226 protein-coding genes, 4 tRNA genes, 4 pseudogenes, 2 riboswitches and 2 other annotated features (2 of these 238 only partly in view) are annotated in these 230,686 nt (G+C 45.0%); of the genes and pseudogenes, 135 read left to right on the plus strand and 99 right to left on the minus strand.

Features of this window, described 5'->3' with window-relative positions:
* Window positions 1–415: the 5' portion of an MFS transporter gene (locus tag NFR43_RS03170; RefSeq protein ID WP_251546431.1), read on the minus strand. 803 nt of this gene lie to the left of the window's left edge; only the first 415 of its 1,218 coding nucleotides appear in the window; it begins with the start codon at window positions 413–415; its stop codon lies beyond the left edge, outside the window.
* 118 nt (window positions 416–533) lie between these two features.
* Between NFR43_RS03170 and NFR43_RS03175 the strand changes: the two genes are divergently transcribed.
* Together NFR43_RS03175 and rpsN are read left to right on the plus strand one after the other, a co-directional pair.
* Window positions 534–1,385, plus strand: coding sequence for a metallophosphoesterase family protein (locus NFR43_RS03175; RefSeq protein WP_251546432.1), 852 nt, complete (start codon window positions 534–536; stop codon window positions 1,383–1,385).
* 134 nt (window positions 1,386–1,519) lie between these two features.
* Window positions 1,520–1,789 carry a 30S ribosomal protein S14 gene (gene rpsN, locus NFR43_RS03180; protein WP_251546434.1) on the plus strand — a complete coding sequence of 90 codons (270 nt, stop codon included), beginning with the start codon at window positions 1,520–1,522 and terminating at the stop codon, window positions 1,787–1,789.
* 68 nt (window positions 1,790–1,857) lie between these two features.
* On the opposite strand, the gene NFR43_RS03185 is transcribed toward rpsN, so the two are convergent.
* Window positions 1,858–3,264 carry a C69 family dipeptidase gene (locus NFR43_RS03185; protein WP_251546436.1) on the minus strand — a complete coding sequence of 469 codons (1,407 nt, stop codon included), beginning with the start codon at window positions 3,262–3,264 and terminating at the stop codon, window positions 1,858–1,860.
* An 88-nt stretch (window positions 3,265–3,352) separates the two neighbouring features.
* On the opposite strand from NFR43_RS03185, the gene NFR43_RS03190 reads away from it, so the two are divergent.
* From NFR43_RS03190 to NFR43_RS08530, 6 genes are all read left to right on the plus strand, one after another.
* The gene (locus tag NFR43_RS03190) at window positions 3,353–5,185 is read left to right on the plus strand and encodes a monovalent cation:proton antiporter family protein (RefSeq protein WP_251546438.1); all 1,833 of its coding nucleotides are present in this window, start codon (window positions 3,353–3,355) and stop codon (window positions 5,183–5,185) included.
* A 78-nt stretch (window positions 5,186–5,263) separates the two neighbouring features.
* Window positions 5,264–6,763, plus strand: a complete 1,500-nt coding sequence (gene glpK / locus NFR43_RS03195; protein ID WP_251546440.1) for a glycerol kinase GlpK — start codon at window positions 5,264–5,266, stop codon at window positions 6,761–6,763.
* A gap of 34 nt (window positions 6,764–6,797) precedes the next feature.
* The gene (locus tag NFR43_RS03200; RefSeq protein WP_251546442.1) at window positions 6,798–7,049 is read left to right on the plus strand and encodes a hypothetical protein; all 252 of its coding nucleotides are present in this window, start codon (window positions 6,798–6,800) and stop codon (window positions 7,047–7,049) included.
* Window positions 7,050–7,120: 71 nt separating this feature from the next.
* Window positions 7,121–7,194, plus strand: a tRNA-Pro gene (locus NFR43_RS03205).
* 69 nt (window positions 7,195–7,263) lie between these two features.
* Window positions 7,264–10,170: a YfhO family protein gene (locus NFR43_RS03210; RefSeq protein ID WP_251546444.1), complete on the plus strand. Its 2,907-nt coding sequence runs from the start codon at window positions 7,264–7,266 to the stop codon at window positions 10,168–10,170.
* 174 nt (window positions 10,171–10,344) lie between these two features.
* Window positions 10,345–10,470 (plus strand): hypothetical protein, encoded by a 126-nt coding sequence (locus NFR43_RS08530; RefSeq protein ID WP_309295930.1) that lies wholly within the window; start codon window positions 10,345–10,347, stop codon window positions 10,468–10,470.
* Window positions 10,471–10,594: 124 nt separating this feature from the next.
* Here the strand turns inward: NFR43_RS08530 and NFR43_RS03220 are convergent, their stop codons facing one another.
* Window positions 10,595–11,167 (minus strand): helix-turn-helix domain-containing protein, encoded by a 573-nt coding sequence (locus tag NFR43_RS03220; protein ID WP_251546447.1) that lies wholly within the window; start codon window positions 11,165–11,167, stop codon window positions 10,595–10,597.
* Window positions 11,168–11,444: 277 nt separating this feature from the next.
* Here NFR43_RS03220 and NFR43_RS03225 point away from each other — a divergent pair, with 277 nt between their 5' ends.
* A complete protein-coding gene (locus NFR43_RS03225) occupies window positions 11,445–12,164 on the plus strand; it encodes a hypothetical protein (RefSeq protein ID WP_251546449.1) in 720 nt (239 codons plus the stop codon).
* Window positions 12,165–12,572: 408 nt separating this feature from the next.
* Entirely contained in the window at window positions 12,573–13,229 is a 657-nt protein-coding gene (locus NFR43_RS03230; RefSeq protein WP_251546451.1) for a GyrI-like domain-containing protein, read from the plus strand.
* A 174-nt stretch (window positions 13,230–13,403) separates the two neighbouring features.
* Here the strand turns inward: NFR43_RS03230 and NFR43_RS03235 are convergent, their stop codons facing one another.
* Together NFR43_RS03235 and NFR43_RS08560 are read right to left on the minus strand one after the other, a co-directional pair.
* On the minus strand, window positions 13,404–13,613 hold the full coding sequence (locus NFR43_RS03235; RefSeq protein WP_275087096.1) for an IS3 family transposase: 210 nt from the start codon (window positions 13,611–13,613) through the stop codon (window positions 13,404–13,406).
* Window positions 13,614–13,782: 169 nt separating this feature from the next.
* Window positions 13,783–13,992 (minus strand): annotated as a pseudogene (locus NFR43_RS08560) (transposase); the annotation flags it as partial.
* A 298-nt stretch (window positions 13,993–14,290) separates the two neighbouring features.
* Between NFR43_RS08560 and NFR43_RS03240 the strand changes: the two are divergent.
* The 6 genes from NFR43_RS03240 to NFR43_RS03265 all read left to right on the plus strand — a co-directional run bounded on the left by NFR43_RS03240 (window position 14,291) and on the right by NFR43_RS03265 (window position 22,805).
* On the plus strand, window positions 14,291–16,969 hold the full coding sequence (locus NFR43_RS03240; protein WP_251546455.1) for a mucin-binding protein: 2,679 nt from the start codon (window positions 14,291–14,293) through the stop codon (window positions 16,967–16,969).
* A 202-nt stretch (window positions 16,970–17,171) separates the two neighbouring features.
* Window positions 17,172–19,682: an ATP-binding cassette domain-containing protein gene (locus NFR43_RS03245; protein ID WP_251546457.1), complete on the plus strand. Its 2,511-nt coding sequence runs from the start codon at window positions 17,172–17,174 to the stop codon at window positions 19,680–19,682.
* Between the two features lie 545 nt (window positions 19,683–20,227).
* Window positions 20,228–21,160, plus strand: a complete 933-nt coding sequence (locus NFR43_RS03250) for an L-lactate dehydrogenase (RefSeq protein ID WP_251546459.1) — start codon at window positions 20,228–20,230, stop codon at window positions 21,158–21,160.
* Between the two features lie 64 nt (window positions 21,161–21,224).
* Window positions 21,225–21,554, plus strand: a complete 330-nt coding sequence (locus NFR43_RS03255) for a MazG-like family protein (RefSeq protein WP_251546461.1) — start codon at window positions 21,225–21,227, stop codon at window positions 21,552–21,554.
* A 129-nt stretch (window positions 21,555–21,683) separates the two neighbouring features.
* The gene (locus NFR43_RS03260) at window positions 21,684–22,223 is read left to right on the plus strand and encodes a phenolic acid decarboxylase (protein WP_251546463.1); all 540 of its coding nucleotides are present in this window, start codon (window positions 21,684–21,686) and stop codon (window positions 22,221–22,223) included.
* Window positions 22,224–22,259: 36 nt separating this feature from the next.
* Window positions 22,260–22,805, plus strand: coding sequence for a PadR family transcriptional regulator (locus tag NFR43_RS03265; RefSeq protein WP_251546465.1), 546 nt, complete (start codon window positions 22,260–22,262; stop codon window positions 22,803–22,805).
* A gap of 39 nt (window positions 22,806–22,844) precedes the next feature.
* On the opposite strand, the gene NFR43_RS03270 is transcribed toward NFR43_RS03265, so the two are convergent.
* Window positions 22,845–23,552: a winged helix-turn-helix domain-containing protein gene (locus NFR43_RS03270; protein ID WP_251546467.1), complete on the minus strand. Its 708-nt coding sequence runs from the start codon at window positions 23,550–23,552 to the stop codon at window positions 22,845–22,847.
* A 121-nt stretch (window positions 23,553–23,673) separates the two neighbouring features.
* Here NFR43_RS03270 and NFR43_RS03275 point away from each other — a divergent pair, with 121 nt between their 5' ends.
* The 6 genes from NFR43_RS03275 (at window position 23,674) to NFR43_RS03300 (ending at window position 28,630) form a co-directional block, all read left to right on the plus strand.
* Entirely contained in the window at window positions 23,674–24,540 is an 867-nt protein-coding gene (locus NFR43_RS03275) for a phosphate ABC transporter substrate-binding protein (protein WP_251546469.1), read from the plus strand.
* Window positions 24,541–24,542: 2 nt separating this feature from the next.
* Complete coding sequence (gene pstC / locus NFR43_RS03280; RefSeq protein ID WP_251546470.1) at window positions 24,543–25,445, plus strand: phosphate ABC transporter permease subunit PstC; 903 nt, start codon at window positions 24,543–24,545, stop codon at window positions 25,443–25,445.
* A complete protein-coding gene (gene pstA / locus NFR43_RS03285) occupies window positions 25,442–26,323 on the plus strand; it encodes a phosphate ABC transporter permease PstA (RefSeq protein ID WP_251546472.1) in 882 nt (293 codons plus the stop codon). Before pstC ends, pstA begins: the two co-directional genes overlap by 4 nt.
* An 8-nt stretch (window positions 26,324–26,331) precedes the next feature.
* Window positions 26,332–27,087, plus strand: coding sequence for a phosphate ABC transporter ATP-binding protein PstB (pstB, locus tag NFR43_RS03290; RefSeq protein WP_251546475.1), 756 nt, complete (start codon window positions 26,332–26,334; stop codon window positions 27,085–27,087).
* An 11-nt stretch (window positions 27,088–27,098) separates the two neighbouring features.
* Window positions 27,099–27,800 carry a phosphate signaling complex protein PhoU gene (gene phoU / locus NFR43_RS03295; RefSeq protein WP_251546476.1) on the plus strand — a complete coding sequence of 234 codons (702 nt, stop codon included), beginning with the start codon at window positions 27,099–27,101 and terminating at the stop codon, window positions 27,798–27,800.
* Window positions 27,801–27,871: 71 nt separating this feature from the next.
* Window positions 27,872–28,630 carry a putative ABC transporter permease gene (locus NFR43_RS03300; RefSeq protein WP_251546477.1) on the plus strand — a complete coding sequence of 253 codons (759 nt, stop codon included), beginning with the start codon at window positions 27,872–27,874 and terminating at the stop codon, window positions 28,628–28,630.
* Between the two features lie 46 nt (window positions 28,631–28,676).
* Here the strand turns inward: NFR43_RS03300 and NFR43_RS03305 are convergent, their stop codons facing one another.
* Entirely contained in the window at window positions 28,677–30,614 is a 1,938-nt protein-coding gene (locus NFR43_RS03305) for an elongation factor G (RefSeq protein WP_251546478.1), read from the minus strand.
* Window positions 30,615–30,789: 175 nt separating this feature from the next.
* On the opposite strand from NFR43_RS03305, the gene NFR43_RS03310 reads away from it, so the two are divergent.
* The 10 genes from NFR43_RS03310 (at window position 30,790) to NFR43_RS03350 (ending at window position 39,736) form a co-directional block, all read left to right on the plus strand.
* Window positions 30,790–31,575 (plus strand): glucose-1-dehydrogenase, encoded by a 786-nt coding sequence (locus tag NFR43_RS03310; RefSeq protein WP_251546479.1) that lies wholly within the window; start codon window positions 30,790–30,792, stop codon window positions 31,573–31,575.
* Between the two features lie 29 nt (window positions 31,576–31,604).
* Complete coding sequence (locus tag NFR43_RS03315; protein ID WP_251546480.1) at window positions 31,605–32,549, plus strand: YczE/YyaS/YitT family protein; 945 nt, start codon at window positions 31,605–31,607, stop codon at window positions 32,547–32,549.
* A 204-nt stretch (window positions 32,550–32,753) separates the two neighbouring features.
* Window positions 32,754–32,879, plus strand: a complete 126-nt coding sequence (locus NFR43_RS08510) for a hypothetical protein (RefSeq protein WP_275087097.1) — start codon at window positions 32,754–32,756, stop codon at window positions 32,877–32,879.
* 14 nt (window positions 32,880–32,893) lie between these two features.
* Window positions 32,894–33,781, plus strand: a complete 888-nt coding sequence (locus NFR43_RS03320; RefSeq protein WP_251546481.1) for an alpha/beta hydrolase — start codon at window positions 32,894–32,896, stop codon at window positions 33,779–33,781.
* 208 nt (window positions 33,782–33,989) lie between these two features.
* Window positions 33,990–35,300 (plus strand): PTS transporter subunit EIIC, encoded by a 1,311-nt coding sequence (locus tag NFR43_RS03325; protein WP_251546482.1) that lies wholly within the window; start codon window positions 33,990–33,992, stop codon window positions 35,298–35,300.
* Entirely contained in the window at window positions 35,284–36,153 is an 870-nt protein-coding gene (locus NFR43_RS03330; protein WP_251546484.1) for an alpha/beta hydrolase, read from the plus strand. Before NFR43_RS03325 ends, NFR43_RS03330 begins: the two co-directional genes overlap by 17 nt.
* A gap of 151 nt (window positions 36,154–36,304) precedes the next feature.
* On the plus strand, window positions 36,305–37,078 hold the full coding sequence (locus NFR43_RS03335; RefSeq protein WP_251546486.1) for a lysophospholipid acyltransferase family protein: 774 nt from the start codon (window positions 36,305–36,307) through the stop codon (window positions 37,076–37,078).
* Window positions 37,075–37,914, plus strand: coding sequence for a glycosyltransferase family 8 protein (locus NFR43_RS03340; protein ID WP_251546487.1), 840 nt, complete (start codon window positions 37,075–37,077; stop codon window positions 37,912–37,914). The genes NFR43_RS03335 and NFR43_RS03340 overlap by 4 nt, the downstream gene beginning before the upstream one ends.
* A gap of 8 nt (window positions 37,915–37,922) precedes the next feature.
* Window positions 37,923–38,870: a glycosyltransferase family 8 protein gene (locus NFR43_RS03345; RefSeq protein ID WP_251546488.1), complete on the plus strand. Its 948-nt coding sequence runs from the start codon at window positions 37,923–37,925 to the stop codon at window positions 38,868–38,870.
* A complete protein-coding gene (locus tag NFR43_RS03350) occupies window positions 38,867–39,736 on the plus strand; it encodes a lysophospholipid acyltransferase family protein (protein WP_251546490.1) in 870 nt (289 codons plus the stop codon). The genes NFR43_RS03345 and NFR43_RS03350 overlap by 4 nt, the downstream gene beginning before the upstream one ends.
* A 173-nt stretch (window positions 39,737–39,909) precedes the next feature.
* Here the strand turns inward: NFR43_RS03350 and NFR43_RS03355 are convergent, their stop codons facing one another.
* Window positions 39,910–40,044 (minus strand): hypothetical protein, encoded by a 135-nt coding sequence (locus NFR43_RS03355; RefSeq protein WP_251546492.1) that lies wholly within the window; start codon window positions 40,042–40,044, stop codon window positions 39,910–39,912.
* Between the two features lie 346 nt (window positions 40,045–40,390).
* Between NFR43_RS03355 and NFR43_RS03360 the strand changes: the two genes are divergently transcribed.
* The 15 genes from NFR43_RS03360 to NFR43_RS03430 all read left to right on the plus strand — a co-directional run bounded on the left by NFR43_RS03360 (window position 40,391) and on the right by NFR43_RS03430 (window position 51,861).
* Window positions 40,391–40,981: a flavodoxin gene (locus NFR43_RS03360; protein WP_251546494.1), complete on the plus strand. Its 591-nt coding sequence runs from the start codon at window positions 40,391–40,393 to the stop codon at window positions 40,979–40,981.
* Between the two features lie 27 nt (window positions 40,982–41,008).
* Window positions 41,009–41,878, plus strand: a complete 870-nt coding sequence (locus tag NFR43_RS03365) for an alpha/beta hydrolase (RefSeq protein ID WP_251546497.1) — start codon at window positions 41,009–41,011, stop codon at window positions 41,876–41,878.
* A gap of 24 nt (window positions 41,879–41,902) precedes the next feature.
* Window positions 41,903–42,058, plus strand: coding sequence for a hypothetical protein (locus NFR43_RS03370; RefSeq protein WP_251546499.1), 156 nt, complete (start codon window positions 41,903–41,905; stop codon window positions 42,056–42,058).
* A 65-nt stretch (window positions 42,059–42,123) separates the two neighbouring features.
* Window positions 42,124–42,585 carry a flavodoxin family protein gene (locus tag NFR43_RS03375; protein WP_251546501.1) on the plus strand — a complete coding sequence of 154 codons (462 nt, stop codon included), beginning with the start codon at window positions 42,124–42,126 and terminating at the stop codon, window positions 42,583–42,585.
* A gap of 12 nt (window positions 42,586–42,597) precedes the next feature.
* Window positions 42,598–43,023: a MerR family transcriptional regulator gene (locus NFR43_RS03380; protein WP_251546503.1), complete on the plus strand. Its 426-nt coding sequence runs from the start codon at window positions 42,598–42,600 to the stop codon at window positions 43,021–43,023.
* A 77-nt stretch (window positions 43,024–43,100) separates the two neighbouring features.
* The gene (locus NFR43_RS03385; protein ID WP_251546505.1) at window positions 43,101–43,676 is read left to right on the plus strand and encodes a TMEM175 family protein; all 576 of its coding nucleotides are present in this window, start codon (window positions 43,101–43,103) and stop codon (window positions 43,674–43,676) included.
* 1 nt (window position 43,677) lies between these two features.
* Window positions 43,678–44,565 (plus strand): LysR family transcriptional regulator, encoded by an 888-nt coding sequence (locus tag NFR43_RS03390; RefSeq protein ID WP_251546507.1) that lies wholly within the window; start codon window positions 43,678–43,680, stop codon window positions 44,563–44,565.
* A 157-nt stretch (window positions 44,566–44,722) separates the two neighbouring features.
* Window positions 44,723–45,559, plus strand: a complete 837-nt coding sequence (locus NFR43_RS03395) for an SDR family oxidoreductase (RefSeq protein ID WP_251546509.1) — start codon at window positions 44,723–44,725, stop codon at window positions 45,557–45,559.
* A gap of 97 nt (window positions 45,560–45,656) precedes the next feature.
* On the plus strand, window positions 45,657–46,508 hold the full coding sequence (locus tag NFR43_RS03400) for an SDR family oxidoreductase (protein WP_251546511.1): 852 nt from the start codon (window positions 45,657–45,659) through the stop codon (window positions 46,506–46,508).
* A 179-nt stretch (window positions 46,509–46,687) separates the two neighbouring features.
* Window positions 46,688–47,245 carry a DapH/DapD/GlmU-related protein gene (locus NFR43_RS03405; protein ID WP_251546513.1) on the plus strand — a complete coding sequence of 186 codons (558 nt, stop codon included), beginning with the start codon at window positions 46,688–46,690 and terminating at the stop codon, window positions 47,243–47,245.
* A gap of 98 nt (window positions 47,246–47,343) precedes the next feature.
* On the plus strand, window positions 47,344–48,114 hold the full coding sequence (locus tag NFR43_RS03410) for a carboxymuconolactone decarboxylase family protein (RefSeq protein WP_251546514.1): 771 nt from the start codon (window positions 47,344–47,346) through the stop codon (window positions 48,112–48,114).
* Window positions 48,107–48,478, plus strand: a complete 372-nt coding sequence (locus NFR43_RS03415) for a nuclear transport factor 2 family protein (protein ID WP_251546516.1) — start codon at window positions 48,107–48,109, stop codon at window positions 48,476–48,478. Before NFR43_RS03410 ends, NFR43_RS03415 begins: the two co-directional genes overlap by 8 nt.
* 19 nt (window positions 48,479–48,497) lie before the next feature.
* Complete coding sequence (locus NFR43_RS03420) at window positions 48,498–49,106, plus strand: NAD(P)H-binding protein (protein ID WP_251546517.1); 609 nt, start codon at window positions 48,498–48,500, stop codon at window positions 49,104–49,106.
* A gap of 78 nt (window positions 49,107–49,184) precedes the next feature.
* Window positions 49,185–50,222, plus strand: coding sequence for a zinc-dependent alcohol dehydrogenase family protein (locus NFR43_RS03425; protein ID WP_251546518.1), 1,038 nt, complete (start codon window positions 49,185–49,187; stop codon window positions 50,220–50,222).
* Between the two features lie 445 nt (window positions 50,223–50,667).
* A complete protein-coding gene (locus NFR43_RS03430) occupies window positions 50,668–51,861 on the plus strand; it encodes an aminotransferase-like domain-containing protein (protein WP_251546519.1) in 1,194 nt (397 codons plus the stop codon).
* A gap of 68 nt (window positions 51,862–51,929) precedes the next feature.
* Here the strand turns inward: NFR43_RS03430 and NFR43_RS03435 are convergent, their stop codons facing one another.
* Window positions 51,930–52,802 carry a LysR family transcriptional regulator gene (locus NFR43_RS03435; RefSeq protein ID WP_251546520.1) on the minus strand — a complete coding sequence of 291 codons (873 nt, stop codon included), beginning with the start codon at window positions 52,800–52,802 and terminating at the stop codon, window positions 51,930–51,932.
* A gap of 134 nt (window positions 52,803–52,936) precedes the next feature.
* On the opposite strand from NFR43_RS03435, the gene NFR43_RS03440 reads away from it, so the two are divergent.
* The 3 genes from NFR43_RS03440 to NFR43_RS03450 are packed head-to-tail and all read left to right on the plus strand — an operon-like array spanning window position 52,937 to window position 55,356.
* A complete protein-coding gene (locus tag NFR43_RS03440; RefSeq protein ID WP_251546521.1) occupies window positions 52,937–53,821 on the plus strand; it encodes an aldo/keto reductase in 885 nt (294 codons plus the stop codon).
* 12 nt (window positions 53,822–53,833) lie between these two features.
* Window positions 53,834–54,700 carry an aldo/keto reductase gene (locus NFR43_RS03445; RefSeq protein ID WP_251546522.1) on the plus strand — a complete coding sequence of 289 codons (867 nt, stop codon included), beginning with the start codon at window positions 53,834–53,836 and terminating at the stop codon, window positions 54,698–54,700.
* Between the two features lie 17 nt (window positions 54,701–54,717).
* The gene (locus tag NFR43_RS03450; RefSeq protein WP_251546523.1) at window positions 54,718–55,356 is read left to right on the plus strand and encodes an NAD(P)H-binding protein; all 639 of its coding nucleotides are present in this window, start codon (window positions 54,718–54,720) and stop codon (window positions 55,354–55,356) included.
* Window positions 55,357–55,450: 94 nt separating this feature from the next.
* Here the strand turns inward: NFR43_RS03450 and NFR43_RS03455 are convergent, their stop codons facing one another.
* From NFR43_RS03455 to NFR43_RS03470, 4 genes are all read right to left on the minus strand, one after another.
* A complete protein-coding gene (locus NFR43_RS03455; RefSeq protein WP_251546524.1) occupies window positions 55,451–56,089 on the minus strand; it encodes an ABC transporter permease in 639 nt (212 codons plus the stop codon).
* Window positions 56,082–56,852 carry an ABC transporter ATP-binding protein gene (locus NFR43_RS03460; protein ID WP_251546525.1) on the minus strand — a complete coding sequence of 257 codons (771 nt, stop codon included), beginning with the start codon at window positions 56,850–56,852 and terminating at the stop codon, window positions 56,082–56,084. Before NFR43_RS03460 ends, NFR43_RS03455 begins: the two co-directional genes overlap by 8 nt.
* Window positions 56,827–57,477 carry an ABC transporter permease gene (locus NFR43_RS03465; protein WP_251546526.1) on the minus strand — a complete coding sequence of 217 codons (651 nt, stop codon included), beginning with the start codon at window positions 57,475–57,477 and terminating at the stop codon, window positions 56,827–56,829. Before NFR43_RS03465 ends, NFR43_RS03460 begins: the two co-directional genes overlap by 26 nt.
* 84 nt (window positions 57,478–57,561) lie before the next feature.
* Window positions 57,562–58,419, minus strand: coding sequence for a glycine betaine ABC transporter substrate-binding protein (locus tag NFR43_RS03470; protein WP_251547074.1), 858 nt, complete (start codon window positions 58,417–58,419; stop codon window positions 57,562–57,564).
* A gap of 180 nt (window positions 58,420–58,599) precedes the next feature.
* Between NFR43_RS03470 and NFR43_RS03475 the strand changes: the two genes are divergently transcribed.
* The 11 genes from NFR43_RS03475 to NFR43_RS03525 all read left to right on the plus strand — a co-directional run bounded on the left by NFR43_RS03475 (window position 58,600) and on the right by NFR43_RS03525 (window position 69,710).
* Window positions 58,600–59,043, plus strand: coding sequence for an Rrf2 family transcriptional regulator (locus tag NFR43_RS03475; RefSeq protein WP_251546528.1), 444 nt, complete (start codon window positions 58,600–58,602; stop codon window positions 59,041–59,043).
* A gap of 265 nt (window positions 59,044–59,308) precedes the next feature.
* Window positions 59,309–59,737 carry an Rrf2 family transcriptional regulator gene (locus NFR43_RS03480; protein WP_251546530.1) on the plus strand — a complete coding sequence of 143 codons (429 nt, stop codon included), beginning with the start codon at window positions 59,309–59,311 and terminating at the stop codon, window positions 59,735–59,737.
* Window positions 59,738–59,849: 112 nt separating this feature from the next.
* The gene (locus tag NFR43_RS03485) at window positions 59,850–61,247 is read left to right on the plus strand and encodes an FAD-binding oxidoreductase (protein WP_251546532.1); all 1,398 of its coding nucleotides are present in this window, start codon (window positions 59,850–59,852) and stop codon (window positions 61,245–61,247) included.
* 173 nt (window positions 61,248–61,420) lie between these two features.
* Window positions 61,421–62,596 (plus strand): NADH-dependent flavin oxidoreductase, encoded by a 1,176-nt coding sequence (locus NFR43_RS03490; RefSeq protein WP_251546534.1) that lies wholly within the window; start codon window positions 61,421–61,423, stop codon window positions 62,594–62,596.
* A gap of 17 nt (window positions 62,597–62,613) precedes the next feature.
* Window positions 62,614–62,988: a winged helix-turn-helix transcriptional regulator gene (locus NFR43_RS03495; protein ID WP_251546536.1), complete on the plus strand. Its 375-nt coding sequence runs from the start codon at window positions 62,614–62,616 to the stop codon at window positions 62,986–62,988.
* Between the two features lie 334 nt (window positions 62,989–63,322).
* Entirely contained in the window at window positions 63,323–64,111 is a 789-nt protein-coding gene (locus tag NFR43_RS03500; RefSeq protein ID WP_251546538.1) for an aldo/keto reductase, read from the plus strand.
* Window positions 64,112–64,133: 22 nt separating this feature from the next.
* Window positions 64,134–64,799, plus strand: a complete 666-nt coding sequence (locus NFR43_RS03505; protein WP_251546539.1) for an NAD(P)H-binding protein — start codon at window positions 64,134–64,136, stop codon at window positions 64,797–64,799.
* Window positions 64,800–64,860: 61 nt separating this feature from the next.
* Window positions 64,861–65,850 carry an aldo/keto reductase gene (locus tag NFR43_RS03510; protein ID WP_251546541.1) on the plus strand — a complete coding sequence of 330 codons (990 nt, stop codon included), beginning with the start codon at window positions 64,861–64,863 and terminating at the stop codon, window positions 65,848–65,850.
* Window positions 65,851–66,176: 326 nt separating this feature from the next.
* Window positions 66,177–67,427, plus strand: coding sequence for a replication-associated recombination protein A (locus NFR43_RS03515; protein WP_251546542.1), 1,251 nt, complete (start codon window positions 66,177–66,179; stop codon window positions 67,425–67,427).
* A gap of 102 nt (window positions 67,428–67,529) precedes the next feature.
* Window positions 67,530–68,267, plus strand: coding sequence for an SGNH/GDSL hydrolase family protein (locus NFR43_RS03520; protein WP_251546543.1), 738 nt, complete (start codon window positions 67,530–67,532; stop codon window positions 68,265–68,267).
* 54 nt (window positions 68,268–68,321) lie between these two features.
* A complete protein-coding gene (locus tag NFR43_RS03525; RefSeq protein WP_251546544.1) occupies window positions 68,322–69,710 on the plus strand; it encodes a class II fumarate hydratase in 1,389 nt (462 codons plus the stop codon).
* A 140-nt stretch (window positions 69,711–69,850) separates the two neighbouring features.
* Here the strand turns inward: NFR43_RS03525 and NFR43_RS03530 are convergent, their stop codons facing one another.
* Window positions 69,851–70,342 (minus strand): MarR family winged helix-turn-helix transcriptional regulator, encoded by a 492-nt coding sequence (locus NFR43_RS03530; protein WP_251546545.1) that lies wholly within the window; start codon window positions 70,340–70,342, stop codon window positions 69,851–69,853.
* Window positions 70,343–70,454: 112 nt separating this feature from the next.
* Window positions 70,455–72,665 carry a glycoside hydrolase family 3 C-terminal domain-containing protein gene (locus NFR43_RS03535; protein ID WP_407658131.1) on the minus strand — a complete coding sequence of 737 codons (2,211 nt, stop codon included), beginning with the start codon at window positions 72,663–72,665 and terminating at the stop codon, window positions 70,455–70,457.
* A gap of 153 nt (window positions 72,666–72,818) precedes the next feature.
* Between NFR43_RS03535 and NFR43_RS03540 the strand changes: the two genes are divergently transcribed.
* A tRNA-Ala gene (locus tag NFR43_RS03540) sits at window positions 72,819–72,891 on the plus strand.
* A 3-nt stretch (window positions 72,892–72,894) separates the two neighbouring features.
* Window positions 72,895–72,967 (plus strand) — tRNA-Lys (locus NFR43_RS03545).
* A 78-nt stretch (window positions 72,968–73,045) separates the two neighbouring features.
* Here NFR43_RS03545 and NFR43_RS03550 read toward each other — a convergent pair.
* The 3 genes from NFR43_RS03550 to NFR43_RS03560 all read right to left on the minus strand — a co-directional run bounded on the left by NFR43_RS03550 (window position 73,046) and on the right by NFR43_RS03560 (window position 77,288).
* On the minus strand, window positions 73,046–74,449 hold the full coding sequence (locus tag NFR43_RS03550; RefSeq protein ID WP_251546547.1) for a Na+/H+ antiporter NhaC family protein: 1,404 nt from the start codon (window positions 74,447–74,449) through the stop codon (window positions 73,046–73,048).
* A 336-nt stretch (window positions 74,450–74,785) separates the two neighbouring features.
* Entirely contained in the window at window positions 74,786–75,781 is a 996-nt protein-coding gene (locus tag NFR43_RS03555) for an asparaginase (protein ID WP_251546548.1), read from the minus strand.
* A 91-nt stretch (window positions 75,782–75,872) separates the two neighbouring features.
* Complete coding sequence (locus NFR43_RS03560; protein ID WP_251546549.1) at window positions 75,873–77,288, minus strand: DHA2 family efflux MFS transporter permease subunit; 1,416 nt, start codon at window positions 77,286–77,288, stop codon at window positions 75,873–75,875.
* Window positions 77,289–77,443: 155 nt separating this feature from the next.
* Between NFR43_RS03560 and NFR43_RS03565 the strand changes: the two genes are divergently transcribed.
* Window positions 77,444–77,515 (plus strand) — tRNA-Gln (locus NFR43_RS03565).
* A 110-nt stretch (window positions 77,516–77,625) separates the two neighbouring features.
* On the opposite strand, the gene NFR43_RS03570 is transcribed toward NFR43_RS03565, so the two are convergent.
* On the minus strand, window positions 77,626–79,002 hold the full coding sequence (locus NFR43_RS03570; RefSeq protein WP_251546550.1) for an amino acid permease: 1,377 nt from the start codon (window positions 79,000–79,002) through the stop codon (window positions 77,626–77,628).
* 270 nt (window positions 79,003–79,272) lie between these two features.
* Between NFR43_RS03570 and NFR43_RS03575 the strand changes: the two genes are divergently transcribed.
* From NFR43_RS03575 to NFR43_RS03605, 7 genes are all read left to right on the plus strand, one after another.
* On the plus strand, window positions 79,273–80,859 hold the full coding sequence (locus NFR43_RS03575) for a cation:proton antiporter (RefSeq protein ID WP_251546551.1): 1,587 nt from the start codon (window positions 79,273–79,275) through the stop codon (window positions 80,857–80,859).
* A gap of 36 nt (window positions 80,860–80,895) precedes the next feature.
* Complete coding sequence (locus tag NFR43_RS03580) at window positions 80,896–81,714, plus strand: Cof-type HAD-IIB family hydrolase (RefSeq protein ID WP_251546552.1); 819 nt, start codon at window positions 80,896–80,898, stop codon at window positions 81,712–81,714.
* 60 nt (window positions 81,715–81,774) lie between these two features.
* Window positions 81,775–82,686, plus strand: coding sequence for an FAD:protein FMN transferase (locus NFR43_RS03585; protein WP_251546553.1), 912 nt, complete (start codon window positions 81,775–81,777; stop codon window positions 82,684–82,686).
* Window positions 82,687–82,729: 43 nt separating this feature from the next.
* Window positions 82,730–83,332, plus strand: a complete 603-nt coding sequence (locus NFR43_RS03590) for an NADPH-dependent FMN reductase (protein ID WP_251546554.1) — start codon at window positions 82,730–82,732, stop codon at window positions 83,330–83,332.
* A 9-nt stretch (window positions 83,333–83,341) separates the two neighbouring features.
* A complete protein-coding gene (locus tag NFR43_RS03595; RefSeq protein ID WP_407658132.1) occupies window positions 83,342–84,082 on the plus strand; it encodes an NADPH-dependent FMN reductase in 741 nt (246 codons plus the stop codon).
* 52 nt (window positions 84,083–84,134) lie between these two features.
* A complete protein-coding gene (locus NFR43_RS03600) occupies window positions 84,135–85,316 on the plus strand; it encodes a cysteine desulfurase family protein (protein ID WP_251546555.1) in 1,182 nt (393 codons plus the stop codon).
* 71 nt (window positions 85,317–85,387) lie between these two features.
* Entirely contained in the window at window positions 85,388–85,549 is a 162-nt protein-coding gene (locus tag NFR43_RS03605) for a hypothetical protein (RefSeq protein ID WP_251546556.1), read from the plus strand.
* Window positions 85,550–85,569: 20 nt separating this feature from the next.
* Here NFR43_RS03605 and NFR43_RS03610 read toward each other — a convergent pair whose 3' ends face one another.
* On the minus strand, window positions 85,570–86,250 hold the full coding sequence (locus NFR43_RS03610) for a DUF554 domain-containing protein (protein WP_251546557.1): 681 nt from the start codon (window positions 86,248–86,250) through the stop codon (window positions 85,570–85,572).
* 152 nt (window positions 86,251–86,402) lie between these two features.
* Between NFR43_RS03610 and NFR43_RS03615 the strand changes: the two genes are divergently transcribed.
* The 6 genes from NFR43_RS03615 (at window position 86,403) to NFR43_RS03640 (ending at window position 92,700) form a co-directional block, all read left to right on the plus strand.
* Window positions 86,403–86,696, plus strand: coding sequence for a hypothetical protein (locus NFR43_RS03615; protein WP_251546558.1), 294 nt, complete (start codon window positions 86,403–86,405; stop codon window positions 86,694–86,696).
* Between the two features lie 95 nt (window positions 86,697–86,791).
* Window positions 86,792–87,541 carry a hypothetical protein gene (locus NFR43_RS03620; RefSeq protein ID WP_251546559.1) on the plus strand — a complete coding sequence of 250 codons (750 nt, stop codon included), beginning with the start codon at window positions 86,792–86,794 and terminating at the stop codon, window positions 87,539–87,541.
* 138 nt (window positions 87,542–87,679) lie between these two features.
* Window positions 87,680–88,816, plus strand: a complete 1,137-nt coding sequence (locus tag NFR43_RS03625; protein WP_251546560.1) for an ArgE/DapE family deacylase — start codon at window positions 87,680–87,682, stop codon at window positions 88,814–88,816.
* Between the two features lie 56 nt (window positions 88,817–88,872).
* Window positions 88,873–89,208, plus strand: a binding site (T-box leader).
* A gap of 43 nt (window positions 89,209–89,251) precedes the next feature.
* Window positions 89,252–90,121: an amino acid ABC transporter substrate-binding protein gene (locus NFR43_RS03630; protein ID WP_407658133.1), complete on the plus strand. Its 870-nt coding sequence runs from the start codon at window positions 89,252–89,254 to the stop codon at window positions 90,119–90,121.
* A gap of 370 nt (window positions 90,122–90,491) precedes the next feature.
* Window positions 90,492–91,454: a ketopantoate reductase family protein gene (locus NFR43_RS03635; protein ID WP_251546561.1), complete on the plus strand. Its 963-nt coding sequence runs from the start codon at window positions 90,492–90,494 to the stop codon at window positions 91,452–91,454.
* Window positions 91,455–91,512: 58 nt separating this feature from the next.
* On the plus strand, window positions 91,513–92,700 hold the full coding sequence (locus tag NFR43_RS03640) for an aminotransferase-like domain-containing protein (RefSeq protein WP_251546562.1): 1,188 nt from the start codon (window positions 91,513–91,515) through the stop codon (window positions 92,698–92,700).
* Between the two features lie 208 nt (window positions 92,701–92,908).
* Here NFR43_RS03640 and NFR43_RS03645 read toward each other — a convergent pair whose 3' ends face one another.
* Window positions 92,909–93,400, minus strand: a complete 492-nt coding sequence (locus NFR43_RS03645; protein WP_251546563.1) for a GNAT family N-acetyltransferase — start codon at window positions 93,398–93,400, stop codon at window positions 92,909–92,911.
* Window positions 93,401–93,559: 159 nt separating this feature from the next.
* Here NFR43_RS03645 and NFR43_RS03650 point away from each other — a divergent pair, with 159 nt between their 5' ends.
* Window positions 93,560–94,213, plus strand: a complete 654-nt coding sequence (locus NFR43_RS03650) for a putative quinol monooxygenase (protein WP_251546564.1) — start codon at window positions 93,560–93,562, stop codon at window positions 94,211–94,213.
* Between the two features lie 68 nt (window positions 94,214–94,281).
* On the opposite strand, the gene NFR43_RS03655 is transcribed toward NFR43_RS03650, so the two are convergent.
* Complete coding sequence (locus NFR43_RS03655) at window positions 94,282–94,800, minus strand: acyl-CoA thioesterase (protein WP_251546565.1); 519 nt, start codon at window positions 94,798–94,800, stop codon at window positions 94,282–94,284.
* Window positions 94,801–95,218: 418 nt separating this feature from the next.
* On the opposite strand from NFR43_RS03655, the gene NFR43_RS03660 reads away from it, so the two are divergent.
* The 4 genes from NFR43_RS03660 to NFR43_RS03675 all read left to right on the plus strand — a co-directional run bounded on the left by NFR43_RS03660 (window position 95,219) and on the right by NFR43_RS03675 (window position 99,026).
* On the plus strand, window positions 95,219–96,022 hold the full coding sequence (locus NFR43_RS03660) for a DUF4767 domain-containing protein (protein ID WP_309295931.1): 804 nt from the start codon (window positions 95,219–95,221) through the stop codon (window positions 96,020–96,022).
* 384 nt (window positions 96,023–96,406) lie between these two features.
* Window positions 96,407–98,164, plus strand: coding sequence for a DUF2075 domain-containing protein (locus tag NFR43_RS03665; RefSeq protein WP_251546566.1), 1,758 nt, complete (start codon window positions 96,407–96,409; stop codon window positions 98,162–98,164).
* A 228-nt stretch (window positions 98,165–98,392) separates the two neighbouring features.
* On the plus strand, window positions 98,393–98,719 hold the full coding sequence (locus NFR43_RS03670; protein ID WP_251546567.1) for a DMT family transporter: 327 nt from the start codon (window positions 98,393–98,395) through the stop codon (window positions 98,717–98,719).
* Window position 98,720: 1 nt separating this feature from the next.
* Complete coding sequence (locus NFR43_RS03675; protein ID WP_251546568.1) at window positions 98,721–99,026, plus strand: DMT family transporter; 306 nt, start codon at window positions 98,721–98,723, stop codon at window positions 99,024–99,026.
* 68 nt (window positions 99,027–99,094) lie between these two features.
* Here NFR43_RS03675 and NFR43_RS03680 read toward each other — a convergent pair whose 3' ends face one another.
* The 4 genes from NFR43_RS03680 to NFR43_RS03695 all read right to left on the minus strand — a co-directional run bounded on the left by NFR43_RS03680 (window position 99,095) and on the right by NFR43_RS03695 (window position 103,033).
* Window positions 99,095–100,036: an L-lactate dehydrogenase gene (locus NFR43_RS03680; protein WP_251546569.1), complete on the minus strand. Its 942-nt coding sequence runs from the start codon at window positions 100,034–100,036 to the stop codon at window positions 99,095–99,097.
* Between the two features lie 35 nt (window positions 100,037–100,071).
* A complete protein-coding gene (locus NFR43_RS03685; protein WP_251546571.1) occupies window positions 100,072–100,875 on the minus strand; it encodes a 2-keto-4-pentenoate hydratase in 804 nt (267 codons plus the stop codon).
* Window positions 100,876–101,071: 196 nt separating this feature from the next.
* Window positions 101,072–101,308: a binding site (T-box leader), on the minus strand.
* Window positions 101,309–101,662: 354 nt separating this feature from the next.
* Window positions 101,663–102,628, minus strand: coding sequence for a hypothetical protein (locus tag NFR43_RS03690; protein ID WP_251546573.1), 966 nt, complete (start codon window positions 102,626–102,628; stop codon window positions 101,663–101,665).
* Window positions 102,629–102,688: 60 nt separating this feature from the next.
* Window positions 102,689–103,033, minus strand: coding sequence for a helix-turn-helix transcriptional regulator (locus tag NFR43_RS03695; RefSeq protein WP_251546575.1), 345 nt, complete (start codon window positions 103,031–103,033; stop codon window positions 102,689–102,691).
* A gap of 165 nt (window positions 103,034–103,198) precedes the next feature.
* Between NFR43_RS03695 and NFR43_RS03700 the strand changes: the two genes are divergently transcribed.
* A complete protein-coding gene (locus tag NFR43_RS03700) occupies window positions 103,199–103,969 on the plus strand; it encodes a sulfite exporter TauE/SafE family protein (protein ID WP_251546577.1) in 771 nt (256 codons plus the stop codon).
* 548 nt (window positions 103,970–104,517) lie between these two features.
* Entirely contained in the window at window positions 104,518–104,781 is a 264-nt protein-coding gene (locus tag NFR43_RS03705; RefSeq protein WP_251546579.1) for a hypothetical protein, read from the plus strand.
* Between the two features lie 63 nt (window positions 104,782–104,844).
* Here the strand turns inward: NFR43_RS03705 and NFR43_RS03710 are convergent, their stop codons facing one another.
* Window positions 104,845–105,183 (minus strand): fluoride efflux transporter FluC, encoded by a 339-nt coding sequence (locus NFR43_RS03710; RefSeq protein ID WP_251546581.1) that lies wholly within the window; start codon window positions 105,181–105,183, stop codon window positions 104,845–104,847.
* Window positions 105,180–105,554 (minus strand): fluoride efflux transporter FluC, encoded by a 375-nt coding sequence (locus NFR43_RS03715; protein WP_251546583.1) that lies wholly within the window; start codon window positions 105,552–105,554, stop codon window positions 105,180–105,182. Before NFR43_RS03715 ends, NFR43_RS03710 begins: the two co-directional genes overlap by 4 nt.
* Before the next feature lie 330 nt (window positions 105,555–105,884).
* Between NFR43_RS03715 and NFR43_RS03720 the strand changes: the two genes are divergently transcribed.
* From NFR43_RS03720 to cydC, 4 genes are read left to right on the plus strand one after another with little or no spacing between them, the layout of a single operon-like run.
* Entirely contained in the window at window positions 105,885–107,318 is a 1,434-nt protein-coding gene (locus tag NFR43_RS03720) for a cytochrome ubiquinol oxidase subunit I (RefSeq protein ID WP_251546584.1), read from the plus strand.
* On the plus strand, window positions 107,319–108,338 hold the full coding sequence (gene cydB / locus NFR43_RS03725) for a cytochrome d ubiquinol oxidase subunit II (protein WP_251546585.1): 1,020 nt from the start codon (window positions 107,319–107,321) through the stop codon (window positions 108,336–108,338).
* On the plus strand, window positions 108,335–110,050 hold the full coding sequence (gene cydD, locus NFR43_RS03730; protein ID WP_251546586.1) for a thiol reductant ABC exporter subunit CydD: 1,716 nt from the start codon (window positions 108,335–108,337) through the stop codon (window positions 110,048–110,050). Before cydB ends, cydD begins: the two co-directional genes overlap by 4 nt.
* Window positions 110,043–111,815 (plus strand): thiol reductant ABC exporter subunit CydC, encoded by a 1,773-nt coding sequence (cydC, locus tag NFR43_RS03735; protein WP_251546587.1) that lies wholly within the window; start codon window positions 110,043–110,045, stop codon window positions 111,813–111,815. The genes cydD and cydC overlap by 8 nt, the downstream gene beginning before the upstream one ends.
* A gap of 3 nt (window positions 111,816–111,818) precedes the next feature.
* On the opposite strand, the gene NFR43_RS03740 is transcribed toward cydC, so the two are convergent.
* A complete protein-coding gene (locus NFR43_RS03740; RefSeq protein WP_251546588.1) occupies window positions 111,819–112,808 on the minus strand; it encodes a polyprenyl synthetase family protein in 990 nt (329 codons plus the stop codon).
* Window positions 112,809–112,852: 44 nt separating this feature from the next.
* Between NFR43_RS03740 and NFR43_RS03745 the strand changes: the two genes are divergently transcribed.
* The 8 genes from NFR43_RS03745 to NFR43_RS03780 all read left to right on the plus strand — a co-directional run bounded on the left by NFR43_RS03745 (window position 112,853) and on the right by NFR43_RS03780 (window position 122,720).
* Window positions 112,853–113,755, plus strand: a complete 903-nt coding sequence (locus NFR43_RS03745; protein WP_251546589.1) for a prenyltransferase — start codon at window positions 112,853–112,855, stop codon at window positions 113,753–113,755.
* Between the two features lie 18 nt (window positions 113,756–113,773).
* On the plus strand, window positions 113,774–114,994 hold the full coding sequence (locus tag NFR43_RS03750; RefSeq protein ID WP_251546591.1) for an NAD(P)/FAD-dependent oxidoreductase: 1,221 nt from the start codon (window positions 113,774–113,776) through the stop codon (window positions 114,992–114,994).
* Between the two features lie 282 nt (window positions 114,995–115,276).
* The gene (locus NFR43_RS03755; protein WP_251546593.1) at window positions 115,277–117,313 is read left to right on the plus strand and encodes a YSIRK-type signal peptide-containing protein; all 2,037 of its coding nucleotides are present in this window, start codon (window positions 115,277–115,279) and stop codon (window positions 117,311–117,313) included.
* Window positions 117,314–117,409: 96 nt separating this feature from the next.
* Window positions 117,410–118,645 (plus strand): serine hydroxymethyltransferase, encoded by a 1,236-nt coding sequence (gene glyA, locus NFR43_RS03760; protein WP_251546595.1) that lies wholly within the window; start codon window positions 117,410–117,412, stop codon window positions 118,643–118,645.
* 5 nt (window positions 118,646–118,650) lie between these two features.
* A complete protein-coding gene (locus NFR43_RS03765) occupies window positions 118,651–119,280 on the plus strand; it encodes a GntR family transcriptional regulator (protein ID WP_251546597.1) in 630 nt (209 codons plus the stop codon).
* 275 nt (window positions 119,281–119,555) lie between these two features.
* Window positions 119,556–120,629, plus strand: a complete 1,074-nt coding sequence (locus NFR43_RS03770) for an AEC family transporter (protein ID WP_251546599.1) — start codon at window positions 119,556–119,558, stop codon at window positions 120,627–120,629.
* Window positions 120,630–120,653: 24 nt separating this feature from the next.
* Window positions 120,654–121,661 (plus strand): 2-hydroxyacid dehydrogenase, encoded by a 1,008-nt coding sequence (locus NFR43_RS03775; RefSeq protein WP_251546601.1) that lies wholly within the window; start codon window positions 120,654–120,656, stop codon window positions 121,659–121,661.
* Window positions 121,662–122,288: 627 nt separating this feature from the next.
* On the plus strand, window positions 122,289–122,720 hold the full coding sequence (locus tag NFR43_RS03780; RefSeq protein WP_251546603.1) for a CopY/TcrY family copper transport repressor: 432 nt from the start codon (window positions 122,289–122,291) through the stop codon (window positions 122,718–122,720).
* Between the two features lie 62 nt (window positions 122,721–122,782).
* On the opposite strand, the gene NFR43_RS03785 is transcribed toward NFR43_RS03780, so the two are convergent.
* The 3 genes from NFR43_RS03785 to NFR43_RS03795 all read right to left on the minus strand — a co-directional run bounded on the left by NFR43_RS03785 (window position 122,783) and on the right by NFR43_RS03795 (window position 125,583).
* A complete protein-coding gene (locus tag NFR43_RS03785) occupies window positions 122,783–124,501 on the minus strand; it encodes an AarF/UbiB family protein (protein ID WP_251546605.1) in 1,719 nt (572 codons plus the stop codon).
* Window positions 124,502–124,587: 86 nt separating this feature from the next.
* A complete protein-coding gene (locus NFR43_RS03790) occupies window positions 124,588–125,115 on the minus strand; it encodes a GNAT family N-acetyltransferase (protein WP_251546607.1) in 528 nt (175 codons plus the stop codon).
* A 72-nt stretch (window positions 125,116–125,187) separates the two neighbouring features.
* Window positions 125,188–125,583 carry a VOC family protein gene (locus NFR43_RS03795; RefSeq protein ID WP_251546608.1) on the minus strand — a complete coding sequence of 132 codons (396 nt, stop codon included), beginning with the start codon at window positions 125,581–125,583 and terminating at the stop codon, window positions 125,188–125,190.
* Window positions 125,584–125,876: 293 nt separating this feature from the next.
* On the opposite strand from NFR43_RS03795, the gene yjeM reads away from it, so the two are divergent.
* Window positions 125,877–127,391: a glutamate/gamma-aminobutyrate family transporter YjeM gene (yjeM, locus tag NFR43_RS03800; RefSeq protein ID WP_251546610.1), complete on the plus strand. Its 1,515-nt coding sequence runs from the start codon at window positions 125,877–125,879 to the stop codon at window positions 127,389–127,391.
* A gap of 58 nt (window positions 127,392–127,449) precedes the next feature.
* Here the strand turns inward: yjeM and NFR43_RS03805 are convergent, their stop codons facing one another.
* Together NFR43_RS03805 and NFR43_RS03810 are read right to left on the minus strand one after the other, a co-directional pair.
* Window positions 127,450–127,890, minus strand: a complete 441-nt coding sequence (locus tag NFR43_RS03805; protein WP_251546611.1) for a hypothetical protein — start codon at window positions 127,888–127,890, stop codon at window positions 127,450–127,452.
* Entirely contained in the window at window positions 127,890–129,416 is a 1,527-nt protein-coding gene (locus NFR43_RS03810; protein ID WP_251546612.1) for a Y-family DNA polymerase, read from the minus strand. Before NFR43_RS03810 ends, NFR43_RS03805 begins: the two co-directional genes overlap by 1 nt.
* 147 nt (window positions 129,417–129,563) lie before the next feature.
* Here NFR43_RS03810 and NFR43_RS03815 point away from each other — a divergent pair, with 147 nt between their 5' ends.
* Window positions 129,564–130,106: an NAD(P)H-dependent oxidoreductase gene (locus tag NFR43_RS03815; RefSeq protein WP_251546613.1), complete on the plus strand. Its 543-nt coding sequence runs from the start codon at window positions 129,564–129,566 to the stop codon at window positions 130,104–130,106.
* 76 nt (window positions 130,107–130,182) lie between these two features.
* Here NFR43_RS03815 and NFR43_RS03820 read toward each other — a convergent pair whose 3' ends face one another.
* Both NFR43_RS03820 and NFR43_RS03825 read right to left on the minus strand, forming a co-directional pair.
* A complete protein-coding gene (locus NFR43_RS03820) occupies window positions 130,183–130,896 on the minus strand; it encodes a TVP38/TMEM64 family protein (RefSeq protein ID WP_251546614.1) in 714 nt (237 codons plus the stop codon).
* A 17-nt stretch (window positions 130,897–130,913) separates the two neighbouring features.
* Window positions 130,914–132,143, minus strand: a complete 1,230-nt coding sequence (locus NFR43_RS03825) for a DUF2075 domain-containing protein (protein WP_251546615.1) — start codon at window positions 132,141–132,143, stop codon at window positions 130,914–130,916.
* Window positions 132,144–132,331: 188 nt separating this feature from the next.
* Between NFR43_RS03825 and NFR43_RS03830 the strand changes: the two genes are divergently transcribed.
* Window positions 132,332–134,101: a 1-deoxy-D-xylulose-5-phosphate synthase gene (locus NFR43_RS03830; RefSeq protein ID WP_251546616.1), complete on the plus strand. Its 1,770-nt coding sequence runs from the start codon at window positions 132,332–132,334 to the stop codon at window positions 134,099–134,101.
* A 50-nt stretch (window positions 134,102–134,151) separates the two neighbouring features.
* Here the strand turns inward: NFR43_RS03830 and NFR43_RS03835 are convergent, their stop codons facing one another.
* Both NFR43_RS03835 and NFR43_RS03840 read right to left on the minus strand, forming a co-directional pair.
* Window positions 134,152–134,415 (minus strand): hypothetical protein, encoded by a 264-nt coding sequence (locus tag NFR43_RS03835; RefSeq protein ID WP_251546618.1) that lies wholly within the window; start codon window positions 134,413–134,415, stop codon window positions 134,152–134,154.
* Between the two features lie 2 nt (window positions 134,416–134,417).
* A complete protein-coding gene (locus NFR43_RS03840) occupies window positions 134,418–135,512 on the minus strand; it encodes an acyltransferase (protein ID WP_251546620.1) in 1,095 nt (364 codons plus the stop codon).
* A gap of 117 nt (window positions 135,513–135,629) precedes the next feature.
* Between NFR43_RS03840 and NFR43_RS03845 the strand changes: the two genes are divergently transcribed.
* From NFR43_RS03845 to NFR43_RS03855, 3 genes are all read left to right on the plus strand, one after another.
* A complete protein-coding gene (locus tag NFR43_RS03845; RefSeq protein ID WP_251546622.1) occupies window positions 135,630–137,111 on the plus strand; it encodes an LPXTG cell wall anchor domain-containing protein in 1,482 nt (493 codons plus the stop codon).
* A gap of 189 nt (window positions 137,112–137,300) precedes the next feature.
* Window positions 137,301–138,704 (plus strand): amino acid permease, encoded by a 1,404-nt coding sequence (locus tag NFR43_RS03850; RefSeq protein WP_251546624.1) that lies wholly within the window; start codon window positions 137,301–137,303, stop codon window positions 138,702–138,704.
* Between the two features lie 189 nt (window positions 138,705–138,893).
* On the plus strand, window positions 138,894–139,763 hold the full coding sequence (locus NFR43_RS03855; protein ID WP_407658134.1) for a DNA/RNA non-specific endonuclease: 870 nt from the start codon (window positions 138,894–138,896) through the stop codon (window positions 139,761–139,763).
* Between the two features lie 80 nt (window positions 139,764–139,843).
* Here NFR43_RS03855 and NFR43_RS03860 read toward each other — a convergent pair whose 3' ends face one another.
* The gene (locus NFR43_RS03860; RefSeq protein ID WP_251546626.1) at window positions 139,844–140,944 is read right to left on the minus strand and encodes a M24 family metallopeptidase; all 1,101 of its coding nucleotides are present in this window, start codon (window positions 140,942–140,944) and stop codon (window positions 139,844–139,846) included.
* 310 nt (window positions 140,945–141,254) lie between these two features.
* Here NFR43_RS03860 and fabZ (NFR43_RS03865) point away from each other — a divergent pair, with 310 nt between their 5' ends.
* The 23 genes and pseudogenes from fabZ (NFR43_RS03865) to NFR43_RS03970 form a co-directional block, all read left to right on the plus strand.
* Window positions 141,255–141,701, plus strand: a complete 447-nt coding sequence (gene fabZ / locus NFR43_RS03865) for a 3-hydroxyacyl-ACP dehydratase FabZ (protein WP_251546628.1) — start codon at window positions 141,255–141,257, stop codon at window positions 141,699–141,701.
* 87 nt (window positions 141,702–141,788) lie between these two features.
* Window positions 141,789–142,235 (plus strand): MarR family winged helix-turn-helix transcriptional regulator, encoded by a 447-nt coding sequence (locus NFR43_RS03870; RefSeq protein WP_251546630.1) that lies wholly within the window; start codon window positions 141,789–141,791, stop codon window positions 142,233–142,235.
* A 17-nt stretch (window positions 142,236–142,252) separates the two neighbouring features.
* A complete protein-coding gene (locus NFR43_RS03875) occupies window positions 142,253–143,227 on the plus strand; it encodes a beta-ketoacyl-ACP synthase III (RefSeq protein WP_251546633.1) in 975 nt (324 codons plus the stop codon).
* A 34-nt stretch (window positions 143,228–143,261) separates the two neighbouring features.
* Window positions 143,262–143,504: an acyl carrier protein gene (locus tag NFR43_RS03880; RefSeq protein WP_251546635.1), complete on the plus strand. Its 243-nt coding sequence runs from the start codon at window positions 143,262–143,264 to the stop codon at window positions 143,502–143,504.
* A gap of 1 nt (window position 143,505) precedes the next feature.
* Complete coding sequence (locus tag NFR43_RS03885) at window positions 143,506–144,456, plus strand: ACP S-malonyltransferase (RefSeq protein ID WP_251546636.1); 951 nt, start codon at window positions 143,506–143,508, stop codon at window positions 144,454–144,456.
* Entirely contained in the window at window positions 144,440–145,171 is a 732-nt protein-coding gene (fabG, locus tag NFR43_RS03890) for a 3-oxoacyl-[acyl-carrier-protein] reductase (protein WP_251546638.1), read from the plus strand. The genes NFR43_RS03885 and fabG overlap by 17 nt, the downstream gene beginning before the upstream one ends.
* Window positions 145,172–145,182: 11 nt before the next feature.
* Entirely contained in the window at window positions 145,183–146,418 is a 1,236-nt protein-coding gene (gene fabF / locus NFR43_RS03895; protein ID WP_251546640.1) for a beta-ketoacyl-ACP synthase II, read from the plus strand.
* 2 nt (window positions 146,419–146,420) lie between these two features.
* Window positions 146,421–146,870, plus strand: coding sequence for an acetyl-CoA carboxylase biotin carboxyl carrier protein (gene accB / locus NFR43_RS03900; RefSeq protein ID WP_251546642.1), 450 nt, complete (start codon window positions 146,421–146,423; stop codon window positions 146,868–146,870).
* 5 nt (window positions 146,871–146,875) lie between these two features.
* Entirely contained in the window at window positions 146,876–147,307 is a 432-nt protein-coding gene (gene fabZ, locus NFR43_RS03905; RefSeq protein ID WP_251546644.1) for a 3-hydroxyacyl-ACP dehydratase FabZ, read from the plus strand.
* A gap of 9 nt (window positions 147,308–147,316) precedes the next feature.
* Window positions 147,317–148,693 carry an acetyl-CoA carboxylase biotin carboxylase subunit gene (accC, locus tag NFR43_RS03910; RefSeq protein WP_251546646.1) on the plus strand — a complete coding sequence of 459 codons (1,377 nt, stop codon included), beginning with the start codon at window positions 147,317–147,319 and terminating at the stop codon, window positions 148,691–148,693.
* On the plus strand, window positions 148,680–149,528 hold the full coding sequence (locus NFR43_RS03915; protein ID WP_251546648.1) for an acetyl-CoA carboxylase carboxyltransferase subunit beta: 849 nt from the start codon (window positions 148,680–148,682) through the stop codon (window positions 149,526–149,528). Before accC ends, NFR43_RS03915 begins: the two co-directional genes overlap by 14 nt.
* A gap of 10 nt (window positions 149,529–149,538) precedes the next feature.
* Window positions 149,539–150,294, plus strand: coding sequence for a carboxyltransferase subunit alpha (gene accA, locus NFR43_RS03920; RefSeq protein WP_251547080.1), 756 nt, complete (start codon window positions 149,539–149,541; stop codon window positions 150,292–150,294).
* A gap of 14 nt (window positions 150,295–150,308) precedes the next feature.
* A complete protein-coding gene (gene fabI / locus NFR43_RS03925) occupies window positions 150,309–151,073 on the plus strand; it encodes an enoyl-ACP reductase FabI (protein ID WP_251546650.1) in 765 nt (254 codons plus the stop codon).
* Window positions 151,074–151,328: 255 nt separating this feature from the next.
* Entirely contained in the window at window positions 151,329–151,493 is a 165-nt protein-coding gene (locus NFR43_RS08565; RefSeq protein WP_407658136.1) for an LPXTG cell wall anchor domain-containing protein, read from the plus strand.
* A 144-nt stretch (window positions 151,494–151,637) separates the two neighbouring features.
* A complete protein-coding gene (locus NFR43_RS03930; RefSeq protein ID WP_251546652.1) occupies window positions 151,638–152,927 on the plus strand; it encodes an APC family permease in 1,290 nt (429 codons plus the stop codon).
* Between the two features lie 110 nt (window positions 152,928–153,037).
* Window positions 153,038–153,445 (plus strand): annotated as a pseudogene (locus NFR43_RS03935) (MATE family efflux transporter); the annotation flags it as partial.
* A 179-nt stretch (window positions 153,446–153,624) separates the two neighbouring features.
* Window positions 153,625–155,946 carry a P-loop NTPase family protein gene (locus tag NFR43_RS03940; protein ID WP_251546654.1) on the plus strand — a complete coding sequence of 774 codons (2,322 nt, stop codon included), beginning with the start codon at window positions 153,625–153,627 and terminating at the stop codon, window positions 155,944–155,946.
* 26 nt (window positions 155,947–155,972) lie between these two features.
* Window positions 155,973–156,818, plus strand: coding sequence for an alpha/beta hydrolase (locus NFR43_RS03945; RefSeq protein WP_251546656.1), 846 nt, complete (start codon window positions 155,973–155,975; stop codon window positions 156,816–156,818).
* A gap of 13 nt (window positions 156,819–156,831) precedes the next feature.
* On the plus strand, window positions 156,832–157,329 hold the full coding sequence (locus NFR43_RS03950) for a phosphatidylglycerophosphatase A family protein (RefSeq protein ID WP_251546658.1): 498 nt from the start codon (window positions 156,832–156,834) through the stop codon (window positions 157,327–157,329).
* A gap of 133 nt (window positions 157,330–157,462) precedes the next feature.
* Entirely contained in the window at window positions 157,463–158,221 is a 759-nt protein-coding gene (locus tag NFR43_RS03955; RefSeq protein WP_251546660.1) for an NADPH-dependent oxidoreductase, read from the plus strand.
* 126 nt (window positions 158,222–158,347) lie between these two features.
* Entirely contained in the window at window positions 158,348–158,617 is a 270-nt protein-coding gene (locus NFR43_RS03960; RefSeq protein WP_251546662.1) for an ACT domain-containing protein, read from the plus strand.
* Window positions 158,618–158,632: 15 nt separating this feature from the next.
* Window positions 158,633–159,976 carry a PFL family protein gene (locus tag NFR43_RS03965; RefSeq protein ID WP_251546664.1) on the plus strand — a complete coding sequence of 448 codons (1,344 nt, stop codon included), beginning with the start codon at window positions 158,633–158,635 and terminating at the stop codon, window positions 159,974–159,976.
* A gap of 153 nt (window positions 159,977–160,129) precedes the next feature.
* Window positions 160,130–160,477 (plus strand): annotated as a pseudogene (locus NFR43_RS03970) (HAD family hydrolase); the annotation flags it as partial.
* 62 nt (window positions 160,478–160,539) lie between these two features.
* Here the strand turns inward: NFR43_RS03970 and NFR43_RS03975 are convergent.
* Window positions 160,540–161,718, minus strand: a complete 1,179-nt coding sequence (locus NFR43_RS03975) for an acetyl-CoA C-acetyltransferase (RefSeq protein ID WP_251546666.1) — start codon at window positions 161,716–161,718, stop codon at window positions 160,540–160,542.
* Window positions 161,719–161,728: 10 nt separating this feature from the next.
* Window positions 161,729–162,586 (minus strand): patatin-like phospholipase family protein, encoded by an 858-nt coding sequence (locus NFR43_RS03980; RefSeq protein ID WP_251546668.1) that lies wholly within the window; start codon window positions 162,584–162,586, stop codon window positions 161,729–161,731.
* 253 nt (window positions 162,587–162,839) lie between these two features.
* On the opposite strand from NFR43_RS03980, the gene NFR43_RS03985 reads away from it, so the two are divergent.
* From NFR43_RS03985 to pnuC, 3 genes are all read left to right on the plus strand, one after another.
* A complete protein-coding gene (locus NFR43_RS03985; RefSeq protein ID WP_251546670.1) occupies window positions 162,840–164,246 on the plus strand; it encodes a C69 family dipeptidase in 1,407 nt (468 codons plus the stop codon).
* Window positions 164,247–164,317: 71 nt separating this feature from the next.
* The gene (gene pepI, locus NFR43_RS03990) at window positions 164,318–165,199 is read left to right on the plus strand and encodes a proline iminopeptidase (protein ID WP_251546672.1); all 882 of its coding nucleotides are present in this window, start codon (window positions 164,318–164,320) and stop codon (window positions 165,197–165,199) included.
* Between the two features lie 236 nt (window positions 165,200–165,435).
* Window positions 165,436–166,173, plus strand: a complete 738-nt coding sequence (gene pnuC, locus NFR43_RS03995; RefSeq protein ID WP_251546674.1) for a nicotinamide riboside transporter PnuC — start codon at window positions 165,436–165,438, stop codon at window positions 166,171–166,173.
* 37 nt (window positions 166,174–166,210) lie between these two features.
* Here pnuC and NFR43_RS04000 read toward each other — a convergent pair whose 3' ends face one another.
* Window positions 166,211–166,759, minus strand: coding sequence for an RNA 2'-phosphotransferase (locus tag NFR43_RS04000; protein WP_251546676.1), 549 nt, complete (start codon window positions 166,757–166,759; stop codon window positions 166,211–166,213).
* 79 nt (window positions 166,760–166,838) lie between these two features.
* Here NFR43_RS04000 and NFR43_RS04005 point away from each other — a divergent pair, with 79 nt between their 5' ends.
* Window positions 166,839–167,711, plus strand: coding sequence for an NAD(P)-dependent oxidoreductase (locus NFR43_RS04005; RefSeq protein ID WP_251546678.1), 873 nt, complete (start codon window positions 166,839–166,841; stop codon window positions 167,709–167,711).
* Between the two features lie 88 nt (window positions 167,712–167,799).
* Here the strand turns inward: NFR43_RS04005 and NFR43_RS04010 are convergent, their stop codons facing one another.
* From NFR43_RS04010 to parE, 13 genes are all read right to left on the minus strand, one after another.
* On the minus strand, window positions 167,800–168,342 hold the full coding sequence (locus NFR43_RS04010; RefSeq protein WP_251546680.1) for a GNAT family N-acetyltransferase: 543 nt from the start codon (window positions 168,340–168,342) through the stop codon (window positions 167,800–167,802).
* Between the two features lie 137 nt (window positions 168,343–168,479).
* Window positions 168,480–169,073, minus strand: a complete 594-nt coding sequence (locus tag NFR43_RS04015) for an NAD(P)H-dependent oxidoreductase (protein ID WP_251546682.1) — start codon at window positions 169,071–169,073, stop codon at window positions 168,480–168,482.
* Between the two features lie 15 nt (window positions 169,074–169,088).
* Complete coding sequence (locus tag NFR43_RS04020; protein WP_251546685.1) at window positions 169,089–169,613, minus strand: TetR/AcrR family transcriptional regulator; 525 nt, start codon at window positions 169,611–169,613, stop codon at window positions 169,089–169,091.
* A gap of 125 nt (window positions 169,614–169,738) precedes the next feature.
* Window positions 169,739–170,275 carry a peptide-methionine (S)-S-oxide reductase MsrA gene (gene msrA, locus NFR43_RS04025; RefSeq protein WP_251546686.1) on the minus strand — a complete coding sequence of 179 codons (537 nt, stop codon included), beginning with the start codon at window positions 170,273–170,275 and terminating at the stop codon, window positions 169,739–169,741.
* Between the two features lie 15 nt (window positions 170,276–170,290).
* On the minus strand, window positions 170,291–170,707 hold the full coding sequence (gene msrB / locus NFR43_RS04030; RefSeq protein WP_251546687.1) for a peptide-methionine (R)-S-oxide reductase MsrB: 417 nt from the start codon (window positions 170,705–170,707) through the stop codon (window positions 170,291–170,293).
* 101 nt (window positions 170,708–170,808) lie between these two features.
* A complete protein-coding gene (locus NFR43_RS04035) occupies window positions 170,809–171,309 on the minus strand; it encodes an ECF transporter S component (RefSeq protein ID WP_251546688.1) in 501 nt (166 codons plus the stop codon).
* Window positions 171,310–171,320: 11 nt separating this feature from the next.
* Complete coding sequence (locus tag NFR43_RS04040) at window positions 171,321–172,166, minus strand: PfkB family carbohydrate kinase (RefSeq protein WP_251547084.1); 846 nt, start codon at window positions 172,164–172,166, stop codon at window positions 171,321–171,323.
* 104 nt (window positions 172,167–172,270) lie between these two features.
* Entirely contained in the window at window positions 172,271–172,654 is a 384-nt protein-coding gene (locus tag NFR43_RS04045; RefSeq protein ID WP_251546689.1) for a DUF1634 domain-containing protein, read from the minus strand.
* Complete coding sequence (locus NFR43_RS04050) at window positions 172,654–173,502, minus strand: sulfite exporter TauE/SafE family protein (RefSeq protein WP_251546690.1); 849 nt, start codon at window positions 173,500–173,502, stop codon at window positions 172,654–172,656. Before NFR43_RS04050 ends, NFR43_RS04045 begins: the two co-directional genes overlap by 1 nt.
* Window positions 173,503–173,584: 82 nt before the next feature.
* Window positions 173,585–173,977 (minus strand): iron-sulfur cluster biosynthesis family protein, encoded by a 393-nt coding sequence (locus NFR43_RS04055; RefSeq protein ID WP_251546691.1) that lies wholly within the window; start codon window positions 173,975–173,977, stop codon window positions 173,585–173,587.
* A 115-nt stretch (window positions 173,978–174,092) separates the two neighbouring features.
* Window positions 174,093–175,025 carry a manganese-dependent inorganic pyrophosphatase gene (locus NFR43_RS04060; protein WP_251546693.1) on the minus strand — a complete coding sequence of 311 codons (933 nt, stop codon included), beginning with the start codon at window positions 175,023–175,025 and terminating at the stop codon, window positions 174,093–174,095.
* Between the two features lie 101 nt (window positions 175,026–175,126).
* Complete coding sequence (parC, locus tag NFR43_RS04065) at window positions 175,127–177,631, minus strand: DNA topoisomerase IV subunit A (protein WP_251547086.1); 2,505 nt, start codon at window positions 177,629–177,631, stop codon at window positions 175,127–175,129.
* Window positions 177,632–177,691: 60 nt separating this feature from the next.
* On the minus strand, window positions 177,692–179,710 hold the full coding sequence (gene parE, locus NFR43_RS04070) for a DNA topoisomerase IV subunit B (protein WP_251546695.1): 2,019 nt from the start codon (window positions 179,708–179,710) through the stop codon (window positions 177,692–177,694).
* Between the two features lie 144 nt (window positions 179,711–179,854).
* On the opposite strand from parE, the gene plsY reads away from it, so the two are divergent.
* Window positions 179,855–180,472, plus strand: coding sequence for a glycerol-3-phosphate 1-O-acyltransferase PlsY (gene plsY, locus NFR43_RS04075; RefSeq protein ID WP_251546697.1), 618 nt, complete (start codon window positions 179,855–179,857; stop codon window positions 180,470–180,472).
* Window positions 180,473–180,511: 39 nt separating this feature from the next.
* On the opposite strand, the gene NFR43_RS04080 is transcribed toward plsY, so the two are convergent.
* From NFR43_RS04080 to NFR43_RS04125, 10 genes are all read right to left on the minus strand, one after another.
* Window positions 180,512–181,390, minus strand: coding sequence for an aldose 1-epimerase family protein (locus tag NFR43_RS04080; RefSeq protein ID WP_251546699.1), 879 nt, complete (start codon window positions 181,388–181,390; stop codon window positions 180,512–180,514).
* Between the two features lie 30 nt (window positions 181,391–181,420).
* Window positions 181,421–182,359 carry a tyrosine recombinase XerC gene (gene xerC / locus NFR43_RS04085; protein WP_251547088.1) on the minus strand — a complete coding sequence of 313 codons (939 nt, stop codon included), beginning with the start codon at window positions 182,357–182,359 and terminating at the stop codon, window positions 181,421–181,423.
* Between the two features lie 278 nt (window positions 182,360–182,637).
* The gene (gene topA, locus NFR43_RS04090) at window positions 182,638–184,770 is read right to left on the minus strand and encodes a type I DNA topoisomerase (RefSeq protein WP_251546701.1); all 2,133 of its coding nucleotides are present in this window, start codon (window positions 184,768–184,770) and stop codon (window positions 182,638–182,640) included.
* Window positions 184,771–184,849: 79 nt separating this feature from the next.
* Window positions 184,850–185,752 (minus strand): DNA-processing protein DprA, encoded by a 903-nt coding sequence (gene dprA, locus NFR43_RS04095; protein ID WP_251546703.1) that lies wholly within the window; start codon window positions 185,750–185,752, stop codon window positions 184,850–184,852.
* A gap of 54 nt (window positions 185,753–185,806) precedes the next feature.
* Window positions 185,807–186,580: a ribonuclease HII gene (locus NFR43_RS04100; protein WP_251546706.1), complete on the minus strand. Its 774-nt coding sequence runs from the start codon at window positions 186,578–186,580 to the stop codon at window positions 185,807–185,809.
* Window positions 186,573–187,442: a ribosome biogenesis GTPase YlqF gene (gene ylqF / locus NFR43_RS04105; protein ID WP_251546708.1), complete on the minus strand. Its 870-nt coding sequence runs from the start codon at window positions 187,440–187,442 to the stop codon at window positions 186,573–186,575. The genes NFR43_RS04100 and ylqF overlap by 8 nt, the downstream gene beginning before the upstream one ends.
* Before the next feature lie 10 nt (window positions 187,443–187,452).
* The gene (locus tag NFR43_RS04110; RefSeq protein ID WP_251546710.1) at window positions 187,453–187,677 is read right to left on the minus strand and encodes a YozE family protein; all 225 of its coding nucleotides are present in this window, start codon (window positions 187,675–187,677) and stop codon (window positions 187,453–187,455) included.
* A 1-nt stretch (window position 187,678) separates the two neighbouring features.
* The gene (locus NFR43_RS04115) at window positions 187,679–188,281 is read right to left on the minus strand and encodes a YpmS family protein (RefSeq protein ID WP_251546712.1); all 603 of its coding nucleotides are present in this window, start codon (window positions 188,279–188,281) and stop codon (window positions 187,679–187,681) included.
* Window positions 188,282–188,289: 8 nt separating this feature from the next.
* Window positions 188,290–189,210: an SGNH/GDSL hydrolase family protein gene (locus tag NFR43_RS04120; protein WP_251546714.1), complete on the minus strand. Its 921-nt coding sequence runs from the start codon at window positions 189,208–189,210 to the stop codon at window positions 188,290–188,292.
* Window positions 189,211–189,268: 58 nt separating this feature from the next.
* Complete coding sequence (locus NFR43_RS04125) at window positions 189,269–190,111, minus strand: DegV family protein (RefSeq protein ID WP_251546716.1); 843 nt, start codon at window positions 190,109–190,111, stop codon at window positions 189,269–189,271.
* Between the two features lie 200 nt (window positions 190,112–190,311).
* Between NFR43_RS04125 and trhA the strand changes: the two genes are divergently transcribed.
* On the plus strand, window positions 190,312–190,950 hold the full coding sequence (gene trhA, locus NFR43_RS04130) for a PAQR family membrane homeostasis protein TrhA (protein ID WP_251546719.1): 639 nt from the start codon (window positions 190,312–190,314) through the stop codon (window positions 190,948–190,950).
* Here trhA and NFR43_RS04135 read toward each other — a convergent pair.
* The 4 genes from NFR43_RS04135 to NFR43_RS04150 are packed head-to-tail and all read right to left on the minus strand — an operon-like array spanning window position 190,930 to window position 195,542.
* Complete coding sequence (locus tag NFR43_RS04135; protein WP_251546721.1) at window positions 190,930–191,433, minus strand: dihydrofolate reductase; 504 nt, start codon at window positions 191,431–191,433, stop codon at window positions 190,930–190,932. The genes trhA and NFR43_RS04135 overlap by 21 nt on opposite strands.
* A gap of 10 nt (window positions 191,434–191,443) precedes the next feature.
* The gene (locus NFR43_RS04140; RefSeq protein ID WP_251546723.1) at window positions 191,444–192,406 is read right to left on the minus strand and encodes a thymidylate synthase; all 963 of its coding nucleotides are present in this window, start codon (window positions 192,404–192,406) and stop codon (window positions 191,444–191,446) included.
* Window positions 192,407–192,417: 11 nt separating this feature from the next.
* A complete protein-coding gene (locus tag NFR43_RS04145; RefSeq protein WP_251546725.1) occupies window positions 192,418–194,322 on the minus strand; it encodes an ABC-F family ATP-binding cassette domain-containing protein in 1,905 nt (634 codons plus the stop codon).
* An 8-nt stretch (window positions 194,323–194,330) separates the two neighbouring features.
* Complete coding sequence (locus tag NFR43_RS04150) at window positions 194,331–195,542, minus strand: CCA tRNA nucleotidyltransferase (RefSeq protein ID WP_251546727.1); 1,212 nt, start codon at window positions 195,540–195,542, stop codon at window positions 194,331–194,333.
* Between the two features lie 131 nt (window positions 195,543–195,673).
* Between NFR43_RS04150 and NFR43_RS04155 the strand changes: the two genes are divergently transcribed.
* On the plus strand, window positions 195,674–196,474 hold the full coding sequence (locus tag NFR43_RS04155) for a winged helix-turn-helix transcriptional regulator (RefSeq protein ID WP_251546729.1): 801 nt from the start codon (window positions 195,674–195,676) through the stop codon (window positions 196,472–196,474).
* On the opposite strand, the gene NFR43_RS04160 is transcribed toward NFR43_RS04155, so the two are convergent.
* The 17 genes from NFR43_RS04160 to dnaE all read right to left on the minus strand — a co-directional run bounded on the left by NFR43_RS04160 (window position 196,471) and on the right by dnaE (window position 215,102).
* Window positions 196,471–197,733, minus strand: coding sequence for a tetratricopeptide repeat protein (locus tag NFR43_RS04160; RefSeq protein ID WP_251546731.1), 1,263 nt, complete (start codon window positions 197,731–197,733; stop codon window positions 196,471–196,473). The two genes, NFR43_RS04155 and NFR43_RS04160, sit on opposite strands and share 4 nt — an antisense overlap.
* Before the next feature lie 90 nt (window positions 197,734–197,823).
* The gene (locus NFR43_RS04165; RefSeq protein WP_006915942.1) at window positions 197,824–198,099 is read right to left on the minus strand and encodes an HU family DNA-binding protein; all 276 of its coding nucleotides are present in this window, start codon (window positions 198,097–198,099) and stop codon (window positions 197,824–197,826) included.
* 210 nt (window positions 198,100–198,309) lie between these two features.
* On the minus strand, window positions 198,310–199,620 hold the full coding sequence (gene der / locus NFR43_RS04170) for a ribosome biogenesis GTPase Der (protein ID WP_251546734.1): 1,311 nt from the start codon (window positions 199,618–199,620) through the stop codon (window positions 198,310–198,312).
* 83 nt (window positions 199,621–199,703) lie between these two features.
* The gene (rpsA, locus tag NFR43_RS04175) at window positions 199,704–200,936 is read right to left on the minus strand and encodes a 30S ribosomal protein S1 (RefSeq protein WP_251546736.1); all 1,233 of its coding nucleotides are present in this window, start codon (window positions 200,934–200,936) and stop codon (window positions 199,704–199,706) included.
* Window positions 200,937–201,013: 77 nt separating this feature from the next.
* The gene (cmk, locus tag NFR43_RS04180) at window positions 201,014–201,697 is read right to left on the minus strand and encodes a (d)CMP kinase (RefSeq protein ID WP_251546738.1); all 684 of its coding nucleotides are present in this window, start codon (window positions 201,695–201,697) and stop codon (window positions 201,014–201,016) included.
* Window positions 201,698–201,724: 27 nt separating this feature from the next.
* Complete coding sequence (locus NFR43_RS04185) at window positions 201,725–202,285, minus strand: SAG1386/EF1546 family surface-associated protein (RefSeq protein WP_251546740.1); 561 nt, start codon at window positions 202,283–202,285, stop codon at window positions 201,725–201,727.
* Window positions 202,286–202,354: 69 nt separating this feature from the next.
* Complete coding sequence (locus tag NFR43_RS04190) at window positions 202,355–203,797, minus strand: RecQ family ATP-dependent DNA helicase (RefSeq protein ID WP_251546742.1); 1,443 nt, start codon at window positions 203,795–203,797, stop codon at window positions 202,355–202,357.
* Window positions 203,790–204,821: a helix-turn-helix domain-containing protein gene (locus NFR43_RS04195; protein ID WP_251546744.1), complete on the minus strand. Its 1,032-nt coding sequence runs from the start codon at window positions 204,819–204,821 to the stop codon at window positions 203,790–203,792. Before NFR43_RS04195 ends, NFR43_RS04190 begins: the two co-directional genes overlap by 8 nt.
* A 105-nt stretch (window positions 204,822–204,926) precedes the next feature.
* The gene (locus NFR43_RS04200; RefSeq protein ID WP_251546746.1) at window positions 204,927–205,514 is read right to left on the minus strand and encodes an ECF transporter S component; all 588 of its coding nucleotides are present in this window, start codon (window positions 205,512–205,514) and stop codon (window positions 204,927–204,929) included.
* A gap of 99 nt (window positions 205,515–205,613) precedes the next feature.
* A riboswitch (FMN riboswitch) is annotated at window positions 205,614–205,733 on the minus strand.
* Window positions 205,734–205,790: 57 nt separating this feature from the next.
* A complete protein-coding gene (locus NFR43_RS04205; protein WP_251546748.1) occupies window positions 205,791–206,513 on the minus strand; it encodes a pseudouridine synthase in 723 nt (240 codons plus the stop codon).
* The gene (gene scpB, locus NFR43_RS04210) at window positions 206,485–207,108 is read right to left on the minus strand and encodes an SMC-Scp complex subunit ScpB (protein WP_251546750.1); all 624 of its coding nucleotides are present in this window, start codon (window positions 207,106–207,108) and stop codon (window positions 206,485–206,487) included. The genes NFR43_RS04205 and scpB overlap by 29 nt, the downstream gene beginning before the upstream one ends.
* On the minus strand, window positions 207,086–207,874 hold the full coding sequence (locus tag NFR43_RS04215; protein WP_251546752.1) for a segregation and condensation protein A: 789 nt from the start codon (window positions 207,872–207,874) through the stop codon (window positions 207,086–207,088). Before NFR43_RS04215 ends, scpB begins: the two co-directional genes overlap by 23 nt.
* A 21-nt stretch (window positions 207,875–207,895) precedes the next feature.
* Window positions 207,896–208,261, minus strand: a complete 366-nt coding sequence (locus tag NFR43_RS04220) for a reductase (RefSeq protein ID WP_251546754.1) — start codon at window positions 208,259–208,261, stop codon at window positions 207,896–207,898.
* Window positions 208,262–208,273: 12 nt separating this feature from the next.
* Window positions 208,274–209,164: a site-specific tyrosine recombinase XerD gene (xerD, locus tag NFR43_RS04225; RefSeq protein ID WP_251547090.1), complete on the minus strand. Its 891-nt coding sequence runs from the start codon at window positions 209,162–209,164 to the stop codon at window positions 208,274–208,276.
* Window positions 209,165–209,171: 7 nt separating this feature from the next.
* A complete protein-coding gene (locus NFR43_RS04230) occupies window positions 209,172–210,059 on the minus strand; it encodes a CvfB family protein (RefSeq protein ID WP_251546757.1) in 888 nt (295 codons plus the stop codon).
* Between the two features lie 124 nt (window positions 210,060–210,183).
* Window positions 210,184–211,605 (minus strand): pyruvate kinase, encoded by a 1,422-nt coding sequence (gene pyk, locus NFR43_RS04235; RefSeq protein ID WP_251546759.1) that lies wholly within the window; start codon window positions 211,603–211,605, stop codon window positions 210,184–210,186.
* Window positions 211,606–211,763: 158 nt separating this feature from the next.
* Entirely contained in the window at window positions 211,764–215,102 is a 3,339-nt protein-coding gene (dnaE, locus tag NFR43_RS04240; RefSeq protein ID WP_251546761.1) for a DNA polymerase III subunit alpha, read from the minus strand.
* 110 nt (window positions 215,103–215,212) lie between these two features.
* Here dnaE and NFR43_RS04245 point away from each other — a divergent pair, with 110 nt between their 5' ends.
* Complete coding sequence (locus tag NFR43_RS04245) at window positions 215,213–215,416, plus strand: DUF2929 family protein (RefSeq protein WP_251546763.1); 204 nt, start codon at window positions 215,213–215,215, stop codon at window positions 215,414–215,416.
* A 62-nt stretch (window positions 215,417–215,478) separates the two neighbouring features.
* On the opposite strand, the gene NFR43_RS04250 is transcribed toward NFR43_RS04245, so the two are convergent.
* The 12 genes and pseudogenes from NFR43_RS04250 to lysA all read right to left on the minus strand — a co-directional run bounded on the left by NFR43_RS04250 (window position 215,479) and on the right by lysA (window position 227,682).
* Entirely contained in the window at window positions 215,479–216,717 is a 1,239-nt protein-coding gene (locus NFR43_RS04250) for an MFS transporter (protein WP_251546765.1), read from the minus strand.
* Between the two features lie 8 nt (window positions 216,718–216,725).
* Entirely contained in the window at window positions 216,726–218,015 is a 1,290-nt protein-coding gene (locus NFR43_RS04255) for an alkaline phosphatase family protein (protein WP_251546767.1), read from the minus strand.
* Between the two features lie 76 nt (window positions 218,016–218,091).
* Window positions 218,092–219,342 (minus strand): peptidase T, encoded by a 1,251-nt coding sequence (gene pepT / locus NFR43_RS04260; RefSeq protein WP_251546769.1) that lies wholly within the window; start codon window positions 219,340–219,342, stop codon window positions 218,092–218,094.
* Window positions 219,343–219,436: 94 nt separating this feature from the next.
* Window positions 219,437–219,710, minus strand: a pseudogene (locus tag NFR43_RS04265) (helix-turn-helix domain-containing protein).
* Window positions 219,711–219,952: 242 nt separating this feature from the next.
* Window positions 219,953–220,777: a Nif3-like dinuclear metal center hexameric protein gene (locus NFR43_RS04270; RefSeq protein ID WP_251546773.1), complete on the minus strand. Its 825-nt coding sequence runs from the start codon at window positions 220,775–220,777 to the stop codon at window positions 219,953–219,955.
* Window positions 220,752–221,471, minus strand: coding sequence for a tRNA (adenine(22)-N(1))-methyltransferase (locus NFR43_RS04275; protein WP_251546774.1), 720 nt, complete (start codon window positions 221,469–221,471; stop codon window positions 220,752–220,754). The genes NFR43_RS04270 and NFR43_RS04275 overlap by 26 nt, the downstream gene beginning before the upstream one ends.
* A gap of 90 nt (window positions 221,472–221,561) precedes the next feature.
* The gene (locus tag NFR43_RS04280; protein ID WP_251546775.1) at window positions 221,562–222,743 is read right to left on the minus strand and encodes an aminotransferase class I/II-fold pyridoxal phosphate-dependent enzyme; all 1,182 of its coding nucleotides are present in this window, start codon (window positions 222,741–222,743) and stop codon (window positions 221,562–221,564) included.
* A gap of 24 nt (window positions 222,744–222,767) precedes the next feature.
* Window positions 222,768–223,547 (minus strand): 4-hydroxy-tetrahydrodipicolinate reductase, encoded by a 780-nt coding sequence (gene dapB / locus NFR43_RS04285; protein ID WP_251546777.1) that lies wholly within the window; start codon window positions 223,545–223,547, stop codon window positions 222,768–222,770.
* A 1-nt stretch (window position 223,548) separates the two neighbouring features.
* A complete protein-coding gene (dapA, locus tag NFR43_RS04290) occupies window positions 223,549–224,469 on the minus strand; it encodes a 4-hydroxy-tetrahydrodipicolinate synthase (protein WP_251546779.1) in 921 nt (306 codons plus the stop codon).
* Window positions 224,466–225,632: an N-acetyldiaminopimelate deacetylase gene (locus NFR43_RS04295; RefSeq protein WP_251546781.1), complete on the minus strand. Its 1,167-nt coding sequence runs from the start codon at window positions 225,630–225,632 to the stop codon at window positions 224,466–224,468. The genes dapA and NFR43_RS04295 overlap by 4 nt, the downstream gene beginning before the upstream one ends.
* Window positions 225,633–225,634: 2 nt before the next feature.
* A complete protein-coding gene (gene dapD, locus NFR43_RS04300; protein ID WP_251546783.1) occupies window positions 225,635–226,348 on the minus strand; it encodes a 2,3,4,5-tetrahydropyridine-2,6-dicarboxylate N-acetyltransferase in 714 nt (237 codons plus the stop codon).
* Window positions 226,349–226,365: 17 nt separating this feature from the next.
* Window positions 226,366–227,682 carry a diaminopimelate decarboxylase gene (gene lysA, locus NFR43_RS04305; RefSeq protein WP_251546785.1) on the minus strand — a complete coding sequence of 439 codons (1,317 nt, stop codon included), beginning with the start codon at window positions 227,680–227,682 and terminating at the stop codon, window positions 226,366–226,368.
* 89 nt (window positions 227,683–227,771) lie between these two features.
* Window positions 227,772–227,955: riboswitch (Lysine riboswitch) on the minus strand.
* A 160-nt stretch (window positions 227,956–228,115) separates the two neighbouring features.
* Between lysA and NFR43_RS04310 the strand changes: the two genes are divergently transcribed.
* Complete coding sequence (locus NFR43_RS04310) at window positions 228,116–229,477, plus strand: aspartate kinase (RefSeq protein ID WP_251546787.1); 1,362 nt, start codon at window positions 228,116–228,118, stop codon at window positions 229,475–229,477.
* Window positions 229,478–229,492: 15 nt separating this feature from the next.
* Window positions 229,493–230,500: a diaminopimelate epimerase gene (gene dapF / locus NFR43_RS04315; RefSeq protein ID WP_251546789.1), complete on the plus strand. Its 1,008-nt coding sequence runs from the start codon at window positions 229,493–229,495 to the stop codon at window positions 230,498–230,500.
* A gap of 60 nt (window positions 230,501–230,560) precedes the next feature.
* Here the strand turns inward: dapF and NFR43_RS04320 are convergent, their stop codons facing one another.
* Window positions 230,561–230,686 carry the 3' portion of a PhzF family phenazine biosynthesis protein gene (locus NFR43_RS04320; protein ID WP_251546792.1) on the minus strand. 657 nt of this gene lie beyond the right edge of the window, so 126 of the gene's 783 nt are visible here — the last part of the coding sequence; its start codon lies beyond the right edge, outside the window; the stop codon is at window positions 230,561–230,563.

The following is a 230,686-nucleotide window of genomic DNA, read 5'->3' on the forward strand; positions in this document are numbered from 1 at the left end:
GCGGAGTTTCACCAGCCATCAGGGCTGTGGCGTTATTGATATAACCAGAAAAGGCCCCTTGTAAGAAACGCATCCCGATGATCATCCAGACGCTGGTGGACAGCCCGGTGATGAAAATCGTGCAGGCCATCACACCAGAGGCCCGGAGACACATCAATTTCCGGCCTTTTTGGTCGGCCAAACTGCCCCAATACGGGGAGACGATGGCTTGTGAGATGAAGGTCATCGCAAAGGCAAGTCCAGAATAGATATTCAATTCAAAGCGGTTAAAATTCCCCAGTTCATTAATAAACAGCGAGATGAAGGGCATTGTCATTGAATAGCCCATCCCAGTAATGAAACAACCGATCCAGAGGGTATAGAAAGTCTTATGCCAGCCCTTGGGCAGTGGTTCGGGATAGTCTGCGGTATCCATAGATTAATTGATCACTCCTCAAAAAATAATACGGCTACCAGTATACCAGATTTGGGCGAAAATTCGTGAGGAAAGTATGGTAAAGTGGTAGTAATAAGCGAAAAGTGGGGCGGTTGAGATGACAAAACGGGTTGCAGTATTTTCTGATGTGCACGGGAATGTGCACGCGTTTCAGGCGATGGTGGCGGATGCCAAACGCCAGCACATTGACGCCAGTTGGTTTGTAGGCGATTTATTCATGCCCGGACCGGGGATTGACACCATTTGGCAACTTTTCAAACAATTAAATCCGGAAGTAATCGTTCGTGGTAATTGGGACGACCTGACGGTGCGTGGTGCCCGGGGTGAGATGGACCTGGATAAGCCTTCCCATATTTACTTTGCCCGCCTTGGTCAATATGTGGGTGAGCGCATTGCGCCGGCCATTCTAGACGAAATTGCCAGTTGGCCCCTGCACCAAAACGTTCAGGAAGGACCACTGACCTTCGGGATTTCCCATAATTTACCGAAGCTTAACTTGGGTCAGGACCTCTTTCCAACGAAGGATTCGACCAATTTTGATCGGTTATTTGAAGATAAGACACCCGATGTGGCGATCTACGCCCATGTTCACCACCAACTGCTGCGTTACGCCAGTGATGAACGGGAGATCCTGAACCCCGGTTCCGTGGGTGAACCATTCAATGGTTGGGACCGCCTGCAAAAGGATACCAGAGCCCATTACCTGATTTTAGATCTGGATGAGCAGGGCATTGCCGGATTAAATTTCCGCCACGTTGCCTATGATCGGGCAGCTGAAGGGCGGTTGGCGGATGAATCTGGGGTACCATACCTTGATTTATACCATCGGACAATGCGGTCTGGTCGGGTGGACACCCATAACCAACCGCTGGTGGAAGCACAGAACCACAAGCATGATTATGCCAATGAATACCGCCGCTATGCTCGGAAGATTAATGACAAAAAGTAAGTAAAAATCCTTGCATAATTTCACAAATGTGAGATAATATTATTACGAGATTGACGGGTATAAATGTTTAAACGTAATTTTTAATTACCACCACTGTTTCAAAAATCGATTGTCAAAGGAGGACGATAGATAATATGGCTAAAAAGTCAAAAATTGCTAAATTAGCACACCAACGTGCCTTAGTTAAGAAGTACGCAGCAAAGCGTCGTGAATTAAAAGCCAAGGGCGACTACATTGCCTTGTCCAAGCTCCCACGGAATTCGAGTGCGGTGCGGTTACGTAACCGGGACGAATATGATGGCCGGCCACACGCTTACATGCGTAAGTTCGGAATGTCACGGTTGACGTTCCGGGACTTAGCACACAAGGGTCAAATTCCTGGTGTTAAAAAGGCCAGTTGGTAATCAAAAAGAGCATCCACACGATGGATGCTCTTTTTTACTTCCTTACATTGCACACCAAAATAGCTGCACTATAAATTTTCGTCAGTATTGAAATTCAAGGGACTGTAATCAGTCATTTTGGTAATCAAGTCCAGTGTCAATTGCTGGTAACGTTTCAGAACGTCCTTGGCGAAAGCTTGGTTTTGATTGGTCACCCGTGCTTCCCAATCCGCGTTCTTATACTTAGTGGACTCATCCACTTGCCGCATGAATTGGATGGCTGCGGCATTGACTTTGGCCTGCACATCTTCCAATAACGGCAAAAAGTCATGGTAATGACTATCGACTAGCACACTGGTATGCTTAAAAATCCAGTAGGCAGAGTTTAATTGAGCGGGTAACTTGCCGCGCTTAAACTCGGCGGGGACGGCATTGATGTCGGCAAAGAAGGGGATAAAGGAGCTTTCCGCGGTGACTCCCATCGCGAGCCAGTGGATATCATTGCCATGGGGCCGATTAGTTTGGAGAATATGGGATTCCTGCGTCTTCGCGAGACTGATGGGTCGGTAACGGTGGCGGTCCTGGTCATTGCCGGTGCCGACTGGATCAAAGGAGGTTCCTTGGTAATGGGAACCCAGGAAGTTTTGCACATCAAAAATCGATAGTCGGTGGTCCGGACGCATGATAAATGGTAAATCCTGTGACTCGGGTGTTTCATTGCTGGACGTTTGCGGACTAAACATTTGATGGCCCGACCAGACCCGTGGGGTACTGTAAATCGCGTCAGAACGGTCTGCGGTCCCAAAAATTTGTCGGAAGTTAAAGTGGTCTGGAGTAGGATTTAAGTGGTTATTTTCGACAAATTCACGGAGCTGTGGGTGGTACATAAACTTGTCCGGATCGTCAAAATCGATTTCCTGGATGGCGAGTTGGTTACCGGCGACTGCATAGGCATCGTCCGGGATCCGTTGAGCGACCCAATAATGGCCAGCGCCGGACTCAAAGTACCAGGCTTCATCATCGTCTGCAAACAACACCCCGTTGGTTTCGCCGGTCCCGTATTTGGCGATTAGGTTGCCAAGGCGTTGGACCCCTTCACGGGCGGTTTTCACAAAGGGCAGGACCACCGTTACCATGGCTTCTTCGTTTAAGCCATCATCAACGAGAGGGTCGACACCAAGCACCAGGTCATTGGAATAGGCGCTTTCGGTCGCACTCATGGCCACGTGATATTCGTTAATCCCGTCTTCTTCAAACAGGCCTTCCTTGTCTGTCCACTCTGGGGTCGCGGTGTATTTAAAACTCGGGCCTGGCAGTTGTAATTTAAGGCCCGTTTCCTTCGATTTAAAGCTGGTGCCGAGCTCGCCCCGTTGGTGAACGACAAAGTGTTTTGGCCAGGCGGCCTTCGCGTCTTCATTCCGGCCAATCATAATGGTGCCGTCGATGGAGGCCTTTTTCCCTACTAAGATACTGGTACATGCTGAAAATTTTTTCATGACGTTCCTCCTAAAAATGCGGATATTGGTTTAATTTTACCGCAAATTAATAGTAAAATTGATGAAGAATTAGCAAAGAAGGGATCTTATGACACAGTTATCAATGGTGCTGGTCATGTTTGCAGCACTGCTCATTCCAATTTTAATGGCCCGGTTCAAGATTTCGGGGGTGCCGACGGCGGTTGCCGAAATTGTCATCGGGATCATTATTGGGAAAAGCTGTTTGAATTGGGTCCAGGTGACGACGGACCTCAACGGCTTATCGTCACTTGGGGTGATTATCTTAATGTTCCTGTCCGGGATGGAGATTGATTTTGACCTCTTTAAGCCCGGTAACGGTCAGGAGCAACCGCGCTGGTCGCCGGTCAAACTAGCGATAATGGCGTTCGTAGGCACCCTGGTGAACGCATTGATCCTGGGAATTATCCTCAAGTTCACGGGATTGTTCAGTGACGTTTTCCTCGCGATCATTCTGTTCTCGACCGTCGCCCTCGGGGTGGTTATTGCCACTCTAAAGGAAAAGGAAATTTTGAGTCGGCCAATGGGGCAGACGATTCTCTTGACCGCCGTTCTCGGTGAAGTAGTTCCGATGTTCGCCTTGACAGTCTACGCGTCAGTTAACGGAGGTGACGGGAGCCGAATTTGGTTGATCGTTCTGCTCTTGCTCGCGGCGATCATTCTCCTGCGTCGGTTTAAGCAACCCTACATCTGGTTTACCCAGATCACGAAAGCCACGACCCAGTTAGACATTCGGCTAGCCTTCTTCCTGATCTTCACTTTGGTAATTATCGCGGAAACGGTCGGGGCTGAAAATATCCTCGGGGCCTTCCTAGCCGGGATGGTCATGAAGCTGCTGGAACCGAGTGAGGCGACCCGTGATAAGCTGACTTCGATTGGCTACGGCTTCTTCATCCCGATCTTCTTCATTATGACCGGGGTCAAGTTGAACCTCCGGACCTTAGTCACGAATCCGCAGGCGTTAATGCTGATTCCGGTGCTGGTGCTTTGCTTTATCCTGGCCAAGGCCTGGGCCTTCCCGGTTTACCACCTGCGTTTTAACCGCCGCAACTCCTTTGCCGGGAGTTTCTTAACGGTGACCACGATTACGCTGGTGCTGCCATCACTGCAGGTGGCGCGGAACTTGCACACGATTACCGCTACCCAATCCGACGCCTTTATTTTGGCGGCCGTGATCGTTTGCATTGTTGCCCCGATTATCTTTAATTCACAGTACCATCTGGACCGCGAAGACTTGATCCGTCAACGGGTTGTCTTCTTAGGGGCCAACGAATTGACCATTCCGGTCGCGCAACAATTAGGACGCAACTGGTTCGATATTCGGATGGTGACTGACGATGAAAAGAATTACAAAACTTACAATAGTCAAGTTGATGACCTCAAGTACTTCGACCACTTGGAAGAGGCCGAACTCGAAGCCGGTAAGTATTTTGATACTGACATCATGGTGACCGGCTTCCGACGCGATGACAAGAATTTTAAGTACAGCCGGCTTGCTAAGCAGCATGGTGTCAAGCGGGTGATCATGGCCCAGGTTAACCGGACGGCGGATGAGAAGCAAATTGAGACGTTGGGTAGTGAAGGGGTCGAATTCTTCAACCCGTTCAATGTTGAAGCGTCTGTCTTGCGTTCCTTGATTGAATCGCCGGCTGTTTACCAAATGCTGACCAGTACCGAAGCGGGCCTCTTTGAAGTCCGCGTCCGCAACGGCAAGTACGCCGACCGGCCGTTGATGGACTTGCCTTTTGTTGACCAAATCACGATTAGTCGGATCCGGCGGGGGAATCAGTGGATCGTGCCAACTGGTGGGACCACGATTGAGTACAATGACCACCTGATCTTTACTGCGAAAAACTTGGGAATTGTTTCCACAATCCGGCGTGAATTGAGTAAGCCCAACTAATGACTAACGAGTCGCGCCAACCCCAAACTTGTTGTACAATTAAGTAGTTTTTGAATGGACGATTGAAAGGATATTGCAATGAGTGATCAACAATACATTATGGCGATTGACGAGGGGACGACGAGTACCCGGGCCATCATCTTTGACCATGCCGGTCAAGAAGTGGCAATCGCCCAACGGGAGTTTCCCCAGTATTTTCCCCATCCTGGGTGGGTCGAACACGACGCCCTAGAAATCTGGGATGCTGTCCAACAGGTGATCTCAGAAGTTATGATCAAGGCGGGAATCCAACCGTACAAGATTGCTTCGATTGGGATTACCAACCAGCGGGAAACCACGGTCATTTGGGATAAGCACACTGGTAAACCAATTCACAACGCTGTCGTTTGGCAATCCAAGCAAACGGCGCCGATCGCTGAACAACTGGCGACTCCCGAAAATTTGAAAATGATCCATGACAAGACCGGGTTGGTTATTGATTCGTACTTCTCCGCTACCAAGATCAAGTGGCTTCTGGACCATGTCCCGGGCGCCCGCAAAAAGGCGGGAAATGGGGACCTCCTCTTCGGGACGATTGATACCTGGTTGCTCTGGAACCTTACCAGTCACCACGTCCACGCGACCGATGTCACCAACGCTAGCCGGACGATGTTGTTTAACATCCACAATTTGGACTGGGATGACGATATCCTGAAGCTCCTCGACATTCCACGGCAAATGCTGCCGAAGGTTCAGTCCTCGTCCTCCATCTTTGGTTACACCGGTGACTACCACTTCTACGGGGTTCAGATCCCGATTGCTGGGATCGCCGGGGACCAGCAGGCAGCTCTCTTCGGGCAAGCCGCCTTTGACAAGGGCAGTGTCAAAAACACCTACGGAACCGGGGCCTTTACGGTCATGAACATTGGTGAACAGCCGACGCTGTCCGACAACGGCTTGTTGACCACGATTGCCTACGGACTAGACGACAAAATTACTTACGCTCTGGAAGGGAGTATCTTCGTCGCGGGCTCAGCTGTCCAATGGTTACGTGACGGCCTCCGCTTCTTCAAGTCGGCCGGTGAGTCAGAACAAATGGCGGTGGATGCCAAGACGACCGGCGGCGTTTATGTGGTGCCGGCCTTTACCGGGCTGGGAGCGCCGTACTGGGATCAAGAAGTCCGCGGGGCGATGTTTGGCCTGACGCGGGGATCCAGTCGTGAACACATCATTCGGGCCACCCTGGAAGCAATCGCCTACCAGACGAAGGACGTCGTCGACACGATGGTTGCGGATACGGGCTTGCCGCTGAAAATGTTAGCGGTCGATGGGGGTGCGTCACGCAATAACTTCATGATGCAGTTCCAGGCCGACATTTTACAGACGCCAATTGTCCGGGCCCAAATCCAGGAAACGACCGCGCTCGGTGCCGGTTTCTTAGCTGGCCTGGCGGTTGATTACTGGGAAGACCAGGACGAATTAAAGAAGTTGAGTAAGCTTGGTATGCGCTTTGATCCAAAGATGGCACCGGAACGAGCTACTGAACTCTACAGTGGTTGGCAACGGGCAATTCGTGCGGCCCAGTGCTTTTCTAAATAATTGAGAATCTAACGGGAAGAGAGTTTGATTGAGAATGAAAAAGTTAATTGCACAGGTATTAAGTCTCATCGGGATGGTCATCATTTTATACTCGGTCCTCTTTTTGAACGGGGCCCAGCAGGAAATGATTAACCTCCTGGGGGTTCTCTTTGCACTTGCGGGTACGCTCGCGGCGCTGTGGACACCGGAGCTCAGTAGCAAGGACCGTTGGCTAATGGGCGCTAACGTGATCTTATTTGCGGTGGCGGTAGTGGTCGCAATCATCAAGGTTGCCATTCACGCCTAATTCACCGTTGACAATTACGCCCGATCACGGTAAGATATTATTCGTTGTTGGCAAGCAATGACGAATGATTTCGGAAAGTAGCTCAGCTTGGTAGAGCACCTGGTTTGGGACCAGGGGGTCGCAGGTTCGAATCCTGTCTTTCCGATTGATTTGCGCGGGTGAGGTTTTCTTACCGGCGCTTTTTTTATGGAAATTCTACGAATGGAGTAGCAAGATGGATTTTTCGTTTCAAAAACGTAATGTCAAACGCCTCTACCTCAAATACACGCTCTTATTTATTGTGCTGGCGGCCTGTATTTTTGGTTCCTACCTGGTCTTCGGCCGGACATTTATCCTGAACCGGGACGCTTTAAATCAGCACTTACCATTGATGGTTAAGTATCGGGCGGCAGTGCTGGATTTTTTACGGCACCCCTTTAGTGCGCACCAGGCTTGGTCCTGGCAAATGGGGCTGGGGACGGATACTTTCCAAGTCTATTCTTACTACACCCTCGGGGACGTCTTTACGTACCTTTCACTACTGTTTCCCGCTAGCAAGATGACCCTGGCTTACCAGATCATCCTGGTCGTGCGGATGTATTGTGTCGGCCTGGCCTTCGTTTACTTTGCCCAGCACTTTGCTTTTCGGGATAACGTGATTTTAGGTGGGACGGTCGCCTACATGGTCAACGCCTTTTTGTTGTATGCCTGTGTCGCGCAACCGTTTTTCACCACGCCATTTATCCTCTTTCCGTTGATTGTGGTCCAAATTGAACGGGTGTTGCAAAATGGGTCTGCGTGGCCGCTCGTCGGCGTCTTCTTCTGGATGCTGGTTAGCAACTACTACCTGGCCTATGTACTTGGCATTGGCGCGGCAATTTACCTGGTGCTTCGGGTTTTAACCCACTACCGCAAGACGCTCAATTATTCACGGACCCTTTTGAAGCTCGCGTTTGCAACGGTGACGAGTATCCTCTTGGCAGCAGTGCTCCTGATTCCAGAACTGAACGCGGTCATGAATTCGACCCGGGCCGGGTCCCAGTTTGCTAACGGGCTCAAGACTTACCCGTTGTATTACTACCTGTTCCTGCCCAAGCAGCTCATCAACGGGGGTCAGTGGTACTTCATGTTCTGGTCAGCCCTAGGGATCGTCAGCATTGGCTTCATCGCCTTGGTTTACATTTACCGACGACCCAAGGAATACCCGCTCTTGACGATCAGTTTGGGCTTATCCTTGGTCATGCTCTTGATCCCGGCGGTCGGTGCCTTTTTCAACGGGATGATGTCGGCTTCCAACCGGTGGACGCTCCTGATCTACCTGCCGTTGGCAATGGCCATCTGTATTTTGCTCCAGGCGGCCCCGCAGTTAAGCAAGCACGTCCTCTGGGTCTTGACCTGGGCCACGCTGGTTTACTTAGTGATCCTGTTGGCAACGTTCTTTTTCCAGAACGACGACGCGATGTTCATGCCGGTGTTGTTCTTAATCGGGTCCTTAATGCTCCTGTGGATCATGAACCTCCACGGAGTACGTTATCCTGATCGCTGGTTGCTGATTTTGATTACCCTAAATGCTGGCTTCAACGCTATTTATGCTTCCTTCCCGTACAACGGGGGCTTCTCGTCTCGGATGTTGAACCGGGGCGAATATCAAGCGATGGTGAAGAACCGCTACGGTGGCCTGGATCAGGGCCTGAACCAACAATACTTCTTCCGGGTCTCAACAATCAGTCAAAACAAGATTGTGCCCGGGGTGAACTGGGATAACGATTTGACGTCCGGTTTGAACAGCATTGATTCATACTATTCGCTGCAAAACAAGTACTTGGGACAATTCAATAATTCGTTGCAAAACATCCAATACACGCCGAATATTCCAATCCGGCAGGCGGATGACCGAACCGTCCTCAATGACTTCTTTGGGGTGAAGTACCTCTTTGTCCAGAGCAATGGTGATAACGCGACGAAGATTCCGGCTGGTTACACCCAAGATAAATTGACCGACCCGGTCATCAATTACGATGTGGGGCAACCAAGTGATGCCCAGAAGAAATCTGACCTGACGCCGACACAAACAATTCGCTACAAGACGAATTACGCCTTTCCACTCCTGTACTGGCAAGATACCTACATCAGTCCGAAGAAATACTGGAGCTTATCCGCGTCTGCTAAGGAACGCGCTTTAGCAAGCGGGGTGCTCGTCAACGCGAGTCAAAAGAATGTCCGCGACATGCGGGCGGCTAACCTCAATAATGCGGTCAAGACGATCAAGGCGGTCTTGATTTCCAACCGGCTGAATCAGGTTAACCCGGCGCATCTGAAGTATACCGATAGTGACGAAACTTACCAATTGGTTTTCCCAAGTTTAAAGAGTAAGGCAGCGCGGGCAGCTCTGAAGGGGAGCGAACTGCACATTGACTTCACCAAAATTAAGTACACGCCATTTTCAATGAAGGACCAGTTGAAATATGAACAGCAACACCTTAAGGAAATGGCGGTTAATCCGGGGGATTACATCAACCACCGCTTTAACCAGTACAAGTACTGGCGTTACCATGTCTTGAATGGCTCACCAGACATCAGCTTCAAACTGAACGTCAAGAGTAAGTTTGGTACCGCCACGATCGAACAACCAAAGCAAAGTACCTTGTCACTCTTTAAAAAGGTCACGAATGGGACAATGAATATTGGTTATTACAGTGGTGCCTTGCCACAGAAGCTGAAGTTCAAACCAAGTAAACTGGGGACCTACCAGTTGAAATTTAAAGTCACGGCGGTCCGGCTAGGGAAGAGCTACCGGAGCCAGGTCAAGACGATCCAGCGCCACGCCCTTCGTAACGTGAAGCTCAGTACCAACCGAGTTTCGGGGACGATTACCACTAACCGGACAGGAATCCTGACCTCTTCGATTCCGTATTCGAAAGGGTGGACCGCCACCGTTAATGGTCATCGGGCAACGGTGTTGCGGACCAACCAAGCCTTTGTCGGCATTCGGCTAGCGAAGGGTACCAATCATGTCAGGTTGCACTACCATATTCCAGGCTTGCACCTGGGAATGGTGGTTTCACTGATTGGAGTGGCCTGGACACTGTGTGCTGCAGTTGTGACCTACTTGTTCCAACGGCGATCAACTACTGAAAAATAAAAGAAACGCTGCCAATCCAAACCTTGGCCTTTACCTCATCAAAGCGACCTTGGTCGATAATTTAGAAATTTTGACGTCCGGGACAATGCCACCCAACTCTTCGGAATTATTGAATTCGCAACGGATGCAGGGCTTAATTAGCAGTACGACGTGGTCATCTTGGACGTGCCACCGATGTGGGTTGGTTCAGACACCCAGGTACTGGTTAGCCACCTCGATGGCGTGGTTCTGGTGGTCCAGCAGGGGCAGACACAAAAGGCGGCCCTGAAGTGGGCGCCAGCTTTACTGAAATGGTGCTAGGATAACTGGGTGTAACGTTAATATCAGGCAAAAGACTGAGGATAGCTATTGACAAGACAACGATACTCAGAGATTCAAAAGGCCAATGGGCTCTCATTCATGAGAGCTCACTGGCCTTTTTTCATTACTTAACTTCCTTCATCAACTTCCGTCCTTGGCAAATCACGCGCTGGCGGAGGTTACTAACAGCCTGCCGCGAGATGTGGAGTCGTTCCGCAATCTCCTTTTGACTATAACCGCTGGCTACTAATTTGAGATAGCGAATTTGGTTCGGGGTTAGCTCCTTGAGCAGTCGTTGCCAGAACTGGCGCAGTTCACAGGTTTCAAAAGCATACCCGGCCTGTTCATCAGACAGGAGGGCGGTCAGACTCAGCTTTTCATCATCTTCTTGCGACTGGTCGAGGGAGACCGGTTCCCGTTCCTGATGGCGTTGCGCCCGCCGCAGCTGGTCCAGGAGGCGCCAATAGAGGTGTTGGTACAAGTGCAGGTTTAGGTTTGTTGGTTGCTGTTCGGCTGGTTGGTGGGCGAGTCGTGTGAGTTCGTTTGCCATCACCAACCGTGCTTCCTGTTCAAAGTCGGCCCGTTCCGGGTGATAGTAGTCGATGTGCAGGCGCTTGAGGACGCCGAAGAGGATCTTTTGGTATTCTTGGTTGTCAAAGGTCTCCTTGAGGTAATCACTAATTGCTAATTCTTGCATGTGCTTGTTCTCCATTTTCGATTTCTCAGGCCTGGTGATCCATAGGTTACTGGAGAACGGTGAGCGGGACGAATCACGAAAATGACGGTTTGGCGGTCAAAATTGTCCACTCGGCAATTAAATTTGTAGAAATTAGAAATTTTCACGGACAAAACGGGCCAAATTACGTTATTTACGGATTATTTTGTAATTTGACGGCTAGATATTGACATCCGAACGTTCGTCCCGTAAATTGGGGAGGGCAAAATATTATATTAATTTTGGGAGGATTGTATTCGTGACAAATCAACCATCAGCGACTGTGACTTTAGCAGAGCTTACTAAATCATCAATCGGTGGGGTCGAAAACTATCGGTTAACCTGGGACAACTTTTTATTAATGACGAACTATGGGCAACATGAGACCTGGGTCTATCTGACGACCGGACAAGGCTTGGTCATTCACCAACCACTGAACAAGGTTCTGCGGGAGTTTGCCATTCAAAATCAATATTACTCACGGTATGCCGTGCCATATTACGAATATCTGTCCCATACTTGCACGATTCGGGGCTTGGTAGCTGGCTATAACATCTTGGTACCCTCGATGGGAAGCAATAATCCGGAAGTGGTGTACTACATGACCAAACCATTGCGTGACCACATTTACCTGGAGCAACAGCAGGGGATGCTTTTGAACTATGATCAAGTCAAAGTCGTAATTCCGGCTTATCCGAAGAAGTTTGAGAAGATTCTTAAACATGCTGACCGGGTTTCTCACTGCCAAATTAAGGTCTTGAGAGAAATGATGCGGTTATTCGGCATCGCTGAAGAGACAGTGGCGGTTGGCAACCAGTACTATGAGCAGGAACAGGATACCCAAATGGTCAATGAGCTCCAAGAACAAATCTATGGCTACCTCTTTAATAGCTTTCACGAGCTTCTTTACGGTGAAAAATTGACCGCAGAGCAACTGAAAAAGCTCTGTGAGGTCTTGTTTTTACCTTGGAAGCGATAGGATGATGAGCTTAATTTGGCGTTCATAATTGAATAAAACACCGCCTTGTTTATTGACAAAAATGCGTTATAAAAATTGTTAGACAATCAGGCTTCGGTATTCTATCGGAGTTAGGCCGTTTGATTATTCTTAGTAACCATTGTTATTGTAAAACTCAGTGTATTCATCAATTGCGCTGACTAAAAATTCATGACTATAATCGTCCTTGTCTTTGATGTGGCCTTAAACGCTCCACGATATATCAACTTCATTACCTAATATTAAATATGTTAGGGTGACTTTAGTCCTAACATTTTGCTAGTTCTAAATTTAGAAAGTATAATATAAATTGAAACAGGTAAATGATCTCTAGCGTAGGGAGACTCGTGTCAAAGTTAGTTATAATACGAACCGAGGAATAGAACATAAATGGTATATGATTTTAAAAAAGAACAAAAGGAACTTTACTGTCCGGGGAAACAACCAGCAATAATTGAGGTTCCTTCGATGAATTACATTGCAGTGAGGGGGAAAGGTGATCCTAATTCTGAAGATGGCGAATACAGTCAGGGACTTAAACTCCTTTATGGAATTGCTTACACAATTAAGATGAGTAAGAAGGGTGAATATCAAATCCCTGGTTACTTTGATTTTGTTGTTCCGCCACTTGAAGGAATGTGGTGGCAACCTTGTATTCAAGGGGTTGATTATCAGCGTAAGGATACATTTAACTTTATTTCATTAATTCGGATGCCAAAATTTGTTACGCCAGGAGTTTTTAATTGGGCTATTGAGACAGCTACTAAAAAGAAACATCTGAATTTCTCGAAAGTTGAGTTCTGTTCAATTAATGAAGGATTGTGTGTTCAAGCAATGCATATTGGAGCATATGATACTGAGCCAATGACTGTTGAGAGGCTTCATAAGTTTATTGAAAATAATAACTTACATTTGGATATTAACGAAAATCGTTATCACCACGAAATTTACATATCTGATCCCCGACGCACGCCATCAGTTAAGTTAAAAACTGTTCTTCGCTTACCCGTAAAAAGTAACGGCAATTCAATTGCTTGTTTTGATTGACATTCTTGGTTCCTGTCATATAAAGATGTATTCGTTAACGAATGTTTCTTTATTATCGTGGCGACCTTAATTAGTGCATGCGTTGAAATGGAAATAAGACAACTAAAAAGAAAGTAATAATGGTAAAGCTGAAGGGCCTCCTTTCAAGTAGACAGGTAAATATACAAATTCCTATTAAGCAACTTGTTGCCGGTATTCAACCGGTGATCGGTTGCTTAATTTTGTTTGGTAACGATCGAGATTGTAGAAGTAAATGTATTGATCAATGGACTTTACTAGATCTTCAAAGGTTTTAAATTCATTGCCATAGTAAGCTTCGTCTTTATAGTGATTCCAGAAGCTCTCCATCGGGGCGTTATCAATGCACTTCCCAACTCGGGACATGTTCTGGTAATGCCATGTTCAGCGGTAAAACGCGCGTATTCCTTCGAATCGGATCGATTTAACCACTTGTAATAGCCGGATCGGGTTACTTGAGCTAAGTCGCAGAGTTGAGTGATCAACTGCCAATGATCATTAGTGTCTAGAATCGCTTGATAGCGTTTCTGCTTATTTACTGTTTGGATTTTCTCAGGGCCCTCAATTTTTTTAGGAAGTGATTCTCTATCTCTAAGTCTTTATTCCGAGCTTTAAGCCCATCAATTCCATTGTTTTGATAGTGTTGACACCATCTTATGAAAGTTGTTTTATCAATTTTGTATTGTCGTGCCAGCTTAGCTAATGAGTAATTACCTGACAGAGCCTTATCCACTGCTTCTAGACGCTGTTCGAGACTATCCTTGTCGTTCTTCTAGACATAACAAAACTCCCCTCAGAATAGATTAGGAAACTTTGTATATTTCCTTGTCTACTCTAAGGGGAGCATATCAACAACAATTGTTCCATTTTGCGTCTTTTTTATTATATTACAGTGTGCCGATGTCAAGAATGCTGGGAGTTGATAACCGCGTGAAATGTTTTAATCCCATTATGTTTTGCGTTATAATATAAAAGGTTATGTATATATATATTAAATAAAAGATTATAGATATATATTAATAATAACTATTGGAGGAGAACTTATGCGAAAAAATAGGCAAAAACTAAATCGTGCCAATGAAAAGCAACAAAATTATCGGTTATATAAAGCTAAAAAGCAATGGATAACCGCTTGTGCCACGCTCTTCTTGACTCTTGGAGCCAGTGCAGTTGTGGCTACGAGTGTTCAGGCTGATGAAGTATCGACAACTTCAGCTGATGACCAGCGTGATGTGGCGGTAACCAGTCAAGACAATAGCAATAGTCAAACGAGTCCAGCGGTAAAAACTACTAGTACGGCGTCAGAGATAACGAAAATGGCATCAGTGGCTAATGATCAAGCACATCAGCCGGACCAGAGCCGTTCAGTTAAGGACGATCACGCCCTGGAAGCTAGTACCACTGTTGAAAAGACTGCTGATGTAACCATCAGCCGCGAATCAATTGAGCAAACTTACAATGGTCAAGCTGCTACAATTCCAGACGGTATTGCTTATTCGATCAAACCAGCAGACCAAACCACTTTACCAGAGGAGGTAAATAACATTGACTTTAATGTAGATGACTATTCATTTACAAATACTAATGGCGAGGTTATCGATCCGCCAACCGTAGTCGGTACTTACCACATTATTTTGAATGATAAGGGATTAACCAAGTTAGAGAACGCTGCACCAGACGTTTCTTTCAATTATGATCCTAAGACTTCCTATGTGATTTATCAGATTACTCGTGCCCAAGCTGTTGTTGAGTTAATGAGCTCTGGTTCTAAGACTTATGATGGTCAACCAGCTACCATGGTTATTAATGCTACAGATGTCAAAGCAACGGGTATTGTTAATGGCGAGAGAGTTGAATTAAATGGTTTGAACCTACTAGACGATTTAACTTGGACAGCTGCAGATAATAATTCAGTTTCGGGATTACCAACTGATGTCGGCACTTACAAAGTTACTTTTAACGAACACGCAGTTAAAACGTTAGAAAATGATAATCTAAACTACACCTTCAGCACTACAGGTCAGTACATTTATACAATTACCCCATTTGCAGTGACGATTACGACGACTGGTACTGCAAAGGTGTATCCCGGGACCACGACCATTCCGCAGGGTGCTTACAACCTGAGCTATGGTGATCAGACCATGCCAACTGGCTGGGTGGAACCAACGGTCACGGAGGATGACTTTGCATTCACGGGTGACCAGCCTACCGCTGATACCGTTTCAGGGACCTATTCCGTAAACTTCAAGGGTGGTCAAGACGCCTTACAAGAGTTGCTTGGTTCCAACTACACAGTCACTTACACACCAGCGAGTGATAACTACGTTGTTCAAGAGACCGAAGGGACAGAAACCATTCAGTACGTTGACGCCGACGATCTAAGTAAGGTGGTTGGTACCCAAGAGGTGACTGGCAGTGTTAATGCTGAAGTACCATTTACCGCCCAACTACCTGAAAATTGGAAGTTGGCGGATGGTGAAGAGTTGCCGACCCAAGTGCAAATTAAGAATGGCACGATTAAAATCAAGGTGACCCATGATACTGAGGAAATTAACCCGTCTGACGAAAAGCCAAGTGGCGTTCAAGAAGCCGATTGGAAGCAGACTTATACGCGGCAAATCACGGTTACTGAACCAGGTCAACCTTCGCAAACGATCACGCAGGAAGCTGTTTACACCAGAACCGTCACGGTTGACAAAGTCACCGGAGCCGTGGTGGGGCATGGTGGTTGGCAATTGGCACGCAACGGTTGGACGGCCTTTATCGTGCCAACGGTCGCTGGATACACTGCTGTCATTTCACCAGCCAATAGCAACTTAGGTGAAGTTGAAAATCCAGGCGCAAATGAAGAGATCACGATTACCTACACTGCAAATCAGCAAACTGGGAAGATTTCTTACGTTGGTCCCGATGATCTGGAAGTTGGTTCGACGACCTTAACTGGGCAGACTGGCGACGTTATCAAGGTTTCACCAGTAGCACCAAGTGGCTGGAAGGTTGTCCCGGGACAACAGATTCCACAAACGGTGACAGCGACTGCGGATGGGATTCCGACCGTCATTGTTCACGTTGAACATAATTCAATTACGGTTGATCCTAGTGATCCCAAGACGCCAGCGGATAAGTTGCCTGACGACGTCACCCCAGGTAAGGATTACCCGGGCGGCGATTATTATCCAGCTGGAGTGGCCAAGGATGATCTGACGAAGACCATTACGCGGACCATTATTGAACAACTCCCAAGCGGTGCCAAGACGGTGACGCAATCCGTCACCTTGACCCGGGTAGCCAGCGTTGATTTGATTACTGGTGAAGTTACTTACGGTGCCTGGACGACGGATCAATGGCCAGCATTGGTTCCAGAGGCCGTTGCGGGCTACACTGCGGATCCAGCGAATGTACCGGCTGCAGATGTTACTTCAACAACCGATGATCAAACGGTCATTGTAAAATACTTGAAGAACAATTCTGGTAATTCAGATCATCAGCAATCAGGGGCACCACAACCATCAACCCCAACGACGTCAGACCAAGGTTCACAGACTGCAACGCCGACTCAACCACAACCTTCACGTGGTCAGGGTCACCAAACGCAAACACCAGCCCACCAGTTGCCACAAACTGGTAGTCAACAAAATTCTGGAGCGGCCTTAGGCTTGCTGGGAATTATTTTGGCTGGGATGCTCGGTCTTGGTAAACGGAAAAAAGAAGATGACTAGTTAGAAAGGAGAATATTAATAATCGGCTCCTAGCCGTGGTGTAAAGTCGCTAGGGCCGATATTTTTATAGAATTATCGCGAACGTTCGTTTGCTTTTGCTAAGGAAACGGGTATAATAATTTTGAATTCTACATTTCAAATTATTCATAAACCGGTAACTAATGATTTAGGTAATTGAATTTATTTGAAAGGAGCCATCACGATGCCAAAACTACCGACCCAAATTGAAGTGCGCGGGGCCAAAGTGCACAACCTGAAAAATATTGATGTTGACATTCCCTTACACAAGTTTGTGGCTGTTTCGGGGCTTTCAGGATCCGGCAAGAGTTCCTTAGCGATGGGAATTCTCTACGAAGAAGGATCGCGGCGCTACCTGGAGGCACTGTCGACCTATACCCGACGGCGGATTAAGCTTGGGGCCCAAGCGGATGTCACAAGCGTCAAACATATTCCATCAGCCTTGGCGCTGAAACAGCGGCCAAGTATTCCTTCGGAACGGGCCACGGTGGGAACGACGAGTGAAATTTTAAATGTGATTCGCTTAATCTTCTCGCGGCTCGGGTCACCAGTCTGCCCGAACGGTCACCGGTTAAAGCCAAGTCTCAAGATTGCTCAGGCCATGAGCCAGATGGGCGATCAGCTAGGCAAGATCACCTGCCCGGTTTGTGGCGAAACCTTCAGTGCCTTTAGTGCCGAAGACTTTGCCTTTAATTCGACGGGCGCGTGTGAGAATTGTCATGGGACCGGTCAAGTGCGGACGTTAGATGAATCTAAACTGATTGGTGATGAAAACCTAAGTTTGGCGGATGGTGCGGTAGCGTCTTGGCACTTGCCAGGGCGGAATTTCATGCCGAGTGTGGCGCAACAGGCTGGCGTCCGGATCCACGTGCCATATAAGGACCTAACTGATAAGGAAAAGGACTTTGTCCTCAACGGTCCGGAAAAGAAGTACAGGATGGATTTGCGCTCCGGAACTGGCCGGGTCTTTCACGATTTCAACGCCTTGTACGAAAACGCCCACGCTGCCGTTTTGGCTTCGGCCAAGTCGAGCAAAAGTGAACGGGCGCAGAAGCGGATTAGCGAATTCTTCCATTATTCCACCTGCCCGGTCTGTCACGGGACCCGCTTAAAACCAGAATTATTGCACCAATTAGCCGGCGGCCTCAACATTGCCCAGGTTTGCGACCTTAGTCTTGGTGAATTACCGGCTTGGCGAGATCGGATCATGGACGAATTACCGGCTGACATGCACACGATGGCGAAGGCATTATTCAAAGAATTTGATGATAACTTACATCCACTCCTGGAGCTTGGCCTGGATTATCTGACGCTGTCGCGAAACGGGAATACGTTATCGACGGGGGAATTACAACGGATCCAGCTAGCCCGCACCTTGCGGACCGCCACCACTGGTGTTTTGTACATCCTGGACGAACCGTCAATTGGCTTGCACCCGGACAACATCACGGGTTTACTTCATGTATTCAAAGAACTTGTGGCCCAAGGCAACTCCCTCGTGGTGGTTGATCACAACGTGGACATTATCAAAGAAGCGGACTGGATTATCGAAATCGGCCCGGGTTCTGGTGAACAAGGGGGCCAGTTGATCGCCCAAGGGACGCCTCAGCAAATTGCCCAGGATACTGACTCCAAGATTGATCCCTACTTGAATGGCACGGCGCAATTGTTAGCCCGTAAACCGGTCAGCCTCCAAGATGCTGAGCAAATTAGTTGGCGGGTCCAGGATTACTTCAATTTGCATGATGTTCAGGCCAATTTGCCAGTTAATCGGTTGAGTGCCGTCACCGGTTTTTCTGGCGCCGGGAAAACCAGCCTGATTTTGGACAGCTTAGTGCCGGCCATCAAGGCCAAGCGTGACGGGGTAGCCTTACCAAAGCAGGTTACGGAATTAGAATCACCGGTCAAAACCGTCGTCAGTGTGGACGCGGCGCCGATTGGGAAGACCCAACGGTCTACGGTGGCTACCTACACGAGTATTATGGACAACCTGCGGCGGTTGTTTGCTAACCAGCCATTAGCCAAGGAAAAGCACTATACACCGTCATATTTTTCGTACAACAACAAGCAAGGGGCCTGTCCGAACTGTGGTGGGGCGGGAGTAGTCACCCTGGATATCCAGTTCTTGCCGGATATGCAACAGGAATGTCCAGTTTGTCATGGTGATCGCTACAACCCCGCAGTTCAGGAGGTTAAATGGCATGGTTACTCGATCGTTGATATTTTGAAGTTGGATGTCCGGGAAGCCTTGCCGGTCTTTGAGAAAGTTCCCAAGATTCATCGGGAATTGGAACTCCTGCAAGAAGTCGGACTTGATTACCTCCACCTCGGTGAAAGTACGCCGACCTTATCAGGTGGGGAAGCTCAACGGCTGAAGTTGGTCAAACACCTCAATCACGATCAAGCACAAACCCTGTTTGTCTTTGATGAACCAACGATTGGGTTGCACCCGCTTGACGTGAAAACCCTGGTGGACGTGATGCAACAATTGCTGGAGCGAGGGGCGACGATCGTGACGATTACCCATGACTTGAACCTGATTGTGAACGCTGACTACATGCTCGATCTCGGTCCACGGGGTGGGCAAAATGGGGGCCGCATTGTCGCTAGTGGCACGCCAACGGAGGTGAGCCAATCAACTGACAGTTTAACAGGTCAGTATTTGAAAGAGTATGTTGGACGGTTTAGTAAATAAATGTAAGATTTAGCAGTGACTCTAGTATGTGTTTCCATACTAGAGCCTTTTTTATGATTTGTTAGATGATTAAGCAATCATGTTTGCTAGAATAATTTTCTTACAATCTGATGAGTAGTGATCATCGGGAAAATATTGACTTATTAGGCTTAGTTATCACGCTAAATAGCTAATTTTGAGTAATGATTATTTATGTAACGAATTAAAGTGGCTATTATGTATATAATATCCCCTGTAAGTTGCTATTGATGCTTCTGAAGTCTATTCAATTCAGGAAACGAAACATGTTCTCCATAATGAGGCTAATCGGCAGAATTTAATGGATTCAATCCATCAAGCAGAATCAGGGGATACTAAATTGTTTACCTCTGAAGAATTTGAGAAATTAGACGATCTAAATTGAATATTAAATTTAATTAGCGTGATTACACGCAGTATAAAAGATTAAATAATTCAGGTGAGCTAACTTGCGTCACGGCCCCTCTAGTGATAAGATTAAAAATTAATTAGAGACATCACATGATATTCAAAGAGAGGATGATTCGATGACGCGCAAAATTGGTGTGATTGGCGTGGGCCACGTTGGTTCCACAGCCGCTCATTACATTGTTGCGAACGGCTTTGCCGATGATTTAGTGTTAATTGATAAGAATGAGGAGAAACTCCACGCGGACGTCTTAGATTTTCAAGACGCGCTGTCCAATTTACCTTTCCACACTAATATTATCGAAAATGATTACAGCGCCTTAGCTGACGCGGATGTGATCATTTCTGCAGTGGGGAACATTAAATTGCAGGATACGCCAAAGGTAGACCGGTTCGTTGAATTACCATTTACCCGGGACGCGGTTAGTGAAGTTGCTCAAAAGATCAAGGAAAGTGGTTTCCACGGCGTGATCATCGCGATTACGAACCCAGTGGACGTGATTACTTCCCTGTACCAAAAGATTACTGGGTTACCTAAGAACCAAGTGATCGGGACGGGGACGTTGCTAGATTCCGCGCGGATGAAGCGGGTCGTGGCCGAAAAGTTTGACGTTGACCCCCGTTCCGTTAGTGGTTACAACCTTGGTGAACACGGCAATTCCCAATTTACCGCTTGGTCAACCGTCAAGGTGATGGACCAACCAATGACGAAGTTAGCTAAGGAAAATAACTTAGACCTGGATGAATTAGATCATGACTCTAAGTATGGTGGTTGGCTTGTCTTCCACGGTAAGAAGTACACGAGTTACGGGGTGGCAACGGCGGCAGTCCGGTTGGCCAACACAGTTTTGTCAGATGCGCATACTGAATTACCGGTTTCCAACTTCCGTGAAGAATACGGGGTTTACCTCTCATATCCAGCCATCGTTGGTCGTCAAGGAATTATCAAGCAATGTCAGTTGGATTTAACTGATGAAGAGCTGGATAAATTACAAAATTCGGCAAACTTCATCAAGGAAAAGTACCAAGAAAGTCTCGACGCTTTGAAATAGTTAGCTTAGAAAGTCGCTCTGTGGAGCGGCTTTTTGCATGATGAAAAATCTAGGAGGAAATAAGATGAATTACGAAGAATTAATTCCGAAAATTTATGAATGGGCCCACGAACGACAAATTGATCAGGCCGATCCCCGGGTGGAATTTATGAAAATTGCGGAAGAGGTCGGTGAACTTTCAGCAGCCTACAATAAGCAGCAACATGCTGAACTCGTCGACGCGATTGGTGACCTGCAGGTGGCCCTGCTGATCTTTAGTAAGCTCGTTGGTGTTGACCATCAAGCAGCATTGACCGAAGCCTACAACACGATTAAGGACCGCCATGGAAAGACCACTGCAGCCGGGGTCTTTATTAAGGACGCAGATTTGCATCAAGGGAAAGAAGCGCAATAATGAAGACCCGCTAAGTTGGAAAGGTTGCCGAACTTAGCGGGTCTCGATGTAGTTTCTTTATTAATTTGATTTTATGTTGATAACGACATATAATAGCAAAGCATACTCAAACAAGAAAAGGATAACAACATGACTGAAAAACAATTTAAAACTTTAGACGATTTCCTTGGCACACATTTTATCTATACTTATGATAATGGTTGGGAATACGAATGGTATGCGAAAAATGATCACACCGTTGATTACCGAATTCACGGCGGCATGGTTGCCGGTCGTTGGGTTAAGGACCAAGAAGCCAATATTGTAATGTTGACGGAAGGGATTTATAAAGTAGCTTGGACGGAACCCACCGGAACTGATGTGGCGTTGGACTTCGTGCCAAACGAAAAGAAGTTGAACGGGACGATTTTCTTCCCCGCCTGGGTGAAGGAGCATCCGGAAATTACGGTGACCTTCCAGAACGAACACATTGATCGGATGCACGAAGCACGGGAAAAGTATGCTACCTATCCAAAATTAGTGGTGCCAGAATTTGCGCACATCACTTATATTGGTGACGCTGGTCAAAATAACGAAGACGTGATTTCTGAAGCACCATACGATGGTATTATCGATGATATTCGTGAAGGACGCTACTTCGACGAAAATTACAAGCGGATTGCAAAATAGCGTATAATCAGGGAAGAAAGACGAGGAGGTAATTGCATGCCGAAACGACGAATTCTTCCCTTTATTATTTTGGGAATCACAAACACTCATCAGCGTATTACGGGACGGGAGATCACGAATACCTTTAGTACCGAAATCGGTGATTTTTGGCAGGCATCCCACAGTCAGATCTATCCAGAATTGCGGCGGATGACGCAGGATGGCTGGTTGACCGTGAGCACCAGTCCCACCAATAGTAAAGAAAAGTACTACGACATTACTGATGAAGGGCGCCAAGTCCTCAATGAGTGGCTGGGTCAGTTGGTAGATGAATTGCCGATTCACCAAGACCTCTTTTCATTGAAGTTATTTTTCATTCAACAGGCCGATGACCCACGAATTGGCGATTTAATTAACCAACAAATGAAGCTCCTGAAACAGAACTTACACCACCTCAAGCAACGTGAACAGCAGGTCTTTCCGAATGAGGAGGCGGTTCAGCACCATTACGGACATTATTTAATCCTCAAGCGGGCAATTTCGCGGACGCAGGGACAGCTAGAATGGCTCAATGAAACGAAGAAAAAGTTGAAAATTAGATAATGAAAGCAAAAAAGTGACCGCCAGGAACTCTAGCAGTCATTACACAAGTTTGTAGCCGAATCCGCGCACCGTCAGCAAGTGCACTGGTTTGCTTGGCTGGTCTTCCAGCTTATCGCGGAGGTGGCTAATATGGATATCCACAATTCGCGATGATTCTAATAGGTCATACCCCCACACCCCATTCACGAGTTGTTCCCGACTCAGTACGTGACCATGGTGGTCATTGAGAAAAGTTAATAATTGAAATTCCTTTGGCGTCAAGTTAATCTTGGCGCCATTTTTAATCACGGTGTAGTCATCCTGATTGATTTGCCAGTCACCAATCATTGCGTTATTTTCAGTGGCTTGGCTAGTATCCCCCTGGTGACGAGCAGGAATTTCTTGATAGGTCCGGAGCCGTTGGGAGAACATGGCACCGTAGATCGTCTCGTTAAATGGCAAAGTGACCACGTCGTCGACCTTGGCTTGATAAAGTTTACGGATTTGCCGTTCAGACGGTTGGCTTGCGAACACGGTCACCGGCCCGGTAATCAGGTGGCGAACCAGGGTCATTGTGGCAGTCGTGGTGTCGAGGGTCACATCGTCTAAGTCCCACCAAACTCCCGCAATCTGATGATGTTCTAAGGCAACGACAAGGCCGGTCGGGGTGGTCAATTGGGAAACATGACCACCAAGTTGGTGGGCGAGTTTTTGTAATTTCGCGACCAGGGGCAGGTTTTGACTCATAACTAAAAAGTACTTTGGCATCTTGATCTCCAACATTTACAAAAGCTTTACATTCCATCAATTCAAAATTTACATCGGCTTGCTATGCTTTATTTGTATCATATGAGAATTTAGAACTCAAGTAAGAAAGTTGAGAGTAGAGATGAAAAAGGTTATTACCAGTGGAGTAGTGATCCTGGTGATCGGTTTATTAGGTTGGGGATGGTATACGGCCCATCATCAACCGGCGGCTGACAAGGTGACGGTCGTTGGTTCTACGGCGTTGCAACCATTGGCAGAGGCGGTTGCCGAACGCTATCAAAAAACTCACCATGCCAATATTATTGTGCAAGGTGGTGGCTCGGGAACCGGCCTCAGTCAGGTCCAGGCTGGGGCAGTCAATATTGGTGCTTCTGACATTGCGGCGAGCCAAAAAGAGGGGATTAATGCCGCTAAGCTTCAGGACCATATTGTGGCAGTTTCTGGAATTGTTCCCGTGGTGAACCCCAAATTAGGGGTCAAAAATTTATCCATGGCCCAATTACGGGGGATTTTTACTGGGCGAATTACCAACTGGCAAGAAGTTGGTGGACCTAATTTACCGATTACGGTGATTAACCGGGCCAGCGGTAGTGGAACCCGGGTGGCTTTTGAACAAACAGTCCTCCAACCGGGAACCGAGTCGATTAACGCCCAGGAACAAGATTCGAACGGGACCGTCAAGGAGATTGTTTCTAACACGCCCGGTGCGATCAGCTACATTGCCCTCGCCTACATGAATAATCAGGTACAGGCTTTAAAAATTGATGGGATGAGCGCCACGGCCCAAAACATTACCACCAATGCTTGGCCGTTGTGGTCGTATGAACATATGTATACGCAAAAGCATTCGTCCAAAGCGACCACAGCGTTTATCCGGTACATGCAGTCACATCGGGTCCAGTCATCAATTGTCAACGCGGCCCATTACGTTAGCATTCATGACATGCAAGTGACCAAAACGGATACTGGTCAGGTAAGGAGGAAGTAATCATGCAGGGACCACAGCAAAATCTGCTGAAGCCTTCAAAGGAGAGTCGCGAAGAGTGGCTCGGTAAATTAGTCAGCGGCCTGGCCATCGTCCTGATTGGTGGCTTAGTGAGTGCGATTCTGATTTTCTTGACCGTTAAGGGAATTGCGCTCTTTGTCCAAGGGGAGTTTTCACTTGGCAAGTTTTTAACGGACACGACTTGGAGCATGAGTAATCATGATTATGGGGCTTTGCCGATGATTATCACATCGTTTTTGATCACGGTTTTAGCGGGAATTGTTGCCTTACCAATGGCGATGATCGTCGCCATTGCAATCGCTGAAATGCTTCCCCAACGGGTTGAACGATACCTCAAACCCGTTATTGAACTCCTGGTGGGAATTCCGTCAGTGGTTTATGGTTACGTTGGCTTGACGTTGATTGTCCCTGCCTTGCAAAGGCTCTTTGGTGGCACAGGTTTTGGAATCCTCGCGGCAACTTGTGTACTCTTTCTGATGATTTTGCCGACGATGACGTCAATGAGCATTGATAGTCTCCGTGGGGTACCACAGGACTACCGACGAGCTTCGGCTGGACTGGGGGCAACGCGCTGGCAGACGATCACCCGCGTAGTCCTACCGAGTGCGCGGGGTGGCATCTTGACCGCCATGGTTTTTGGCATGGCGCGGGCCTTTGGGGAAGCGCTGGCGGTGCAAATGGTGATCGGGAACACGACCATCATGCCCAAGGGACTGCTTGACCCGGCAGCCACACTCACTAGTGTCCTCACAACTGGAATTGGTAATACGGTGATGGGGACAACCGCCAATAATGCCCTGTGGTCGTTGGCGTTGATTTTACTCATCATGTCATTAGCATTCAACATCTTGATGAAACTATTTAACAAACGGGGAGGTCAACGATGAAACCAGAAAAAGTTGATCGTTTAGCGACCTATTTGATCTTAGCGGGGGCTAGCCTAGTCGGAATCATTGTGCTCCTCTTATTAGGCTACCTCCTCGTGACTGGTTTACCGCACGTTTCCTGGCATTTTTTGACCAGTAGCTCGGAATCATTCCGCAGTGGTGGGGGTATTCGGGACCAGCTCTTTAATTCCCTGTACTTGGTCGTGTTAACCCTGCTGGTCTCGGTACCGTTAGCCTTAATTGCGGCAATCTACCTCAGCGAATATGCACCAACAAACCGGTGGACAGAACTTCTCCGGTTGGCGATTGAGGTGCTGAGCTCGCTGCCGTCCGTTGTGGTGGGGTTATTCGGCTATTTGGTTTTCGTTCTCCAATGGGGGTTTGATTTCTCGCTCCTGGCCGGGGCATTCGCTTTAACGATTTTGAACTTGCCATTACTGACCCGCAGTATCGAAGACGCTCTCCACCAGGTACCTGCCTTGCAGCGCCGGGCTGGGCTTGGTCTCGGAATGTCGAAGTGGCGGGTCACAACGAAAATTGTGCTTCCGCAAGCCTTATCGGGGATTATCACGGGCGCGATCCTGAGTGCGGGGCGGATTTTTGGTGAGGCGGCGGCCCTCATTTACACGGCTGGTCAAAGCGCTCCGGCGATCGATTATCAGAATTGGAATCCCTTTAGTCCAACCAGTTTTCTGAACCCCATGCGGCCCGCCGAAACGTTGGCGGTCCACATTTGGAAGGTTAATAGTGAAGGACTGGTTCCTGACGCCCGGGCGGTCTCGAATGGCTCGGTGGTCGTCTTGATCATCACCATTCTCTTGTTTAACCTCTTGGCCCGGCTGCTTGGCAACTTGATTCAACGACGTTTAGCAAAGTGAGGAGTATCATGACAACAGATCCAGCATTACAAATCCAAAATTTAACGATTTCCTACGGGGAAAAAGAGGTCGTTCACGACGTTTCAATGAAGTTTCCGGCTAACCAGATCACAGCTCTCATTGGGGCATCGGGTTCCGGAAAATCGACTGTTCTACGGAGCTTGAACCGGATGAATGATGACCTGGCGACGGTTGATGGCCAGATCCTGTTTGAAGGACTGAATATTAACCAGCCCGATGTCAATGTTTACCAGGTCCGGCAGCGAATCGGAATGGTCTTTCAACAACCGACCCCGTTTCCGTTATCCATTTACGAAAACGTGATTTACGGCCTTCGTTTAGCCGGGGAAAAGGACAAACGGGTGTTGGATCAGCGCGTTGAGGAGAGCCTCAAACAGGCGGCCCTCTGGGACGAAGTCAAAGATCAATTGAAGGAGAGTGCTTTTGCACTGTCCGGTGGTCAACAACAACGGCTCTGTATCGCCCGGACGTTGGCGGTCCGACCGGAAATTATCTTAATGGATGAACCGACGAGCGCTTTGGATCCTCTGTCGACGAGCCAGATCGAAGCAACGATGGTCGATTTGAAAAAGGATTTTACGATGATTATCGTGACGCATAATATGCAACAGGCTTCCCGGTCAGCGGACTGGACGGCCTACCTCGACCAGGGACGGTTAGTTGAGTTTGACAGGACCGCACAAATTTTTATGAACCCGCAGCAACAACAAACGGCGGATTACCTTAGCGGCAAGTTTGGATAGGAGGAACGAATGTGGGAGTAATTTTTGATGACGAATTAAAACGACTCCGGAGTCATTTCATGGAGATGGGGATCGACGCGAGTGAACAGATTTATCAAGCGACCCGCGCCTTTGTTGACCATGATGAACAGTTGGCCCGGCAGGTCTTAAATAGTGATTTGAAAATTAATGATGAAGAAATTAATTTGGAAAAACAAGCCCTCAAGCTGATGGCACTGCAGCAACCGGTGGCGGATGACTTTCGGAAGATCATCAGTATTTTAAAGGCCAGCACCGATATTGAACGGCTGGGGGACTATTCGACCCACATCGCGCGTTCGGCGATTAGCCTCAGCGGGCGTGATCACGATGCAGCAATCGAAAATCAGATTGAAGAAATGATGATGATCATTCGCAAAATGCTCGAGCGGGTGATGGATGCCTACGTCTACACGAACGAGCAGGAGGCTTATGAAGTCGCCAATGAGGACCTCAAGGTCGACCTGATTTATGTTCGTCAACAAAAGGCGATTATTAGTGCCTTGACCGCTGGTGGCAAAGATGTGAAGGCCTACGAAAATTACCTATCTGTATTGCGTAACCTCGAGCGGGCGGGTGACCACATTGTCAACTTGGCTGAATGGGTAATCTACAGTGGCTCAGGAAAATTGGTGGAACTCAATCCGGGTAAGGCGGATCCGGATTTGGTGAAACGGAAATTAGCGGAGCAATAATCAAATTAATGGCTAAATAACGGACTTTCCCATATTATGGGATTAGTACTTTAGACGGAGTGTGCTACAAAATGCCATATACCATTTCAGAAATTATCGTGCTGTTCTTTACGTACTCAGTCATTGGCTGGTTGTGGGAGACCTGCTATTGTTCTCTCAAAGACCATCATTATGAATATCGGGGGTTTCTCTTTGGACCGTACTGTCCTGTCTATGGGTTTGCGGTCACGACGATTTTGATTTGTACTAAAGACGTGCAAGATCATCTGCTGTTATTGTTTATCGTGGGCGTTGTGGTGGCAACTGTCTTTGAATACTTTGCCAGTCTCTTTTTGGAAAAGGTTTTTAAAATGAAACTGTGGGATTACTCACATTTATGGGGGAACATCCACGGTCGGATCGCACCAGTGATTTCCTTTTTCTGGGGGATTGGGGTGGTTTTCCTGGTCAAGGTGATTCAACCGTTTATTCAAGACGTGATTAATGTTGAGGAACAGTTGACCCACGGTTGGCTAGCAGTTGGGATTACTATCGTGATGGGCATTGATACGGCCTTAACGATGATCAGTGTCGAACGGTTCCACGTTACGACCAAAATGTGGGATCAACGGATTAATGGCCTGTTGTGGCACCTTCGTGAGAAAGCCGGCCATGAATTGAGCGATGCTAATGGTTGGCGAGCGTTTGTTTTAGCCCACTTCAAAGACGTCAAGTTACCAACCCTCAGTTGGAACCACCAACGCTTGGTGAAGAGTTTCCCACGCTTACGGGTGTTGGATGCACCAAAATTTACAGCATTGAAGCATGAAATATCGAAAAAACAAAATTAATCTGAAACGTAATAAGCAGGAGTGTCCAATTTTAGGGCACTCCTGCTTATTTTGTGCGGTATTCGACATGGGCCGCCACGGGGACTTGATCCCATTTGACGGGGTACCCAGCGCCGTGGGCACAGAAGACGGAATCTGGCGTATTATCAAGATCAGCTGTCGGCACGTAATTGGCAGCCGCGATTACCTCGTCGGCATTATAACATGGTTGATAACCTGCAAAACTGAGTTCCAGGTTACCCTGACCGTGGGTGTAGGTTCGCACCGTTGTGGCATAATCACGCATACTGGCAACTGGCGCAGTGCCGGTGATGATATTCATTTGCTGTTGGTCGGATGGTTCCTGGAGCTGAAAGTCGCCGTGCATCATTTGAATATCATTAATGGCCCGGCCCACGTTTTCTGAATCAACCGTGAGGCGGAAATGGTACCACGGTTCCAGTAATTCACAAGCTTGTTGGTGTTTTAACATCATCAGCCCTTGGCGAACTGCCCGCCAGGTGGCTTCGCGGAAGTCGCCACCCACGGAGTGTTTAATGCTCCCCCGACCGTTGATCAGGGTGATTTTAACGTCCGTCAGGGGAGCACCGATCAGGACACCCCGGTGTTCCTTACTGCGTAAGCTGGTCATAATCCGTTCCTGCCAATTGTGTTTTAAAATGTCAACGCTACAATCCTGCGCAAAGGTCAGGCCACTTCCCCGGGGCGCTGGCTCCATTAGGAGGTGGACTTCGGCATAGTGGCGGAGGGGCTCAAAGTGACCAACGCCCTCCACGGGGGCAGTGATCGTTTCTTGATACAGAATCTCGCCGTCTTGAAAACTGACGGAGTAACCATAGCGCTCTTGAATCAATTGTTGCAAAATTTCTAGTTGCACTTCGCCCATGATTTGTACGTGGATTTCTTGGGAATGTTCAGAACATTGGACATTCAAGTGGGGATCCTCATCCTGGAGTTTGCGCAACACTTTCAGACAGGTTTGCGGATCGACGTCTTGGGGGACAACGGCATAGGTGAGAACTGGTTGAATGGCGGAAAGTTGGCGGTCAGTTAACGTGCCGAGGCCCTGACCAGGGAAGGTCGTGGTTAGCCCCGTGACCGCACAAACGTCACCGGCAGTCACGCGAGGTTGAAGGGTAAATTTGCTGCCGTTATATGTCCGGATCTGATTGACCTTCTCTCCAGGCAACAATTCAGTTTTGGCGGCGAGGATGCCGCCGCTGACCCGGAGCCAGGTGAGGCGGTCACCCTGGTCATCATGGGAAATTTTGAAAACGCGGGCACCAAATTCTTCACTAGTCGTGGCGGGCGCTTGCGTCCACTTGGTGAGCCCCGCGATTAATTCATCAACGCCCGTCAGCTTGAGCGCGGCGCCTTGGTAAACGGGAAAGACTTTGCGGTTGGCAATCAGTTGCTGAATGGTTGCGACCCTGAGGGTGCCGTTCGTCAGATACTCATCGAGGGCCTGGTCGTCACTGGTGGCAATGTCTTCCATTTGATCATCAAGTTCGTCCGCCGCGAATGGCAAGCAAGCGGCCTGAAATTCAGTTTGTAAATCTTTAATCACCCGTGTCGGATTTGCACCAACTACGTCCGTCTTATTGATAAAGATAAAGGTGGGAACTTGGTATTGAGCAAGGAGGCGCCATAACGTGCGGGTGGATCCTTGAATGCCGTCCGTGGCCGAGACCACCAGGATGGCGTAGTCGAGTACGGGGAGCACTTGCTCCGTTTGAGCCGCAAAATCAATGTGGCCGGGAGTATCTAATAGGGTCAGTTGCAGGTCTGGAAAAGTTGCGACGGCCTGGTGGGAGAAGACTGTGATTCCACGTTGTTGTTCAATTTGTTCGGGATCGAGGAGGGCGGTTCCATTGTCAACCCGGCCTAACTGACGGTGGGCGCCGCCTTGATATAAGAGGGCTTCTGACAGGGTAGTTTTCCCGGCATCGACGTGGGCAACGATCCCCGTGACGAATTTTTTCATAACGATGGTCTCCTTTACTGAAGGTACTAAGGGCATTTTAGCATAAGTGTCGTAAAATAAGCTGCGGCATTTAGTATGTTCAAAACGTATACTGGTATTGAGATTTAGTGCTGTTGCCAGTTAGCATTCCTGACTATACTAATGACAATCAATTCGCAATGAGGAGGAAATACAAATGTACGAAGATTTACAAAACAAGGTTGCAGTGATTACTGGTGGTTCCAAGGGCATTGGTACGGCGATTGCAGAACGGTTTGGCAAGGAACACATGAAGGTGGTCATTAATTATCATTCCGACGCTGCTGGTGCAGATGCGGCCGTCAAAACCGTCGAAGCAGCTGGTGGTCAAGCCTACGCGGTTCAAGCGGACATTAGTGACGAAGCTAGTGCTAAACGCTTGGTTGATGCAGCGGTTGAACACTTTGGTGACTTAGACGTTTGGGTAAATAATGCGGGGATGGAAAACCAACACCCCACGGCAGAGTTATCATTGGCAGATTGGCAACGGGTCATCAACGTGAACTTGACCGGTGTTTTTCTGGGCACCAAGGCAGCTTTAGATTACTTCTTGAGTCATGATAAACAGGGTAACATCATTAATATGTCCTCGGTTCACGAACAAATCCCTTGGCCAACCTTTGCCCACTACGCTGCTAGCAAGGGTGGGGTCAAGCTCTTTACCGAAACGGTGGCGATGGAATACGCGGCCAAAAAGATTCGGGTTAATGCGATCGGGCCTGGTGCGATCAACACCCCAATTAATGCGCAAAAGTTCGCTGATCCAGAACAATTGAAGAGCACGACGGCGATGGTTCCAATGCAGCGGATCGGGAAGCCAGAAGAAGTTGGAGCGGCCGCAGCTTGGTTAGCTTCGAACGAATCTAGTTACGTGACTGGGATCACCCTCTTTGTTGATGGTGGGATGACCCTGTACCCTGCCTTCCAAGGTGGTAAGGGCTAAAAAAATCTTAATGTGGGAGATGATTGAGAATGGTGCAAGCAGTCAAAAAGCCCTCGTTCGCGAACTTAAGTTGGCGGACCTTGATGTCGTTGGCCGGGATTACAATCCTGTCATTGGGGACCGCATTACTCCGTGGTGGTCGGGTTGGCTTAGACCCATTCACGGCCACTAACACCGGTGCTTCGAGCCACTTAGGCCTCAGCCTTGGGGTTTACCAATTGTTGGCCAACCTGGTAATGTTTGTCTTTATCTTGTTCATGGACCGGAAAAAGATTGGTATTGGTACGGTCTTGAACATGGTATTGGTCGGTTTCGAAATTGAATGGTTTACCACTTTGTATAACCGGGTGTTTGGGACCCAAGTTAACCCCATTATTGTCATTTCAAACCTGATTATCGGGTTGGCGCTCTTCACGTTAGGCGCCTCCATGTACATGGGGGCCGAATTAGGGGTCGCACCATATGATGCGATCGCTCCAATTTTGGCTGACCGACTGCATACTCAGTACCGGACAATCCGGGTCGTTCAAGACGTACTGTTCATGGTCGTGGCCTTTTTACTAGGTGGCCCAGTTGGCTTTGGTACGATCATCGTGGCCTTCTTTACTGGCCCCCTGATTACCTTCTGGGACCAGCACGTGAGCTTGCCAATGCGGCGGGTCATTGATAAGACAGAACAATATTCAGCGGGCCGGACGGTTGGTTACATGCTAACTAACTTTGGTCGGAGTAGCTATGAATTGATTTCCCGTTCTTATGAACTGACTAATTTGATGCAGCGGCGCATCTCTCAATACTCACCACGTGACATTGAAGACCAGATTAAAATTACCCGGCGCAACATGGAAATTTCGCGGGCCTCGTACCAACAATCAGAGCGACGGTACAATATGCTCCGTGAAGAATTACAGCGGCGCAAGGAAGTTGCTAAGGCCAACGGTGACCCCGTGGACCAGAGCTCTGAAAAATTCTAATTTATTTTTCACAGGGTTGGGTGAAAGGCTCAGCCCTTTGTAATTTCTAAAACATTAATGTTACATCGCAGTAGCGCTGGCTGGCAGTTGAAACGCTGATCGCCCAGCGCTTCAACTACCTAGCCATCCTTGCGGAGGTGGGACAACGAACTAGCTCAGCTAGTTCTGTCCCACTCTCATTTTTTAGCCAAAGGAGGGTTAACAATGCAGTTCCCAGATCATTTAGTTTCGATTCCCCAGACAAGTTCGCAACCCGTGCAGGGTAAGGATGGGACACACGGTCGTCACAACGTCCTGGAGGATTTCTATAATGCAATGATCCAGCTATAGAAGGAGAATGAATGATGAAATTTACGACACAATCAACAGTGGGTGAAGTGAGGGATTACTTTGGTGGGAACGCCGGACGGCTCTTGTTTCCAGTCGACCGCCGCTTCCAGGATAACGAAACTTTAGCCCAGATTAGTGACTCCAGACACTATCTCTGGTATTCGGCGCTAAGTGCGGACACCACGGTGGCAGTGGCGAATTACCTGGCAGATCAGGCGAAGAATCACCCAATCTTTTACCATATTTATTCAGAAGCTGAGATGGCTACTGACACCACCAAACGGAATGTTGGGATTTACTTCTTTGCGGGACGACCGGGAGCGCCGTTTGCGATTAACAATGCTGGTGGGGGCTTTTACTATGTTGCCGGGATGCAAGACAGCTTTCCGCACGCAATGAAGATCAGTCAAGAAGGTGATAATGCCTTTGCTTTGATCTACCGCCCCGATCAACCATATGCAGACTTAGCACGGGCAATTACCTACATTATCGATCATGCTGACGAGCTCCAGGTCGATCCACATCATTACTCGCTTTGGGGTGGATCGGCAGGGGCTAGAATGGCGGCCAAACTCGGTAACCGGGAAAGCTTACAACGGTTGACTGGCCGGACTGACTTACCACAGGCAGACGCGGTGATTATGCAGTATACGGGGTATGACCGTGTTTCACCGGCGGACGCTCCCACCTATGCGAACGTCGGGGATCAAGATTGGATTGCTAATTGGCAGACGATGAAATGGCGGTTGTCATTTCTACAAAACGAGCAGATCCCGACTGAATTTCACGTTTACCCGGGATTGCAACACGGTTTTGGGATTGGGACCGGAACGGTGGCTGAGGGCTGGCTAAACGATGCTGTGCACTTTTGGCACCAACAAATTGAATTATCGAAAGGTTAGAGCTCACTACAATGCTGACTGGGACATTAAAGTAGTTGATATTTATTTTTTAATGTCGAATTCAACAGTAAAAGATTCTAAATAATTAAGAATATAGTTCGAAACAATTGAAAGATTTATAGGCTGGCAATTAGTTATTTCTAATATTGTTTAACGGCCGATCAATGCTTATAATAAGAGCAGTAAATAAATGTGGGAGGCTGAAATTGTGAATACTGAACGAATTGTTGATCGCCTAGTGCGCTTCCGCCAGCGCCCGTTTATACGGGTGTTGCACCGGACGCTGATCACGCTTTTTCCCTTGATCGTGGTCGGTGCGTTTGCCCGGATCGGTTATGAGAACCTCTTCTCAGGGAATGGCTTTTTAGGCAGTATTTTGCATGTGACTGATTGGTTACCATTCCGGCAATTTTTGCGGGCCGTCTTCTCTGATGTCCAACGCGTGACGGTCGGTTGGAGTGCACCCTTTGCCGCAATGGTGAGTGCGATGATCACGACGCGAATCAAGCGCCAGGAGAACATTTTAGCAGGGATTACCGCGGCAGCCGCGTATGTATTGATCTTTGTTCACGGAATTCGTGGTAATAGCCAAGTTATCGAGATGCGCTACTATAGCGTCACTTGGTTGATTATTGGGATCATTGTCGGCTACTTGGTTGGTCGTTACTTTGCTAAATACGGCCAACAAGTCAATTTCTTTGAACACGGTAGTACCCACGAAGACGTCATGGCGGCCGTGTTGAAAAATATGCGACCGGTTTTGGTAGTGTTCATAGTTGCCTTTATCCTCCACATTGGATATGCAAGTTACCGGCAATTTAATCTCGATGGAATGGTGAGTCAGTGGCTCGATTCGTTGATCGACCGGAATAGTAATTACTTTCTCAACATTCTTCTCTCGTTGATCAATACCGTCCTGGTATGGCTGGGATTTGCCGAACCGTTGACGATCACCAGTCAAGCATACAGCAATGAGGTCTACGCAAACTTGACGTATGCATTAACTCACAAAACCTCCTGGCACATCCCATATCCGTTTACCCCATCATCCTTATATACTGGGTTCGCCGTTTTTGGCGGAGTCGGGTTATCGTTGGCATTAGTAATTGGGATCCTTTGGGCGGCTCGTTCCAAACGGAAGCGGACAATTGCGAAAATTAGTATTGTGCCATCGTTTTTCAACCTTTGGGCGCCAATCCTCTTTGGGGCACAGGTATTTTTAAATCCGGCCTTCTTACTCCCATTCGTTATTTTGCCAATTTTCAATATCTTAGTGGGGAGTTTCCTGATTTTCATTCACGCCATACCACCGATGGTTTATCCAGTGCCCAATGGGACTCCCGGAATTTTGATTCCGTTCATCTCCACGGGTGGGAACTGGGTCGCACTCTTGATTACCATTGTCTTATTAATCATTGATATCATTTTGTACATTCCGTTTATTAAACTGGCGGAACGGGTCGATGAACGTTCGGTGACTGACCGAGAGGAGGAAAGTACTGATGAAAAGGCTAAGTAAACCGCATCGTCGGCTTGTCGGTTGGTTGGCGTTGATTATCGTTATTTTTGCGGGACTTTCCTATTTTTGGACAACCCAAAACATTCACCAATTACGGACTCGGCAAGAATCGCAAATGTCCCCGATTATTATGATCCCGGGGAGTAGTGCGACCGTTAACCGGTTTGATGGCATGATTGATATGTTGAATAACATGGATCACAAACGCCACAGCCTACTGAAGGTGAAGGTTTATAATGATGGTCACATTGTGTACAGTGGCCGGATTCGGCAAGGCGATAACGAACCGTTTATTGTTGTTGGCTTCCAAAATAATCACGATGGTTACAGTAACATCAAGAAGCAGGCCAAGATGTTTAATAAAGCCTTCAACCAGTTGAAAGAACGGTATGATTTCAATAATTTTAAGGGCATTGGTCACTCCAACGGGGGACTAATTTACACCTACTTCTTGGAACACTACTTTAATGAAAACCAAATTACCATTAAACGGTTGATGACGATCGGTTCACCATACAACTTCTCAGAACCAACCAGTCGGCGGACGGAAATGCTCCGTGACTTTATTAAATACCGGAAGAACTTGCCAAGTGATTTGGAAGTTTACTCCGTGGCGGGCGCAGAAAATTACGTCGAAGATGGGATCGTGCCGCTGAGTAGTGTCCTCGCTGGTAAGTACGTTTACCAAGGGGCCGTCAAGCATTATACCCAGACGACGGTGACTGGAAAATTAGCCCAACATTCGTCGTTGCCGAAAAATACGGAAGTGCTAGACCTGGTAGAACGGTATATCGTTCAGAATGGTCGACGGCGAAATCCCACCCAAAACCAGGATCAGGATAATAATCAATAATAAGATGGTTCAAAGGCGCTGATTATTCAACACTTTGAACCATTTTTGGCTTATGGAATCAACTTCCTCAACGTGTCTTGCGGAACTGCCTGGACAATATGATATAATGACATAGATTTGCAGTTCGTTTGACAATAAGTGGGGGAGTAAGATGCGGACGTACCGGTACCGAAATTTTGATGAAGACTTGGTGCACAGCCGTCATCAGGATTACCTACTACCGGACGATTATCAGATTATTCCCACGGGTCGCTGGCAACGGGTGTGGAATCAGTTGGCGCGCCTGATTGTCAAGATGATTGGTTGGGTGCTCATCTGCGGTTATTACCGACTACGGGTGGTTGGCCAGGAGAAGCTGCGTCAACTGGATGGCCAAAGCTACTTTGTGTACGCGAACCATACCCAACCAGTGGGGGACGTGTTCGTGCCCTTTGCAATTTTACCGGCCAACCGGTTGTACTTAGTGGCTGGCCAGGCCAACTGGGGGATCCCGGTGTTAGGCAAATTACTGGTCCGCTATGGCGGTTTACCAGTGGGTACGAACCTCCACCAGTCGATCAAATTATTAAAGGCCATTCAGCAGGTAATTAATGATCAAAAGATTGTGATGGTTTACCCAGAAGCTCACGTGTGGCCATATTACACGGGACTCCGGCCGTTTCCAGCGACCAGTTTTAATTTTCCTGTGAACGCGGGACGATCAGTATTTACGCTAACAACGACTTACCAAACGCCGCGTTGGGGAAAACGTCCCCGGATGGTGACCTACGTCGACGGACCCTTTTATCCGGACACCACGTTACCAAAGAAGGTTGCGCAGGAACAACTTTACCAGCAAGTTCGTCACCAGATGGCAATGCGGACAAAACTGAGTGACTACCAATACTATCACTATGAGCAGAAAGAGAAAGATTCAGAATCATGAACATCATGTTTTGTGGGGATCACAATGCAGAAGATGGGGTGTTAATCGCTACTTTGTCGCTACTGAAGCACTGTGACCAGCTTCATATTTACATTTTGACAATGACGGTCGAGACTGAGAACCAGCACTTTGAGCCATTTTCAGCGACAATGGCGGAAAAGTTGCAGGAGTTGGTGAACGCCAAAAATCCGGCTAGTCAGGTGAAATTAATCAATTGTGACGAATTATTTCATCGAACTTTACCGGAAGTGAACCTTAGTAGTCGGTTTACCCCGTATGCAATGTTGCGGTTGTTTGCTGACCAGATTCCGGAATTGCCAGACCGCCTGCTCTACCTGGATGACGATGTCATTGTGCGCCGCAACCTCGACGAGTTTTACCAACAGCGGTTAGACGATGTTGAACTAGTTGGGGTTTTAGATTATTGGGGACGGTTTTTCTTCCATAACCTCCATACCAAACGGCTCTATGACTACGTTAATTCTGGGGTGCTCTTGCTGAATTTAGCGATGATTCGTCAGACGGGGTCCTTTGCGCAAATTCGGGAAATGATGCAAACCCGGCGGATGTTCTTCCCGGACCAATCCGCGATTAACCGAGTAATTACTAAAAAGCGGATTGCGCCACGCCGCTATAACGAGCAGTACCACCTGCAAACCAATACGGTCATTCAGCACTTTACGACCACTTTTCGCTTTACTCCGTATCTGCACACCTTAACGGTGAAGTCATGGGAAGTGGAGCGGGTCCATTCGGTGCTTAATTTGCACGAATATGATGACGTTTTAAACCAGTACTTGAAAATTAAACAAGCAATGTCCCAGGAGGTAATTTAAGAACCCGTATGACAGTCCCAGTATTCTACACGATTAGTGATGACTTTACCCGGTATGCGGCAGTGTCCTTACGATCATTAATTGATCATGTTAATTCCAACGAAGATTACGTCGTTTATTTTCTCTATCAAGACTTGTCTGATGAACATCAAGCGGCATTACGCGCCATGCAGACGGAGAATGTTCAGGTGCGGTTTCAGCAACTCAGTGATGAACTCTTGGCACCGATCAAGGACCGGCAGGAAAATTATTTACGCGCTGATTTCTTTACACCATCAATTTTTTACCGGTTATTTATTCCAGACCTGTTTCCTCAATACGAACGGGTGATTTACCTCGATAGTGACACGGTCGTGAATGCCGATATTGCGGATTTGTACCGGATTGACCTGGGGGACAACTTGTTTGCGGCTTGTCAAGACCGGTCGATTAAGGAGGTCCCAGAAATGCGGCAGTACATTACGGACGTTCTGGACCTGCAAATTGACCATTACATTAATTCCGGTGTGCTAGTGATGAATGCCCAGGTCTTCCGCGAGGAACACTTTACGGAACACTTTTTTGACCTATTCCATCGTTACCATTTTAACTGTATTGCTCCCGACCAAGATTACCTCAATGAAATGGGTGATGGCCGGATCAAGTACTTACCAGCGGGGTGGGACGCCATGCCGAACGAGAATACGGTCCCGCTGCCAGATCCCCAGTTAATTCATTACAACCTCTTTTTCAAGCCCTGGCACTTTCAACCAGTGCAGTACGGCCGCTACTTCTGGCAAGCGGCGAAGCAGACGGCATTTTATCGAGAATTGACAAGTGAGCTGGCAAATTATGGCGATGACCAACGGACCGCTGACCGGCAGAAATTAGAAACGATGCTCCAAAAGACGGCGAAGGTCATGCAAGATCCTAACAACTGGGCACGGGTCAAACAACGGGAGAAGGTAAAGTTATGATTATTGGTGATGATCGCCAACAAGTAATTCGAAATATTCAAGCTGCCGCCAACCAACGCAATTTCACGGCGAAGACTGAAATTGGTGATCCCGTGATGAGTGTGGCGGAACGTAAGCAACTGGTAAACGAGTTTTGGGAAAAGCAGGGGCGGATCCGGGGCCATTTCAATAATGGAGTTGGCCGGAGCCTGTTCAATCTGCTGGCCAGATCAGTCTCAGCTTCCACGAAGGTCGAGGGAATTAAGAACCTTAAAGGATTACCCAAAACGGGGGCGATCGTAACGGCCAACCACTTTAACCAAGTGGATGCCTTGGCGATTAAACGGCTAGCCCAACGTAAACATCGTCACCTGGACGTGGTGATTGAGGACACGAATTTAAAGTTGCCCGGCTTCTTTAGTTACTTGATGAATTATATTGGGACGATTCCGTTGGTGAATACACCGAGTTATATTAACCGTAATTTTGTCCCGCATTTAAAAACCAGGTTGGCCAAGCGTCACTGGGTGTTAATTTTTCCCGAGCAAGAAATGTGGTGGAATTACCGTAAGCCACGGGTGCCACAACGGGGTGCTTACTATTTTGCGGCCTTAGCTGAGGTGCCGGTGATCTCAACCTTTGTGGAAATTCAGACGCTGGCGAAATTGGAGAAGCAGGATCCAAATTTCTACCAAACGCGGTATGTAGTGCACGTCTTGCCGCCCATTTATCCTGACCTGAAGCTGGCGGTGAATGAACGGTCCAAAAAGATGATGGAACAGGATTACCATCAAAAAGTCCGGGCGTATGAGCATGCCTACCAGAAGCGCCTGGATTATGATTTTACGGACTGGGATATTGCTGGCTGGCGTGGTAACCATGATTAAGACGTTAGTTAAATAATGTAAAAGACCTTTTCCCATAAGTTGATTTGATTCAGCTTATGGGAATTTTTTTGATCAAGAATTCATTTTGTAATCATGAATGAAATTTGACAATAAAAAAGGCGTGGTTCCAAAAATGAAATCACGCCTTTCGCTTTCACAAGCTAAAAGATGATCTAGTTGTGATGACGATTCTTGAGACCAGACAGGCCAAGGAGTCCAACAAGGGCAACTAATGATCCAGCAATTAATCCGGCACGGTGGGTAGCTTCATCGTTACCAGTTTGCGGTAAGGTAGCTTGCTTGTCCATGGAAGGTCAACCGTTGCGGTAAACCCAAGTGTTTTCACCGGCACTGGTTGAATAATAAGTTTTCGCTTTATCGTTGAAAACGATCCGGTATCCTGTACCATTTGAATGATAAGCAAGATAACTAAGTTTGGTAGTCAAGTTTTAGCTTGGCTGTTTTTTTAACCTCTAGTATGCACTGTGAGCATACCTGCATAACGTTAAAGTAATTTTCAAAGGCACCATTCGCCAATACAATAGCATTAATCAATCAGATGATGTGATGACAAAAATCCGGATTTTACTTGCTATGGAGTTTACTCAAAGGTCTACAATGGCCGCGAATTTTTTAGATAGGGAAGTGAAGCATATGAAATTCAAATGGCGTTGGTTAGTAACGATGTTGATCGTCGGTTTAATGGTGACGGGATCACTAGTCGGACTGGGACAATCCCGTTATGCGAAGGCGGCGACAAAAGGAAACCGGACTTTGATTATCTACTTCTCAATGTCTGGTACGACGAAGCAGGCGGCTCAACAAATTCAGAAATATACGGGAGCTGATATTGTTCGACTACAACGGGCCACCCCTTATCCAAAGGGCTATGATAATTATGCTAAAGTCGCAGATCGGGAACGGCGGCAAGGGACTCACCCCGCAATCAAGCGTAATCTACCGAATTTATCACGCTACGATACCGTTCTGATCGGTTTCCCAACCTGGTGGCAACAACCACCAATGGTGATCCACACCTTATTCGATGATTACGATTTCAGCGGAAAGACGATTATTCCATTTACAACGAGTATGAGTACCCCGATGAAGAATTCGATGTCAACAATGCGGCAGATTGGTCAAGCTGATGGGGCCACCGTAAAAAATGGTTTCCGCTACGATGACAACAACGCGGCATTGAAGAAGTTTTTGCGCAAGAATCACCTATTAAAGAGTCAACAATAATTCGTATTTGTGAAGGGTGGTGAAGAAATGACCAAGTTACTAATGAGTTTATTGATAATGTTCAGCACGCTTTTGGGACTAACTGCTACCCACTCTGTGCAGGCGGCGAGCAGTTCAACCACCACAACGGTGGATTACACCACTACCTACCGGGGACGACAATACCAAAAGCAAGCCTTAGTCTACTTACCTGCTGGTTATTCCAACCAACAACGTTACAACACCTTGTATTTAATGCACGGATCTACTGAATCGGCACGGGACTTTTACCGGGATGGCAATTTCAAAGCAGTGCTCGACCATGCCATTAGCAACGGTCAACTTAAACCATCCATCGTGATTTTCCCCACCTATTACCCGAGTCGGCGCTTTGTGACCAGTGATTATTACCGGGACAATCGCTTAAATCGGGCATTTGCAGAACACGAATTGATTGATGAGCTAGTGCCAGCTGTTGAGAGGCGGTTTAGTACCTATGGACAGGGAACAAGCAAGCGTAAGCTACGAGCCTCGCGACAACATCGGGCCTTTGGTGGCTTTTCCATGGGCGCAATCACCACTTGGTATGTTTTTGAGCACCAGTTAGATTACTTTGCTAGCTTCCTACCCGTTGCTGGCGATAGTTGGACAGTGGAAGACGATGGTGGGGCTAGTGCTACAGTGGCCACGGCCAAGCGATTGGCAATCGTTGTGCACGGTCAATCATTTTACATCTTTGCTGGCGTCGGTCGTGGTGATGGGACCATTAGCTCAATGACGTCGCAAATTCGAGCAATGTGGCGGTTACCACAATTTAATCATCAAAACTTGCAATACTACCAGGTTCCGGGCGGTTCGCATACTCCAGAAACGGTCGCACGTGCCGTTCAGCACTTTATTCCACAACTCTTTAATTAATAACCACGAAAGAAGGATGACCCTATGAAAAAAGTTTGGACAATTTTATCGACTGACGAATTAGCTGACGACGATGTTTGGATCGTTGGCTCCTCCTCGCGGGTTCGTGCAGTTCGCCAGCAATTAAAGTGGCTCGGAATGCCGTCACAACAATTACATGATGAACGTTTGACAATGTAAGAAGAGTTGCCTTGAAGTCAACTACAAGGTATAAAATAACCGAATTGAAAAGGAGACGATGCAACATGGCAAAAATCTTAATTGCGACTTATTCGTGGTCTGGACAAACCCAACGAGTCGCCGATCAAATTCATTCATTAGTGCCTGATGCAGCTGTTTTTAGCATTGAAGTAGCAGGTGATACTTTCGACTCTGATATGTACAAAACAGATGCGATTGCGACTCAACAAATTCAAAGGGGTCAGTATCCGGCGTTGATCAACCCGGTTCCAGATGGCTCAGCCTATGATTTGGTTCTGGTTGGGAGCCCGGTTTGGCGTGGCCGTCCGGCAACGCCGATTCATACTTTTTTAAAGAATCTCAATGGGTTTAAAGGGGCGGTGGCTTCCTTCTACACCGACGCCGGGTCCGCTGGTGATTATGAAACCGTCTTTAAAGAATGGGCTGACGGGTTAACCGTCTTACCAGGTCATGAAGGAAGTACTGGATTACAGGATTGGCTGAATCAACTTCAGCAAAAGATTTAAAGTAGGTGCCGGATGAATATCAAAGAAGTGAGTAAGCGACTCGGTATTCCGAAGGAGACCTTACGTTACTGGGAACATAATGGTTTAATTCCAACCGTTCCCCGAAACCAGAGCGGTTATCGCGATTATACCGAACGTGAAATTAAGTGGGCTCTATTCATTAAAGCCATGCGGAAGGCTGGAATGTCGATCGAGTCGTTAATTGAATTTGTGCGGCTCTATCATACAGAGCATGATAATTACTCCGCTCAAAAGGCCCTTATTCAGGATCAATACGATTCGTTAATGGCAAAACGGCACGAGCTTGATAAAACCCTCAGTTATCTGAAGTATAAATTAGATAATTTTGAAACCCACACGATTCCGTTTCTCGAAGAAGAAAGTTATTACGAGCAACGGAAAGGCAAATTAATGAATGATGATGGCAAAGATGATTGAAGATTAGCTGGAGAATGCCACGTATTCTCCAGCTTTTTGCTATAATTATCAAAGGATCATTATTGGAGGAGATTAAGATGAACAAAGAACGGTTAGCGGCATTTGCGGATGCCGTCCTCGCGATTATTATTACAATTCTTGTTTTGGAATTAGAGAAGCCAGCGCACCTGACTATTGAAGGTTTCCTCGACCTCTGGCCAAATTACTTGGCTTACGCCATTTCTTTCTTTTGGTTAGGAGCGATGTGGATTAACATGCACAACAGTTGGTACCGGGTCAAGCGGATTACCACCGGAACACTGTGGGCCACTTTAATTGTCCTATTTTTTTCATCATTATTTCCTTATGCAACGAGTATCGTCTCGACCAACTATAACAATAAGATGGCCCAAATTTTTTACGGAATTATCGTGCTCTTAATTACGTTTGCCAATGCTAATATGTACGCTTCGGTGGTCAAAGCGGATCAACGGGTCTCGCTGGGCGAATGGATCAAACAAGAACACCGTGGTTGGACTGTCCTTGATATCATCATTAAAGTGCTGGGCTTGATTCTTGCGGCAACCGTGTACCCACCGGCCATGCTGTATTCGGTGTTAATCACCTTGTTATTCCTCGTCATCCCAAACCAAGTTAAACATATGGAGCGGTAACATGTTTTCTCAAATGCAATACTTTATTGCCGTCGTGGACCAGCACAACTTTACCCGGGCGGCGGAACAATGTCATATTTCGCAATCAGCGATTTCTCAGCAGATTAAAGAATTGGAAACGACGATCGGCGTTCAATTATTAGACCGCCATGGTCGGAGCTTCGATGTGACGCCGGCTGGTCAATATTTTTACCAACACGCGCAAGCAATTGTGCAACAAACTAACCAGCTGGTTGAAGAAACCCAAAAGTTAGCTCAAGAACAAAAGGAACGCTATGTATTACGGCTTGGTTACTTAGCGAACTTTGGGACCCAAGAATTTTTGCAGGCCGTGGCCCAATTTTCAAAGCAGTATCCCGACGTGCGGGTGCAAATTACTAGCGGCATGCATGAGAAGCTGTTTGAGTTGTTACGCACGGACCAAATTGATTTAGATTTTGCGGATCAACGGCGGGCACTGTCAGATGAGTATCAAAATGAATTTTTGACCGAAACAGAGTTTACAGTGGTGGTACCGCAGGGACGCTATCTTGATAAGCAAAAGCTAACGACGGCAGAACTTGCTGACCTGCCATGCATTTTAGTTGTGGGCACCGCCCAAGAAGCCCAGGAAGAGCAGTATTATCGGGACGTGCTGGGTGTGCAAAGTAGCTTTTTGACCGCTACCACTTTTGACGAAGCCCAAATGATGGTGGCGGCTGGCCAGGGCTATTTAATTGCGAATGGCCGGACCCAGGGCCAGGTTAACCAGCAGATTAACCAAGTGCTTCCTTTGTATAATGGAGAAATGCCTTTACACCAAAGTTATTATGCTTACTGGAAACAAGATAATTCCGGTTATTATATCGAAAGTTTTGCCCAGATTTTAAAAGAACAGTTCAAATCGTAAATTATGAAAACATCCAAGAGTCAACTTTGATTCTTGGATGTTTTTTATAAGTTTAACTTATTAATCCGATCGGTGATTGAAATTGGAAAATGGGTTGCATAAACCTAAAATAAAACCATCGAAAGAATTTAATAACTAGTTAAGGAGATGGATGATAATGAGGAAAACTTGGTTGATTACAGGGATTTCTAGTGGCTTTGGAAAGGCGTTGACGACTCAATTATTAGCGAAGGGTGATACTGTGATTGGGACGGTGCGGACTGAAAAACCGGACATTCAAGAATTAAAAAAGCAGTACCCAGAGACATTAGACGTCCAACACCTAGATGTGACTAATGTAGATGAAATTCGTCAAGTAGTAGCTGATGCCCAGGCAAATCATGACCGGATTGATGTCTTAATTAACAATGCTGGTTATGGTCTCTTCGGGGCAGCCGAAGAATTAAGTGACCAGGATATTAATCAAATCCTGGCTACTGATTTGACCGGGTCCATTCAAATGATTCGGGCAGTGATTCCGGTAATGCGTCAACAAGGTGGCGGCCGTATTATCCAAATTTCTTCTTATGGTGGACAAGTCGCTTTCCCTGGTAATTCTCTTTACCATGCCGCCAAATTTGGCATTGAAGGTTTTTGCGAATCAGTGGCCCAGGAAGTGGTGCCATTTAACATTGGGGTGACCATTATTGAACCAGGTGGTGCCCGGACCGAATTCCGTTATGGGAGTGCTCATGTAGCAAACTTGATGCCAGAATATGATGATACGCCAACCCATGCCTTCTTGAAAATGCTTGATCCCACGAATGGATTAGCGCCTGGTGATCCTGATAAGATGGCGACCCGGATTATCGAAACTGTTGACCAAGACCCGGCACCATTACACGTGGTCTTAGGTTCACAAGCATTGTCAGCAACTATTGATCGTTTAACCAAGCGCTTAGCTGAATATCAAGGAGAAACTGATTTAGCTGCTTCCACTGATATTAAGGATTAAGAAAATAAGTAAGGAAGCTAGCTAGCTAGCGTTGTCTCATTACTAAATGATTATGATAGGACATATAGTAACGTTGGAAAACAAGGAGTTGAAAATAATGAAACAAAATGTAGTAGTTTTATTTGGTAGTGGAGCGATTGGTGAAGCAATTGCACGACGAGTTAGTGCGGGCAAGCAATTATTATTAGCTGATTATAATGAAGATAATTTGAAAAATGTCCAAAAGCGCCTTCAAGAAGCTGGCTTTAATGTTGATGCCATCAGAGCTGATCTTTCTTCGCGAGATTCAATTCAAGCAGTTGTTAAGAAAGCACAATCACTTGGTGAAATTCAACATTTGATCAATGCTGCGGGAGTCTCTCCTTCGCAAACGACTCCAGAACAGGTTTTAAAGGTTGATCTCTATGGGACCTCAGTATTGATTGAAGAGTTTGGTAAGGTGATGGCTGAAGGTGGCAGTGCAGTGATCATTTCATCTCAATCCGGTCATCGTCTACCTGCGTTAGGTACTGAAATTGATCAACAATTAGCAACAACGCCCACTGAGCAGTTATTAGACTTGGATGTCTTACAACCGGATGTGATTAAAGATTCTTTAGCCGCTTACCAATATGCTAAACGGCAAAATGTTCTTCGCGTGGCTGCTGAATCAGTGAAGTGGCAGGAACGTGGCGCACGAATTAATGTTATTTCACCAGGAATTATCATGACCCCATTGGCCCTTGATGAATTAAATGGGCCACGTGGCGCCGGTTATAAAAGGATGTTTGAATCCATGGTTACTAAGCGCCCAGGGACACCAGATGAAATTGGTGAATTAGCGGAATTCCTCTTGAGTGATAAGTCTGCCTTTATCACTGGAACTGATATTTTAATTGATGGTGGAGTGACTGCTCAGTATTGGTATGGTAACGTCAGTGAAGTGCGGGACTCCGGTAAAGCAAACTGAAATTTATCATTCTCGGAGATTGGGCATTAGCGTGGTCTCTTTTTTATCGCAACAATATCTTAAATCCCACTTAGTCGCTATCTGATAAGTAAAACTTATTTAGTTAACAAGTAACTGGAATTGGTTCGCTTCAACCTGCTAGCTATAATAAAGTCAATCAAGTAAAGGAAGAAATTAGGATGAGCGTCTTTGAGCAAATACGAAATGGTCAGGCATATAATATTAAGGATGAAGATTATCAGCGTGAAGTTCATGGTGAAATTAATCGTTCACGAGATCTTAACTTCTTGATTAATCAAACTCGACCAAGTGATACTGAACAATTGAACAAGTTAGAAGAACAACTGTTAACGGCTGGCAAGCCAGAAGGAACTTTCTTGACCCCACCATTTCAAATTGATTGCGCAAGTCGATTGTTTCTCGGTAAGAATGTGTTTGCTAATCATGGTTTAACAGTCATGTCGTTGGGGTCAATCACCATTGATGATGGGGTAATGATGGGACCAGAAGTGGCACTGTTAACGGTTAATCATGAACCAAAAAATATTCGGGTGGTGAAAGCTGCTGAAATCCATATCAAATCAAATGCATGGATTGGTGCCCGGGCGATTATTCTTCCAGGGGTTACCATCGGTGAAAATGCTATTGTTGGCTCAGGTGCAGTCGTAACTCATGATGTTCCAGATAATGCTGTTGTTGTTGGCAGTCCTGCCCGGGTGATTAAGACTTTAGATTGATAAGCAAAAGTAATTTAACTGATTACTAACAAGAATTGGTTTCTGCAAGTGTCCTAATTAAAATAATAATTGAAAGCTAAGCAAAAGGAGATCTTACGATGGCAACAAATAAGAATGCTCAGGAATATCACGAAAAAATGTTTCCTGGATATAAGTCAGACTTCTTAAGGACTGATCCAGAATTTATTGAACGCTTTGACAACTTTGCCTTTGATGAAGTCGTTAATCATGATGACGTTGATGATCGAACTCGGTTCATGTCAATTTTAGCGACGTTGCTGGGGTGTCAGGGAATTGATGAATTTAAGGCAATGCTTCCGGCAGCCCTTAATTTTGGTGTTAAACCAGTTGAGATCAAAGAGATTGTTTACCAAGCAGTTGCTTATTTAGGAATCGGACGGGTCTTTCCATTTTTGAAGGCTACTAATGAAGTCTTTGAAAAGCAGGGAATCAAGTTACCACTAGAAAAACAAGCAACCACAACGACTGAGGATCGTCTGGCAGCTGGACAACAGGCCCAAGTAGACATTTTCGGTGACGTGATGAAAGACTTTTGGAAATCTGGTGACCCTGAAAGTCAACACATTAACTACTGGTTAACTGACAATTGTTTTGGTGATTACTATACCCGTAAAGGCCTGAATTACACAGAACGTGAATTAATGACCTTCTGCTATTTGTCAGCCCAAGGTGGTGTGGAACCACAATTAATCTCACACGCGAAGGCTAATCTGCGTAATGGTAATGATAAACAATTTTTGATTAACATTATTTCACAAAACATTCCCTATATTGGTTATCCGCGCAGTTTAAATGCGTTACGGTGTGTCAATGAAGCTGCAAAGGCAATGGAGGAACAACATGACTGATCGCGATGAAATTATTGGTTTATACCGGAAAGAAAACGAAGCCATGGTTGCTAAAGATGTGGTGACTTTAAACCGCATTTTAGCGCCATCGATGAAATTACAGCACATGACAGGCTATGTTCAACCCAAAATGGAATGGATTGACCAAATCCAAAATGGTGAAATGAAGTATTTCTCTTCTACTGAAGAAAATATTACCGACATCAAAATTGATGGTGATCGGGCAAGATTGACTGGTCAAAATCGGGTTAAAGCTAGTGTATGGGGGAGTGGAGTTTCAACTTGGCCCCTGCAGATGAAAATGGAATTTGCCAAGGATAATGGCCATTGGATCATTACGAATCAAATTGCCAGCATGTATTAATAATGAGGAGGAATTAACAATGAAAAATGTCTTAATTATTGGCGCTACCGGAACTCTTGGAACTGCGGCTACCCAAGCGATTTTGGCAGGAACGGATGATCAGCTAACTTTGTTTGCACGGTCCGCGAACCGGATCAACGTTACTGATCCAGATCGGGAAAAGGTGATCTCAGGGAATGTGATGAACGACGCTGATTTAGACGCAGTTTTAGCAGGACAGGATGCGGTTTTTGCAGCTTTAAGTGGTAACCTGGGGGCGTTTGCGGAAAAAATCGTGACTGCGATGAACCGTAACGGCGTAAAGCGGCTAGTTTTCATTACTTCAATGGGAATTTACAACGAAATTCCTGCTTCAATTGGAGCTAGTGGGAACCTGCAAAACAATCCGATATTACGGTCATACCGCGAAGCGGCAGATGTGATTGAAGCCTCAGGCCTCGATTACACAATTATTCGTCCCGGCTGGTTTGCTGGTGGACCGGTTAATTATGAGGTCACCCACAAGGGAGAACCATTTGGGGGTCACGATGTCTCAGTCAGTTCCATTGCTGATTTAGTCAAGCGGTTGGTGGATGATGACCAACTTTACGTGCATGACAGTGTCGGCATTAATACTCCGCAAAATTAATCTTTTATGACACTTGACTTTGAGTGCACTAGAAGGTTTATATTATGAGCGATAAATTTTTGCAAAGGAGCGAGATTGATGAAAGCAGCTGTATTTATGGAACCGGGCAAGATGGAGGTTCACGAAGTTGAAAAGCCAACGATTCAAAAGCCAACTGACGCGATTTTAAAGATCGTCCGGGCTTGTGTCTGTGGATCTGATTTATGGTGGTACCGGGGAATTGCTGACCGTGAACATGGATCATTAGTTGGTCACGAAGCAATCGGAATTGTCGAAGAAGTCGGCGCAGACGTTAAGGACGTCAAGCCCGGTGACTTCGTCATTGCCCCATTTACCCACGGGTGTGGTCATTGTGCCGCTTGTTTGGCCGGCTTTGATGGTAATTGTATGAACCAAGAAGCTGGTGGTAATGGTGGTTACCAAGGTGAATACTTACGGTTCACCAATGCCAACTGGGCCTTGGTCAAAATTCCTGGTCAACCAAGTGACTACTCTGATGAACAGTTAAATGACCTCCTGACGTTAGCAGATGTTATGGCGACTGGCTACCATGCAGCCGCCAGTGCTGAAGTTAAAGAAGGTGACACGGTAGCTGTCATTGGTGATGGTGCCGTCGGCCTGTGTGGGGTGATTGGTGCTAAACTACGGGGCGCTAAGCGGATTATTTCCCTGAGCCACCACGAAGACCGTGCCAAACTAGCCAAGGAATTCGGTGCTACTGACATCGTTGCTGAACGTGGTGACGATGCGGTCAAGAAAGTAATGGAATTGACTGATGGCAATGGTGTTGACGCGGTTCTCGAATGTGTCGGTGCCGTTTCAGCGATTGAACAAGCTGGTCAATTGGCCCGGCCAGGTGCCATTGTTGGTCGGGTTGGGGTTCCCCAAACTGAACCATCATCCAACACCCTGTTCTGGAAGAACATTGGCCTGCGTGGTGGAATTGCTTCAGTCACGACCTATGACCGTCAAGTTCTTTTGGACGCAGTTTTAAAGGGAGAAATTCATCCAGGTCACGTCTTCACGAAGCGCTTCAACTTAGATGACATCCAACAGGCTTATGAGGCCATGGATAAGCGGGAAGCAATTAAGTCGCTCGTGATTGTTAGTGAATAATGGTGGAAATACCATCGTGGATTAGTTTAATTAGCTAAAGAAGGTGCCAAACGGGCACCTTCTTTATTTTGATTATAAAACCATGAGAATATCCATTGACAAATTAAAAATTAGTGAGTATTATAATGGAAAATTAATCACAAACAAAAACAGAGCACAGGAACTGATGGTTAATTGCTGGCAGCAGAGACTTCGCGGATGGTGAAAGCGGGGCGCGGGATTAATTATCGAATCACCTGGAAGTTGGTGGCTGAAATCAGTAGGCCAACCTGGGTTATCGCCCATTATCCTGATCACAGATTTATGTCTGGATAAGGTGGAGAATTATTTCTCCATGAAAAAAGGTGGTACCACGGTTCAATCGTCCTTTGAGTATTGATGATACTTAGAGGACGTTTTTTGTTTGCAAGCTAATTTGATGAAGCAATTATGTTTTTGAGGAGGAATGATTATGTATAAATTTTCCAAACGAGTTCCTGCTGACGGTACAGACGCAGTTGGCGCAATCTTAAAGGCTGCCGCAGATCCTCAAGTAATTTCATTTGCTGGCGGTTTGCCAGCTCCAGAACTGTTCCCAGTAGCAGAAATGCAGGCGGCCGTTGATCGGGCATTTGAAAAACATGGTCGTGAGCTGATGCAATACGGGGCGGCCAAAGGGGTCACCGAATTGCGTGAACTGATTGCTCAATATGTGAAGGAAAAGGAGAACGTTGACGTCAGTGTAGAAAATGTCTTGGTCACGACCGGTTCCGAGCAGGTATTAGACCTGGTTGCTAAAGCCTTTGTTGACGAGGGTGATACTGTATTGATGGAACAACCAACTTACCTGTGTGCGGTAGACGTCTTTAAGTCCTTCGGAGCTAACTTTGTGGGTGTTGAAATGGATGATGATGGGATGGACATGGCTGATTTGGAAGCTAAATTAAAGGCTCATCCAGAGGCCAAGTTAATCTACACCGTCCCGAATTTCCAAAACCCGACTGGACGAACGATGACGGCAGAACGTCGACAAAAGTTAGTAGAACTGGCGGCTAAGTATGACGTCTATGTCTTAGAAGATAATCCCTATGGTCAAATTCGGTTTGCTGGCGAACAGGTCCCAGCGTTGAAGTCATATGATCAATCCGGACATGTCTTCTATATGGGGACCTTCTCCAAGATCCTGGCCCCTGGTTTCCGGATCGGTTGGGTGGTGGCTGATGAACAAGTCATCGACAAGTTAACGGTTCTCAAACAGTCTGCTGACCTGCATACTGATAACCTCGCCCAATATGCGGTTCCAGAATTCTTTGCTGCTAACGATGTGGACGCGCATGTTAAAAAGATCAGCGACCTGTATGGGAAACGCAAAGATTTAATGTTGACGGGGATCAAGAAATACTTCCCAGATAATGTGAAGTACACGAATCCCGAAGGTGGGATGTTCCTGTGGGTTGAAGTCCCAGGTGTTGATGATACGGTTGCCCTCTTTAAGGAATGTTTGAAACATAATGTCGCCTTTGTGCCTGGCGATCCATTCTTTGCAGGGGCAACGCAACCAGGGACCTTCCGACTCAACTACTCTAACATGGAGGAAGATAAGATCGAACAAGGGCTGAAAAAACTTGGTGCAGCGTTAAAAGCAGCGACTGCCAAGTAATAATTGAATAAACAAGAACGACCCAGAAAGTTGATTAATCAACACTCTGGGTCGTTTATTTATTCATGCTAATTAGTTGGGTCCGGCCACTCCTGACTGAGGCTTTTTAAAATCGGTTGGACGAATTTCCGGTCTTCAATTCGGTAAGCAGCAAAGAATTCCATGGTGGCACTTTCATCCGTAATTGGAATTTTCTTGCGGTCCTCAGTATTGGCCTCTTCGTGACCAGTAACGTCCGTGATATTGGTGGTAAAGTAGGGGAAATTCGAATACTGGGTAATTTCCTGTAAGGCCGTCATTTCGGACTGGTAGAGGAATTTGGCGTCCGGAATGTGTTCCTGGATGACTTGGTTCCAGGGGCCAATGTCACTGAGAACGACAAAACTCAGCCCGGCAAGTTCCTTGAAAGTGATCTGTTGTTGGTTGGCTTGATAAGTAAATTGGTCAAGGTTGACTTCCAGGTGCTCTTTACCCACAAATAAAGATTCAATTTCATCGGTCTGGAGTTCTTGCTGAGTCAAAACAATCGTGGCTTGCCGGTTATTTAGCAAGTCGCTGACCTGGTCGGCGGTGGTGAGCTCCTCTACTGAGGCGGTTTTAAGGTGTGGCAAGGTTAAATTTTGGGCTAGCAACAAGGGACCAGGAGCGGTACTGGTAATGGTAATCACCCGTTGACTAGTCGCAAAGTTTTGGACACGTTCCACCAGTTGTTGGTTGTCTTGTAAAAGCTGGGCGGCCCCTTCAGCGGCCATTTGTCCAGCCTTAGTCAGGGTAATTCGGTTTGGTTGTCGATCAAAAAGTTGGACACCAAACTCGTTCTCTAACTTCTGTAGCCCCCGGGTGATGGTTGGTTGGGTCATCATCAGTTTTTCCGCAGTCTTGGTTAAGGTCCCGCATTCTGCAAAGGTGGCGAGTTCTTCCAAAAGGTAATTTTCAATCATCTTACTCACTCCTTTTAGAGTATTCATTAATTGTATGCTACCATGACCACTTAGTATTTTTCAATTGGCGTTGAGCACGTTAACATAAAGACAATCAAATTAATCAATTACTTGACCAGGAAAGGATGATTCAAATGTCAAATGTTAATGTACCTACAGTAAAGTTAAACAACGGGATTGAAATGCCAACGCTCGGCTTCGGTGTTTTCCAAGTGCCAGACTTAAGTCAAGCTGAACAGGCGGTTACGGACGCTTTGGAAACCGGTTACCGGCTGATCGATACGGCTGCCGCATATCAAAATGAAGAAGCGGTTGGTAAGGCAATTAAAAACAGTAGTGTGAACCGTGAAGACATTTTTGTAACGTCAAAGTTATGGGTTTCAGATTTTAATTACAATCGTGCTAAAGCCGGCATTGATGCTTCATTACAAAAGTTAGGTCTCGACTACATGGACTTATACTTGCTTCACCAACCATATGGTGACACGATGGGTGCTTGGCGCGCCCTTCAAGAAGCCCAAAAAGAAGGCAAAATTCGGGCAATTGGGGTTTCCAACTTTTACGCTGACCAACTTAAGGATCTTGAATTGACGATGCCAGTTAAGCCGGCGGTTAACCAAATCGAAGTGAACCCATGGTACCAACAAGACCGGGAAGTGCAATTTGCTCAAGGTGAAGACATTCGCGTAGAAGCCTGGGCACCATTTGCTGAAGGTAAGCATGACATCTTTACTAACGAAACGATTGCTGCCATTGCTGAAAAGTATGGTAAGTCGAACGGGCAAGTAATTTTGCGTTGGCTCTTGCAACGCGGCATTACGGTAATTCCAAAGTCAGTTCACAAGAATCGGATGGCTGAAAACATCGATGTCTTTGATTTTGAACTGAGTGATGACGATATGAAGAAGATGGCAAGTTTAGACCGGAACGAAAGCCAATTTTTTGACCACCGTGACCCAGTCACAATTGAACAAATCTTCGGTTCGAGCTTGAAGGCAATACAAAACGACGAAAACTAGGAGGCACGTAAAATGGCAAACATTCCAACTTTTAAACTCAACGATGGCAACGAAATTCCGTCCTTTGGTTTTGGAACTTTCCAAATTCCTGCGGATGGTTCCACTTATGAAGCGGTTAAAAAGGCCCTGGCGGCTGGCTACCGGCACATTGATACTGCGGTTGCCTATTTCAATGAACAAGAAGTCGGCAAGGCAATTAAGGATAGCGGCATTCCGCGCGACCAAGTTTGGGTTACTAGCAAGATGTGGTTACAGGACTACAAATATGAAGACGCTAAAAAGTCCATTGCAACCTCACTGCAAAAGTTAGGCCTTGATTATATCGACCTGTATTTGATTCACCAACCATACGGTCCAGTAGATGAAGCTTGGCAAGCAATGGAAGAGGCGCAAGCGGCTGGCCAAATCCGGTCGATTGGGGTTTCCAACATGTCTGCCAAAATCTGGAACAAATGGGTACCGAACTTTAAGGTCAAGCCGGCCGTTAACCAAGTGGAATTCAATCCTTACTTCCAACAAAAGGAGTTACGGCAAGTTCTGACGGAAACGCAAACGACCCTGGAAGCGTGGGCACCATTGGGTGAAGGAAATAAGGATTTATTGAACGAACCGCTGTTGAATGACCTGGCTAATAAGTATGGCAAGGACGTTGGCCAAATTATCTTGCGTTTTGAACACCAAGAAGGCGTGATCATCTTTCCAAAGTCAGTTCATGAAGCACGGATTAAGTCCAACCAAGAAATTTTTGACTTTGAATTAACTTCTGCAGAAATGGATGCTATCCGGGCCCTCGATAAGGGCAAGGGCATGCATGATCCGGACGCTCCTGGTGTCGGCGAATCATTGCTCAAGGCTTACGATATTCATGCCAACAACTAAACCGAGGAGGTAACAAAATGAAGTACACAATTTTAGCAGCAACTGGCCAAATTGGTCGGTTAAGCGCCCAATATATACTTGATCACACTGACGCTGACGTCACTTTATTTGGTCACCAGGCAACTAGCCGCCTAAGTGATTTTGCGAGTGACCGGGTTCAACTAGTCGATGGTGACTTAACAAATGTCGATGATGTAAGAGGTGCCGTTCATGGTGCAGATGGCGTTTTCGTGGCATTTGTGGTGACTCCTGACATCGCGCAAGTTTTGGTTGACGCGCTGGATGCGGAAAAGGTTGATCGTTTGGTAGTGATGTCAGTCCCTGATTTGTATCAAGAAGTCAGTGGACCATTCCAAGAATGGTACCGTGCCAACACGGGCTTAACTTGGCAAACACCATTAGTTAAAGCTGCAGAGATTATTGAAGCCTCTGATTTGGATTACGTTATTTTGCGGACCACTTGGCTTTACAATGATGCAAGCAAATTAGCCGTTGACGTTAGTGAAAAGGGTCAACCATTCAAGGATGCCCAAATTTCCCGAGAGGCCGTTGCCAAGTTTGCCGCTGATTTATTGACCGGTGACCAGGATTATCACCATGCCAACCTTGGTATTGGTGAACCAGGGACGGAATGGGCAAAACCGAGTTTCTACTAAACTTGTCAAATTTAACATGAATCATCCCAAATAAAGTAAAACCGCTTGGTAGCCAGTAATGGTTATCAAGCGGTTTTTGTGTTGATAATGATCATTAAGCAGTCAGTGCGCTTTTCCAGCGGTGACTAAGAAGGTATTCGACGAACTTGAGGACGGCAGCGCAAACGAGGGTTAAACCAACTGCCAAAAGCGTTCCCCACAGTAGTGGTACAACTTGTTGGGTTTGCAAGCCTTCGAACAACAGCTGGCCTAAGCCACCAGCATTGATTGTGGCGGCAATCGTGGCAATTCCAATCATTGACGCAAGGGCAACTTGCAAGCCACTAAAGATTGCCGGAACTGCTAATGGTAATTGCACCTTAAAGAAGATCTGCCGGTTGGTCATGCCCATGCCACGGGCGACTTCGATCAAGCTCGGGTCGATTTCCTGGATTCCAGTGATGAAGGTCCGGAGGAGAACATACTCACAGTAGATGGTGAGTGTAATAATAGCTGTTTTCATCCCTAATCCGGAAATGGGGAGCAGGAGGACGAAGAGGGCAAAGCTGGGGACGGAGTAAAGTAGTGAAAAGAAGTAAACAAGCCCGTTGAGCCATTTACGTTGATGCATAAAAATGAGGATCAGGACAATCGTGATGACCATGGCGATGCCTAACGCAGTGAAGACCATTTCGAGATGTTGCTGGACATCCTGGAGCATCACGGGATAATTTTCATTCCAATATTTAATCATGATATTGCCCCCATAATGCTTGGTTCTGGTGACCAGTTGCCAGAAGCTGCTTGACGAAGTCAGTGGCCGGTACCTGCATGATTTCGTCTGGCGTGGCGAACTGTTCGATTTTTCCATTATGCATGATCATGACTCGCTGGCCTAGATAAAAGGCTTCGTTTAGATCATGAGTAACGAACATGAAGGTTTTATCAGCTAAGGAACTGTGAATTCGTTTGATTTCCTTTTGCAATTCTAACCGAGTGAGTGCATCCAAAGCACCAAATGGTTCGTCAAAGAGGACGTAAGGTGGGTTAGCGGCAAGGGCCCGCGCTACACCAACCCGTTGTTGCTGCCCTCCGGAAAGCTGACTCGGGTAACGGTTAGCATATTCAGCAGGGTTTAACTGAACGAGCTTGAGTAATTCGGTGACTCGTTCATCAATTTGTCCTTGCTGCCAGCCTAACATTTTTGGTGCTACAGCAAGGTTTTCCTTGATGGTCATGTGAGGAAAGAGGCCAATTTGTTGAACCACATAGCCCATATGACGGCGGAGTTTGACGATATCAAGATCCCTTAATAACTGACCGTTGATCATGATTTCCCCACTGTCGGGTTGTAATAAGCCGTTGATCATTTTCAAGGTCGTGGTTTTTCCAGAACCGGAGGAGCCGAGAATCGTGACGAATTCGCCCTGGTTAACCGTGAAATTTAGATCAGGAATAACGGTGTGCCCATTGAAACTTTTGGTAACGTGATTAAATTGAATCGCTGGTTTGCTCATGACGGCGGACCCTCCTAATTAAAATATCAAAGCTAATTATGGCGAAGAGTGAGAGTAATGCGACACTCACCCCACCAATGATGACATAACTCATTTCATATAGTCCCAGACCGGTAAAGATCAGGGTTCCTAAGCCCCCTGCACCAATGTAGGTCGCAAGGGTGGCACTGGCAATAATCTCAACTAATGCTAGCTTAATTCCATTCAGAATATAGGGCAGGGCAAGGGGGACTTCAATTCGCTTCCGTAACTGGCGTTGGTCCATCCCCAATGCGGTCCCGACTTCTTTGTAGAGCGGACTGACTTCATTGAACCCCAAAATGGTATTGATTAAAAGTGGTGGAATTGCCAACACCACGAGGGCGATCAGGGCGGGCAATAACCCGGTTCCAAGAAACGGAATCAGGAGGAACAACAGCGCTAAGCTCGGAATTATTCGGAGCATTTGGGCAAAGCTGGTGCAGATCGTTGCAACAGTTTTTGATTTAGAACCGAGATAGCCTAATGGCAAAGCAATCACCATGGCAATGGCTAAAGTGAGGAAACTAAGGTAAATCTGTTGCCACACGTAGTGCCAATACTGGAGACTATCCGTTTGAAAATAATGGATAATTTGCGAAAACAATTTTGCGTCCTCCTCTTTTGAGCTCGCGCATCGAGATTAGTCAAAAATCACAAAGAAACCGAGATTGCTCTCAGTTTCTTGAAACTACTTCATGTTCTTGTTGTACCAATTCCGGGCCACTGTTTTGTAGTTTTGCCCATCAACGTCAACTTTCTTATTTAGTTGCGTTAATTCCTTAGTGGTCAACTTAGCATCAACTTTATTTAAAGTCTTTTCCATTTTTGGATGACTCTTGGCGGCCTTCTTATTAAGCAATGGTACCAGATTATATGGTGGCCATAAGTTCTTGTCATCTTTTAAGACCTGGTATTTGTTGGTAGCTAATTGTCCATCGGTTGTGTAGACTGGGGCTACATCACCCTTACCTTGTGCTAAAATTTTATATTTGAGACTATCATCATAATCTTTGGAGGACTTGAAATTGAACTTCCCATACTTTTTGTTCATCCCCGGGAGGCCATCAGATCGTTTGTCGAATTCACCTTGTGATACAAACCGCACTTTTTTAGCACTCTTTTGTAAATCACTGAGGGATTTGATATTGTATTTTTTCGCAACGCTGGTACGGATTCCAATTGCTTGACGATTATCGCCAGGAGCGTAGTTAAATGTTACTAGACCATCCTTTTTAACCCCGTTGCTGGCTATTTTAGCCATTTGAGCCGAAGTTTTACCACTGCCGTTTTTCTTAAGGTAGGCCTCCACGATTGTTCCAGTGTATTCGGGATAAACATCAATTTGCCCGGTTTGGACGGCCTTGTAAACGACGGAGTTTGAAATGTTTTGCTTCCGGGTGACCTTGTAACCAGCATGTTCGAGGGCAATGGCATAAATTTCACTGACGGTTTTACTTTCGGTAAAACTTTTAGACCCCACGATAATTGGTTTATTGCTATTTGCACTGGCCAGTGATGGAATTGTAAAACTGATAAGTAGTACCATTGCACTTACCAACGAAGCAAGCTTGAATTTTTCGAGCTTCAATTATGGTTCCTCCTTGCTGTAACTTTAAAAGTTATATTTCGTGTGTTAATATATACCCATCAACACAACTTCGTCAATCATAAATCAATAAAAGCTGATTTTAAATAAGAGACTATGGACTAGAAAGGATTGATGGAAATGCGGGTGTCAACTCGTTTTAGTGATAGCATCCATACGTTGGCCTATATAGAAATTTGTCGAGGCAAAGTGCCGTTAACAAGTGAGAATATTGCCGAGAGTATTGAGACATCGCCGGTGGTAGTTCGCCGCTTAATGAGTAAGTTACGGGCGGCAAAAATTATTACTACTGTTCACGGGACGGCAGACCCTAAGTTGACACGGGAGCCCAGCAAGATTACTCTCTACGACATTTATCTAGCGGTGGAAGGCGATCAGCCACTGTTCAATGTTGACAAAAAAACCAATCCTGAATGTATTGTTGGTGGAAATATTCAGCCGGTATTAACTGAATTTTACCACGCTGCAGATGTGGCGGCGAAGGGGAGATTAAACCAATTTACTTTGCAGGATGTCTTAGACAGTATTGGCGTCCGGCTGGCCAAAAATGCACAAGGAATTTAATAATTTGAAAGTGATCATAAAGTCAGAATGTGTCACCTAATTAGTTACAAGCGATCACATTTACGCAGTATTAAAACATTCAAATCTTTTTGAGTTTGTCTTCAGTCCGCATGGATCCACATGTGGACTTTTTATTTTTCGTTGAATGACGGGAGTCCATTTGTGGGCTTCCGTTTTTTATTTCATTCGATGAATTATGAAGGAGGAATGATGATGAAAAAGTAATCTTGCAAATCATAAATTAACAGGATAAAATAACCATATTATGAAATTTTCTTACAAATTGAGTGACGCCATTCACTTGCTTAGTTACCTATATATTTACAAAGATGGCGACCTTTCCAGTCGGGCAATCGCTAATAGTATCGAATCAAACCCGAGCGTTGTGCGTCAATTGATGTCTGATTTACGGAATGCGGGGTTAATCAAAACACATAAGGGGGCTGCAAAACCAGAATTAGCCAAAGATTTGGCAGACATCTCAATGTTAGAGGTCTTTAATGCGATCAACATGGACCATGTTTTAATTCATGTTGATCCAAAAACCAACCCCGAATGTATTGTTGGTGGTAATATCCAGCAGACATTAGAAAAATACTACGCGCAAATTCAAACGCAAGCATTTGAAAAGATGCGGACAATTACGCTGGCTGATGTCGTGAATGACATTTTGACTAACCAGAGTGTGCGTTAGGATTAAAGCATAAAGATCAGGCTTTTGCCTGGTCTTTTTTAGCCAATGTTAAGAAAACGCTATCACCAAGGAGTGCTATAATGAGGTTACTAAAAATAAGGAGATGTTGAAAATGGCACTCAATTTTCCGGCTTATAACCAAACGGAAATTCTTGATTTCTTGAAAGCACAAGTAACCGATGGGACGGTCGTGACTGATCCTGAAAAGGTTGATGAACATTCCTACAGCAAGCAATTAGCTGGGCAACATGGTCCGGCGCTGGCGTTCATTGAAGCTGGATCGATCGCTGATGTGCAAGGGGTAATGAAAGCAGCTCGCCGTTTTCATATTCCAGTCGTCACCCAAAACCGCTTTACGAGTACTGTGATTGGTGCCGATGCGGTTGATGGCGCCTTCATTCTCTCAACAGCGAAAATGGATCAGATCCTGGAGTTAAACACTGAGGACGCATATGCAGTGGTCCAACCTGGGGTGATTAATAATGATTTAGACCAAGCAGCTCGTCAACATGGCCTCTTTTATGCTCCTGACCCGGCTTCCAAGAAAATGTCAGGAATTGGTGGGAATGTTGCCACGAACGCTGGTGGTTTAAGCGGTGTTCGTTATGGGTCCACGCGGGATAATGTTTTAGGACTGAAGGTAGTCCTGGCTGATGGCAAGGTCCTGGATCTGGGTGGTAAGACCACCAAGCAGGCCTTTGGCTATGATCTCACGCAATTGTTTGTTGGTTCTGAAGGAACACTGGTTGTCATTGTCGAAATCACGGTCAAACTGATGCCACTGCCTTTGGGTGATTCACTGATGGGCCTGGCCTTCTTTAAGAATATGGAAACTTTGGCTAAGGCCACGACAGAGTTGCGGATGTCCGGGATTTACCCGGCAATGTTGGAAGCCATGGACGCGAATACACTGCGGGCGCTCGATGAATACCGCCATACCTCATTAGCTGGTGAAAATAGTGCGGCCCTCATTTTCCGGGTGGATTCGATTTCGCCAGAAGGACGGCAGATTGTTGACCAGATTATGGATAAGTACGGTGCGGAAAATATTCGGCTCGCCACTGATGAAAAGCAACAGGAAGAAATTATTAGTCTCAGACAAGACATGTTGCCAGCCATCTTTACTGGTCGCAGTGCTGTGATGGAAGATATGGCGGCGCCAACCTCGAAGATGGCCGAACTGGTTGCCTATATTCAGCAATTAAGTGCTGAACATGATGACCTCCAGATTTTTACTGCGGGCCATGCTGGCGATGGTAACTTGCATCCAACTGTTACGTGGAGTAAGGACGTTACTGAGACGCCCGAGAGTGTCAATGAAGTTCTTCAAGCAATGTTCAAGAAGGCTCTCGAACTCGATGGGACCATCTCTGGAGAACACGCCGTTGGAATGCTCAAAAACCAGTGGAATAATGTCGAATTGGGTGAAGAAGTTGATTGGGTTCAACACCAGATTAAGGCTTTGTTTGACCCAATGAACTTGTTAAACCCGAAACGCAAGATTGATTAAGGAGGGTATCAAGAAACGATTCGGACTTAGTCGACAAAAAATTTGTCGATAATCCCTGTACCGATCCAAAGGGGACAAAATTGTCACTAGCGGTCGTTAAAGTGCCTACTTCACAAATCATCACTTACTCCTTATATTGTAAGCAGCAATTCAATAAAGGAGTTTAAAGTCAGATGAGTAAGGATTACCAATTTTTGAAGCCGTATCAGTTCACTAACGGGGTGACACTACCAAACCGAATCGTTATGGCTCCGGTAACAACCCAGTCGAGTTTTTTTGATGGGACAGTTTCAGATGAAGAAGTGAAATTTTACAAAATGCGGTCTGGCGTCGGGATGGTAATTGTCGAAGTGGCAAATATCAACAAAGATGGCAAGGGATTTGAAGGAGAATTATCAGTTGCCGATGACCGGTTTATTCCTGGCCTGCGGAAGTTAGCGAACGCAGTTCATTCCAAGGGCTCAAAGGCGGTTCTCCAAATTTTTGATGCCGGTCGCAAAACTAGTCGACAAATTTTACGTGGTGATCAGCCACGCAGTGCGAGCGCGGTGGCTCCACATCGAAACCCTGATGAAGTCCCTCGAGCATTGACTGAACAGGAGGTTGAACAGGTCATTCGTGACTTTGGTGCCGCCTCCGTTCGGGCAATCAAGGCCGGCTTTGATGGTGTCGAAATTCACGGGGCTAATACATACCTTCTCCAACAATTTTTCTCTCCGCATAGTAATCAACGTACTGATCGCTGGGGTGGTGATGTTTACCAACGAATGAATTTTGCTAAAGCAGTGATTAAAGAAGTACGTCGGGTAGTAGACGCAAACGCAGCTCGCCCATTTCTCGTTGGTTATAGATTTTCACCAGAAGAACTGTCCGATCCCGGAATTCGGATTGGTGATACACTTAAGCTTGTTGACATGTTGAGTGATCAACCGGTGGACTACTTACACACTTCATTGGGTGACCGCAAGCGTTCTTCATTATTGGATCCGGATGATCAGGAATCCCTTAATCATAAAATTTTAAAAGTGATTGCGGATCGGAAACCACTGATTGAAGTGGGAAATATTCAATCGCCCGCCGATGCTGAAGCGGCCCTTAACGATGGGGCAGCCTTAGCGGCAATGGGACGTGAATTATTGCGGGAACCAAACTGGATCGAGAAGGTGCAGGCGGATGACGAGAAAACAATTCGCTATGTACTATCACCAACAGATATGGATCTAGTTGGGTTGCCTGGTGGTCTGCAGACGGAATTACGAACGGGCTTTCTTAATGCAATGAATTTTAGTGATCAGCAAACTGCAGATTTTCGCCATCAATTTGGCCAAATGGAGGGCTTTGGTGGCTAAGGAGAAGGAGGTTAATTGTGCGCAAAATTTATCATATTGCCGTGGAAGCAACCTTAGATGTGATTGGCGGTAAATGGAAGCCAATCATCCTATGTCACCTTGGTCAGGGAACACTCCGTACTGGAGAACTGGCGCGACTAATTCCGAATGTCTCACAACGAGTTTTGACACGTCAGTTACGTGAGTTGGAAGCTGACCGCATTGTTCAACGGCGGGTGTATAAGCAGGTTCCGCCGAAAGTTGAGTATTCGTTGACTGACGAAGGGCGGAGCTTACGAGACATCCTGATTGCCATGTCCGAGTGGGGTGAAAACCGGGTTCAAGAAGCTCAAGAGCAGGGGAAGGACGTCAAAATTCTCAATCACAACCAAGCTGGTTTTCATCAAATGTAAATTAACGTGTAAAATCGCCGTTATTTTTCGCTGAGATGTGAAAGATAGGGGCGATTTTTTAATTGGCTAGCATACGAATTATGCATACTATCATACCCATTAAGTAATTTTTTATTAGTGGTATCTTCCATATAATAAAACCATCAAGAAATGGAAATCAGAAAAGAGGTCGTTAACATGTTGAATCAATTAATTGGCTTGGCTGTCTTGATCGGCGTTCTGGTTATCTTACCACTCGCCCCACGGAATTAAGGTTGTAAACTACTTGCCTTGCAGTGAACTACAAGGATTAGGATATGGGCGAAAATATGAAGTTTCATTGAGGTGATAGGTTATGGAAAAGTTTAAGTTGAACAATGATGTTGAAATGCCAAAGGCTGGTTTAGGGACCTTTCGGATGTCATCAGCTGCAGCCCAACAGGCGGTTGAAGACGCGATTGCGGCTGGTTATCAATTAATCGACACTGCCGAAGGGTATTACAACGAAGATGGTGTTGGTCGTGGTATTCGTAACTCCGGCGTTGATCGTAAGAAGCTCTTTGTCAGCACGAAGCTTTGGACAACTTCATATACTGATTTGGATGCGGTCGATAAGGCACTGGACCGGTTGGGCTTAGACTACATCGACCTGCTGTTTATTCATCAACCGAGTGGTGATTGGAAGACGGCCTACCGGACTTTAGAAAAGGCCTACCGTGCTGGTAAGATTCGCGCGATTGGGATCTCAAACTTTGACCGGCGTGATTCTTTATTGAAGGAAGTATTAGACTTTGCGGAAATTAAGCCCCAAGTTTTACAAGCTGAAGCCCACCCGTACTTCCCACAAACTGCTGCTCGTGAAATCTTGAAGCCGTATGGCACCCGTTTAATGGCTTGGTACCCACTTGGTTCTGGTGACAGTTCTTTAATGAATGAACCAATCTTTACCAAATTGGCAGACAAGTACCACAAGTCCAACGCGCAAATTATTCTCCGTTGGCACACCCAGATGGGCTTTATTGTGATTCCTGGGTCGACGAATCCACAACACATTAAGGACAACATTGATATCTTTGACTTTACTTTGACAGATGACGAAATGGCTGAGATCGCCAAGGTTAACAAGAATCGTCGTTACTACTAAACAATTTTTGGAGGTTTAAATTATGAAGTTAGCAATTTTAGCGGCTAACGGGCAAATCGCCCGGCTCGTTGAAGACCGGATTTTAAATGAAGATCAATTTAAGGATGTTGAATTAACGTTAATGCTGCGCAACACCAATCGACTAGCCAACCTGAAGAATACCCCCCGGGTTACCTTAGTCGAAGGGGATCTGAACAATCCTGCCGATGTTGAAAAGGCGATTGAAGGGCAAGACATGGTTTTCAATGCGGTCATTGATCATGATGATGGTCAAAACCGGCCAACTCACAATATTATCAACGCGATGAAGAAGGACGGCGTGGATCGTTTGATTTTAACCAACTTGTTGGGGATTTACGATGAAGTGCCAGGCGCCTTTGGTAAGTGGAATCGGGACATGTGTTTCGGTGGCACAGTTAGTGACACTGATGCGCCAGTAGTTTCCGATCGCTTGGCCGCAGAATCTGGCCTTGATTACACGACCCTGCGTTTGCCATGGTTGAACGACCGGGATGAAATCAAGTACACGATCACGCACAAGGGTGACGAATTCGTCGGGGTATCTGGTTCCCGGAAGAGTATTGCTGACGTGGTTTTGAAGATCGTGGCAGATCCAACCTTTGGTAGTCGTGATAGTTTGGGCATCGCTGATCCGGATACTCAGGGCAGCGACCGTCCGGTTTATTAATTAACGTCATTTTGGGGACTCTTTAATGAGCCCTTTTTCATTGAAAGGAATGAATAACGAAATGGATACTCGAACACTCGGCAATGACTTGGAGGTTACCGCAATTGGTCTTGGTTGTATGGGGTTTTCGCATGGTTATGGTAAGCCCACTGACGTCGATGAAGCGGTCAAAAATATTCGAGCTGCCTTTGAGATGGGCTACCGGTTCTTTGATACCGCCGAAATCTATCAAGGAACTAACCCAGATGGTTCGATCAATTATAATGAATCAATCGTTGGTCAGGCCCTCCACGATGTTCGTGACCAGGTTGTAATTGCCACCAAATTTGGGATTGCTGCACATGAGGGAAATGGCCTCAAAGTTGACTCTAGCCCAGAGACGATTCGTCGGTCGGTAGAAGGTTCTCTAAAGCGACTAAATACTGACCACATCGATCTGTATTACCAACACCGGATTGATCCAAGCGTTGAACCGGAAACGGTGGCGAAAGTAATGCAAGAATTGATCAATGAAGGTAAGATTACTCATTGGGGAATATCGGAAGCCAATGAAGATTATCTTCGCCGGGCCAACGCTGTCTGCAAGGTGACTGCCGTACAAAATCGGTATTCGATGATGTACCGAGACTACGAAAAGCTCTTCCCAGTTTTGGAAGAATTAAACGTTGGGTTAGTTGCCTTCTCGCCGCTTGCTAACGGCTTATTAACGGGACAAATTCACCAGAGTAAGTTTAGCGAAGGTGACTTGCGCAATAAAATGCCGCAGTTCAGTGAGCAGGCTTACCAAAAGAATCGGGAATTGATGGAATTATTGACCAAGATTGCGGATCGCCACGCTGCAACGCCGGCGCAAATTTCTTTGGCATGGATGATCAATAAAAAGCCTTACATTGTGCCAATTCCAGGAAGTCGGCACCTTAACCGCATCAAGGACAATCTCGCCGCTGCAGATATTAAGATGTCAAAAGAAGAAGTTCAACAAATTGATGCAGCATTGGATGCCGTGCCAATGTCAGATGTTTTTGGTGGGACGAAGGTTGAGAAAAAATAGGGTTGGATAAACAAAGTGGGAGCGTTACAGAAGTCGTTTACGACTTCTGTAACGCTCCCACTTCTTTATTTTAGTTTACAATCACGACCACTTTTCCTAAACTATGGGCACTTTCCAAGTATTCGTGTGCTTGGGGACTTCTTGATAGATCAAATTTTCAGGTCCACCAGCTTTGTGGATCACAACTGCTTTCATTTGACGTTTCTCCCATCCTTTTGCTGTAATTGCTTTGATTACATTATACTCGTATAATGCTAAATACATAATCATAATTTAAATCATTCGTAACCAATAAGATTACAGACAATACAGAAATGGGGGATTGGATGGCAATTAAACAACCGCTTGCCGATCGCATGCGGCCGACAACGTTAGACGAAATGGCGGGACAAACGCATTTATTAGGAGCAGGGAAACCATTACGACAAATCATCGAAGGCCACGTCATGATTTCTTTGTTACTCTGGGGACCACCCGGGGTTGGTAAATCAACTTTGGCGTATCTAATGGCGCAACAACTGCAATTGCCCTTTGAAAAATTCAATGCCAGTATCGAAAATAAGGCTCAATTACAAAAACTGATCAATGCTCATCCTAACGACAGTTTTGTCCTCCTATTGGACGAAATTCACCGGTTAACCAAACCGGTTCAAGATTACTTGTTACCGTTTCTCGAAAATGGCAATGTGCTGTTGGTCGGGACGACGACGGAAAATCCGATTATGAGTATTACACCCGCAATTCGGTCACGCTGCCAAATCTTTGAATTCCAACCGTTGAAGGCCGATGATATTGAAAAGGTTGTCCAGCGGGCAGCAACTGATTTGCAAGTACAGCTTTCTCACGAAGAAGCCCACGCGATTGCCAATTCTGGCAATGGCGACGTCCGAGTAGCGTTGAATATGCTGGATACTCTCCACGCGATGCATGGTGAGCAGATTAATTTAGCGGCAATCGAAGATTTTGCAAGAAATCAACACCTCGCTTACGACAAGGATGCCACTCAGCATTACGATTACTTATCGGCATTTCAAGATTCCGTTGAGGGCTCGGATACTGATGCGGCACTCTATTACATGGCCGTGCTGTTAGAAGCCGGTGATTTAGATTCGGTCATTCGCCGGATCAAGGACGCTGCGGTGCTCACGATTGGCTTAGCCAATCCAGAGCGGGTCAATCAAATCATTAATTTAGCGAATAATGCCCGTGAAATTGGTTTGCCACGGGCAACTTCACATTTGACGATGGCGACAATTTTACTGTGTATTTCACGACGGTCAGATTCGGTTCGATGGACGTATGCACGAGCTCAACAGGATGCAATGAACAACCAACAACATCCGATGCCCACCTATCTGCGTGATTCTCATTACAAAGGCGCTCGTGAATTACGTGGTGCTGGTAAAATGCTCGATGCCTTTGAACAACCAAACCAGATTGCTAAACAGCAATATCTGCCAACCAATTTAATTGGTCACCACTACTATGTCCCCCGCGACAATCCGACCGAACGGGCCTTGTATAATTCTTACCAAAAGATATTTCACTATATTTACGATGATTTAAAGGGCAAATGACCAAAATAAAGTGCATCTAGTTAGTCGTTTGATGATATAAAGCTTGCATGCTGTAATGGCTGACGGTTAGCTGTATAATTGCCCCGAAGGGAGGACACACAAATGAGTGACGTCAAACAATTTCAAAAGGTGCTGGAGGCCCTGCAGAAGTCACCAGCATACCAAAAGGGTAATCGCGATGTTTTTGGACTGGATCAGGTTACCTATCAACCAAACTCGCCGTTAAACGGGAAACGACTCGCGGTTCTTGGTTCATCAATTACCTATGGTTTTGCAGCGCACGGGGTAGCATTCAGTGATTACTTGCAAGTTCACGATGGAATGTTCTGCACAAAATCCGCGATATCTGGTACGACCTTAGCGGGTGATGATCAAGAAGGTTATCTTTATCGTTTAAAGCATGATTTTACGGCAGCAAACTATGATGCGGTAATGTGTCAGCTTTCGACTAACGATGATCGGCAAGGAAAGCCAGTGGGGAAAATCACACCAAATGATCAGCGTGATGACTTTGATACTGAGACAACGATTGGCGCAATTGAAGAAGTTTGTGCTTACGTTGCGCAACACTGGCACTGTCCGTTGATCTTCTTTACTTGTCCGCAGTTGCAGCCGGCCGCCAATTACGAGCAATTGATTGATCAATTGCAACAATTGCATGCTAAGTGGGGGGTTAAAATCATTGACCTGTACCATGATCAAGGGGCCAATGCCAGTTTGAAAGCACGGCCCAATGCAATGTTTGACGCCATTCACCCGACTCAGGAAGGGTACTTAAAGGTTTGGCTACCTGTCATCGAACAACAATTAATGAACATTTTGGGATATAGGCATAAATGATGACTAACAGTTCACGAGTTGTTAACATTCGTCAATTTAATTGGAGGTTTGCAAATGTCAGAATATCGTACTGAAGAAGATACGTTAGGTCCCGTCAAGATTCCTGCTAGTGCATTATGGGGACCCCAGACTGAACGGAGCCGGAATAATTTTCCAACTGGTCAATATATGCCATTAGCAATTATTCGTGCTCTTTTGAACATTAAGAAGGCAGCTGCTTTAGCCAACGTGGAAACTAAAGCAATTTCCGACGAAAAGGGTCACTTAATCGTTAAGGCAGTTGACGAGTTGTTGGCATTAGATGATGAGAAATTACGGAAAGATTTCCCATTAAAGGTCTATCAAACTGGTTCTGGTACTCAAACCAACATGAACACGAACGAAGTAGTTGCGCACAAGGCTCACGAAATCAATCCTAAGATTGAAATCTTACCTAATGATGATGTTAACAAGGGTCAAAGTTCTAACGACACCTTCCCGACGGCCATGAATGTAGTCGCCTTGGAAGCCTTGAATAAATTGAGGCCAGCTGTTCAACACTTAATCGATGAATTAAAGGTTAAACAAGATCAGTACATGAAAACTGTTAAAGTTGGTCGGACGCACTTACAAGATGCTGTGCCATTGACTTTTGGCCAAGAACTTTCAGGCTATGTTGCTTCACTTGAACACGACCTTCGATACATCAAGACGTTGGAACCAACCCTTGAAGAATTAGCAATTGGTGGGACTGCGGTTGGGACTGGCTTAAACGCTGCTGAAGGAATGCCGGAGAAGATTGCTGAAAAGTTAAGCGAGGTTTATGGTTTAGACTTAACCGCTGATTCTAACAAGTTCTACGGGTTAGCTAACCACTCTGGCTTAAATGTTGTTCATGGTGCTTTGAAAACCTTAGCTGCGGATATGTTTAAGTTAGCTCAAGACATTCGGTTCCTAGCTTCAGGTCCCCGGGCTGGTTATGGTGAATTAAACATTCCAGCTAACGAACCAGGCTCCTCAATCATGCCCGGTAAGGTTAACCCGACCCAAGCAGAAGCAGTGACGATGGCCGCTATTCGGGTCTTTGGTAATGATACTGTGGTAACTATGGCTTCATCACAAGGTAACTTTGAAATGAATGTTTATAAACCGGTTTTAATTGACGCCTTCCTGGAATCTGCTGACTTATTAACCGGAACAATTACTGGCTTTGCTGACAAGCTGATCCATGGGATGACGGTGAATGAAAAGCGGATGGCTGAATTAGTGGATAATTCCTTAATGACCGTTACTGCCCTTTCACCACATATCGGTTACCATGACAGTGCCAAGATTGCCCAAGCCGCTGATAAGGCTGGGAGCACTTTAAAGGATGCTGCCTTAAAGTCCGGTAAGTTAACCGAAGAACAATACGATAAATGGATGAATATGCTAAAGATGACCAACGTTGATCATCAGGATTAAGATGTCAGCACGTCCAAAATTAAAAAGGGGTTGTGACATAATTCCTGAAAGATCGCTGTAACACGAACAGCGCGCAGTACAACAATGGGCTCCAACATCCGGTAAAACCGAATGCTGGAGCCCTATATTTATAGAACTGATTAGATCAATTCACTCAATGCGGTGTAGTTAACATCGCGACCTTTGTAGTCATCAATCAATTTGTTGACGATGCGGTCTAATTCACGTTGGTCGTCTTCATTTAATGAACCGTAAGCTGCATCTGCGATTTTATCCCGCCGGTTGTCGAGACCTTCAGCCCACTTGCGACCTTTTTCGGTCAATTCAATGTGAAAATGGTGTTCGTCGATTTGCTTGGTGGTTGCCAGGTCGTTGTCGACAAGGGCCTTCACGCCATCATTGAATTCACTTGGCCGGAAGTCATGTTCAAAGATCAATTCAGAATTGGTCATGCCTTCACTGTGGTCGGCCAGAATTCCAATGATCCGCCGGTAAACTCGACTATTTGGAAAACCAGCTAATTGGTAGTCGTCACTTTGGGCTTGGGCCAAGTGAACAGACTTCTTGAGCATTTCTTGATACTTTTCAAATTTCTTGACGTCTAAGAACAATTGCGTCGTAAAGTTTTGCATTTTGATTCCTCCATTAATCGTAATTATGTAATTGCTTACAGTTTTAATTTTAGTGACAATTTAAGCCGCAAGTCAATTAACGCGTGGTTAATTTTTCGTGAGAATTTGTCAATTAGTCATTGACGAGACGAATAAATCGTTGAATCTGGTCATTCGTGATCCCAGCCATTCCTAATGAACGGAGGGGAATATTAGCAAAAATCGCATCACTACCGTGACCCAGTAATGCAGCCAATTTTTGGTCGAGACCTGATTGCTGAAGGGCCTCTTCGATGCGCTGATTACCGGTTTGCCAAATTTCATGCACGTAGGTCTCACCTGTGATTTTGGCCAGTTGATCAGTGCCAATGGTGAGGTTAAATGACTTTTGGAGCCGAATATCCCGGGAGGAAGAACCAACCATCACCAGGTACTCGCCATTATCGGCTTCCCAAGTTCCAGTTGTTGAGTTATACCAAGCAAAAGACCGTCTTGGAAGAACCATGGTGACAGTTTGCGCTTGGCCAGGTTCTAGTGCAACTTTTGCAAAATCACGTAGTTCCTTAAGCGGCATTTCAACGGGACTAGTTTGATTACCGATGTAGAGTTGAGCGGTTTCTTTACCAGCGACATGACCGGTATTCGTAACATTGAAGGACACGGTGACGGTATCAGGACCTGCTTTGATCTCTAAATGATCATAGGTAAAGTCGGTATAGCTCAAGCCGTGGCCAAACGGGAAGAGGACGGGCAGGTGCTTTTTGTCGTAGTAACGGTAACCAACAAAGAGACCTTCATGGTAGTTTTCATTGGTTTGATCCTGGTTAAAGGAAAGGGCGGTGGGATTATCGGAGACCTTGATTGGGAAGGTTTCGGCTAACTTGCCGGATGGATTGACTTTACCTGTTAGAATATCCCAGGTAGCCTCTCCCACGGCTTCACCAGCGAGGTATGTTTCGACAACCGCTTGGACGTCATTAACCCACGGCATTTCAACGGCGGAACCATTCTGCAGGACGACCGTGACGTGCGGATTAACGTTGGCGACGGCCATGATAAGCTGGTTCTGGTTTTCGGGTAAGCACATGGCGGTTTTATCGAAACCTTCTGATTCCATTTCCTCTGGATAACCAGCGAAGATGATAACCCGATCACTTGCTGTCGCTGCTGCGATGGCCTGGTCGAAGAGGGCGGCGTCAGAGTCATCGTCTGCTAACGAGTAGCCCTGCACGTAGGTTACGTTGGTGGGCTTAGCGTCGAGGGGAGTTACGACCCGGACGGCGTTGACGTGTGAACTACCGCCACCTTGGTAGCGTGGCTGGGCAGCTAATTCACCGATCATAGCGACCGTTTCTTGATTAGGATGGAGGGGGAGTTCTTGTTGGTCATTTTTCAAAAGGACGATACTTTCGTCAGCCACCTGACGGGCAAAGCGGTGTTGAGCTTCTTTATCATAATCTTGGACCTGATCAGTTGCCGGTTGCCACTTTTCAACCATCTTGAGTACCCGCTCAACGGCAATATCTAAACGTGATTCTTGTAAGCGTCCTTCTTTAACGGCAGTGACGATTTCATCGATCGATGCTTGCCCCTTACCAGGCATTTCTAAGTCGAGTCCGGCTTTGATGGCGGCAACGTGGTCGACTACGGCACCCCAATCTGACATCACGAGGCCATCAAATCCCCATTCATTACGTAAAATATCCGTCAACAGTCGTTGGTTATTAGAGACCTGGACACCATTCAATTTATTGTATGAGCACATGATGGTGGCTGGATGAGCTTCCTTGACGATCCGTTCAAATTGGGAAAGGTAAATTTCACGCAACGTTCGTTCATCAATGTTTGAAGAAGATGTAAAACGTTCATTTTCGCGGTTATTTGCGGCAAAGTGTTTAACACTTACACCGACGCCTTGGCTTTGAACACCGTTGACATACGCCGTTGCTAATTTACCAGCAACCAATGGGTCTTCGGAAAAGTATTCAAAATTTCTGCCAGCCAAGGGACTGCGTTTGATGTTGACCCCAGGCCCGAGCAGGACGCCAAGGTCTTCAGCCCGCGCAGCGATTCCCAGTTGTTCACCTAACTGATGAAGAAGGCTTTCGTCAAATGAGCAGGCGGTCAAGGCAGAGGTTGGAAAAGCAACGGCTTTGACACTGTCGTTAATGCCAAGGGCATCAGCGCCGGCGGACTGCTTACGTAATCCTGATGGACCGTCCGTCATCATCATCGGTCTGACGTGTGAAACCTGAGCGGTAAACCAAAAATCATGACCGATTACTAAGCTGGCTTTTTCTGTTAAGGTTAATCCAGCAATGAAGTCGCGATCGATTGTTGTCATATAGATCATCCCTTCCAATATCAGTAATGATTATTATACAACGGAAATTAGACTGCTCCCGTTCTTAGAATTGTCAAATTATTATCAGAAATTTTGAAATTTAATGCTCTCAAGTTGCAAAAGTAGTGTATTATAAAAAGGTGAGGTTTTCGTGGGCCATTAGTTCAGTTGGGAGAATGTCTGCTTCGCATGCAGGAGGTCGCGAGTTCGAATCTCGCATGGTCCATTTGACTCGATAGCTCAGTCGGTAGAGCAGCGGCCTTTTAAGCCGTGGGTCGTGGGTTCGAACCCCACTCGGGTCATTTAAAAATCCCGTCATCATTAAGATGGCGGGATTTTTTATATAATCATTTTTATGATAAATCTAACTGGACACTAAGTTAATTTGATGCGGTTTCTTGCACTGGTTTTACAAATGCCCCCGTGATCACCGCTAAAATGGTGACCAGGAATGGGAAGAAGGTCCATGGAATGAACTTAATCGGATTAATTTGCAAGGCACCGGCAATGAAAACACCGGAAACACTCCATGGCACAATCGCGTTGACCGCGGCCCCAGCATCGTTCAAAATTCGGGTAAGGTATTTCCGTTGAATGTGCAAATGATCAAAGGCAGGTAAGAAGGATTGCCCCGGCAGGATGATCGCAAGGTAGTGTTCCCCAACCATGATGTTGACTCCGATACAAGTAACGGCGGTTGCTAAAGTGGCCCGGAATGGTGTTTTGACAATTCCTGAAAGGTGGTTGATGATGGCGCTAATAATGTTAAAGCGAATCAGGAGACCACCGAGGGCCAAGGCAAAGACAATCAGAGCCAGCGAGGTTAGCATACTGGAAATCCCACCCTTGGAAAGCAGCCTGTCAATGGTTTTATTACCAGTGTGGGAAACGAAACCAGTCATGATTGTGTTTGTGATGGTGGTAATGCTGGTGGATGGAGCGTGAATCCACCCTAACAGGGCAGCAAATAGTGAACCAAGCCCCAGTGAAGGGATGGCCGGTACTTGTAAAATAGCTAAGATGATTAATAAAACGACGGGAAGTAAAGCCCAACCGGAAATCCAGAAACCGTTGGCCAGTCCGTTCATCATCTTGTGAACAGCGGCGAGACTGACGTTTTTCGAATTTAAACCGAGGAAGGTGTAGAGGACGACACAGATGGCCCAAGCTGGAATGTCAGTAATCATCAAAGCCTTGATGTGTTCGTAAATACTAATTTCACCAACGCTGGCGGCTAAGTTGGTTGTTCCGGACAGTGGTGAAATGTTGGAACCGCAGAAAGCTCCAGAAACGATTACTCCAGCGGTTAAGCCAGGATTAATTTTTAATGTCGCCCCAATGCCAATGAAGGCAATCCCCATGGTTGAAACAGTAGTAAATGAGCTCCCACAGGCAATTCCAACCAGTGTGCAAACGATGAAGACGGTCGGCAAGAAGAACTTTACGGAAATGATCTTAAAACCAAAGTACATGATCGTAGGAATCGTCCCAGAAAAGATCCAGGTGGCGATGAGGACCCCGATGGATAAGAAGATGATCAGTGGGTCGACTCCATCACGTAGCCCCGTTCGCATGCCGTCCATCACGGTGGACCACTTAAAGCCCCGTAATTTCCCGTAGACTGCTAAAATTGTAAAGGCGATGAATAGGGGTGCTTGCGGTTCCTGCTGCTTCACAATGATGAGGTAACCTAAAATACATAAGATGACGATTAAAATTAGAATGCTTTCACCAAAACCAAAGGTGGGTTCCTTTCGCTCGGCTGACTTTTTGAATAATGACATAAATAATTCCTCCTCAAATTAACCACAAAAAAACCAACTAGGTTCGACGACGTTTTCAACCTAGTTGGCGGTGATTAATTCTCAGAAAGTGCACAATGATGTGCCCACCTTGCTAGGCTTTATGCACCAAGCAAGGTCATCAAAAACAACTCTGCTTAGATGCGAACGTCGCTGTCCGCACCTAAACGGTCCAGACAATTACGCTGAATAAGCATAGTTGTTATAATAACGAGCGGTTTTTGATGAATGTGTAATCATAAGCGCAAATTCCTTTCTCTCTTTTGTTGCTATTATTAAAACATTCTCATTTTAGTTTGTCAATCTCTAATTTAAAATTTATTTAGTGATTGTGACCTCACCGGCAACATTCGTATCAAAGAAGTGGGCGATTTCCTTGACGTCCATTCCCTGACCAAGTCCCCACATTAATTTGGTGATCGCACTTTCGGAGGTCATATCACGGGCACTAATGGCGCCCTCCAGCAAAGCTTGTCGTCCAACCTCGTATTTGGTCAAATCGCTTCGTTCGTACAAACATTGGCTGGCCGCAATGACGGGAATGCCCTGGCGAATGAGCTCACCAATGGTGGCGGCGACGTTCCGGCGGATAAAGGTCATGCCACCAAGTCCGTAGGCTTCGATGACGATCCCATGACAACCATTATCCACCATCGCGTGCAGAAGCTGAGGATCGAATCCCGGAAACAACTTCACGAGAGAAACATGGGTATCGATTTTGGTATTGAGCAGACACTCGCGTGGTTGCCATTGTTCAGGAACTTTTAGTTCCAAACCGTCCGAGGTCACTTCGGCGACCGGTGGGAAGTTCACACTTTCGAAGGCGTTAAAAGCCGTGGTTCGTACCTTAACAGCCCGACACCCGCGCATGACTTTGCCATCAAAGGCAAGGTAGATCCCTGGCTGGCAACTCGCTGCCGCAGCAAAGGCCAAACGCATATTATCTGGCGCATCGCTTAATAGGATGTTAATCGGGACCTGACTACCGGTGAAGACCACTGGGACATCGATGTGTTGTAACATGAAAGTCATCATGGAAGCCGTGTAGGCCATTGTGTCAGTCCCGTGGGAGACAACAATACCGTCGTATTCATGGCGATTATGGTAGATTGTTTCAGCGATCTTTTCCCATTCTTCCGGCTGAATATTGGATGAGTCAAGGTTTAAAATATCCTTCACGGTGATGTCGTAGGGTAAGGGGCCAACAGACTCCAATAAATCCTCGCCAGTTTCACCAGGCGTTAACCCTTCTTCTGAGATCACAGAAGCAATTGTGCCACCCGTCGAAAGTAACAATAACTTTTGTTTTGCCATCTTAGTCACCACTTTCCAAAATTATTCTGTTTCAATTTTAAAAGCCCCAGCCATGGAAAACAAGCTGGAGCTTTAATTCATGTTTTAAATTCTAGTGATTATCGGCGCCATCTTTGATCCGCAGAGAGAAGAGGAAGCCAAGAATAACGAGAACAATGGTGAAGTAGAAGCCATAGTGGACACCGTGGGTAAACGTGTAAGCAGCGCTACCACTAACGGCGTGCCGACCAACTTCAAGGAAGCTGGTGGCTAAAGCAGTCGCTAAGGCTCCAACAATTTGTTGCATGGTGTTTAAAATTGTACTGCCATCGGCGGATTCATGACCGTCAAGCGAGTTTAATGCACTGGTTTGTGATGGCGACATTGCTAATGGGGCCCCAATCATTAAAATAATGTGGGCCATGATGACGTACCAAATTGCAGTCTTAGTAGAAACAAAGGCTAACAAGATGGCACCGATAAAGGCAATACACATTCCCAAACGGGCTGACAACTTGGCACCATAGTTGTCGTACATTCGACCGGCAACGGCGGATACGAGGGCGTTAACAACCCCACCAGGTAGCATAATGATCCCTGTTAGGGCAACTGGTAGCTGCATCCCGTTTTGAATGTATTGAGGCAGCAAATACATTGCTGATAGAATAATCCCAAAGTCGAGCATCACAATAATTGCACCAGTTTGGAAATTCGTGTGTTTGAAGACCCGCAAGTTTAAAATTGGTTCATCCAACTTTAATTGACGACGACCATAGAGAATCAAAGCAATGATGCCGATGATCAATGAGCACAGGACGGTTGCAGAAAGCCAACCATCGCGACTGGCAAAACTAACCCCGGCGATTAAGCCTGAAAAACCAATAATTGATTCAATGATCGAAAGGACATCGACGTGAGGTTTAGTCAATTCAGCGATGTTTTCGAGTGAAGTAATCGCAAAGATCAAGGCAATTACCAAGAAAATGACAAACGTCCAGAAAACCCAACGCCAGGATCCAACACCTAAGATAATCCCGGTTAAAGTTGGCCCAATGGCAGGGGCAAACATGATTACCAGGGCACACATCCCCATGACGGCCCCAATTTTTTGTGGTGGGAAAATCTGCATCGCCACCGTAAACATCAATGGCAGGATTAATCCCGTCCCAATTCCTTGAATCATTCGACCGATTAAGACAACCCCAAAATTAGGTCCAACTGCGGAAATGATTGACCCAACGATGAAGTCACATAATCCGAAGATTACAATTTGCCGCGTGGTGAACCACTTCGTAATGATACTTGATAATGGGAGGATAATTCCAATCACCAACATGTAACCAGTAACTAACCACTGAATGGTCGACTGGTTGACATGAAGCTGGGCCATGAGTTGGGGGAGGGCAATGTTCAGTGAAGTCTCACTAAACATTCCGACGAATGCCCCCAACATCATACTAACCATCGCCAGCTTTGGATGGTGTACTTGAACCCGTGCTTTCATTTGCACAGTTTCTGAATTATCCATAAAACAAAAACTCCTTTGTGTATTTTTAATCAACAATTGATTACTTTACCAGATTAAAAATCATTTCGTAAGCACTTTTTTCTAAAAAAAGGGTTGAATTTAGCACGAATCGATGATATATTTAAATAGTCGTCAAGGGCGACCGGTAATATTATTGGGCTATAGCCAAGCGGTAAGGCAACGGTTTTTGGTACCGTCATGCGCTGGTTCGAATCCAGCTAGCCCAACTGTCTAAGTCATCACTTCGGTGGTGGCTTTTTTTGTTTGTCTTTTTGACATAAAAAGGGTGATTTCCATATTTTGGAAACCACCCTTCACTGTTTAACTTGAAGATTTATTACTCAATTTCTTTATGCTGCCGACTAGCAATAACCAGGATTAACATCCAAACCAAAGTGGCAACCAAGGAAATTAAGGTACTTTCCCGCATCGTCATGGTAATCATCACGATTGCGAAGAAGATTAAGATGAGGTAGTCCGAAATTGGTGACCACGGCATCTTAAATGAACTTTCCTTCGGGTACTTCTTGCAGAAAATCAAGTGGGTGACAACAATGGCTCCCCAAATAAATAGGAAACTAGTGGTCGAAACACCGGAAATTAACGTGAAGACACTTCCTGGAATGAAATAGTTCAAAACTGCCGAGAACATAATCAAGATTGCAGAAATCAAAATTGAATAGGTAGGCACTTGGAACCGGGAAATGTGACTAATCCAGCGAATCTTAGGGTTCGTGGACTTGTACGTTAATTCTGACAACATCCGTCCCGTTGTAAAGAGGGCGCTGTTGCATGATGAAGCTGCCGCGGTAATAACAACGAAGTTGATGATGTCAGCTGCTCCGCTAATTCCAATATCCTTAAAGACCATTACAAATGGACTTGTGTTGGCATTCAACAGGTTCCAAGGGAAGATGGACATGATAACTGCTAAGGAACCAATATAGAAGATTAAAATCCGGACTGGGATGTTGTTAATTGCCCGCGGAATAACATCTTCAGGATCTTGGGTTTCAGCAGCAGTCATTCCCACCATTTCAACACCAGCGAAGGCGAAGACTACCATTGGTAGTGACTTTAAGAATCCATAGCCACCATTTGGGAAGAATCCACCATGGTTAACCAAGTTCATTGGTGTCGCGACACCAGCAGAAGTGTGATAGCGGAAGAGCATTAAGCCAATTCCAATAACGATCAGGGCAATGATGGCCACGATCTTGATTAAGGCAAACCAAAATTCGACTTCCCCAAACGCTTTAACCGTAATCAAGTTGATACATAAAAGAATCAGGATAGTAATGAATCCGGGGATCCATTGTGGAAGACCAGGCAACCAGAGTTTGATGTATACACCAATCGCTGTTAATTCCGCCATTGCAATCGCAATCCAGCTGGCCCAGTAGGCCCAACCAATAACGAACCCAGCACGGTGGCCCCAGTATTTGTGGATGAGGTCAACGAAAGAATGGTAATGTACATTGGTCATCATCATTTCTCCCATTGCCCGCATCATCCAGAAACAAATAATTCCTGTAATTAGATATCCAAGAATGATGGCTGGACCTGCGAGGTGAATTGATTCTCCGGAACCTAAGAACAGTCCGGTACCAATTGCACCACCCAGCGCAATCATTTGGACGTGACGATTCGTTAATCCACGTTGTAATTCATTTGAATCTTTGCTAGTGGATTGATGGCCGCCATTATCAGCCATATCAATTCCTCCTTTAAGTTCATTAATTAAATGAACCATATATAAATATTAATCAATTTCTTAGAATTGTGCAAATTTAAGCTTTAAAACCGTTAAAAGATTAATAAGTATAATATATTATATCCTAAATTGTTTATGAGAAAGGCATTAAAGCGATTACATTTGCGAATATAAACATTCTTCTGCGTAAAACTTCACGATATTGCTTTCATTTTGTGTTTTCACTTATAATTAGCAAGGACTAATTTTGAGAAAGTGGGGGAGTTGAGTATGTCATTGATGATTTCGACCGCTTTTTTAGTTGGAATGGCGATTATCGGAATCGTGATTCACCGGCAATTATTTCGCCATGTTGCTGGTAACTACATTAGTTTAGTACTCGGGATCATTATTGGATTAGTGCCATTTCTTGATCGGTTGGTGGAAACCTTTCATTCAGAAGTATTTATGGGAATGATCGTGGCGCCATTGCTGTTTTACGATGGCCTCGAGACGAGATTTTATAAGGTAGCGAGAAACTTTCGGGCGATTGTTTCACTCACTGTCTTCATGGCCCTCTTTTGCGCCATCGTGGCTGGCTTTGGTATGGCTATGACGGGAATTGTGAGCCTGCCATTGGCATTTGTTTTGGCAGCAATTAGTACTCCCACCGACGCGACTGCCAGTGAAGCCGTGTCCCATGATTTAGTGATTCCCCATACTGAACGACTCTATCTCAAACTCGAGTCGCTGTTCAACGATGCCTCAGGAATCATCCTTTTAAACATGGCAATCCTATGGTATGTGAATGGCTACATTAACTATGGTCAAACCCTTGCTAATTTTATGTACTCAGCAGGTGGTGGGGTCATCTTTGGTTTTGGCGGCGGAGTATTAATTATTTTTCTGCGGCAAGCCTTAGTTCGCTCGCATATTAACCTGGTGAATACTACCAATAATTCGGGAACGCCGTCCAAAGTGATTTATCTAGCTACACCATTTGTGATTTATTTTCTGGCTGAAGAAATTCACGTGTCCGGTATTATTGCAGTCGTCTGCACAGGACTGTTGCACAACGCCGAAATGGAACGGAGTAACCTCCTTAATCCCCGCGTGATTTATGATTCCCAAGCCATGGTTGGCATGATTAAGGAAATTTTAAACGGGATCGTCTTCGTTGTTTTGGGGATTATGATGGTGCGGATCACTAATAATAATGAGATTGTGACCCATCCTGCCAACTGGCTAATTCTCGGTTTTATCATGTACATTGCCAACGTGCTTGTACGCTTTGTCTATACCTGTTTAATCCAGCGACTCGACGCCAAATCGGCATGTGTTTTTGCCTTCGGTGGGGTTCACGGGACCGTTACTTTCGCCTTAGCATTTATGGTAGCGGAAACTTCTGTTAAACGGACTGATTTTAACCTCGTGTTGATGGCAGAAGCGGTCTTAATTGTGTTGAGCCTGTTAGTACCGACCTTCTTGTTCCGCTTTATTTTACAACGGCAACCTTCGGACCGGGTCATTGCTGAGAAAACCATTCAAATTCGTGATGGCATGATCCAGCACGCCATTCAAAAAATCAAGCAAATTTACCTGCCAGATGAGTTGCGGGAGATGGTGCTTTACGACTTGCAGACGCAACGAATGCAGACTTCGATTCGGCATTTCGTGAAAGAGTTTAAACGCTCCCTCCGGCGTCCAGCTTTAACGCCTGAGGAAACTAACACCCTTGATATGGCTTACCGGTTAGCTTTTCTTGAAGAACGAGAATACCTTAATGAGGTTTCACAACAACAGGCCGCCCATATGGACGTGGTCACCAGTCTTTATTCAGAAATTTTGATGGCCGAAATGGTGGTTTTGGATCACTAGTCAGTTATAATGAAGAAAAACGGGAGATTATTAAAGATGGCAATTAAATTAGTAGCAATTGATATTGATGGCACCCTAATCAATGATGATTTGCAAGTAACCTCGAAAACTGTGCAGGCAATCAAGGACGCTAGCACGCAGGGTGTAAAAATCGTACTCTGTACCGGGCGACCAATGACTGGGGTGGAACCATTTCTTGAACAATTAGGGTTGGCAAACTCTGATCACGAATATGTGGTGGCATTTAATGGGGGCTTAGCTCAAGCTACCAACGGTCGAGTGGTAGTTAACTATACGGTTACTTTTGATAACTACCTGGATATTTTGAATTTTGCCACTAAGCAACAGGTCAAATCGGTGATTGAAACCGAAGACTACATTTATACGACTAACCAGGACATTAGCCCTTACGCTGTTCACGAATCTGGTCTTGTGTTTATGCCAATGCGCTATCGCTCAGTTGACCAATTAAACGCCATGCGCGATCAACTAGTGATTGGTAAGTTTATGATGACGGATGACAAAGCACGTTTGGATGCTGCTCAACAAAACTTGCCGGCAGACCTCGCTGAAAAATTTCAGATTGTGCGTAGTGAAGACTATTATCTCGAATTTGTAAATCAACAAGCAGGGAAAGGGGCCACACTGGCAGCGCTAAGTGACAAACTTGGGTTCACTGCGGACGAAGTGATGGCGATCGGCAATGCCCAGAATGATGAATCGATGATTGAATATGCTGGCATTGGCGTTGCCATGGGGAATTCAATTCCAAGTACGCTGGCTAAGGCCGACGTTACGGTTGCCGATAACAACCATGATGGGGTTGCCGAAGCGATTGAAAAGTATGTTAAATAACAGAACAGACGCTGTGAAAGTTATTTTTCACAGCGTTTTTGAAATTAAGGAGGGGCGAAAATGAGTGTGAACCGCCAAGTGCATTTAATGGGGACGATTATTAAAATCTCTTTGGCAAATGCATTACCAAATGATGATCAGTTAGCCGAGCAGGCTGTTGAAAAACTTAGGCAATACGAGCAAATTTTTTCGGCCAATGATGACCGGGCTGATTTAATGCGGGTTAATCAGCAAGCAGGAATCGCTCCAGTGATTGTAAAACCAGAACTATTCAATCTGATTAAATTAGGTCAACAAGCCAGCCTGAATCCAGATGGTTATCTAAATATTGCCATTGGTCCACTGGTTAAACTATGGCACATTGGCTTTAATGACGCTCACGTCCCTACAGATGATCAGATCCAAAAGGTATTACCATTGACGGACCCCCATCAAATCGTGCTGAATGAGGCGGAGCAATCGGTCTTTTTGAAACATTCAGGAATGGAAATTGACCTGGGCGCGGTTGCTAAGGGTTACAGTGCTGATCTGTTGAAGAATTTTCTAACCCGCGCTGGGGTGACTTCTGGAGTCCTGAACCTAGGTGGTAACGTGGTTGTCATCGGTGGCAATCGCTTGCATGCGGACGGCCAGTGGCACGTTGGTCTGCAGGATCCGAAACAAGCGCTTGGCCATTATGTAAAAATTATCCCGTTGCGGGATCAATCGATAGTCACTTCCGGTATTTACGAGCGAAATTTGACTAGTAAGGGACATTTTTATCACCATATTTTTAATCCACACACTGGTTATCCAATCGAGACTAATCTGGCTAGTTTGTCGATCATTTCTCCCCGGTCGGTCGATGGTGAAATTTGGACCTCGCAACTTTTTGGCAAATCTTGGGAACAAATTGTGATGACCGTCCATGGACTCCCGCAAATGCGGGCAATTGGGATTTTTCAAAATGGCGAGGTGCGTACTTGTGAATAGGCGGATGTCTTGCTAAAATACAGGAGATATTAAGGAGGCTATCATGAACCATTACATTGCAATTGCTGGAACTAACCGGCAGGGATCCAATAATTTAAAACTAGTTAAATATATTCAAAAACGTTGTTCCAATGTCGCTGCAATCGAAGTGATGTCGATTGCAGATTTGCCGGTCTTTTACAAAACGCCAGACCATTCATTGCCAAAGCGAGTCGTGGAAATGGGTGAAAGAGTCAAGGCCGCTGATGGCGTGATTATTTCGACTCCTGAATATAACCATGCAGTACCAGCTGTGCTAATGAATGCTTTGGAATGGCTCTCCTATAGTAGCCATCCTTTTAAAGACCAACCGGTACTGATTATGGGGGCTTCATACGGGACACTTGGGACCTCCCGTGCACAGCAGATGTTGCGAAAAATGTTGGAAGCTCCCGAACTAAGCGCGCGGGTAATGCCAAATGCTGAATTCTTGGTCGGCCACGCCAACGATGCTTTTGATGATCAGGGTAACCTCGCCGATTCCCAATTAGCCGATTCTTTAGACCGGCTCTTAGCTGACTTTAATGTGTTTGTGGATATTAACCGTGATCTTGAATTTAAACGGAATGATGCGTTGCGGCGGATTCAAAATTTGGAAAAGGATTAGGAGGTCAAAATGAAATTTGTTGCCATTGCCGGTTCCATTGCACCGGATTCATACAATCGAAAATTAGTCGAATACATTCGTCGACACTATCGCGATTTGGCCGAGATTGAAGTGCTACCGATTAATGATGTTCCAATGTTCAATGAGGATCATAATGTCACCCATACCCCAGTTATTCAAAATTTAAATCAGAAGATTGCAGCAGCAGATGGCGTGATTTTAGCAACCCCAGAACATGATCATACGACGACAGCTGCACTCAAGAGCGTTTTGGAATGGTTGTCCTATCAAGTCCATCCCTTTAACCAGAAACCAGTGCTGATTGTGGGTGCTTCCTACTTTAGTCAGGGAACTTCCAGGGCCCAATTGGACCTTCGCCAAATCATGGAAGCCCCAGGAGTCGGCGCGTATGTAATGCCAGGTGACGAGTTTTTGCTTGGTAATGTCCGGGAAGCCTTTGATGATCAAGGCAACCTTAAAGATCAACGCACCGTCGATTTTTTAACGAGTGTAATGAAAAAATTTGTGCAGTGGGTGAGCGTCTTGAGTGCAATGGACGTTCTGAATTTAGCTGCTGAACAAGAACAGGTTGCGGCTGATACAACCGCCAGTGCTTCCGTGACGGATGAAGAAGCAGATACGGATGCTTCTGCTTCCATTACGACGGTTGACGATGCCAATGAGCGGGCAGCAGAAGGTTCAAAAGATGATCAAACTGCCGATACTGGTGCCAGTGCCTCTATTAAATAGGAATCAGCTGTAGTATAATCACTGACATTAAGTAAGTTAAAAGAGGGATAAGATGGAAAAGCGAGTTTATCTCGATAATGCTGGAACCACCCCCATGGTTCCGGAAACGATGCAAGCGATGGATGAGGCCATGCACCAATTTTGGGGGAACGCTTCTGCGACCAATTATTTCGGTCGTGAAGCACGGGGCATGCTTGAAAAGGCGCGCCATACGATGGCCAAATCAATTAATGCCAAGTTAGATAGTGAAATTAACATTACTAGTGGCGGTACGGAAAGCGATAACACCGCGATTTATCAAGCGGCACGGGCTCGTCAAAATGTGGGTAAGCACATTATTACCACTAAATTTGAACACGAAGCCATTTTGCGGCCATTAGAAGACCTGGAGAAAAATTACGGGTTTCGGGTCACCTATTTGGATGTTGACGAGAATGGTCAAATTGATCTCCAACAACTTCGTGATGCATTGGATGACGAAACGATTCTTGTGTCGATTATGACAGTGAACAATGAGGTTGGTAGTCACCTGCCAATTCATGAAATCGGGGAGATTGTTAAGGACTCAAATGCCTGGTTCCATACGGATGCTGTTCAGGGATATGGTGCGGTGCCGATCGATGTTCAGGCTGACCACATTGATTTATTGTCAGTTTCGGCCCATAAAATTAACGGTCCCAAGATGATTGGTTTCTTATACCGACGGGACGGGATTAATTTTCCATCACTCATGCGTGGTGGTGACCAAGAAATGAAGCACCGGCCGGGGACCGAAAATGTTCCGGCCGCGGTGGCGTTTGCTAAGGCAATTGAGGTGCACTTTGCGGATGGGCAACGGCAGAAAAATGCTGACCATTACGTGGCGTTGAAAAAACGACTCATCCAGGGACTCGATGATGCACACATTGATTACGAGATTAACGGTAATTTGACTGACAACATGGCGCCCCAAACGATTAACATCTGGTTTAAGGGAATCCGGAATGATGCCCTGCTAGTAAACCTTGATTTGAACGGGATTGTTGGAGCTGCCGGTTCTGCATGTACAGCTGGTTCATTGGAGCCTTCCCACGTATTGGTTGCGATGTATGGCGATCAAAGTCCACGGATCCACGAATCCCTTCGGTTTAGTCTGGGGATGACGAATACTAAAGCTGACATTGATCAACTTGTGGCTGTTTTGAAAAAAGTGATCCCAGAAATGCAGGCTGAGGCGCAAAAAACAATTGAATAAACTGAAAAAGTTGGTAATTCGCACATGAATTACCAACTTTTTTGCGTCTTTAGATGATGGAGGGATAAAAAATGAAACATGCAATTATTCAAGGGAATTCTCAGGCTACGATTGAGCTGATGATGCAGGCCGGTTACTCGGCCACTGAGGTGGAAGCCATAATTGAGGTCTTAGAGTCAGTTACAAAGAAGCAAGCGTCACCGGTCATGCCTGCTTCAAATCAGGTCACTTAGTTGTTAGTGAAAGAGGTGGCTTAGATTAGCCTAAGGATAATAAAGAAAATTACTGGGACAATTAAGGCGGGAAGCATATCGACGGTTTTGAATTCACGGATTTTTAGTAGTGAGAGGCCGGCCGCGATGATCAGAATTCCACCAACAATCGACATTTCAGTGATGAATGCCGGTGAAAAGAAACTTGCGGATAGAAATTTCGCAATTAAGTAGATTATCAATAACCAGCCAAAAATCAGTGGTGTTTCTAACAACATGCCCCAACCGAAACCCGCGCCAAAGATGATGGCACAGACTAGCGTAAACATGGCATTGGTGTATAGCATTGTTTGGTTACCAGAAGTGGCTGCGTAGACGGGCCCTAAAATTGCTAAAGCTCCAATGCAATCAAGGAAGGTCGCTGTCGCGATGCCTTCGCCGATTTTAGTGGAAAAGTGAGAGTTTAACCATCTGTTTGACCGCTCGTCTAATTGGAGTGCCGTGCCAATTGGAAAGCCAATCGCCATGCTAATAATAAAGAGGACGGGGTAATGACTTTTGGGAAGGGTTGCTACGACGGTTTGCATGCCCACACAAAGGGCTGCAAAACCTAGTACCATCCAGAGGGCATTTTTGTAGCGCTCGGTCAGAAAATGGCGCACAATCACACCGATAGCCGTCCCAAACATTACCGCACCTGCGTTCGCAAAAATACCAATCATTTTAAAATCACTCCATTCATAAAAAAGCGCTTCTCTCATTTTACCGGGGAAGATTTTTAAAAGCAATCGGATTTGTCGCGACAATTAATTGACATCGTAGCAGGTGGTTCGCTAAAATTTGATTTGACAATGTTGATATGGAGGATCAAACAATGCTGGATCAAGTGTATCAGTTAACGAATCAGGGTCAGGTAACGGTTGAAAAAGCCGATGGTGAACAATTGACCTTTAGTAATGGTGGTGTTGATGGCGAATTTCAAGTGTTTGTTGGCGATTTGGACCCCGTTCCGGAATTATTCCAACCAGTTGGAGAATTACCGACTGGAAAATACGTGGTCAAAGGAATTGCCATTGGCAAGGACATACCTGAAATTCAATTAGATGGTCACTACATTGTCTACGGTAATCCTGAAGATGGAAATGTGATGCTTATTAAGCAAAAATAATCTTGCGATTATGGTGACCGTATGGTAAAACATGGCTGCAAGGGTTGGCTACCCTTGACCAATATTATTCTACAAAATAGATGGGAGAACTTTTCATGACTAAACACAACGCAAGTACAGCACAAGAATACAACCAAAAGGGAATTAAGCTGGCCGCAACTGGCAATCCTCAAGAAGCACTGAAGCAATTTGATCAGGCCATTAGCCTGAACTACAGTCCACTGTATTTTGGTAACCGGGCAATGATTCAATTTGCGGGAATGCCAACGGCAGGTGAGGATCAGCAGCATACGATGGATGTTAAGCCTCGCCAGGCTGCAGATGACTTTATGATTGCGGCCTTACTGCTCTTTGAACGTTATTCTGAAGTGAATGCGAAGGATCCGGTAACTCCTGGTCAAGCAGCGACGTGGGGCGCCGGAATCATGACCTACCTTTATGGTGCTGGTTGTATGATGTTTATTGATAATAATCCACTAGTCAAGCCTACGAGCGAGGATTATTATGCAATTGATTATTTTAAGAATTATATGATTTCGTTTGTCGCTGAAAAGAGTGCTTCGCAAACTTTCAATTCCTGGATCGACATGGATAAGGCCTTCGTGACCTTCTTAGGAAAAATGGCAGAAAGCGACAAGGCTAAGCAACCGGTCTTTGATCAAATGACGAATGTGCCTTTGGAATATGCAAAATTGCTGTCTGATCCAAATTATTTGAGTAATGCTCGTGAAGATGTTCAACATGTGCTTGGTCATGGCAACCGGGTTGATGAGTTCCGGGTCATGGATCGGACCTTGTTTGGTGACAACCACAAGGATGACGATTTGTACTTTGAGAACCAATAATGCAATTAATATTAACGACGTGTTCATTACGTTTCACTAACGTGATGGGCACTTTTTTGCTTTAAGGCCTTTACAAACCTTGCGGAACGGTATAGAGTAATTCATTAATTAAAATTTAATGAGAAAGGAGTGGTGTTCATGGATGACCAAGCAAAGGTTGCGTTACTTCAAAGGGTAATTCAATTTAATACCGTCAATGGTAATGAACGAGCGCTGGCCGAGTTTTTAAAAGGGGTGTTGGCACAACATCATATCGACAGTCAGCTGGTGGAATTTGCAGACCAACGGGCCTGTCTGGTTGCAGAAATTGGTGATCAGCCTGGCAAGGTGTTGGCGTTTGCCGGTCACATGGATACCGTGGCGACTGGTGATCCTGATAAATGGCAATACCCACCGTTTTCCGCGACGATTAATAACGGGAGTGTGTATGGTCGGGGCTCAGTTGATATGAAGGGCGGCCTGACCGCAATGGTAATTGCCCTGATTCAAATGAAGGAAGCTGGGTTACCCAAGCAGGGCAAGGTTCGCCTCTTGATCTCCGTAGATGAGGAAGTTGGCGGGATGGGGTCAATGCTGCTCACTAAACGGGGTTATGCTGACGATCTTGATGCGATGGTAATGTGTGAAGCTAGTTCGGGTCAGCTAGAATACGCGCACTGTGGTTCTTTTGACTACGAAATTAAGTCTTTTGGTAAGACTGCCCACAGTTCTCGACCAGACTTGGGGATCAATGCGGTTGCCAACCTCGCCCGGTTTATTGATGGTGAACGGACGGCCTTTGATGATACTGAGGAGAGTCCAGTCCTGGGCAAGGTTATTCACTCGGTAACCGTTTTCCACGGGGGCGACCAGCTTAACTCAATCCCTGACTATGCCTTCTTAAAAGGGAATGTCCGGACCGTTCCTGAATGTAATAATGCCGAAACTCAACGCCGCCTACAGAAGGTTATTGACGAATTGAATGCGCAGGGAGCAAACCTGAAATTAAAAGTGATTGCTAGCTTTGCGCCGGTCGTGACTGATCCGGCTGATCCATTTATTGACATCGTTCAGCAAGCCGCAGCGATGGTAACAGGTAATGAACCGCAAGTGATTGTTTCTCACGGGGCGACCGATGCTTCCCGTTATTCGCTTGGCAAAAAGCCATTTGCTTTCGTTGAGTATGGCCCTGGTGATGATGATCAATCTCACCAGATCAATGAGCACCTCAAAATTGCTGATTTTTTGCAAGCACCAGCTGTTTATCAAAAAGTAGCTGAGAAATTTCTAATTTAATTCTCATAATCTATTGACATTCTCTAATAAGGCGACTATATTTAATGTCAATATTTGAAAAGACGTTCAACAGACTTAGTAACCAAGAAGGTTGTTTAGAGAGGGCGCGGTTGGTGTAAGCGTCTCAACTGACTTGGCGAAACACATCTGCTAGTCGAATTTCCGAACAGAGTAAGAAAAACCGGGGAGTCCGTTATCGCCACGAGTTTATTAATTGAACTTACTAAGGTTGCCTTCGTGAGAAGGTAATAGCCGCGAGGTGGAACCGTGGAGACGCCCTCGTTACCAGATTGGTAACGGGCGTCTTTTTTGTTGAATTAATGAACTTAGTGAGTCAATTTGTCGTGAGACAGTTGAAAAACAAGGTGGCACCGCGTGTTAACGTCCTTGAGAGTAAAGCTCTTGGGGGCGTTTTTTGATTGGAGGAGAATTTTTATGAAATGCAAACAAATTTGGAAAATCTTGATGATTATGGCTGTGAGCCTTGTTATTTTACCAATCGCTGGTTGTAAAAAATCAGCTAATCCAACCTACCGGGCGAATCACGTGGATCAGTGGTCCCGGATTAAAAAGTCAGGGAAGCTCAATATTGGGGTGGATGATAGTTTTGTACCGATGGATTTTCGAAAAAAGAATGGCCAACTGGTCGGCTACGACGTTGACTTATCACGAGCAGTTTGCAAGGTCCTGGGATTAAAAGCCAACTTCCAGTCCATCGACTGGTCCATGAAAGAAACGGAATTAAAAAACGGGACGATTGATGTCATTTGGAATGGTTATACTGCGACATCAGAACGGCAAAAGAAGGAAGCCTTTAGTCGGGTATACGAACGGAGCGGACAATCGCTAGTGGTCAAGAAAAATTCTGGAATTAACAGTTTTGCCGACATGCGGGGGAAGAAAATTGGTCTCCAAGAAGGGTCGACAGCCTACACTGATTATTACAAATATCCAAAAAAGCTGAAGGATTATATCACTGGTAAACCCGTCATCTACCAAGATAATGATTCAGCTTTCATGGATCTCAAGGCCGGTCGGATTCAAGGGGTACTTTCTGGAACCATTTACGCTGGCTACTATGCTAGAAATCTCGCTAAGAGTAATGCCTACAAATTGATTGGGAGTAATGTCTTTCCTGAAGATCGGGTTGCTGTCGGCATGCGAAAAGGTGATAAAACCCTCGTAAAGAAAATTAATTACGCTTTGGGAGTTCTCCAAAAAAACGGGACCCTTCGGCGGATTAATAAAAAGTGGCTCGGAATAGATAGTAATTACCTTGGTCCAAGCAATGAAAATAAAAATTAAAAAATAATTAGAAAAGCGTTGACATTTTCTAATGCTATGACGTAGAATCATACCAACAATTAAATCTGATCAATAAAATGGTTGTGATGGATTAACCGAGGAGTTGAATCACAGAGAGTACCGCGTGAGTGAGAGGGTATTTGAACTCCTGGGTGAAAGATCATGATTGAGTAGTCACTTTCCGAGGTGACTTGGTGGCACCCACTATCGTGCAGCGTATCGTAGGCTTTCGCTTACCGTACGTTGGAGGCTTTGGGTGCAAACCTAAAGTGAAAAAAGGTGGTACCACGTGTGAACGTCCTTTGTTCAAGTAATTGAGCAAGGGGCTTTTTTTATTGGTCAAAACAAAAATGAGAGAGGAAGAGAGATTATGAAATACGGAATTATTGGTGCAGGTGCAATGGGGTATCGTTACGGAGTCATGCTTCAAGAGAACGCAGGCGTAGATGTCGATTTTATCGATACCTGGGAACCAAACGTGGAAAAAGTACGTGAGCAAGGTGGGGTCTCGGTCGCCCGTGATCACGAGAATCGGCAGATCGTACCAATTAATATTTATTATCCAGAAGAATATGATGGTCACCCAGACGTCTGGATTATTTTTAAAAAGCAAATGCAACTGGCAGATGAACTCAAGCGCGATGCCAAAGCGGGAATCTTTCATGAGGACCAATATGTTTTTTCCGCGATGAACGGGATGGGTCACTTTGAGAAAATTGCCCAGTACTTCCCTAATGATCAAATCATCTGTGGGACGGCGATGATTGCTACTCGCCTTGATGAACCAGCGAACGTTGATTTTATGGGCGCCGTCAATTCTGAGGTAATGCATATGGCGCCATACAATAATCAGGAGCCCGATGAAACGATGACGAACGTCTTTAATGACTTTAAGGCGGCGAAGCTCGGACCGGTTTGGGCAAAGGAATGGAAGGGCATGTGTATGTCAAAGGTGGTCTTCAATGCCGTTTGCAATACGCTTTGTACGATGTTTGAAATTCAAATGGGCCAATTCATTGCATATGATGGGGTAAAGAAGATGGCACGACAACTTTTCGATGAAGCTTTCGATGCCTGTGAACGCGCCGGTATTTACCTAATTGAAACGCGTCAACAAGAAACGGATTCGGTGATCGAAGTTTCCAAGGCTTACAAGTACCATTACCCATCGATGTACCAAGACTTTAGCAAGGGCCGACCAACCGAAGTTGATTACATTAATGGCTACATCGCGAAGTTGGGTCGGGAAAATGATTATATCTGCAAAACCCATGAATTTGTGGTTCAGGAAGTCCACCTTGCTGAAACGATGCGCCAATTCCACCAGCAATAAATATTGGAATTAACTGAAATGGACAAACTATCAATAACCTAATCAAGGAGGATTAATTATGGCTAATTACAAATTTTCTGCAGCAGTTCCAGAAGGCACGGTTGATACGGTTGGTGAGATTTTAAAAGTGGCTGCGTCACCAAACGTTATTTCATTTGCTGGTGGCCTGCCAGCGCCGGAATTATTCCCGGTAAATGAGTTAAAACAGGCCACGGACCAAGTCTATGACACTTCAGCAGAATCTGCATTGCAATACACTAACTCAGAAGGGTTTAAAAAGCTGCGTGAAATTCTGGCTAAGCGGATGGCAATTCGTGGTGTTGACTGTACGGCCGACAACATTGCAATCACCACTGGGTCCCAACAGTCGATTGATCTGATTTCTAAGATGTTTATCAACCGTGGTGATACGATTATTGTAGAAAAACCAACCTACATGAGTGCCCTAGACGTTTTCCATACCTATGGGGCCAATGTTGTTGGAGTTGATATGGATGATCAGGGAATGAAGATGGATGCCTTAGAAGCGGCTCTTCGGCAAAATCCGGAGACAAAGTTCATTTATACCGTCCCGACCTTCCAAAATCCGACCGGACGGACGATGCCGGTGGCGCGGCGGCAGAAAATGGTTGAGTTGGCCAAGGAATATGATGTGGTGATTATCGAAGATGACCCCTACGGTCAACTTCGCTTTGCGGGGGAACCAGTACCCGCGGTCAAAAGTTTTGATACCGATGGACGTGTTTTCTATCTCAGTACCTTTTCCAAGACATTGACTCCCGGGCTGCGAACCGGCTGGGTTGTCGCTGATCCGGACTTCATTAAGCAATTCACAATCATTAAGCAATCGGCGGACCTGCACTCGGACAACGTTTCCCAACAAGCGATTGCGGACTTTTTAACTGACTTTGATATTGATGAACACATTGCCAAAATTCGCGAAGTTTATGGGAAACGTCAGCGGTTAATGATGGAATGCATTGAAAGAGACTTTCCAGTGGGGGTTAAATACAGTCATCCTGAAGGTGGTTTGTTTATTTGGGTGGAAGTTCCTGGAAACGTTAACACCCAGGCCCTCTTTGACCAATGTATCAAAAATAATGTTGCTTTTGTGCCAGGTGAACCATTTTTTCCTGGAGAAGTGATTCCGGGAACCTTCCGCCTGAATTTTTCCAATATGAGTGAGGATAAAATTAAGGAAGGAATTGCTCGTCTGGGGAAGGCGATTAAAGAATTTCAAGGGTAAATTTTAAATTAATATTTAGGCAGTTATGACGCTTACTATTAAAAATAGGGGTATAGACCAATATAACCACATAAGCTGTTTGATATAATCAAGCAAATTAGGCATTGGTAGTAAATAGTGTTAAAATAACTATAACTTAGAGTGAATAACTTTAAGTTCATACCAATTAGCTTCCTCGAATAAGAGCCTTGTTCGAGGGAGTTTTTCTTTAAAAATTTTTGCCGAAGATTAGCAGAGTTCGAAGCTGACCATTGATTTCTGAAATTTGGGGAAGGCGGCCCCATTGTTGGTAACCCGCACTAGTAAATAGGCGTTGACTAGCGAGATTTTCATTGTAAACATAGGCGATGACGGTTTTAATGGCTAAATGGTGCTGAACCTGTTTGTTAACAAACGAGAGAAGCTGTTTGCCAAGGTGCTGCCGTTGAAAGTGGTTGTCGATATAAATCGCGATTTCAGCAGAACGGTAGTAGGCTGGGTGGGGATAAAATCGTTCCAGAGCACACCAGCCAACGATTTGCTCAGCAGTTTGGATTACCCAGATTGGGTGAGTGTCATCAAATTGCTGAAACCAAGTCTGACGGTCCGTAACTTCTAACGGCGCCGTGTCGTCATTGACCATCAATGGAATCGCTTGGTTAAAAATCTCGACGATCGCCGGAAGATCAGTGCTGGTTGCTGGACGAATTCGATATGACATGTGATCACTCCTTTACTTCCTAATTATGGAATATTAATGAAATTTAGCAAGAAAATGATTCCATAAAAATTTCAAATTCACATTTAGGGACCTTTTACTGGCCGGGTTGATTTTGCTATAATGAGCGTATTATAGCTTTCGAGAGAGATAGAGGAAATTATGAAAGTTCTTAGCAATTCAGTAGTATTTAACATGTACCGGATGACGGTCGATGATAATCAGCGAAGTACCTTTAATGAAGTAGGAAAGCGAAATATGGTGACTTCGCTCGCCATTGAGAACGGAACTTTGGCCATGTACAATACTAGAGATAATCAGGGTGATAATTTAATTTTTGAATTGTATCAAGACGATGCTGCTTACCAAAAGCATTTGCAGTCAGCCCAATACCACGATTTTAAGGAAGTGGCGACGACGGCGGTGACCAAGAGTGAGGCAACCAGCCTAGTACCTCAATTTTTAGCGGAGCAAGACGTTTCCTTAAACGCTACCACTGATAACAATATGTGGGTTAACATCGTACGCTTTACAGTCAAAGATGGTCAGGGGTACGCTTTTGGGCAAATCCTGGCAGATTATTTGAAGGAAGCCATGAAGACGGAAACCGAAATTCTGGCCTGTTATATTGCTCAAGTCAAGGATGACCCGAACCACTGGATTACTTTCCAAGTTTTCCAAAATGACGGGACTTTTAATAACTACGTGAATTCTGATAGCTTCCACCGGGTTCAAGCTCAGTTAGCGCCGTTGATTGAAGAGCGGAAAATGGAACAACTTGATGGTCAGGTATTAATTAATCAAGGACATTATTAAAATTAAAAAGTGAACACCGATCGTGTTCACTACAATAGCCATGGGGTTCTCAGTAGAACCACATGGCTTTATTTTTGACTTGTTTTCCATGGTTTTTTCGTGCTAATGGACTTGATAAAGGAGCTGTCAGCCTTCTTTGCTGTAGTTCGAGCTTGCTTGCGTTGTAAGTAGTCCGCGATGACCGTGTGCTGCTCATCATTTTCTGCCACTACTTCATCATAGGAAACTGATTTATGTGGGTCTTCCACTACAAATGTCATAAAACAGGTAAAACCGAGGAAACGTTCACCAGTCATCAGGTTTTCACCAACAATTTTCACAAAAACTTCGATGGAACGGTGGCCAATTCCAGAGACATAGGCTTCCATACACATGGAATCTTGGAGATGGAAGGGGCGAATAAAGTGGATATGGTCTAATGAAGCGGTGACCACGGTTGATCGTGCGACCTTCATTGCTGGAATGGAAGCTGCTGAATCGACAATTTCCAGGATGCGCCCACCAAAGACAGTTTGATGTTCATTGAGGTCCCGGGTTAAGACCCGGTGGATTGAAACTGATAATGTGTCATTACAAGTAATTTTCATGGTAAAAATAAGCCTCCGAATTATTTTTGTTAATTTTAGCACGGGTAATGGGCAGAAGTTAACGAACATCAACGATGAATCATTATAACCAGCATAACGTGCTAACCTCACGAAACTAAAAAAGCCCCGCTGAATAGCGGAGCCTGAACAAAGCATGATCAGTTTTAATAGTAGATATATCTGGTAATCCTTGTTCAATTGCGGTAACTAAAAAGATGATGTTTCCCATCTTTTTAGCGATGATCATTTTAGCAAGTTGGATAAGTGGTGGCAATAGTTAATTTTTTATCTTTGTATCGGTGGTTGGACTATTTTTACTGAAGAAAAAAGTCTTTTACTGAAATTATACAAAATGGAAGAATTAATCCATTATAATGGTATGGCAATACATTTGAAACGTTATTTTTGGGAGGATCTTGTGAAAAAATCACGGTTATCTTTATTGGCAGTAGTCGCCGTTTCATCACTATTTTTAACCGGATGTGGACAAAGTTCGGCCACCAATCATAGTACACAAGCTAGTTCGTCGAGTAAGAGTAAGGTTGCTAATTCGACCAGCGGTGCCACCGAAAAACAGTCTAATGCATTATGGAATCAGAGTAAGGATCAGCAACTACTTAGTTTTATGAATCAATGGGCACCAACGATGGGACAGTCATACACCAAATATGATGGCAAACATGATTTAGCGACTAAAGCGGGCATGCATTATCCAAGCGATTTAAGTAAAACTACGGTAAATGGTTCGAACTCTTCAATTGGCTGGTCATCAAATGGTAAAGGTCAATATGATTACAATGTGGTGGCCCTTTATAATTATGACCGGCCGGGCAACGCTGCCACCCACATTACTTATGCCTTTGCTTTTCATAATGATCAACCAGTAGCATTAGTAGAACAAAGTACGAATGGGACTCCTGATTGGACACAAACGAAAAATACGGATGTTGAAAGCAATTTTGAAAAAATTGCAACCGGAAAGGAAGCTATTAAGAGCAACAAAAATTCTTCAGCATCAAATCAACATGACTCTTCCAGTCCAAAGATTTCTAATGCCCAAGATGCTGTTGCGTACTTAAAGCAGCAGCGTGGTAATGGTAATTACATAATTCAGCACGGAACTTTTAGAATGTCTGATAATCCTTACGCTACAATTACTGATACTGATTCTGGCACCACTTACTATGTCTATGCAAATGGTACGATCAAAGAGCAAGAGTAGCGAATCTAAACGGGGGTAGAAGATTAAATGAATGATCGAAGGTTAACGATTTTAGCAGTTGCGTTACTAGTTCCACTAATGACTGCCTGTGGTGCTCAAAACAGATCCACAAATAGGAGCAGTTCACAAGCGACTTCATCGAGCTACACAGCGAATTTTAAAGTCGCCAAAAAATTAGTATTAATTTGTCACCAGATGATCCTGATTATATTCCACCTACTCATGATCCAGAGAGTTGGAAATAACACTGAAAATTGAATTACGAAGAAAAGCAGACCGCTATTTATTTATAGGGTCTGTTTTTTTGCCGAACATTGGTGCGCTTACTGTCCATGTTGTAAAATAAAGAAGTAACTAAACTTAATCATGCGAAGGTTCTTAATCATGAGTAAAGATATCTCAAGCCCAATTATTTTCGAAACTAAATACAATCGACAAGCTGCTAGTAGTCTCGATCAAGAAATTACTAGTCAAGTGACTGATCCGGATCAACAAAATTTTTTGATTAATTTTCCAACTGTCTATATCATTAATCAAAACCAGAGAAAGACTGATCCTCAGTACACCGTTTACGTGGGTGAAACGAACGATATTCAGCGTCGAACTTTGCAACATCTCGATATTGATCCTCGTTCTCGTCAAGACTGGAAGCAATTCGCGGATGGTAACAATGCAAGAATGTATGTGATTGGCCACCAGCACTTTAACAAGTCGCTAACTTTGGACATCGAAAACCGCATGATGCATTACTTATCGGGGGTCAGCACGGTTGCCCATCTAAATAATCGGCGAGAAAATGCACAAAATGACTACTATCCGGCGGATGAAATGGTGCCGATCTTCAACCGAATCTGGCGGAAGCTGCATCATAAGTTATCCCAATTATTCCAATCACAACGTTTAATCGAAGAATCAGCGCTATTCAAGGCTTCGCCGTTCCATAAGCTCACCAAAGCTCAACTTCAGGCGAAGAATCAAATCCTCACAATCGTTGATCAAGCTTTACGGACAAATCAACAGAGTCAATTGGTACTCGTAGAAGGCGAAGCTGGTGCTGGTAAGACGGTTTTAATGAGTAACATTTTCTATGACCTTGCCACGCGGGATGACAATTCACTTTCCGTTGCGATGATGGTCAACCACCGTCAGCAAGAAAAAGTGTATGAACAAATCGTTGCTAAATTAGGTTTGCATGATAATGCTAAAGTAATTAAAACCACCACTTTTATTAATCAAACATCACCAACCGAACCAATTGATATCGCCTTTGTGGATGAGGCCCACTTGTTACTAACACAACGCAGCCAAGCCTATTATGGTCATGGGACAAATGAATTATTAGATATTGTCAAACGAGCCCGGGTGGTGGTCGCTGTCTATGATGAACACCAAATTCTGCATTCGAGTCAAATCATTGAAGCGGATGATCGAGCTAAAATTGAGCAGTTAATTGACTACCGAGTTGAATTGAAAAACCAAATGCGGATTGATGCCTCTCCTGCAATGGTGGCTTGGTTACGGAATATGATTGACAATCAAAGAATTTCTAAAGCCCCGTACGATCCGAAATATGATCTGCGCGTCTTTGATGATCCGGCGAAAATGCAGGCAGCAATTCAGCAAAAGGCGCGGGTGGATGGTGAAAATGGCATTAGTCGCATGCTTGCTACTTTTGACTGGCCATATTCGAGCGCGAAAAAGCAAGATTATCGCTTGTGGGAAGTTTCTGAAGGCGATTGGCATATGCCTTGGAACCTCCAGGTCAATCCCAACCGAGAAGATAAACGTCAAATCAGCGGTGTTAAATACTCTGATCTTTCATGGGCTGAGCAACCGCATACGATTAAGGAAATCGGGTCCACCTACACAATTCAGGGGTCTGACTTGAATTACGCGGGCGTTGAGATTGGTCCATCCGTGAAATATCGTCGCGGCAAGATTGTTTTCGATCCAGACAGCAGTTCCAACAAAAAAGCGATCCAAAATCGTAAAATGCATGATGATTCAAAGCAAAACTTTGCGGAACAATTGTTAAAAAACGAATTAAATGTGTTGCTAACGCGAGGTGTTCATGGCCTGTACCTACATGCGGTTGACCCGGCGTTACAAAAGGCACTCAAGAAAGCAGTTAAAAATAAATAGATGCTTGACAGCTAATTTTGACTTTAATAATCTTCTAATCGTACAGTTAAATCAATCAAATTCATCAGAGAGTTTGTAAATACGAGCTGGATAAGATGCTGCATTCGCAGAATTTTATCCAGCTTTTTTAATGAGTGATTGAAATGAAATTTATTGTAACGGAAGATATTTGGCAGAAATTGCCAGATATGTATGTTGGGGTAGTAATTGCGAAAGGGGTTTAAATTAATGAATCGAGGCTGGTTTTACGTAATTATTGGTGGCTTTTTGGAAATTTTTTGGGTACTGGCACTCAAATTATCCCATAATTTTACGGTACTTCATTATTCTGTAATAACAATTGTGCTTGTAATGGTCAGCTTTTACCTCTTTTCAAAGGGCATGGAAGAATTACCTTCAGAAATCGCCTATACGGTGTATACCGGAATAGGCGCCGTGCGGACCATCATTTTTGGCATTCTCTTTTTGCACGAGACAACTTCATTACCCAAATTGGGATTTGCGCCTCTTTTGATTGTCGGAATTTTAGGCCTGAAAATGGCATCGGAGGAATAAAATGGGGTTTGGATACTTGATTATTGCTGGACTATGCGAAGTTGGGATAGTTTATTCTCTAAATCGAAGTCGGGGGTTCCACAATCTCACCTGGTCTCTGGTGACGCTGATCGCAGCGACAGCAAGTTTGATGAATCTATCATTTTCAATGAAGACCCTTGAGGCGGGAGTTGCTTATAGCATTTGGGTAGCCTTTGGTTTGATTATTTTAGGACAATTCGTCTTTAACGAACATGTTAATCATCAACAAATGTTTTTTATGGGTCTCATCATAATCGCCGTCGTTGGCTTGAAAATATGGGGCTAACAACAAAAGCCTCAGAATATCCTGAGGCTTTTGTTGTTATTAGCTTGTTAGAGAAAACTGGCAACATTCTAATTGCCTTGTGCAGCCCGTTCTACTTCGGCTTGGAGACGTTCCTTGATGTACTTAGCTGAGGTGGCTAATTTATCTTTTTCTTCATCTGTCAAGTCTAACTGAAGTTGTTCAAGGATCCCGTCGTTACCAACTACTGCCGGATAGGAGAGGTAGGTTCCGTATTCTTCACGATAATTGGAGACAGGCATGACTGTTCTTGAATCACTTAGGACGGCGTTAACTAATTTGACGGCCGCTGTGGCAACTCCATAGTTCGTATACTTTTTACCTTGGTAAACTAGGTAACCTCCTTGGCGCGCGCGTTCTTCCAGATCGGCCAGGTCAAGCTCACGCTTTTTGACTAGTTCCAACAGTGGCTTGCCTAAGACCCGGACCGTTGACCAAGCGGTAAATTGTGAATTACCGTGCTCACCGAGGTTGAATCCATCAACTGACCGAGGATCAACGTGGAGAGTTTCGCCAACCCGAGCACGCATCCGCGAAGAATCTAGCAGGGTACCAGTACCCATGACATGTGCCTTCGGTAACCCTGTTAATTTTTGATACATCGAAGTAATCACGTCACAGGGGTTCGTGATGACAACGAGTTTGCCGTGAAAACCGTTCTCGACTAGTTTTTTAGCAACTAATGGGACCTGCGTCCGGGTAAATTTAAATTCGGCGAAGCGATCATGGTCAGGTGTGTCCACCAGCTTTGATTTACCTAAGGCAGAAACGACTACTTCGCAATCAGCCAGTTGTGAATCATCATTGACCGTGAGGTTGGTATGCGAGGGTAAGTTTGGGAGGGCATCCCGGAGGTCGAGGGCATCTGCCTGTGCTTTATCCGGGGCCGTATCAAATAATGCCAAATCATCCGTGAAACCACCAGAGACGAGATAATGAGCGACGGTGGCCCCAACGTGTCCCATACCAAATACTGCTACTTTTCTTGTCATAGTAATAACTCCCTTTCTCAAGTAAATTTAGAAGATTAGTCCACAACGGTTAAATTGACATCACCAAAGTCATGGTCAAATTTAGCCGACCAGGTACCCGTGGTTAAGTGAGGTGGTAGTAAAAAGGTTCCCGAGGAGACCAATTGACCCTTGGCAAATGACTTACCTTGTTCGTGAAGTTTCTTGACTAGCCAAGCGAGGGAATTGAGTGGGTTGCCCAAGACCTCGCTGGATTTACCCGTTAGTACTTTTTTGTCGTCATGATATAAAGTGACATTGACATCAGCCAGTTCATCGGCGTTGGAGAAGACCTCGTCAGTCGGCCGTTCAGTTCCGTACACCACGAAGCCACCGACCGCACAGTCACTCATGACGTTGTACTTGTTTAAATCTGGAAACCAGTCGGCAAACCGGCTATCGGGCACTTCGACGGTGCCACAAACGGTAGTTTTCTTCATCAAATCATCCAATGAATCGCTAGGCAGTAAATCTTCGGTTGCTCGGAACCCTAATTCAACCTCTAGGAGTGGCGCCATCGTTTGCTTGGCAAGTGATAGTTGTGCTGGTGCTGGTAAGAAGTGGGCATCGACTTGTTGACCATAAAGTGGACTATCAGAATCAAACATGTCTTGGGTTTCTTTGCTCGTTAAAGAGACCTTGTAACCACCGGTGGGCAACCGTTTGAGTTCAGCAAATTTATCTTGCACTGCGTAGGCGGTGTCGTCATCAATGACGACGCCTTGCCAGTCATCCATTAAGAGTGGTTGTTTGCTTTCGTATGCATGTGCGAGTGCTTTGGCAAAGGCAAGTTGTTGGTCAGTTAAATGTGTTTCGGTCATTGTAAATTCCTCCTTGATCCCAATTGTCAAAAATCGTAAATCAAAAGGATTACGAAGAAATACTGACAACTAGGAATTTATTGATAATTACTGAGCTGCGTTAAATTGTTAATCTCGCTAATGTCACTGTCTGCCATGACCACCACCACCTTTAAATAACTAAAAAAAGCGTCCTTTCAGTCTCCATATGGGAAACTAAAAGGACGCTGTGCACGTGGTACCACCTTTTTTCACGACCGAAGTCGCCTTAAATAACTTCTCACCAATGAGAAATTATCCGGCACTGTAATGGGTGCTACCAATATGCTCTACTGGAATTCGTTCGACATATCACTCACGAGTGATAAGAGAATCAATCCTGATTACTGGTTTGCACCAACCACCAGCTCTCTGCAATTCAGTATTAATCTCTGTTCTCGATCAACGTGTTCAATTTGTGTTATTGATTGTCTAGTAGAATAACAGGTGCATTTTGAAAAAGCAACCCTAAGATTAGAAAAAGATGAGTAAAATCTAATTTAATCGTAAACAAAAACCCGGGAATTGGCGATCCCGGGCCAAATGTTATTCTGGTTAATTGCTAAAATCGGTGCGCTCGTGATTTTAGTCCACAGAAAGGGTTACAAATAATACTAGTAGGATTTGGATTTGGTTAAATCTAGTACGTCAATGAATAACATTTCTGGTATTGTACCGGAATGTTAATCGTTTGACAATACCTAGATTAAATAAGCCCATTAAAAATAAAGAGCCATGCGCTATGTTAAGCAGTCCGTGTGGGTGATCATTACATAAAGTATTTTTCGGTTGGGTAATTGTATTTAAATTGTTGACCCTTAGCCAGATTAAAGAAATTGTGTGCAAAGAAGAGGTCAAGAACCCCTAAACCATAATTGTAGACGAGAATGCGTTCTTGATCGTTTTGACGACCAGGATTTTGCCCCTTCAAGACATCACTGACGTTGGTTAAGGACTTGAACTTATCAAAGTTTTTAAAGCCACGGATTTGTTTAATTTCATCAGTAAACACTTTGTCAAAGAAGAGGTCACAATTATTAAAACCAGTTGTACAAATTGGAATGACGGTAACTCCTTCCTTGAAGTATTGGTCATCCACAAAATCTTCATCGGCGCGGGTAACGGCAGAAACGACCAAATCTGCGTCATCAACAGTTTCATCATATGTATCACAGTAAACGAAGTTGACATTAGATAAGTGGGCAAAACGCTTCGCGAAACGTTTTTCTTGGTTGTGGTGTTTGAAGAGTTTGATTATTAGCTGGCGGTCGTCACCATTATCATGCAACTTGGCCATAAAGGTGTCGAGAAAGACTGTCATAATGTTACCCAGTCCCATCAAGCTAATAACCTGGAAGTCTTTTTTGGTGAACAAGAGGGCAGAGTGGGCAGCCGCCGCACCAGTGCGGAGAGTCGTTAAGTATTCACCATCAATTACACCTTTAAGCATTCCGGTACTAGCGTCGTAAAGGAGCATTTCACTCATCATGACTGGACGGTGTTCATTTTCTTTTAACAAGTGGCGACCAATCATTTTCACCGTTGCCAAATTGAACTTATCCGACAAGGCAGGCATGATATTAAAATAACCATCGTTGGCTTGACTAATGTGGAGTTTGGCGGGCATATCGTAATTACCCTTATTACGCATGGTTTCATCAACCCAGTTATACCAAGTTAATGGAGACATTCCTTCAGCAACTTCTTTAACTTCATCAAAATCAACAATTTTCATTTCATTACCTCCATCGCAAGTTTTTGAGGTGCGAAAATTACGATTGAAGGCACACTAAAATTACGAGCGGCTATTCAAAAGCCGCTTGATATACTTAAGGTCTTCAGCTGAGATTGGTTGACCGTTAAAAGTAAAGGTGATGCGGTCATCGTTCAAATCGACGGTCTTTCCCTGGTGATAAGCAGGAGACTGTCCAGATAACGAATGATTCATAATCTCCCCAATTTTAACGTTAAAGATTTCTGCCAATTTTTCGAAAGCCTTCATGCGGGGAACTTTCATGCCAGTTTCCCAATTTGAAACTGTTTGTGGGGAAACGCCCATTTTGTTGGCTAACTGTTCCTGGGTCCACCCGCGCTGGCAACGTAATTTTTTAATTTGTGTATCAATCGAATTTTCAATCATGATGATCCTCTTTAAATCATTATATAACTTAAAGTTATTAATAACAACTTTAAGTTATAAGGGCTGGCAGCAACCGCTATTATAGCCACAGGGATGGCCCTACCACTTTAACTGCAGGCGGTGCTATAATAATCAGGTTAATTTTTGTTAGAAAAGAGTTTTTCGATGATGTCATTACCTTCGTTTTGGGTAATTATTTACCTAATTTTAGGTGGAATTTTAGCGGGAATTTCGGCTTCTGCGGCTTCCTTTGCTTCTTTGATTTCCTATCCACTGTTGTTAAGTGTTGGTATTCCGCCGGTTTTTGCCAACGTGACAAATGATGGAGCCCTGATTTGGAATAGTTTAGGGTCGATCTTGTCCTCACTAAAAGAATTAAATGGCCATTGGCGTGAAGTCTTCTATTATGCCTTCTATACAGTGATTGGGTCTGTAATTGGTTGTTTCTTACTGCTACGTTTTCCTGGGAAAGTGTTTGAACGGGTGGTGCCGTTTTTTATCTTGCTCGCTGCCGCGATGATTATTATTTCAGGACACCACCAGCCTACGTTGCATGAACGGACGCCTTCGGTGATGATGAAAATCTGGTCGCCAATTGGGCTCGTCCTTGTAGGGATTTATGCGGGATACTTTGGCGCAGCCAGTGGGATTGTGGTTTTGGTGCTATTAACGTACGTAATGAACGAAAACTTTATGGTTACCAATGCAGTCAAAAATGCTGTTGGAGCATTCACCAATTTGGTAGCTCTGATTATCTACGCGTTGACCTCGACAATTTACTGGTTTGATGCAATTCCAATGGCAGTGGGGATGTTCATTGGTGGGTACATTGGTCCGATTATCGTTCGCCATGTTTCCGCAACACTAATTCGCTGGGTTATCGCCATTTTGGCCGTCATCCAAGCAATCATTTATTTCAAACAGGCTTACTTCTAAATTAATGATTTATTAACTCGTCCTTCCTTCACGGATAGGCGAGATTTTTTAGTTAAGAAGGTTCTTAACTGACATTACAATCATATGATAATTTTTTAAACCCCTGTTAATCCCTCAAAACCAGAGCTTCAATCGTCAACCATTTTAAAAATATTGAACGGCTGATTATTGGATGTTAATGTAAAAGAGAATTTGGGGAAATGGGGGATTTTGTAAATGAGCTATCAGCATTGTTTGAGTTACCTATGAACCGCTTTTTAACAGTACATTATATGAAGGAAATTTCACTTAATACCTTTAACTAGTTTATAAAATTAGGCCGTCTAGACATTATCGCGGGACAAATGAATGAGATTCATCAAACGCGAATTCGTTTCTCTCACATGACTTTACGCGATTTCACAAACACTCGGGTATAATTTTCTTTTTGATTTAAATTGTTAAATATTTATAGATTTTGCGATTTTTTGCTAAAAAAGATTTTATTTATTTTACATTTGATCTACAATAAGTATAGAAAATGATAATTAGAGATGGGAGGTAATTGCGTGACTCATCATTTGAAATTCAAAGCCAATGACTATAACTTTATCCGAAAGACTTTTCCTGATTTATACGATCTACTTTGGGATCGGTCCAAATCTGTCAATAATGAAGAGTATGTGACTGTTGATGACCCGAAAACATATGATATGCTTTCATATGCGATTGCCCATGCTACTACTTCAGAACTTGGCGAAAAGGGACTGAGTTCTAATGGTGTGCGACTCCAGGAAGCCTGGGATTATGCCATTCGCGATTACGAAGATTAATTTAAATGTTGAATGACCGATACAAACCAGTCAATAGACTGGTTTGTATCGGTCATTTTGACTTTATAACAAGAATCCGAAAAACGCTAAGCTAATTCCACCACCGTACGATAAACAGAAGTACGTGATCAGTGTGAACCATTTTCTTTCATCAATTAACGAAATCAGTTCAGTATTAAATGTTGAAAAAGTGGTGAAACCACCCAGGACGCCCACTCCCCAGAAGGTCATCCGCGGATCAACCGGCTGTAATTGGTGAATGAGGAGGCTCAGAATGAATGACCCACTTAAGTTAATTATCAAGGTAGCGAACGGCCAATCAATCCTGAAGAGTTTCCAAAGTGAGGTGGTTAGATACCTCAACAGGGCGCCAATTGCGGCACCACAACCAGCGATGATCAATGCCGATTCCTCCTTCCGATTTGTCGAGCAAGCCAAAAGCCCAAGCTGGCCATCAGCAGACCACCACCAGCGCTAATTACGAAATAGGTGATTGCACTGCTGAATTGTTGGGTGGCTAGTTTTGCTGTCGTACTGGCAAAGGTCGAAAAAGTCGTAAAGGCGCCAATGAAACCAGTTCCTATACCGACAGTTATCCATTCTGCAAAAAGGCCCCGTTCAATCACGTAGTAGGTTAAAAAAGCGAGTAGGAAGCAGCCCAATAAGTTGGCCAGGATGATCCCAGAATTATTGAACCACTTACTCAGCAAATAACGACAAATTCCGCCGCAAAAGCCAAAAATAGCAACACCAATTAGGTTGCGTAATTTCATAATTCCATCTCCTTATGCTAACGATTTAATCATATCAAAATTTGTATTAGGCGGCCAATGATCGTTCAAACATTGATCAAATGTTCATATGTTTGTAAAGAATGGTTGTGTTTAGCCACTTTATTAACTGCTGATAAGTACGACGGATAACATTAATTATGTAAAACTATCGGGTCTAGTAAACATAACACAGGATTTTTTCTATAAAAGCTTTGCTTTTAAACTTGAATGATTGAGGTGGAAGGGCTACACTTTAGATGAAATTATTAATACTTATTAAGCGGTTGATAATTTCGTTGTAACTCACTGTAATCGAGGGAGGAATTAACAATGAATATTGTTAGTTTAGCTCGTTTCCAGTTCGCGATGACAACGGTTTTTCACTTTTTCTTTGTACCTTTCTCAATTGGAACGGTCTTTGTTGTTGCGGTTATGGAATCGATGTATGTCCACACCAAGAATGAAGCCTATAAAAAGATGGCTAAATTCTGGGGTAATATTTTCATGTTAAGCTTCGCCGTCGGGGTAGTCACCGGTTTAATCCAAGAATTCCAATTTGGGATGAACTGGTCTGATTACGCCCGGTTTATGGGGGACATTTTTGGTGCTCCATTAGCATTTGAAGCTTTGCTGTCATTCTTTATTGAATCGACATTTATTGGTCTCTGGGTCTTTACCTGGGACAAAGTCAAGAAAGGTTTGCACTTATTCTTTATTTGGATGATTGTCTTCGGGACAATGACTTCTGCGCTGTGGATTTTAACAGCTAATGCCTTTATGCAACACCCAGTTGGTTACACGCTCCGCAATGGACGCGCGGAAATGGCTAATTTTGGTGCTTTATTGACTAATCCACAAGTAATGTACGAACTCAGTCACGTTTTGATGGGCGCTCTTCTTACTGGTGCTACCATCATTACAGGGTTAGCTGCTTTCCAATTACTGAAGAAGCGGTCATTATCTGACGAAAACAAGAATATTTACCACAAGACCATGCGGGTTGGACTTTGGTTAATGCTGATCTTCTCACTTGGTAGTATCACTGCTGGTGATTTGCAGATGCAATACTTAATCAAAGAACAACCAATGAAGTTTGCGGCTACCGAAATGGTTTACAAGACCACCGGCAAGCAAGCTCCATGGACGGTTGTTGGGGTAGCCAATCCGAAGACTCACAAAGTTTACGGTAACCTTGACATTCCAGTGATGCTGAGTGTGCTGTCCTACCATAAGACGACTGGCTCAGTTAAAGGGATGGAAGAAGTTAATGCCCAACTTGAAAAGAAGTACGGGACTAAGATTGCTAACCACAAGATGAATTACTATGTTCCAGTGAACACCTTGTTTTGGAGTTTCCGTGTGATGGCCGGTTTTGGTGCTTTAATGTGCTTAGTCTCTATCGTTGGTCTGATTATGACGCGTCGCAAGAAGCAGACACTATACGAACATCGTTGGTGTCTGTGGGTCATGGCATTGATGACCTTTGCACCATTCCTTGCTAATACTGCAGGGTGGTTGATTACCGAACTTGGTCGGGCACCATGGACAGTTTATGGACTCTTTACAATCCAACAAAGTGTTTCGCCAAATGTTTCGGTTGCTTCATTATTAACTTCTAACATCATCTACTTTGTACTCTTTACGACCTTAGCAATTATCTTGATCAGTTTGATTGTTCGCTTCTTACGTAACGACCCTGTTGAATACGTGGCTGCTCAAGCTGACAAGAAGGCCACAGATCCATTTGCAAAGGGGGCCTTCTAAATGTCATTTTTACAAGGTTTATGGTTTTTGTTAATTGGTGTTCTCTTTAGTGGTTTCTTCTTCCTTGATGGCTTCGATTATGGAGTCGGCATGGCAGTGGAAACCTTAGGACACAATGAGGCCGAAAAGTCACAGATTATTCGGACAATTGGGCCAGTTTGGGATGGTAATGAAGTTTGGCTTATCACCGCTGGTGGGGCGCTCTTTGCTTCCTTCCCATATTGGTATGCAACCCTGTTTTCCGGCTACTATCTGATTTTGCTCTTTATCCTCGTGGGGTTGATTTTGCGTGGTGTTTCTTTCGAATTCCGCTCTAAAAGCTCACTAGAAAAGAAACCAATTTGGGATTGCATTATGTCAATTTCTTCATTATTGGTTCCATTCTTGTTTGGGGTAATGTTCATTTCTATGATCAAAGGGATGCCAATTGATGCCAATGGTAATATCTCTGCTCACTTCTTTGACTACTTTAACTGGTTCTCAATCGTGGGTGGCATTGCCTTAGCATTGTTGACTTATCTGCATGGTTTAAACTACATTACTTTGAAGACAACGGGTCCAGTTTCTGAACGGGCACAAAATTACGCTCATGCACTCTACTGGGTTCTCTACCTCGGTGAAATTGTCTTTGCATTGTTACTCTTGTTCCAAACCGACTTCATCAAAGTTCACCCAATCCTAACTTTGTTGTGCTTAGTATTAATCGTGGGCTTCTCAATTTGGGCACACGCGGCTACCTTTGCAAACAAGCAAGGTCATGCATTTACTGCTAGTGGTTTAACGCTTATTTCTCTGGTAGCACTGATTTTCTGCGGGTTATTCCCACGGGTCATGATTTCATCAATCAGCAGTAAGTATGATTTGGTAATTCAAAGTGCTTCATCATCTCATTACACATTGATTGTCATGACGATCGCAACCGTAATCTTAGTGCCTTGTGTTCTTGTGTACACGATTTGGGCATATTGGATTTTCCGGAAACGAATTGAAATGCCCGCAATCGGGAGGACCGATGCATGATTGATCAACACCTATTTCAACTCGCGGGTGCCAAATCAATTGCGAAAAGGCTTGCGGGACTAGATGTTCTGCAAGCCTTTTTGATTATTGGCCAGGCGCTGTCCCTTGATTGGGTTTTGACGACCTTATGGGAGGGACACCAGCTTGACTGGTTGGTGTTAATCGTTTTTGTTGGTTGCTTTGCTGGTCGTCAGGCTCTCAATTGGCTTAGTGAACACTGGCTCGATGATTATGCTGGACGCACCAGCCAGAACCTCCGTCAGCAATTGTTGAAGAAGATCTTTGACCTTGGCCCTGCACTTGTTCAAAAGCAGGGGACCGGTAGTACGATCACGATGGTGCTAGATGGTATCAACGAGGTTCGCGACTATATTAAGTTGACCTTCACCAAAGTGATGACGATGATGATTGTCCCAGTTTTGGTTTTGATTGCGATGGCCGTCCTTGATTGGCGTTCGGCATTAATTTTACTTGTAATGTACCCATTAATTGTCCTGTTTATGATTATTTTGGGTAAGGCCGCTCAGGCCAAAGCAATTAAGCAATTTGGTAACTTTCAAAAGCTCTCTAATAACTTTATTGATTCGTTACGGGGGATTGGCACGCTCAAGTATTTTGGCCTGAGCAAACGGTATTCGAAGAGTATTTACAATTCTAGTGAATTGTTCCGCCACCGGACGATGCGTGTGTTACGGATTGCGATGTTGTCCACCTTTGCACTTGATTTTTTCACGACCCTTTCAATTGCCGTCATTGCGGTTTTCCTGGGTTTTGATCTGATTGATGGGAAAATGAATCTTTTCCCGGCTCTCGGAATTTTGATTCTGGCTCCAGAATATTTTCTTCCCATTCGAAACTTCGCGGGTGACTTTCATGCGACCTTGAACGGCAAAAATGCCTTTGGTAAAATTCGCCAGCTAATTGCTACTCCGGATCCAGAAGTAGCTGCTGTGCCAGTTCACCAATGGACGGATAGTGATGAATTGCAGATAGATGATTTGGCTTTTCATTATCAAAATGGCATGCACATGATGCCACTATCACTTCGGGTTCATGGTTACCAAAAAATCGGTATTATCGGGATGAGTGGTTCTGGGAAAACAACACTAATTAATCTCTTGAGTGGTTTTTTGAAACCGGATAGCGGTAAGGTGACTATTCAAGGCCAAACAGCGTCGACAATGCATATTCCTGGTTGGCAGGGTCAATTAACGTATATCCCCCAAACACCGTATGTCTTTACGGCTAGTCTTCGTGACAATATCGCCTTCTACACCCCAAAGGTGAATGATGATCAAATCAGGGAAGCCATTCATGTAGTTGGGCTCGATGACCTTTTGGAAGATTTACCTGACGGGCTCGACACCATTATCGGGTCTGGGAAACGAGCATTATCTGGTGGCCAAGCCCAACGAATCGCGTTAGCTCGAGCTTTTCTCGACCAATCGCGGAAAGTAATGTTCTTTGATGAACCAACTGCCCACCTGGATATCGAAACTGAGCTTGATTTGAAAGCGCGGATGTTACCTTTAATGAAGGACCATTTGGTGTTCTTTGCAACCCACCGGCTGCATTGGATGGCACAAATGGATTATATTCTCGTGATGGATCATGGAAAATTAGTTGAGCAGGGGACCTACCAAGATCTTCTTCACAAAAATGGTTACTTTACTGAATTAATTCAACGAATGCGAGGTGAGGACAATGTTTAAAAAAATACCATTTTTACGCGCTTTCAAGCACGATCAATGGGTCAAACCATTTCTCAAACGGTATCGTTGGACACTGTGCCTTGCCATTGCGGTCGGCATTATTACCTTTATCTGTGGTGCGGGGCTGATGTTTTCAGCTGGCTTTTTGATCAGTAAGTCAGCGACTCGACCAGAGAACATTCTCTTGGTTTATGTGCCAATCGTCTTAACCCGGGCCTTTGGGATCGGTCGGCCAGCGTTCCGCTATGCTGAACGACTTGTTTCTCACAACTGGGTTTTGAAGATGACCTCGCAACTACGGAAGAAATTGTATGATGTCTTGGAACACGATGCCGTCTTCTTCAATAGTAAGTATCAGTTAGGCGATATTCTTGGCCTCTTGTCCGATGATATTTTCCATATTCAAAACCTGTATCTCCGCACTCTGTTCCCAATGTTTGTTGCGTGGGGCTTGTACGCGGTGATTGTAATTGCCTTTGGTGTCATTTCCCCGCTCATGGGACTTTGGATGTTGATCGTTTTTGGTCTCATCATTATCGCCATTCCTGTGTGGTCCATTTTGGTGAACGGGGCTCGTCAGGAACGAGAAAAGGAATCAAAGGATCGCCTATATGTTGACTTGACAGATAATGTTATGGGAGTAACCGATTGGATTCTGGCTGGCAGGAACCAAGAATATTTGGACGAATATGTGAATGATCAACAGGTGGACCGGCACACCGCCCGTGAAATGCATCATTTTGAACACTTACGAGATTTTCTTCTGCAAATGTTGTACTTATTAATGATTGTTAGTGTCATTATGTGGGGAGCAGGTAAGTTTGGCGGCCACTTCGGTGGGAGTGCCAACTGGATTGCGGCCTTTGTCTTGGCCTTGTTCCCCATTGTTGATGCCTTTATTCAGCTCCCGACTGCTGCGCAAGAAACTAACGTTTATACCAATTCATTAGTCCGGTTAAACCAGCTCAGTAAGCGTGCAGAAAACCAACAAGCGGACCAAGCATTGATTACTTCACCCTTGAGATTAGTTGCTCAAGATGTTCACTACACTTATCCAAATACAGATCGTGAAGTTCTAGCAGGTATTAATCTGCTGATTCAACCTGGTGAGAAATTAGCGATTCTGGGACGAAGTGGTTCAGGAAAGAGCACCTTGGCTTCACTGCTTCGTGGTGATCTCAAACCGACTGAAGGTACTGTAACGTTAAACGGGGTGGCGACTGATGAATTTGGTGATCAAATCGCTGATTATATTGGTGTGATTAACCAGAACCCTTACCTTTTTAGTACGACGATTGCTAATAATATTCGCCTTGGCGATGAGGAGGCGAGTGATGACCAAATCTGGTCGGTCTTAGACCGGGTTGGCTTAGCGGAAATGGTCAAATCTTTGCCTCATGGCCTGGATACGATGGTCGATGAGGCTGGTCTTCGGTTCTCTGGTGGTGAACGTCACCGCTTAGCACTCGCACGAATTTTGCTGAAAAATACGCCAATCGTCCTTTTGGATGAACCAACGGTTGGGCTTGACCCGATTACGGAGCAAGCAATCATTAAAACATTTATGCAACAATTACAAGGTAAAACTTTGCTCTGGATTACCCACCATTTGCAAGGCGTTGAACAGATGGATCAAGTAGTCTTTCTCGAGGACGGCCATCTAGTAATGCAGGGGACACCCAGTGAATTATGGGCAACGAACCAGCGCTATCGGGAACTAAAAAAGGCCGATCAGGGAATAATTTCCGATCAGCCGAATAGTTAATGATTAGCTGGTGCGTTGCAATAATTGATGAGCTAATTGTTCGAGAGTCTGGCGAGCGCGACATGAAGGTAACATGCGTAGGTGGTCAAGGGCGCAGTTGGTAAACCGGGCAGCCAACTGACGACTTTTGTCTAATGCATCGGAGGTCACCACTACTTTTTGGATCAACTTCGCATCTTGCATCGTGAGGTTATATCGTTTGTTAAGTAATGGACGTAGTCTGGCAGCACATCCGGGATTTTGTAAGGCCATTAAAAGGGGTAAAGAATAAACTCCAGTACCGAGGTCCTCTAAAACGGGCTTGGTCAATTGGCTCGTTCCGGTGTAATCCAAGATATCATCTAACATTTGGAAGGCAATGCCAATGTTTTGGCCGAATTTAGCAGCATGGACCACAGCAGAATGATTACCACCCGAAAAATAAGCACCTTCGCGCGCTGCTAACTCGAAAAGGGCGGCCGTTTTGCCGTTGATATTGCGTAAATATTGATGCAAACTTTCCTGGGTATCAAAACGCAGGGCCATTTGACCGAGCTCACCATTCAAAAGACGCTGCATAATATGAGCATTGACTTGGAGGTAGTGATCATCAGTGATGTTTTGTACTAATAACTCGAAAAACACGGTGAACAAATAATCACCAGCGTACACGGCGGTATCCTTTCCAAACCGTGATTGGATGCTCAGCTGTCCCCGGCGGGTTGGTGAGTCGTCAATGATGTCATCATGGATTAAAGAAGCCATATGTAACACTTCAATTGACGTCGCAATCTGAATCAACTGATCGCTTAGGTGATGATGAGGTTGAACGGTTTTAGCAATTAGCAACACCATGGCTGGTCGTAGGTACTTGCCACCATTATCCGCCATGCTAAGCAAGGCGGATTGAAGTCGGGGATTAGCAGCGTGAATTTGTTCATGAAGTTGGTGGTTAACGGCTTGAAGTTCCTGTTTAATAATCGGATACTGGTGCCAAGTTTGTGATTTTTCCATATTAATTTCCTTTGTAAAAGTGTATCAGAGAAAGGGTTGAAAATTTGTCTTTAGATGTCTTTTTAGAACTAGTTGAAATTAAAGCTAAAACTGCAAGTGTAATTCCTTTTTTATTGGGAATCTGCTTTAGTGCTTATTATTTTCATAGCGTCAATGCTTGCCTTGCAATTGTTTTCTTCATTGCCATGTTATTGTTTAACATGGCAGTGGACATGCTAGATAATTATAACGATTACCATCATGCCATTGATAAGGTCGAATACAAGCAAAAAACCAACATTATTGGGCGGGAAAATCTATCCCCCCGTTTGGTCTTAACATTAATTATCATCTTCTCCGTGATTGCAGCATTAATGGGATTATGGCTAGTAAAGATTGCTGGTTTACCAGTATTATGGATGGGAATCTTTTGCTTCGCGGTTGGCGTGCTTTATTCATCAGGTCCGCACCCGATTTCTAACTTACCATTTGGTGAATTATTCTCAGGATTCACGATGGGCTTTATGATCTTTTTGATCAGTGTTTATCTGAATACTTACCAGACATTTGGATGGACCTGGGCGAATCTTTGGCGAACATTTTGGGTGGCGTTGCCAGATGAACTTTGGATTTCCAATTTAATGCTCGCCAACAATCTTTGTGATGCTGAAGAAGATGAACGAAATCAACGTACGACGATTATCCATTATATTGGAGTGCCAAATGGTTTACGGGCATTTAGTTTAAAAAACGTGCTAGCTTTTGTGGTGATTCTCGTAGCGCCATTTCTAAAGCTTGCCCCCTTTACAGTTTGGCTAACATTGTTAATTGTACCTTTTGTTTATCAACAGAACAAGCGCTTGATGCAAAAGCAGGTCAAGAAAGAAACCTTCTCAAGTGGAGTTCGCATCCTGCTCGTTGGTTCTGGCGTTTATTTGATTACCTATCTGTTAGGAATGCTATTTTAGTCAAAGGAGGATTTGACGATGAAAAAAATTGTTGTTTTAGGAGCTGGTTATGCCGGCTTAAAGACTGTTGTTGCATTACAAAAAAAGGTGCGGGGTCAAGCACAAATCACATTAGTTGACCAAAACGACTATCATTATGAAGCAACCGACCTCCATGAAGTTGCTTCTGGCAATTTGCCGGCAAGTAAGATTACCTATCCCATTCAAGATGTTTTAAATTCAGAAACTACTACGTTCATTCAAGATCGAGTGGTTAAAGTTGATCCTGCAACAAAGACTGTCAAGCTAACTCATCATGATGACTTAACTTATGACTACTGTGTCATGGCACTTGGCTTCGTATCTGAAAACTTTGGGATTAAAGGAGCCACAGAAAATAGTTTGCCAATGGCAAGTGTAGAAGAAGCCAAAGCAATTCATGAACATCTTGTGAATAAGATGAAGGATTATCAACGGACCCAGGACAAGAATGATCTGAAGATTATCATCTGTGGAGCTGGATTTACTGGAATTGAATTAGCTGGAGCATTAGCGGATGCAAAGAGGCGTTTAGCCAAGATTGCCGGTGTTGATCCATCGCAAATTAGCATTACGTTAGTTGATGCTGCATCGCGTCTGTTACCGATGTTTGACGATAAACTGGCCAACTATGGCGTAAATCTGTTAAAGAAGTTAGATATCAAGATCGTGTCGGAAGCCTTGATTAGTGAAATTCAACCTGGACTTGTTCTCTACAAGAAGAAGGGCGAGGACGATGATGCTCAATTACACGATGTTGCTGCCAATACGATCATCTGGACAACGGGAGTTAGTGGTAGTCCCGTTGTTAGCGATTCTGATTTGCCAGCACGACGTGGCCGGGTAATGGATACAGACCACTTAACAGCACCAGATGATGATGACCTTTATATGGTGGGGGATGTGGCTGCCGTGATGCCTCCTGATGGGAAACGTCCATACCCAACTACTGCTCAAATTGCTTTGTCGATGGCTAATTATGCCGCTAAAGACATCGCTGCCCGGGTCAAAGGAGGCCAACGACCTGGCAAGTACACGTACAAGTCACTTGGAACCGTTGCTTCAGTGGGGAATACCCGTGCCTTTGGAGTCGCAATGGGCGGTCACTATCGTGGTTATCCAGCATCCTTTATTAAAAAGATGATCATGAACAAGTCCCTGTTCGAAACCGGAGGCGTCAAAGAATTGATGGCCAAGGGCCGTTTTGATCTTTACCACTAAAATTAAAGAATTGCAAAAAGCGTAAAGCACCGATAAATTAATCGGTGCTTTTTAATATGATTAAATAATCATATATTATCATTAGTTTTCTAAATTTTTTCAGTATTGGAGTCGGCAACTCAATTCTAAGAACCGTTTCTATCAGTGAAATAAGGGGATACCTTTGCCTATATAAAAAAATATAAATGCTAAGCGTCTAAAAAACATCCCCGTTATCGCTTGAAACATGTAATTAGTACCATATAATAATGATGATAAAAGCATATGGGGGACCTGATTATTATGTTATCAAGCAATAATCATTCAGAAATGCAAAAAAAGCAGGATGCTAAGAAGCAGCGTTTCACAATCAAAAAGTTGACTGTCGGGGTTGCATCCGTATTGGTTGGTTTAGCAATTTATGGATCACAAACCCAAGTTGCTTCTGCTGACACAACTGACACTACCGCAGCGACTACTGCTGTAGAACCAGCTACCACTAATCAGGATAATCAAACCGCTACGACGACTGTAAATGATAGTCAATTGGTTAGTCAAGCAACATCGCAGGCTGAGCATGATAAACTCAACCAAAATCTGCCATCAATTGTTACCAAAAATAGTGCAGATAGCGGCTCATCATTGAAGACGAATGGTGATCAACATCAAATTGTCAACTTGCCTGATGGAGCGCAATATAATTTATCGATTTCCGCAACCAATGATACAACTGGTGGTTCAGAATCCGGTCAGACTTCATCAATTTATCTTCCAGATGATGATGGCCATAACTACGGTTTGCTGAATTACCAAACTGCATCTAATGTTCAAATCAATTATGAATTAGTTAACCCTACTGACACTGACATGACGATTGGTGGAACCCAAGTTTCCATTTCCAATCCGCTTGGTAAAACTCAACAAGGGACCGACAACACTTGGCTGCGAATCACGAACGGTGGTAAGGTGGTTGACCAAGATGGTAACACGATCGATTCTTTGACTATTCAATATGATATCGATAATCAATGGTACACCGCTGAAGAAGCGGAAACTGCTGGCCTTTCCTTGAGTAACGCTGACAAGATTCAGGTATCTGGAACTTTACCGGCAAATACGACCGCTTATGTAATTGTTCCTTTGACTTTTGATCGTGATCAAGTCGCTGCAGAACTAGTCGACGGAGAACCATTAGAAAATGTAATTAGCCTTTGGAACACTAATTATAGTGGTCAAATTCACCTACGGCTTTCTTCGCCGTTGTGGCAGTTGAGTGATGTGACTAATGACACTCTGATGCCAATGCTTCGGACAGCCGACGGTTATCAGGAATTGCCCGCAGACGTCACGAGTGAACTATTGAAAGCATTGCCACGTGCTGGTCAAGTCCTGTTGTCACAATATATTCAAAATTATTTGAACGTTCAGGATTCCACTTCAAGTAGTGATCCGATCCTCTGGCAGGGTGGCCGATACTACATTAGTACTGCCGCAATCCAACAGGTACTTGGCAAGTACGGTTATGTAGTTAATATCAACCAAAGTAATACCGATATCGTCCCTTATTATTCTTACATTGCAAAAGGTGGCAAGACGTCCTTGAATGCTGATGGCTCTGTCAATTCAAACCCTCAGTACTCGTTCTATATTGAAGTTCACCCCGTATTACTTACTAAGGATACTGAATATGAGGCTGGGGATCCAGCACTTAATAACTGGAGTGAAACTGAAAATATCACCACCCTCAATGACTTGGAATATGATAGCAGCGATGGTTCAGGAAACTATTACACGACTACTGCTGTTGACCCATCTAATGCTAAGTTGGTAAGCATTACTGATGAAGATGGCAATACGATTTCCACGATTAATGCAGATACTCCAGCCGGGGTTTACACCTTAACCTATGAATATGCCTTGGACGGTTCTGATAATCCAAACATGTTAATTTCTAATACGGCAACCGTCACGCTGAGAGCTAAGGAGACAACGCCTACCACGCCAGAGGAACCAACCGATCCAACCACTCCAGAAGAACCAACGACACCAGGGGAACCGACTGATCCAACTACTCCGGAAAATTCTACTACACCATCTACAGTTGACGATTCAACATCATCCGATCAAAATGCTTCGGTAACTGATCAGGTTACGAACTCGGTTGCAGATCAAAGTGTTACATTGACGACCAGTACCGCATCGACTAATGATCGTAAATCGACTGAGCATGTCTTACCACAAACTGGAAATAATCATCAGTCAGCATTCATTTATGTGGGATTTGCTTCACTCTTGATGATGCTTGGTTTGGCTGGTTCCCGGAAGAAAAAAGAAGACTAAAATTTTATTAGTTTTAAAAGACGACCACACCTGGGGCGTCTTTTTTATGTATAATGGTGATGTTGTATGACATAAAGAATCAAGGAGGGCGTCATTATGCAATATGCTCAGAAATCTCCCGCGCTTTGGGAAGCAATTCACCATGAAGAAGAGCGTCAACAGGACACCATTGAATTAATCGCGTCTGAAAACATCGTTTCCGATGCTGTAAGAGAGGCCCAGGGTTCGGTTCTCACTAATAAGTACGCAGAAGGGTATCCCAACAAGCGATATTATGGTGGCTGCCAATACATTGATCAAGTTGAACAATTGGCGATTGATTATGCTAAGAAGCTATTTGGCGCAGAATTTGCCAACGTCCAACCACACTCCGGCTCACAAGCCAACATGGCAGTCTATCAGGCGTTGCTCCAACCAGGTGATACAATTCTCGGCATGGGGATGGACGCAGGTGGTCACCTTACTCATGGTGCGAAGGTTAACTTCTCCGGTAAAATTTATCAATCATATGGTTATGGTTTAAATCCCGATACCGAAGAATTAGATTTTGCGGCGATTCGCGAATTGGCGATCAATGTTCAGCCACAATTGATTGTGGCGGGTGCTTCAGCTTACAGCAAAATTATTGATTGGCAAAAGTTCCGTGAAATTGCTGACGAAGTCGGCGCTTATCTAATGGTTGATATGGCCCATATTGCTGGCTTAGTCGCTGCTGGCCTTCATCCCAACCCAGTTCCAATCGCCGATGTTGTGACTACGACTACTCACAAAACCTTGCGTGGGCCCCGCGGTGGGATGATCTTGAGCAAGTCTCCAGAAATTGGCAAAAAGATTAATTCGGCACTTTTTCCAGGGATTCAAGGTGGTCCGCTCGAACACGTCATTGCAGGGAAAGCGCAGGCCTTTTACGAAGATCTTCAACCAAACTTTAAGGACTATATCCAACACGTGGTTAAGAATGCAGCCGCAATGGCAGATGAATTTAGTCATCAACCAAATTTAAGGGTTGTTTCTGGCGGAACAGAAAACCATCTACTGGTTTTAGATTTAACTAAAACTGGTTTGACCGGTAAGGATGCCCAAAATTTCTTAGACCAAGTCCACATTACCACCAATAAAGAATCAATTCCTAATGACCCCCGTAGTCCTTTTATTACTAGTGGGCTGAGAATCGGGACACCGGCCATTACCAGTCGAGGATTCAATGAAGAGGATACCCGGCGAGTTGCAGATTTGATTGCTAAATTATTGAACAATCCTGAAGATGATGTGGTAATTAATGAAGTTCAAAGGGGTGTTCAGGAACTTACACAGCGACACCCAATTAAATAGAAACCATGACAAGAAAAGAAGAAGCATATAATTACATTCGCGGTGAAATCGTTCATAACCACTTTCGCCCGAATGAAGTGATCTCTGAAAACCAAATTACCGAAAAATTGAATATGAGTCGGACGCCAGTACGTGAAGCATTAAAGCAGTTGGAGGCGGATGGCCTGATCGAAATGCGTGGACGTGAAAATGTTGTTGCTCCACTAACTGAAAATGCCGTTCAAGAAGTATATGAATTACGGAGCCTTTTGGAGACATTTGCTCTGAAGAAGACGATTAATATCATTCCCATCGTAAAATTAAATGAAATTGAAGAACAATTTGAGAGTACGGCTGCGCAAAATAATTGGGATGCCTATTTGAAAGTCGATACGGACTTTCATGAATTAATTACGCACTTAGCTGGTCACCCAAGACTATCACAGTTTTTGGGAATCTTGAAAGCCCAAACGGCGCGGACGCGGCACGTTAGTTCGTATAATCCCAACCGGATGAGCCGATCGTTAGAAGAGCATAAAGAGATTATTAAATGGATTCGCCAACGAAATCTGGATGAGGCAGAGAAAGCGTTGGCATACCATTTGCAACGTGTTTACGATTCAGTCAGAACATATTTGAATTATTTAAATGCATAGTAGAAGAACATGATCGAAGTCGTCACTGGCTTTGCATCATGTTTTTTTCTTTTAATTAGTGAAATTAGCAAAGCAAAAGCAATGGAGTAGGGGATTGACACTAAAGTTTGTGAAAGCTAGTACAAATATTGGCGCAGAGGGTTGATTTTTGGAAAAAGTTTGTTAGTATATTGCTTGTATACAAGTTGTCGACAAACTGTATTTAGGCTTTCAAATATTGATAAACGAACAATTAGCCATTATCTATTATTCAATTAGCTCAGGGAGGATAAATTATGAGTATTGGCAATGCCATTGTTAAGACGTTCACTAACCAGTCGATCGTCAGCGCAATCACATCAACAATCTTTATTATTTTACTTGGTTTCTTCTTACGAAAACGTGGCGTATTTGGCCCTAATTTCGGTAAGGTCTTGACCAAGGTAGTCTTATCAGTTGCAATTGCAGCACTGTCATTTAATTCCTTTATGCAACCAATCAATGAAAAATCAATGCATCAAGGGATTGGGGTTCTCGTCTGGGGATTCATCATTTACATCTTATTAATTTTCTTAGCACCATTGCTGTACTCTGGTCAGTCGCGCGATAAGAAAGAAGTAATGGGGATCTTAACCACTTTCGGGTCCACGACATTCTTTGGAATTCCAATCGTTGGTGCAATCTATGGTGCTGAAGGGGTGCTTTACAGTTCCATTTTTAACATCGGGTACCGAATTTTCCTGTATTCATACGCCTACATTAAAATGTCTGGCTTAAAGATGGAAAAGGATAACATCAAGAAGATGTTCCTGAATACGATTGTGATCGCCACCATTTTAGGTTTTGTTCTTTGGTTACTTCAGCCTGTGATGCCGACCGTGACGGTTCCAGCAATGAATAATGGGGTTGCAACTGGTGGGATGACTCATGTGGCATTCTACCGGATTGATCAGACGGCGGTTTGGCTTTGGCGTCCATTAAATTACTTGGCTTCATTAGCATCTCCATTAGCTTGGTTAGCCATCGGTTGTACGTTGGGTTCAATCTCCATCAAAGATGCTGTTACGAACAAGCTTTCTTGGTACTACTCCTTTAACAAGGTGATCATTGTGCCATTATTCAACTTGATTGTTTTATTAATCTTGAATGCTTTGCACATTTTACCACTAAACTACGTTGCAATCGCGACCGTCATTATTATGATGGCTACGCCAACAGCAACTGTCGCTGCAGCTTATGCGATTAGTTATGATCGGGAGGCGGTTCTGACCTCAAATGCATCGCTACTTTCTACGGTTACTGCCGTGATATTAATGCCGATTTGGATTGCGATTCTCGGTATTTTACAATCTGCTGGTATTTTCCACTAATTTCATCAGAAAGGACGCATTATTATGAAAATTGTTTGCTACGGAGTACGGCCGATTGAAAAAGCTTACTTTGCAAAATTGAACAAATACGATTTTGACCTTAAACTTGTTGAAGATTTTTTGACAGATGATAATGTTGATGAGGCCGCTGGAATGGATGCTGTTTTAATCCGCGGTAACTGTGCAGCCTCTGCCCAAAATCTCAAGATCTTTGCTGAAGATTATGGAATTAAGTACGTTTTCACACGGTCAGTGGGATACAACCACATTGATTTGAAAGCCGCTAAGGAATTAGGCATTCAGATTGCGCGAGTACCAAACTATTCACCATACGCAGTGGCAGAATTAGCGATGACTTTGGGAATGCAAATGTTCCGTCACACAAATATTGCAACTACCGATAGTGCTGCGGGCAACTTTACAGTGACCCCAAACCTGTTTAGCAAGGAAATCCATTCATCTACTGTCGGCATTATTGGTGCTGGTAAGATTGGGACGGCTGAGGCGCGTTTGTATGACGGAATGGGCACCAAAGTTATTGCTTCAGATGCGCATCCTTCTGAACAAGCTGGCAAGTACGTTGACTTTATGCCACTCGACGATGTTTTAGCGGAAAGTGACATTGTCTCCATCCACATCCCTTACTTCCCAGGTGAAAATGAAAACTTTATTGATGAGCAGTTCTTGAAGAAGATGAAAAGTTCTGCAATCTTAGTGAACACTGCCCGGGGCGAAATCGCGGATACTAAGGCCATCATCAAAGCAATTCAGGATGGTGAAATTGCTGGTTATGCCGGTGACGTGGTGATTGATGAAAAAGAAATCATGGGGCACCAGTTTGACTCCGTTGACGACATTCCGAATGCAGATGTTCGTGCATTAGCTAAGCTATATCCAAAAGTTATTTTGACTCCTCATATGGGTTCATTTACTGAACCAGCTTTGGAAGATATGATTTCAATTAGTTTTGAGAACTTCCACGAAACCTTTACTACGGGAACGAACAAAAACGTTTTGGAATATCAAGGCTAAAAAGAGAAAGCGACCCACGCGGGCCGCTTTTTTGGTGTAAAAATAAAGAGACCTTGTCATGGGATAGAACAGTCCCCAAGGCCTCTTTACAAAAGTAGTATGTCAACTATCGTTTATACTAACATGATAGCGTTTACAAAACAACGCTAAATTAAAAAATGTATTGAAACAAAAAAGCTCCGCCATCTTAGGCAGAGACAAAAAACCAATTAATACTAATACGTGGCTAATTGTACAAGTATTATTGGTGAAAAAACTGAATATTACTATTCAGTGGCTAATATTATTCTACTAATAAGGATCGGGGAGAGCCTCATTAGGTGGCTTTATCGTTACCACGATAGATATCATACAACCATACATTTTTAAAATAAAGTCAAAATTTAGAATAAGTTAAACTTTTTTGTAGAATTTCATCAGAACTAAATTATATTAATTGTGACTGTCTACTAAATTGCGTTAAAATGGTGGCAACTTACTAAATTAAAGTGCCGAAAGCCGCGGAATCTATGTTAGAAGGGTCTAACAGCTTAAAATCTGAAAATTAGTGGGTGACTTAATCTAATTTTTAGATTGGAATTGACTTTCCATGTTTACAATCGTAAACTAAAATTAAGAGGTGAGTAGATGACTGATAAATTAGAAATTAGTCCGGCCGAATGGCAAGTAATGCGAATTGCCTGGACACTACAAAGGGTAACTAGTTCACAAGTGATTGAAATTTTACAACGCAAGGTTGATTGGAAACCAGCAACTATCAAAACCTTGTTGCGGCGCCTCGTGCAGAAAAAAGTACTGAAGACGACCAAACAAGGGCGCTCGTTTATCTACGAACCAATTGTTCAGGAACAACCGACGATGGACATTGCGGCCGATCAACTTTTTTCCAGTATTTGCGAAATGCACGTTGGTTCAACGCTTGCCCACGTCCTTGAAAACCATCAATTGAGTCAGCAAGATATCAAAACACTCCAACAATTATTAAAAGTAAAAGCCATTACAGCGCCGGAAACGGTTGATTGTAATTGTGTGCCTGGTGAGGCACGGTGTGCCGAATAAGGATTCCGTCAAATAAGTAAGTATCCCCGCAGTTAGACGATTCTCTAACTGCGGGGATATTTTTAGTGTTTCCAGCGTTTGCGCAGGGTTGAAATTACAAGCACAATGGCAACAATGATTGCTAATAACCAGCCAATCACACCCAAACGATAAATAAACCGGTCACGACTACCGACGACAAGAATTGAAGATGAAAGCACCAATGATGCCAGCATAATGACAATTAACAAGCGATTCAGCAGCTTATCTAGTTGTTTCAAAACCTGCTTTTGACCAACATAATGAAGGTTAACCCGGGCGTCACCTGTTGAAACTTGGTCAAGGGTGCGCTCGATTTTTTCAGGAAGACGTGAAGCGGCTTCTAAATTATTATAGAGAGTTGTCGCGTGTTCGCTAAGAGCTTGTTTAAGATTAAAGTGGCGTTTGAAGTAGCCCTGAGCAAATGGACGGGCAACCTCAATCATTGACATTTTCGGGTCTAAGCGTGCCACAGTACCCTCAAGGGTTCCAAAAGCTTTAAAAAGCATGGTTACTTCAGGGCGAAGTTGGAGATGGTTATCATGACACAATTGACTAATCGAAAAAATCAGCTGGGGAATATTGATGTTTGCTAACTCAGCGTTTAAGTAGGGCTGTAAGAAGTTGCCAAATTCGCGGTTGAATTTAGTTTCATCAACCTCACCAGTCCGGTTGCAAACGTTTAAGACAGCGCGACTAATCCGGTAGGTGTCCTTACTAGTGATGGCAATAATGATCTGTGCAATTCCATCTGCCATTGCACTGCTAAGGGTACCCATCATTCCAAAATCTAGAAAGACCAAGCGATAGGGTGGGAGTTCCTGCTCTGTGCTGAAGTGAACAGTGATGTCACCAAATTGGCGTTTAAAATCGTGGGTAGTTGAATAAGCTTGCTTGTCACCAGCTGCGGGTTCGTAGAATAAGATGTTGCCAGGATGGGGATCAGCCTGAAAAAAATGGTCAACAAAGACTTGCTTAATAAAGTTCTGGACTAGGATCTGAGCCACATTCTTCTTGGTAGCTTGTAATTGCTTTTGTGCAGTGGAAGTCTTTGGTGCCTTTTTCTCTAGTAGGTACTTGATACTTTTTCCCGGCATGGCTTCATTAACCAGAATTTTGGGGTGGCAATACTGCAAATAAACATGGGGAACCTCAATAATACCATCACCATTGTTAAGCCGGTAGAATTTAACGCCGTTTTGTGCCTCCCGCATTGTGTTGACTTCATTCAAAAGCGAAGTGGACAGCTGATCCATTACAGCATCAAGATCCACAATACTTAAGTCACCTGGCACATACTTTAAGAGCCGGATTGCTTTTTTAAATAGCGCTAAATCAACTTTGATAAGCCGGTTTACGCTTGGGTGTTGAATTTTAACAACAACCTTCGTCCCATCTTGCAATGTTGCGTAGTGACATTGACCAACAGAAGCCGACGCAAATGGTTCTTGATCAAAGGTGGTAAAGGTCTGTTCAATTGTCTGGCCAGTTACTTCCTGAAAAATCTTCGCAACCGTTGAGTAACTATCTGCGGGCACTTTATCCTGCAACGTTCGTAACGCGCGAATATATTCAGGTGAGACTAGGTCTGGCCTGGTTGACAAGAGTTGGCCAAGTTTAATGAAGGTTGGTCCTAGCTCTTGAAAAGTCGCTAGAATTTGGTCTGGGTTGGTTTGATGGTAAAAGTTACTAATGAATGAATGTTCCCGGAGAATCCGCATAATTTCCTTAATGCGTTGGGGTTGAGAGATTTCTTCGGTCATAATAATTACTCCTTAATGAAAAAACGTGACGGAAGTCAAAGAAAACTTCATCGTCACGCCCCTGTATCGACTAACCTCAACATTGATTATTCCATGTTGAGTTCATAGGCAACTCGTAAGTCATCGTCTGATGGACCAGTATAAACTTTCCCACGTTGAACAAAGCCAAAGTCCAAAACTAAGTTATGAACCCGCGCGTTTTTTTCATGAGTAGAAATCCGCAAGTCACGAACGCCTTCGTGATAAGCGATGGTGATCAAGGTGGACATGATATAACGGGCAAAGTGCTTGCCACGGTAACCACTGGAAATCGCGATCCGGTTAATGGTCCCAAACGGGTGTCCAGCATGGTTCCACTTACCATCAACAATGTATGCGTAATGGGTGTCACCTTGAAGCATTAAGGTACCAGTACCAACAATTTCATGCCCATACATCAATAAGTAACAAGAATTAGCTTCGATATCTTGTTGCATACTCAGCTTGGAAGGATACCCCTTTTGCCATTGGTCACTGCCATCTTCCTTTAATAATTGCCGGGCGTTTTCAATGATGGCATAAACGGCATCCAAATCGTCCAGGGTTGCTTTTCGCATGTAAATAGGTTCTCCCATTTATAGTTCCTCCTGTCAATTTACAATCTTCAATTAAATTATACTGTCACAAGTGTACAATTCAACAATTAATTACTTATTTTTGTAAAAACTGACTTCGATCAGGTTTTTGTCGGGGTCATGCAAGTAAAGCGAAGTCATTTCACCCTCCGAACCATGTTTGGTTACGGGACCAGCCACGACATCAACATAGTAGGATTTAAAATGGTGTAACGCTTCCTCTGGATCGTCTCCGGAAACTAAGCAAAGATCGGCAGCACCAACGGTTGGGTGGTTGGCCTGTAATTGGTCAGCTGGGCGGTCGGTTGTTTGCAGCCGGATCAACTGATGCCCACACCGGAGTGTTACAACATCGTCCGTGGTTTGGTCGTCAATAATAGGCATGTCAAAGACTTCATGATAAAAACGCCGGGAAGCCTCTATATCACTTACAGTTAAAACAATATGATCAATTCGCCGCATTTTCATAATTTATTACCTCGCTTAATTAGAGTCCGCTCATTATTTTACGGCAGATATGAGAGTGTGTGAAGGAAAGCTCACAAGTTTTCTGGACTAATCTTGTGTAATCGAAAGAATTAACAGGATATATTAATAATATTAAACCAGAAATCGTTTCCAACGGAAAATTATAAGAAAATGAGACAAAATATGATTGTTGATTTGATTTTTTACGAATATATGACGACACTTCGCGATTTCAGTCGTATAATATGATCTGAAGCATTTATAAGACATTTTATTCAGAGGAGCGAAAATTAATGTCAAATAAAAAACAAATTGGCCTGGCCAGTTTGGTCCTGATGGTCTTTACGACCGTGTTCGGGTTCGCCAACTCCCCAGTTGCCTTTTATCAAATGGGCTATGCTTCCATTTTCTGGTACGTTGTGGCAGCGATCTTTTTCTTCCTGCCTGCAGCATTAATGATTGCCGAATATGGTTCAGCAATGCCAAATGCCGAAGGGGGAATTTTCTCCTGGTTGGAATTTTCTGTTAGTGAACGGTTTGCCTTTGTTGGGACCTTCATTTGGTTAGCCAACTGGCTGATCTGGATGGTGTCAACCTCATCCAAGATCTGGATTCCAATGTCATCGCTGATTTTTGGATCGGATAAGACGACTACGTGGGCATTCTTCGGTTTGAGTGCTACGCAGTTTGTCGGAATTTTAGCGATTTTATGGATGGTTGTATGTACGTTTACCGCGACCCATGGTGTTGATAAAATCCAGAAGATTGGTTCTTTTGGTGGAACAATGGTTTCCATCATGTCAGCACTCTTCTTTGTCATTGCAATTGTGATCTGGATTGCACAAAAGGGAATGGTTTTGCAACCAATCCACGGTGTAAAGAGTTTCTTTATCTCACCAAACCCTAACTTCCAATCACCAATTGCCTTACTTTCATTCATCGTTTATGCCATCTTTGCGTATGGTGGGATTGAATCCATGGGGACTTTAACCGACTCAATGAAGGATCCTGCTAAGACTTTCCCTAAAGGGATGGTTATTTCCATGATCGTGATTACTATTTTGTACTCATTTATGATCTTCTTCTGGGGTGTCTGCACAAACTGGCAACAAGTTTTGAGTGGTAAGGATGTTACCCTTGGTAATATTACCTACGTTATGATGAATAATGCTGGGGTAGTAATGGGTGATGCGCTGGGGCTTTCTCATAGCACTTCGCTGATTATTGGGAATTTCTTAACACGGTTTGCTGGTTTAGGAATGTTCTGTGCCTACGTTGGTTCCTTCTTTGTTATGGTTTACTCACCATTGAAGGCCCTTGTTTTAGGTTCAGACAAACGGTTATGGCCTGAAAAGATGACTAAGTTGAACAAGCATGGTATGCCTTCCTTCGCAATGTGGGTTCAATTCTGCATCATTGCAGTTTTGATCTTTGCAATCTCATTTGGTGGTGCCGGTGCACAAAAATTCTACCAAATCCTTACGAACATGGCTAACGTTGCTTCGTCAGCACCTTACTTGTTCATCGTTGGTGCCTTCCCATTCTTTAAGAAGCGTCAAGGCATTAAGCGTCCATTCGTCTTCTTCAAGACTCAAGCAGCTGCAACTGCAGTTTCCGTCTTTGTGTTCTGTGTTGTTGCCTTTGGGATTATCTTCACTTGTCTTGATCCAATCCTGACTGGTGATTACCAAACTGCCTTCTGGACGATCTTTGGTCCAGTCTTCTTTGGCATTGTCGCTTTACTCTTCTACAACTACGAAGCTAAGAAGCACAATGTTAAGAACACAAACTCAATTAACAAAGATTAATTAAAAATTTGCTTCACAAAAAGCCTGGTCTTTTATGACCAGGCTTTTTCGTTTGCGACTAACGTTGACAAATTGTTCTAATATTTGCCAATGGAATCGAATATTGTTTGTGATGATCGTGTTGATCAGTAAAGGTCGCACGGTGCTTTTGCCAGTCCACAGTCATTAGATTTGCAGCTTGAATCGTTTCATAGAATCCTGATTCAGCGTTGAAGTAGTTAATTTCAACCGTGTTGTGGCGGTGTAAGTGGTGAAGTTGCCGATTTAATTGAGCTGCTTGAGCTGCAGACAAATATTCTTTCTTTTGGTAGTTTTTGGCAGTTTGATCAATCAACTGATGGTAACCAGTTAATGCTGAGAAGGGGGCGAATTGAGCGGCGCGGTCGTGTTGACTCATTGGTAAATGGGCGTTCGAGACGTGGTGGGGTTGCTCAATAATGTCGTTATACTTGGATGTATCCGAAAATAAATGCTTTTCGATAATTACTTTTTCGTCCATTAGATATGGTGGCCTCCAATTTGATTATTGCGTTCTTTAGTCGTTGACTCGGGGAGAAGATCCGAGCCATGCATGATGATATTTTTATCACCAGTTGTCTTTTGGAGGTGAAGAATTAACTTTTGAATTTGGTGATTTTGCTGGCGCTTGGCCTTAGCAACTTTATCAGCATGCACAGCTTGATCGACATTGGAAAAGAGATCTGTTTGTTCATAGCGAGATCGTTGTTCGCCAAGCTTGGCTGGAACCAAATGATGAGCCGTTAAGGTCAATTTACGGATTAACAGATATTGATTCACTACTTGGTTAAAAATTGTTTCATAAACTTCCCGTAATTCCTGTGCAGAATCGGTAAGGGCGCGTAACTGATGATTAGCATGATCAGGTTTTGGTATTTTACGCCCATAAAAATCTTCACTCACTGGTCCTTGATAATTGTGATTGTTGTTCAAACTTTGACTATCATACTGAATCACAATGCCAATGGAATCCGTTACCATGCCACGCTTAACAAGGGTCAGTGCCAGGTCATCGGCCATTCCACTGACAACAGTTAATGCTTCTTGTGGCTTATATGGCCGCATTAGCACCTGACCAGAATAGATACCATGCTCATCAGTACTGTATGATTTGATATCCTCAATTGTGGTTGATTCGTAACCCCAGGAATGGTCAATCAATAACTCTGCATTCTTACCAAACTCACGGTACAGCACTTCTTCATTGAGTGAATCGGAGAGCTTGCCAAGTGAACAGCGGGCAATATCACCCATGGTGTTCAAACCAAGTTTTTTCAAGCGCGCTGCGTATCCCTTCCCAAGTCGCCAAAAATCAGTCAACGGTGTGTGGGCCCAAAGATAACGACGGTATTGCATTTCATTCATTTCGGCAATTCGCACGCCATCTTGATCGCCAGGAATCCGTTTAGCAACAATGTCCATGGCCACTTTAGCTAGATAAAGGTTAGTCCCAATTCCGGCAGTGGCGGTAATGCCAGTTTCTGCTTGGATCTGCTGAATGATTGTCTTAGCAAGGTTATGGGCAGAAACATGATACTCATTTAGATAATCTGTAACGTCCATAAAGACTTCGTCAATTGAGTAAACGTCGATTTTCGAAGGTGGGAGGTAACGAAGATAGATTTCATAAATTTGTGCTGACACACGCATGTAGTATTCCATTCGCGGCTTAGCAATTTTAAAGTGCACTTGCAAATTTGGCGAACGAAGCAATTGATCTCTGTAGATTGACGCACGGGCATTGGAACGCCGCATTTTAGTAGGGTGTTTACGGTAGCGTTCCTGATTAATTTGCCGAACGCGTTGGAAAACCTCAAACAGGCGCGGCCGACCTGGCACGCCAAATTGCTTCAGGGCGGGCGAGACCGCTAAGCAAATTGTTTTGTCAGTCCGTGATGCATCTGCCACAACGAGGTTGGTATTTAAAGGATTCAGATTTTGCGCCACACACTCAGCCGAGGCAAAAAAAGACTTGAGATCAATTGCCAAATAAGTTCGCTCACTCATAACCGTGCTCCTTTCGTTAAACAGTAATAATATTATACCGAAATACGTCAAAAAGAACAAACGTTTGGCCGGGTTTGGAGTTGCATTTTTTGAATTTTGGGGTCACAATTATACTAACGAAATGTAAGCAAGGAGTGACTAAAGACAATGAAAACGACTATTTTATTATTTCACCCACATATGGACCAATCACGAGTTAATAAAGCCTTAGCAGTTGCTGCTGAAAAGGCCGGTTTTGAAGTCCGCGACATGTATGCTTTGTACCCAGACTTCAAGATTGACGTTCCAAAAGAACGGGCCATTTTGGAAAAATCTGACCGGATTGTTTTCCAGTTTCCTGTATATTGGTATTCTAGCCCCGCTTTAGTAAAGCAATACGAGGACGACGTCTTTACTGGGAATTGGGCCTATTCTGGTGGGAAAGCCCTTTTGGACCACGAATGGCTTTTAGCAGTTTCTCCTGGTGCCGACCAGGACGCCTACCAAAAGGATGGTCGGGTTCATTATACGATGCCAGAGTTGTTGCGTCCTTATCAGGCTACTAGTGTACTAATTAAGACTAAGTTCTTAACACCATTTATTAGTTATAATGCTTCTAATATGAGTGATGATGAACTGGCTGAGCGAGCAAGGGAGTATGTCAAATACTTGCAAGAGCCAACCATTCCATTAGCTGAGGCTTACGGTTAAAGTGCCAAATAATCAAAATATCAGGTAAAATCAAATCCCATTCTCGAGTGTCAAACTTAAGAATGGGATTTTTAAGTTATTCAGTAGCTTTATTGGCAAGGTGACGGGCACGTAATTTATCAAACACTTTATAAATTACTATTAGGACAACGATAATAATCACTGCTGAAATAATTCGTTTGATATTGCCCTTCATGATGGCGTCTCCACCAAAGGCGTAGAGAAAAGAGGTTGGAAACATCCCAATTGTGACCATTGCCAAGAAACGTTGCCGGCTGGCTCCCATTTGGACAACCGCGTAGTTAACCAGTGCACTAGGGACGATTGGAATCATATACCCAATCGTTAAGCCAATTAATGGGTGTTTCGAATCCGTTAAGCGTTGCATGGATTTATTGTGTTTAAACTTGTCTGAAAAGTGGATGTGGGTGATTAAACCAGCAACTAAACAATTACCAATGACATTGCCAAGCCAATTAATAATTAAACCTAGGATTGGTCCGTAGCAGACCCCAGAAAAAATACAGATCACGGAATTGGATAAACCGGGAATGGCGTTCATCATGGCAATGATAATAATTAACATTCCCATATCACGGTAAGAGTGAGCACGAATGAGGTGCATGAGTTTGGCTTCATTGGCATGGTTATAATGCAAAATCAGGTTTAATTCTGGTTTGAAATCATGATAAATGACCGCAGCAGCACAAATGATCAAGATTACGGCAATGGTAATTAATAATGCTTTATTGAAGTAAGTCCTGTGGGATTCTGGATTTGTTTGCTTCATTAACGTTCGTTCCTTTGTTAGTCTCTTAATATATGATGATACAACTCCACTAAGGTTTGACGCAAGCTTGGATCGTGGGCGTAAAGGTAAGTGCCGCGGACTCCACGTTTCATAATCACATTCAAGGCATTGTATAACATTAATTCCTCAAGCTGTTTAATTTCTGCGGGATCAGTAAGGTCGGCCCGCTTTTTAAAAGCTTCCACGTCTGTGAATTTGTCTAGATTAACTTGCATGTGGTAACTATCAGGAGCTTGACTAAAAATTGGCCCAATGATGATCCCAGCATAATTTAAATCAAAGCCTTGACAAGTATAAATCGATCCAACCTCGTTAATGGTTTCTGGAATTTCGGCCCAGGGAATGGAGGTAAAGTTGTATTGATCCCAAGGCATTTTGAAGCGACCTTCCTTGATATAATGCTTTCCACCATCGAGCGTGGAGGGATAGCCAGATGTTGACAGAATTCGTGACAGTCCAACTTCACGGTTGCGCTTGACGATCGCTTGCCGCATTTTTTCAGCATCATCATAGACACGAAAGTCATAGTGTTGTCGGCTATTAGCGGGCAAGGGGGTGATCTGCCCGGCGGTAAGATTATTCATCCACTGGATAAGTTCATCACTCGCTGTCATACGGAATTGGTGTTTTAAATGGTATTCCGCGTGCGGGTATTGATTCGTAATTTGCCGTAGTCGCTCAGGCGTCCACAAACTTTTCATGCGCAGAACCTGGTATTGGTCAAAAACGAGAATGACGACTTTAGAACGCTTGATTAATTCGACAAGCTGATTGTCGTGGTAAAAATTATTATAGTGATCAGGTTTAGACAAAAGTAGGTGCGCTTCATCTACAACCGTGACATCTAATTTGCTAGCCGCTTTTGATAATTGGTTAATTAATGAAGTTGGTCGCATGAAGTCCTTTTTTAAAAGATGCGGCTGATGACCCGCAATTTCTCGGTAAACTTTCAAAATTTCAGGATGGTTCACGGTAAACTTATTGCGGGTCCCATACAAACTGCTTTGCTCATCAGTGCGCGCGGCAATCTGGAGTCGATTAAAGAGCTGGGACAAAACCACGCTTTTTCCCGTCCCTGCATCGCCAAAAATGGTGAAAATAGCCGGCGTTGATCGTTCAGCAATGTGTTTGTTCGTAAAGTCTAAAATTTCTTCGACCAACGCTTCCTGTTCAGACGTTAGCTGCTTGAGTGGTGATAATTTTTCAATTGCTGAATTGTTAGCCATCTTTTCTCTATCCTTTCTATTCAATCTTGTCTATTATGCTACTGAGCTTTGTTCGAATCGTCAATCTTAAACAACAATGTTAAAATAACTGTCAATTAGTGATGGCAACGGTTTCCCATCTGTCTGACTTGGTGTAAAATGGTTAAGAATTAGTTTTGTAGTTACAGATGGTAAGGAGAAAAAGTCACATGAATCTTCATCCAGATTATCTATTAAATGAAGTGAACGAACCAGCAGACATCAAGGACATGTCGCTGGACCAACTTCACGAATTAGCAGACGAAATGCGTCAATTGATCCTGGAACGGGACGAAAAAATCGGTGGTCATGTGGGCCCCAACTTAGGAATTGTTGAAACAGCTTTAGCGTACCACTTTGTTTTTGATTCACCACATGACAAGGTGATTTGGGATGTTTCTCACCAATCATACCCACACAAAATGTTAACGGGACGAAAACAAGGTTTCTTAGACCCTGACCATTACGAGGATGTTTCCGGGTTCACCTCTCCAGAAGAGAGTGATCATGACTTTTTCCAGATTGGCCACACTTCGACTTCGATCGCCTTGGCAGTGGGAATGGCTGAATCCCGCGACTTACAAAAGAAACATGAAAACATTGTCGCGGTGATTGGTGATGGTTCCTTGAGTGGTGGATTAGCCTTTGAAGGGCTCAACAATGCCGCTAAATTACATTCTAATTTAATTATCGTGGTTAACGATAATAACATGTCCATCGACCACAACCAAGGAGGATTATATCAGGGACTTAAAGAACTGCGTGATACCCATGGGGACTCTGCCAATAATATCTTCAAGTTCATGGGTCTCGACTACCGCTACGTCGAAGATGGGAATAATCTTGCGGACATGATTAAGGTCTTCCAAGAGGTAAAGGATATTGACCATCCAATTGTCCTTCACGTGCATACCTTAAAGGGTGCCGGCTATCAACTAGCCATTGATAATGAAATGGCCTACCACTGGCGGGGCCCCTTCGATGGCAAAACCGGTCACAGCACGACGCCAGCTCCCCAAGAATCTTACAGTAGTGCTGTGATTGACGAACTTCTTAAAGAAATTGATGCGGGTGTTGATATTGCGGCCATCAATGCAGCCATCCCAGGAATGTTTGACCTAAAGCGCTTTGAAAAAGCCCATCCAGATCGGTATTTTGATGTTGGTATTGCTGAACAAATGTCCGTTTCTTCGGCTGTTGCTATGGCTCAAGAGGGTACCCGTCCAGTAGTTTTTGAAAGTAGTACCTTTTTACAACGGGCTTATGACCAGTTGATTCATGATGTAGCCTTAAATGACGTGCCAATTGTCATGATTGTGCGTGGCGGCACGATTTCGAGTGAGTCTGCTACCCACCAGGGAACTTTTGATATTTCTTACATCAGTTCCTTACCAAATATCGAATACTTAACACCCACCAGTGTTGAGGAAATGATCTCAATGTTGCGCTGGGCCATTAAGCAAACTGACACCCCAGTAGTTATTCGCCAACCGGAACGGACGCTCTTGCACCGGCCAGCAACGCAGAATGATTACAGTAACATCGATTATGAAATTGCCCACCAGGGCAGTGAAGTTGCGATCTTTGCTGTTGGCGATTTCTGGAAACTGGGTGAAGAAGTGCGCGAGGAACTCCAAAAGAAGTTGAATATTGATGCGACATTGATTAATCCCAAATCAGTGACTAATATCGACCCCGACGATTTACACCACCTCCAGGAAGATCATGACATTGTCGTTACTCTTGAAGATGGCAACCTGTCCGGAGGGTTTGGTGAAACAATTGACCGTTACTACAGCGCTAGCGAAATGAAGGTTCTTAACTTTGGAGCCCCACGTGAGTTTTCCGATAATATTCCATATGATGTGCTTGCCGAATGGTACCACTTAACACCTGAATTGATCGTTGATGATATTGAAAAAGTTGTGCATCAAATTTAATCTTTAGTCTAATGAAAAGAAGCAGATCGAGAATCTCGGTCTGCTTCTTTTCATTGAGCTTGCTGTAAAATCTGTGCCTGTACCGTTTCAAGTTGGTCGGCAGTGAAATTAATATACCGTGCTGCTAGACGGGGGCTAAAGTGAGCATCATCAATTAAAAAGTCATGAATGCTCATGGCATCAAGCCCAGCATGGCGAAGGTGTTGAATAACCATGGCAGCAGCAAACGCATCCGTCTTGGCAACCGAAAGAGCCGCTGGGGCCGCCTCAATGACTCCTTGTAAGTAACCAAGCATGAAAGTACGATTCATCATTATCATCTCCTTATAAAATGTTGCTGAAAAATTTGGACGCCGGCGGCACAAGCAAATGAAAGGAGCCAGGTACCTACCCAAAGAAACGATAAAATTAGGTATGGGTGAGACATAGCCATGTTTTGCAAAGCAAACCCACGCCACAAGAGCTGCTCCCAAAACACATTGCCGAGGTACGCCGGATAAGCTAAGGTGGCTAAATAATGAAACAGTTGTTGAATTTTACGATAGTGATGGTACTGATTATTTAAAGAGAAAACCGCCACCAAGCAGATAACCATTAAACTATAAAAGGTCATCGAAGGCTTATAGTATGTTGCATTAGCTAAGTCAATTGGCCACCCAAACGCGCGTAATTCATGATTAGTTTTGACAAAAGCCATAGCCAGGCCAATCAAGATCAATGGCCAATAGCGAAGTAACCAGTGGTTAAACCGACGACGATAATTCCAGGCCAAGACACCATAAACTCCGTAAATGATGAAACTTACAAACACACGGTCGAGAAGGTACCATGCGTGCTCTCGCGGTCCATGAAAGACATAGTAATCATAAAAGATCAGCCAACCGCAGTAGAAGATAGCAGTGCCAATCAACGTTAGCCAGCCTTTCCATCGAGTAGTGCCCAGCCAACAATGAAGGATCCAGAAGAAAGGGATCAAAAGCGCAAACTGGAGCATCATGGTGTTGTACCACAAGTGGGGTGCGGCGTTCCCATTGATAAATTGCCAAATAAATTGGTGCCAGTTTTGATAGGGATGTCCTTGTTGCAAGTTTGGCATTAATAATAAATAAATTAAGGTCCAGATCACTGTTGGCACAATCAAAGAAATAACCATTCCACGGTAATACTTTTTGGGAACAAACCGTCCCCCTTGACTACTTTGGCGAATCGTTGAATACAGGATTCCAAAGATAAATGCGGGGGCAGTGTATTTGATCAAATCGTAGACACTACCGAGATTGGTTTGTAGGTGAGCGGGTTGTCCTTGAATAATCAAACTGATGATTGGTTGGCCAATGACTGCAGTACAGGCAAAAACCTTCAAATAGTCGCCAATGTCACCACGGACGTGCTGTTCATTATGTTTTGGCACACTGTCATCTCCAATTATGGGTTCCTCTTATTAATTTTAATTCTTTTTAAGAAAAATGCTAAATATTGGCGTTTTTTTCGTCCTTAAATATTGAGGACAATAAAGGAGGATTTTTCAATGAAAATTTCAAAGTGGCAACGTCAAGTGCTGTATATCTGTGCCATTGGTGGCGTCTTAGTAATCACGACACCGTATTCGGTTAAGGCGGATGTTAATGTTGGTACGTTAATAGCACATACCAATGCGGCAACGGAATTAACAACACACCAAACCACTCGATTAGTGATTGCCAAATTAGTCAATGGAACAGTGTTGCAACAAAAACAAACGATGGTAAATTGGGTAAAAGATAGTGCTTCAGCTTTAGTTCCGGATGTCCGGTTTACTCCACCAACCATTGATGGTTACATCAATACTGGTGGTTTAATTCGAAGTTCAATGATGGAAAATCCAGCTGCCCCATTGAATGTTTTCCATCTTGATTACTATCCAAATGAAGAACAAATCAACCCCTTTACCGCTTGTTGTCGAATTGACCTCAAAGATGAAAGTGGTAAGGTCTACATCAGCCATATTTATTGCGTCCCGAATGGCGTTCAGCGACAAGTGAACCTTGAATTACCTGAAGGAATGGAATTTGTTAATCCAAGTGATCAAGCATATAAAATTACGGGTGAAAATCGCGGTCAATTTACTGTGATGATTAAGCCAGCCACGCAAGCAGACAAAAAAGATGATGATGTGGACTCAGAAACAGCTGGGCAACCTAATGCCGAAAAAAATAATACTGCAGATGGGGCAAAACCTGATACTCCTGATAAAAATGTCCCTGGGGTCTCGGACAGTAATGAACAAGTAGATAATCAGGAGGTCAATCAACAGGTAGATCAAGGGAAGAATACAGAGGAGACCATGCCATCAGGATCCGACAAGGAAGTGCAAACTGATCCAACTCAACCGGACACTTCTTCTACAACGTTAGTAAATGAAGGAACGAATACAGATCCCATTGATCAGGTTACCGAAAGCACGAATACTGATGATAATAATTCAGAACTAGTGGATCACGGTAGCCAAACGGACCCCGAACCAACGCTTGAAAAGCCAGATCTGGATGAGCAAAGTGGTCAAATTAGTCCACCAAAACATCCAGGTGGTGAAGTCATCCAACGACCTGAATTAGTGGATCATGAGGCTCAAACAACGATTGAAGAAGATGATTTAGTTACTAATACTGTCGAAACTGTAACGAGTACTGAAGATCTCAATAATGGAAGTACTCATGCGGATGAGCAAAATTCGGCATTGATAAACCAGGATTACCCAAGCCGTCCGTCAGTTCAACTGGCTATTGCTAAGGAACCAACTGAAATGATGAAAATAGAGCGAATAAATGAAGCCAAGGACGAAGAGGTAAAGCAACCGTCTGCTACAGCTTTAACGGAATTAGCAAAATATAATCGACCATCTGAAGATAAAAAAATGACAGCTAATCAACAATTGCCACAAACTGGTAACCATACCGGTCAGCTATTAGTAGCCTGTGGGGTTGCCTTGCTCGCCTTACTTGGATTGTTTAGGAACCGTTCCAAACATTAAAAGATTACTTGCATTCTCATTTTTCTAATGATATTCTAATAAGAGCCTTGTGGGAGGAGACCAATTTCTCCCACACTCAACTAATTTAACCTGAATTCGGTTGAGAGATTTTAGAAGAATTAACTAAACGGGTCTTTCAATCACGATATTTGTGATCTGGACCCGTTTTTCAGAAAATGAGGGATTTTCATGCAAGAAGAAAAGCAACCGCAATTAAAGCGGTCAATGACTCCTGGCCAGATGGAAATGATTGCCATTGGTGGCACGATTGGTTCTGGACTGTTCATGGGGGCCACTTCAACAATTAAATGGGCCGGGCCGTCAGTGCTGCTGGCGTATGCTTTTGTCGGCTTGATTCTCTATGGAGTTATGCGTGCACTTGGCGAAATGATTTATATTAGCCCGGGAACTGGATCTTTTGCAGACTACGGTTCAAAGTACATTCGTCCACTTTCTGGCTACCTGGTCAAGTGGAGTAATGTCTTCCAATACATTATCGTCGGTATTTCAGATATTATTGCGATGACTCAGTACTTAAATTACTGGTGGCCAAATTTGCCAGATTGGTTGTCAGGGGTTGTCATGATTATTTTCCTAACCCTTGCTAATCTGGCTTCTGCCAAAGCATATGGACGCCTCGAATTTTGGTTTGCGATGATTAAAGTTGTCACAATTATTGTCATGATTATTGTTGGATTGATGGTCATTGTACTCGGGTTAGGTAACCATTGGCATCCAGTTGGTATCTCTAATCTATGGGCTCATGGTGGTTTCTTTCCTAACGGTTTGAAAGGATTTGTATTTTCAATGGCTGTAATCGCTGGTTCTTATCAGGGAATTGAACTGTTGGGAATTACAGCAGGTGAATCTGCTTCACCACGGCACGCGATTGTAAAATCGGTTAAATCCGTCTTATGGCGGATCTTGATTTTCTACATTGGTGCTATCTTTGTGATTGTATCAATTTACCCATGGAACCAGCTTAAAGCGGTCGGTTCACCATTCGTTGAAACCTTTACGAAAGTGGGAATCACTGGTGCCGCCGGAATTATCAACTTCGTCGTTTTGACGGCCGCCTTGTCAGGAGCTAACTCGGGAATTTATTCCGCTAGCCGTATGCTGTTTAAATTGGCGGTAGACAAAGAGGTGCCATCATTTTTTGCAAAGTTATCTAAACGAATCGTACCAAACGTTGCAATTGTTACGATTGCATTTTGGATTTTTCTAGGTTTTGTAGTTAACTTTGTACTAACTGCGGTGAACTCTGCTTCCAAGAACCTCTTCGTAATCGTTTATAGTTCAAGTGTCTTACCCGGGATGGTACCCTGGTTTGTGATCTTGATGTCCGAACTAAAATTCCGGCAAGTACACCCCGAACAACTAGAAGAGCACCCATTTAAAATGCCACTTTATCCATTTTATAATTACTTCTCCTTAATCATGCTAGCTTTAATTGTGCTGTTTATGTTTGTTAATCCTGATACTCAAGTATCAGTATCAATTGGGGTAATTTTTCTAGTCATCATGACTTGTATCTACTTTTATCGAGCTCGTCATGGCAAGGAAGAGACAGAGATAAATAAGCAAATCTAAGCATGTTAAAATTTGACGTGCTTAGCCAATCGGCCTCCAATACCGGTTAACAAACGGTACTAGGGGCCGATTACGTATTATTATCTTATTTTCCTGAATTAAATAATGGTTTAATCAAATGCGACCGAACTAGTGTTCATTCATCCCAAATTAGTGTAAAATAAGTCTATCAAGAACTCAGAAGGGATTATGAACACCGTGAAAAAACGTTTTAATAAATTTTGGCACTGGCTAGCAATTTTAGCCATTCTCTTTGCCATTGCTACTGGCTTCCAGCATACGAATCAAACTGGTCAAGCATCGTCTGGAACGATTACCAATATTCTTCGTCAGTTTACCCGATATTCTACCAGTAGTAGTCACTCGAGTAATAGCAGCTTACCTGCGCCAAGCAAGCAACAGGCTGAAGCTGTTCTGACTACGAGTGTTAAAAAGCAGTTAGGAGGAAGTGTCCAATGGAACGGCCACGGAGCATTTATTGTTAACAATAATCGTCCGCAACTGAACGCGAATATCTCAAGTGCTCCGTATGCAGTCAATAAGGTCGACCAACAAGGTCGCGCCTGGCGTGGTGACGCTTGGTTAAACCGCAGTACCCGCCAGTACCAAAGCCGCGAACAAACTAATAATGGAGCTACTAGTTGGAAACCTGCGGGATTTTTGCAAGCTACTAACCTCAGTAATGGACCCAGCCATGCTTATGACCGCGGCCATTTACTAGGCTATGCATTGGTAGGGGGTATCAAGAGCTTTAACGCCTCTGAATCAAATCCACAAAACATCGCCACTCAAACGGCTTGGGCTAACGAAGCACGTTCGGAAAATTCCACGGGACAAAATTATTACGAAGGATTGGTGCGCAAGGCATTGGATCAAAATAAGCAAGTTCGCTACCGGGTAACTGACATCTACGATGGTAATAATAAAGTACCATCAGGCGCCCATATCGAGGCATTATCAAAGGATGGATCCCTAAGCTTTAACGTCTTTGTGCCAAACGTCCAGAATAATATTTCCATTAACTATTTAACGGGCGCAGTAACAGCATTAACCAAGTAATATCAATAATAGCAAGATGGCCACCAGCGGTCTAATTAAACCGTTGGTGGCCATCTGTGTGTACTATTGTTAGATCTTGCCTATTTAGGGAAGGTCTGCAACTCCTTGCTAGTATGTGTAAATGGTTCACAACCTTCTTCTGTGATGTGAACACAATCCTCAATTCGAACTCCCGCAAAGCCCGGAATGTAAATTCCCGGTTCAATCGAGAAGCACATTCCCGGTTCAAGGACCAGATCATTACCCTCCATGATGGAAGGAAATTCATGTTCGCTACTGCCCATCCCGTGACCGAGCCGATGAATAAAGTACTCACCATAGCCAGCATGATCAATGATCTTCCGGGCCGCTGCATCCAGTTCAGCAGCCGTAATTCCTGGTTTAGCGGCATCTTGGGCGGTTAATTGGGCTTCTAAACAGACTCGATAAATCTCTTTTTGACGGTCATTAAGCTGGCCGACAGCGATTGTTCTGGAAACATCACTAATGTATCCTTCGTTCACTGTCCCCAGATCAAATAGCACTAACTCATTATTTTCAATTTTTGTGGCGGAGGTTGCCCCATGTGGTTCCGCCGCATGGGCACCCGCTTGAATTAGGGTATCAAAACTCATTTGATTAACACCATGTTGCTTTAAGGCAAATTCCAGTTCAGCTGCCACTTCTTGTTCGCTTTTACCAACTTGAACCGCTTCGAAACCAACTTTCAGAGCAAAGTCGGCCCATTTACCAGCTTCATTCAATTTGGCAATTTCATCCGGACTTTTGATCATCCGCATTTGTTCAATTACTGGCGTCAAATTCGTCGTGAACTGACCATCAGGAAAGACTTGCTGGAGACTATGTAAACGATCCACCGTTAAGGAGCCAGCTTCAATTCCCCAGTGAAGAGGGGAGGTAACGCTCTCTTTGACGTGTTGGGCAATGAGGGCAAAGGGATCTTCATGATCTAAGTAACCATAGACTGGATCAGACCAACCAGTTTCCTTAATTGCCTCGACTTCGAGCGCAGGTGCAAAAATAAATGGGGCGTGGTCAGGGAAGACCAATAATGCCAATACTCGTTCAACCGGGTCACTATAGAAACCAGTTAAGTAGTTAATGGTCATCGGATCACTAATGTAGGCAGCGTCCAATTGGTGCTGGGCAACGTAAGTTTGTAATTCTGTCAGTTTTGTCATCTTCATCCTCCTGACTTCACTCGGGTGACTAAAATTGGTTAATTAATAGCATACCATAACTCAGGAAAGGAAAATGAGGATTGTAGAAGATTATGATTAAATTAGTAATTTTGATTCAACAGCACGAACTAGTAATATAAACAAGTTTATGAATGACAATTTTTATTAATCTTGAACGTTGAAAAATAGCGGTTTTAATTATCAGAATTTATTTTTATTCCCAAATAGTTTGACAATCAAAATAAGCTTGATATAATTCGAGTATCGAATAGTTTGATATTCGAAATACTTTTGTTGGGAGGTGACGTCCGTGGCAATTATGGCGGCCCAAGAAATTATGGACCTCATCCCGAACCGCTATCCGATTTGCTACATCGATTATGTTGATGAGCTGGTCCCTGAAGAATCGATTACCGCAACGAAAAACGTGACCATTAACGAATCGTTCTTTCGCGGCCACTTTCCGCATAATCCAGTTATGCCAGGCGTGTTGATTATCGAAACACTTGCGCAAGCAGCGTCCATCTTGATTTTAAAATCACCACGTTTTTACAAAAAGACGGCATACCTTGGCGCGGTTCATAACGCCAAGTTCCGGGAAATGGTTAAACCTGGGGACATTCTTAAATTAAATATTCAAATGAAAAAGGTTCGTTCTCAAATGGGAATTGTCGATGCCCAAGCAACGGTCAACGGCAAGTTAGCATGTAAGGCTGAACTAGTCTTCATCGTTGCTGAACGAACAGAGAAAATTTAACATAGTAATCGGTTTTGTATATAATGTATTTTGAACATCAAATAGTTTAACTTATCTAAATAGTTTATATTCAGGGAGAAATATATTATGAATCAGAACCACGACTATCAAATTATCAATAAAGCCCTGATCAAGGTATATTCAGGGATTGTCTACATTGAAGAACACGAACTCAAAAAGAGTCGGTTCAGCGACATCACCATTAAAGAAATGCACGCGATCGATGCAATCTCAATGTATGATCACCAAACGATTTCAAAAGTGGCAGAGAAGTTACACCTTACTCCCGGCACGATGACTTCAATGACCGACCGGCTCATCCGGAAAGGATACGTCGAAAGAATTCGCGATAAAGATGATCGGCGCGTTGTCCGACTCATGTTGACCAAGCGGGGACGGCTCCTATACCGTGCCCACCGGGCTTTCCACAACATGATGGTGGAACGTTTCTTAAAAGACATCAATCCCGATGAATTAAAGATCGTGAAAAAGGCTTTAAAGAACCTGGAAGGCTTTGTTGAAGAACATGCATAACTAACGAGGTGGAAAAAGTGCAAGACCTCAAAATTGTCGGCACCGCTGCCTATGTTCCACCACTCACGGTCTCCAATGATGATCTCACCACGTTGATGGACACTTCAGACGAGTGGATCACCAGTCGAACGGGGATTCGCCAACGCCATATTAGCCAGGGCGAGAACACCTCAGAGCTCGCCGTTAAGGTCGGCCAAAAACTACTGGCGCAAACCGGCTATTCTGCTGACCAGATTGACCTAATCATAGTTGCGACAATGTCACCAGACGCATACACGCCATCGACGGCTGCAATTGTTCAGGGAAAATTAGGAGCCGCTAATGCGGTCGCCTTTGATCTTTCAGCCGCTTGTTCTGGCTTTGTGTTTGCCCTTGAGACTGCTAAAAACATTCTCAAGGCTTCGGCAGGAACGACTGCATTAGTTATTGGTGCGGAAGTGCTATCCAAACTGGTCGATTGGCATGACCGAAGTACCGCTGTTTTGTTCGGTGATGGCGCTGGTGGCGTCTTACTGACCACGGAAGAACGTGCGACTCCTTTAGTAGCGGGCAGCGATCTCCGCACGATGGGCCAGCTCAATGACAAAATTGTTGCTGGTGCGACGACAAGTGGAACTTCCTTTCCCAAACAAGTTACTGGGCTTACCAGTTTTACGATGGCGGGGCGTGATGTTTACAAATTTGCAACGAATGAAGTGCCAAAATCGATTCATAGAGCTGCCCAAAAAGCTGGGATCGAAGTCGAACAAATTGACTACTTCCTGCTTCACCAAGCAAACGCACGGATTATCAAGCAAATTGCTAAACGCTTGGCGCAACCACTGGCCAAATTTCCGCTGAACATTGATGAATATGGAAATACTGCAGCGGCAAGTGAACCAATCCTTTTAAATGACGTCGTCAATGCTGGCAAACTTAAACCGGGAATGACCGTCGCCATGAGTGGTTTTGGTGGGGGCCTCAGTGTTGGAACACTAATTTTGAACTTTTAAAACTAATCATAAATCAGAAAGAGGAATTTTAATTATGAGTAAAGATGAAATTTTTGAAGCTGTTAAGAGCATTGCTGTTGAAGAATTAGACGTTGACGAAAGCAAAGTGACGTTAGATGCCAACATCAAGAACGATTTGGAAGCAGATAGCTTAGACGTTTTCGAAATCATGAACGAACTGGAAGATAAGTTTGATATTGAATTGGACGCTGACGACAGTGTTCAAACAGTGGGTGACGTTGTTGATTTCGTGGAAAAGCAATTAGCGGCTAAGTAAAATGCAATACGGAATTTTATTTAGTGGTCAAGGAGCCCAACGTGCGGGCATGGGAGTCGAGCTAATGGCTGACTCTCTTTTTTTAAACATTGTTCAGCAAGCTAGTGAAATTATTCACCTTGATCTCGAAAAAATCATGCGTGATGAAAATGATGAGCTTGATAAAACGGAATACGTTCAACCGGCATTAGTGACTGTCAGTTACGGGATTTATAAAATGCTCCAACGAGATTTGCCAGAACTGCCCATTGCCGGAATGGCTGGTTTGTCATTAGGGGAATACGCTGCCCTTTTTGCCGGTGAAGCGGTCGACTTTTCGACTGGTCTGCAGTTACTGGTTGACCGGGCAAAGTACATGCAAGCTGACGCCGACAAGGTCGTCAGCACGATGGCAGCGATCTTGAATCCTGATGTTCAAGCCATTGAACAACTGTGCGCAAACTTGCAGTCTTCAGGCCAGCAAGTTTACATTGCTAATTACAATTCACCACAACAATTGGTGATTGGTGGACCCGTAGCAGATGTGAAAGCTGCAGCTAAACAAATTAAGGAACACGGGTTGGCCAAACGGGCAATCGTTCTCAAAGTGAATGGTGCTTTCCACACGCCACTTTTTAATGGGGCGCGGGCGAAAATGAAGACCCGTTTAGCAAGTGTCCAATTTAAGGACCCACTCGTTCCAGTCATCAGTAATACGACTATGGAACCATTTCAGGGAAACAAAATCGGGGCCATTTTGGAACGTCAGTTGGCAGTGCCGACGCACTTTGGCGATGATGTTAAGGTCCTGGTTGATCAATACCAAGTCAACGCAACATTGGAAATTGGTCCAGGGAAAACCCTGTCCCGTTTTGCTCAGCAAGTTGCTCCTGGACTATCTACTCACCATATTGGAAATTTGGATGACTATCAAAAATTTGTAAAGGAGTACCAAGATGGAACTCAAGGATAAAGTTGTTTTAGTGACCGGAAGTACCCGGGGAATTGGTGCCCAAACCGCGTTGACGTTTGCCCAAGCAGGGGCACGAGTGATTCTCAACGGTCGCCACGAATTACCAGCTGAATTAAAGCAGCAACTGGATGACTTAAACGCTGATTACCGTTTCATCAATGGTGACATTGCTGACGAAGACCAGGTCAAAAGTTTAGCGAAGGCAGCCTGGGCTGCTTACGGTCAAATTGACGTGCTCGTTAACAACGCCGGAATTACCCGCGACCAATTATTGATTGGAATGAAGCAAGCAGACTTTGATGCAGTCATCAACGTTAACCTGCGGGGAACCTACATGCTGACCCAACGGATTTTGAAGAAGATGTTTAAGCAGCGTTCGGGCGCCATTATTAACTTAGCAAGCGTCGTCGGCCTGCATGGTAATGCGGGTCAAGCAAACTACGCCGCTAGCAAAGCTGCCTTAATTGGCCTAACTAAAACGATTGCCCAAGAAGGGGCCCTGCGGGGAATTCGGTGCAATGCTGTTGCCCCCGGCATGATTGCCAGTAATATGACCGCGGCCTTGTCTGACCACGTTCAAAAGCAAATCATTAGCAGGATCCCTCTTAAACGTCTCGGGCAACCAATTGAAGTTGCAGAAACCATTAAATTTCTCGCCCAAAATGACTACATTACCGGACAAACAATTGTAGTCGATGGCGGGATGACAATGTAGGAGGAGAGCAAATGGCAAGAGTTGTAATTACGGGAATGGGCGCCGTGGCCGCCAACGGTAACGGTGTGCAAACCTTTATTGATAACAGTATGGCCGGCAAGATTGGAATTAAACCAATCAGTAAATTTGATGCAAGTGAAACCGGCATTACCGTGGCCGGTGAAATTGATGATTTTGATCCGCAGGCAGTAGTTGGTAAAAAAGCCGCCAAGCGGATGGATCTTTATTCTCAATACGCGATTCAAACCGCGACGGAAGCCATGGAGATGGCCGGCATTACCGAAGAAAACACTAATCCAGAAGATTTGGGGGTCATTTACGGTTCCGGGATTGGTGGTTTAACCACCATTCAAGAGCAAATCATTAAGATGCACGATAAGGGACCAAAGCGGGTTTCCCCAATGTTTGTCCCAATGGCGATTGCTAACATGGCTTCTGGGAACCTGTCAATTCGTTTTAACGCGCAAAATATCAGCACCACAATTGTGACTGCCTGTGCAAGTGCAACTAATGCAATTGGTGAAGCTTTCCGTCAAATCAAAGCTGGTCGAGCGAAGGCTATGTTGACCGGTGGGGCCGAAGCTTCGGTTAACGAAATTGGGATTGCGGGCTTTGCCGCATTGACGGCCCTCAGTACCGCAACCGATCCAGAAAAGGCGTCATTGCCATTCGATATTGATCGCAATGGCTTCGTGCTTGGTGAAGGAAGTGCCACTTTAGTCTTAGAAGATCTTGACCACGCCAAAGCTCGTGGGGCCAAGATTCTAGGTGAAGTGATCGGTTATGGTGCCACCTCTGACGCCTTCCACATTACTTCACCCGATCCAGAAGGAAAGGGGGCGGCGCGAGCAATGCAACAAGCCATCAATGAAGCTGGCATCCACCCAGCCGACGTTAACTACATCAATGCTCACGGTACAGCGACCCACGCCAACGATGAAGGCGAAAGTAAGGCCATTAACCAAGTCTTTGGGCAAGACAGTCAAGTGCGGGTTAGCTCCACAAAGGGGATGACTGGGCACTTACTTGGTGCTGCTGGGGCTATTGAAGCGGTGTTAACTGTTGCCGCTTTACATGATGGTCAATTACCAGCCAACATTGGTTGTTTTAACCAAGATCCGGCCTGCGACGTTAACCTCGTTCAATTAGGGGACCAGGATGCTCCTGAAGCCACTTACGCAATTAGCAATTCATTTGGCTTTGGTGGCCACAACGCTGTTCTAGCCTTTAAGAAATGGAGTGACTAGGAATGGAATTAAAAGAAATTCAAGCGTTAATGCATGATTTTGAAAATTCCGCCACCCGTGAACTCAAGATTGATGATGGTGATTTTCACCTCTATCTTAGCAAAAACACAACTAATCATGACACCAAGCCAGTAGCTTCCACCGCGGCGACCTCTAACCAAGTGACGAGCGATAATCAGGCAAGTGGACCGGTAGCAGAGGATCCTCAATCACAAACAATTACCGCCCCATTAGTCGGGACAGTCTACCTGCAACCAAAGCCGGACGCCAAGCCATACGTACAAACTGGCGACCATGTTGAGCCTGGTCAGGTTGTTTGTGTAATTGAAGCGATGAAGATGATCACCGAAATTAAGAGTGACGTTGCGGGAGTCATCACCAAGATCAACGTTGAAAATGAAGAACTAGTCGAAGTTGAACAACCACTGTTTACCGTTAGCAAGGAGGGATAGATTGTATGTCTGAAGTTTTAGATTCTGCAGTAATTCAAAAAATTATTCCGCACCGCTACCCAATGTTATTAATTGACCGGGTAGAAGAACTGGTGCCTGGTGAAATGGCCGTCGCCCGGCGAAACGTGACGATTCATGAAGAGGTCTTTAATGGTCATTTCCCAAACAATCCGGTACTCCCTGGTGCATTGATCGTCGAGTCACTGGCTCAAACGGGCGCAATGGCCCTCTTATCAAAGCCAGAATTCAAAGGAAAAACCGCTTACTTTGGTGGAATTAAATCCGCTGAATTCCGCAAGGTCGTCCGCCCCGGTGATTCCATGCGGTTGGAAGTCCACTTAGAAAAAATTCGTCGTAACATCGGTGTTGGTAAGGGAATTGCCACCGTTGATGGTAAGAAGGCCTGCACCGCTGAATTAACCTTTGTGATTGGCTAGGTGATGCGGATGTTTACAAAAGTCTTAGTTGCTAATCGGGGAGAAATCGCCGTAAGAATCATTCGTTCATTACGGGAACTCGGGATTAAATCTGTCGCAATCTATTCGACTGCCGACCGGGGAAGCCTGCATGTTCAATTAGCAGATGAGGCTGTTTGCGTTGGTGGTGCCCGGGCCCAGGATTCGTATTTAAATGAAAAAAATATCCTCGCTGCTGCGATTGGGACCGGTGCCCAGGCAATTCATCCCGGGTTTGGCTTTTTGTCCGAAAATGCCGAATTTGCCCAAATGTGTGAAGAATGTGGTTTAACCTTTATTGGTCCCCAGCCAAAAGTCATCAACCTGATGGGGAATAAGGAAAATGCCCGGGAACAAATGAAAAAGGCCGGCGTCCCGGTTATTCCCGGCAGTGACGGTTACATTACTGAACCACTGGAGGCTGCCCGGGTTGCCGAAGAAATTGGGTATCCCGTATTATTGAAAGCCGCTGCTGGTGGTGGCGGTAAAGGAATTCGCCGGATTGAAAATCGGGAGGCAATTGCGGACGCCTTTGTCGAAGCCCAACAGGAAGCAAAGGCCGCTTTTGGTGACGACCGGATGTACCTCGAAAAGATTATGGAAAATGTCAAGCACATTGAGGTTCAAGTCTTTCGTGACAATTTTGGTAACAGTGTCTACTTCCCGGAACGGGATTGCTCTTTGCAACGGAATAAGCAAAAGGTGATTGAAGAAAGTCCGTGTTCGCTGGTCACTCCAGACCAACGTCAAGAACTGGGAAAAATTGCTTTACGGGCCATCGACCAATTAGGCTATCACAATACCGGAACTATTGAATTCTTGATGGATCAAGACCACCATTTCTACTTTATGGAAATGAATACGCGGATTCAGGTGGAACACACCGTTACAGAAATGGTGACGGGCATTGACCTCGTCAAGGCCCAAGTATTAGTCGCGGCGGGGGAACCCTTACCATTCCATCAGGATGACATTCAAATTCGGGGTCACGCCATCGAAGGGCGGATTAACGCCGAAGACCCGCAACGGAACTTTATGCCAATGACCGGGACAGTTAACTATTTGTACCTACCGGTCGGTAACTTGGGGATGCGGATTGACACCGCCCTCTATCCAGGGGCCCAAATCACCCCGTACTATGATTCAATGATTGCCAAAGTGATCGCGCTCGGTCACGACCGCAAAGAAGCCATCCAGAAATTAAAGCGGTTATTGAGTGAAATGGTTATTTTAGGGGTGACAACGAACCAACAATTCCACCTCGCCATTTTGAACGACCCCGCCTTCGTGAACGCCGATTTTTCAACCACCTATTTGGAAAACGAATTCTTGCCAAAGTGGAGGGATAAACAGAATGAAGCTATATGATCACAATAATACCCTGAGTGAACGCCATATCAAGGCCAACCGGCAGGCTGATCGTCAGGTCCCTGATCGCATGTGGGTGGAGTGTCCACATTGTCAAAAGACGTTTCTAGCTAAACAATTGACCAGTTTCACTTCTTGTCCAAACTGTGATTATGGATTTCGGATCTCTGCGCACCGGCGATTAGAATGGCTGGTTGATGATTTTCAGGAATTTGATACGGATTTGCAAACTACCGATCCACTCAATTTTCCTGGCTATCCAGAAAAAATTACCCGCTTACAGGCCAAGACTAAATTAAATGATTCGGTCTGGACTGGTGAAGCAACCATTGGTGCCGAAAAATTTGCTCTTGGAATCATGGATCCAACTTTTATCATGGGATCGTTAGGGACCATCACTGGTGAAAAGATCACCAGGCTGTTTGAATACGCTACGAAACATCAAGAAGCCGTGGTGCTATTCACAGCCTCTGGTGGTGCGCGAATGCAGGAAGGAATTCATTCACTCATGCAGATGGCTAAAATTTCGCAAGCAATTGCGGAGCACGCCGCTGCCAGGCTTCTTTACATCGTTGTCCTGACCGATCCGACCACCGGTGGGGTCACCGCTAGTTTTGCGATGGATGGTGATGTTACCTTAGCCGAGCCCCATTCATTAGTTGGCTTTGCGGGGCGGCGGGTCATTGAACAAACCATTCACCAACGGGTCCCTGACGATCTGCAATCCGCGGAAAATATTTTAAAACATGGTTTCATCGACCAAATTGTGAAGCGTCAGGACGAAAAGCACACTATCGAGTGGCTCTTAAAAGTAGGAGGTGAGCAGCGTGAGTGATTTATCGGCAATGCAAATCGTTCAGCGGTCCCGCCGCGATAATAAAATTACCGGATTAGAAATCATCCACCAAATCATGCCTGACTTCATGGAACTGCATGGTGACCGTCTTGGCAGTGATGACCCCGCAATTGTGGGTGGCATTGCAACCTTTAACGGTCACCCGGTCACGGTCATCACCACCGACCGGGGAAAAACTGCTAGTGAGAAGGTGGCCAAACACTTTGGATCACCAATGCCCGGCGGTTACCGCAAAGCACTGCGGTTGATTCAACAGGCTGGCAAATTCAAGCGCCCAGTCATCTGTCTAGTCAACACTCCCGGAGCCTTTCCGAGTCAAGAGGCCGAAGAGCAAGGGCAGGGAGCGGCAATTGCCCAGAGTATTATTGAAATGGGGCAAACTCCGGTCCCAATTATCACCATTATTTATGGAGAAGGCGGTAGTGGAGGTGCGCTAGCGCTCGCTGCTGGTGATGAGGTCTGGATGCTCGAACATAGCACTTATTCAGTGCTGTCACCGGAAGGCTTTGCATCGATCCTCTGGAAGGATAGTTCCCGGGCTGCTGAGGCAGCGGAGGTGATGCAAATGACCCCGGAAGCACTTTTAAAACAACAAATTATTGATGGTATTATTCCAGAAAATCAAGACCATTTAATCACCGGTCAACAAGTTGCACGAATGTTGACCCGCGAATTAACAAAATTAAATACGTTGAGTACCGCACAATTATTGCAACAACGTCAAGCGCGGTACCGTAAATTTTAATTTGGAGGATAACAATGGGAAATTTATTATCAGGAAAGAAAATCGTCATCATGGGGGTTGCCAATAAGCGTTCCATTGCCTGGGGCTGTGCCAAGGTGATGACTGAACAAGGTGCCGAAGTGATTTACACCTACCAAAACGAACGCTTGAAAAAAAGTGTCAGTCGATTGGTAAAGAACGGTAATCATTTAATCGAATGCGATGTTTCCAGTGATGAAAGTATTACAACTGCCTTTAACGAAATTAAGCAACGCTTCGGCCAGGTCGATGGCCTGGTACACGCCATTGCTTATGCTAAGAAGGACGAACTGGAAGGGTCAATTTTAAATTCTAGTCGGGAAGGGTATGCTTTAGCACAAGATGTCTCAGCATATTCACTGTTAGCCGTTGCCAAAGCTGCCACGGACCTTCAACTGTTGAAAGATCCAGCAAGCATTGTCACTCTAACTTACTTCGGGTCCGAGCGGGCCATCCCGAATTATAACGTGATGGGCGTCGCGAAGGCTGCTTTGGAAGCCAACGTTCGTTACCTTGCCCGTGACCTCGGTGAATCACATGTCCGAGTTAATGCTATTTCTGCTGGGGCCGTCAAGACCCTCGCCGTTACCGGGATCAACGATCATAATGAACTACTCAAGATGTCTCGTGACCGGACCGTGGATGGGCAAGACGTCACCATCGACGAAATTGGGGGCACTTGTGCCTTCTTAATGAGTGATCTCGCCACTGGGGTTACCGGCGACGTTATTTACGTAGACAAGGGTGTTCACCTAATTTAATTACACAAATTGCACATAAAATAATCTTCTATCAGAAACCCCATAATATTAAAGAACCATTCGGAATTTCGGTTGAAATTCTGAATGGTTCTTTCTTTGCAAGAAAGTTACTATGGATGACTTTATGTATGATGAAAATGGTAAAAAAATCGGTGTTTCAACATTAGTTTCTGGCAAACTGCATCACGAACGGTTGAATTTAAGAAGTATTATTCAAGTCAAGATAAGGATGCACCGACAACCGTTCCGATACCTTTGACTCCTGACGGAACTAACCCGCTGTCAAATGCTAAACAACCAACGGCATTGCCGCAAACTGGGAACAAGAATAATGAATTAGCTAGTCTTGGCTTACTCGGCTTATCCACTGGAGTTCTGATGACCTTGTTAGGCTTGGAAAAGAAACGGCACGAAGATTAATTTTTCGGCTGTACTACTACTTTTAATAATTATTTCTCCGTAAAAGGGGGCCACTCATGAACTGGGTGGCCCCTTTATCGTGCGATTGAATTACGTTTGATTTGGTGCTTTAATAAGGTTGAGTGAATTTTGGGAGATGATTGAATGACTAAACCGCGAGCAACTGTTCAAAAAACTGTCGGTGTTGTTGGCGCCACCGCAATCGGGATTGGTGGAATGATGGGGGCTGGCCTCTATACCTTGGTGGGGTTAGCCACTGCCTCTGCTGGAAAATGGCTACCAATTGCCTTTATCATTGGTGGGTTGGTTGCCTCATTTTCGGTTTATTCCTACTCTAAATTAGGCGCAAAATATCCGAGTAAGGGTGGAGCGGCACAATTTCTATTAACCTGCTTTGGTGACGGAATGATCGCGGGTGGTCTGAATGTCTTTCAATACTTTGGTTGGATTGTGGCAATGGCCTTGTATGCTGCTGGTTTTGCAGAGTATGCTTGTGACCTGACCGGTTTGCCCCAAAATAGCTGGATCAGTAAAGGGATCAGTGTTGGTATTATCTTAGTAATCGTGGTGATCAACCTGCTAGGTTCCAAACAAGTGGCACGTGCCCAAACGTTGATCGTCTCCTTTGAACTCCTGATCCTTCTAATTTTTATCATCGGTGGCTTGTTAAAAGCTCACGTTCCAACAACTACGTCAGGAAGTTCTGATAGTGGTTTGGGAATTATTTCCGCTGCTGGATTGCTTTATGTTACCTATGAAGGCTTTGGTGTAGTTACCAATGCCGCCGGCAGTATGAAAGATCCGCAACATGAATTACCACGCGCCATGTATCTGTCACTTGGCCTCGTGCTCATCCTTTATGTCATTATCAGCACGTTGGTCATCGCCACTATTGGCACGAATGGAGCGATCGCTAATCAAGGGCACGCCCTAGCGGCCGCTGGGCGAAGTGTTTTAGGGCCCGTCGGCCACATTGGCGTTGGCTTAGCAGCGCTTGTGGCAACTGCATCGGCTGTCAATTCCACGATGTTTGGTGACGAAAACTTAGGGCTGCGAATTGCCAAAGTCGGTGAATTGCCTCACCAATTCGGGGTCATGACCAAGGTTGGTGGACCATGGGGATTATTTGTAACGGCCTTGCTAACTTGCTGTTTCGTCGTTGCATTCCCACTTTCGGCCGTTGGTGAAATGGCGAGCCTAGCATTTCTGCTAGTCTACGCCACAGTTAATATTGGCCACCTCAAAGTGTACAAACAAACTGGTGCGCGCCGCTGTATCTTATGGGTTGCCATCATTCTGAACCTAATTCTCTTCGCATTTCTGTTCATTCAAACTATTTTCAAAGGTGAAACCATGACCTGGGCTTCCGTAATCGTGATGCTCATTATCAGTTTCGTCGCCGAATGGTTGTGGCAACGTCATCAACACACATAGTACACTCCCCGCGGAATCGTAATGTTCTTGCGGCTTTTTTATTATTTGTTATGGATAAATATTCATATAAAACGTATAATATTGAATAACTTAATCAGGGAGGAAAAGGCATGCAAACATCCGCGATTTCAAAAGAAGTTGGTCATTACATCTTACGCAATATCATTGCGATGCTCGGTACCTCACTGTACGTCATTATTGATACGCTCTTCATCTCGGTGGCTGCTGGCCCACTAGGTTTAACAACTTTGAACCTGGCGTTACCGGTATTCAATCTCTTTAATGCAACCGGACTCTTACTAGGAGTGGGTGGGGCAACGCTCTTTTCCTTAAATAAAATCCAACATCCCGAACGCATTACCAACCTCTACAGCCAATTAATGATTCTTGCTGGCGGATTAGGCATGATCATCGCCTTATTAATCACCATCTTCCCGGTCCCAGTTGTTGACTTTCTCGGTGCCGATCAAGCCACCCGTCAGTTAACGGTGACTTATTTACGGATTGCTGTCTGGGCAGCAGTCCCACTTACTGAAATTGCCGTCGCTAGTTTAGGAGCAACCATCGTGGGTGGCAATCTCAAAACATTAAAGAAATTTTCAAGTCAATAACGTTCTAATAGGGAGATCACTTGAAATCTGTGAATAAATAGCGGAAAATAAAACTGTATTCCTAATATTGGAGATAAAATTTAACCATGGTAAATGATAATAAAACAACCGGCAACGATATTAATACGAACCGGATCAATATTCTGCATAATAACCAACCAGAGCAGATGCGAATCGAAAACATTTTCGATAGCAAAACCTACCCCCAAATTGTCGGGGTGACTGGGCAAATTAGTCCCGAATTTTTAAATAAGTACTTGGCTGACTTCGTCCAAGTAGAAATCGCCATTGGTAATTTACCAACTCGCCACCACTATACCTCGATGGAAAACGTCACTAAAGACGCTTTAGCCACCGCTTTATTGCAGACTGCGAATAAGGAATCCATCCGTCTTTTTCAAAATATGAGCTCCCAGCTGCAAATGGCCGCCATCGCGGGAGTTTTAAAACTCGAAACGGCACCAACCCAGGTGATCCACTCGCGCTTTTTCCTACTGGGGAACCCCGTAACTAAGCAAACACGGGTGGTTCTGGGCTCGGTTGATCTCACGGAACCGTCGTTCGACAGTAATGCCAACCGTTTTGAAGAGATCATGATCTTTGATGACCAACCATTGTATGACCAGTTATTAAAGCACTTCAAGGAGGACCTCCGGCCAGTCTTACAGCCATACTTTACAAACGAGTTATTGACGGTTGCCGAAAAGCAACTCAAAGCCCTCAAGGCGGCAAAAGGCGAGAATGACAACGTGATTATCCTTTCCAATGATGACACTGATGAAATCTCCCAACGCGAAATGACGAACCTGATTGCGGATGATGTTCAACACCAAATTGATAAGCAACACCTCAGCGCCGGCGTTACCCTGGCAATGAGAAACGTGACTGATAATCGGACGCAGGACCAAGACCGCGAAGAACGGGCGATTAAACAGCGGGATACCGTTCTTATGCTTGAAAAGGAATCTGTGTCACCGCGGGCAGCCCGGCCAAAAATTAAAAAGCGTGAAGTTATTGCGGAAAATATCAAGGATGCCATGAATGCCTCTGTCTCTCCACAGGACCTTGCTGTTGAGAAAAAGTACACGACCTTCCTCTATGATCGGCCGTTGGAACGAAACATTGCGCACAATAAAACTGGGTTGTACACCCCAAATGACGCTGGAACCTTCCCAATTGCTTTTGGTAAATTAGCAACCATCACTCAGATTCGGGACGGGATCCACCAAATTCAGGACGTCATTAAGGGCTATCAGCAATTTGTTGTCGACTTTACTCCGGAATACGGAAAACGCTACTATGAAGCGATCATGTATGCTTTTACAGCGCCCTTCCTGTGGGAAATTCGTCAAAAGGCGAGTCTCAATCCGGAAGATGGGAATGATATTCCAAACTTCCTCATTTTGGGAGCGAGTGCTGGTTCGGGAAAAACCACGCTACTGCGGATTATTAATCAGTTTACCTGGAATACGGACAATTCATTAATTGACTTTGGGACTATTTATCCAACGGGAACGAGTCAGCGTAAGGCTAAAACAATGCAAGCACTGGAAGCCTATATGAAACAGGGAAGTTCATACCCAGTCCTCGTAGACGAAATTGAACCGTACTTCTTCCAACAACCCCAATATAGTCGGCGGTTGATTGTCGATACGATGAACCAGTTGGTTAATAGTCCGAAACCGTATGCGCCATTAATCGGGACGACCAACTATAATTCTGGCTTTACCATGCGGCGCGAAACAGCGCGGCGCACTTACTACCTCCAATTAGATAAGGTCATTGACAATGAAAAGAAGGGGGTCGCTTCGAAATACATCTTTGGTGTTCGGCAAAACCTTAATAACACCTTATTTAAGGATTTTGTGGTCCGGATGGCCAATTATCTCGAAGATGACAGTACGCCATGGCGGCTCTTTGATCACACCACTGGCCAATTAGACTTCCTAGCGACAACACGGAAAATTTTCCGGGACTACTACAAGTTGATTGACGAGGAGGTTCCCGAATACTTCTCAGATGGCTTAAGGGATGACTTTGGCGAAAATGCCCGGAGCAAGTGGGCGAAGTTGTACATCACCCAAAAGAAGGACTTTATCTTCCACGAAGAAAAAAACAGTTTGTTATTTGACATTACGCGGTTAACCACGTTTAATGGTTTTGAAAAGGATTCGATTGAGGAATATCGAAACGCCTTACCAGTTGAAATCTGTGTCGATGGGGTTAACGGTAAAAACGGTAAATTCGTTGAGCTCAAGGCACCAGCCTTTTACAATTGGATTGGGGTTGAAAATCCGCAATTGCATCCTGAAGAAACCACGAATGACGAAAATCCAGTCGAGGAGAGCTTGGATGACGAAACACCAAAGAAGAGAAAGAAAGGCTTCTGGGCCCGGTTATTCGGTTAAAATTTACGTGATGGAAGGTGAGGGAAATGCTGACGAAAATCGGTCGCATTTCTTTGCAAATTCTCATTGGTTTAATCTTACTAGCAGTCTTTGTCCAACTCTATCTGTTACGGGGTACCAAGTGCCAAACCATTACGACCAGTAATCAACGGGTGAGGTACCAATCAACCCCGACACTCGTCATTCCCGGTTGGGGCGGTAATTCGTGGACCTATCAAAAACTGATTCAGACCGCTCAACAACAAAATGTTGCCGAAAAAACAATGACCGTCTGGGTTTCTCCAAGCGGCCATGTCCGGGTCAAAGGCCATTTGAACAACCATAACCCAATTATTCAATTGTTGTATGATTGGAACTACACACCGACCTATCACCAGCAAACCCGTGAGCTCACCCGAGCTTTAAAGGTTCTTCACCAGCAGTATCATATCAAGAGCATGAATGTGGTTGCCCATTCATACGGTGGCACCGAATGGCTCCACGCTTACATTGGATCCCGTTACCTTCAAAAACACATCCGGTTTCCGAAGGTGATTTTGTTAGGAGTTCCAGTTGATGAAACCTTCGGTGAACGAACTAAATTTACAAAATGGCTCTTTAAAAAGTCGACGGATACCAACTTTTTGCGTCTTGAAAAGCTGGTGAAAGTTACATCACTGATCCACATTGGAACCATCTACAATTGGATGGGGTCCACCGGTGACCGCACAGATGGCGAAGTCCCGCATATTCAATCAGAAATGTTACGAATCCTCATCAAAAATCAAAAGGTCCACTACCGTGAGCACGTCTATTCAAACACCAATCACGTCCAACTTCACCAAAAGAAAGTCATTTTAAACGATATTATGCACGTACTTTGGTACAAATAATTAGGAGGGGCATATGCAAAATAGCCATTTCAAATACCCAGATACAAAAGCCTATGATTTTGTTGTGGATTCACTTAAAAGGCGGGGAGTAACGATCGATGACCTTGCTAACTTGGTCTATAAAATGCAGGCTGAGTTTATTCCTGAATTGACCAACGATGATTGTCGAAATGCGGTCATTGACGTCATGCACAAGCGAGAATTTCTCAATAATGCCATGGTGGGGCTCGAACTTGACCGTCTTACGGAGACGGGACAAGTGGCAGAACCACTCGCGTCAATTATCCGTAATGATGCTGGCGTTTTCGGCGTTGATGAAGCCTTGGCACTGCAAATTGCTGAATTATACGGTACCATCGGGGTAACAAATTTTGGGTACCTTGATCGCGTGAAATCCGGGATTATCAAAGAATTTGACACTGATGGGGACCACGTCAATACCTTTATTGACGACCTCTTGGGCGCGATCGTTGCGGCCGCCTGTGGTAAATTAGCCCACCAAGACGCTTAAATAACCTAATAAAGCATGGCAATGGTGTTGACCACTGTTATGCTTTTTAAATTTTTGGCAGATTAATTGGTAATTAGGTTATTTTAACTATATAATAGTAAGCAACAATTCATAAAAAAAGAAGGGGTTTACAATGACTAGTAATTTTACAATTAACCACCAATTAGAACACCGGACAATTCGAAAGTTCAAGGACCAAACGCTCACTGCGGACCAGCTCCAAACTCTATATCGGGTCGCGAGTCAAACATCCACCAGTATGTTTATGCAACAAGCCTCCATCATGCATATTACCGATGATAATTTGCGGGCAAAAATCCGTCAAATCAGTGGTCAGCCATACGTTGGCGCCAATGGAGACCTCTTCATTTTTATTGTCGACCTGTACCGAAATCAGCAAATTCGGCACCACAACGGCTTCGATGATGGTCGTTTACACACCACCGATATCTTTTTCCAGGGAATGGAGGATACTGTCCTCATGTTGCAAAATATGGCCATTGCAGCAGAAAGCATGGGCCTGGGGGTCACCATTTTAGGCTCGATTAACGATCATCCGGCAGAATTGGTCAAGGTATTACAGCTGCCAAAGTTAACGTTCCCGGTCCTTGGCTTGCAGGTGGGGGTTCCGGATCAAAAGCCACAGTTAAAACCACGTCTGCCACTCGAGATGATGAGCTTTGAAAATCAGTATGCAACTCAGGTTAATTTTGAACAACTTGCTAAATATGATCAAATTGTCACCAACTATTATGACCTTCGTGACACCAGCAAGCGTATTGACTCCTTTACTAACCAAATCGATGGTCAGAAATTAGCCAAGCGCAGTATTGATCGGGATCAAATTGTGCAGGTCTTACATGACCAAGAATTGTGCTTAGATTTTAAGTAATTAATGAACCACTGCAGTTCCCCAGCTCAGGGCTGCAGTGGTTTTATTAATTTAGGGCTTTTTTAAGCTCCCGCACGGCTGAGATATGATAGAATGAAACAAAATTGAAAGCGAGGAGAATGAAAGATGAAGTCCATTTTAACTGTACTCGGTGAAGACAAGGTTGGGATTATCGCAGAAGTTAGTGCGCTCTTAGCCAAGAACAACATTAATATCCTGGACGTTTCCCAGACCATTATGCAGGGTAATTTCGTCATGATGATGGCGATAAACGTCCCAACTGGCATGAATAACCGTGAATTAAATGAGGCCTTTAGTTCACTCGGCAAGAAACTAGGGGTTGAAATTACAGTACGGAATGCCAAAATCTATGACGCCATGCACAATCTAGACTAGGAGGGCCAGACCGTCATGAATTCAGAACAGATTTATGAAACTCTGCAAATGATTAGTAACGAAAACTTGGATGTGCGAACCATCACGATGGGAATTTCGTTACTTGACTGCATTGACAGTGATAGTGACCGGGCCTGCCAAAAGATTTACGATAAAATTACCCAAAAAGCTGGCAAACTAGTCCAAGTAGGTCAACAGATTGAAGCTGAATATGGAATTCCCATTGCCAACAAACGGGTGACGGTGACCCCAATTTCGTTAATTGCCGCTGCTTCACATGATAATAATTATGTAAAGTATGCGCAAACTTTGGATCGGGCTGCCAAGGCCATCGGAATCGACTTCATTGGTGGGTTTACCGCTTTAGCGCAAAAAGGCTACCAGGAAGGTGACCGAATCCTCATTAATTCCTTACCGGAAGCCTTAACGGAAACGGACTATGTGTGTGCCTCCGTGAATGTCGGTTCGACCAAGAGCGGCATTAATATGGACGCCGTGGCCCAAATGGGGGCGGTCGTGGTGGATGCTGCCAACCGGGATTACATGAATAATGCCAAATTGGTGATTTTCTGTAACGCGGTCGAAGATAATCCTTTCATGGCCGGGGGCTTCCACGGGGTCAGCGAGCCCGACACTGTTATCAATGTGGGGGTTTCTGGTCCTGGAGTAGTTAAGAACGCTCTGGAAAAGGTGAAGGGACAACCAATGGACGTGGTTGCTGAAACCATCAAGAAAACCGCCTTTAAGGTCACGCGGATGGGCCAATTAGTCGGTAGCTTAGCTGCCGATGCATTAAAGACTCCCTTTGGGATTGTCGACTTATCGTTAGCACCGACTGCAGCCGCTGGTGACTCCGTTGCTGAAGTGTTAGAAGAAATTGGGGTTTCCCAAGTCGGTACTCATGGGACTACCGCTGCTTTGGCCATGTTAAATGATGCGGTCAAAAAAGGTGGCCTGATGGCCTGCAGTCACGTTGGTGGATTGTCAGGGGCCTTCATCCCCGTTTCTGAAGACGCTGGAATGATCAAGAGTGTCGAAGACGGTACCCTCAATATTGCTAAATTAGAAGCAATGACGGCGGTTTGTTCAGTGGGGCTAGACATGATTGCTGTCCCTGGTAACACACCAAAAGAGACTATTAGTGCAATGATCGCTGATGAGGCTGCCATTGGGATGATCAACAGCAAGACCACCGCCGTCCGGGTGATCCCTGTTCCTGGCAAAACTGTTGGGGACACCGTCGAGTTTGGGGGGCTGCTCGGCCACGCGCCAATTATGGCTGTCAATCCTGCTGAAAGTAAACGGCTAATTGAACGTGGCGGGACCATTCCAGCACCCGTTCACAGCTTTAAGAACTAATCTGGAGAAAGTCAAATGGCTGACAAAATATTAACTTTCGATTGTTATGGGCACCTTACTGAATACCAACGGAGTGTACGACTTTATTGAAAATTATGCTGAAAAGCATGGTTTGTCAGGAGCGCATGCGCGACAAATTTACCTTGCCTCCGTTACCTCAAAGATCAGGGCTGGCAATTAGTGTTGATGTCCAATACCAGTCACAATCTGATGCGAAAAAGCCTTGAACAATTCGCTGGTTTGATCGATGACGTTATCCTGGCAGATGATGTGCATTGCTATAAACTGGATTTGCATTCCTTCAAAGCCGCTCAACAAAAATATGGTTTTGACAACTCCAATCATATCTACATTGCTAATGGTTACTGGTGGGACATTGTTCCTTGCACCAAGCTGGGCTGGCGAAAAATTTGGGTGCATCGCGAGGGATACCTAGGCAATCCACGGGAACAACCATACCAGGAAATTCAAAACTTAGCACAAATTAGCAAAATTCTATAATTAAAACGGTGACTAAACCAAGTAAGAAAGGGGTTAGCCACCGTTTATTCGTTATTGAATGATTATTTCCGGGTAATTAACGTTGCGGCACCCATGCCACCGCCAATACATAAACTAGCCACGCCGGTTTGAACATGACGCCGTTGCATCTCATATAACAGGGTGACAATAATCCGCGCACCCGAAGCACCTAGTGGATGGCCAAGGGCCACCGCACCACCATTCACGTTCACTTTTGCCATGTCCAACCCCAGACGATGAATCACAATCAATGATTGGGCCGCAAAAGCTTCGTTCAGTTCAAACAGGTCAACATCATCCTGGGTGATTTCGTACTTGGCAAACAGCTTTTGCATCGCGTAATAGGGACCAATTCCCATAATGGATGGATCAACCCCAACCGTGGTGTTCCCGCCCCAATAACCAATGATTGGTAAATGATGATCTTGGGCATACTGCTCAGAAGTCATCACCACGGCCGCTGCACCATCATTAATTCCTGACGCATTACCAGCCGTGACCCGACCATCTGAGCGAAAGACTGGCTTTAGCTTGCTCAACAGTTCCATGGAAGTCTCCCGAATCGGCTCATCGTCCTTAACCAGGGTCGCCTGGTGATGGCGATCAGTCACTCGAACCGGGGCAATTTCGTCTTCAAACCGACCCGCAGCACGCGCGGTCAGGGCCTTTTCCTGACTTCGCAAGGCAAATTGGTCAATGGCTTTACGGCTTTCTGGGTAGCAGTCGAGCAGCTTTTCCGTCGTTTCACCCATTGGATAACCACCATAGGCATCCTTAAGCCCATCTTCCAGCAATGAATCAATCAATTGACCATCACCAAAGCGGTAACCAAACCGGCCTTTCGGTATCAAATAGGGGGCGTTCGACATACTTTCCATCCCGCCAGCCACGACAACCTGCGCTTCTCCTAACAGAATCTGTTGGGCTGCAAACCGAATCGCTTGCATTCCAGAACCACAAACATCATTGATCGTTGTGGCGGGAACGATTTGGTCAATTCCGGCCTTTAGAGCGGCTTGGCGTGCCGGGTTTTGACCTTCCCCAGCCGTTAGCACGTTGCCCATGAAGATTTCCTCAACGTCCTGCACTGACACCTGAGATTGCTCTAGACTCGCTTTAATGACTGCTGCTCCCAGCTCAACAGCAGTCTTGGTCGCCAATTGACCACCCAGTTTACCGATGGCGGTTCGCTTCGCACCCACGAAGACTACTTTATTCATGCTGCATTCCTCACTTTGCTAAATAATCTGTCAAAAGTGGCAATAATTCTTCAGCTTGCTGTTGACCCTGATGGTATAGTTCAGCTAATTTATCAGTATTATTTTCGAGCCGGCCCACTTTGACCATATTTTCTGGCGAGAAAGTAAACCACTTTCCTTGATCAGTCATTTTATTAACCATTTCAACCTGCCGATTGTACATCTCAGGACGTTGAATACCCACTTCAGCAAAGCGGGGCGCGTCCTTGAAAGTACGATGATAAACCTGTCTAACTAACCGCGAGCTTGGTTTCTTTCGATAATCACGGGGGCGCGTCCGCACGATCACAATCTTGTCATAACCTTGAGCCTGGGCCACATCGTAAGGAATCGAATCAGCGACCCCACCATCTAAACAGGCCCCCTTGGAAGTCATTTGTGGTTCCATAATAAAGGGCATAGAACACGAAGCCTTGAGGTCATCTTCTAGTTCTTGGCCAGTTGGCTTCTCAAAGGTCACTGTTCGTCCAGAGGAAACTTGCGTAGCCACGATCGTAAAATTAGAGGCAGACCGTTGATAAGCACGCTCGTCGAGATTATGCCAGTCCCAACCATGGTCTTGAAATAGGAAATCCAGGTTTAAGATATCCTGGTGTTTAAAGAGGTGACGAAAAGAAATGTAATCCTTATCTTTCCGATAATGAGTGTTCACGTGGACCATCCGCCCGTACTGTTTTGCTACGTATTGAACACCACAGAGCGCACCCGCAGAAACCCCGATGACACTGCGAAATTCGATGTGGTGGGCCAAGAACGCATCCGTAATGCCAGTGGAGTATTGCCCACGCATTGCGCCACCTTCAAGAACCAAAGCCGCATTGTACAACATTAGTAAGATTCCTCCATTCAGTTGCGTAATGGGTTTATTTTACCATTATTAGGGTAGTGGGGATAGTTTTGTTTTGGTTTAACCATATTGCATTATGTAAAGTCATTGATAACAGTTAAAACTTGTGGGATATTTGTTTACTATTATCGGAATAAACGACAAAACTAATGATTTTGCTGTTCGTTTGAGCCATGAAAGGGGTAAAATAAGGGTAGATGTTAAAATGTTGACAATATTGAAAGGGGAAATTTGAATGCCTTGTACAACGATTTTAGCAGGTAAGAAAGCCACTGCAGATGGTTCCACATTAATTTCGCGGAACGAAGACTGCGGTTTTACTTTTAATCAAAAACACTTTGTCATTGTAAAGCCTGAAGATCAACCAACGGATTATACGTCCGTGACCTCCAAGGTTCAAATTAAGTTACCGGACAACCCGATGCGGTATTCTGCTGTCCCAGGGATTGCTTCCCAACAAAAGAAGATGGGAATCTGGGGCGAAGCCGGCATTAATGACGCCAATACCGCCATGTCAGCAACTGAAACTATCACCACTAATTCCCGTGTCTTAGGAATTGATCCCTTAGTCAAGAAAGGAATTGGTGAAGAGGATATCGTCACCATCGTTTTGCCATATATTCATTCAGCTCGTGAAGGGGTCCAACTATTAGGACAATACCTCGAAAAATATGGTACCTATGAATCAAACGGGGTGGCCTTTAGCGATAAGGACGAAGTTTGGTACATGGAAACGATTGGTGGCCACCATTGGGCTGCTCAACGAATCCCTGACGATTCCTACGTGGTTGCACCAAACTGGTTCAGTATTACCAACTTTGATTTTGATTCTGAAGATACAATGGCTTCCGCCGACCTCCAATCAATGATCGACGACAATCATTTAAACACGGACCCAACCGGCAAGTATAACCTCCGTCATATTTTTGGTAGCCACAAGGACTCTGATTTCCGTTACAACGTGCCACGGGAATGGTACATCCAACGGCTCTTTAACCCAAGCGATGTCGAAGAACCAGACAATCCAGACCTGCCATTCATGAAAAAGCCAGAACGCTTATTGACCGTTGAAGACGTCAAGTATGCGCTGAGTTCTCGTTATCAACGGACGCCTTATGACCCTTACGATGAAAAAGGAACCGCTGCGCAACGAAATGCCTTTCGGCCAGTTGGCTTCCAACGGAATGCGGAAGTCCACATCTTACAAGTACGGAGTGATGTACCCGCTAAAGAGGCCGGTATTTGCTGGTTATCGTTTGGTCCAAACGCCTTTAACGCCGTTGCCCCATTCTATACCAATGTGTTAGACACGCCAGCCGAATACAAAAATACGCAAACGCACTTTGATATCCAAAATATCTACTGGGTTAACCAACTATTGGCAACGATTGCGGATGGTCACCCACGGCGTTACCAACAAACGTTGGAAAACATGGTTCAAAATGTCATGGCTGCTGGCCGGCGTGTTCTGCGGGAAACTGATCCGGCTGCTGCCAAGCTTGATGGGGCAGAATTACAAAAGGCATTGCAAGACGCTAACGCCAAAACTGCCCAAGCTGCTTACAAGTTCGCCATGAAGTGCCTTGGTGAAATGGTTGAAAATGGGGCCCTCAAGCTGAATTTGAACTACGGTAATGAATAAATAAAGTTAATCGGCAACGTCTAGCTCCAGTGAACGGGAGCTGGGCGTTTTTTCTGCGAAAGGATTCAAATATGCAAATACAAGAAGGCTATGTACCATTCGGTAAATACCAAACTTATTACCGGATCGTTGGTAACGAAAGCAAGAAGCCGCCCTTATTATTACTCCATGGTGGGCCTGGATCGACTCATAACTACTTTGAAGTCCTTGATGATTTAGCAGCCCAGGATCAGCGACAAATCATCATGTATGACCAGGTGGGGTGCGGCAAGTCATCTGACCTTGCTGATCCGAATGATTACAATCAGGAGACGTGGGTCAAAGAATTGATCAACCTCCGTGAGTACCTGCACCTCGATCAACTCCATTTGTTAGGACAATCGTGGGGTGGCATGCTGGCGATCATCTATTGTTGTGATTATCATCCACAGGGCCTTAAAAGTGTGATTTTAGCTAGTACTCTGTCTTCGGCCCGGTTATGGAGCAGTGAACAACATCGCTTGATTAAACAACTACCGGCCGCTGAACAGGCGGCAATCGCCCGTGCTGAACAAACTGGTGATTACCATACGAAGGATTACTTAGCAGCCAACCATCATTACATGCAGCTCCATGCTCAAGCAGACCCGACATCAAGCAGTCCTGAATGCCTCCGCCGGCCGAAGAGGGTTGGAACGGTAGCTTACGAAACCGCCTGGGGGCCAAACGAATATACACCGATCGGGAATCTACGGGATTACGAATACACAGATCAATTAGAACAATTAACGGTCCCGGCCCTGATTACTGATGGGACAAACGACCTGTGTACGCCACTCGTTGCCAAGACGATGTACGATCACATTCCAAACGCCAAGTGGCAGCTCTTTCAGGGATGTCGGCACATGGTATTTACCGAACGCCTGAAAGAATATCAACAATTATTAATATCTTGGCTAAATCAACATGATTAATTTAATGGTCAATCAGTCCGCTGTTTATTTTTTCGTGAGTAAAAAATTTTTAAAAACGGCAGCAAGTTTAATAACGTGAACCATACTCATTGATCAATGAACCACATTCCGTTACTTTTTTAAAGTTATCCATGCTATACTGGTTAACCAGTGACAGAATTGTCCAAGATGCCTGCGGGCGGATAAGGCACGGTTGAAACGACCGTGAACCTAAATTATTAAAGGAGTTTGTATCAATGGGAAATTCTCATGAAAACTATTTTGTTTGGTTGTTTAGACAATTAAAGGGGTGGCCAATTCAAAACTACATGTTGTGGTTTTTCGCCTTTGGCTTCCAATTAGCACTATTAATTGAGGCTAAGGTGACAACCGTAACTGTTATCACCTTTATTGGAACTCTGCTTGGGACCCTCTGTGTCTTAGCGATCAATGCCACCAAAGCCATTAATGGTTGGCTGGGTTTGATCAGTGCCGCATGTTTCATTTATGCTGGCTGGGCTGCCAAAAATTACTTATCAATTTTTGAACAGGTCGCATATATTGCGACCTTGGACCTGCCCGTAATTTTGGCAATCAATTCGTGGAACGATGATACCAAGAACCACCTGCGGAAATTTGGGGCCAAACAATGGGCAATTGCAATTATCGGGACGTTGTTAGTGTACGTCATTTCCGGCTACCTAATTGGCAAGTTTACGAATGACCCACGGCCTTGGATTGATGCCATCAGTTTCTCCATTAGCTTAACAGCTGGGATCATGTGCTTCATGCGATACAACAACCAGTACTTCTGGTGGCTAGCATCAGGGATCTTCCAATTAATTTTGTGGGGAGTGACCTACGCCCAGGGTGACGCCACCCTGGCAATGGCCATCAACAGTTTAATCTACGTGATTAATGATATTCTCGCCTTTACGGTTAGTCCTTGGTTCAACCACGGTCGGCAAAAGGCAGGATTAAATAAAATCGAATAACGAGAAAATCCGTCAGGAAACACATTCCTGGCGGATTTTAGTTTGGAAATTGAATGTAGCGGGGCGGGAGCTCATCACATAGCCAAACGCGGCCGTTGCCGACGTAGAATTTGATGCCATCCGCAACAGCCTGCTTCGTGTTAATTTGAAGAATCACCGGTCGATTATCGTGCCGACGCCCCACCTCGGTGGCCATTGGCACATCTGTGGAAAGGTGGACGTACTGACGTTTCATTGGCAATAGGCCTAACTTCTTAATGCTTGGCATGAAGCGACGGGCCGTCCCATGATAAAGGACCGCTGGTGGTGTTGCCTGATGATGACTGATAATGCCAGGAATGGAATGACCATAAAGTGCACAGATTTTGCCATCCTTAATTCGGAACCGTTCCTTATTCGCATGTGCCATGACTTGCTCAATCCGTGCTTGTGTCAATGGTGGATTAAAGTGATGGACCCGGTTAAAAGCAGCCAATAATTGCGAAAGGTCGGTATAGCCGTACTGGTCTAATTGCAGTCCGTACTTATCTGGATTGTGCCGCAAAGCATAGGAAAGCTTTTTGCTAATGTAAACGTCTGGTTTCATAATTTGAGTCCTCCAGCATCATCAGTTTTTAGATTATTATATAATAGAGACAGCAAATAATATGAAGGTGATGGTTAAAATGAAAATTGGCTTTATTGGTACCGGGGTCATGGGGACCGGAATTATCAATAATCTCCTCAACCATGGTGAAGAAGTCACAGTCTATAACCGGACGAAAGCACACGCCCAAGTAGTGCTGGATAACGGCGCCCGGTGGGCCGACTCTGTTGCGGCATTAACCCAGCAAGCGGATGCGGTCTTCACCATGGTTGGTTTTCCAACGGACGTGGAAGAAATCTACTTTGGTGACCAGGGAATTATTGCAAATGCCCATGCGGGCCAATACTTGGTCGACATGACCACTAGTAAACCAGCCTTAGCCCAACGGATTGCAAAGGCTGGCCAACAAAAGGGCGCCCACGTTTTGGATACACCAGTTTCCGGTGGGGATGTCGGTGCACAAAAGGGAACCCTCACCGTGATGGTTGGTGGTCAACAAGCGGTATTGGATCAACTGAAGGGGCTCTTTGCCGAATTTTCCGCTTCCGTCAAGCTCTTTGGCCCCGCCGGTAGCGGTCAAAATGCTAAAATGGCTAACCAAATAATGATTGCGGGGACCATGACGGGAATGTGTGAAGCACTAGTTTATGCTAAAGCAGCCGATTTAAACTTAGCAGAAGTCATCGCGACTCTACAAGCTGGGGCCGCTGAAAACTTTAGTCTGGATTCATATGGCCCACGGATTCTTAAAGGAGACTACACACCAGGCTTCTTCGCCAAGCACTTTCTCAAGGACCTCCGCATTGCCTTGGAAACCGCTGAGGAAATGCAGATTGACTTGCCAGCAAGCAAAGAAGCCAAACAGTTATACGAAGTACTGGTTGATGATCAGCAATTGGGTAACGATGGTACGCAGGCGTTAATCAAACTGTGGTGGAACGAAAGCAAGTAAAAAGATGAGACTAATAATAGCCAAGAATCAGTAATGATCCTTGGCTATTATTTCATATGACATGTTGGTCATATGAAATTATTATAAATTAAGCTAACTTTTTCATTAACAAATAATCCGTTTGACGATCAGTCCCGACGACAAAAGTATGTTCACCAACGCGTTCAAAACCATAATGGTGGTAAAAGCCCTGCGCATTGTCATTATTTTCCCAAACGCCCAGCCAAACAGCCGGCTTATGCAACTCATCAGCAACTTCTAAAGCCGTTTTCATTAAACGACCACCGATATGTAGCTTCTGAAACCGTTGTAAAACATAGATGCGTTGAATCTCCATTGCCTCAGGATAATCAGGCTCAGTTTGCGATGAATCCCAGTTAAGCTTCAAATATCCAGCAATCTGACCGTTGAGGTTATAAAAGTACGTCCGACTGTCTACAGCATTGATTTCATCCCGTAATTGGTTGATTGAATAGTTAGTATCTAAAAATTCCTTGAGGTCGGCTGGGTCATTGTCAGCACCAAATGTTTCAGTAAAGGTTTGTTTAGCAATCTTTTGCAACCGTTCCAAATCCATTGGATCGTCAGTCACTAATTGCAAGTGGGGATCATTAACCGTATTAAGTGCCATAAAAATTACCTCCGGTAGTTAATTAATTCGTTGCTTAAACAATACCGTGGATTAGTGGCCCCTGTCAAAATAATTATTTTACTTTACATAATATATATTAAGCAAAGTAGTTATAATTTAAATCAGTGGTCCCCTCATTAAGATTTGAATTGTTGGTGAACGAGCCGGTTTAAATAACGTTGCCGGCGTTGAGCAGTTGAATGCGTAATGCCACCAAAGTTTTGCCAATGACGATCGCGAAAGCCAAGTTGCCTCAAGGTTTTGTTAACAAAAATCTTTTGAACAGCATTTCCCATCCACAACCGTAAATACCAGGTTGGTGAAGTTGAAGTTGTCAGAACATAGCAATGTTTGATGTTGGAAAGCTCACCGTGAATGCCAGTCCTCGTCACAGTATGGGATAAACCTGGGCCTTCCTTCATCACTTTATCAATGAATCCTTTCAACATTCCCGGGATACTATTCCACCAAACGGGTGTAATAAAGATAATTGCTGACGCCCGTTGAATGGACGTCAAATAATCCTTGACTAATGGATCAACAGTTTGACCAGCCTGATAAAGGCTCAATTCATGGGTTGAATAACGTGGATCAAAATTGTCGGTATACAAATCAATGGTCCGAAAGCTTTGCTGATGTTCCTGTAAATTATGTTCCACGGTCGTCAGAACGGCGTGGTTAAAGCTATGATCATACGGATGACAATAGATAATTAAAATTTGTTCGTTCATTGGTAATTCCTTCCGTTAGTTTAATTCGGTCAACGCTGCTGCAACTAGTACGGGATCGTATTCGATGATGTGATTGATGATCAACGAAGTATATCCCTGAATAAACGACCACAACTTAATCAACAAATGTTCATCACTGCAATTGCCATGATTAGCTTCGTGGACAATTTGACGAACTAAATTCAAAAATGAAAAATCTTGGACCGGGTGACGCATAATATTAATCGCCTGTGGATTGAAGAATAAAAAACTCATTAAATTTGGCTCCAATTGAAATTGATCACACAATTGTTGAGCAATTTGTAACAATTGATCCTCAGGTGATCGATTCCGGTTTAGTGATAAACCTTGAACAAATTGTGCAGATAGTTCAATGGTGGCCTGTTTAAATAAGGCATCTTTACCTTCAAAGTGTTTATAAATCGCTGTGGCGGATAAGCCTAAGGCTTTTGCTAATTTCCGCATTGAAAATTGTTGATACCCTACCTCGCGAATCTGTTGAATCGTCATTGTCATAATTTTTTGCTTCGTAGACGGCATGTGTTCCTCCTAGTTAACAGTGTTAACCATATCTTTTGAGACTATGTTAACACCGTTAACTAGCAAAGACAAATAAAAACCACCCCCAAAGGTGGTTTTTATCATTCGTGTTAATCAATCAACACTCACTTTTGCCAATGCTCTTTGATAAACTGCTCCCGTCCCCCTGCTTCTTCAATCGCATAGTGTAACTGATCTTTTTTATAGAAGTCCTGGTGATATTCTTCAGCTGGGTAAAATGGTTGAGCTGGCTCAATTTTAGTAACGATTGGCTGATCAAATCGTTCACTAGCCGCTAGCGCTGCTTTGGATTTTTCAGCTAACTGCTTTTGTTTTTCATCTTGATAATAGATTACAGGACGGTACTGATCCCCGCGATCTTGAAACTGTCCCATTGCGTCAGTCGGGTCTGTGACCTGCCAATAATATCCGAGTAACTTAGAGTACGGCATGATAGTCGGATCGTAGGTAATCTCAACGGCTTCAGTATGGCCAGTTGTACCAGAACACACCTCTTCATAGGTCGGGTGAGGAACATGACCACCTGTATAACCACTCACAACCTTTTCAATGCCTGGTAAGGAATCGAATGGCTGGACCATGCACCAAAAACACCCACCAGCAAAAATTGCTGTCTTTAACTGTGCAGATTGTTCTGCCATGATTGCTTCCCTCCCTTAGTCAAATAGCTGACGGTATTCACCATAGCCACGGGCTTCTAATTGGTCATAGGGAATAAAATCCAGTGCTGCAGAATTAATGCAATAACGTAGTCCGCCCTGATCAACCGGTCCGTCAGTGAAAACGTGACCTAAATGCGAGTCCGCGTCAGGGCTGCGAACTTCCGTCCTTTCCATCCCGAGCGACTGATCACGATGCATGGTTAACTTGGTAATTGGTTTCGTAAACGCTGGCCAACCACAACCAGAGTCATATTTATCCTGACTCGAAAATAGTGGTTCACCGGACACAATGTCGACATAGATACCCCGTTCAAAGAAATTATCATACTTTCCAGTAAACGGTCGTTCGGTAGCGGCGTGTTGGGTGACCTCAAATTGTTCCGGAGTTAATTTATCTAAATCTTTCTTCATCTCTCTAACCTCCCGAAATAAAAAATAAAAAAGCATTCAACGGTTTCAGTTGAATGCAATTGTATTGAATCGCTCTACCAATGTCAATCACTTTTCGAGGGTTATAATTTAATGCGTTTGTTGATTGCCGGGACCACTAACTGGGCAATGATCACGCCGACAATTCCCTGCAATAAGTTAGTACCAATCCCTAGTAGTCCCGCAGTCCAGGTATATAATAACGAATCAGCAAAGAAGTAACAAATTACCATTACCAGTGCTGATATCATCAGGGCCAGCCATTGGGCCCCTTTATGGTTTCCTGCTTTACGGTACAGCCAACCAGCAATCAGCCCTTCTAGGCCATGTGCCAATAGTGAGAATGGTGCATATTGAGTAAAACCCGAAATCAGGTCCAAAAATAGGCCGCCTAGACCACCAACTGCCAATCCATAGACTGGCCCCAATAGCATTGCGGCAATTAAAATTCCCGCATCGCAAAGGTTAATATTACCGTGGGTCCACGGAATTGGAATGATAAAAATGCGGCCAAACACAATGGAAATAGCCAGCAATAATGCCCCAAAGATTAATCTTTTTAATTGGCGGACGGAATTATTCATAGCACTTCTCCTTAGTTCAATTCTGTCTTGGTGAGTTGCTGAATGAGGTGACCTAGCTTTAAACCATATTTACGGTCTGTAATTGGTTCCTGAGCAGTACTTTGGATGGCCGTGTAAATAAGCTGCGTTGCTTTTTTAACAGCGGCTTCTGTGGAGTTGCCACTCATTAACAATCCCAATAAAAGGGCCGCAAACGTATCTCCAGTCCCAAAAAAATGACCTGCAACAGCAGGATTACCAATAAACTGGAATTGATCCCCTCTTTGAGGAACCACACAACCAACCTGCCGACCAATTTTAACTCCCGTAATGATTACCTGAGACTTAATTTCAAATTCGATTAACCGCCTCAGTAGTTGCTGAGCTTTCTCTTGTGTCGCTGGTAAGGAAGGCTCTTCACCAGCCAGTAAACACAACTCGGTCCAATTAGGCGTAATGAGCGTGGCCTGCTGGCACAGTTGCCGGATTTCACCAACATAATCACTAGAAAGTCCTGGGTACAATTTTCCTTCATCCCCCATTACGGGATCAACAAAGATTGGTCCAGTTGTTTCAGTCATTTTCAACAGCCGGTTAATCGATGCCACGAGTTCGTCTTGGCCCAAATAGCCAACCAGAATTCCTTTAAAGTTGAGCCCTTGGACACGTTGCCAGTGGCGAATCGTTTTTTGCAACCAATCGTTGGTTGCTAATCGCTCTGGAGTACCGAAACCTTCTGTTTGAGTGGATAACAAGGCTGTTGGCAGCATGGCGGTCGTATAATCCAGCGCCTGCAGAATAGTTACCGCAGCGACTGTTGAAATCTGTCCCAGTGCTGAAAAATCTTCAATTACTAAGACCTCTTGACCGCTAATCATGTCCACCTTCATTCCCTCTCAATAGTTTAACTATACTGTTAAGTATACAGCAACTATCGGACCCGGCCAATAAAAAAGCCGAATTTTACCTCGGCACTTTCCATTTAAATTCCATACATTCCAATCACCATCGCAATCACCAAGATAATCATCACGATTGTGGTAATCCAAACATACAAGTGATCCTTCATGACCGCAAAAGCATAGATCGATACCAACACCCGGAGTGCTGGTGTCAAAATTAACAAAAATAATCCGGTCATAATCACAGCATATGGCTTGAACGATACCAAACCACGGCCAATTGCAGCGAAGGAATGGGGAAAACTATTACCAGCATAACCTGATTGACCACTGACGAAAAACATTACCAGACCGCAAACGATCACAATTGCTGAGATAATGACCCCAATTTGCATAATGACTGCAATCACTTTTTCAACCCGAGCCATTTCCGCGCGAGTTTGCGCGCTTTCTTTACTAGCCATTAGTTAATCACCCCACAACCTTTGAGAATCATCTGAATCCCCATGATAAAAAGAATTGGTACAAAGATCATTCGTAATAGCCGGGGCTGAATGCGCTGCATTAACCGGGTGCCAATTGCGGCCCCGATCAAAATACCGATTGCTAACGGTGCCGCAATGTGCGGATGAATTGACCCGTTAAAAAAGTAAACCGTCGCACTGGCAGCAGCGGTGACCCCCATCATTAAATTACTAGTGGCACTAGATGGTTTCAACGGCATTTTCATAATGGTATCCATCGCAATAACTTTGAAAACACCGCTACCAATTCCCAATAAACCACTCGCTAAGCCGGCAGCGTACATCATTGCAAAACCACCTGGAACGTGCGTCACCTGGTAATATTTCTCTTCTTGTGCTAATTGGTCATAATAAGAGCCCTGTAATTTAAGTTTAGTGGCCCAGCGGTCATCATCGACATTTGTAGCGTCTTGTTTAATCTTGCCACGGAGCTTTTGAACCATATTGTAAGTGGAGTAAATCAAAAAGAGACCAAAAATAACTTCGAGCCATTTCCCCTTAATCACTCCGGTTAAAATTGCTCCCGTAATTGCCCCAACGGTGGTGGCAATTTCTAAAAACATAGCGACACGCAGGTTCAATAAGTCATCTTTCAGGTACGCAATCGTGGATCCGGAACTCGTTGCAATCACTGCAATCACACTCGCCCCAATTGCATACCGCATTGGTAATCCCATCAAGACGCTGAGGATCGGAATAATAATCATTCCGCCACCAATGCCCAATAAGGCACCTAAAGAACCCGCAAAAATGCCGACGAACAGTAAAATGGCAGCTTGCGTTACCAAGGCCAATTCCCCCTTCATCTCAAACATTCTTACGGGTTCTTATTCTACTACATTTTTTCGTTTGAACAAATACCAAGACGACTTAACAATCGTGAGCTTTCATCATTTGCGGCTGGTCAAGCCCATCGGCACTTACGTCAAGAATTTCGAGGTCATCAGTCAGAAAACCATGAGGTGACTTTAAAGGCATTGTAAATGAGCTTTGATTAAAGGTGACTGTCATTTCATCATCAAACTGCGGTTTTGTATAGCCCTTATAAAAGATGGTTCCCAAGTTTGAATTAAAATTGGCGTCAAAATCTTTAAAGTCCTTATCTTTGTCCACAAAAATCAACTTAAAATTATCATCGAGTGAGCAATTACCGAGGGCGGAAAAAGGTCCTACCCCATCATCGTAGTCCAAAAGCATCTTCTTGTATGGGGCTAAGTAGCGGGCAAGCCGCTGATTAGCTTCATCAGTGAATGTTAGGTACATTGTAATCCCTCCTTTAATGACTATTATTATACACAATTTCGCTTTAGCTTACAAAATGTAAGTGTAGATAAAATAAAAAATCCTTCCAGTTAGGTGGAAGGATTCAAGACCATTGTTAGCCTTCAAAAGCGTCGGTCAATGGTGGGACCACTTGCTTCTTCCGGGAAACCACACCAGGGAGGTTCATCCGGTGTGCATCATTCAACTTCTTGCCAAAGGCCTTTTCAACTTTGTCAGTGTTGGCACCAACCACTAACAGGTCGGAATCACTGTTCAAAATGTTGGTAGCAATTAGGATAAAGGTATCGTAACCATTAGCATCCATCAACGATTGCATTTCCTTTTCAAGGTCTGCTTGACGAGCAAATACATCATCCAAATCTACCGTGTTGACTTGGCCAATACGAACGGTTGAGCCATTCAATTCAAAGGACTTGGCATCGCCGTCCACAATGTCGTTATCAGACTTAGCGTCCAGGTTAGTACCAGCCTTCAACATCTTAATACCATAGTCTTCGTAATCAACGTCAGCAATCTTAGCCAGCGCCTTCACTGCTTCACGATCATGGTCAGTCGTAGTTGGTGACTTAAGTAATAAGGTGTCAGAAATAATTGCAGATAACATCATCCCTGCTAAGTCAGCTGGAATGTCGATATGCTTATCTTCAAATAATTCGTAGATCACAGTGCTGACACAACCATAGGGACGCACAGTTGCCCATAGTGGTTGGGCAGTGTTGAAGTTAGCGATCCGGTGGTGGTCAACAAGGTGAGTAACTTGAACTTTGTCAATATCTTCGACACTTTGTTGAGGTTCGTTGTGGTCAACAAGCATTACCTGATCAACTTCGTTAGCGACCGTCTTTACAACCCGTGGAGCCGTCATATTAAAGTGGTCTAAGGCATACTTAGTTTCGTCGTTTGGTTCACCCAAAGCAACCGCTTCGGTCTCATAACCAAGTTGGTTTTGTAAATAAGAAAACGCCATCGCTGCAGTAATTGCATCGGTGTCGGGGTTTTGGTGACCAAATACTAATTCTTTACTCATAATGCTGGATTCCTCCTCAAAATAGTGATGCTTTCACATCTCATCACAAATAATCATATCACGTCTTGATCAATTCTTCAGAGTTTTTTTGGACAAATTACTTAATCAATGTCCAGACTCTCTTGTTCAGCTCCATGTCCTGCGCCTGTTTCCTGGGACATTGATTTATTTGCTGGGGTATCAGCACTGTCATCATCGACCGGTCCCTCAACATTGACAATCTTACGGCGCAATTTTACCGGCGTCCCCTGAGTATCGGTATCAATCACGAAGGTCCCATTCGACTTTGCTGTTCCCAAATGATGGTCGTCAACTAGAATGTCCTGGAATTCGGGACGATCAGTAATCACTTCAAAGGCGCCATGGAAATCTGCTGGATAAGATAAGAAGTCCACAATTTCATGGGGATTTTTCTTGAGCTTATGCAAAACAAGGACACCACGCCGGGCCCGGCTACCGACTTCTAATTCTTCTGCAGCCATTTCCTTAAAGGCTCCCCGTTGTGTGATGAGCGCCAACCGATCATCATCATGAGTCAGAACGAGGTTAACAAGTTCATCATCATCCTTGAGATTAATCGCCCGCACCCCTGCAGTCCGGGTCCCTTGGGTTGGCACTTCAGCAACATCAAAACGTAAACCGTAACCCTGTTTGCTAATCGCCGTCAGACTAACATTTTGATCTTGGGGTTCGTAATATTCGACGTTCACGACAGTGACATTGTCATCTTTAAGTTTCATTGCCACGCTGGCCCGACTCTTGTAGCGAGAGCCCGGCTTTAAGTCAGCTAAAGTCGTCTGCTTAACCTGGCCATCACTGGTAGCCATAATGACTGTTCCTGGCAAGTCCAATTTATCAAAAATCAATGCCGAAATGATCTCTTCATCATCAGCTAAACCAATTGATTGTGAAATGTGTTCACCAGTTTCTTTCCACTTCACATCGGCCAGTTCATGGATTGGGCGGTAAATGACGTGACCAAGGTTGGTAAACATGAACAGGTGACTAAGCGTTGAAGACTGCTGAACCAATAATGGGTAATCGTCTTCCCGGAGTCCATTATCGTCAAATGTGGAGGCCTTGAAACTCCGTAAACTGGTCCGTTTGATATAACCGGCATGGGAAACCATCACAATCACTTCTTCATCCGGAACAGTAACCTTAGTGTCCACCGTTAACTTTTGAATGTGTTGTTCAATTTGGGTTAACCGATCAGATCCAAATTCCTTATCAATGGCCTTCAGCTCTTTAACTAATACCCGATTGAGTTCTTGCCGATTATTTAAAATCTTATGATAACCATCAATGGCCTCGTTTAACCGTTTTTGCTCGTCTTCTAAGTCGGTCACATCGGTATTAGTTAACCGGTACAGTTGCAAGGCGACAATTGCCTCGGCTTGAGGCTGAGTAAATTGGTATTCAGTCATCAAGTTTTGAGTAGCGTCCTTACGGTTCTTACTTGCCCGAATTGTTTTGATAACTTGATCCAAAATCGAAAGGGCCTTAATTAGCCCTTCGACAATGTGCAGACGGGTCTGGGCCTTATTGAGATCAAACTCGGTCCGCCGGGTAATAATTTCCTGTTGGAATGCCAGATAGGATTTCAGGTAATGTTTTAAGCCGACTCGCATTGGCCGTTGCTGGTCAATGGCCACCATGTTGAAGTTATAATTAATTTGCAAATCGGTGTTTTTGAGCAGGTAATTAAGGATCCCCTTCGCATCAGCATTGCGCTTCAACTCAATCGCAATTCTCAAACCACTCCGGTCAGTTTCATCACGCGCTTCAGAGATTCCTTCAACCTTCTTGTTTAACCGCAAGTCGTTAATCCGCTTCACTAATTGGGCCTTATTAACTTCATACGGAATTTCGGTGACCGTAATTTGTTGACGACCACCACGAAGGTCTTCGATCGTCGTTTTCGCACGCAAAATTACCCGTCCACGGCCTGTTTCGTAGGCTTTCTTAATCCCTTCAACCCCCTGAATAATTCCACCAGTTGGAAAATCAGGGCCTGGGACAAATTTCATCAGTTCGTCAAGACTGGCTTCCGGATGTTTCATCAGGTAGATCAACGCCTGAATCAATTCCCGCAGGTTGTGTGGCGGAATTTCCGTTGCATAACCTGCTGAAATCCCAGTGGCTCCATTGACGAACAGGTTTGGGATCCGTGCTGGCAGAACGGTTGGTTCCTTTTCGGTATCGTCAAAGTTCAACGTCATTTCGACGGTGTCCTTATCAATATCCCGTAACATTAGCCCCGCAATCTTGCTTAACCGAGCTTCGGTGTAGCGCATGGCAGCCGGTGGATCACCATCCATGGAACCGTTATTACCGTGCATCTCTACTAGCGGCTCGCGTAATTTCCAATCCTGGCTTAACCGAACGAGCGCTTCGTAAATGGAACTATCACCATGGGGGTGAAAGTTACCCATGACGTTTCCGACAGACTTGGCTGACTTCCGGAAGCCCTTATCATAGGTGTTACCGTCCTTGTTCATTGCAAACAGAATCCGGCGTTGGACCGGCTTCAAGCCATCGCGAATATCCGGCAAGGCCCGTTCTTGAATAATTGATTTGGAATAACGACCAAAGCGATCGCCCATTAGTTGTTCCAAAGTCAGTTCTTCGATTTTATCGCTCACTTGGCACTATCCTTTCTAAAGCTATTGTTGATTCCAAGTTTGAATGGTTGGCGTGGGATTAGATTGCTTTGTTGTCCGCCCTTTATTTTCAACCAATTCATCTGATTCTTTATCATCAGTCATCGTAAATTGAACATTTTCTTCAATCCATTCCCGACGCGGCTCAACCTTGTTCCCCATTAAAGTGGTAACTCGTTTTTCAGCTAGTTGGGCATCTTTAATTTGGACCCGGATCAGCGTCCGCGTTTCTGGGTTCATCGTGGTTTCCCATAACTGGTCAGCATTCATTTCACCAAGTCCCTTAAAACGTTGGAGCGAGGCTGATTTACCCATTTTCTTCGTTAATTTAGTTAATTCATCGTTTGTCCAAGCATAGGTAATCTTGGTTTTCGCACCCCGCCCCTGTTGCAAACGGTACAACGGCGGTAAAGCAATGTAGATCTTGCCAGCTTCAATCATTGGTCGCATGTACTTGTAGAAGAACGTTAACAGGAGGATTTGAATATGGGCACCATCATCGTCGGCATCAGTCATGATAATGATCTTGTCATAATTTGAATCTTCCACATTAAATTCAGAGCCAACCCCAGCACCCACTGTGTAAATAATGGTGTTCAGTTCTTCGTTTTTCAAAACGTCATCAAGTTTTGCCTTTTCGGTGTTCAACACCTTCCCACGTAATGGCAAAATTGCCTGGAATTTCCGGTCTCGGCCTTGCTTAGCTGAACCACCTGCTGAATCACCTTCGACCAGGAAGAGTTCATTCTTTTGAGCATTTTTGGATTGGGCCGGCGTTAACTTACCAGATAGGTTCCGTTCCTTCCGGCTCCGCTTTTTGCCATTCCGCGATAGGTCACGAGCTTTACGAGCAGCTTCGCGCGCTTGACGAGCCTTCACTGCTTTACGGATCAGCGTTTGTGCAAAGTCGCCGTTTTCCATTAACGCATAATTAAGCTGTTCACTGACGATACTATCCACAATCTTGCGGGCTTCCGGAGTTCCCAATTTATCCTTCGTTTGGCCTTCAAATTGCAAAATTCGTTCCGGAATACGGACAGAAACCACTGCTGTCAATCCTTCGCGAACATCGCTACCTTCCAAATTCTTATCACGATCTTTTAGCAACCCAGTTTTACGAGCATAATCATTAAAACTCTTGGTCCAAGCGCTACGGAAACCAGCTTCATGAGTCCCTCCGTCTGGGGTTCGAACGTTATTAACGAACGACAAGATGTTTTCAGAGTAACCATCGTTATATTGGGCGGCAACCTCCACTTCGACCCCGTCTTGTTTTCCCGCAAATGACAAAATTTTGCCTAGGGTGTCCTTATCCTCATTTAAGTATTCCACGAAATCTTGAATACCGTTTTCGTATTGGAAGGTTTGCGTTTGTTCCTGACCAGGACGTTGATCAGTTAAAGTAATTTTCAAGCCCTTCAACAGAAAGGCTGATTCGCGTAACCGTCGCGCAAGGGTATTGTAGTCGTAAACCGTTGTCGAAAAAATTTGGGGATCCGGTTTAAACGAGACCGTTGTCCCACTCGAATCACGAGTTTTCCCTAATTTTTTTAAGGTGCCAATTGGTTGACCACCATTTTCAAACTTTTCTTGATAGCGAACGTGATCCCGCACAATTGTTAACGTTAGGTTAGTTGATAGAGCATTGACTACTGAAGCACCAACCCCGTGCAGTCCACCGGAAGTTTTGTAACCATCGGCCTGGCCAAATTTCCCACCGGCGTGTAACACCGTCATAATGACTTCAGGGGTTGGTTTCCCACTGGCGTGCATGCCAACGGGCATCCCCCGACCGTGATCTTGCACGGTAATTGAATTGTCAGCACCGATGGTGACATTGATTTCATCACCGAATCCTGATAGGGCTTCATCCACGGAATTATCGACAATTTCGTATACTAAATGATGAAGGCCATATGTATCGGTCGACCCGATATACATCCCCGGCCGTTTCCGCACGGCCTCTAATCCCTTCAGGATTTTAATTGAGGATGAATCATATTTATATTCTTCTTTTGCCACTAACGGGTCCTCCTCACTTTTTTCAAAACTGTATAGCATATCCAGTCTACTCGAATTATTTAAATGGTGCAAACAAGATTAGAGTAGCCACTCACTAGTAAACCATGCTATGATAACTAAGTTACTTTATGAAGGAGCTTAAAAATGATCTATATTATTATGATTGTCATCGCCTATCTATTAGGTTCAATCCCTTCTGGCTTGTGGATTGGAAAATACTTTTATCACCAGGATATCCGCACAGAAGGAAGTGGTAATATTGGTACCACTAATACCTTTCGGGTACTTGGTGCCAAAGCTGGCGTTGTCGTCCTGGTGTTAGACATATTCAAGGGAACCTTAGCTGCCAGCCAACCCTACCTATTTCATGTTCACGTCAATCCATTATTAATTGGTTTGTTCGCCTCACTTGGGCATACTTGTTCGATTTTTGATCATTTTCATGGCGGCAAAGCTGTGGCCACCAGCGCAGGGATTCTCTTGGCATACAACCCCTTACTCTTCGTAGTCGCTGCCAGCATGTTTGTCGGAATGATTCTTTTGACCAGCATGGTCAGTTGTGCCAGTATCGTTGGTGTCACCACGATTTTCATCATCGCCTTGTGTATACATGACCACATTCTTTCGGTCATTGCCGGGCTCATCACGGTATTAATCATCTGGCGACACCGTAGCAATATTCAACGAATTATCCACGGTAATGAGTCAATGGTTTCCTTTGGACTTGGTCATTACCTCCGCGAACGTAAAAATCATCAATAATTACAAAGCCTGTCAGGAACTTCCTGACAGGCTTTCTGTTTAAAATGGTTGAATTTGAAAATGGTAATTTTCGCTTTTACCTGGTTGCAAACGATTCATTAACTGTTTGTGAGTCAAATGACCATCACTAGCAATGCCGTCAGCAATTCCCCACCATGGTTCGATACATAAGAGGTTTGCCTCAGCTGGATATGGCGACCAAATCCCAACCACTGGATTATTCTGAGTCTTAACACGAACCCCATGTTCAGTATCGTCATCAGTAATGGTAAATACTGCCGGCTGACCAGCCGTCTTAACGACTAGCGCATCGTGGGCAAATAGTTGATGGGTAAGACGCAATGGGTGGGTCAAGTCAATCATTTGCGGATGTTCGAGATCATTATAAGGCCCTTCACCAACCAACGGTATCCTTGCGAATTCCTGTGCTGGTGAGGTTTTGACAATCACGTCTGTAAAACGCCGTTCTTGATTGAGCGGAACATTGAACCCGGGATGGGCTCCAATCGCGTAAATCAACGTCTGTTCCTGGCCGGCGTTTGTAACTTGATAAGTCACATTCAGCTTGCCATTTGTAATTTGATAAGTTACCCGTAAAACAAAATGAAACGGATAGGCGGCTCGTGTCCGCTCATTGTCCCGTAATTGAAGTGTCACTTGATTGGTTGCTTGATCGATTACGGTAAAGGGTTCATCACGCGCAAAACCATGTTGTGTTTGGTGATAGTTTTTTCCCTGGTATTCATACTGGTCGTCCTTTAGTCGACCAACAAATGGAAAAAGAATGGGGGCTTGACGCTTCCAAGATGCCGGATCACCTTGCCATAGATATTCTACTTGGTGCAATTTAATACTGTGTGGTTGTGCCCCTAATTCATCAATTTGGACTATTAAATCATCATCACTAATTGTTAACATCTAATCATTCCATTTCACTATCAAATTCTCTTATTCTTGATTATCATGCTCTGCTTTAGCCCGCGGGAATAGTTTCATATACGTTTTTTGCAGGTTTTCTCGCGTCACATGGGTATAAATTTGGGTGGTGGAGAGACTGGAATGACCCAGCAGCTCTTGCACCGAACGAATATCCGCACCATTGTTCAACATTGCAGTTGCAAAGGTATGCCGAAGCATGTGCGGATGGATATGCATATTCAAAGAACTCTTTTTAACAACCTGGTTTAAAACATACTCAATCCCCTCGCTAGTAATTGGTTTACCATAGTGATTGATAAAGACTCGCTCATGTTGAGTATGGTATTTAGCCATAATGGGCTCCCGACATTTATTCAGGTACTTCTGGAGGGCATCCTTCGCATACTGACCAAACGGCACGTACCGCTCTTTGTCACCTTTCCCCCGGACCAGGATCATCTGAGTATCCCAATCAATTTGCGTAAGGGTCAAATCAGCACACTCACTGACCCGCATCCCCGTGGCATACAGCAGTTCTAATAAGGCCCGATTGCGAAAATCAAGTGGTTTTCCTTCGCCATCAGCTGCTTTAAAGAGTGCATTCATTTCTGGCTCATAAAAATAACGTGGCAGGTTCCGGACATGGGATTTCATTTTGATTTCTTCAAATGGGTTTTGTTTGACTAAACCATTCGTCAATAAGAAATTATAAAACGTCCGTAAACTCGCTAATTCGCGGTTAACTGTGGTCCATTGGCGATGTAAATCATTCAGGTGGGTCAAATAGGCCTGAATATCCAATTGACCAAGTTTTAACCAGCCAGACCACCGATGGTGTTGATTTAAAAATTGGCGAACCATTTTTAAATCATTTTCATAGGCAGTCACGGTAGCGGCCGAGAGTTGTCGTTCAGCCGACAAATAAATTGCAAAAACTCCCGCCAGGTCAAACGGATTATTCACCACAATTTGGGAATCCTGCAATAAGGCACCAAGTTCATCCAACGCCGTCACGGTAATGGTTAGTTGCTTTGGTTTAACTTGATTTTGGTTCAAAGTGCTGAGGTATGCAGAAAAATCGGCCGAGCGAACCTCCTGCCAACCGGGAAAGCCAGTCTCCGCGAAGTAGCTTTCAAATTGATCACCAGCTGCCAAAACCGTCGTTAACGGAAGGCTTAACGTCGTTTGGCGTGATTGCTGGACCAACTGCTTTCGTAATTTTGCTTCCATCAATCATCACCCGCCACTTATTTCTGGACTTCTTCTTTATAGTCACCATTCGGACAAACTACTTGTTTGCCCCCCTTAACCTTCTTTTCAACAAGGAAGTGACCATCCTTTGGACAATTCCGGCCAACTGGCTTATCCCAAGAAACAAAGTCACAATCCGGATAACGTGAGCAACCATAGAAGACCCGGTTTCGTTTGGATTTACGTTCCACAACGGTTCCCTTACCACACTTTGGACAAGTAATTCCCGTATCCTTAACAATCGCTTTTGTATTCCGACAAGCTGGAAAACGTGAACAAGCAATAAACTTTCCGTAATGGCCCATCCGAATCACCATCGGCGCACCACAAACGTCACAGTTTTCATTAGCCAGTTCGTCCTTCATCTCAATCTTTTGGACTTTTTCTTCAGCCGTCGTGACTTCTTTAGCAAACGGTTTGTAGAAAGAATCAACGACTTGGACCCACTCTTTTTTACCTTCTTCAACCTTATCAAGGTCCGCTTCAACGTCCGCAGTAAATTTAGCATTCACAATTTCTGGGAAGTTCTTTTCAATTAAATCATTGACAATTTCCCCCAGTTCAGTTGGTTCAAAATGACGGGAAACGAGGCGAACGTAGTAACGGCGTTGGATCGTATCCAATGTCGGAGCATAGGTTGACGGCCGTCCCACCCCATTTTCTTCTAGTGTTTTAACCAACGCTGCTTCAGTATACCGAGCTGGTGGTTGGGTAAAGTGTTGGGCAGGATCATCACTAACCATTTTAACCTGATCCCCAACTTCTAAATTAGGCAGCAAGTTGTCCTTTTCAACACCCCGCTTATAAACTTTGGTAAAACCAGGGAACTTTACTTTCGACCCGTTAGCGCGGAAGTTGACGTTGTTTTGCGTAATGGTAACCGTCATCGTATCAATCACTTCTGGGGTCATTTGGCTCGCCACAAACCGGCACCAGATTAAATTGTAGAGTTTATATTGGTCCGGAGTCAGGTATTTTTTCATTGCTGCAGGGGTCCGGAATACTGACGTTGGTCGAATCGCTTCGTGCGCGTCTTGGGCCCCTTCAGGAAGTTTGCCCTTGATCGGTTTAGTAGCCGCATATTCACCCCCGTAATTTTCATGGATAAATTGGGAGGCTTCATGCTTGGCAATTCCCGCAATCCGTGTTGAATCGGTCCGCATATAGGTGATTAAACCAACTGCGGCTCCTTCACCGATATTAATCCCTTCATATAATTGTTGGGCAGCCATCATCGTCTTCCGGGTCCGGAACTTCAGCCGTCGGTTAGCATCTTGTTGCATAGTCGAAGTCGTGAACGGTGGTTGGGGTTGGCGACGACGCTCTTTACGGTCAACGTTATCAATATTGAAAGCCTGCTTTTTATCAAGCTTTTGTAAGACTTTTTGGACAGCATCATTATTTGCCAGGTTCATCTTCTTGCCATTCTCACCATAGAAACTGGCTTGGAAACGCTCCTTGCCCTTGGCAAATTCGGCATCAATGGTCCAGTACTCCTCTGGCTTAAAGTTACGAATTTCCTTTTCTCGTTGAATAATGAGGTTGAGTGCCACAGATTGCACCCGTCCGGCACTCAGGCCCTTCTTGACCTTTTTCCACAATATTGGACTAATGGAATACCCCACTAAACGGTCTAGAACTCGCCGAGCCTGTTGAGCATCTACTAAATCCATATTGATTTGACGCGGTTCCTTAAATGCTTCTTTAACCGCATCCTTCGTGATTTCGTTAAAGGTGACCCGGTTCTTCTCGTTATCGTCCATTTTTAGAAGGTTGGAGACGTGCCAGGCAATCGCTTCCCCTTCACGGTCAGGGTCAGACGCCAAATAAACGGCCTTAGCATTCTTTGCATCACGCCGCAATTCTTTGATCAAATCACCTTTCCCGCGAATGGAAATATAGTCGGGCTTGTAATCATTATCAATTTCAACCCCCATCCGACTCTTTGGTAAATCCCGCACGTGACCTAAACTGGCCACAACCTTATAGGTCCGGCCAAGATATTTACCAATGGTCTTCGCCTTCGATGGGGATTCGACAATGACGAGCTTCTTTTTATTACGACTCGTAGTCCGTTTCCGGCGTTTGGTGGTTGTTGTTTTAGTTTTACTGGTTGTTTTAGTTGCCAAAATAGTGGCTCCTCTTTAAATAATTTTTTACTTTAATCTTCATTATTAAGGCAGAAGTACGTCCATGTCAAATAAAAAATTAATTTAATGAAGAAATTGAAGTGATTTTGCTGGGTTGGTAGAACCGATTATTCAACTCCCCTAATATATCTTGGGCACTCATCACTGGCCGGGCCCCCACTGCGATTAATTCATTACAACCAGTTGATAAATCACTATTAATCGGTCCAGGAATTGCCAGCACATTCCGGTTTTCCTGTAAAGCCAGGTTAGCAGTGATTAAACTACCGCTTTTTCGTCGCGCCTCCACTACCAAACATGCCTGGGCTAATCCGGCGATAATGCGGTTACGCTCTACAAAGTGGTGTGGCAACGGGGCCGAATCTAACGGATACTCGGATAACAACAAACCATGGCGTTTAATTTGGCGTTGTAAGTGGTCATGTTCAGGTGGGTACACCCGGTTTAAACCGCTGCCGATCACCGCAATCGTCTTACCATGATTAGCCAATGTAATCTGATGGCTTAGTCCATCTACTCCCCGGGCAAGTCCACTCACCACGGTAATGCGGTGCTGAATAATCGTTGGTAATAACTGAGTAAGACTTTCACGAGCATACTGCGTCATCTTGCGAGCTCCCACAACCGCTAAACAAGTGGTTGTGAGCAGTGTTAGGTCACCCATAAAATACATTACTAATGGTGGACAATAAATACTCTTTAATAACTCCGGGTAGGCAGCATCAATAATCGTGATGAACGGCATTTGCCAATTACGTTGAAAGGTCATTTCTGTCTCTGGGCTAGACCAATTAGTTAAAAATTTCGCCCGGGAACGCGCACTTAGATTTGCTAACTGCGTTAGTGCGGCAATGTCATCAAATTCATACCGTTCCGCTGCTACTTGCCAAATTCTTTGTTTCGAGACTAGTCCCAGCCCCGGACAGACATTTAATCTTAATAAAAATTCTTTCGGTTGCATAAGAAAAACTCCCTCCATCATTTAAAGACGCAAGGAAGTTGCTTTTGTATTATTTTATTTTAAATATTTGGGCACTGGTGAAAATGTCCGACGATGAATTGGGGTCACGCCAGATTGCTTTAATCCTGCTAAATGTTGTTTGGTACCATAACCCATATTCTCTTCAAACCCATATCCGGGATATAAGCGCGCGTATTCGGCCATTAAGTGGTCCCGATATTCTTTTGCCACAATGCTTGCCGCGGCCACACTAATGCTTTTTTGGTCACCCTTAATTAACGTCGTTTGGGGGATCTCAATATCCAAGGGAACCGCATCAACAATCAAGTGCGTTGGCCGATGTTCGAGGCTATTCACGGCCCGAATCATCGCTTGTTGGGTGGCGGCATAAATATTAAGTTGGTCGATCACCGTCGACGGGTTGACCGCAATACTTACTTCGACAGCCTCATCGACAATTCGTAAATATAGCTGTTCTCGCTCATGGCGGGATAATAATTTAGAATCAGTCACTTCAATCAAGTCAAAGTCACGATCCAAGATGACTGCACAAGTTACCACCGGTCCAGCCAGGGGACCGCGGCCCACTTCATCCATGCCTGCAACATACTTATTTCCAGCAGCCCATAATTGATTCTCATAACGGAATCGCTGTTGAAACGCTTGTTGTGCTTGCGCTCGTTTAGTTAGTTGTTTTGCCAATTGCTGTAGGGCAGTCTGGACACCCTTCCGTGGGTCGTCGTGTAATGAACGTACCCAGGGGTCATCCATTGACTCAACTGTTTTTAGCTTTGTGCGAATTTCCTTAATGCTTAAGCGGTCACTCATCAACATTCTCCTCAAGGTCACTAGGCTCTTCGAAAGAAGTCGGCCCCAATTTACCTTTTCGTAAATCAAATATTAAACGTTCACTGGCCCGGTCATAATCATCACGAAAGCCCATCTTCTGGGTAATAATTAACAACAAATCGGGATCACTCACGTCTTCAGCGACGTCCGCATCAGACAAGCGATAACGCTTTTTTAACTCCGGCAAGCGGTGTTGGCGGAGATAATGGAGACCAAAAAGCGCCACATCATCTTTGGGATACAAACTATCCTTGATTGCTCCGGTCAGCGCCAGTAAAATCCCTTGCCGTTCTGTATCAAATTTGGGCCATAAAACACCTGGAGTATCGAGTAACTCCAAGGCTGCTGATGACCGTAACCATTGTTGACCAGTCGTCACTCCAGGACGGTTCCCTGTCGCCGCTACATTTTTCTTAACCAAGTGGTTTAGTAGGGTTGATTTACCAACGTTTGGTACCCCCACACACATGGCGCGAATGGCTCGTTTTTGCAGGCCCTTGGCTTGTTCCTGGGCCATTTTATCCTTTAATATTTCCTGGGCCTTCTTGGTTACCACTTTGGCAACATTCTGGGCTCGGGAATCCAAAGCTAATGCCGGTTGGTCATTGGTAGCAAAATAATTCAACCATTCTTTTGTCACTTGTGGATCAGCTAAATCGGTTTTGGTGAGGATCAATAGCCGTGGCTTATCGCCGGCTGCACGTGCCACTTCTGGATTTTGGCTCGAATAAGGAATCCGTGCATCTACTAATTCGAAAACGATATCTACCAAAGACATTTGCTCACGAATTTGCCGTAAGGCCTTCGCCATGTGTCCAGGAAACCATTGAATTGTTGCCATAAAGTCCCTCCTATTGCATTTTGCTTTCGTAAAGTTGCCAAGCTTCATCAAAGATCGTCATTGATGGCAAATAATTAGCGTTCTCTTCTAAATACTTAGAAATTTCATCAAAATTTTGGGATTGTTTCGGGAAAGTCGTATCTAAAAAAGCATTGTTAGCAAACTGCTCGATCTCAGTTGGTGAGTCAGGTTGCCGTAATGTCATCAAAAAATGGTAAAAACTGGTCCGATACATCTTAAAGGCCCCCATTCTTTGGAATTGAAATTAAGAAACGAAACTCACCATTTTTGATATCAATCTTTTCGGCCGCATAATGTAATGAATGTTGCTTACTGTATTTGTTGAGATCAAGCAAAATGGTCCGCTTCTTTTGGTTGACATACACCCAATTTGGCAATTTGTACTGTTTTTTAATATATCCCATGACATATTTAATTGGCAGGTTTAAACGGCCAACCGATAATCCTTTTGCTTTCAATAATACATTACCGTTTGACTGTCGTTCTGGAATAAAGTTAATTGCAAATTGGACCTTCGCACCTAAAAACTTGGTTGAGCCAATCACCGTGGCATATTGAGTTCCCACCACAAACCGGTATTTGATGTTATTTCCCTTGAGTAAACGATCCAAGTAATTACTGGACAGTGCATTCACTTGTTTGCGATTTAAATTAATTTCAAAAGAACTAGCCGTCCGTGCTGGAGCGGATGATTCTGTGGGAACCGTTGTCGGGGCAGTCACGCGACTATAGAGAAAGATGCCGCTTCCTAAAATGATAATAATTAAGGCCCAAAAAGCCCACTTCCAATAGTTACGTTGTTGTTTTTCTTTTGTCATAGTACTCCCTACCGCTTTTGATATTCAAAGCTATCGTGTTTCAGCATAACCCGGTATAACTTTCGTGTCATTTGCTGATACCCTAAATGATTGGGATGAAAGTTATCATCGGTTGAAATGTATTTATTAAGGTTCTTATTCCGTTGGTTCATAATCGAAATCAACTCTTTTTGACTAGTTTGGCCATCGTTCGCCTTTTCAGAAGACCTGATCAGCTTTCGCCGTTGCGCGGCAGTTTTGTACTGACCATAGGACATTAAATGATTGATGTCCACAAAGTAAGACGGTCCATAACTAGCCAACGTCTGCTTAGTTAACTGATTCCATTTACTAATCGAATTATTGATATTTTCAACCTGCGGGAAATACGTGTACACAGGATTATAAATACTCATTACAAAAATTGGAGCCGTTGAGTTTTCTTGACGAATCGTCTTAAACAATTTTTTTAGTTTAGTTTGATAAGTCTTACCCGCGCGGTTAATGTCCTTACTTAACGTCTTTGTAGAATTAGTAGTGAGGTCTTTTTGAAAGGTCTGCATCAAGTCATTCCCACCAACCGTCATGACAATGACATCAGCATGTTTCAAGTCTTTACGGATTTGGGATTGTTGATTAATTCGCTTTAAAATTTGGTCTGAACGGTCACCACTGACCCCATAATTAACGGTGGTAACTTGATTATGAAATTTATTTTGTAAGCGGCTTTTAATCAGACTAACATAACCACCCTTTTTATCCTCATCTCCTTGACCATACGTCAAAGAATCACCAATGGCGACAAGCCTAACCTTCTTCTTTAGTACCCGCGTTGGCTGATGGTTAGCTGTCGAACTGGAACCACCCCAGTGTTGGTAGCCATACCAAGCCCCACCAGCACAACACAGGATCACGATTAAAACTAGTAACCAGCGAACCGCTTTTTTCATAATTATCCTCAAACTCCTTCAAAAACAGCAAAGAGACTGAGTAGACCCAGCCTCTTTGTTATTCAGTGTAATAGTGCAAACTATTTGCGCCAATTCCCGTATGCGTAGCAATAATCGGCACAGTTTCACGAACAACAATGTCGATGTCTGGGAACAGTTGATGCAGCCGTTCGGTTAACCAAGCTACTTCCTTAGTAGCCTGAACATCAGAAATCCCAATGGCCTTAATCTTTGGACCTTCCGTCATTTGCTTGAGGATCCGTTCCCAAGTCTTATGCACATACTTGGTTCCCCGACCCTTACTGTCAATGGTGATTTCGCCGTCCTTAATTTCCAACATGACCTTAATGTTCAGTAACTTGGAAAGGGTCCCCGCAAAACGGTTCACCCGGCCACCAGCAACTAAGTTATCTAATTTGTCAATTGCCAAGAAAAGTTTTGACTTAGAGAAAACTTCACGCATCTTAGCAATGGCGTCATCAACACTACCACCATTTTCGATCACTTTAGCAGCTTCAATAATTTGAAAAGCCATACACCGATCAGTAGTGTGGCAATCCACGACCGTCACTTTGGTATTTGTCATGTTAGCGGCTTGTTCAGCAGCGTGCACCGTTCCACTGATGGATTCCATCATGCAAACACACAAAACTTCACTGCCATCTTCACCTAATTTGTCAAAGGCTTCCACAAACTTACCAATTGGTGGTTGAGAGGTTTTTGGCAAACTCTTCGCCGCCTTCATCAAATCTGGAAATTGGTCGTTAGTAATTGTCTCACGTTCAGTATAGACAGTCCCATCAATCATCACCGTTAGCGGGATAATTGTAATGTCGTATTTTTTAATTTCTTCTTCAGTTAACCCCGCTGAAGAATCACAAACAATTTTTATTTTTGACATGGTTTTGCCACACTTTCTAAATAATTTGTTATAATGGATCTAGTAATCAAAACTAGATCAAATCATATTAATACTCAATGATCTGTTCTTCAAGAGAACAAAATTAAATGATTGTTGATTGGCTATACCATCTTAGTATACCAAAACTTTATTTACAATGCATTATTGCTCGATCCAACACGAAAGGAGTCTATTCCCACATGAAACAACCAACAGATGAGCACAAAGATATTTTCATTGAAGTCATGAATGCCATCACCCACGGAATCGGCGCTCTCTTATCAATCGCCGGTCTTGTTTTACTAATCATCATGGGTGTCCACCGTGGTGGCGCCCTGCGAATTGTCAGTTTTACCATTATGGGCAGCGTGATGATTCTCTTTTATCTCAGTTCGACCCTCTTCCACAGTTTAATTTATACTCGTGCTAAGGCGGTCTTTCAACGGCTAGATCACTGTTTTATTTATGTATTAATCGCCGCCAGCTACACACCATTTTGCTTAGTCGCCATTCGTGGCTGGTTAGGCTGGACACTATTTGGAATTGAATGGGGAATGGTCATTCTGGGCATTATCTACAAAAGTATTTGGCTCGAACACAAAAGCAACCTCTCCACATTAATCTATGTCATCATGGGCTGGTTGTGCATTGTGGCCTTTGGCCCATTATGGAATCACCTTGGGCCAGTCGGCTTTTCACTCCTGCTGGCGGGTGGACTGACCTATACCATCGGGGCCATCATCTACAGTTTTCCCCGGCGGACTGCCCACTTAGTCTGGCACTTCTTTGTCCTCGCCGGTTCTGCATTAATTTACTTCTCAGTACTTTTCTTTGTTTAATGACCATTCTTCAAATCGACAATTAGGGACAGTGGTTTTCGTAGCGGGAACCACTGTTTTTTTGTCTAAATGCCACTGATGGTAATCAATCGGCACCATTTTAACGTCGCCCTGGTGATCACCTTCAACTACAGTTCGATGAAGAATCTTGACGATATCCGCGGTTTGTGAAAATAAGCCGGCTCCACCAATAATGCAAACCTCTTGATCACCATATCGCTTAGCTAAGAGTCGTTTGAGGTCCTGAATAGAAGTCACCGTCTCCACTCCAGCTTGATCAATCTGCTGGTGGCTAACAACGATATTGTCACGGTGAGGTAGTGGGCGACCAATTGAATAATAGGTTTTAGCGCCCATCACCACCGGATGGTGCATGGTTACCGCTTTGAAGTGTTTTAAGTCAGCTGGCAGATGCCACGGAAGTTGGCCATTTTTCCCAATCCAACCAGCTTCATCTTCTGCCCATACGAATGATACTTTCATAATCAATCTCCTAAACAGCAACTGGGGCCTTAATTGCTGGTTCGTGTTGATAATCTTTCAATTTAATATCATCAACGGTATATTCAGCTAATGATTTCGTCCCGTTCGGAAAGATTAATTCGGGAGCAGGATGGACTTGACGCATTAACTGCTCCTTGACTTGATCAATGTGGTTATTATAAATATGGGCGTCCCCTAAAGTATGGACAAATTCGCCAACTTCCAAATTACATTCCCGCGCAATCAAGTGCGTGAGCAAGGCATAACTAGCGATGTTAAATGGGACACCAAGGAAAATGTCGGCTGACCGTTGATAGAGTTGACAACTTAATTGACCGTCGTTGACGTAGAATTGAAACATTGTATGACATGGTGGTAAGGCCATTGAAGGAACGTCCTCAGGATTCCAAGCCGATACAATCAGCCGTCGTGAATTCGGGTTGCGCTTAATTTCATCAATGACGTTTTGAATTTGATCAATGGTCTCGCCACGTGAGGTCTTCCATTGGCGCCATTGACTTCCATAAACAAGGCCTAAATCACCATAGCGCTTGGCAAAGTCATCATCGTCTAAGACCCGTTGACAAAACTTTTTCTTTTCTGCCAAATACTGTTCCTTAAATTCAGGATCAACCAACCACCGGTGACCAAAATCAGTCATATCAGGACCCTGGTATTCATCACTCGTGACCCATTTTTTAAAGGCCCATTCATCCCAAATATGGTTTTTATGTTGTAGTAAAAACCGGATATTGGTATCACCACGTAAAAACCACAACAATTCGCTTTTGATCAAACCAAAAGCAACCTTTTTGGTGGTTAAAATTGGGAAACCTTTTTGGAGATCAAACCGCATTTGATAGCCAAATACTGAATGCGTACCTGTTCCCGTACGGTCGCCCTTCACATGACCATTTTCTAACACAAAGCGTGCTAAATCGAGGTATTGTTGTTCATTCTCATTGATTACCATTTTCGTTCTCCTTAATCCACATAATTACTGAGGTACTCCCAACGGGCTGTTTTCTGATCAATTTGTTTTTGCACATCGTTAAGCTGCTTTTGTAATTTCGCCAGCTTTTCATAATCATCACCGCTGGCGTTCATCTCATCCTGGATTTGCTTCGACTGTTGGTCTAATTGGTCAAGATCATCATCAATCTGATCCCATTCTAATTTTTCTGCATAGGTTAACTTAGTCTTCTGCTTTGGTTGATCTTTATCGGATTCCTGCTTAGTCGGCTTCTTTTTGGCCGCCTTTGCCGGTTTTTGGTTCTGACTGCCACCAGCTGATTGTTGGGCAGCCAAGTAATCCGTAAAGTTACCGGTGTACGGCTGGATTTGACCGGCCCCTTTAAAAATCAATAACTGGTCGGCAACCCGGTCTAGGAAGTACCGGTCGTGTGAAACGGTAATCACCGTACCATCAAAATCATCGAGGTAGTTTTCCAACACCGTTAACGTCGAAATATCCAGGTCATTCGTCGGTTCATCCAGTAGTAAAACATTGGGTTGCTGCATCAAGATTTTTAACAGGTAAAGCCGCCGTTGCTCACCACCTGACAATTTACGAATCAACGTCCCATGCATAAAGCGGGGGAAGAGGAACTCTTCAAGCAGGTTCGTCACACTGACTCGTTCACCATTGGCATTTTTCACGGACTCCGCCACTTCAGACAAGTAATTAATAACTCGCTTGTCCTTGTCAATTGGTTCCGTCTGCTGGGTATAGTAGCCAAGTTTGACGGTCTCACCAATTTTGATCGTACCCCCATCAAGCGGTTGTTTCCCCGCAATCACGTTCAAGAGTGTGGACTTACCGGCCCCATTGGCTCCAGAAATTCCGATGCGGTCGCCCGGTTGTACCAACCAATCAAAATCCTTGAGGATGGTTCGGTCACCAAAATTCAGGGACGCATGCTCCATTTTAATAACGTCCTTGCCGAGACGCTGCGATCCTAGGTTAATCTCGACATCTTGGTCTTCCTGCAATTTACCAATTGAATTTTTAAGGTCATTGAAACGGTTAATCCGCCCCTTTTGTTTGGTGCTCCGGGCCTTAGCGCCGTGACGCATCCACGCCAATTCCCTTTTATAAAGTGACTGCCGCTTCCGTTCGCTTTCTTCCGCTAATTCGACCCGTTCTGCTTTTTGCCGAACAAAATCTTGATAATTACCGTCGTAATGGTACAACTCCCCAAAGGATAACTCCCAAATGTGATTAGTGACCTGGTCTAAAAAGTAGCGATCATGGGTGACAACCAAAACTGCTCCCTTATAACTTGCTAAAAAGTCTTGTAACCACACAATTGACGGAATATCCAACTGGTTGGTTGGTTCATCCAACATTAAGAGGTCCGGATATTGAATCAAAATCTGGGCTAACCCGACCCGCTTTTGTTGACCTCCGGAAAGTTGACCAACTTGTTGTTCAAGATCCGTAATTTTTAACTGGGTCAAGATTGTTTTAACTTGGCTTTCTGCTTCCCAAAGATCCTCCTGGTCCATTGTGGACTGCATTTTTGTAAACCGGTCAATCGCTTGGGAATCTTCTGGATGTTGGCTGTAATTATTCAGTGCTTCTTCATACAAACGAATGGTATGAAAAATCCGCTGGTTGCCCGCAAAAATTGCGTCCATGACTGTTTTCTCATGGTCCAACACCGGCTTTTGTTCTAAATAACCAATCGTATAGTTATTTGGTTTAGTGATCTCCCCACTATCCGCGTGGGTTACCCCGGCGATAACGTTGAGGAGACTAGTTTTCCCGCTCCCGTTGGTTCCGATTAAGCCAATGCGATCGCCTTCGTTAATAATAAATGAGATATCCTTAAACAGCGTCTTTTCGCCATAAATACTGGTTAAATTATCTGCACGAAATGTTTGCATAACGATTCTTATTCCTTCTCAATTAATTTTTTGGTAGCGCGTAATAATTGATCACGATCGTTTGGGACTTCACCATTAATTACCAGTTGCTGAAGTTGCTTAAGGACTCGGCCCATCATTGGTCCAGGTTTCAAGATGCCGTCCTTAATCAGTTGACCACCATTAATTGCCAGTTCATGACTGTCCTTAATGGGCAATTCGTCAAAAGTCCGTAATAGGTCTGTATGTTGCCAACCATTAAAATCAGCGATCGTGAGCGCATCTTGAACGGCACCTCGTCCTGCAGCAAACAGTTGCTGCTTAGTGACTTGACCAGTGTGGATGGCCAACAAAAGCTGCAAACTCTTTTGGACACGATCAATTAATTCATTCGACAGTTTCCACGATTTCATGAATTGGCGGACCTGGTCACGCGAAGTGATTCCTAATGCGTTGATAAATGACAACCAAGCTAACTGATCATTAGTAATCAATTGCCATTGATCCTGTCGACTAAAAGCCTGCAATGCCTCCCGATAGTCCGTTAATCCCGGGCAATACTGGTACAAACCAGTCTCAATCAAATCTGCGAGCCCCCGCTGAGGATTTAAACCTTGTAATAACTTCGTAAATTCAACTTCAATTCGTTCAACCGCAATTTTTTGCAACAAGGCACCATGATTCCGGATTCCCTCCAAGGTTGGCGAATCAATCGTAAAGTCTAATTTAGCAGCAAAGCGCACCGCCCGCATCATCCGAAGTGCATCCTCATTAAAACGCTCTTCTGGGTTACCTACAGCGCGAATGAGGTGCCGATCAAGATCTCCGAGGCCATCAAAGAGGTCGATCACTGTCCCGTCTTCCTTCATCGCCAAGGCGTTGATGGTAAAGTCACGCCGCTTGAGGTCATCACGTAATGACCGCACAAAGGTCACTTGATCGGGACGCCGGTAATCTTGGTAACCACTTTCGGTTCGAAAAGTCGTCGTTTCGTACCCAGTGCCGTGATCCAAAATCATGACTGTCCCGTGTTGAATCCCGGTATCCACCGTTTTCCGAAAAATCTTCTTGATTTCGCTCGGGTACGCACTCGTGGCAATATCAATATCGTGAATTGGATCATCCAAAATTGTATCACGAACGCTGCCCCCAACAAAATAAGCCTCAAACCCCGCTTGTTCGATTTTTTGTAAAATCGGCCGGGCGGGCTCAAAAAGGGCTGGTAACTTTTTAATTTGCATTTCAATCACTCTTTATTTAGAAATTACTGCATTAATTTTAACAAATTTTCTGTTGGCTGTGTTTCTTTTTGGGGACTTGTTTTATAATTTAGTTAAAGTAAATATCTACTATTAACCAAAGGAGCGAACTTATGGCCTATCCACTATCAACTGCATTCCACCTCGCCCTCCAGCAAAACGGGACCCAACCGGCAACCATCAAAAATTATGACACCACGATCAATCAATTTTTCACATTTTTAGAAAATGACCGGCAACTCGGCGGTGTTGACAATCTTCCCCAAATTCAGGAAAGCGACCTCCGTGCTTTTTTCGATCAACAAACCATTACTACTGGAACGTTCAACAAAAAGCTGTCCCATTTAAACCAATATTTCCTCTTCTTAGTTGACCATGGGGTCATCAACAGCTTTCCCACACTCGCCCTTCACGGCCAGGCAATCACCAAGCAATCCACCACTACTAATTGGCTGGACTACTATCCAAACCTCCTCAGCAATGAACAACTAAGTATGTACGGCCGGGTCACCATCTTTTTACTCGCCCGTGGTTTTGAAATCAGCGAAATCCTCTCGCCAGATTTCTGGGCAATTTTTAATGACCTCCAACCAGTTAATCAAGTGGAAACAACTTTTCTCGCCCACTTTAAGGAATGGCTGGCTCCCCTCCAAAAATTGCAGGGCGAACAGCAACTATTCCTCAAACAACGAATTGACCGGCGCTCTCCGCGCCTCTCCCTGCCGGCGTTGCACAAATATTTACGGGCTGATCAGCAATTTGTCGCGTTTCCCCTGAGCCCACAAAAAATGCACCAAGCCTACATTTTGACCGAAATAAAAAAACACCCTGAACTTAGTCAGAGTGAATTGTGTCAACGGTTGCGGATTAGCCCCGCTTCATTGAATTATTACCAGAGTCTCTTGCTGAATTAGAATTCGCGATAAGAGTCTAGTAACTCAGCCATTTCGGTATCCGTGGGTTCTAGTTCGACATACCGTTCCAGTTCATCAAGTAGCTGATCATGTTGCCCCGTTTCTTGGTAATAGCTGATTAACTGCCGTAAAAAGGTCGGGTTATCTTGATAGGCTGGACGCGCCAGTTCAAATGCTTTTCCCGCCTCAGCCAATTTTTCAAGAGCCAGGTAGGATTGCGCGAGGTTCCATTCCACTTGCGGGTCGACCTCGTGTTCTTCTTCAAGCGGTGCCAATAAATCAACGTTGGCTTGGTACTCATGCTGCTGAAGTAACAAGTTACTGTACTGCAAAGTAATCGTTAAATTATCCGGGTCTAATTCGTGAGCCGTTTTGAGGTACTTGGCCATTAATTCATAGTCACCGAGGTGACTAGCAATTTCCGCAGCAAGTGAAAAGAGTTGCTCATTATATTGATCAACCCCGAGTCCTTCTTGGGCAGTTTTCAGCGCTTTTTCATACTCACCTAGTTGCTGATAAGCATTTGCCAAAGTAACGTATGCTGAAGCGTACTGATCATCGTACTTAATTAACTCCTGCAACGTCTGAATGGCTTCTTTAGTTTGTCCTAAATGCAACTGAGTTAAGCCGGTCTGAAAACGAACATCGCTGGTTTGGTATTGAGGATCCACCTGCTTTAAATATCCCAGCGCCTGGTCAAATTTACCACTTTGGGCGTAAGACATCCCTAACCGGGCCGCAATGTCCACCTTAGCAAACTCAGTGTATCCCTGACGGATTAAAGCAATGTACAATGGAATCGCCTTTTCATACTTGCCGACCATGTAATAATACTCACTTAAAGCGAAGAGGACCGCTGGTTCATCAGGAGCCAGCTCCAAGGCCTCCTCCAACTTTGCCTCAGTTACTTCAAATTGCCCCTCAGTTTGGTACAAATCAGCCGCGACTAAGAGCGATTGAACGTAGGCGGGTGAGGAGGGGGAAACCTGCGCTAGGTAAGCCAAAGCCTCATCGTTATGGCCGCCGTCAATCGCAATTTCTGCGAGTGAGGTCTTTAATTCATCCTCATCTGGATACTTTTCCAGCAGTTTTAAGTAAATCCGCTGGGCTTGGTGAAGAAATCCCAAGCCATACAGCTGTTCCGCTAAATTAAAAAGGGTATTATCGTCATCCTTCCGGAGGGCCCAGGCGAACGACTTCTTAGCTTCCTCCAGTTGGCCAGCTTCTAATTGGTCTAACATTTTTTCCGCAAAGCTCATTATTTTCTTCCTCTCATTGTTGCGTTAAATTAGCGTAATAAAAAAGGTTGAGCAAATACTCAACCCCTTTTTCGTTAGTAATCTGATGAATTACTTAACGGCGTCCTTTAAAGCTTTACCTGGCTTGAATGCAGGTACCTTGCTTGCAGGAATTTGGATTTCTTGACCGGTTTGTGGGTTACGTCCCTTCCGAGCAGCACGTTGACGTACTTCGAAGTTACCGAAACCAATCAATTGAACTTTTTCACCCTTGGCCAAGGATGCTTGGATTGAGCTAAATACTGCATCAACAGCAGCAGTAGCATCTTTCTTAGTTAAGCCGGTTGCACTAGCAACGTTGCTTACTAATTCAGCTTTGTTTGCCATATCGTTTTCACCTCCACTTTTGACACAAAATAAGTCTGCGCCAAGCGTTGTTAATTTTGAGTGGTCCAAAATTAACGAAATAATAACGCAACAACGTATCATTTCAAACTTAGATTAGCATACAGAAACGCCAATGGCAAGGCGTTGCAACGATAAAATGCAATTATGTTGCGATTATTTAATAAATTCCGTGATTTTTGACTAAAACCGTTATTTCCGACGTCGTTTTATTAAGTGAATCGGTGTCCCCGTAAAGTCAAAGGCTTCGCGAATTTTATTTTCCAAGTACCGTTCATAAGAAAAATGCATTAAATCTGGATCATTCACAAAAATTACAAAAGTTGGTGGTTCCACTGCCACTTGCGTCCCGTAGTAAACCCGCAGCCGTTTCCCATTAGTGCTTGGGGTTGGGTTCGCCGCAATGGCATCCATTAAGACATCATTAAGGGTTGATGATTTAATCCGTCGGCGTGCGTGGTCATAAACTTGTTCGATTAATTGGGGGAGCTTAATTAACCGTTGTTTCGTCAACGCGGACACAAAAATAATTGGTGCATAACTCAAGTATTGGAATTCATTTCGAATTAGGTTGGTAAAGTCAGTCATCGTTCGTTGGTCACGGTTTTTAATTAAATCCCACTTGTTAACAACAATGATGACTCCTTTACCGGCTTCGTGAGCGTACCCGGCAATATGCTTATCAAGGTCCCGAATTCCCTCATCAGCGTTCAACACGACCAAGACCACATCACTATCGTCAATCGCCTTCATTGACCGCATCAGAGCGTAACGTTCCGTATTTTCATACAGTTTACCCTTTTTCTTAATTCCGGCAGTATCGACCATTGTGAATTTACGGTGATCAGCGACAAACTGAGTATTAATTGCATCGCGAGTGGTCCCGGCAATATCAGAGACAATGACCCGCTGTTGACCAAGAATTGCGTTCACTAAGGACGACTTACCGACATTTGGCCGTCCAATCAAACTAAAGCGAATACTGTCATCAGTTTCGTTTGCAGCCGAGTCAGGGAAGTTCTTAATGACCGCGTCTAATAAGTCACCGAGCCCAACCCCATGGACACTTGACACCGGGTATGGCTCTCCTAAACCAAGGGAATAAAAATCATAAACATCAGCCCGACGTTCGGGATTATCAACCTTATTCACGGCTAAGACAACCGGCTTATCAGAGCGGTAAAGAATCTGGGCAACTTTTTCGTCAGCATCAGTAATGCCGCTTTCCACATCGACAACCAGAATAATTACGTCAGCTTCATCAATCGCCACCTCGGCTTGCTCACGAATTTGTGTTGCCAATGGCTGGTCAGACATGTCAATTCCACCAGTATCAATTAAATTAAAGTTTTTTCCAAGCCATTCTGCATGCGTATAGATTCGATCGCGGGTAACTCCCGGAGTATCTTCAACAATCGAAATTCGTTCTCCCGCAATCCGGTTAAATAGGGTTGACTTACCAACGTTCGGTCGACCAACGATTGCCACGGTTGGGTTTGCCATTTTACCTTCCTCCTTTCATGGTTAGCGACAAAAATAAGGCTGCGAAGTCAACCTTCCCAGCCCTATTAATCTAAAATGAAAGCTTATTTACCAGCGTTCTTCAGTTCATCACCGATCAAATCACCAAGCGTAAAGCCGTTTTCTTCTTCCGGAGCATCAGCCACAAAGTTGTTCCGACGAGGACGACGGTTACCACGGTTGTTACGCTTGTGGTTGTTGTCATCGCTGTCAGCTGGCTTTTCTTCCAGAGCCTTGATGGAAAGACCAAGACGTTGACGTTCAGGGTCAACATTAATAACCTTAACCTTAACTTCTTCACCTGGCTTCAAAACGTCAGCAGGTGTAGCAATGTGCTTGTGTGAAATTTGTGAAATATGAACTAACCCTTCAACACCAGGGAATACTTCAACAAAGGCACCAAAACTCGTCAAACGCTTAACCGTACCAGTTAAGACAGTGTCAACGGCAGCCTTTTCTTCGATATCATCCCATGGTCCAGGTAAGGTCTGCTTGATGGAAAGTGAAATTCGTTCACGTTCTGGATCAACGTTCAAAACCTTAACCTTCACAGTTTGACCAACTTCTAAGACATCAGAAGGCTTGTCAACGTGATCGTATGAAATTTCGGAAACGTGAACTAATCCATCCACACCACCGAGGTCCACAAAGGCACCAAAGTTTGTCATCCGGGCAACCTTGCCTTCTACGACATCACCAGCAGCCAATTCGGAGAAAATCTTCTTGGCAGCTTCTTCGTGTTCCTTCTTGACAATTTCCTTGTGGGAAAGGATCAGACGGTTTTCACTAGGTTCAATTTCAATAATCTTAAATTCAAGTTCTTGACCCTTGAATTGGTTGAGGTCTTCAACATAATGATCAGTGATCATTGATGCAGGAACGAATCCACGAACACCAGCATCTACTACTAAACCACCCTTAACAGATTGGGTAACCTTTGCAGTAATCGTTTCGCCGGCATCGAACTTCTTTTGAATATCGTCCCATACCTTCATGGCTTCTAAACGCCGATGTGAAAGTAAGTAACTGCCGTTTTCCTTGTCGGACCCGATCTTAGAAATTACAACTAAGTCTAAAACGTCACCAACTTTAACAACGTCATTGATATCGTCAACTGGCTTGGTAGAAAGTTGGTTTGCAGGAACCACCCCTTCAACACCAGCGTCTTCGATCCCAACGATTGCTTGGCGATCGTCATCGATTTGCAGTACCTTACCCTTAACAACATCTCCAACCTTAACTTGCTTAATGCTGTCAAGCGCTTCTAACATAGCGTTATTGTTTTCATTTTCAGCCATCTAAAAAAATCCTCCTTGCAACAATCAACTCTGGCTACTATTTTACTAGATCCGACCGTAATTTACCAGTATTAACTTTAATTGTTGCGTTTTTTTTCAATAATTTTTGAGATTTCGTCAACTACCTCATCGATTGACAGGTGAGTACTATCAATTTCAACGGCATCCGCAGCCTTCGTCAACGGTGACACCTTCCGGGTCGAATCCTTCTGGTCCCGTAATTCAATCGCCTTTTGTAGTTCTTCAATCGTTGTAGTGGCAATGCCCTTGGCTTGATTCTCTTCAAACCGTCGCCGGGCCCGTTCATGAGCACTCGCCACTAGGAAAATCTTCACTGAGGCATTAGGTAAAACTGTGGTACCAATATCGCGGCCATCCATCACAATTCCACCCTGCGCAGCGATTTGCCGTTGCTCTTTAACCATCTCTTGGCGTACTTCAGGAATCGCCGCCACCGCCGAAACGTTAGCAGCAACTTCATTCGATCGGATTGCCTTCGTCACTTCTTGATCGTTGATAAATACTCTCTGCTCAGGATCACCAGCTTCAAAACTGATGTGAATCTCTTGAGCAATTTTAATGATCGCCGCGGTATCATCCATTGCGACATTCTCCCGCAAAGCTGCCAGGGTGACTGAACGATACATCGCCCCAGTATCGCAATAAACATAGCCAAACCGTTTTGCCACTAACTTGGCAACGGTACTTTTACCTGCTGAAGCCGGTCCATCAATTGCTACTTGAAGTCCATTTGTCGTCATCTTTAATGTTCTCTCCTTTGATACCCACTACTTGACGCGGAGTCGTTGCCCAGGTTGAAGGGGCGTATTAGGTGAAATATTGTTTAACCGTGCCAGTTCACTCACCGTTAAACCATTATTAGTAGCGACCCGGTAAATCCCCTGGCCAGCCTCAACAGTCGTGTATTTGCTATCGGAACTCGTCGAGCTTTCACTGGTTGAAGAAGTGCTTACAGATGAAGCCGCTGATTCTGATGACGTTGCGGAACTAGTACTCGCTGAACTAGCAACTTTTTTATGACTCTTACTGTGTTTGGTTGCCGTTTTCTTGCTACTAGCTACTTTTTTGCTACTCGTCTGACTGGTTTGTTCAGTCCGGACCGGGTGATCAAAGGCCTGTTTATGACGTGCCCAAAAGAAGATTGGTACCGCGGCCAGGATAATGATCAGTGCCACTAAAATGGTGGTAATGCGCGAATTGTTCGAATCCTGCTTGCGTCGTTGAACACGAGACAAATTTCCTTGGGAGTCCTTATTTTCATCATCTTCGAAGGTCTTATCCCATAGTTTCTCATTTTCTGGTCGTTGATCTTCACGCTTTTCACTCATGAAATGCCCCTCCTTGATTACATAATTATTATTTTAGCGCATTCAGTCCACAACTGTCTACAATCTAGTCTAATCAAATAATTGCTCAATCGTCGTCTCCCAATCCCCGCCTTGTTCAGTGGTACAGGTTCGTTTTACTGCTGGTAGGCCTAACTCACTGACTTGCCAATCTGGCTCGTCCACCGAGCAACAATTAGCAGGATGAACCGTCTGTTGGTGACCAAAGTAATGGTTAATTATTTCACGATAACAACTTGTTGCTCTGACATAGTCAATCATCCGCGCCAACCGTTGCTGACTAAGTTGGTTTTGTTGTTGTAAAACCTTCTGTAATTCTGGAATCGAATAGCCATGTCCAAGATAAAAGGTAATCAATTCCTGTTGTTCACCTAATACTGCCCTTGGCAACTCGTTAGTTTGCACCTGGTTAATCACTCGGGCTTCGGGAATTGGGGTTTGCCCCAACACTTCCTGAAGGTACTCATCCCCCGGACAATACAACAGCAAAGCCAGTGCTGGTTGACCATCACGACCCGCACGCCCATATTCTTGGACATAACTTTCTATACTACCAGGTAGATGGTAATGAATGACATAGCGAATATCATTCTTATTAATCCCCATGCCAAAAGCGCTAGTGGCACAAATCACGTCGAGTTGGTTGGCCATAAAATGCTGCTGAATTTTGAACCGTTCCAAACTATCTAGGTCAGCATGGTAGGCTGCTACCCGCAAGCCGGTGTCATGCTGCAATTGCCGGGCGAGCTGGTTAGCAACTTTTTTGCTCGAAAAGTAGATCACACCACTACTACCCAGTTGCTTGACCATCCGCATTAGGTATCGTTGTTTAGTTTGCTCATTCTCAAGCTGTTGAACAGCCAAAAAGATATTGGACCGATCAACTGGTTGACGAACCATGGCGGTCTGCTGAGGATTCAGGCCTAACTTTTGCAAGATATCATTAGCCACCGCTGGTGTGGCCGTGGCCGTTAGCATCAAGAACCAAGCCGGCCTGATTTGTTGCCAAACATTTTTCAGTAATAAGTATTCGGGACGAAAGCTCGGTCCCCACTGGGAGATACAGTGAGCCTCATCAATCACCATCATTTGAACATGCTGACGCATTAGTGCCGTCAACATATTTTTCTTGACTAGTGTTTCTGGAGAAGTGAATAGGAACCGGTACTGAGCCAATGAATTCAAAACTGCCCGTTGCTCCTGGTAATTGAGTTGGGAATTCAACATTGCTACCTTAAAATCCCCCCGATAACGAATGCGGTCGACCTGGTCCTGCATTAATGAAATTAATGGTGACACAACCAAAATTAAGCCGTTCGTCAAATACGCGGGCAACTGATACAACAAGCTTTTTCCTGCTCCAGTGGGCAAAATTGCCAAAGTTGGTTGACCACTGATGGCTTTTAATAATGCTGCTTCTTGTCCCGGGCGAAAATCCCCAAAACCATATTTGTCTTGTAAAATGTTATGTAAAGTATTTTTCAAATCAGCCATTTTGCTGGTGGAGCTCCTTTATCTGACAGAGACGAAACCAAAAGAATTCTTCGGGTGCCCGGCGATCATTAGTTGGCGAAAACTTCCAATCTGTCACCGGCGCCGGTTGCGCCTGGCGAATTACTTGTTCCTGGTTCTCCGGTAATAGCCGATTCCAATCTAGCCCCTGCGGGATAATGATTGCGGCTTCTAAGAGGTGTTCCCGGACCGTACTTAATTTCAGGTGGCGCATGTTAGCAATTTGTTTCAGAGTCTTCCCCTTCTGAAAATCATTCACGGTGCGCATTGCGCTCTGGCTAATCGGATTTGCGACCGTCAGCGAATTCATTAACTGGCCCAGCTTACTCATTGGTTGACGACGTAACTGGCTGGCAACCCCAAGCCAAACATCACGGTTCAAAATTTCGATTTCTTCGGCGTTTAACTGGAGGTGACGCTGAGCTTCATCACTCGTCCAGCCTAACTGCTGGTGGCCAATTAACCGGTGACTAAAGAATTCCGCTAACCGCAAGTCTTGCTTTGCTAGCTGTGTCCCCAGCTGGAACAGTTCTTGCTCTACATCAGTGATCAGGTGTGGCCAGGTCAGCCAGGAGCGAACTTTGGCCATTTCACTACTGGATAAATTTAACGGAATGTAGTGACGATTATGGTGCGCTAATTCTGACACAGCCTGAACCGCTAATAAAAACCGGGCCGCGTACCAGTGGTAATTAGTCAACCATGCCCACTGATTATTGTGTGACTGATAATAATCCCGCCCCACGACTGTTTTTTGCTCAACACCCGCTGGGGTTAGCCAAGCCAGCTGGTCTTTGATTTGCAACATGCCCTGCCGTTGTTGTTGGTCGAGCCAGCTGTCAAACTGGGCCCGTGACATCCGTGGCGCACTCCCTAGCCATGGCAAGATCTGATAATTCAGTGCCCAAAAGAGGGTTGCTTGGGTCCGCTTATTTCGCACCGTATTTTCAATCACCCGAAAGCGGCGGGGATGTTGACTAAACATGGTTAATAAGTAGCGATCCATCTGTTTCCCTCCAATCAATTTTAATTATAAAGGTGCTAACCAAATAAGCCAAACTAAACAAAAGAGCGGCCGCTTCGCAATCCGAAGCCAACCGCTGCATAAGATTCATTGATTATTTTTTGCTGTTTGCCGTTTCAACCACCACTGCAAGTGAATCACAATAATCCCAAAGATCAGGCTTACCAGAATTCCCTTAATTAGGTTAAATGGAACCACGCCCACTAACATCAATTGCTTGATTGGAAGTGATGGGTGCCAGTTAAACATTTGCATGTAAGCTGGTGTTAAGACATAGTAGTTGAACAAGGTCATCACCACCGTCATGATGATGGTGGCTAACAGGCCGCTAATCACGAGGCGCTTTTTGAGCGACCACTTTTCATGGTGAAAGCTCCAGCTGACCGGCAGAATCATCGCAATCGATGTACAAAGGTTGGCAAACAACCCTAACAGTTCCACCGGTGACATTCCTCGGGCAATGCCATGCAACAGACATTTGACCACGGCGATAATAATTCCAGACCAGGGGCCATAAATCACCGTTCCAATTAAGATCGGCACGTCAGAGAAGTCTAACTTGAGGTATGACGCCACCGGAATCAGCGGAAATTCGATAAACATTAAAAGAAATGCAACCGCGGAAAGACAGGCCATGACCGTAAAACGTTGTGTACGTGAATAAGTTTTATCCATAAAACTAACCTCCAAAAATTGGGGTCATCTTCTCGATGTAGGTATGAAAAAAGGGAACAAACCAATTTGTCCCCTCATTCTTCCCACCACAAAGGTAGGAATTATCTTCTATCTACCAGACTATACTGTCGGCACCCGGAATTACACCGGATTCCACCGCTTTCGCGGGTTGCGGGCTCTACCGCCGGTCGGGAATCACACCCTGCCTTGAAGACAAACCTTGTTAATATTCTGTACAATTTACATTATAAACAACATCTTCTCAAGAGTACAGCCCTAAACCAAGTTTTTTAATTTTTTGACTTCTTGTGGTCGCAATTCACGCCACTGACCGCCACTTGGTAAACCAACTAAATTAAGGGTGTCGTATGTTTCCCGGTGAAGTTTCATGACTGGGTGGCCGACCGCTTTAAGCATCCGCTTCACCTGATGGTAGCGCCCTTCGTGAATCGTCAGCCGTACCCGGGAAGACTGCCAGTCATCCGCCGCTTCGAGGAGTTTGGTTTTCGCTGGTTTCGTTTTCCGTCCGTCAACCATGACCCCCTGGCGGAGCTGCTTCATCTCACGGTTAGTTAACACTCCTCGAACCTTCGCAATATATGTTTTTTCAACCTCAAACTTCGGGTGCATTAATTTATTTGCTAGGTCCCCGTCGTTGGTCAACAATAAAATTCCGGTAGTATCATAATCCAACCGTCCAACGGGATAAATCCGTTCTTCAACCCCATCCTCTTTGAGGATATCCACCACGGTCCGGCGTCCCTTATCGTCGTGGGCTGAGGAAATCACTCCCCGCGGTTTATTTAATAGGAAGTATTTGAGCGGTTCATGCTTAATTGGTACGCCATCGACGGCGACCTGATCATTTTTGGTGACCTTCACTCCTTGTTGCGTCACGGTTTTACCGTTGACGGTGACCCGACCGGCCGCAATCAATTTTTCAGAAGCGCGTCGGGAGGCCACGCCAGCCTCAGCCATTACCTTTTGTAGTCGTTCCATGATTAGCTTCCTCCTTTTTTGCCAACTTCTCCTGCCGAGATTGTAACGCTCGTAAGAAAATATCACTATCCATGTCTTCCAAAGACATTTGAGCCGTCAGTGGCGGCAAATCATCCAACGTTTCCAACCCGAAATAATCTAAGAAGGCATCCGTGGTGACGTACTTAAATGGTCGGCCAGGGACATCAAGGCGACCATGGGTTTCAATTAACCCCCGGGCAACCAGTTTTTGTAAGGATCCAGAACTTTGCACCCCCCGGAGATCATCAATTTCAATCCGGGTAATTGGTTGCCGGTAAGCTACAATCGCTAGTACCTCTAACAGGGCCTGGGTTAATGGCGATGTCAGGGGCTTTTCAAAATAGGCCTTCATAATGGGTGCCAAACTTGCTTTCGTCGCTAACCGGTAGGTTTCACCACTTTGCAAAAGGGTCAGTGCACAATCATCATCTTGTGCATACCGCTCCTTCAACCGGCCCAATAATCCACTGACCGCCGGTTTCATAAATCCCGTGAGGCTACTGAGATCGGCGAGGGTGATGCCCTCATCACCACTAATGAATAACAGCCCCTCAATTTTTGCTAGATTGTTCATTTCGATACTCCTCATTTTTGGGTCCCGGGACAACGATCAACGGGCCAAACATCACTGATTGATTAATCCGTACGACCTTATGGCGGGTTAACTCTAAGACCGCCATAAAGGTGGTCACTAAATTATCCCGACTCTGGTCGTCAGCAAACAAGTCCACAAAGCGGACGGGATGGGTCACCTGTTTAACCACCGCCGCAATCCGTTCGGCCACTGTAACCCGTTCCGGACGGACATTTTTTATTTCTGGCTCCTTAAACTGGTAACGTTCCAAAATCTTACCAAAGGCAGCTTGCAGTTGGTCAATCGTCACTCCTGGTGCCACCCGCTCTTGGACGAGGTCGCGGGGAACCGCCATGGCCTCCCTGGTATATTCCATTTGCCGGTGTTCCTCTTTGCCTTTCAAGTCTTCGGCAGCCTGCTTATAGCGCTGGTACTCGAGAAGCTGTTGCACCAGTTCTTCACGGGGATCTTCTTCCTCTTCTGGTTCTTCATCCTCTTCTTGCGGTGGTGTTGGCAACAGCATTTGACTTTTAATCGCCATTAACGTCGCCGCCATCACAAAGTACTCCCCCGCAATTTCTAGTTGGTGGCGTTGATTAGCCGCGAGGTATTTCATATATTGATCTGTAATTTCCGCGATTTGAATATCGTAAATATCCATTTTCGACTGGCGAATCAAATGCAGAAGCAAGTCTAATGGGCCCTCGAATTGGTTTAATTTCAATGTTGGTTGATAGGGCAATTTGGCCATCGATGAGTCGGCCATTCGACAAACCTCCCTTTAAAATTATTGATCATACTGGTTACTACGCCGCCAGTTAGTCACTAATGACTGGGTCTTGAGCGTTCCTAGTACCCGTTTGGCGGGCGCTAATTCGGCAATCGCGGACAAAAAAAGGTACATGTTACGTCCTGACCGTTCACTAGGCGTAAAGGACATCCGCCGAATCAGGAGGTAATCAGCCCTTTCTTCAATTATCGCGACGCCTGCGAACTGGTCCGTATTCGAATTTTTCCACAGTAAAATCTGCCAGGGCGCCTCCGTTCCCCACGCGAGTTCTTCGTCTAAGCGATCATATTCGCGGAGGTCCGGGATAAATGAAAGTAACCCCATCACAATTTTTTGATAATCTTTTCGGTACTTTACAATCATGATTGTCCTCCATTAAGCTCGCGGATGGGTATCCTTGTAAACACTCAGTAGCCGCTTTTGCGAAACGTGAGTATAAATTTGAGTGGTGGTGATATCACTGTGGCCAAGTAATTCCTGCACTACCCGTAGGTCAGCCCCGTTTTCGAGTAGGTGGGTCGCAAAACTATGTCGCAAAGTATGCGGGGTGACGTCCTTTTTGATGTGCGCCGCCTGGGTAGTTTTTTTGATCAATTGCCAAATGCCCTGCCGAGTTAGTGGGTGTGCCCGTGCATTCAAAAACACGTAATCCGTCTCCGGATGATTCGCCAATTGTGGAGCGCGGACCTCAGTTAGGTATCGTTTGAGCCATTCTTCTGCCACCTCACCAATTGGGATAATCCGCTCTTTGTCACCCTTCCCACGGGGTTGAACCAGGTGGACGTCGAGGTGAAGATCATTGAGGCGGAGCCCCGTCAATTCACTCACCCGCATACCAGTTGCATACATGACTTCTAGGATGGCGCGGTCCCGGATCCCCATTTTTTTGTTGACGTCCGGGACTGCCAACATGGCGCGAACCTCCTCTTGAGTCAGCACGGTAGGTAAATGACGGGGGCCCTTTGGAATCGTCACTAAGGCCATCGGATCATCGTCAACCCGGTGCTGACGTAATAGATATTGGTAAAACTGGCGGAGACAGGATACCTGACGGCCAATTGTAGTCCGACTTTGTCCTAAGTTAGTCAGGTGGGCCAGGAAGTTCAATATCGTATAACGGTCAACGTCGTTCCAATCATTAATTTGCTGACTTTGTAAATATTGGGCAGCCTTTTTCAAGTCATTTTGGTAACTCTGAATGGTATTATTACTGAGTCCCCGTTCCACCAGCAGAAACTGGCTAAAATCGGTAATGACCTGCTGCATTTGTTCCTTACTCATTGCCTGGTGCTTCCTTTAAAAGAATCAATTGTCCGTTGACCTGACTGACGAGTCGTTCCCGTAGCAAGTGACCAATTGCCCGTTTGAATTGGCCCTTCGACATCCCAAAGACCTCTTTAAGCGTGGCTGGCGAACTCTTATCCGTATACGGTAATTGCTTGTTAGGCGCGTGAACGAGCATTTGGTAAATTTGGGTAGCGTCATCGCCAATCGCCTCAAAGGCCCGGGGCTTTAACGAAAGGTTGAGGCTACCATGACCGGAAAGTCCAATTACCCGTGCGTGGACCCGTTCACCCAAGCGGGGTTCACGATCCCGCTCGGACGGATGGATGAAACCTAGTTGGAAATTATCAGTTAATGCTAGCGTTCCGGCGAGTTTGACCCGGTAAACAGTCGCATTGACATTCCAATTCAGCATTTTTTTCGATGGTCGCGTGGCCATCGTTTCATAGATTTGTTCATCAGCTAATTGTCCCCAAATCCGGTCGTGATCATCAACTCGTAGGCTAATCAAGAGGCGGTCACCCGGTTGTGGCCAGAGATTTTTCATGGTTGGCAAATCATCCAATGACACCGCGATATCCTTGTTGGGCAATCCAATATCAACAAACACTCCCAAGTCGCGCCGGACACTGACCACTTCACCAAAATCATAGTGGTCGACTTGAACGGTCGGAATGTGTTGACACGTCATTTGTAACTGGTGGTCTTCATTTTCATAGACAAAGCCTTGCACTGAACCACCAATGTGAAGTACTTGCGGCGATTCATCTTTGGGCAGTCGATAAGTTTGCCCATTCCGTGCCGGTTGAACAAAATAATACTGGTCATTTTCGTCAATCATGACGGCACTAACAACTTTTCCCAGGTCCTGATTCATCTTGCTGATCCTCGTTTCATTTCATCGAATTTTTCGTAACCACTCTATTTTACCTTGATTTTATGTAAAGTAAAAGAGGTTGGAACTAAATCCCAACCTCTTTTATTTGTCACGGTCAAGCTGTTTACTTAACAGTTTGGATCCGCATCATATTCGTGGTCCCCTTCTTACCAACTGGCAAACCGGCAATCACAATAATCTTGTCGCCTTCGTTAGCGAAACCTAACTTCTTAACTTCATCGTTAGCTAATTTGAACATTTCATCAGTGTTAGCTGGCTTTTCAACCACGTAAGGTTGAACACCCCAGTTGATCATCAAGCCCTTTTGAGTCCGTTCGTCAAAGGTCAAAGCAACGATGTCGGCGTTTGGACGGTACTTGGAAATCATCCGGGCAGTGTAACCAGAAGCAGTGGCAGCAACGATGGTCTTGATTCCTAAGTCACGCGCAGCGTTAGAAACCGCAGAACCAATGGTTTCAGTAACGTCTGATTTGTCAAAGTTGAAAGTTTCGGTACCAAATTGGTCCAGGTTGTTTTCAGCCTTAACGTCGATCCGCGCCATCGTAGCAACAGATTCAACTGGGTAGTCACCGTTAGCACTTTCACCAGAAAGCATGGTTGCATCAGTACCATCAAAGACGGCGTTGGCAACGTCAGATACTTCGGCACGTGTTGGCCGTGGGTTTTCTTGCATGGAGTCCAACATTTGGGTAGCAGTAATTACTGGCTTACCTAAAACGTTGCAACGACGAATCATGCGCTTTTGAACCAACGGAACGTTTTCAGCAGGAATTTCAACCCCCATGTCACCACGAGGAACCATCAAACCATCAGCAACAGCGATGATTTCTTCAAAGTTGTCGATCCCTTCTTGGGATTCGATCTTTGGGAAGATTTGAACGTCTTCCATGTTCTTTTCCTTCAAAAGTTCACGAATGTCCAAGACGTCTTGGGCCTTCCGAACAAAGGAAGCTGAAATGTAGTTAATACCATTGTCCAGACCAAAGCGAATATCGCTGGAGTCCTTTTCGGTAATCCCTGGTAAGTTGATGGAAACGCCCGGAGCGTTAACCCCTTTGCGTGAACCAAGGATCCCGTGGTTCATAACCTTACATACTAATTCCTTGTTGGCTTCGTCCTTCTTTTCAACAACCATGTCGATCAAACCGTCATCAAAAAGAACGTGGCCACCTTCGTGAACGTCGTCGTAAAGGCCTTCGTAAGTAACCGCGATCTTGTCGTGAGTACCTTCGATGCTGTCGTCCATAGAAATACGAACTTCATCACCAATGTTGTATTCGATCTTACCATCCTTTTGAACGGTCGTCCGAATTTCAGCACCCTTGGTGTCGAGCATAATGCCGACCTTCTTACCAGTGATTTCTTCGGCCTTGTGGACGTTGTTTAAACGACCAAGGTGTTCAGGGTGATCACCATGTGAGAAGTTAAAACGGAAAATGTTAGCACCCGCATTAATCAACTTAACAATCGTATCTACGTCCGTACTTGCAGGACCCAAGGTACTTACAATCTTGGTTTTCTTCATAACAGAAATCTCTCCTTTTGCAATACTACCTCAATCAAATCTTGATCTTGGAATTTTGATTACAGTGATATCATAACACGATTTCATATGAGTGTCTGTAGCTTTGGCCCATTTTTTCTCGTGAAAAAGCTCATTATCTCCTCACAAAATGATAGCGCTTACTTGTTAATCGCTTGCAAAACAACATTATCGCTGCCAAAGATTTTGTTCAATGTTTCACCAACTTTCGTGGTTCCCGCTAACCACCGGTCAACTGGCAACTGACGTGCTTGTTGAGAAGCAACGTCGAAAATCACCACCGGCGTGTGGCCATGATCGTCCGCTGCCAATTCTCGCAGTCGCTGCAGCTGTTTGGAAGCCAATTGCTGGTCCTCAAGCCGAATCACCCACCGCTGATGAATGTTTGCTGAAGAATGACTGGCTACCAACTCGTCAACCGGGATCACTTGGTTGACAATGAGTTGAAAGTGGTCGTTCCGGTATTCGACATTACCTTGAATCAGCACTATTTTTGATGGCTGAATCAGGTCTAAATATTGTTGATATTGCCGCGGGAAAATTGTGACGTCAATGCTGCCCGTTTCATCAGAGGCGGTCGCAAACGCCATCGGTTGGTGAGTTTTTTTCGTATTAATGCGGTGAATTCGGTTCAGCATGACTAATGTCTGCACCTGACCATGACGCTTGAGATCAATCACCCGTTGGGTTTGTCGTTGTCGCCGCAGTTGATCATACTGGCTCACGGGGTGACCAGACAAATACACTCCGAGGTATTCATTTTCCTTCATCAGTCGAAAAGAGAGCGAGTACTCTGGGCGACGGTTCATGACTGGCTGTAAAGTTTTACTTTGGAAGGTAAATTCATTCCCGGCAAACAATCCCGCGAGTCCGTCAATCATTTCGGCCCGATTATAGCCCAGATGATCAAACGCCCCTACATAAATTAATGGTTCAATTAAAACCGCCTTTTGCCATTTTTCATCCATCCGCTGAACGAAGTCAGGCAAACTCGCGAAAGCCCCCTTTTGTCGTTCTTCAAAAATGGCCTTCATGAAGTCCTGCCGCATGCCCTTGATCATTGAAAGGCCCATCAAAATTTTCCCATTCTGCAAGATAAAATCACCATGACTATTGTTGATATCCGGCGGCAAAATTGTAACCCCAAAACGTTTAGCGTCCGCAAAGTGACGCCGTTGCTTTGCGGCGTTGGGTTCAATCGAGAGCAAGGCAGTAAAAAATTCCGTAGTGTAATGGCGTTTCAAGTAGGCCATTTCGTAAGCCATCTTGGAATATGCCACAGCGTGCGAACGGTTAAAACCATAGTTGGCAAACTGGTCGATATAGTCAAAGACTTGCTGAGCAACTTGGCGGTCATATCCGTTGGCCACGGCACCGTCGATAAAACGGCTCCGCATGCTCTCCATCGTCGCCGCTTTTTTCTTACTCATTGCCCGCCGCAGTAAGTCGGCTTGCCCCAAACTAAAGCCAGCCATGGTCGAGGCCACTTGCATAACCTGTTCTTGGTAGACCAAGATCCCATAAGTTGGGCCTAAAATTGGTTGAAGACTATCATCTGGCAGGTTAATTGGCTCTTGGCCATGCTTACGAGCAATAAAGTGAGCAATGTTTTCCATCGGACCCGGTCGGTACAGGGCGTTAACCGCCACAATATCTTCGAACTGGTTGGGCACTAGTTTCTGGAGCGTTTGGCGAATCCCGCTGGATTCAAATTGAAAGATCCCGTCGGTCAGTCCCTGACGGAATAATTCTAAAGTGGGTTGGTCTTCTAAAGACACCTTCGTCACATCAAAATGCGGCTCCCGCTGGTGAATCAACTGGAGGGTCCGGTCCATAATTGAGAGGTTCCGGAGACCTAAAAAGTCCATTTTCAACAGGCCGACGGATTCAACAATTTCTTTAGGAAACTGGGTCATGTCCATGCCGACTTCATCGTTTCCGGCCTGTAATGGCACCACCTCTTCTAGTGGACGCGCGGACAACACAACCCCAGCAGCGTGGGTCGAATAATGACGCGGTAACCCCTCGAGTTGCTGGGCAACCGTGACAACAAGGCGTGTCAACTCATCATCGGTCATTAGGTTCCGTAACGGTTGGGATTCCTGAATGGCTGCGGCCAGGGTAACACTTCGGTGACGACCCAAAACGCGAAAAATATCAACAATTGCTTCAATTTGATACTTGGGTACACCAAAAACCCGGCCAACGTCACGGATCACCTGACGAGCAGCCAGTGTGCCAAAGGTGATGATTTGTGCCACCCGTTGATGGCCATATCGTTGATGAACATAGTCAAGGACCTCCTGCCGGCGATTGTCTGGAATATCTAGGTCGATGTCCGGCATTTGGGCCCGTTCTGGATTTAAAAACCGTTCAAATAATAACCCGTATTCGAGCGGATCGACATCAGTGATTGCTAAAGCATAGGCAACTAATGATCCAGCGGCCGATCCCCGTCCAGGACCAGTCGTAATGTGTTGACGGTGAGCAAAGGCCATAATATCCCACACGATCAGAAAGTAATCATCAAAGCCCATTTCATGAATTACTTTTAGCTCGCGGTTGAGCCGGTTCCAGTATTGGTCAACTGTCGTCCCCGGCGCGAGTTGTCGCTGGCGGAGACCAGCAACACACAGTTCACGCAGGTACTCAGCAGTCGACTTCCCGGTTGGAACGGGAAAATGTGGCAACTGGGGCTTTTGAAACTTAATTTCAAAATTGCTCGTCCGCACTAACTGCTCATTATTATTAATGGCATCGGCAAGGCCTGCCTGCTGGTAAGCAGTTTGTAATTCAGGCGCGTTGCGTAAATAGTGCTGGCCAGTCGTTGACGCCACTTGCAGCGGTGATTCAATTTGCCGACCATCGCCAATTGCCCGCAGCACCTGCGTAGGAAAGTACTGGTTAGCGTCTAAATATTCCACCTGTTCATCAGCAATCAATGGTAAGTGCACCTGCTGACTCAAATCCTGGAGCACTTGCCGGGCAGTTGTGTCCAGGGTTAAATTAATCCCCAGATAAGCCGCCGTGGCCTGGTGACCAAGCCACTGGAGAAAGGCAGTAATTTCTGGGAAGCCTTGTGCTTGTAAAATTGACGGGGTCGGCCGCACAACAACCGCATAATGATCGAGATGATCCTGTAAATCCTGTTTTGACAAATCCGCGCCGGTGGTCATCCGCTGGGTAGACAACTTCATCAGTTGTTCATATCCCTGCTGGTCCTTGGCAAAAACGGTAATTGCAACTTGCTGACCCGCTAATTTGCTCACCTGGATCGTTAGTTGCACTCCAATTAACGGTCGGATTCCGGCCTGACGCGCTGCATTGTAAAAATCAACGACCCCATATAAGACATCTCGATCGGTGAGCGCAATGGCTGAATACCCCCGCTCTTTGGCAGCTTGCACCAACTCTGTTGGTCGAATGGTACTTTGTAATAAACTGTACGTACTGATGGTCTCTAATGGTACGACTGCCATTCATCTCACCCCTTCTTTCAAAATCAAATTATACCAAATTTTCTGAACCCCGGTCGTCATTTCAGCGCAAGTATGCTAAAATGACAGTGTGACAAAGGGGTGAATCAAAGATGAAAAAATTAGTTGGCAGTATCATGGCAATCGTTTGGGGTGCCATTTTGGGCATGATCTTGGGCTACATTGGTGGCCAACTGGAAACCTCCACTGTGAACTTTGGTCACGCCGCCATCATCGGCGCCGTTTTTGCTGTAATCGCCGTTAACTGCGTCTACGCAATCACCACCAAAGCCAACCCGAATAACGCTCAAAAATAATTGAACCTGATTTACAAAGCGGATAGCTCATTCATAGTTGAACGAACTATCCGCTTTTTTGTTTACTTAATTTTAGGAAGCCGCGCAAAAATCACTAGGCCAACAATAAAGAGGATACTCAATGAGGCCGCGCCAATCGTAGATTTACCAGTCCATTGGGTAACGACACCAACCAGGACGGGGCCAAGAATGGCAGAAAACTTACCAAGAATATTATAAAAGCCAAAAAATTCACTGCTGGCGTTTTTAGGCACCAACCGGCCAAAGTAAGATCGACTCAGCGCCTGCACCCCACCCTGGCTCGTGCCTACCAAAATCGCGAGGATCCAAAAATCCCGTAACGTCTGTAAGCGTAACGCATACACGGCAATAAAGAGGTAAATACAAATGCCCACAATCAGAATCTTCCGTGGCGAATAGCGGTCCGCTAACCACCCATACAAAATGGAACATGGGAAAGCAATTAATTGCACCACCAGTAATACGATCATCAGCGTTGTCGTCTGCACACCAAGATCCTTACCAATTGCAGTCGCCATGGTAAAAATGGTATCAACCCCATCAATATAAAAGAAATAGGCAATTAAAAACCACGTTAATTGACGGTACTTTCTAAGGTGGAGCACCGTCTGTTTCAGGCGCCGTAAACTATCCAGCAACGAATTTTGCACGGCGGGAACACTATACCGTTGATGGCCATGACGCAAGAGCGGCCAAGCAAACAGTACCCACCAAATGGCCGCCAGCCAAAAGCTAAACTTGGCAACTCCGTAACTGGATAGCCGGCCACCAAAGCCATTGCTTAACTGGACCACTAGAAAAATAATAAACGCTAAAACGCCACCGAGGTAACCCATGCCATAACCAGTCGAAGACACCCGGTCCATCTCTTGATTAGTGGCCACATCCGTGAGAAAGCCATCGTAAAACAAATTTCCGCCAGAGTATCCAATCGCAGTACCAATGTAAACAATTAGTAACCACTGCCACGCCTTACTAGGCACGAGCGCTAATCCCAACGTTAGCAAGATCCCTAACCAAGTAAAGAGATTAAGCCACCGGCGCTTCGCATGTGGGTAGTCCGCCATGGCGCCTAGTAATGGTGCCAGCAGCGAGATAATCAGGGTTCCAAAGCCGTTCGCATAGCCCCAATAAGCAGTCGAATTGGCGGCACTGACTCCCGCCCCACTGGCCACCGCCTTAAAGTAAACTGGCAGCACCGCCGTGACCACGATGATCCCGTAACCAGAATTGGCCCAGTCGTAGAAGATCCACTGCCACTGTTGTTTCGTAAATTTCACACTGTCACCTACCTAAACACGTCTTCAATCACTTGTCCCGCAGTCGGCTCTGGATAATGGAGACCTAATATTTTAGCAAAGGTTGGTCCTTCGTCGACCAGGTGAGCCGTTTCAACCGTGGCGTTGATTTTAATTTGCGGGCCAGCAAAAATTGCCGTCGTGTAGTAATTAGCCTGTGTCGGTCCATAGCCATGGACCCCACGGTACCGGTCGTGTTCCCCGATGGATTGCGGATCAACGGGTTCCACAATCGCTGGTCGATTCACCTCATCGGTAAAATAGTAACCCGGCTGCGCTTCCACCAGGAAAGTGCACCGTGGATCGGCCCCTAACTTAATCGCTTCGGCACCGTCATAAATGCGCTGAATTCCTTCAACTCCGGCAATTACTTGCTTCACTTCCGCAGGATCGACATTTCCACGCGTATAAACGTAGGTTTCCCCATCACAGGTCTTCGCCGTGACCTGCCAATTATTGCGGTAAGTGGTCTTACCTGGCAAGCTTTGCAACCAGCCATGTTGTTCAAAGGCCATATTTAAGTGAATCATCTGGTCAACATTGATTTGATAGTGGTCCCCCAACACCACAAAATTAGTGTGCTCATAGGTTCCCGCGTCCTTGGTCGTCTGAATAATTTGGGCGACCCGTTCATCAAGACGATGCAGGGCCGCTTTGGCCTCTTCAGACCGCACTCCATTGCGGTGGCGCATACTATCCATGTCAACTAAGTGAATTAAAGTTAAGTCAGGCCGTTTATTTTTCAGCGTATCGACCGCACAAGCCGTCACAAAGTCATCCAGCCACGGTTGCTTAATCCCATGCCGTAATTTACCGTATTTTTTATTCATTTCGTACAGGAACAGTGGCGAACTTGCTTTGAGTGATACTAAGACCTGGTTGGTCCATATCCGGTTAGGAAAAATTTCCGCCAGGTTGTAATCAATCTTGCTTCCCGCTGTCACTGGCCATAAAAAGGCCGCCGTGGTCATCCCGGCTTGCTGGGCAACATCATAAAGCGGCATTGCTCTAACATCCTTACGATACCAATACCAGTCTGGCGATAACCGGCGGGGTTGGAGTTTCGTGTTATTAACGATCCCATGTACCGCAGGATATTGACCGGTAATGATCGAGGTGTGGGACGGGTAAGTTAGCGTGGGAAAAATCCCCCGCACCTTTTTGACCCACGTCCCCCGGTTGATTAGCTGGTCGAAATGAGGGACTAGCTCCCGTAACTCATTTAAATCGCGAAAGCCCATTGAATCTAAGGAAATGACCACTAATTTATTTTGTGTCATAGATGCATCTTCTTTCTGGTTGCCAACCCAAAAAGCGAGACCCACCTCATGAAAGGGGTTCTCGCTTTTTCATTCATTACTTGTGATCTTCAACGTTGAGCTTATTCATTTCAAGCAAGACGTCGATAACGCGGTCCATTGTTTGTGCAGAAACGTATTCGAACCGGCTGTGCATATTTTCACCACCAGCGAACAAGTTTGGTGTTGGTAAGCCCTTGTATGAAATGGTTGACCCATCAGTTCCACCACGGACTGGGTAAATGTCGGGTTTGATATCCAAGTCTTCCATGGCCCGTTTAGCCAGGTCAACAACTTCCATGTGATCCTTCAAAGCGTCACCCAAGTTATAGTATTGGTCATTGATGTCCACCTTGATCCGGTCTTCACCAAGTTGGGCATTAATGTCATCAGCCGCAGCTTGAAGCGCATGCTTCCGCGCTTGGAATAAGTCCTTGTCGTGATCCCGAATTAAGTATTCCATGTGGGCACTATCAACTTCCCCACTGAACTTGTACAAGTGGAAGAAGCCTTCACGACCTTCCGTCCGTTCAGCCCGATCATGGTCTGGCAGACTGTTGTGCAGGTCAATCCCTAATTGGAGGGCATTGATCATTGTGCCCTTCGCAGTCCCAGTGTGGACGTTCTTCCCGCTAATTTCGATGACGGCATGAGCAGCATTGAAAGTTTCGTATTCCAATTCACCCAGTGGGCCACCGTCAATGGTGTAGGCAAAGTCGGCACCAAATTCGTCTGGTTCAAAGTGATCCGCACCAATGCCGATTTCTTCGTCGGTTCCCAGTCCAATTTGAATCGTCCCGTGTTTGATTTCTGGGTGGTTAATCAAGTATTCGCAGAAAGTAATGACTTCAGCCACCCCAGACTTGTCGTCAGCACCGAGCAAGGTCGAACCATCGGTCGTGACTAAGGTATCACCCCTGTACTTCTTTAATGACGGAAATTCCTTTTGACTCAGAACGTAATCACCAGCGTCGTCTAATTTAATGTCGGACTTGCCATCGTAGTCTTCAACGATTTGTGGATTAACGTTTTCTGCATTGAAGTCGGCAGTATCAACGTGTGCGATCAACCCCATGGCTGGGACATCATAGTCAACATTGCTTGGCAACGTTGCTAACAAGTAGGTCTTAGCTTTGTTATAACGAACGTTGGACAAACCGATTTCCTTGAGTTCCTTTTCCAAGTCCTTTAAAAAGGCCACTTCCTTCGGATCAGAAGGAACCGTCTTGCTGTTTGGGTTGGAACGAGTTTCCACCTTCACGTACTTTAAAAACCGTAGTAACAAATGTTCATATTTTAAACTTGCCATTTTTACACCTCATCTGTTGGATTGCAATGATATTCGCTAGTTATAACACATCATACCATAAGTTTGCCTTGGACGAAATTTTTCCTGATGAAACTTAAACTACTGTTTTCAGTGGAGAAATTGATAGTCTAATCTGTAGTCCAAGACCTGCAGCATATTTATTTAAAGTAGCTAAAGTCGGGGTTGAATCCAAATTTTCAATTTTTGCTAACTGTGGCTGAGTCATTCCAATTCTTTTTGCGAAGTCCGTTTGACTAATCCCCTGCTTTATCCGTTGAGTTTCAAGAAAAGACAGTGTATCAACAAGTGACAATTCCTCTTTTGAGACTGCGGTTTGATTTTTATCGATATCTCCCCCATGTCTTCATCATTGACCATTCCTTTCGTACCAATCGTCAAGCATTTCCAATCACCATAGAAAATCCTTTCTGGCATTGGTCTTAATTCCTAAAGTTGGTATTTATAACCCTTAGTCTTCTTTGCTTGTGGTGTATGCAACATCGGTCCTAGAGACCTTAACATATTCATATGTTTTCTCTTCTTAGATTAGAAATTACTGATAAAAAAGGTGCTAGTAGTCAATCCGGTACTCTTTCACACGATTTTTTATTTATTTCTTTGTAACAAACTGGAATGGTTCAGTATTAACTGCCGTTTCCAAAATTTCAACCGACCAGTCATGTTGTTGTTTCCATTGGTTCAGTAATTGGCTCAGTCCATGAATGGCAACACTTTCGATATGGTGACCGGCGTCGACGACGGCCAGCCCGGCGGCCTTCATATCATGGGCCGTGTGATAGCTCACGTCACCCGTGACGTACGCATCCGCCTTCTTATCCACTGCTGCCTGATAAAAGCTCCCACCGGAACCGCCGAGGACGGCGACCCGCCGAATTGTCTTGTGATGAGCTGGATCAACAATTAGGCGTTCACCAGGAATCTGGAAGACTTGTAAACAATACTGGGCAAACTTGTCCACCGTCATTGCCCGAGGCAATTGACCAATCCGGCCCATTCCCCGAGGAATCCCAGTTTTCGGATCCAAGTCATGGTCGACCAAGGGAACCGTATTGGATAATTGCAATTGGTTAGCTAACCAATCGTTCATTCCCCCATTAACTGTATCCAAATTAGTATGCGCCGCATAGACCGTGATGCCATGTGCCAAAATTTTGGCATACATCGCATTTTGCGGATTCCGCAGATCAAGGTCCCTGGCCGGCTTAAACATTACCGGATGGTGGGCAAAGATGAAATCAACGTCCTTTTCGATCGCTTCATCCACTGTCTCTGGACGAACGTCGAGCGTCGTCATCAACCGCTTCACTGGACGGTCTGGATCACCAATTTGCAAGCCAACGTGATCCCACGACTCCGCCAAATCGGGGTCACAAAATTTTTCAAAACGATTAATGATGTCCGTTCCCGTAGTCATTTTCTAAAACCTCCTGAATCAGCGCGATCTTGTGTTGCATAGCCGCCAAGCGTTCTGCTGGCGTATTCGTGGCCTTTTGCATTTGCTGAACGGCATACTGACACCGTTGCAGTTCTCCTTGCCACTTTTCCTGAAAGGTCGCTGATGGCTTTTCAAGTAAAAATGGCCCAAACAATAATTCTTTTTCACTGTACCGGACTGGACAAGTGGTCGGTTCGGCAACAATGATTTCGTAAATGTGGCCATCCTCGGCCAACATTTGCTCCGCCTGAATTTGGTACTGGTGGTTCATCAACCATTCCCGAACCCGGTTTTCACCAACATTGGGTTGGAGAACCAGGCGCTTCACGCCGCGTAAATGATCCTGACCCGCTTCTAAAATTTTGGCAATCAAGGACCCACCCATGCCAGCAATCGTAATTGTATCAATCGCATCTTCATCATGAATCGCCGCTAAACCGTCTGCTAACCGCGGGATTAAGGAATCCTGAAGATTCAGCTTCGCAATTTCCTTTTTTTCATTTTCGTAAGGTCCCTTGACGACCTCACCAGCCACCGCAAAGTCAATTTGACCATTGATCAACAATGCTGCGGGCAGGTAGGCGTGATCCGAACCAATGTCCGCTAGACGAGCGCCCTTGGGTACGAAGGCCGCCACTGCCGCGAGCCGGTCCGAAAGATGTTGTGCATCCATCTTGATTTCCCCTTCTCTAAATTAATTCACTATTCCCATTGTAGGGGATGATACCAAAAAAAGCACGGAGATAATCCGTGCTTTGGTGAATTAGTCTAAGTTATCGAGGTAGTTTTCGATCCGGTCCATGGCCTTTTGTAACTTTTCATCAGAAGCAGCGTAAGAAATCCGGATGTAACCTTCACCACCGGCACCAAAGGCACTACCAGGGATCACCCCAACCTTCGCCTTCTTGGCCAAGTCAAGGGCAAAGTTAAAGTCATCATCACCGAATTGGGCTGGGATCTTAGCAAAGACGTAAAAGGCACCTTCTGGCGTTGCAATATTAAAGCCCATCTTTTGCATCCGGTCAACAACGAAGTCACGACGCTTCTTGTATTCTTCGCGGAAGGCGTCAGGATCCTTACGACCGTTGTTCAAGGCTTCAATTGCCGCGTCTTGAGCGATGTCATTGACACAGGTAACGAAGAAACCGTGCATCTTGTAGATCTGAGTGATCAATGGGGCCGGTGCCGCAATGTAACCAAGCCGCCAACCAGTCATTGCGTGGGACTTGGATAAGCCAGAAACAATCAGGGTTTGTTCAGGGTAAATCGTTGCCAAGGAGAAGTGTTCTTGGTCGTAAGTCAATTCGCTGTACATTTCGTCCGCCACGATCAAAATATTATTATCATGAAGGATCTTACCGAGCTTCCGAAGTAAATCCTCAGAGTAAGCCCGGCCAGTTGGGTTACATGGGTAGTTCAAGAGGATCATCTTGATATCACCATGCTTATCAATTTCGCTTTGGAGGCGTTCTGGAGTCAGGACAAAGCCATCGTCAGAAGTATCGACTTGAATACATTCAGCACCCGTCAAAGTGATGATTGGGAAGTATAGGGAGAAGACTGGCGTTGGGACCAACACCTTGTCACCAGGATTGAGCAAACTGAACGTGATCGCCGTCAAAGCTTCAGTCCCCCCGTTAGTGATCAGAATTTCGTCTTCCGGGTTGTAGTTAACGCCACGGGTATCCTTGAGATAGCTGGCAACCGCCTTCCGTAATTCTAGCTTACCGGCAGCGGGACCATAGTGGGAGTCATTGTTCTTGATTCCTTGAATCGCCGCTTCCTTAACGTGTTCTGGAACGTTAAAGTCCGGTTCCCCCAAAGTTAACTTTACCAAATCCGGAATTGACGAAATTTGCATATCAAAGTCCCGAATTGCGGACGGGCGAATTTCCTTGACGTCCTTGTTTACATAATTTTCCATTCCCTTTGCAAGTTCTGGCATAATCCATCATCCTTCCCGATATCACTACAAAATGTTTTCCAAACCAACTACTAATTCGTCGAGACTGGCGACCTTTTGTAAAGCCACTTTGACCCCACTCATAAAGGAGCTGCGGTCAAAGGAATCTTGACGGATTGTCAAAGCTTCACCCTTACCCCCAAAGAGGACTTGTTCGTGGGCCACGTATCCAGGCAGGCGAACAGAGTGAATCTTGATTCCCTGGTAGTCACCACCGCGGACATTATCCAAGGTTTCTAGTGTGTCCGGTGCAGTTTGATGGGGTTCTCGATTTTCCGCAATTAATTTAGCGGTACTCAGGGCTGTCCCAGATGGCGCGTCCTTCTTGTCTTCGTGGTGCATTTCAATAATTTCCACGTCTGGGAAATATTCGGCCGCTTCCTTAGCAAATTTCATCAACAAAACCGCTGACATCCCAAAGTTGGGAGCGATGAGGCCCCCCAGGCCCTTATCCTTTGCTAATTGTTTCAACTCTGCTTCCTGATCATCCGTCAAACCAGTGGTGCCGACAACTGGCCGGAAACCGTTGTTTAATGCGAACTTGACGTCAGGAAAGACTGCCGCAGGCGCGGTAAAGTCCAACCAGATATCAGCCACGCCTGGTTCGACCTGATCCAGTGAACTGTACAGTTTCGTATCATCAGTGACGTTAAGCTTAGCTTGATCACCATCTTGGATCCCTAAACCTAAACCGGCAGCAACGGTAAAACCGTCGAGGTCATTAATCATCTTGGTAGCGTATTGCCCCATTGCGCCACTAATTCCAGCAACTAATACTTTTTGCATTTTATTCAGCCCCCAAATCTAATGGTAAGTCATGGTTCAAAGCGTCTTTTGGCAAGTCCAGAGCAACTGCCAATTGGGCCTTTTCATCATCATTCAAGGTCATAATTGGCAACCGGCAGCCACCGACAGCGAACCCCTGTGCATTCAATACCGCCTTGACTGGTGATGGTGATGGGAACATGAAGAGGGCTGCCATCTTTGGTGTCAACCAGCGTTGCAACTTGGCAGCAGTTTGGTAATCACCATCGTAAAGGGCGTCATACATGGCCCGCATTTGTGGGGTATAGCTATGGGAAGCAACGGAAATGACCCCGTTAGCGCCGAGCACGCGAGCAGTCAACGCTTGGGCATCTTCACCGGAGAAGACCGCAAAATCATCATCCTTGTGGTCAATGATGTATTCCATTTCTTCAAGAGAAGCACATTGCTTAACGGCCGCAATGTTGTCGTGGTGGGACAATTCACAAATCGTTTCTTGTAACATCTTGGAACCCGTCCGGCCCGGAATGTTGTACATCACAATTGGAATGTTGACATTGTTGGCAACCGTCGTGAAGTGGGCCTTCATCCCACGTTGGTTTGGCTTATTGTACGGTGGAACAACCACCAAAGCATAATCAATACCCGGAATTTTAGCGACTTCGTTGGTAAAAGCAATTGTTTCGACGGTGTTATTGCTCCCGGTCCCAGCGATCACTGGAACCCGGCCATCGACAATTTGACCGAATTTAGTATACAGTTCGATCTTTTCATCATGGGTGAGTTCTGGAGTTTCACCAGTGGTTCCCCCAATCACAAAGCCATTGCTGCCCTTACTAATTAAATAGTTCGTCAGCTTTTCCAGAGCTGCATAATCAATTTCGTTTTGATCATTAAATGGTGTGATAATCGCGGTTAATAAGTCCGCATCTGCTAACTTCATGCTTGTTCCTCCTCAGCATTCATTCGAAATTCCAAAAATCCGGTAATTGCATCAACACCCCGCTGGATGGCAGCTTCGTTTGGGGTAAGCGTCGCCGAGTGCAGTTGTGAATCGTCTTCGACCCCTAACCAGAACATCGTTCCCGGGAACTTAGCTAATAAGTAGCCAAAGTCTTCCCCGGTCATCGCCGGCTTGGTTTCAATAAAGTTGACGTCCGGTGCCGTTGCCATGTAATTAATGAAGCGTTTGGTCAATGCCGGATTATTTTCAACCGGCCAGTAGCCACCCTGATTAAGGCCTAAGGTTACTTTAACACCAAAGCTGGCCTCAATCCCGTGGCAAATATCTTTCAGGCGTTGGTCAATCAACAGAATCATATCCTGAGTCAGGCCCCGGATGGTACCTTCAATCCGCGCATGACCAGCAATCACGTTCCGGATCGTGCCAGCTTCAATCTTTCCGAGGGTAATGACCCCACTGTCAATCGGGTCAATACTCCGGGAAATGATCGTTTGCACCTGCATGATCAGACTTGCCGCCGCCACGACTGCATCATTGGCGTCCTGTGGAAAGGCCGCGTGGCCCCCCTTGCCTTCGATATCGATGTTGACTTCGGTCGTTCCCGCAAAGAGGGTCCCCATCCGGCAGCCAATCGCGCCGGCAGGTAATTCGGGATTGTCATGGAGACCGTAAAACTCATCCGGTTTCCATTGTCCTTGGAAGAGACCCAGTTCATAAGCCCGCTTTCCACCGGCCTCACTTTCCTCGGCTGGTTGGAAGAAGAAGAGAAGGTTATCCTTTGGTTGATATTCGCTAAAGTAACTCAAAACCCCGAGGGCCACGGTCATGTGAATATCGTGACCACAAGCGTGCATTACTCCAGAATGGGTGGACTTATATGGCAAACCCGTTTGTTCTTCTACCGGTAAAGCATCAATATCGGTCCGGTAACCAATCGTCCGTACTGGCGCGGAACCCTGAACGAGCACCATGATCGCAGTCGGTAATTCTGGAAATTCCTTGACTTCCAGGTGATCCTGGTTCATCTTGCCAATCACGTCCATTAAGTAAGCGTGGGTTTCCGTTTCCTGTAATGCCAGTTCTGGAATTTGGTGAAGGTGCCGGCGAATTTGAATTAACTGTTCTTCATTTAATACTGTCATAATTAAAGCTTTCTTAAATCGTCTTCCAAACCGGTCTTGCTGTCAGTTTGTTCATCAACTTTCTTGACGAACTTGGCTGGGACTCCGGCAACCACCGTGTGTGGTTCAACGTCGTGGGTCACAACAGCTCCAGCAGCGACCACAGCCCCTTCACCAATGTGGACCCCTTCCAGAACCACGGCGTTGGCGCCAATTAAAACATTGTCATCAACCCGGACTGGTTCAGCAGAAGCGGGTTCGATCACCCCGGCCAAGACTGTCCCGGCACCGATGTGACAATGCTTACCAACGATGGCCCGACCACCAAGGATCGTTCCCATGTCGATCATCGTGCCTTCACCAATTTCAGCCCCAATGTTGATGGTAGCACCCATCATCACAACGGCATTGTCACCAATCACCACTTGGTCACGAATGGTGGCACCAGGTTCGATCCGGGCATTAATGTTCTTCAAATCGAGCAATGGCACAGCTGAATTCCGGGCATCATTTTCCACATGCATGCCGTCAAAGTCGGCCTTGTGCGCATCTAAAAATGGCTTCAGGACTTCCCAGTCACCAAAAACAGTCGCCGTCTTTTCTTCGACGTACGGGTCAGTGCCTTCAGGGAATTGCAAGTTACTTAAATTGTCCCCCCGTAAATAAACCTTAACTGGCGTCTTCTTTGGAGCGTTACCAATGTAGTTAATAATGCTTTGTGCGTCTAATTGTGCCATTTTCATACCTCTTTCTGTTAATCTTGTTGATAATCTAAGTCTAAGTACGTCAAGTCAGCATAACTTTCCCGTTTGATTACCAAATGGGCCTGCCCATTTTCCGCAAAGACAACTGCTGGCCGTGGGTTCCGGTTATAATTAGAAGCCATTGCATAACCATACGCCCCGGTATCTAACATCACCAGAATATCGCCCGGTTGTGTTCGTGGTAAGGGTTGGTGATCACTGAGGATATCCCCAGACTCACAGTATTTACCAGCCAACCGTACATTTTCCACGATTGGCGCTTGCGGATCTTTAGCAAGGACCGTTTCGTACTTGGCATCATACAATGCGGGACGGATATTATCACCCATCCCACCGTCGACACTCACGTACGGCAGTAATCCCGGAATATTCTTCCTTGAACCTATAGTATATAACGTATAACCTGCCGGGCCAACTATTGAACGGCCAGGTTCGATCCAGATTGCCGGCATCTCAAGCTTTTGCTCATGAATGGATTTTTTAACCATGTCGACGATCGCCCGGACAAAGTCCTCAGGGTGAATTGGGTGGTCTTCAGAAGAATATTTAATTCCAAAACCACCACCGACGTTCAAGATGTGGGTAGTAAAGTCGTATTGGCGTTGCCAATCAGCAGCCACCTGAACGAGCTTTTTAGCCACCCCTTCAAAGCCTTGTACATCAAAAATTTGTGAACCAATGTGGGCGTGAATCCCGGTAACGTGAATTGCCGGAATTGCCAACAACTGTTTAAGAGCTTCATCCGCTTGTCCAGAATCAAGGTCGAAACCAAATTTACTATCGACCTGACCAGTCGCAATATATGAATTCGTATGCGCCGCAATTCCCGGTGTAATTCGAATCTGCACGTCTACGTGACTGGCTGGGTGATCGTTCAACACTTGCTTCAGCAAGTCAATTTCGTGAAAGTTATCCACGATAATCGTGCCAACACCAGCTTCGACAGCCATTTCTAATTCCGCTAATGACTTATTATTACCATGAAAGCTCACTCGGGCCATCGGGAAGCCAGCTTTTTGTGCCGTGGCCAGTTCACCACCCGAAACCACATCGATATGCGCGTGTTCTTGATTCATCACCTGGTAAATTGCAACCGATGAAAAAGCCTTGCTAGCGTAACTGACTTCATATTGAACCTGTTCTTCTTGAAAGACATCACGAAATCGCTGAATCTGTTGGCGAATCTGTGCCACATCGTAAACGATCAACGGCGTTCCAAATTGCTGAGCTAATTCTAGGGTGTCAACCCCACCAATTTGTAGATGTCCGGCAGCGTTCAAATCTGAAGCCTTAATTTGGTCATTCATTCTCTTTCACCCAACTCTCCTCACATTTTTAAAGAGAAAAAATCCCGGTGCACAATGCGCGTACCGGGATTCGTCACTCATATTTATCCGATAGTCGATAGCGCACCGCAAGCTGATATTGTCTTGCGACAGTCCGTGATTTATTTAACCACGCCCCAGCTCAGTGATTCAGAACCATCGTCACCGCTTCGGCAACCGCCCCTTTCACGATGAATCATTGCTTGGTTCAAGCTCCTCATCACTACTAATGTAAGTTGCTCCTCTTCGATTTGTTTATACTATACGTCCTTGGGCGATCAACGTCAATAGCTTTCTCATCATTTTCACATTTTTTCGCATTTGTCCAACAAATCCAATTTCGTAGAGTTTGCAAGCTCTGACATAAATGGTAAAATTCTAGATAATAAACTTTAAATTAAAAAGAGGTTGTCAAATGAAAGTTGTAAAATTTGGTGGCAGTTCCCTCGCCAATGGGGACGCCTTTGAACAAGCCATTCAAATCATTAATGCCGAACCTGACCGCCAAGTAGTGGTAACTTCCGCTCCCGGCAAACGATTTCAAGACGACATCAAAGTGACCGACCTATTAATCAACTATGCGAATGCCGTCATTAAAAAGGCCGACTATAGTGCCGTGCAAAACGAAATTTTCTCCCGCTATGAAGAAATTGGGGCCCACTTTGGGGTGGCGAAGGCAGCGCTCTCCACAATTCATCAAATTATCGTGGAGCTGCCAAGTCGGGATTATCCCAACGATGACTACCTGATGGCCGCTTTTAAGGCACATGGTGAACGCCTCAACGCCCGTTTGATGGCCGCCGTCCTCCAAAAATTAGGTGTTAATGCCCGCTTTGTCGATCCCAAGGACGCTGGCATTATCGTTGATGGTGAACCAAATAACGCCATTGTCGATCCACAAACCTACGTTAACCTGAGTCATATCAAGTATTCAAATGACGAGAAGTTAATCTTTCCGGGATTCTTTGGCTTCACCATTGATGGGAACATTGCTACTTTCTCCCGAGGCGGTTCCGATATTACGGGAGCAATCTTGGCGCGGGGCTTCGATGCTGATTTATACGAAAACTTCACGGACGTTGACGCAATTTTCTCTGCCAACCCCGCCATTGTGAAGGACCCTCAACCAATCCGGCGGATGACCTACCGGGAAATGCGGGAACTGTCCTACGCCGGTTTCTCCGTTTTCCACGATGAAGCGTTGATCCCGGCAATTCAGGGTAACATTGTGGTTAACGTTAAAAACACCCACGCGCCAGAAAAGCCCGGCACCTTAATTGTACCAAACCAAGGCTTCAAACCAGAACAGATTGTCACTGGGATCGCCGGTGGCAAGCACTATGCGGCTCTTTATCTGCACAAGTACTTGCTAAATCGTGAAGCCGGGTTTACACTAAAGATTCTCGAAATTCTGAATAAGTATGGCGTACCATATGAACACATGCCATCCGGAATTGATGACATCACGATCATCTTTGACCGGAAACTGATCTCAGACGACATGGTGCAAACTATTTGCGACGAAGTCAAGGCCACCGTTAACCCGGATAGTCTGGAATGGATCGACGATTATGCCGTCATCATGGTAGTCGGCGAAGGCATGTTTAATAAGGTCGGCGTGGCTGCCGGGATCTTCGATGAATTAGCAGCCCACAACATTCGAATTTCAATGATCAACCAGGGAGCGTCCCGGATCTCCATCATGATTGGGACCTATAAGAAAGACGCTGATGACGCCATCCGCGCCATCTACCAGCACTTCTTCCCTAATAAATAAACAGGAGGCGGTCATATGGCCCAATTATTAAAGGTTCATGGTTCACAAAACCAATTTTTCATTTTAGACCAAACCACACTTGACAAGCAGTTAACTGATCCTGAATTGGTCGCCCTCACCAAGCAACTAACTAATCCTGATACTGGAATGCTCAACGGAGCTGATGGCTTACTGGTGGTCAATGACTCATCACACGACGGTGTCATTGCCCAAATGCGCGTCATCAACGCTGACGGTAGTGAAGCCTCAATGTGCGGCAATGGGATCCGAACGGTCGCCCGCTACGTCGCCGAAAAGACCGGTCAAAAGGAATTCAAGATTGAAACAATGAAGGCGGACCTGCAAGTTGCTGAGCATGCCCCCTTCGCAGATGGTGTTCCTGCCTTTGCCGCAGAAATTTCGCCAGTAAAGTTCAATAAGGAAGCCCTACCTTTTGATAATCTCGGTCGTGACCGAATCATTGACGAATACGTCCCAGAATTAGCACCAAAGCTAAAGTTTACTTCTGTGGCAGTGCCAAATCCGCATTTGATCGCCTTTATGGATGAAGCAACCATTGCTGGTCCCCTGTTGGGTGAGCTTGGTCGCTACCTCAATGGCGATAATCCGTACTTTACTGATGGCGTCAACGTTAACTTTGCCAAGATCCTTGGTCACAACGAACTGTTCGTCCGCACCTTTGAACGGGGAGTTGGCTTTACCAACGCCTGCGGTACAGGAATGTCGGCAACGACCCTCGCCTTTGCGATTACTCATCCTGATCAAGCTGACTTCGATCAACCAATCACGGTTTACAACCCAGGTGGGATGGTCAAGACAATTGTTCACTTTGCTGATCACCGGTACTGGATTGAACTGATTGGTAACGCCACGGTTACCCATGAATTGGAAGTTGATGAAGGGGCTTTGCACAACGCCAACGTCACTGCTGACAACACCACCGTGACAGAAACTGGTGAACAAGCCAGCTACGAAAAGTTTGTCAACGAACTACCAAAGACCGTTGATGTCAATTTAAAGTAACCTATCACTTACAAAAGCCGTAGAAGGTTTTCCAAAGGAAACCTTCTACGGCTTTTGTTGTTAATTAATCTGTAATTCGCCACTCGAATAGAGCACCGCGTTTCCAGCTAAGCTAATCGTATCACCCTCGTCTCGACAATATAGAATGCCACCTCGGGCCGAAGCCTGGTAAGCAGCCAGTTCATT

This window comes from Limosilactobacillus caecicola (assembly GCF_943192935.1).
GTDB classification, from domain to species: Bacteria; Bacillota; Bacilli; order Lactobacillales; family Lactobacillaceae; genus Limosilactobacillus; species Limosilactobacillus caecicola.

Coding starts and splice junctions, on each gene's coding strand:
- NFR43_RS03175 (WP_251546432.1), top strand. CDS start 534: ATGACAAAACGGGTTGCAGTATTTTCTGATGTGCACGGGAATGTGCAC.
- rpsN (WP_251546434.1), top strand. CDS start 1,520: ATGGCTAAAAAGTCAAAAATTGCTAAATTAGCACACCAACGTGCCTTA.
- NFR43_RS03185 (WP_251546436.1), bottom strand. CDS start 3,264: ATGAAAAAATTTTCAGCATGTACCAGTATCTTAGTAGGGAAAAAGGCC.
- NFR43_RS03190 (WP_251546438.1), top strand. CDS start 3,353: ATGACACAGTTATCAATGGTGCTGGTCATGTTTGCAGCACTGCTCATT.
- glpK (WP_251546440.1), top strand. CDS start 5,264: ATGAGTGATCAACAATACATTATGGCGATTGACGAGGGGACGACGAGT.
- NFR43_RS03200 (WP_251546442.1), top strand. CDS start 6,798: ATGAAAAAGTTAATTGCACAGGTATTAAGTCTCATCGGGATGGTCATC.
- NFR43_RS03210 (WP_251546444.1), top strand. CDS start 7,264: ATGGATTTTTCGTTTCAAAAACGTAATGTCAAACGCCTCTACCTCAAA.
- NFR43_RS08530 (WP_309295930.1), top strand. CDS start 10,345: ATGTGGGTTGGTTCAGACACCCAGGTACTGGTTAGCCACCTCGATGGC.
- NFR43_RS03220 (WP_251546447.1), bottom strand. CDS start 11,167: ATGCAAGAATTAGCAATTAGTGATTACCTCAAGGAGACCTTTGACAAC.
- NFR43_RS03230 (WP_251546451.1), top strand. CDS start 12,573: ATGGTATATGATTTTAAAAAAGAACAAAAGGAACTTTACTGTCCGGGG.
- NFR43_RS03235 (WP_275087096.1), bottom strand. CDS start 13,613: ATGTCCCGAGTTGGGAAGTGCATTGATAACGCCCCGATGGAGAGCTTC.
- NFR43_RS03240 (WP_251546455.1), top strand. CDS start 14,291: ATGCGAAAAAATAGGCAAAAACTAAATCGTGCCAATGAAAAGCAACAA.
- NFR43_RS03245 (WP_251546457.1), top strand. CDS start 17,172: ATGCCAAAACTACCGACCCAAATTGAAGTGCGCGGGGCCAAAGTGCAC.
- NFR43_RS03250 (WP_251546459.1), top strand. CDS start 20,228: ATGACGCGCAAAATTGGTGTGATTGGCGTGGGCCACGTTGGTTCCACA.
- NFR43_RS03255 (WP_251546461.1), top strand. CDS start 21,225: ATGAATTACGAAGAATTAATTCCGAAAATTTATGAATGGGCCCACGAA.
- NFR43_RS03260 (WP_251546463.1), top strand. CDS start 21,684: ATGACTGAAAAACAATTTAAAACTTTAGACGATTTCCTTGGCACACAT.
- NFR43_RS03265 (WP_251546465.1), top strand. CDS start 22,260: ATGCCGAAACGACGAATTCTTCCCTTTATTATTTTGGGAATCACAAAC.
- NFR43_RS03270 (WP_251546467.1), bottom strand. CDS start 23,552: ATGCCAAAGTACTTTTTAGTTATGAGTCAAAACCTGCCCCTGGTCGCG.
- NFR43_RS03275 (WP_251546469.1), top strand. CDS start 23,674: ATGAAAAAGGTTATTACCAGTGGAGTAGTGATCCTGGTGATCGGTTTA.
- pstC (WP_251546470.1), top strand. CDS start 24,543: ATGCAGGGACCACAGCAAAATCTGCTGAAGCCTTCAAAGGAGAGTCGC.
- pstA (WP_251546472.1), top strand. CDS start 25,442: ATGAAACCAGAAAAAGTTGATCGTTTAGCGACCTATTTGATCTTAGCG.
- pstB (WP_251546475.1), top strand. CDS start 26,332: ATGACAACAGATCCAGCATTACAAATCCAAAATTTAACGATTTCCTAC.
- NFR43_RS03300 (WP_251546477.1), top strand. CDS start 27,872: ATGCCATATACCATTTCAGAAATTATCGTGCTGTTCTTTACGTACTCA.
- NFR43_RS03305 (WP_251546478.1), bottom strand. CDS start 30,614: ATGAAAAAATTCGTCACGGGGATCGTTGCCCACGTCGATGCCGGGAAA.
- NFR43_RS03310 (WP_251546479.1), top strand. CDS start 30,790: ATGTACGAAGATTTACAAAACAAGGTTGCAGTGATTACTGGTGGTTCC.
- NFR43_RS03315 (WP_251546480.1), top strand. CDS start 31,605: ATGGTGCAAGCAGTCAAAAAGCCCTCGTTCGCGAACTTAAGTTGGCGG.
- NFR43_RS08510 (WP_275087097.1), top strand. CDS start 32,754: ATGCAGTTCCCAGATCATTTAGTTTCGATTCCCCAGACAAGTTCGCAA.
- NFR43_RS03320 (WP_251546481.1), top strand. CDS start 32,894: ATGAAATTTACGACACAATCAACAGTGGGTGAAGTGAGGGATTACTTT.
- NFR43_RS03330 (WP_251546484.1), top strand. CDS start 35,284: ATGAAAAGGCTAAGTAAACCGCATCGTCGGCTTGTCGGTTGGTTGGCG.
- NFR43_RS03335 (WP_251546486.1), top strand. CDS start 36,305: ATGCGGACGTACCGGTACCGAAATTTTGATGAAGACTTGGTGCACAGC.
- NFR43_RS03340 (WP_251546487.1), top strand. CDS start 37,075: ATGAACATCATGTTTTGTGGGGATCACAATGCAGAAGATGGGGTGTTA.
- NFR43_RS03345 (WP_251546488.1), top strand. CDS start 37,923: ATGACAGTCCCAGTATTCTACACGATTAGTGATGACTTTACCCGGTAT.
- NFR43_RS03350 (WP_251546490.1), top strand. CDS start 38,867: ATGATTATTGGTGATGATCGCCAACAAGTAATTCGAAATATTCAAGCT.
- NFR43_RS03355 (WP_251546492.1), bottom strand. CDS start 40,044: ATGGACAAGCAAGCTACCTTACCGCAAACTGGTAACGATGAAGCTACC.
- NFR43_RS03360 (WP_251546494.1), top strand. CDS start 40,391: ATGAAATTCAAATGGCGTTGGTTAGTAACGATGTTGATCGTCGGTTTA.
- NFR43_RS03365 (WP_251546497.1), top strand. CDS start 41,009: ATGACCAAGTTACTAATGAGTTTATTGATAATGTTCAGCACGCTTTTG.
- NFR43_RS03370 (WP_251546499.1), top strand. CDS start 41,903: ATGAAAAAAGTTTGGACAATTTTATCGACTGACGAATTAGCTGACGAC.
- NFR43_RS03375 (WP_251546501.1), top strand. CDS start 42,124: ATGGCAAAAATCTTAATTGCGACTTATTCGTGGTCTGGACAAACCCAA.
- NFR43_RS03380 (WP_251546503.1), top strand. CDS start 42,598: ATGAATATCAAAGAAGTGAGTAAGCGACTCGGTATTCCGAAGGAGACC.
- NFR43_RS03385 (WP_251546505.1), top strand. CDS start 43,101: ATGAACAAAGAACGGTTAGCGGCATTTGCGGATGCCGTCCTCGCGATT.
- NFR43_RS03390 (WP_251546507.1), top strand. CDS start 43,678: ATGTTTTCTCAAATGCAATACTTTATTGCCGTCGTGGACCAGCACAAC.
- NFR43_RS03395 (WP_251546509.1), top strand. CDS start 44,723: ATGAGGAAAACTTGGTTGATTACAGGGATTTCTAGTGGCTTTGGAAAG.
- NFR43_RS03400 (WP_251546511.1), top strand. CDS start 45,657: ATGAAACAAAATGTAGTAGTTTTATTTGGTAGTGGAGCGATTGGTGAA.
- NFR43_RS03405 (WP_251546513.1), top strand. CDS start 46,688: ATGAGCGTCTTTGAGCAAATACGAAATGGTCAGGCATATAATATTAAG.
- NFR43_RS03410 (WP_251546514.1), top strand. CDS start 47,344: ATGGCAACAAATAAGAATGCTCAGGAATATCACGAAAAAATGTTTCCT.
- NFR43_RS03415 (WP_251546516.1), top strand. CDS start 48,107: ATGACTGATCGCGATGAAATTATTGGTTTATACCGGAAAGAAAACGAA.
- NFR43_RS03420 (WP_251546517.1), top strand. CDS start 48,498: ATGAAAAATGTCTTAATTATTGGCGCTACCGGAACTCTTGGAACTGCG.
- NFR43_RS03425 (WP_251546518.1), top strand. CDS start 49,185: ATGAAAGCAGCTGTATTTATGGAACCGGGCAAGATGGAGGTTCACGAA.
- NFR43_RS03430 (WP_251546519.1), top strand. CDS start 50,668: ATGATTATGTATAAATTTTCCAAACGAGTTCCTGCTGACGGTACAGAC.
- NFR43_RS03435 (WP_251546520.1), bottom strand. CDS start 52,802: ATGATTGAAAATTACCTTTTGGAAGAACTCGCCACCTTTGCAGAATGC.
- NFR43_RS03440 (WP_251546521.1), top strand. CDS start 52,937: ATGTCAAATGTTAATGTACCTACAGTAAAGTTAAACAACGGGATTGAA.
- NFR43_RS03445 (WP_251546522.1), top strand. CDS start 53,834: ATGGCAAACATTCCAACTTTTAAACTCAACGATGGCAACGAAATTCCG.
- NFR43_RS03450 (WP_251546523.1), top strand. CDS start 54,718: ATGAAGTACACAATTTTAGCAGCAACTGGCCAAATTGGTCGGTTAAGC.
- NFR43_RS03455 (WP_251546524.1), bottom strand. CDS start 56,089: ATGATTAAATATTGGAATGAAAATTATCCCGTGATGCTCCAGGATGTC.
- NFR43_RS03460 (WP_251546525.1), bottom strand. CDS start 56,852: ATGAGCAAACCAGCGATTCAATTTAATCACGTTACCAAAAGTTTCAAT.
- NFR43_RS03470 (WP_251547074.1), bottom strand. CDS start 58,419: ATGGTACTACTTATCAGTTTTACAATTCCATCACTGGCCAGTGCAAAT.
- NFR43_RS03475 (WP_251546528.1), top strand. CDS start 58,600: ATGCGGGTGTCAACTCGTTTTAGTGATAGCATCCATACGTTGGCCTAT.
- NFR43_RS03480 (WP_251546530.1), top strand. CDS start 59,309: ATGAAATTTTCTTACAAATTGAGTGACGCCATTCACTTGCTTAGTTAC.
- NFR43_RS03485 (WP_251546532.1), top strand. CDS start 59,850: ATGGCACTCAATTTTCCGGCTTATAACCAAACGGAAATTCTTGATTTC.
- NFR43_RS03490 (WP_251546534.1), top strand. CDS start 61,421: ATGAGTAAGGATTACCAATTTTTGAAGCCGTATCAGTTCACTAACGGG.
- NFR43_RS03500 (WP_251546538.1), top strand. CDS start 63,323: ATGGAAAAGTTTAAGTTGAACAATGATGTTGAAATGCCAAAGGCTGGT.
- NFR43_RS03505 (WP_251546539.1), top strand. CDS start 64,134: ATGAAGTTAGCAATTTTAGCGGCTAACGGGCAAATCGCCCGGCTCGTT.
- NFR43_RS03510 (WP_251546541.1), top strand. CDS start 64,861: ATGGATACTCGAACACTCGGCAATGACTTGGAGGTTACCGCAATTGGT.
- NFR43_RS03515 (WP_251546542.1), top strand. CDS start 66,177: ATGGCAATTAAACAACCGCTTGCCGATCGCATGCGGCCGACAACGTTA.
- NFR43_RS03520 (WP_251546543.1), top strand. CDS start 67,530: ATGAGTGACGTCAAACAATTTCAAAAGGTGCTGGAGGCCCTGCAGAAG.
- NFR43_RS03525 (WP_251546544.1), top strand. CDS start 68,322: ATGTCAGAATATCGTACTGAAGAAGATACGTTAGGTCCCGTCAAGATT.
- NFR43_RS03530 (WP_251546545.1), bottom strand. CDS start 70,342: ATGCAAAACTTTACGACGCAATTGTTCTTAGACGTCAAGAAATTTGAA.
- NFR43_RS03535 (WP_407658131.1), bottom strand. CDS start 72,665: ATGACAACAATCGATCGCGACTTCATTGCTGGATTAACCTTAACAGAA.
- NFR43_RS03550 (WP_251546547.1), bottom strand. CDS start 74,449: ATGTCATTATTCAAAAAGTCAGCCGAGCGAAAGGAACCCACCTTTGGT.
- NFR43_RS03555 (WP_251546548.1), bottom strand. CDS start 75,781: ATGGCAAAACAAAAGTTATTGTTACTTTCGACGGGTGGCACAATTGCT.
- NFR43_RS03560 (WP_251546549.1), bottom strand. CDS start 77,288: ATGGATAATTCAGAAACTGTGCAAATGAAAGCACGGGTTCAAGTACAC.
- NFR43_RS03570 (WP_251546550.1), bottom strand. CDS start 79,002: ATGGCTGATAATGGCGGCCATCAATCCACTAGCAAAGATTCAAATGAA.
- NFR43_RS03575 (WP_251546551.1), top strand. CDS start 79,273: ATGTCATTGATGATTTCGACCGCTTTTTTAGTTGGAATGGCGATTATC.
- NFR43_RS03580 (WP_251546552.1), top strand. CDS start 80,896: ATGGCAATTAAATTAGTAGCAATTGATATTGATGGCACCCTAATCAAT.
- NFR43_RS03585 (WP_251546553.1), top strand. CDS start 81,775: ATGAGTGTGAACCGCCAAGTGCATTTAATGGGGACGATTATTAAAATC.
- NFR43_RS03590 (WP_251546554.1), top strand. CDS start 82,730: ATGAACCATTACATTGCAATTGCTGGAACTAACCGGCAGGGATCCAAT.
- NFR43_RS03595 (WP_407658132.1), top strand. CDS start 83,342: ATGAAATTTGTTGCCATTGCCGGTTCCATTGCACCGGATTCATACAAT.
- NFR43_RS03600 (WP_251546555.1), top strand. CDS start 84,135: ATGGAAAAGCGAGTTTATCTCGATAATGCTGGAACCACCCCCATGGTT.
- NFR43_RS03605 (WP_251546556.1), top strand. CDS start 85,388: ATGAAACATGCAATTATTCAAGGGAATTCTCAGGCTACGATTGAGCTG.
- NFR43_RS03610 (WP_251546557.1), bottom strand. CDS start 86,250: ATGATTGGTATTTTTGCGAACGCAGGTGCGGTAATGTTTGGGACGGCT.
- NFR43_RS03615 (WP_251546558.1), top strand. CDS start 86,403: ATGCTGGATCAAGTGTATCAGTTAACGAATCAGGGTCAGGTAACGGTT.
- NFR43_RS03620 (WP_251546559.1), top strand. CDS start 86,792: ATGACTAAACACAACGCAAGTACAGCACAAGAATACAACCAAAAGGGA.
- NFR43_RS03625 (WP_251546560.1), top strand. CDS start 87,680: ATGGATGACCAAGCAAAGGTTGCGTTACTTCAAAGGGTAATTCAATTT.
- NFR43_RS03630 (WP_407658133.1), top strand. CDS start 89,252: ATGAAATGCAAACAAATTTGGAAAATCTTGATGATTATGGCTGTGAGC.
- NFR43_RS03635 (WP_251546561.1), top strand. CDS start 90,492: ATGAAATACGGAATTATTGGTGCAGGTGCAATGGGGTATCGTTACGGA.
- NFR43_RS03640 (WP_251546562.1), top strand. CDS start 91,513: ATGGCTAATTACAAATTTTCTGCAGCAGTTCCAGAAGGCACGGTTGAT.
- NFR43_RS03645 (WP_251546563.1), bottom strand. CDS start 93,400: ATGTCATATCGAATTCGTCCAGCAACCAGCACTGATCTTCCGGCGATC.
- NFR43_RS03650 (WP_251546564.1), top strand. CDS start 93,560: ATGAAAGTTCTTAGCAATTCAGTAGTATTTAACATGTACCGGATGACG.
- NFR43_RS03655 (WP_251546565.1), bottom strand. CDS start 94,800: ATGAAAATTACTTGTAATGACACATTATCAGTTTCAATCCACCGGGTC.
- NFR43_RS03665 (WP_251546566.1), top strand. CDS start 96,407: ATGAGTAAAGATATCTCAAGCCCAATTATTTTCGAAACTAAATACAAT.
- NFR43_RS03670 (WP_251546567.1), top strand. CDS start 98,393: ATGAATCGAGGCTGGTTTTACGTAATTATTGGTGGCTTTTTGGAAATT.
- NFR43_RS03675 (WP_251546568.1), top strand. CDS start 98,721: ATGGGGTTTGGATACTTGATTATTGCTGGACTATGCGAAGTTGGGATA.
- NFR43_RS03680 (WP_251546569.1), bottom strand. CDS start 100,036: ATGACAAGAAAAGTAGCAGTATTTGGTATGGGACACGTTGGGGCCACC.
- NFR43_RS03685 (WP_251546571.1), bottom strand. CDS start 100,875: ATGACCGAAACACATTTAACTGACCAACAACTTGCCTTTGCCAAAGCA.
- NFR43_RS03690 (WP_251546573.1), bottom strand. CDS start 102,628: ATGAAAATTGTTGATTTTGATGAAGTTAAAGAAGTTGCTGAAGGAATG.
- NFR43_RS03695 (WP_251546575.1), bottom strand. CDS start 103,033: ATGATTGAAAATTCGATTGATACACAAATTAAAAAATTACGTTGCCAG.
- NFR43_RS03700 (WP_251546577.1), top strand. CDS start 103,199: ATGATGTCATTACCTTCGTTTTGGGTAATTATTTACCTAATTTTAGGT.
- NFR43_RS03715 (WP_251546583.1), bottom strand. CDS start 105,554: ATGAAATTACGCAACCTAATTGGTGTTGCTATTTTTGGCTTTTGCGGC.
- NFR43_RS03720 (WP_251546584.1), top strand. CDS start 105,885: ATGAATATTGTTAGTTTAGCTCGTTTCCAGTTCGCGATGACAACGGTT.
- cydB (WP_251546585.1), top strand. CDS start 107,319: ATGTCATTTTTACAAGGTTTATGGTTTTTGTTAATTGGTGTTCTCTTT.
- cydD (WP_251546586.1), top strand. CDS start 108,335: ATGATTGATCAACACCTATTTCAACTCGCGGGTGCCAAATCAATTGCG.
- cydC (WP_251546587.1), top strand. CDS start 110,043: ATGTTTAAAAAAATACCATTTTTACGCGCTTTCAAGCACGATCAATGG.
- NFR43_RS03740 (WP_251546588.1), bottom strand. CDS start 112,808: ATGGAAAAATCACAAACTTGGCACCAGTATCCGATTATTAAACAGGAA.
- NFR43_RS03750 (WP_251546591.1), top strand. CDS start 113,774: ATGAAAAAAATTGTTGTTTTAGGAGCTGGTTATGCCGGCTTAAAGACT.
- NFR43_RS03755 (WP_251546593.1), top strand. CDS start 115,277: ATGTTATCAAGCAATAATCATTCAGAAATGCAAAAAAAGCAGGATGCT.
- glyA (WP_251546595.1), top strand. CDS start 117,410: ATGCAATATGCTCAGAAATCTCCCGCGCTTTGGGAAGCAATTCACCAT.
- NFR43_RS03765 (WP_251546597.1), top strand. CDS start 118,651: ATGACAAGAAAAGAAGAAGCATATAATTACATTCGCGGTGAAATCGTT.
- NFR43_RS03770 (WP_251546599.1), top strand. CDS start 119,556: ATGAGTATTGGCAATGCCATTGTTAAGACGTTCACTAACCAGTCGATC.
- NFR43_RS03775 (WP_251546601.1), top strand. CDS start 120,654: ATGAAAATTGTTTGCTACGGAGTACGGCCGATTGAAAAAGCTTACTTT.
- NFR43_RS03780 (WP_251546603.1), top strand. CDS start 122,289: ATGACTGATAAATTAGAAATTAGTCCGGCCGAATGGCAAGTAATGCGA.
- NFR43_RS03785 (WP_251546605.1), bottom strand. CDS start 124,501: ATGACCGAAGAAATCTCTCAACCCCAACGCATTAAGGAAATTATGCGG.
- NFR43_RS03790 (WP_251546607.1), bottom strand. CDS start 125,115: ATGGGAGAACCTATTTACATGCGAAAAGCAACCCTGGACGATTTGGAT.
- NFR43_RS03795 (WP_251546608.1), bottom strand. CDS start 125,583: ATGAAAATGCGGCGAATTGATCATATTGTTTTAACTGTAAGTGATATA.
- yjeM (WP_251546610.1), top strand. CDS start 125,877: ATGTCAAATAAAAAACAAATTGGCCTGGCCAGTTTGGTCCTGATGGTC.
- NFR43_RS03805 (WP_251546611.1), bottom strand. CDS start 127,890: ATGGACGAAAAAGTAATTATCGAAAAGCATTTATTTTCGGATACATCC.
- NFR43_RS03810 (WP_251546612.1), bottom strand. CDS start 129,416: ATGAGTGAGCGAACTTATTTGGCAATTGATCTCAAGTCTTTTTTTGCC.
- NFR43_RS03815 (WP_251546613.1), top strand. CDS start 129,564: ATGAAAACGACTATTTTATTATTTCACCCACATATGGACCAATCACGA.
- NFR43_RS03820 (WP_251546614.1), bottom strand. CDS start 130,896: ATGAAGCAAACAAATCCAGAATCCCACAGGACTTACTTCAATAAAGCA.
- NFR43_RS03825 (WP_251546615.1), bottom strand. CDS start 132,143: ATGGCTAACAATTCAGCAATTGAAAAATTATCACCACTCAAGCAGCTA.
- NFR43_RS03830 (WP_251546616.1), top strand. CDS start 132,332: ATGAATCTTCATCCAGATTATCTATTAAATGAAGTGAACGAACCAGCA.
- NFR43_RS03835 (WP_251546618.1), bottom strand. CDS start 134,415: ATGATGAATCGTACTTTCATGCTTGGTTACTTACAAGGAGTCATTGAG.
- NFR43_RS03845 (WP_251546622.1), top strand. CDS start 135,630: ATGAAAATTTCAAAGTGGCAACGTCAAGTGCTGTATATCTGTGCCATT.
- NFR43_RS03850 (WP_251546624.1), top strand. CDS start 137,301: ATGCAAGAAGAAAAGCAACCGCAATTAAAGCGGTCAATGACTCCTGGC.
- NFR43_RS03855 (WP_407658134.1), top strand. CDS start 138,894: ATGAACACCGTGAAAAAACGTTTTAATAAATTTTGGCACTGGCTAGCA.
- NFR43_RS03860 (WP_251546626.1), bottom strand. CDS start 140,944: ATGACAAAACTGACAGAATTACAAACTTACGTTGCCCAGCACCAATTG.
- NFR43_RS03870 (WP_251546630.1), top strand. CDS start 141,789: ATGAATCAGAACCACGACTATCAAATTATCAATAAAGCCCTGATCAAG.
- NFR43_RS03880 (WP_251546635.1), top strand. CDS start 143,262: ATGAGTAAAGATGAAATTTTTGAAGCTGTTAAGAGCATTGCTGTTGAA.
- NFR43_RS03885 (WP_251546636.1), top strand. CDS start 143,506: ATGCAATACGGAATTTTATTTAGTGGTCAAGGAGCCCAACGTGCGGGC.
- fabG (WP_251546638.1), top strand. CDS start 144,440: ATGGAACTCAAGGATAAAGTTGTTTTAGTGACCGGAAGTACCCGGGGA.
- fabF (WP_251546640.1), top strand. CDS start 145,183: ATGGCAAGAGTTGTAATTACGGGAATGGGCGCCGTGGCCGCCAACGGT.
- accB (WP_251546642.1), top strand. CDS start 146,421: ATGGAATTAAAAGAAATTCAAGCGTTAATGCATGATTTTGAAAATTCC.
- fabZ (WP_251546644.1), top strand. CDS start 146,876: ATGTCTGAAGTTTTAGATTCTGCAGTAATTCAAAAAATTATTCCGCAC.
- accC (WP_251546646.1), top strand. CDS start 147,317: ATGTTTACAAAAGTCTTAGTTGCTAATCGGGGAGAAATCGCCGTAAGA.
- NFR43_RS03915 (WP_251546648.1), top strand. CDS start 148,680: ATGAAGCTATATGATCACAATAATACCCTGAGTGAACGCCATATCAAG.
- accA (WP_251547080.1), top strand. CDS start 149,539: ATGCAAATCGTTCAGCGGTCCCGCCGCGATAATAAAATTACCGGATTA.
- fabI (WP_251546650.1), top strand. CDS start 150,309: ATGGGAAATTTATTATCAGGAAAGAAAATCGTCATCATGGGGGTTGCC.
- NFR43_RS03930 (WP_251546652.1), top strand. CDS start 151,638: ATGACTAAACCGCGAGCAACTGTTCAAAAAACTGTCGGTGTTGTTGGC.
- NFR43_RS03940 (WP_251546654.1), top strand. CDS start 153,625: ATGGTAAATGATAATAAAACAACCGGCAACGATATTAATACGAACCGG.
- NFR43_RS03945 (WP_251546656.1), top strand. CDS start 155,973: ATGCTGACGAAAATCGGTCGCATTTCTTTGCAAATTCTCATTGGTTTA.
- NFR43_RS03950 (WP_251546658.1), top strand. CDS start 156,832: ATGCAAAATAGCCATTTCAAATACCCAGATACAAAAGCCTATGATTTT.
- NFR43_RS03955 (WP_251546660.1), top strand. CDS start 157,463: ATGACTAGTAATTTTACAATTAACCACCAATTAGAACACCGGACAATT.
- NFR43_RS03960 (WP_251546662.1), top strand. CDS start 158,348: ATGAAGTCCATTTTAACTGTACTCGGTGAAGACAAGGTTGGGATTATC.
- NFR43_RS03965 (WP_251546664.1), top strand. CDS start 158,633: ATGAATTCAGAACAGATTTATGAAACTCTGCAAATGATTAGTAACGAA.
- NFR43_RS03975 (WP_251546666.1), bottom strand. CDS start 161,718: ATGAATAAAGTAGTCTTCGTGGGTGCGAAGCGAACCGCCATCGGTAAA.
- NFR43_RS03980 (WP_251546668.1), bottom strand. CDS start 162,586: ATGTTGTACAATGCGGCTTTGGTTCTTGAAGGTGGCGCAATGCGTGGG.
- NFR43_RS03985 (WP_251546670.1), top strand. CDS start 162,840: ATGCCTTGTACAACGATTTTAGCAGGTAAGAAAGCCACTGCAGATGGT.
- pepI (WP_251546672.1), top strand. CDS start 164,318: ATGCAAATACAAGAAGGCTATGTACCATTCGGTAAATACCAAACTTAT.
- pnuC (WP_251546674.1), top strand. CDS start 165,436: ATGGGAAATTCTCATGAAAACTATTTTGTTTGGTTGTTTAGACAATTA.
- NFR43_RS04000 (WP_251546676.1), bottom strand. CDS start 166,759: ATGAAACCAGACGTTTACATTAGCAAAAAGCTTTCCTATGCTTTGCGG.
- NFR43_RS04005 (WP_251546678.1), top strand. CDS start 166,839: ATGAAAATTGGCTTTATTGGTACCGGGGTCATGGGGACCGGAATTATC.
- NFR43_RS04010 (WP_251546680.1), bottom strand. CDS start 168,342: ATGGCACTTAATACGGTTAATGATCCCCACTTGCAATTAGTGACTGAC.
- NFR43_RS04015 (WP_251546682.1), bottom strand. CDS start 169,073: ATGAACGAACAAATTTTAATTATCTATTGTCATCCGTATGATCATAGC.
- NFR43_RS04020 (WP_251546685.1), bottom strand. CDS start 169,613: ATGCCGTCTACGAAGCAAAAAATTATGACAATGACGATTCAACAGATT.
- msrA (WP_251546686.1), bottom strand. CDS start 170,275: ATGGCAGAACAATCTGCACAGTTAAAGACAGCAATTTTTGCTGGTGGG.
- msrB (WP_251546687.1), bottom strand. CDS start 170,707: ATGAAGAAAGATTTAGATAAATTAACTCCGGAACAATTTGAGGTCACC.
- NFR43_RS04035 (WP_251546688.1), bottom strand. CDS start 171,309: ATGAATAATTCCGTCCGCCAATTAAAAAGATTAATCTTTGGGGCATTA.
- NFR43_RS04040 (WP_251547084.1), bottom strand. CDS start 172,166: ATGATTAGCGGTCAAGAGGTCTTAGTAATTGAAGATTTTTCAGCACTG.
- NFR43_RS04045 (WP_251546689.1), bottom strand. CDS start 172,654: ATGGCTAGTAAAGAAAGCGCGCAAACTCGCGCGGAAATGGCTCGGGTT.
- NFR43_RS04055 (WP_251546691.1), bottom strand. CDS start 173,977: ATGTACCTAACATTCACTGATGAAGCTAATCAGCGGCTTGCCCGCTAC.
- NFR43_RS04060 (WP_251546693.1), bottom strand. CDS start 175,025: ATGAGTAAAGAATTAGTATTTGGTCACCAAAACCCCGACACCGATGCA.
- parC (WP_251547086.1), bottom strand. CDS start 177,631: ATGGGCGATCGCTTTGGTCGTTATTCCAAATCAATTATTCAAGAACGG.
- plsY (WP_251546697.1), top strand. CDS start 179,855: ATGATCTATATTATTATGATTGTCATCGCCTATCTATTAGGTTCAATC.
- NFR43_RS04080 (WP_251546699.1), bottom strand. CDS start 181,390: ATGTTAACAATTAGTGATGATGATTTAATAGTCCAAATTGATGAATTA.
- dprA (WP_251546703.1), bottom strand. CDS start 185,752: ATGCAACCGAAAGAATTTTTATTAAGATTAAATGTCTGTCCGGGGCTG.
- NFR43_RS04100 (WP_251546706.1), bottom strand. CDS start 186,580: ATGAGTGACCGCTTAAGCATTAAGGAAATTCGCACAAAGCTAAAAACA.
- ylqF (WP_251546708.1), bottom strand. CDS start 187,442: ATGGCAACAATTCAATGGTTTCCTGGACACATGGCGAAGGCCTTACGG.
- NFR43_RS04110 (WP_251546710.1), bottom strand. CDS start 187,677: ATGTATCGGACCAGTTTTTACCATTTTTTGATGACATTACGGCAACCT.
- NFR43_RS04115 (WP_251546712.1), bottom strand. CDS start 188,281: ATGACAAAAGAAAAACAACAACGTAACTATTGGAAGTGGGCTTTTTGG.
- NFR43_RS04120 (WP_251546714.1), bottom strand. CDS start 189,210: ATGAAAAAAGCGGTTCGCTGGTTACTAGTTTTAATCGTGATCCTGTGT.
- NFR43_RS04125 (WP_251546716.1), bottom strand. CDS start 190,111: ATGTCAAAAATAAAAATTGTTTGTGATTCTTCAGCGGGGTTAACTGAA.
- trhA (WP_251546719.1), top strand. CDS start 190,312: ATGAAACAACCAACAGATGAGCACAAAGATATTTTCATTGAAGTCATG.
- NFR43_RS04135 (WP_251546721.1), bottom strand. CDS start 191,433: ATGAAAGTATCATTCGTATGGGCAGAAGATGAAGCTGGTTGGATTGGG.
- NFR43_RS04140 (WP_251546723.1), bottom strand. CDS start 192,406: ATGGTAATCAATGAGAATGAACAACAATACCTCGATTTAGCACGCTTT.
- NFR43_RS04145 (WP_251546725.1), bottom strand. CDS start 194,322: ATGCAAACATTTCGTGCAGATAATTTAACCAGTATTTATGGCGAAAAG.
- NFR43_RS04150 (WP_251546727.1), bottom strand. CDS start 195,542: ATGCAAATTAAAAAGTTACCAGCCCTTTTTGAGCCCGCCCGGCCGATT.
- NFR43_RS04155 (WP_251546729.1), top strand. CDS start 195,674: ATGGCCTATCCACTATCAACTGCATTCCACCTCGCCCTCCAGCAAAAC.
- NFR43_RS04160 (WP_251546731.1), bottom strand. CDS start 197,733: ATGAGCTTTGCGGAAAAAATGTTAGACCAATTAGAAGCTGGCCAACTG.
- NFR43_RS04165 (WP_006915942.1), bottom strand. CDS start 198,099: ATGGCAAACAAAGCTGAATTAGTAAGCAACGTTGCTAGTGCAACCGGC.
- der (WP_251546734.1), bottom strand. CDS start 199,620: ATGGCAAACCCAACCGTGGCAATCGTTGGTCGACCGAACGTTGGTAAG.
- rpsA (WP_251546736.1), bottom strand. CDS start 200,936: ATGGCTGAAAATGAAAACAATAACGCTATGTTAGAAGCGCTTGACAGC.
- cmk (WP_251546738.1), bottom strand. CDS start 201,697: ATGACGACAAATGGACTTCAAGTAGCAATTGATGGACCGGCTTCAGCA.
- NFR43_RS04185 (WP_251546740.1), bottom strand. CDS start 202,285: ATGAGTGAAAAGCGTGAAGATCAACGACCAGAAAATGAGAAACTATGG.
- NFR43_RS04190 (WP_251546742.1), bottom strand. CDS start 203,797: ATGGCTGATTTGAAAAATACTTTACATAACATTTTACAAGACAAATAT.
- NFR43_RS04195 (WP_251546744.1), bottom strand. CDS start 204,821: ATGGATCGCTACTTATTAACCATGTTTAGTCAACATCCCCGCCGCTTT.
- NFR43_RS04200 (WP_251546746.1), bottom strand. CDS start 205,514: ATGGATAAAACTTATTCACGTACACAACGTTTTACGGTCATGGCCTGT.
- NFR43_RS04205 (WP_251546748.1), bottom strand. CDS start 206,513: ATGGAACGACTACAAAAGGTAATGGCTGAGGCTGGCGTGGCCTCCCGA.
- scpB (WP_251546750.1), bottom strand. CDS start 207,108: ATGAACAATCTAGCAAAAATTGAGGGGCTGTTATTCATTAGTGGTGAT.
- NFR43_RS04215 (WP_251546752.1), bottom strand. CDS start 207,874: ATGGCCGACTCATCGATGGCCAAATTGCCCTATCAACCAACATTGAAA.
- NFR43_RS04220 (WP_251546754.1), bottom strand. CDS start 208,261: ATGATTGTAAAGTACCGAAAAGATTATCAAAAAATTGTGATGGGGTTA.
- xerD (WP_251547090.1), bottom strand. CDS start 209,164: ATGCAGCAGGTCATTACCGATTTTAGCCAGTTTCTGCTGGTGGAACGG.
- NFR43_RS04230 (WP_251546757.1), bottom strand. CDS start 210,059: ATGAATCAGGACCTGGGAAAAGTTGTTAGTGCCGTCATGATTGACGAA.
- pyk (WP_251546759.1), bottom strand. CDS start 211,605: ATGAAGAAAACCAAGATTGTAAGTACCTTGGGTCCTGCAAGTACGGAC.
- dnaE (WP_251546761.1), bottom strand. CDS start 215,102: ATGGCAGTCGTACCATTAGAGACCATCAGTACGTACAGTTTATTACAA.
- NFR43_RS04245 (WP_251546763.1), top strand. CDS start 215,213: ATGAAAAAATTAGTTGGCAGTATCATGGCAATCGTTTGGGGTGCCATT.
- NFR43_RS04255 (WP_251546767.1), bottom strand. CDS start 218,015: ATGACACAAAATAAATTAGTGGTCATTTCCTTAGATTCAATGGGCTTT.
- pepT (WP_251546769.1), bottom strand. CDS start 219,342: ATGGCAAGTTTAAAATATGAACATTTGTTACTACGGTTTTTAAAGTAC.
- NFR43_RS04270 (WP_251546773.1), bottom strand. CDS start 220,777: ATGACTACGGGAACGGACATCATTAATCGTTTTGAAAAATTTTGTGAC.
- NFR43_RS04275 (WP_251546774.1), bottom strand. CDS start 221,471: ATGGATGCACAACATCTTTCGGACCGGCTCGCGGCAGTGGCGGCCTTC.
- NFR43_RS04280 (WP_251546775.1), bottom strand. CDS start 222,743: ATGCCAGAACTTGCAAAGGGAATGGAAAATTATGTAAACAAGGACGTC.
- dapB (WP_251546777.1), bottom strand. CDS start 223,547: ATGCAAAAAGTATTAGTTGCTGGAATTAGTGGCGCAATGGGGCAATAC.
- dapA (WP_251546779.1), bottom strand. CDS start 224,469: ATGAAGTTAGCAGATGCGGACTTATTAACCGCGATTATCACACCATTT.
- NFR43_RS04295 (WP_251546781.1), bottom strand. CDS start 225,632: ATGACAGTATTAAATGAAGAACAGTTAATTCAAATTCGCCGGCACCTT.
- dapD (WP_251546783.1), bottom strand. CDS start 226,348: ATGGCACAATTAGACGCACAAAGCATTATTAACTACATTGGTAACGCT.
- lysA (WP_251546785.1), bottom strand. CDS start 227,682: ATGAATGACCAAATTAAGGCTTCAGATTTGAACGCTGCCGGACATCTA.
- NFR43_RS04310 (WP_251546787.1), top strand. CDS start 228,116: ATGAAAGTTGTAAAATTTGGTGGCAGTTCCCTCGCCAATGGGGACGCC.
- dapF (WP_251546789.1), top strand. CDS start 229,493: ATGGCCCAATTATTAAAGGTTCATGGTTCACAAAACCAATTTTTCATT.